We start from the raw sequence: 228,678 nt of genomic DNA on the forward strand, positions 1-228,678 counted from the left end.
CAGACGCCGCCGGTGGCGTTGGCCGGGCCGAATTCGCTGAGCTTGGTCCAGTCCTTGAGGTTCTTGGACTTGTAGAGCACGGCCTTGTGATCGGTGGCTTCCACCGCCGTCATCACCCAGTAGCCCTGGCCGTCTTTGCCGGTGTACCAGAAGACTTTGGGGTCGCGGAAGTTGGCCGAGTTGCGGTTGAGCACTGGGTTGTTCTTGTATTTGGTCCAGGTCTGCCCGTCATCCAGGCTGTAGGCCAGGGATTGCGCTTGCAGTCCGGCATGTTCGGATCCTGCCTTGAATGCGCTGGTGTAGACGGCAATCAGTGGCGGATTCTTGGCGGTGCCAAGCCCTGAGGTGTTATTGGCGTCGACGACAACGCTGCCCGAGAATACGTCTTCTTCTGCATCGCCCGCAATGGCCAGGGGCTGTTGTTCCCAGTGCACCAGGTCTTTGGAAGTGGCGTGCCCCCAGGACATGTTTCCCCAAACATTGCCTTTGGGATTGTGCTGGAAGTACAGGTGGTAGACGCCCTTGTAATAAACCATGCCGTTGGGGTCGTTCATCCAGTTCTTTTCTGGGCTGAAGTGGATCCCGGGGCGGTAGGGTTCATCACCCAGTTCTGCGGCGGCAGCTGGCATAGCGCTGATTAGCCCCGCGCCCAAGCACAGGCTGGCGGCGGTGACAAGCGAGATCGATTGCTTAGTTCGAGCAGTACATTGAGGCATTGCTGGACTCTCTAGTTGAAGGGCGACGTTGTAGACAACGTTGTCGACAGCAAGGACTGTAAGCGAAGTCCAGCAGACAATTCAAGAGTCCCCAAAAAGTATTATTTTACAGGTCAGAGGCTATTTTTGGCATGACAATTAGCCCCACCAGCCACCGCTGGCGAGGCTTTGTCCTGGCTTTACAACTTGCTATTCGACCGGGCGAAGCCAGGTCAATTCCGAGGCGTCACCTTCGATATGCTCGGCGAGTTCGCCATTGAAGACCGCACCGTAGTCGGCCGTAATGTGCTCCTGGAATGCCTGCTCGTCGGCGTAGATCTCGAAGACGAAGTATTCGCGTGGCCGTTCTTCGCGTACGTAGGGAAGGAAGAGGATATTCCCTGGTTCTTCGCGCACCTTCTGCGCAAGTTCATTCATCATTTCTGCCACGCGTGCTTCACTGCCTTCCTTGACAGTGAATTCTGCATAGAGGGTCTTCTGCTCCACGGATTGTCCTTCCTAGCGGGTGAGGCGATTAGCTTGCGGGCCGGATTTCCCCGGAGCCGCGAATGATCAAGGTGGTTTCAATAATGTAGGTTTTGGGCGGCTGGATATCGCCTTCAATCCTGGCCATGAGCCGCTCGGCAGCCAGCGCGCCGATCTTTTCCGGGTGCTGGGCGATCACGGTAACCCCCGGGTCCATCATGTCCGAGAGCGTGAAGTCATCGAATCCGACCAGTGCCACTGTGTGGCTTAACCCCAGTTCGCGCAGGGCTCTCATGCACCCGAAGGTCACAAGGTTCTGGCTGGAGAACAAGGCCGTGGGCGGATCATCGGAGGTGAGGATTTCAACGGCTGCAAGCCGGGCGCTTTCAACATCATGCAGGTTCTCCCTCACGGGAACACTGGCTGTCGAAACACCAAGTTCACCCAGCGCGTCGATGAACCCCCGGCGACGCTCCCGCGCTGTTTGGATATCCGTCCGGTCACCGAGATAAGCAATCTTCCGATGTCCGACGTCGAATAAATGCCGTGCCGCCTTGGCGCCACCCACGGCGTTGTCCGTCACCACGGCGTCCGCCGTAAGACCTGCCGGTTCGCGGTCAATGAAAACCACCGGCAAGTCCCGGGAGTGCTCCGGGATCACATGAGCCTGATTGCTCGCGATGGGCGTGAGCACCATGCCGTCAACACGGCGCCCGAGGAACGCGCGGACCATCGCCTCTTCACGCTCGGGCTCATCGTCCAGGCTGGCAGCAAAAACTGCTACGCCCTTCAGATTCAGTGCATCTTCCATGGCCCGATGGATTTCGGCACTGAATGGGTTGGAGACGCTGGGAAGCAACAGGCCCACCGTTTGGGTGCGCCTGCTTGAGCGGCGCAGGCTTCCGGCGGTGACATCCAATTCATAGTTCAGCTGCTTTGAAGCGAGCAGAACCTTCTCTCTGGTGGACTCAGAGACTCCAGGTTCCTCGTTCATGACGCGTGAAACAGTTTTGACGCCAACGCCGGCCAAAGCTGCCACATGTCGCATAGTTGGGCGGGTTTTAGCCCCGCCGCCGACACTGGGTTTTGACATCGTTGTCAAATCTTTTCTTCTTTCTATTGACTACCGTTTGTGATCCAGCTTACATTCTACATGATCACGTTGTCAGGGCATCAGTGAAGCCCACTCGCAAAGGAGCACCAAATGGTAAGTTTCACCACTCGTCGCACCCGCACCACCCGCATGTTGGCAGCAGGAGCAGTCTTGGGGCTCGCCGCCCTGTCGCTGTCCGCCTGCTCGGGTGATTCATCCGCAGACGCATCGGACGACGGCAATGTCGGTGTCTCGCTGATCGTGAAAACCACCACCAACCCATTCTTCGTTTCCATGCAGGACGGCGCCAAGAAAGCAGCTGAAACCAGCGGCGTGGATCTGAAACTGGCCGCCGGAAGATCCGATGGCGACGAAGCCACCCAGATCCAGGCCATCGAAAACGCCATCTCCGACGGCGACAAGGGAATCTTGATCACCCCGAACGGCCCCTCGGTGGTCGACGCGCTGAAGAAGGCCCGCGATGCCGGCCTCTACGTCATCGCACTGGACACCCCGCCAGATCCTGCCGATGCCGCTGACATCACCTTCGCCACCGACAACTTCGCCGCTGGTGAGCAGATCGGCCGGTGGACCGCCGAGAAGCTGGACGGCAAAAAGGCCGTCATCGGCATGGTCGACCTCTTCGATGACAAGCTCGTCTCCGTGGACTACACCCGTAACCAAGGATTCCTCAAGGGCCTGGGCATCGACACCGCTGACGAAAAGGTCAACGGCGACGAAGCCAAGTCGGGCAAGTACACCGGTGGCAAGGGCGGCGATTACGAAATCGCAGGCAACCAGGCATCCCAGGGCGCCGAAGACGGCGGCCGCACCGCAATGGAAACCCTGTTGGCTGCCAACCCGGATATCAATGTCGTTTACACCATCAACGAACCAGCCGCTGCCGGCGCTTACGAGGCGCTGAAGTCCGCGGGCAAGGAGAAGGACACCCTCGTGGTCTCCATCGACGGTGGCTGCTCGGGTGTTTCCAACGTCAAGGAGGGCATCATCGATGCCACTGCGCAGCAGTACCCGGTGAAGATGGCTGAGCTGGGTGTCGAAGCGATCACCAGGCTGGCCGAAACCGGCGAGAAGCCAGAGACCTCCGAAGGTCTGGACTTTTTCAACACCGGCAGCAAGCTCGTGACCGAAGAAAAGGTCAGTGGCGTGGAGAGCATCGACGCAGCCGAAGCTTCAAAGATCTGCTGGGGCAAGTAGCCCCCGAGGATTGCATCTACCAAAAGATCAGGATTTATCGTGACACAGCAAAATACCGTCAGTCCCCCCAAAGCCGGGAAAACTGACCTCGCCGAAGAATTCCTTGACCGCCAAACGACGCTGGGCAAGATTCGTCAAACCCTGCACCGCTACCCCGCCTTAAGCCCGGCACTCGTGCTGATCATCTCGGTGATTGTCTTCGGACTGCTCAACGAGCGTTTCCTGCGTGTAGAGAACCTGTCGTTGATCACCCAGCAGGTTTCGGTGGTGGGCACCATCGCCATCGCGCAGACCTTGGTCATCCTCACCGCCGGCATTGATTTGTCGGTCGGCGCAGGCATGATTTTGGCTTCGATGGTCATGGCTCAGACGGCAGTCAATCAAGGAATTCCAGCGCTTCTTGCTCTGCTGATCGGTCTGCTGGCTGGTCTTGCGACGGGTGCAATCAACGGCTTCTTGGTGACACGCTTCAAGCTGCCGCCCTTCATCGTCACTCTCGGTACGCTGAACGTCTATCTGGCTTTGACGCTGCTGTACTCGCACGGTGCCACTGTACGAGGCAGCGACATGCCTGGCCTGATGACCTGGACCGGAACCACTTTCCCAATCGGTTCGGTGCGCATCTCCACCGGCGTGATCGTCATGCTGGCCCTGTACCTGGTGATCGCCTACATCCTGGGCAAGACCGCTTGGGGCCGCCACGTCTACGCCGTGGGCGACGACAAGGAAGCAGCCCGCCTGGCAGGCATCCCGGTCAACCGCGTGCTGATGAGCGTGTACCTCGCAGCCGGTTCGGTACTGGCCATCTGCGCCTGGCTGCAGATCGGTCGCACCAACTCGGCCAGCCCTAATGCGGGCTTGGATTTGAACCTCGACTCGATCACCGCTGTGGTGATCGGCGGGACCAGCCTCTTCGGCGGACGCGGTTCGGTCTGGGGCACCCTGCTCGGCGCATTGATTGTCGGCGTGTTCCGCAACGGCCTGTCGCTGGCCGGTCTGGACGTGCTCTACCAGACCCTGGCCGTAGGCATCTTGATCATCGTCGCTGTGTCGGTTGACCAGTGGATTCGAAAGGCGAAGTCATGACCATGACTGATTCAGTTACCCCCAAATCAGAAACCCTCGAACCAATCCTTCGGGCCCGCAACCTGGTCAAGACCTTCGGCCGCGTGGTTGGCTTGGACGGTGTGAGCCTTGATTTGTACCCCGGCGAGGTGCTGGCGGTCATCGGTGATAACGGTGCCGGCAAGTCCACCTTGATCAAATGCTTGACCGGAGCGGAGGTCCCGGATTCCGGCGAACTCTACGTTTCCGGCGAACAGGTCTCCTTCAAGCGTCCGCAGGATGCGCGTGCCCATGGCATTGAAACCGTGTACCAAAACCTGGCGGTCTCCCCCGCCTTGGACGTGGCATCCAACCTGTTCCTGGGCCGCGAGATCCGCAAGCCGGGTCTGCTGGGCAGCGTCTTGCGGATGCTCGATAGCAAGGGCATGCGCAAGCAGGCCCGCGAAGAGCTGACACGCCTGGGCATTTCCACCCTGCAGGATGTGACCGTTCCAGTGGAAAACCTCTCCGGTGGCCAGCGCCAGGCAGTGGCTGTAGCTCGTGCCGCTGCCTTCGGCTCCAAGGTCGTGGTCCTCGATGAGCCCACCGCGGCACTGGGCGTGCGCGAATCCATCCAGGTGCTCCAGCTGGTGCGCGACCTGCGTGAGCGTGGCCTGCCGGTGATCTTGATCAGCCACAACATGCCACATGTTTTTGACGTGGCTGACCGGATCCACATCCAGCGCCTAGGCAAGTGCGCTGCCACCATCACCCCGCAGTCGCACAGCATGACCGACGCGGTAGCGATCATGACCGGTGCAGCTACTCCCTAAGGCCAGCTGACGCCCAGCACTATTCATGGGCACTGGACACGGAAGAACACACCGTGCCCAGTGCCCATTTTTCCGCCATATTTCGCACAGTAAAGAGATCCCTGATGAATGCCACGAGCCCCAACACTGATTCCCACGAGATCCTGGTCATCGGCGAAGCCCTGATCGATATTGTCGCTTCCAAACAAGGCACGGTTGCCCATCCGGGCGGCTCCCCAGCCAATGTGGCCTTTGGGTTGGGACGGCTCGGAGTGGACGCTGGATTGCTCACTGCGCTGGGCGATGACGAGTTCGGCACGATGATCCAGGACCATCTGGGCACCGCCAACGTCAAGTTGCTGCCCGGGTGCTTGAATCTGGAACGCACCGCCTCGGCGACCGCGGTGCTGGCTGCCGATGGTTCAGCCCGCTACGAGTTTGACATCAACTGGGACCTCGCGCCGCACACATTGGATCACATGCCGAAGATCGTGCATGCCGGCTCCATCGCCACGTTCCTCGAGCCTGGCGCCTCAGCGGTAGCTGCTCTCCTAGCTCAAGCCAAGGGCCACGCATTGGTGACCTATGATCCGAATATCCGTCCGGCATTGGTGGGCGAACACGGTCAGGCACTGACGACCTTTGAACGAACTGCCGCCTTGTGCGATGTCGTGAAGCTCAGCGATGAAGACGCCCAGTGGTTATATCCGCAGCTTGAATTGGAGCAAGTGTCCAAGGAGATTCTGGAGCTTGGCCCAATCTTGGTTGTTCTCACGCTCGGTGCCGAAGGGGCGCTGTTGGCCACCGGCAGCGACCAGGTGAGGATTACGGCGGCGCGCAGTGAAGTGGCCGATACCATCGGAGCCGGCGACTCGTTCATGTCATCGCTGCTCTACGGCTTGCTGGCCCACGGGAGCGCCGAACTGTCGACTGCCGAGCTGGAGCATCTGGGCCGACGGGCGGTGGCCGGTGGGGCGCTGGCGGTCCGCCGTTCTGGTGCAATGCCGCCAACCCTTGAAGAGTTGACGGCATTGTTGGAGGAACAGCGCTTGGCTGCAAGCTAGCTCGGCCAGCCTAGAAAGCGACTCCGCAGTGCAAGATTACGTTGGCATAGGGGGTCGATTCGCCGGTACGAACGATGATCTTGGCTGCCGGCAATTCTGCTTTGAGCTCTTCATGGGAGATGAACCCGGGTTCCAACCCCTTGCTCTCGCAAAGTTCCTGGACAGAGCCGCCCTTCGCCTCGGTTGCCAAGGTGCTGTGTTCGATCACCATGTTGCGGGTCAGTACATCGAGTACCTGCTCGAAGCTGAGCAGCCCCTGAACCAGTGCCAAGTCGATAACCGCTGGCCCTTCTGGAATCGGCAGGCCGCAGTCGGCGATGACCACAGTATCCGTGTGGCCACAGGTGGCTAACGCACCTAATAAGGGCGCGTTGAGAATTTCGGATTTCAGCACGAAGGCTTCCTTCAAATTTTGCTTAGTGAATTGTCTTAGAGGTTCTCAAGCGAACGAGGGTAGGAAGACTGGGCTCCGTGGGCCTGCACCGTCAGGGCCGCGAACTTGCCGGCGAATTCCGCTGCCTGCGCCAAGTCATCCCCATTGGCTAGGCGGGCGGCCAGCGCACCGGTGAACGCGTCGCCGGCACCGGTGGTGTCGACGGCCTTGACCTTCACCGCGGGCAGCGCGCGAACCTGCGCTCCGCCGTTTTCCAAGGGTGCGCGGTCGGCGACCAGGCAGCCGTTGGCGCCGAGGGTGATCACCACGCTGTCGATGCCTTCATCCACCAGCATCCCGGCGAGGCGCTCGTAATGGTTTTCGAACTTCATCTTCCGGTTCGGGTTCAGCTGCTGCAGCACGGCCTCTGCCTCATGCTCGTTGACCACTAGCGGGTTGGCCTTGAGCAGGTACTCGCGGTCCAATTCGATCACCGGCGCCAGGTTGAGCACGATGCGGTCGGTGGCGGCATCCATGGCTGCCTTGATGCCCGAGGCAGGGATTTCCCCCTGCAGCACCAGGATGCCCTCGATGCTCCCGGCGGCCTGCACTGCCTCACCGGTGACCGTCGAGTTGGCTCCGGAGACCACGGCGATGGAGTTCTCCGCAGCGGAGTCCACCTGGATGATGGCGACGCCGGTCGGCTCGCTGGCGCGGGTGACGCGATCCAGCTTGACGCCGGCTTCCTCAAGCTGTCCCAAAGCGATGCCGGCGTGCGAGTCGTTGCCGACCGCGCCGATGAATTCGGTAGCTGCGCCGGCCAACTGCGCGGCCAGCGCCTGGTTGGCACCCTTGCCGCCGGGCGAGAGCTGGTAGGAATCTGCCAGCACGGTTTCTCCCGGTCCGGGCAGGCGGGCCATCAACGCGGTGATGTCCACGTTGCTTGAGCCCACAATGGTGACCTGGATGTCCTGTTGCATTCTTATTCCCCTGGTTCTCGTTGCCCGGCGGCCGATGGGTGCCGGTGTCCTGCTTGATTCCTGCTAGACAGCAGATTACTCGCCTGCGTACTCGGCGATGTTCTTCTCGTCGACGGTGTCAACGGCAACCTGCACGTTGGCTTCGACTTCCTCGCCCTTGATGGCCTTGGCCAGGATCTGCACCGACTGCTTGCCCAGCTCGGCAGGGTTCTGCGCGATGGTGGCAACCAGGGTGCCGTCCTCGACGGCCTTGAAGCCATCTTCGGTGCCGTCGAAGCCGACTACCTTGACGTCCTTGCCGGCCTTGTCGCCCAGCGCCTGGATGGCGCCCAAAGCCATTTCGTCGTTCATCGCCAGGATGCCGGTGGCATCCGGGTTGGCCTGCATCAGGTTGGTGACCACGTCCAATGCCTCGGCACGGTCGAAGTTGGCGGTCTGCGAGGAGACGACCTCGATGTCCTTGTACTCAGCCAGGCCCTTGTCGAACCCTTCGCCGCGCTCGTTGGTTGCCGAAGCGCCGGGAACGCCTTCGAGCACGATGATCTTGCCCTTGCCGTCCAGCGACTCGGCCAGCGCCTTGGCTGCCTGCTCGCCGCCGGCCACGTTGTCCGACGCCACGAAGGAAGCGATCTTGGTGTCGCCTACGGCGCGGTCCACGGCAACGATTGGCAGGCCGGCCTCGACAACCGGGGCCAGGCCGGCTTCGGCGGTTTCGGTGTCCACGGCGTTGATGATCAGGCCGGCGGAACCGTTGGTTGCGGCGGTGGCCAGCTGGTTGGCCTGGGTTGCGGAGTCGTTCTGCGCGTCGACCACCGACAGGTCGATGCCCTGGGCTTCGGCCTCGGCTTCGGCGCCATCGCGCAGGTCGACGAAGAACGGGTTGTTCAGGGTGGACACTGCCAAGGTGGCCGAGCCGGCTTCGGCTTCGGCGCCGCGGTTGCAGGCGGCGGTGCCCAGCACCAGGACCAGGCCGACGGTGACGGCTGCGGTCTTGCGCACGATGTTCTTCATGGGGGTTCTCCTTTGAACTGCTGTTGGATTATTGGATTCGGGGTGGAAAATCTAGTGCTTGACGTTCTTGCGGCGCAGCACGTCGAAGCCGACGGCGATCGCGATCACGGCGCCGATGACTACCTGCTGCCAGAACGCGGAGACCGAGAGCAGGTTCAGGCCGTTGCGGATCACTGCCAGCACCAGCGCACCGATCAGCGTGCCGGAGATGCGGCCGACGCCGCCGGAGAGCGAGGCGCCGCCAATCACCACTGCGGCGATGGCATCCAGCTCGTAGCCGGAGGCCAAGGTCGGCTGGGCCGAGTCCAGGCGTCCGGCCAGGATCATGCCCGACAGCGCGGCGAACACGCCGGAAATCACGAATACGGTGACCAGCACGCGCTTGACCGGGATGCCGGAGAGGCGTGCGGCTTCGGTGTTGCCGCCGACTGCGAAGGCGTTCTTGCCGATGACGGTGCGGTTGAGCACGAAGGCTGCAAGCAGGCCGGAAACCACGAGGATCACGATCGGCATCGGGATCGGGCCGAGGTCATCGCCCAACCAGGATACCGAGGAGCTGGTGGAGATCGGACGGCCGTCGGAGATCACCAAGGTCAGCCCGCGCACCACGGTGAGCATCGCCAGCGAGGCGATGAAGGTGGGCAGCTTGCCGTAGGCGCTCATCGCGCCGGTGACCCAGCCGCACAGCGCGCCCACGGCCAGTCCGATCGGGATGGACAGCCCGTCGGGCAGCCCGGCGGTGGTGATCGCGTAGGAGGAGCCCATCGCCGAGAGCGCGGCCACAGAGCCGACGGACAGGTCGATGCCGGCAGCGACGATCACGAAGGTCATGCCGAAGGCCATCACCGCGATGGTGGAGACCTGGATGCCGATGTTCAGCAGGTTCGGCCCGGTCAAGAAGCGCGGGGTGGCGATGAACAGGGCCAGGCACAGGATGACCAGGCCCACCAAGGCTCCGTTATTGGCAAGGAATGCCTTGAAGTCGAACCCCTTCTTCGGGGCTGTAGCTACGCTGCTCATTACTTGGTTCCTATTTCTTCTTCGCGGTGCACATTGCTGACGGCCAGGGACATGATGGCGTCCTGGGTGGCTTCTTCGGTAGCCAGTTCCCCGGCGATGCGTCCCTGGCTCATCACCAGGACGCGGTCGGACATGCCCAGCACTTCGGGCAGTTCGCTGGAGGCCATCAAGACGCAGCCTCCGGAGGCGGTGATCTCATTGATCAGTTCATAGATTTCGACCTTCGCGCCCACGTCCACGCCGCGGGTCGGCTCGTCGAGCAGCAGCACCTTGGCTCCTGCGGTGAACCAGCGGCCGAAGACCGCCTTCTGCTGGTTGCCTCCCGAGAGCGAGCGGATGGGCTGGTCGATGCTGCCCATGCGGATGCGCAGGCGTTCGGCGACCTGCTGCGCGCGGGCATTCTGGCCCTTGCGGTCGACCAGGCCGCTCTTGGCGGTGGAAGCCATCGTGGCGTAGCCGATGTTCTCGGCCACCGAGGCATCCAGCACCAGGCCCTGGGTCTTGCGGTCCTCGGGCACATGGCCGATGCCGGCGCGGGTGGCTGCCGCGACGTCGAAGCTGGCCAGCTTCTTGCCGTTCACCGCCACGCTGCCGCTGGAGTACTTGTCCGCTCCGGCGATCGCGCGGATCAGCTCGGTGCGCCCGGCACCCATCAGGCCGGCCAGGGCCACTACTTCGCCGGGGCGGACCTCCAGCGAGATGTCCTTGAGCATGCCGTCGGACAGGTTCTTCACGCTCAGCAGCGGCTGCTCTCCCGGCTCGGTGGCCACGCGCGGGAATTGGGCGTCGATGTCGCGGCCGACCATGAGCCTGACCAGTTCGTTCTCCTCGGTGTCGGCCGGGACGGTGGCGATGAACTTGCCATCGCGCAGCACGTTCACGAAGTCGCCGATTTCGGCGATCTCATCGAGGTGGTGGCTGATGAACACCATGCCGACTCCCTGCGCCTTCAACGTGTTGACCACCGAGAACAGGTGCGCAATTTCAGATTTGGTCAAGGCCGCGGTGGGCTCGTCGAGGATCAGCACGCGGGCGTCCAGGCTCAGGGCCTTGGCGATTTCCACCAGCTGCTGCTGGGCCAGGCCCAGCTCGCCCACCGGCGTATCCACATCCAGCTTCAGCCCGAGCTTGTCCATCGCGTCGCGGGCGATCTGGCGCATGGCGCGGCGGTTGATGATGCCGAACTTGCGCGGCACGCGGCCCAGGGTGATGTTCTCGGCAATGGTCATCGACGGCACCAGGTTCAGTTCCTGGTGGATGGTAGCGATGCCCAGGGCTTCGGAGGCCTTGGTGTTGGGGATCTTCACGGCCTTGCCGTCCATCAGGATCTGGCCGGCATCCGGCTCGTGCACGCCGGCGATCATCTTGATCAGCGTGGACTTGCCTGCGCCGTTCTCGCCGAGCAGCACGGAGACCTTGCCCGCGTGCACCTCGACTGTGACCTCGTCGATCACCTGTACCGGGCCGAAGGACTTGCAGACCTTGTCCAGGACCAGCAGAGCGTCATTACCCATTCTCGTTCCTTCCATCCTCACCTATGCGCCGGTGGCTGCTTGCGTTGGGGCCAGCGACTCACGAGCGGTGAATCGGCTGATGAATTCTTGGGGTTGCGGGCTCTTGCCGGCCATCACTTCCTGCAGCGCGGTGACCGCGGCGCGGCCCATGCTGGTCAGGTCGTGGCTGATCGTGGCAATCGGTGGATCGTGCATGAGCATCGCGTCCACCTCGTCGAAGGCGATCACCGAAAGCTGCTTTCCAACCCGAATGCCGGCTTCGCGCCACACGGTTAGTGCGCCAATGGCCATCGGCGCATCGGCGATGACCACCGCAGTTGGCTGCAGTTCATGCTCCAGCAGCCAGCGGGCGCCATCCGCGCCGGAGGCGGCACGGAAGTCGCCGGCGAAATGCAGGGCGGGATTGATGCTCAAGCCGTTGGCCGCCATCGCCGAATCGAAGGCGCTGTGGCGTTCGCGAGCGGTGGAGGCGTGATCCGGGCCGCCGAGGAAGGCGATGCTGGTGTGGCCCAGGTGCTTCAGCTGGGCGATGACTTCTTCCAGGGCGCCGGTGCTGGAGGCGGTGATCGATGGGATGCGCTGCTCTGGAAGGGTCCGGTCCACGAAGACCAGGGGGGTTCCCGAGGCGATGATGCGCTGCATCATCGGGCTGGGCCGGTCGGCATCTTCGTCGAGGCCCTGGGGCACGACAATCAGACCGTCGACGCGGCGCGAGAGCATCGCTGCGAGGAATTGGTCCTGCTGCTCGGTGTCCTCGTTGGCGTTGCCGATGAAGGTCATCATTCCCGCGGCGTGCGCCTGCTGCTCGACAGCGTGGGCAAGGTCGGAGAAGTAGGGGTTGCGCACATCGGAGATCAGTAGCGCGATGGTGTCGGTTTTGGTGGAGCGCAGGGAGCGGGCCTGGGCGTTGGGAACGAATCCCAGTTCCTTGGCAACGGCTGCCACCTTTTCCCGGGAAGCTGCCGAGGTGGCGGGGTGGCCTGAGAGCACCCGCGAGGCAGTGGCGGAGGATACTCCGGCTGCAAGTGCCACATCTTTGATGGTGACAGCGTTCATGGCGATAAGCCCCTTTGCTTATTGTGCAATCGATTCCATGGAATCGATTACACAGTTTTCCTCACAAAGAAAATTAAGTCAATACACTGCACTGGCCTACCAATAATCCCTACCCAGAGACTATATTTTTCAAGTTGGTGACTAGTTGCTTTTAGTTGCCTCGTGGTTTCAAAGCAAAACCTCCCATAACCAAAGTCACTTCGAGCCAGCAGGCGCGGCGGTCGCTAAGATAGTGTTTGTGTCGGTCAACCAGCTTTCAGATAGCGCGCAGAATTACCTCAAGATCATTTTCGGCCTGACCGAGTGGTCCAGCGATCCGGTCACCACGAGCATCATTGCCAGCAAGTCGGGAATGAAGCTCTCCACGGTGTCCGGCGCCTTGAGCAAATTGCGCCAGCAGGGCCTGCTCGACCATGCGCCCTATGGAGCCGTGACGCTCACCGAGCTGGGACGCGAGTATGCGCTGACCATGGTCCGCCGCCACCGCCTGATCGAAACTTTCCTTGTGCAGATGCTGGGCTACCGCTGGGACCAGGTGCATGAAGAGGCCGAGAGCCTGGAACATGCCGTCTCCGACTTCATGATCGAACGCATCGACAGCCTGCTCGAGCACCCCACCCGCGATCCGCATGGCGACCCCATCCCGACCGCCGAAGGCCGCATTTCCATTCCGCAGGCTTTCAATTTGAGCGAAGCCGTCGATGACGCCCGGGTGGAGGTCGAGCGCATTGCCGATGATGATTCGCAGCTGTTGCAGTATTTCTCCGATCATCGGATCGTTGTCGGCGCACGTCTGCAGGTAACGCCCGGAGAGCAGTTCTCCGAGACGGTGAATGTCCAGGTCTGCGCGACTGGGGAAACCTTGCGCTTAGGATCGCGTGCGGCTGCCGCGGTGTGGGTCTCGCGTTCCTCCGAGTAGCCTTTTTACGCCCCATGCCATCTAGTCATTGACCTGGCGGCATCGTCACCTTTCAGCACCAACAGATAATTTGTCCGTTTCATGGAATACAGTGTTGACTAGCCCGGGATACTGCAATGTACAAGTTTTACATGGGGGGTGCATTGCAGCATTCTTGGCCATCCATCACTTCGCGTTTCATGTGAAAGACTCCGCCTTGCCTAGAAAACTTTTCGCTGCGCTCTGCGCCGCAGTATTGGTGCTTGCTTGCTGCAGCGCACCGGCAGATCCTCCTGCTCTTCAGAACAATCAAATCGCACAGGCCGACAACCTGTTGTCAGCAGACCAGCCGTTGCAGGTGGAACGGGTTGCCACCAGCAGCAAGAAGGTCAAGCCCGGGGCGAAGCTCAATGGCCCCAAAGCCACCGCAATGCTGGCGACCCTGCCGGTGAAGGGCAAGGCGGCCGTCACTGGATACAACCGGAACAAGAAATTCGGCAATGGCTGGAAGGACTTCGACAAGGACAAGTGCGACGAGCGCCAGGACACATTGTCCCGGGACATGTCCAAGGTGAAGTTCAAGGACCGCAAGAAGTGCACCGTGGCTTCGGGCACCTTGCATGACAGCTACACCGGCAAGAAGATCAACTGGAAGGTCAAGTCAGGCAGCGTCGACATCGACCACGTGGTCTCCCTGAAGAACGCGTGGATCTCCGGCGGCCAGAAGCTGTCGCAGGCCCAGCGCCAGGCCCTGGCCAATGACCCGCTGAACTTGATGGCGTCCAGCGCCTCGGCAAATCGCCAGAAGGGCGACAAGAACACCGCCGAATGGCTCCCGAAGAACAAGTCCTTCCGGTGCCAGTATGTGGCAACCCAGATCAGCGTCAAGAAGAAGTACGCGCTGTCGGTGACCAAAGCCGAGAAGAATGCCATGTCCAAGGTGCTGAAGACGTGCCGCAACCAGAAGGCCGCGAAGGTCACCCCGATCAAGCCTGCCGGGTCCAAGCCCAAGGCCTCGCCGAAGAAGGACGCAAAGAAGGCTCCTTCCGTGGTCAAGGGCACCGTGCATCCTGGCGCCTACTGCAAGAAGTCGGATCAGGGAAAGCGCGGCAAGTCCAAGGCCGGCAAGTACTACACCTGCAAAACCGATGCCAACGGCAAACTGCGCTGGCGGATTTAGCTGCCGTCTGCCGGTTCTCACCTAGCCCGCACATTCAGCAGCACTCGCGCAGGCCCCATGGGTGGATTCACGTCCACGCGTGGGGCCTTCTGCAGTTCTCCCACGCCCGGCCCGCCAGCGCCTTGCGCCGCTGCGCTCCGCTCAGCCGGCCAATTCCCCGAGGTCGATGCGGTGCGCCAGTGCCGGAAAATTTCCCTGGCTGTATCCGGTGCTGGTCGGGTGGAGGTTAAAGGGGTCGACCGGGTTGGCCGGATTGAAGTAGATCCACTACTCCCTCGCCCCGACCCCGTGGTTGTTGAATGCCCCGAGCACCGGAACGAATTTGGCACTGGTGCCGCGGGTGGCCGCGCGAATCTCCCGGTTCAGCTCATCGCCCAGGCGGTTCAGCATCCGGGCATGTGCGGCACTGATCAGCGGCTGGTCGCCGGTGGACGAGGTGAACAGGCGTGGATATCCGGCTACCAGGATGGTTGCCGGGCTCAGCAAGTCGATTCGTTCCAGGGTCCGGTGGACCCGTGGTTCGACGGACCCGATGGCCGCCGCCAAGGCGGCTGTCGCCTGGTCGCAGCCAGAGTCACTGCCTTGTGTGCTGCACGCGGCTACTGCTTGCCCCCGGGGAAGGTCGTTGCCGCCCAGGGTCAGCGTCACCAGGTCGGCGGTGGACAGCGGGACGGCCAGCGCGGCGGCCGCCATCCCCACCTGTTCGGCGGTGAACCCGGCGCAGGCCGCGTTGATGCCCAGGTCCACCCCGGGCAGCGCCGCAATCTGGCTGACATGGGAGGGGCCGGTGGTTTGCAGGCAGCCGGGCAGCGGCCCGGGCACGATGGCCCCCGATCCGAAGCCTGCCGAACAGGAATCACCCAGGTTCACATAGCTGATGCTCCCTTCCGGGTCCGCCTGCGCGGCGGCCGGTGCCAGCCAGGCCGCGCAGGCAGCGGTGATCACAGCGTAAATGCGAGTTCTTGCCTTGCCAGTCATCGGAATGTCACTTGTCACGAACCGTTCGCGAGGGATTGCCCTCGCTTGGCACCCGGTTCCCCGGATGGACGGTCCGGCGGGCGCAAGGACCGCCGCATCGTGACTGCCGTTCCCAATACCGCGGCACCCGGCTGCCTGTCACGCGGACCTTGGCAGCACTGCACGGACGCGCGTCAGGATCCTGCGCGCGTGGCTCTCAACCTACGCCCGCGCCTGCGGGTCGGGAAGGAGTGCTGGCCAGCCGCCGCTCAGCGGCTGGCGGCCAGCGCTTTGCGCCGTCCCTTGCGGGCCAGGCGGGTGGCGATCAGCCCCTGCTTCGGGCTGAAGAGATAGGCGATTGCGAAGATCATTGCCTGGGCCAGCACCACCATTCCACCGGTTGATGCATCGAGGTAATAGCTCACGTAGACGCCCAGGATTCCGGCACAGGTTGCCAGTACCGGTGCAATAACCAGCATCTTCCCGAAACGGTCAGTCAGCAGGTAGGCCGTGGCGCCGGGAATGATCAGCATGGCGACGATCAGGATGACGCCCACGGCCTGCAGCGCCACCACGGAGGTCATGGCCAACAGCCCCAGGAGCACGGCACCGATCAGCCGCGGGTTCATTCCCAAGGCATGCGCGTGCGTCTGGTCGAAGGCATAGAGCGTGAAGTCCTTGCGCTTGAGCACCAGGATCGCGAACGTGATCGCGCTAAGCAGCAGAACCTGCCACAGGTCGCTGCCCGAGACTCCCAACAGGTTGCCGAATATGATGTGGTTCAGATCCACATGGCTCGGGGTGACCGAGATCAGCACCAGCCCGATGGAGAAGAGCGTGGTGAAGACGATGCCGATGGCCGCATCTTCCTTGAGCTTCGTCGTGTCGCGCACTCCCCCGATCAATGCCACCGCGAGGAATCCGAAGACCAGAGCGCCCAGGGCAAAGGGAGCGCCGGCGATGTAGGCCAGCACGACCCCGGGCAGGACGGCATGCGAGACCGCGTCGCCCATCAGCGACCAGCCGATGAGCACCAGCCAGCAGGACAGCACCGCACACAGGGCAGCGGCGATGATGGTCACCAGCAGGGCGCGCACCATGAAGGTGTACCCCAAGGGCTCGGCCAGCAATTCAATGAGGTTCATTCCCCGCCTCGTTTCATCGGATCCAGGCCAAAGGCCAGGGCCAGGTTCTCCGCTTGGAGCACCACGTCCGGATGTCCGTGCATCAGGACCTTGCGCATCAGCAGCACCGCTTCATCGGCCAGTTCCGGCAGCGCATGCAGGTCGTGGGTGGAGATCAGCACGCTGCCGCCGTCATCGGCTACCTCTCGCAAGAGCTTGGTGATAGTCGCTTCGCTGCGCTTGTCCACGCCGGCAAAAGGCTCATCGAGCAGCATGATGCTGGCGCCCTGGGCGATGCACCGGGCCACGAATGCGCGTTTCTTCTGCCCTCCGGAGAGCTGGCCGATTTGCCGATCTGCGAAGCTGGCCAGCTCCACCCGTTCGAGCGCCTCGTCCACGGCAGCATGGTCCTGCTTCTTGGCGCGTCTGGTCCACCCCATCTGTCCGTAGCGTCCGGTCATCACGACCTCGCGCACCGAGATCGGGAAGCTCCAATCCACCGCTTCGCTCTGCGGCACGTAGGCCAGCTGGCCGCTTTTCCGCGCTTGCAGCGGGTCGGTGCCGTTGATGCGCACGCTGCCGGTGTCGGGCTTGACCTGCCCCATGATGGTCTTGAACAGCGTCGACTTGCCCGAGCCGTTCATCCCGACCAATCCGCAGACCCGGCCGCGGCCCAGCTGCAATGAGGCGTGGTCCAGGGCCAGCACGGGGCCGTAGTGGACGGTCGCGCCCGACACGTCGATGGCCAGGGCGGTGCCAGGCTTCCCGTTCATGGTGTTTCGCCTTTCAAAGCACGGGCAATGGTTCTGGTGTCATGCGTGATCAGGTCCAGGTAGCTGGGCACCGGACCGCCGGGTTCGGACAGCGAATCCACATAGAGTGTTCCGCCGTAGGCGGCATCGGTGGATTCCACGACTCGTTGCATGGCCGCATCGGAGACCGTGGATTCGCAGAAGACCGCGGGAACATCGTTGTCCCTGACATAGTCGATGGCCGCGGCGACCTTGCGCGGCGTGGCCTGTGATTCCGCGTTGACCGCCCACAGGTACTTTTCGGCCATGTTGGCATCGCGCGCCAGGTAGCTGAAGGCTCCCTCGCAGGTCACCAGCACACGCTGGCGTTGGGGGATTTCCTCCAGCGCCGCCTCGAGCTCATCATGCACATCTTGAAGCTTGGCCTGGTAGGCCCTGGCGTTCTCCCGATAGCTGGACGCATTGGCCGGATCCAGTTCGCTGAAGGCCTCTGCGATGCGGTCCACATAGATCTTGACGTTCAGCGGGCTCATCCAGGCATGCGGGTTGGGCTTTCCGGCCCCTTCTTCCTGGACGATATCGATCGGCTTGATCCCCCGGCTGGCGGTGGCGTGCGGGGCGTCATTGTCCTCGACGAATTGCTGGAACCAGGCTTCGAGGTTCAAGCCGTTATCGAGGATGAGGTCGGCATGCGAGGCGCGGCGCAAGTCATCCGGGGTCGGCTCGTATCCGTGGATCTCTGCGCCGAGTCGGGTAATTGATTCGACGCGCAAATGCTTGCCCGCGACGTTCTGGGCGATGTCCTGCAGGACCGTGAAGGTTGTCAGCACCACCGGCCGGTCGTCCGGGCTGGCTGCGGGCTCAATGCTGGACTTGGACGCGCAGCCAGCGAGGGCGATCAGGCAGGACAGAACAGCGGCCAGAAACCCTACGCGTTGCCCCGCCCCTGATCGTCGTTTCGCCGTTTGCACCATTGCACACCATTCCGCTTCTCGAACTGGCGATTAGTTCGCCCCTCTCAATCATAATGTTCGAGGGGTCGAATATTGCAAGTTCGCGTCGGCAGATTTCGCTGTGGGTGCTGTCTCAGACCCCCAGCAGGGTATTGACCAGACGGGCGGCAGTGCGTGCGGTACGCCCGTCAATATCCAATCCCGGGTTCAGTTCCACCACGTCAATCAATGCCAATTTGCCGCTGCCCGCCAGCATTGCGCAAAGCCCGTGGATCACTTCCAGGGGCACCCCGAAACCGGCAGGGGCACTGACCCCCGGAGCCACCGCCGCAGGCAGCACATCGAGATCGATGGTCAGATACAGCTTGTCGATGCCAGCCAGGAAGTCCTCGACGAATTCCAGGACGGCAGGTAATTGACCTGCCGTGCACTGCTCGTCAAGCAGGTAGCGCACCCCCAAGCTGTGGGCCCGTTCGAAGAGCACCGTTGTGTTGTTCGGCTTGCTGATTCCCACTACCGCGTAGTTGAAATTGCGCCCTTCGGCCTGCAGATCCCGGGCGATATCCAAGAACGGCGTGCCGCTGCTCCGGCGCGGTGCGCTGCGCAAATCGAAATGCGCGTCAAGGTTCAAGATGCCCAGCCGGGTTCCCGGCTCGTCCCAGAAATGCTCGAACAGCCCGGTGAATGAACCGTAGGCTGTTTCGTGGCCGCCGCCGAGCACCACTGGCAGCATTTCTCCAGCGAGCAAGGCGCTCACCGACTGCGCCAGTCGCTTTTGCCCCGATTCGAGCTCGTCACCCAGCACCTCGATATCGCCGGCATCTACCAGCGGGCGCGGCTGGTGAATGGCCAGCGAGCCCAGGGCGGCGCGCAGCGCCTGCGGTCCCTGGGCGGCACCGACTCGGCCTTTGTTGCGCAGCACGCCCGCATCAGAGGCGAAGCCGAGCAACGCCGCGGGCTTACGACCATCGGGGGTGCCAGCAGGCTGGCGGTTCACCTGCTGGTGCCATCTCAAATGCTGCTCGCCGGCACCGTCATTGCGTCCGGTCCAGATAGCAGGTGCCCGGTCAACCGCCAGTTGCGGCTCGAAATTCTCCATGCTTCCAGCTGACCAGATGCGCCCCGAGCGCGCCATGCCTTCTGCGGTTCTCCGTCTGAAACACCGGACAGAAGATGTTTATCGGGTACTCAGCGCACTGTAGTCCAGCGGCCCTTTCGTGGCCGCATTGCCGTAGACCTCAACATGGATGTGATCCATGTGCCGGGTGGTGTCATTCCAGTTGCCGGTGAACTGGTTTCCGTACTTCCCGGAATCGGAATACGGGGTCCAGCCAGTGGTGGGAAGCCAGATCCGGTCCTGCCAGATCAGGTAGTAGATCCCCAGCTGGATTCGGTTGTCCAGCAGGAACTGGGCCAATTTATCGCCTTGTGCGACGCGCGCCTGGTTCTTGTAGTCTCGGATCATCAGGTCCACGGCCTTTCCGGAGCTGTGCCCGGAAGAACCGCTTCGAATGGTGTGGATAGCGCTGACCGTATCGCCGGTTCTCCCCTTCAGCGCTGCAATGACCCGTTGCGCGTCGGGTTGCAAGACGCCCGGCTGGCTCTCGGAGAGGTAGGTTTCCCTGACCCAACCGCGTCCTTGAGTCGCGGAGACTTCGGCCCAGCCGGCTTCGCTGCGCAGATAGCTGACCTTCTGCCCGGCCGGCAGCACGGCTTTGCTCAGGTGGCTGACTCCCGCGCCGGCCCTGAGATTGACGTTGGCAGTGGTCCAGCGGTATTTGGTCGTCGGGGCCGGTCGCGGCGCTTGGGGTTTGCGGGTTGCCAGATAGCCATTGCTGATCCATCCGGTGCCCTTCGTTGTTGATACGCGTGACCAGCCGTTTGCCGTTCCCAGGATGCTGACCTGCTGCCCCTTGGAGATAACCGCGAGCGATTTATAGCCGGTGGAGTACCCGGAGCGTAGGTGCACGTTGGCAGTCGTCCAGCGCTTGGCAGCTTTCAGCGGCGTGTAGGCATTGTCCACCAGTGCGCTGGATGGAACCCACCCAGTTGTCTTGGCGGTTTTCACCCTCGCCCAGCCGTTCGATGTTCCGTGCAGGGTGAGCTTGGATCCGGCTGCCACGGTCCCCAGGGATTTGGCGGTACCCGAAGCGTTGGCGCGCACGGCCGTGCTGGACAGGATCCAGCGTGGTGCCGGGTTGGTGGGCTTATAGGCGGTGCTGGACAGGATGGCGGTTGGCACCCAGCCGATGCCACGGGTGGACTTGATCTGGGACCAGGATCCCCTGGTTGTGTACAAGCCGACTTTTTCGCCCGGCGCGAGGCGTCCAAGGGAAGCCGAGGAGCTGTGATTCGATCGGCGCAGGACGCTGCTGCTGACTAGCCAACGGTTCCCTATCGTCTTTTGGGTTGCTACAGGCTGGGTAGACAGTTGCTTGGCAGGGAGCCATCCGCGTTTCCCGGCGGTAACTACATAGCTCCACGAGCCAGAGGTGCGCAGCCACTCGACTTTGGCTCCCGCCGGAACACTTGCCACGCGTGCCGCTTTGGCCGAGGTGGACTTCCGCAAGACCTGGGCAGTTTTCGAATACCGGTACACGGGTGCCGGCAGTGAGCTGGACAGCTGGCTTGTAGGCACGAAACCGGTGACCTCTCCGATCTTGATCCGGCTCCACGATCCAATTGCGCCAAGACGCTGCACCTTGGCTTTGCGCATGGCTCCGGCCAAGGCCGGAGAGACGGACGACGCCTTCTTGCGGACCGGCTGGAAGGAAAGCAGATAGCGGGTGGCTGAGCTCTTGGGCTTCGCCGGCGCTGCGGGCGAGGTCAGATACTTCGCCGAGACCCAGCCGGACTTCATCTTGTAGGTAGTTTGCACCCATCCCGAGGAACTCCCGGAGACGAGAACCTTGGCGCCCTTTGGAATGACCAGCAGCGACGCGGAGTGGACCGATGGCGCTGTGCGCAGATTCAGGTTGGCAGAAGTCAGCTTGGCGACCCCCGCAGGAGCTGCAGCAAGCTGGGCAACGCCGGCCGGAGCCTGCATCGATGCGCTGGCACCAGCTGCGGTGCCAAAAGCCAGGAGCAGGGTCAGCAGCAGGCCCAGGACGCGATTCGAATATTTCAATGAGGGTGCTTTCGAGCAAGGGCAAACTGCCGTTTCCTGCGGTCAGCAGAAGCGCAAGGCATTCCGCTGTCGACGGCGATATTGCGATCGCCAAGAAAATTAATGACACAACAAGAGTGATTTCACCCTGCTGTAATTCGAAGAAACTAGCTCGCCTTGGACATGACGAATGCCGTGACGGATCCCGGCTCGATTTCGGTTCGTCCTGCGTCATGGATGACCGGCCCGGCGGCCTGCTTAGACAATTGCTCGAAATCCTTGCGCGGCAGGTGCCTGATGCCTACCGGCGCATGGGATTGAAGCCACGCTTCCACAGATTTCGCAGGGGCCTCGGTCAGCCATGCGAACAGCGCGTGCGCCGCCTGCGCGGCTGCCTTGCCGGTGGACATGTCCAAGGACTTGTTCAACACGATGTTGATCTCCGCGTTCAAAACCTCGTCGGCCTTTGGCAGTTGCGTGCCGGAGACCTGGAGCTTGGCGATCAGCTTCGGCAAGTCGGCGGCCGGCAATGGTGGCAGCCCGACAGCTTGCGCCTTGCCCACTTCGCTGACCATTTGCTCGGGGAACATCTCCAGCACCTTGGCGAACATCTTTGGATTGGCCCGGCGCACCGACTTGGCGAATGCCTGCGAAGCCCACTGCTGCCAATCCGGGTTCTGCGGATTTTGCAGGTAGGCAATCACGGCTGCGCGTGCCACCGCCGAGAGGCCCTCATCCTCGCTCGACGGATCCTCCTTGTCGATTCGCAGGATGATGGGCTGTACCAATTCCCCGGGGTCGCGATCGCGCAGTTCAGTCATGGCTTTATTCTATGGCGAATGAGAGAACCGAATTTTCGGACTGCAAAGCTTCAGCTTGCAACTTTAATACTATGCGCTGAGGAAGGTCACCGTAATGCGCGCCGGGATCTGCGCGTACACCGCGTGAAGGACGTTGGCTTCAACGAAGATGCTACCCCCAACAGCCAACGGGAACTTGCGTCCTTCCACCGTGAACTCGATTTCCCCTTCAATGACAGAAACGATGATCGGGGTGCGCGCTACGTGCTCTTTCAGCTCAACATTTGAGTCGAAAGCTATCTCCGTAATCTGCGCTTTCTCGCCGGCAAAAATTCTCTTGGCTGAATACTTGCCTGGCTTGATTGGGTTGCGCTCGGCATTGCCCGCCGCTGACAACGAAATCAGCTCAAATTGTCCGTCCATAATATCTTCAGTCAAGGCAATTCCCGCCTTCCGGTGCTTTTGAATCCACGTCGAATTAACTACCAGCATGCTCTTTTTTCGCTTCAGGAGCCAACTGTCTCGTGAAACTTGCCACCCCTTGCTTTAATGCCCGTCTCGTCGACAGCCGCAAGTAGAAGCAACGCGTTCATCTCGACAAAGTGATATCCATCCGGGGACCGTGACGTGCCGGGTTCTACCAAGATCGAAGCCTGAATCAAGACGCTGTTCGCGTTCTCGCACTGCAGAGTCTCACACCTTGGTTCGCAGTATAGAGATTCTCGCCCTGGCTACGGAGGCTGCCGTCGGGATGTGTGCTGCCAACGCAACTGCAGCGCGCGACCCGCATCGCACCTCGGTCTTGTTCTTGGTGTGCGTAACAAATTTCAATACTTCGCTAGCGCCAGTACCCCGTCATGGTTCGCACAAGGCTGCCTTACCGACGGATCACATCACCCAATTATTCATCGACCGCACCGTCAATGGCAGAGATTTTCCTAGCGTCGCCGAACTTTGCGCACGATCAGCAGCACGAAGCTGGTCAGCATGGCAGTGGCCAAACTGACCAGAAGCGGAGTCTGCCACGGAACGTCCAGGACGCTTCCGGCGAATTTTTTCCAGAAGGAACCAATGGCATCCCAGCCTGTTGCCTTCGATTCGATAACTCGAGCGGTGCTTTCCACGACGGCCGGCATGACCCATTGGATCGCCAGCGCGAATACCCACATCAGCAGGTTCAATATTCGCAAGAATCCGACGAAGCCCAATATGAGGCCGAGGATCAGCGGCCCGGCATACCAGAGGTAGACATAGTACGACTGGGCGCCGGCGACGAGCGACGCGATGATCTGCAGCCAATAGCTGACGCCCACCGTAAGCGTCGCGTAGAAAAGCACTGCAATGGGCAGCCGCAATTTGGTTGCCATGAAGTACCAGACTTGGCTGACCAGCAGCAGACCCCCGAATACCCAAAGATGTCGAATCGATGCCGCGGAGAGTTCCCCGCCCACGAGCCCAGGCTCCAACGCGTGAAGGCCCTGGAACCCGAGCCCCAAGAGTCCCAGGACCATGCCCACGGATGTCACAACGGTGAACGCTGTACGCCCATACCCAATGCGCCGGGCAAACCAGCTGCCCCAGAAGGTTATGACGGAGAAAACTACCAACAGCCCTTGGGCGTCGTCGCTGGCATGCGGGAGAATCGACCGGTCTTCTTCCCCAATCCACAACCACGGCAACACCACGATCGCAGTGATCAGCAATCCAGCGACCAATTGCATCCACCAGTTGTGCCAGATGCGTCTCATTGAACCCACTCTTACTCCTCAGTGTTCCTACGCGCTCATTGTTCCAGAGCCAGCGCGGAGCATCGCGAATCCCGGCAGGCGTTTCCCCCAAGTTGCTCCAGACAGCAGACTCCCGCACCGGGAACTGTGCCGGGAACGCCAGATGGCCCGTGCGCATTCCACCGAACTGGAATGCCCACGAGCCATCTGGACTACTGCTTTCACCGTGCCTTGGCGTGGGTGGCCACTGCTCCTGGAATGCGTAAATGCAGGTGGTTTACGTCATCAGGCGGTCTTCGTCGAATTCGGCGGTAACCCGTTCAACTTTCTCTACTCTCAGTGAACAACACATAGATCACCGTGTGCAACAGGCAAGCATGCAATTAGTCAATATGATCAACTGGACAAGAAATATATCGCGATTATTCGCCAATCTGCCCTGAGAGCTGAATCACAAGAATCAGTTTGAACCTGCCAGCAAAGCACTTGACCTTGACGTATCGTCAACCAGTAGCGTGGTAGCCATGAACGATTCAACTGGCCGTCGGAAACAAGTCCGCCACTCGATCGCACAGGTCTCGAAATCCGCTGGAGTCAGCAGCCGCACTTTGCGGCACTACGACCAGATCGGCTTGCTGGAGCCTGATCACGTGGCCGCCAACGGGTATCGCTTCTATACCGACAGACAGCTGGTCCGGCTCCAGCGGATTCTCTTGCTGAAGCAGTTGGGCATGAAGCTGGAAACCATCGCTGAAATCCTGGACGAGCAACGCAATGAGTTAGCCGCGCTGCGCACCCACAAGGAACAGCTCCACAGACAACGTGAGGCGCTGGACCGGCAAATCGCGGCCCTGGATCACAGCATTTCAACACTAATTACAGGAGGAGCAATGGAACCAGAAAAGAGCTTTGACGGCTTCAACGAGCAGTACAAGCACGAGGTATCCGAACGCTGGGGCGCCGACGCCTACGAAACATCGAATCGCTGGTGGCGCTCCAAATCAGGAGACGAGCAAAGCGCATTCATGGAAGAAGTCAAAATGATAAACCAGGCCTGGATCGAGGCGGGCAAGAATTCCGTCCCAGCAGGCAGCGTCGAAGCCCAGGAACTAGCCGCTCGCCATGTGCGCTGGCTTCAGAGCACCAAGGGTACCCCGCTGGATTCCGGTGATCCGGCCCAGCGCAAGGCATTTATCTGCAATCTCGGCGAGATGTATGTGGCTGATCCGCGGTTTGCGAAGAACTACGGCGGTTATGCGGAACTCGTTCGCGACGCGTTGCAGATCTTTGCCGAACGCACTATCCAGCTCGACTAGCCTGAGGCTGTTCCCGATGCGCTCGGGAACAGCCGCGGCCAGCGCGGTCAGCTTTGGGTTTCGTTCGCAATATCCTCGCGGGCCTGCGCGTACCGTTCCTGAATGTAGTTCTCCAAGGCGACGCGTTCCACTCGCCACATCCCGCGCCCGCCTATTTGAATGGCCGGCAGCTCGCCGCTTTTCACCAGAGCGCGAACCTGCGGCAGCTTCACATTCAGTTCCTCTGCCACGTCTTCCAACCGCAAAAACCTCATATCAACAGGTTACTGTTATTAGCGGCCATTTGATCCCAGCTTGCTGAATTTGTGGATTAAAGATGGCATTCCGCCCGGCCGTTCTCCCTATTGGCCGCAGTAGCCGAGTCGCGCGCAACACTATCAGCCAATCCGCGCAATACATTTGGGATCCACTGGTCATATTGACTAAAGTCTAGGTTGGCACTTACGCACGCGCAACACAACCTGTCTCAGGAGACCACCACATGAATTCGGATACGTATCAGCTCGATGAAACCGACCGGCGTATCCTTCTGGCACTCGATGCAGATCCGCGCGTACCCATCATGATGCTGGCCCAGCAGCTGGGACTTGCCCGCGGCACCGTGCAGACGCGTTTGGAACGACTGGCTCATTCAGGTGCCCTGCGTCCGAACACCTCGCGAATCCTTCCAGCGGCCATGGGCCGAGGCGTCAGCGCTTTCGTGAGCGCCGAGTTGAACCAGGCCAGCTTGAATGAGGCCATCGTCGCGCTGCGCCAGATCCCTGAAGTTCTCGAGTGCGTCGCTCCTGCCGGCGATACCGACCTCTTGATTCGCGTGGCCGCGACCGACCCGGATGACCTCTACCGTGTCAGCGAAGAGATCCGCTTGTGCCCGGGCATAACCCGCACTTCGACCTCGATGATCCTGCGCGATGTCATCCCGTTCCGCACCACCGAGCTGCTCAAGAAGCTGAGCAAGGACTGATTCCAAGCGAGTAACGGGCAGAATCGCCAATACCGTTGCCGGCACCGAAAGGTCGCCGGCAACGGCGTTTGTTTTTATGAGCTGGATGGCACTTCCTGGAGCTTGGCAGCGGGCAGGTATTTCGCCGAGCGGAGCACCTGCAGCATTGACAGCACGCAGAGCACAGCAAGCATCGAGATGAATAACGCCGGGTGCGCGACCGTCCGCCAGAGTGCAAAGAATGTCGGGAAAGTGAAACCGATGAAACAGCACATGTAGAACCTGCCGGTGAGCTTGCCAACGTCCGCGCTGCCGGCAAGATCCAGGACCTGGCTCAGCCCGGCAACCAGCAAGATGCCATTGGCAGAACCGGCCACGGCGAAGGCAATGATTCCCAGAATTTCTGAACCGCTGAGCGACACCGCGATCATCAACAGCAGCGCCGCCAGCGAGGTAGCCAGCCCAGCCATGATCAGCCTGATCTTGCCCAGGTCGTTGAATCTTTTGACGAATGGCTGGATCACTGTGCCCATGCCCATGGTGACCGCGACTGCCAAGGTGGTGTAGAACAGGCTGGACTCGCCCGCACCACTGCTCAGCGCGGGGACTACCGCAAAGCCTGTCGCTGCCATGCCGAAGACCCATGGGGCTGCGGGCAGGACAACACGGTAGAACCGCTGGAGGTTTGCCGGGGTGGTCGCTTCACCCCGCGAACTGCGCCGTGCTGGTTCAAGCGCAGGAGCTTCACGGGTTGTGAACATCAGCAGCAGCCAGGCGAAAGCGGTGGCGGCATGAACGATATACGCCAGTTCCGGACTACCGCTGGCTCCGACGATGGCCCCTGAAATGACCGGGCCAAGGGCGAATCCCATCGATGTGCACAGCGCGGCGCGCGTTGCACCGGCGGCGCCGGGACTGAGCAATTTCACCCAGCTGGTGATGGCGACCATGGCCAAGCCCATGCCGAAGCCGGTGAAGATACGGCCCGCATAGAGGCCGGACTCCTGAAGCGATCCGAACATGAGCCCGAAGGATCCTAGAATCGAGCAGGCCAAGGCAAGCAGCGAAAAAGGCTTGCGTCCATATCTGTCGGCCCAGGGACCGCCGAATGCCAAGGCAGGGATCATGCCTGCCAGGTAGCTGCCCATGACCAGCATCGCCTCGAACTCGCTAAGTTCGCGGAATTGCTGATACCAGCTGATCAGCGAAACGTACTGGTTGGCGCACCATCCGGTAAGCACCAGGCACACGCCGGGAAGCCACCACGGAGTCGTCTTACGGGCAGCATCGAGAACAGTAATTTCTACCGCTCCAGCTCGTGGAACAGTTCACGCACGCGGTCGGCGATCTCATCGCGGATCATGTTCATCCGTTCCGCACCGGTGATGCCGTCTTCGCTGGGTTCATAGGTGACCCAGCGTTCGGTCTTAATCGACGGATCGAACTGCGGATTCGCGTCGGTTCCAAGGATCACCACGCGGTCGACTTGCTCGACAACGCGCGGATCAATGGCCTTGGGCGTGCCCTGAGACATGTCGGCGCCGGCCTGCGAGAGCGATTCAACCGCTTCCTGGTTGATGCCCGAACCTGGGTTGGTTCCAGCCGAGTAGCTGGTCACCTTCCCCTCAGAAATGTAGTCCATCAATGCGGCGGCCATTTGCGATTTGCCGGCATTGCGGGAGCAGATGAAAAGTACCGAGTTAGCCATGAACCTATTGAACCATTGACCCGCAGGTTGGTGGCCTTTCAACGGAAAGGTTGCGAAAAGTGCCGTGCCGCGCCCCATTACGCAGCATCGTTGTCCTGCCGCTATGGCTAAAAGCTGTGGATGTGGCTACGGTTATGACTACTCAGCCCACGGCAACAGGAGGAAAAGATGATCGCAGCTCATAAGAAGATCATTGTCACCGGCGTGGTCGTGATGCTGATTGGTGTTCTCCTCAGCAGCTTCATTCCGGCCTTGATGTCATGGGGCCTGAATTCCGGCTATGGCGGAACCCTATTGGCCAGCGTCCCGCTGAGTTTCATTAACGCATTGATCAGTAACGCGCTCACCCCGTTTGGCGCCGTGCTGGCAGCCATCGGAGTAGCCATGCACATGGCCGGGGCCAAATCCAACGTCTAGTCCCGTTGCTGGCCTGAGCTCGCGGAACCTAGAACTGCGGTAGTTTGCTGCCCTCAAGCAGCAAGCCCAATGACCGGCCCATGATCTGCTCATGGGCGGGCCATTGGGTTTGCGGCTCTTGTGCTACTTCAGCAGCTTGCGGGTCTTGATGGTTTCGCCCTTGAAGAATGCGGGGTCGCGCAGGCGCATCCACAGCATGATGGCCACGCCCAGCAGCAGCACGCCGACCCCGAGGATGAACACCATGCCCACTCCCCCGATTTCGGAGCCCGAACCGTATTCCGGATTCATGGATTCAATGGCGGTGGCAAAGAACATCACCAGCAGCACAATGCCGCCGATCAACGGCGCCAAGAACTTGCAGAAGAAGTTCCGGGCATTATCGAACAGTTCTCCGCGGAAGTACCACACGCAGGCCAACGCGGTCAGCCCGTAGTAGAAGCAGATCATCAGACCCAGCGCGGTGATGGTATCCCACAGCGCGTTCTCCGAGAGCAGCCGGGTGATCACATAGAAGCCAGCAGCTGCCGCAGCGGCAGCGAAGGTGGCCACCGACGGGGACATGAAGCGCGCCGAGATCTTGGCGAAGCTGGAGGGCAGCGCCTTGTAGTATCCCATGGCCAGCAAGGTGCGCGCCGGCGAGACCATGGTGGACTGCAGCGAGGCGGCCGAGGAGGACAGGATGGCCAGGGACATCAGCATGGCCAGCGGGCCCATGATCGGACCGGACAGCACCGCGAAAATCGATTCCTGGTTCTCCGGATTGCCGGCACCCAGGCCAGTGGTGCCCACGCCTGCCCAATAGATCACCCCGAGCGACACTGCCAGGTACAGCGCGATGATCACCAGCACGGTCCAGGTGGCGCCGCGTCCGGGGACCTTCTTCGGATCGGTGGTTTCCTCGTTCATGGTCAGGGTGACATCCCAGCCCCAGAAGACGAAGATGGACAGCGAGATGCCCGCGGCGAAGGCCGAGAAGGTATCGATGCCGGCGGGGTTGAACATCTGCCAGGTAATCGGCGTCGGATCATTGGGCTGGCTGGAGGTCAGCGCCATGATGGCGAAGAGCAGCAGCACCGCGACCTGGAACCCGACCAGCACGTACTGGAAGACCTTGGTGGCATTCATGCCCCGATAGGAAATCCAGGCGGCCACCGCAATGAACACCAGCGTGGTGGGAATGTTGATCCACAAGTTGGTAGTCAGCTCAGCAATCCAATCCTGCCCGGTGAGCTGGGCAAGGAGGATGTAGAAGAAGTCCACGGCCACGGCCGCCAGGTTCGAGAGCACAATCACCGTAGCGGCGATCAGGCCCCAGCCGCCCATCCAGCCGATCATCGGGCCGAAAGCACGTGTCGCCCAGGTGAAGGAGGTGCCCGAATCCGGCATGGCGCTGTTCAGCTCGCGGTAGCCCAGGGCCACCAGGAGCATCGGCAGGAATCCGGCCAGAAGGATCGCCGGCAGGCTGGTGCCGACTTCGGCCACGGTGGCGCCGAGCCCCGCGGTGAGGGTGTAGGCCGGGGCGATGCAGGAGATGCCGATAACGACAAGTCCCAATACGCCCACGGTGCCCTTGGGCAGTCCTTTTTCGTGCAGTCCGCTCTCGGAGCGTGCAGGCGGCGATGCCTGCCTCAGGTCTTGCGACATGGTGGTTACCTTCAAACTTTCAGCGGGGTGTGCGTGCGTCGGCTACAAGTACCGAGCCACCTTCCGTCAGGGGTCAGTGAGGCGCCGTCCGCGCAGTTTCGCGGCAGGCGTCCGGGGAATATAAGGGGTGGTGCAGGATTGTTGCGGTGTTTCCTAGCGGGCCGCGTCAAGGGTCGGGATGACGCCCATGGGCACGTTGAGCTGGCCGAGTATCCGCTGGGCTTTGGGTCCGATGAACAGCCGGCGCGGAGCGGCCAGCCGGGCGGAACCGAGCAGCGCCAGGTCCCCGTCCTGCCAGGACAGCTGGGCCGTGGCTTCATCCAGTCCCTGCCCGGAGACCACCTCGATGGCCGCATCCAGGCCCAGGGACTCGGTCAGTTCCTCCAGATAGCTGCGGGTCTTGGCCAGGTGGTCGCCCAGCTCCTGCTCGGGGTTGGCCAGCTCCGCTTGGGAGATGAGCGTGGCCACGCGCAGCGGCAAAGCGCAGGCGGCGGCGATCCGCGCCGAGAGGCCGATGACCTCGCGTGCGCCGGGCCGGTCCCCGACGAAGGCGGTCAGCCGGGTGATCTTCCCGTTGGCCGCGCGCAGCGTGGCCAACGATGCCGGCGAGGACATGAATACTGCCATCGGCGATGAATGCAGCAGCGCGTTGGCGATCGCCCCGGGGCTGAAGAAGCCGGCGCGGTGGCGCTTGCGCCCGCCCAGCACGATCCCGTGCGCCCCGTATTCCTCGCCCAGGGCGATGAGCCCCTCGGCCACCGAGGGCACCGAGCGGGCCACCACCGAGGCGGCGATGCCGTCTGGCACCAGGGCCAGGGCTTCGGCCGCCCAGCGGTCCACCTGGGCGGAGAGGATGGTGGAGAATCCATGATCCCCGCCGGGGTAGACGGCATTGAAGGGGGTGGAGGCTGGCAGCACGATGGCGATCTTCAAGGATGCATCGCGGGTGCCAGCCACCAGGGCGCTGGCCAGTTCGATGGCTTCGGCACCGCGCTGGTCAGCGGTGTAGCCTACAAGCAATTCCATGGCTTAGGCGTTCGCCTCTTCCTTGGCAGGAGTGATCGTGGCCACCCCGTCATAGCTCGGGTCATAATCGGTGCCGTCCAGGGCGGCGATGATGCGTGCGGCAGAGCGCCGGCCCATGCGCACTGCGCCGTCCACGTGCTGGAATCCTTCGCCGGCCAGGTCGGAGGAGGAGAAGTAGATCGGTCCGACATTCTCGTTCTGCGCCGGGCCGAAGCGGTGCAGGCCGCCCAAATCGTAGCTGGTGGCGTAGGCTCCGCGGGTCCATTCCTCGGCGGCGAAGTCCGAGAGGTAGAAGACCTTGGGATCCAGGGCCTTCTCCCCCAGGTAGCCGGCCATGGACTTGAGGATCGCCGCGCGGCGTTGCTGCTCGTCCAATTCCCACATGGCGTCGGCATTCAGGTCCGAGATGAAGCCGACCAGGGTGCCGGTTTCCTCGCCGATGTAGGTGTTGTCGTAGATTTCCTGGACCAGATTGGCCGGTCCGAAGCAGGTGCCGGACAATCCTTCTTCGCGCCAGAACGGGGTGTCGTAGACGGCGTGGACCTTGATCACCAGTCCCATGGACTGGTGCTGGTGGGTGACCTGCTGCTTGCGCGGCAACGCCGGGAGGTAGGAGATGCGCGAGTACAGGTTCGGCGGCACCGCCAGCACCGCTTTCTTGGCCGAGACGGTCACGGTGCTGCCGTGGGCCACCACGCCGCCGTCGAACCATTCGAGCTTGAGCACTGGGTTGTCCAGGAAGACGATGCCCTCGCCCAGCTTTTCGGCCAGGGTCTTGGAGACGCCCTGCATGGTGCCCACGATGCGCCGGTCCAGGATGAAGTCCTCGTCGACCAAGTTGTCGAAGGAGCCGGCCGAGGATGCCATGAGCACCGCCTGCAGCGCGGAGAAGGTGTGCGCCGGCTTGGTGAGCATGCCCCCGGCGATGAACAGTCCCACGTTGTTGCAGGCCAGCTCGTCGGCAGAGTGCTGGCGCAGGAAGTGGTGGAAGGAGATCTTGTCCAGCTCTTCGGCCTGCGGGTGCTCCCATGGCTTGTCCGGGTCCATGCCGGCGGCCAGTTCGTTCATCAGCGCCACCAGCTTCTCCATTTCGGCTACGGTGCTGGCAGCCACCGGGAAGTCCTCGCCCTCGTAGGCGATCCGCTCTCCGTCCTCGGTGAGATAGACGCTCTTGCCGGCCTTGTAGCGTTCGAAGGTCTCGATACCCAGCTCCTCGATCAGCGAGTAGAGGCCGGTCTGGTCGGGGCTGATCCACTGGCCGCCGATTTCGATGGTCGCCCCGTCCATGACATCGGTCCAGGTGCGGCCGCCCACACGGTCGCGGGCTTCGAGCACGGCGACGGACTTGCCGGCCTTGCTCAGCTCATAGGCCGCTGTCAGCCCGGATGGCCCCGCCCCGATGACAACGACGTCGCGTTCCAGATGTTCCATGATCGCTCCCTTGCACAATTAAATGAATATTGTTCATTTACTTGTCATATAGCATAGGGTACGAACATCCAGTTGTGAAGCACCCCACGTCAGGAAGAGGTCCGCATGAGCGAAACGGAAGCGAGACGAGCCGGCCGCCCACGCAAGGCGGTGCTGAACCGGGAGCGCATCACCGAGCATGCGCTGGAACTGGTTTCCGGGGACGGCTACGAGTCGCTGACCATGCAGCGGCTGGCAAAATCCCTTGGCGTCTCGCCCTCGGCGCTCTACAACCACGTCGATTCGAAGCACGACCTGCTGCAGTGGATCCAGGAATGGGTCATGGCAGATATCGACACCTCGGTATTCGACGAGGCGGGCATCAAGGAAGCACTGCTGAAGTGGGCCACAAGCTACCGCAACGTCTTCGCCCGGCACATTCCGCTGATCCCGGTCATTGCAGTCCTGCCGGTCACCGATTCCCCGCGCACCCTGGGCATGTACGAGCGCGTGGCCGAAGCACTGGCGGACTTCGGCATGGCGGAGAACGAGATTGTGCCGACGATTGTCGCACTGGAGTCGTTCATTTTCGGCTCGGCCATGGACACCGCCGCGCCCCATGACATTTTCGATACCAGCAACCATCAGGATCTGACTCCGCATTTCACCCGGGCCGTGGCGGCGCAACGCCGCTCGAAGCTCGATACCAGCGATGATTCGTTCCAGCGCGGGCTCTCCGCCCTGGTATCCGGACTGCTGGCCAACGGAAGCTGATGACCATGGACAATGAGCCGACGCCGCGGATCACCGGCAAGCAGTGGGCTTCAATTGCACTGGTGGCTATTGCGCTGGTATTCATCCTGCAGAACCTGACCTATGTGCGCGTGGAATTCTTCCTCTTCCACACCGCCGCGCCGTTGTGGCTGATCCTGCTGATCACCTTGGCGGCAGGCTACGCCATCGGGCGGTTCTCAAAGCGACGGAACTAGTCGTCGAGGATAGCCCACTCCCCTACTTGCTCGTTGTCAGAGTCGTAGACGTCCTCCTGGGCACCGGCAACGATCGGATACATCGTGATGTTCGTCGACCAGTCCCGCAGAATCTTCTGCAGCTCTTCCAACGGCTTGAGCTGCATGTTCTCGGTATCGAAGTTGACTTCCAAAACAAAACGCATGGCCTGCTCCCATCCTTGTCGGTTGCCGCCATCCTATGCCCGCAAGGCCAGAAATACGAGACTTGCCGCAAGTCCCAAGGCATAACCGATGCCAATCGGGGACGCACAAAAACGGGACCCCGAGTTGCCCCGGGATCCCGTCTTCTGAAAATGCTTGGAAAAGCTACTGTACAGCGCTCATGTAGCTCAGCGACTGGAGCGCTTCGTTGCCGCCGACCTTGTACAACGCCAGGACCAGGCCGCCGAACACGACGCCCATCAGGGCAGAAAAGCCCAGGGAGATTTTGACCAGCGAGCGGACCTCGCGGCGGCTGATCTCGGCTTCATCGTTCAGGTAGCGAGCTGCGCCTTCGGTGATGCTGGCTGCCGGGGTCAATGCGGGAACCGGAGCGGTGAGCAGGTTCGAGGCAGTATCGATTGCCCCGCTGCGCAAATAGGCAACAGTCATGCGGTTCTTTCGATCCTGGCGAAGCTTGACGATATTGGCGCCGTGGCGTGCCAAGAGGATGTCTTCACCGAGTGGGATCGAGGCCATTGCTGCTGCTCCTAGGGAATTATCATTTTGCGCATTTCCAGTCATATCCATCATTTCCGACCGTCTATCTACTGAGAAGTGGTTTGTTCAGAAGCCCACACGCTCTTGTGATGCAATCCGCAAGATTCTGGGGCTAAATCGACTTTTCTGGTGACGGGAAGCATAGTTTCCGCAATTTTTCCGCGGTGGTTATTGGCCTGTATTTCGCAGGTCGCAGGGAATTGCTACCGGTACCATTTCATGGATTATTCGCCTTCGATAAATGCGCAGGCCAGCGGATGACATGGCCCGTGGCACGGCAAAGCCCCAGTCCAAAAATGGACTGGGGCTTAGCACAATCAGCGCAAAGGACCAAACCCTATGCGGTCTTCAGATCCTTGCCATCCTGCTTGCGCTGGCGCTTCGCTGCGCGGATCTGCAATGCCAGGTCGTGGTTCGACAGGTCTTCCGGCGAGGTAACGCCGCGCTTGCGCGCCTTGGCAATCAGCGCCTGGCGGATTTCCGCCTGATGAGTGCGCTTGTACCGGATGACCAGCACAGCAGTTGCAACGGCCAGAACAATCAACGTCACCACTGCGGTGATCAGAGTTGCGTCAAAATTCATGGACTTCTCAACCTCCCCATTCATTCAGTCGCAGCTGCGGCAGGTTCCACTGCCGTGCTGGAGAACCGGTCCCCAGCGGCCAACGGGCCGCAGCCATGCTACGAGAAGAACATCAAGTTTAGCATGTTTCTTCGATCAATGCTGTGAGGCAGACTGCTCCTGCGAACACCGAACGGTCGAAAAATGGCAAGAATGCGGGTCAGAACCCTCCACTGCCATGTCCGTGTTCGAACACCAGTGACGTTTGCGTCGTCGCGACGGCAGGATTCGCAGACAGGTTGTCGAGCACGAACTGGCGTACGTCCGAGGAGTTGCGCACCGCGACGTGCAGGACGAAATCGTCGGCGCCGCCAAGGAAGAACAGCTGCCGCACCCCGGGCTTGCTTCTCATGTCACTGGCGAAGTTCGACATCAGGTGACGGGCTCCGGGTCGGATCTTCACGAAGATCAGCGCTTCCAATTCGCGGCCCAGCACCGCCGGGTCGACTTCGATGGTGAATCGCGAGATGACTCCCGAATCTCGCAAGGCGTTCAAGCGGGCCAGACAGGTCGAAGGCGCAATGCCCAGCTCTTCTGCCAGGGAGTTGTTGGTCCGCCGCGAGTTCTTCGCCAACAGCGCCAGCAGCTTGCGGTCAATGCCGTCAAGCTGCGGCGCACGGCTTTCCCGTCCTGGTTCGTTCAGTGGCATTCGGCCGCACCTGCTCCTCGTAATTGCGGATCGCTGGATTCATCATACGACCTCAGGTAGCGCCCCATGGCCCTTTTCCGCCACCAGTTCCCGGCGACGCGCAGCTTCCCTTCCTTTGGCTGCGCGATGCAGCAGGATTCTTGGCCCGGGTTCTAGGGAACGCTCTTGATCTGGCGTACCAGCACGGCGCCGAGGAGACTGATTACCACCGAGCACAGGAACAGGGTCGGGTAGCCGCCGAACCAGGTCACCGCCAACCAGGCGATCAGCGGGGCGACCACCTGGGGCAGGGAGTTGGCAATGTTGATCATGCCCAGATCCTTGCCGCGCGAATCGGCATTCGGCAGGACCTGGGTCAGCAGCGCGAAGTCCACCGCCAGATACGCGCCGAAGCCGATGCCCAACAGCACTGCTGCGACGATGGCGGTGGTGAACGAGGTAGCGAAGGTGAGCACGCCTGCCGCGGCAGCCACGATCACCGAGGAGAGGATGACGTATTTCTTGCGCTTGCCGTCCTTGTCCGAGAGCTTGCCGGAAATCACCGAGGAGAAGATGACGCAGAAGGCGTAGATCGCGGTCAGCACCAGCACTCCCTGTGCCGGTTCCGGGTGCTTGATCGCGTCCTGCAGGAAGAAGAGCAGGTAGACCAGGCAGAGCTGGCAGCCCAGATACAGGAGGAAGCGGGTCAGCCAGGCCCAGCCGAAATCGCGGTGCTTGACCGGGTTGATCCAGAAGCTGCGCAGGAATTCCAGCGGCTTCAGCGGCTCCAGCGCTCCTTTGGGCAGTGCGACGTCTTGGCGCATCAGAACGAAAGGAATGGAGCAAATCGCCACAGCGGTTGCGACGATCGCATAGCCGAAGACCAGGTTGCTGGCAGCGACCATGCCGATCACCGCGCCGATCAGCGAACCGCAGGTTTGGCCTAGGGCCACCAGGCCGCCAACCATGCCGCGCTGCTCCACCGGCACCTTGTCCGGGATGGCCGCGAAGATCGCTGCCAATGCTGCATTGCCGGCCGCTTGCGTCAGCGCCCAGCCGATGACCAGCGTGCTGACGGTGTGCGCCGTCGACATCAGCAGCAGGGCCAGTGCAGCGCAGATTGTTCCGAAGAACACCCACGGAATGCGCCGTCCGAATTTCGAGGTGCTGCGGTCGCTCAGGGCGCCGAACAGCGGGTTGGCTACCAGCGAGACGGCCGCGCCGACACCGGTGACCAGCGAGAGGATCGCATTCTTCTGGCTGGCGTCCAGCGCTTCGGCGTGCAAGCCGAGCAGCACCTGGATCGGTGCGAAGAAGCCGACATTGATGCCGATGTGGACAATGACCACCGCGGCGATCCAGCCGGGGCCAACTCGTTTGATGGGCGTCCACAGGGCCGCGGGAACCTCCATCGGTTCGGCTGCGCTCATAAGTTTCCTACCGGCCTAACTCGCGCGGACCCACGGTTGGGTCCTTCAATCGTTCAATGCTTGGGGTGGCTGACTTGGCGATCAGCCGTTTCACTGCCTTGGCCATCAGGCCTCCATCGATCATCGAGGCTGACACCAATGAGCCATTGGCATCGAGACCGAAGATTATCTGGATCTTGCCTCGCCGGTTCAGGCGGGTCACGGTGCTGGCGGCCTGGCTGAAGTCGCCGACCGTTTCCACGTGCATTTCGTGGCGGTCGCTCCAGAACCACGGTACCGATCGCTGCACAGAGGCAGTGCCCATGATCGTCGCCGCCGCCTGGGCTGCATCTTCCATCGCGGCTTCCCAATGCACGGTGCGCGACTGGTGTTCTTCCCGGGCGGCGTCGCCGATGGCCAGCACCTGCGGGCAGCCGAGCGACCGCTGCTGCTCATCCACCAGGATCCCGTCATCCACCTCCAGGCCCAGCTGCTCGGCGAGCGCGGTTTCAGGTTCGACTCCGATGGCCGCCACGATCAGCTCTGCCTCATGGCGCTGGCCGTTGACCAGGGCATGGTTCGGACCGAGCTCGGTGACCGCACCGGTCACGGTGGTGATGCCACGATCGGCATGGTCTGCGTGCAGCTGTTCGGCAAGTTCTTGGCCCAGAACATGGGCCAGTGGCGCGTTGGAGTTGGAAACCAGGGTGACCTGCGCGCCGAGCATCTTGGCGGTGGAAGCGAATTCGGCCCCGACCAGTCCCGCTCCGATGACCAGCACGCGCTGGCCGAACATCCCCGATTCCAGGACCTCGGAGATCCAGGCCGCGTCGGCCGCGCTGTGCAGGCTGCGCGCGTGGTGCCCGCCAGTAATCTCCAATGCCTTGGGCCGGGTGCCGGTCGCCAGCACCACCCAGTCATCGGCCGCCTGCGGCAGCTGCAGGCGCTCCACCTCTTCCTGGATCAGCCCGACATTATTGTCCTGGTACCAGGACACCGGCGCGAAGGGTTCTGCCTGCAGGGACTTGCTCAATGGCGGGCGGTCGTACGGCAGGCCCTGGGCATCGCTGATCTTGATGGATCCGGAGTAGTTCTGCTGCACCAGGTGGCGGGCCAGGGCGTATCCTGCGACCCCTCCCCCGATGATGTGCACGGAAGGCATCTAGACTTCAAGCTCCAAGAAGCCATCCACAACGTTCACCGTGTAGGTCCGGGCGTCCACGGTGGCTGGCATGCACAGCACCTTGCCGGTCTTCAAGTCGAAGCTCGATGAGTGCAATGGGCACTCCACCGCGCAGTCTTCGAGCCATCCTTCGGACAGCGAGGCGACCTCGTGCGTGCATTCATCCTGCAGAGCGTAGAAGTTGCCGTCCTCGGCGTGGAAAATCGCGATATCTTCGCGTGCTCCACTGTCTTTGGCTTCAACCAGCAGCGATTCGCCTTCTGGGACAAGATCTACGGGACCAACTCGGAAACTCACGATGACTCCTTAATAATCACTAGGTTCTGAGCTAATCTTGTCACTTATTGTTTGCCAGCACCTATTTAAAGGCCTGTGTTCACCGTTGTCCGCGACTTACGGCTGCGCACGAAAGCGCGATACGAGCTGATGCAATGGATGCTCATCCGGCAAGAGCGCCAGACCTTGGGCCCCATCCAGCCCGTTGCCCGTCGAGTCCTGGACATGCGCAGCGGGGATGAGCAGCTGCAGCTGCTGCACGAAGCTGTTCCTGACGTATTCCCCGGCGAGCACTCCCCCGATGGCCGCGATTGGCAGCGGTCCTGGGCCACGTTCCAATCCCGCGCGGCGCACTGCCGCCGCGGCGGAAAAGGCCAATTCCTCTCCAGCCCGCGCGCAGATTTCGGCGGCTACGTCATCGGCAGCCGCCAGCCGGGCAACATTCTGCGCGAAGGCGGCTACGGTCGCCACCTTGTTGGGCATGGCCTGCAGCTCGATGTACGCCTCGGTCAGGTCGGGCCAGAGCTGAGTGAGCTCCTCGGTCAGCGCGGTGGCTGGCCCCCTGCTGTCGAAGCCCCGCATGGCGGCGCTCATTGCCTGCTGGCCAATCCAGTAGCCGCTGCCGGCGTCTCCCATGATGTAGCCCCAGCCATCGACTCGCGCAACCGAGCCAGGGCCCACCGCTAGGGTGACAACACCGGTTCCGGCGGCAACGACCGCACCTTGGCGGTCGCCCAGTGCTCCGAGATAGCTGGTCACCGAATCATGCGCCAGCGCAATATCAGTGATCTCTGGGGATCCGATGAGTTCAAAGAGCTGCCGTGCGTCGTGTTCGGCTTTCACCAGGCCGGTGGTGCCGACACCAATCATCGTGATTACTCCGGGGGTCTCGGCCAGCGCGTGGCGGATAGCTCGTGCCAGTTGCGGCAGGACCGACTCGTTGGTTTGCACGCCGGGAAAGCGCAGCTCGTTGATCTCGCCGCGGTGTTCGAAGCGGATCTTGATCCCGGTCTGCCCGCCGTCTACTGCCAGGACACGTTGCCCCATAGACACTTCTCCCTTCACAATCAGCATTAGCCTACGCCTGCTGGCGAAACTGTGTTCTGAACCCGCTCGATTTCGTTGCTGATGTGTTTTTCGATGAAAATGCCTAGGTTCTGTACCTCGGTTCATGTCCCCCACAGCATGATTTCCCGATTGCACCTCCCGGAGGAACATCGCCGCCACTGCATCCTCATCCCCGAACACAGGTTATTCAATGGATTAGCTTTGCTTCGATACTAACGCCATGAACTTGGTGAAGTCGATAGAAGGTGAGGAGATCCATCCGGAAATCCATCGCCAGTCGCGGGAAAATGACTATGTTTCAAATATTCTCATACAAATTTACCGTGGTCAGATCGATCTGAAAATTTTTATCCACTTCGCATGCAAAGTAACTTCCATTCATTTCGCAGACCCGCATTTTCCTCCACATTAAGGCACTGAAATATGTGAAACACCTTTTTAGTACATGTGTGAATATAAAAGATTTATTTGAAAAGTACTTCCTTTAGGAGTTGGAGAGCAGGTACGCTCCTACCGGCACACACCACATCGATTGATCACCGGCTTTTGTGCGCCCAAAAACCCTACAAGGAGAACATCAATGGCACGTTTTTCCACCCCTCTTCGGAGGACCTTGGCCGTCTCGGCGGCCGTAGTGATCGGCATGAGCGGCTTCGGCATTGGCGCCTTGCCAGCCACTGCCTCCCCTGTTCCGGTTCCCGCTGAAAAGTCCCTCCCCAAGGCCAGCGCAGACGACAAGGTCAAGATCGGTTCGGTTGAATCAGGCGAAGCCTACGACCAGTTCATCGTCACCTACAAGGCATCAGCCAAGGAAGCGGGCAAGTCCTCCCGCGCCAAGGCCTGGGGCAAGGCAGCCAAGGCGGCAGGCGTTTCCGTCAAGGAGATGCGCGCCATGGCCACCGGCAGCTTCGTGGTGAAGGCCGACAAGAAACTCAAGGGCAACGGCGCCAAGGAGTTCATGGCCGATATCGCCCAGTCCGGCCTCGTGGAATCGGTGGAACCAGATGCCATCATGAAGATCTCCATGACTCCCAACGACACCCGCTACGGCGAGCAGTGGCACTACAGCGGCACCAACGGCATGCGCTTGCCGTCGGCGTGGGACGTCGCCACCGGCGAAGGCAGCATCGTCGCTGTCCTGGATACCGGCATTACCTCGCATTCCGACCTGAATGCCAACGTCATTTCCGGCTACGACTTCGTCTCCAGCTCCGCCTCGGCCCGCGACGGCAACGGCCGCGACGCCAACCCGCAGGATGAGGGCGACTGGTACGCCGCCGGCGAATGCGGTGGCAGCTACTCGGGCAGCTCCTCCTGGCACGGCACCCACGTGGCCGGCACCGTAGCCGCGGTCACCAATAACTCCAGCGGCGTGGCAGGTGTTGCTCCGGATGCCAAGATCCAGCCGGTGCGCGTTCTGGCCAAGTGCGGCGGCAGCCTCTCCGACATCGCCGATGCCATCATCTGGGCTTCGGGAGGTTCGGTCCCTGGCGTTCCGAACAACCCGACCCCGGCCGACACCATCAACATGTCGCTTGGCGGTGGCGGCGCGTGCGGCTCCACCTACCAGGCAGCCATCAACTCGGCGGTGTCCCGTGGCACGTCGGTGGTTGTCGCCGCCGGCAACGAAAGCCAGAACGCTTCGAATTCCCGCCCGGCCAACTGCGAGAACGTCATTACCGTAGCGGCAAGCAACCCATCGGGCGCTCCGTCGTACTACACGAACTACGGCTCGGCCATTGATGTCACCGCGCCAGGCGGCGACACCCGCTATGCTGGCCAGGGCGTGCTGTCCACGATCAACACCGGCTCCACCACCCCGTCCAGCCAGGGCTACTCCTTCTACCAGGGCACGTCCATGGCTACCCCGCACGTAGCGGGCATGGTCGCGCTGATGAAGTCGGTAAACCCGTCGATGTCCCCGGCTGCAGTGGAAACAGCATTGAAGCAGGGCACCCGCGCGATGCCAGGCGGTTGCAACATCGGTTGCGGTGCCGGCCTGGTGGATGCCGCCAAGATCATGAACGCCATGGAAGGTACCGACCCCACGCCAACTCCGGATCCGGAGCCTAGCGGCAACCTGCTGAAGAACGCGGGCTTCGAGAATGGTTCGGAATACTGGACTGCCAACCGCGCGGACACCTTCGAGACCGGCTCGGCTGCCCGTTCCGGCAACGGCCTGGCTGGCCTGAATGGCTGGGGCAACTCCAACACCTACACCCTGGACCAGAAAGTCACCATCCCGGCAGATGCCTCTGCTGCGCAGCTGGAGTTCTACCTGCATGTGCTGACCAACGAAACCACTGCCTACAGCCAGTACGACAAGCTGACCGTCCAGGTTCTGGATAACTACGGAACCTACAACATGGGATCCTGGTCCAACCTGGATGCCAGCTCGAACTACGAACTGCAGACCGTTGACCTGGGCAACTTCCGCGGCAAGACCGTCACTCTGCGCTTCAAGGGCGTGGAAGACAGCTATCAGGCCACGTTGTTCCGCATCGATGATGCATCCGTAACCATGAACTAGCCCTGAAGCTCCATCTGGTTACCGGTTAAGAGCAGTGGGGCGTCGGAATCATCCGGCGCCTCACTGTTCTTCGCTTTCTAGCCCATCTGCGGTGCCTAGCGCAGATCGGCTGCTCGTCCCGCAATCGAATCACGCTTGAGCATCCATGCCCCGATGCCGGCCAAAGCCAACAGGAGCAGCACCAGCATGATCGTTCCCGGATTCATGCCGATGCCGTAGACGAACAGGTACGCGATGACGCCACCGGCCAGGCAGTAGTAGCTGGTGACCAAAATGGTCTTGCGCAGCAGGTCGCCTTCGCGGCCCAGCAATCCCACAGTTGCCGATGCGGCCACGATGTTGTGAATCGAGATGGGGTTGCCGCCGGCCCCGCCAACCGCCTGAGCTGCCACAATCGATTCTGGAGCAACACCGATTTGCGCACCGGTGGAGAACTGGAACTGGGAGAAGGTCAGGTTGGAGATGGTGTTGGATCCGGCGACGAATGCACCCAAGGCGCCAATCCACGGTGCAATCAACGGCCACATGCCACCGGAAACTGCCGCGGCGCCCTCGGCCAGCGTCACCGGGATACTGGCCAGGCCAGAGTTATTCAGTTCAGGGCCGGAGTGGATCAGGATACGCACCAGGGGCACTGCGAAGAGCAGCGCTACCGCGGTGCCCCACAGCTGCGCTGCCGAAACCTTGAAGGCTCGGGCGATCTGCGCGCCGTTCATCTTGTGCAAGGCGAAGGCCAAGCAGGAGGCCAAGATCAGCATGAAGCCAGGCAGATAGAACGGCTGGATCGAGGTGGTGATTCCCGTACCGAGGATGTCGGCAACCGGAATCTGGAGTCCTGTCAGGAAGGTCTTCACTTCCGGAATTACACGGGTCAGCACCAGCAGCACGCCCATCAGGATATACGGCGCCCAGGCGCTCTTCATGCTGACGGTAATGGTGTTGTCTACGGCGTTTTCCGGATCGAGCTTGCCGTTCCAACGCTCATTCCAGCTGGCACGTGGTCCGAAGTCGAAAATCTCCTTCGGCATCAGGAAGCCGCGGCTGGACGTGAACATCACCAGTGCCAGGCCAACCAGTGCGCCGAACAGCGACGGGAATTCCGGGCCGAGGAAGCGTGCAGTCAGAACCGAAGGCACGGTGAAGGCCAGTGAAGCGTAGATGGCGAATGGCCAGATTTTCAAGCCGTCGCTGAAGCGGCGTTCCGGCCCGAAGAATCCAGTGAGCATGCAGACCATGATCAACGGGATCAGCAGGCCTATGATGCCGTGCATGAATGCAACTTGGAAACCGATGGTGTTGATGAATTCGGGCATGGTCAATCCGAGGACATTGATGCGTTCAGCCACAGCAGGATCGCCGCCAAGCCCCTGGTTCACACCGATCAGAATCGGGGTGCCCACAGCACCGAAGCTGACCGGGGTGCTCTGGATGATCAGGCCAACCATGACCGCAGCCATCGCCGGGAAACCCAAAGCGAGCAGCAGCGGTGCAATCACCGCAGCTGGAGTGCCGAATCCGGACGCGCCTTCGATGAAGCTGCCAAAGAGCCAGCCGATGATGATGGCCTGCACCCGTCGGTCAGCTGAAATGTTATTGAAGCCCGCCCGGATGGTGTTCATCGCGCGACCGACCGTCAGGGTCGCGAGCAAGAGCAATGCGCCGAAGACGATATACAGCATAGTTGATGCGATAACCAGGCCTTCAATGGACGCTGCGAGCACCCCGTTGAAGTCCATTTTCCACACCCAAAGCGCGACTACTACCGCAACGACGTATCCAACGGGCATGGCGTATTTTGCGGGCCAACGGAGCCCGGCGAGAAGAATGCCCACCACAAGAATCGGTGCCAATGCCAACAGTGCGAGCACACCTAAGTTGTCCATATCCATGGTCCTTTCTGACCATACTCGCGCAGAACTCCGCCCATGCGTGGACTCGATCATTGCAGCAAGATGACCTATATATGGTCAGACCACTATGGTCTGACCATAAGAGCATAACGTGAAACACGTCACCATGGTGAGCCTCATCACGAAAAATCGCGGATGCAGAACATATTCACGGGCTATTTATCCAGACAGCAACTTGGGTTGACCTTGTTCTTCTGATCCAAGTCCCCCGCGAGCCGGGGCCGGAAAATTTCTAAGATCTCCACCAGCCCCCATGCCTTTCACCTCGATGAAGCTGTTTAAATGCAGGAAGTGCGGCACCTTGCGGTGCCGCACTTCCTGCCGGTCAAGCTTCATGCAGCGATTAGCTCAGGGTCCAGGAGCGCTTGGACAGGCCATACCAAAAACCGTCAATTGCGGTCTTGGCATCGATGCCTCCCGAGGCGTACGCCGCCCCCAGTGCAACATACAGCGGAGCCCAGTGCTCCGAACGCGGATGCGCTTCGCGCGCTGCCGGAGCCTTGTGGAGGAAGTCGAGGATGGAGTCCACGTCGCCGCGGGCCATGGATTCTTCGGCCCAGTGGTCGAACTCGCTGGAGGCCGAAGGAGGGGCCGCATCCGCTCCGCCGGCCGGGTTGAACCACTTGAGGTTGTGCGTAGTGAATCCGGAGCCGACGATCAGGGTTCCCCGATCCCGCAGGGGGGCCAAGGACTTGCCCAAATCGAAAAGCCCCGAGGGATCCAGCGTTGGCATGGACATCTGCACCACCGGGATGTCGGCTTCCGGGAACATTTCCTTCAGTGGCACGTAGGCTCCATGGTCCAAGCCGCGGGTTTCATCGCGTTCCACATGGTGGCCGTAGGCCGAAGTGAGGCGCTCGACTTCATTCGCCAGCTCCGGTGCCATCGGGGCGTCGTAACGCACGTCGTAGTACTTTTGCGGGAAACCCCAGAAGTCGTAGACCAGCTCATTCTTCTGACGGGTGGCGCTCAGTGTCACGGGCGCATTTTCCCAGTGCGCGGAAATCATCAGAATATCTTTGGGCTTCTCGAAAGCGCCCGACCATTCGGCTAGTTCGCCGGTCCAGCGCTGGTCGTCGGCCAATGGAGGCGCACCATGGCTAAGGAACAAGACGGGAGGTGTGTCGGATCGCTGAGTCATGATTCAAAGTTAGCAATCGTTAGTTGAAGCGTCAAGTTTTATTTTTCGGCCCCGCTACTGGCATTGTTACTGAATCCATGATCGCCCCCAGAAGAACGACAATCGCAGACGATTTTGCCGACCTCGTCTTTTCCGGGCACTGAATGACGTTCAGCTAGTGTGTCCCTTTTTTCACGCTTCGGATTAGTACGGCTACGGAGTCCAATATCAGACTTATTGGCCCTTGAACTTTAGAATGGTTTCTATGCAAGAAGAAGAATTGATGCAGACGGTCGAAGAAGAATTCACCGCCATCTTATTGCGTGCCCGCCAAATGCTGATCCGTCGTGCCAAGATCATCCATCCGGATCTGCAGGACCCGGGGTACCGCTTGCTTGCAGTGGTCATCCGTGATGAGGCGCAGCAGCAGGGGGCGCTCGCAGAGAAGCTGCGCTTGGACAAGGCAACCATTTCGCGCCTCGTGCAGCACCTTGAGTCCTTGGACCTCGTCACTCGTACCCAGGATCCTGCCGATGGCCGGGCCCAGCTGGTCTCGGCAACAGATATTGCCAAGGAAAAATGGCGTTCGAGCGGCAACACGTTGCGTGAGGAACTGCGCCGCCAGCTCAAGGAATGGGAAGTATCCGAACTGAAGAACTTCGGAGATCTCCTGCATCGCCTCAACCACAGCTTTGACGAGATACTCTAATGCCCCACAAGCAACTGAAGCCTTGGAAACCATCTGGTTTCCAAGGCTTCAGCTTTTTGTACATCAATCCATCAATGCCAAGAAATCATCGGCATTAAGCGCAGCGCTCTGTGCTCCCTCGGCGGTGTCGCCCAAGACATCGTTGAACAGCTGAGTCTTCTTGGCCTGCAGCGCGAGCACCTTGGATTCGATGGTGTCCTTGGCTACCAAACGGTACACATAGACGGGCCGGGTCTGACCGATGCGATGAGCACGGTCAATCGCCTGTGCTTCGGCCTGGGGGTTCCACCACGGGTCAAGCAGGATGCAATAGTCCGCTGAGGTGAGGTTGATGCCGAATCCACCGGACTTCAGCGAGATGAAGAAGACCGGGAAATTGCCTTCGCTGAAGCCGTCAATCAGTTCCTTGCGCTTGGGGCCGCTGGTGGCCCCATCAAGGTAACCGTGCTCAATGCCCAGCTCCTCGGCGACGTCGCGTGCCTTGGACAGGAAGCTGGTGAATTGGCTGAAGACCAGGATCTTGTGTCCTTCGGAAACCGCATCCCCCATGAGCTCGCGCAGCATTTCCAGCTTCGCGCTGGGCGCATTGCCTTCGCCTACCAGCGAGGGATCCAAAGCCAGCTGACGCAGCAAGGTCAGCGACTGGAGAATCTGGAACCGATTCGAATCAACATCGCCAACCAGGCCCAGCACTTCTTGCCGCACGCGCTGGAAGCGGCGGTCATAGGCTTTCCGGTGCCCTGGCTCCAGCTCGACTTCCAGGACCTGTTCGGTCTTTGCCGGCAGCTCGGGAACGACCTGTTCCTTAGTGCGGCGCAGCACGAACGGTCGCAGACGGTTCTTCAAGCGTTCCATCCGTTCCTGGTCCCCGTCGGCGATTGGCTTCTGGTAGTTGTCCTTGAAGGACTTCGCACCACCCAGCAGGCCAGGTGCGGCAAGCGAGACCAACGCCCACAGTTCCGTGAGGTTGTTCTCCATGGGCGTGCCCGTGACCACGAATTTGCACGGCACCGGCAGCTGCCGGGCCTGCTTGTAGCCCTTGGACGCGTGGTTCTTCAGCTGCTGGGCCTCGTCCATGATCATCACGTTGAATCCAGCGGCCTCAAAATCCTCATAGGCCAAGCGGAAGATCGTATAGCTGGTCACCACCAGCTGCGCATCACCGATCTGCGCAGCCAAATCCTGGCCGCTCTTCCTTGCCGTAGAGGTAATGCCGGTGACGCTCATCTGCGGGGCAAAACGCTGAGCCTCATTGATCCAGTTACCCACCACCGAAGTAGGGGCAAGCACCAGGAACTTCTGGCCGGGATCTTCAACGCGTGCCTGTTCCAGGCAGGCCAGCAGCTGCACGGTTTTGCCCAGGCCCATGTCATCGGCGAGGACCCCGCCCAGGCCATGGGAGCGCAAGAAGTCCAGCCAGGACAGCCCATGGCGCTGGTAGGGGCGCAACTGCGCATTGAAGGTATCCGAGAGCTCAACAGGCTTCATCTCTTCGCCGCTTTGCAAAGCCTTCATGGTCTGCAGCCACTGGTTGTGCTGGGCTTCGATAATTCCCAGATCCACCAGTTCCTGCCACCAGTCGATGCTCAACTTGTGGATGCGAATCGTATCGCCCTGCACCGTGCCCAGCTCCCCCGCTTCGGAAATCAGCTGGCGCAGCTGGGCAAAGTCCGCACCATCAATCGGGATCACCGTCAGGTCATCGAGGATGAGGTATTCATCTTGCTTGGTCAGTGCTTCGAGCAACAGCGCGAACGGCACCTTGATCTCGCCCAGGAGCACTTCCACGGACAGGTCGAACCAGTCACCCGTGCTTTCACCCGCTTCGACGCTGACGGTGGCCGGGGCATCGCTGATCCGGTATTTGGGCAGCCGATTCTGCTCCTCGATAATGACATCGGGATGCTCTTCCAGCAGCGGCAGTGCGTGGACCAGGAAGTCGATGGACTCAGAGGTGCTGAATTCCTTCGGAGGGAAAATCCCTGATGAGGTCAGTTGCCCCAGCGAGCCCAGCTCGCCGAGCTTGTCCTGCACCGAAGCGGCAATTTCCCTTTCCACGGCATGCTGGCGAGGCCCCTTAGATGAGTACTCCCAGGAATAGCGCACGGTCAGCGGGGCTTGGATGCTCTCCAAGGACAGCTTGAGGCTGGGGCGCGCGGGAACCGGGATGCGGTAGCTGCCATTTTCGCTCTTCAGCGGCGCCATCACGCGCAATCGGTCCAGATGCTGGGTCTCGAATAGATCGATGGCTCCATCCGGAATGATGTGCGCACCGGATTCGATGAAGGCCGCCAGTTCTTTCGTGACAGGTTCAGCGAACTGCGCCAATCCGAGTTCCTTGGCCTTCGGCAAGGGGCTGGAGGCGTAGGCCAGCAGGGTCGGTGGCGTACCGATCGGCAAGAGGTGGTGGTGCTCTTCGCGCGGCCCGCGCAGCTTGCCTTCCATGCGCAGGCCCTGTTCAGTGCGTCGCACATCCACGTGGGCCATGGCTGGTTGCGCACTGAATTCCACCGGGAGCTTGGCAGCGGAACCGCCGTTGACGATCTGCACTCCGGCGTCGCGCAGGGCCTCGAAGGCATCCAGCAGGTCTTGGCCAGGCAGATCCATCAGCGAGATCCAGTCCTTGGGATCCCATGAATGCCGGTAGGTGTTCTGTTCCACGTGTTCGCGCAACCGGTCCAGTTCAACGACCGCTCGGCGCTGCTTCTTGGAGAAGCGCTCATCGAAGGCGACGTTGCGCCAGCTGACTCCGGTCTGGACCCAAGGGCTCTTGGTGCCCCGGCGGGCCGGCCGCGCCTGCAAGGTCAGCGCGTCCGCGCCTCCGTAGCGGGGTTCGCTGACCACTTTAAGGATCAATCCCAGCGGTTCCTCGTCAACCAGTTGCTCATCTGGGATTGCTGGAAGCAGACGGTCAAGGGTTCGTTCCCACTGCGGCTTGCTGTTGCGTTTCCATGCGAAAGGGTCCGCGCCGGAGTCGGAGACGAAGAAGCCCTGGTCCTCTTCGGTGGTGACTTCAATGAGCAAGGCGGCGACATCCTCGCAGGATTGAACGCCCGGATGCTTGCTGCAGAAGCTGGTGAAGCTGATATTGCCGCGGTTGATTTGCAGTTCGGCCATCACCGATTCGCGCAGCACCATTGCGGAAATGCGGGAAAATCCCGGCTTCACGTCCCGGTGGACAATCTCCACTTTTCCGGAATCGCAGAGGAACTGGCCCAGGTTGTATTCGGATTCGGTCACCAAGGTCTGGGCCGCAGAAAGTGTCAGCTGGAATTCCATACTCGCCGTTCATTGTTCGTGCAGTGGGTGCCCGAGAGCTCGATTCCATCTTAGCGAGCAGCCAGACAAGTTGCCCGATGACGAAAAGTTACCCCTGCCCTTTACGCGCTGGCACCTCGGCCGATAGAAAAGAAGCACAGAATCACGAGTTCCGCTCTTTGAGCCCTGGCTGAGTGGACGGCAACCCTCCTGCGTCATTGTGCGGGGTGCCCCAGGTGAAGATTCGACGCATCTTGAACGCCAAGTTGCGTAAGCGATGGCGCCCCTTGCGCCAGAAAGGGGATCAATTCCTCATGTCTAATGCAGCATCTACCCTGACCGTGTCCGAAGACCGCGCACAGCGCCTGCAGGAAGCGGGCAAGGGCTGGGGCGAACGCATCTCGGCGGCCCCGCAAAGCGCCAAATTGACCTTTACCGTTCAGGGCGAGGGTTTCGATTCGGTAGCCAGCAACATTGTCTCCGGGAAGCACACTTTCCAGGTCGACGAGCCAGCTGCCCTGGGTGGCAATGATGTCGCGGCAAGCCCGGTGGAATATGCGCTCGGCGCGCTGATCTCCTGCCAGGTTGTGGTCTACCGCTTGTACGCGCAGAACCTCGGCATCCAGGTGGACGAGGTGAAGATCCAGGCAAACGGCCACCTCGATGTCCGTGGCCTCTTCGGCATCGACAAGTCCATCCGCCCGGGCTTCTCATCGGTAGAACTGGATATCCAGATCTCCGGCCCCGAATCGGCCGAACGCTATGAAGAACTGCGCCAGGCAGTGGATGCCCACTGCCCGGTACTGGACCTGTTCGCCAACCCGGTACCGGTGACAACCGCGGTGAGCATCGCCAGCTAGCAAATACGGCAATGGCGCCCCGGGGCCGGATCGGAAAATTTCCGAACCGTTATGCGGGGCGCCATGCGCATGCTGAATTCTTGCTTATCCTTACCGCGTCTGCGAGTAGAACCAGTTGATGTGCTCTTCGAGCAGCTGGGCTGCCCGTTCGCGCTGATTCGTCGCAAAGGCGTGGTGGATGGCCTTGTGCTGGCGGCGCAGCACGCGCACCACCGGCTGCCAGGCCTCGTCACTGGGGACCGAGTCGGAGACGTAGTCGCTGATCGAGTTGCGCAGCGATTCCATCATCGATTCCACCACCGAATTTCCTGCCATGGATGCCAGGCGCACATGGAACTCGGCATCTATGCGGTGGAAGGCTTCGCGCGAAAGCTGCGGATCATCCATGCGCATGATCAGCACCGCGGTGCGGTCGATGACCTGCTGGGCGTAAACCGGGTCGCGGGGGTTCATTTGCGCGGCCCAGGTTTCCAGCAGGATGCGCGACTCGACGATCTCGCGGACGTTGATGCCCTTGGCCGCCAAGTGCAGCCGCAAGGCCTGCGAAATGCCGGCCGAGGGGTTGGAGATGATCACCGCTCCGGAGTTGGGCCCGGAGCCGGTAGACGTCTTGATAATGCCCATCACATCAAGGATGCGGATGGCATCGCGGACCGAAGCCCGCGAAATCCCATGCCGCTCCGCGAGCGCACGCTCGCCGGGAAGCTGGTCCCCTACGGATAGCTTCTCTGTACGCAGATCTTCTTCAATTGCCTGGAGAACGATCTGGTACGCACGCGGAGCTGGATTCATTGACATCGGATCTATTTTAGCCGGTCAGGGCTACGGCAGCATCCAGGACAGTACCGGGGTGGACTGCAGGTAAACCAAGCAGCACAGCACCAGCAGCATGCCTACGGACCAACCGGCAACCTTCTTCAGGATCACCGATTCCTGGCCTTCCATCTTCACCGAGGTGGCGGCGATGGCCAGGTTCTGCGGCGAGATCAGCTTGCCGACCACGCCGCCGGAGGTGTTGGCGGCAACCAGCAGGTTCGGATCGATGCCTGCATTGATGCCGGCGGTCTGCTGCAGCTTGGCGAACAGCGCGTTGGCCGAGGTGTCGGAGCCGGTCACCGCGGTGCCGATCCAGCCCAGGATTGGCGAGAGGAAGGCGAAGAACGCGCCGGTTCCCGCCAGCCAGGTGCCAACGGTGATGGTCTGGCCGGACAGGTTCATCACGTAGGCCAAGCCCAGAACCGACAGGATGGTCAGTGCCGCGAAGCGCATGTTGTAGATGGTCTTGCCGATTTCGGCAGCGCCCTCGGCGAAGGTCATCTTGTATTCGCCGTTGCCGTCGTTCTTCGAGTAGACCAGGGCCACGATCAGGCCGGTGATCAGCAGCAGGGTGCCCGGGGAGGACAGCCACTGGAAGTTGTAGATGGTGGAGGTGACCGCTTCGCCTTCGGCGTTCAGGATCTTGCCATCCAGGCCCGGCCAGCCGAACTTGATGTCGGTGCTTGCCAGCCATGCAGGAATGTCCACGCCCAGCTTCCACAGCTTGGCAACGCCGAAGATGACGATAACCAGCAGGTACGGGAACAAAGCCATCCAGGTGTTGCCCATGTGCAGCTTGGTGTTGTCCTCATGGGGAACTGCTGCGGCTTCAGCGGTCAGTACGCGCTGGCGAGCCTCATCGGCACCCTTCGGGGTCCAGAAGCGAAGCAGGATGACGGCTGCGGCCAGGCCAACCAGCGACGCGACGATATCGGTCAGCTCGTAGGAGAAGTAGGTCGAGCACAGCCACTGCGCGACACCGAAGGAAATGCCGATGGTCAGGGTTGCTGGCAGGGTCTGGCGCATACCGCGCCAGCCGTCGAGGATCAGTACCAGGATCGATGGCACGAACAGTGCCAGCAGTGGCGATTGGTGGCCGACAATGGCACCGATGTCAGCAGCAGGGATGCCGGTCAAAGCACCAGCGGTGGTGATTGGGATCGCCACGGCGCCGAAGGCTACTGGGGCGGTGTTGGCGATCAGCACGGCGCAGGCAGCGCGCAGCGGGGACAGGCCCAGGGCCAGCAGCATGGTGGCGGTAATCGCCACCGGGGCGCCGAATCCGGCCAGCGCTTCAAGCAGGCCGCCGAAGCAGAAGGCGATCAGCACTGCCTGGATGCGCACATCGCCGCCGCCGATGACGTCGAATACGCGACGCAGGTCCTCGAAGCGGCCGGACTTGACGGTGACCTGGTAGAGGAAGATCGCCATGACAACGATCCAGACGATCGGGAAGGCGCCGAAGACCATGCCCATCAGTCCGGAATTCAATGCCATTCCGACTGGCATGTTCCAGCCGAAAATGGCGACAATAATAGCTACAACTAGCGAGCCAAGGCCTGCCCAGTGGGCCTTGACCTTGATAACTGCCAGGAGCACGAAAAATGCTACAAGCGGGATCAGCGCGACAAGTGCTGAAACAGCAACGCTCCCCGCAATTGGATCCGTGGATGGTGTAAACACGGTGTGGGCGTCCTTACTCGAGGTGGTCTGACCATATGTGGTCCGACCACCAAGAGTACAAGGTGAGAGCCATCACAACAAGTCTTGACTATCAAGAAGCGGGTGGAATAGCATGGTCTGACCACACCCTGAAAGAGTCATTTATTATGCGAATTGCTCTCTTTGCCACGTGCATTGTGGATGCTATGTATCCGGAAACCGCCAAGTCGACCGTGAAAATCCTGGAACGCTTGGGCCATGAAGTCATTTTCCCGAAGGCGCAAGCCTGCTGTGGGCAAATGCATATGAATTCCGGCTATATGCCTGAAGCGCTGCCCGTTGTCGAAAACCACATCAACGCCTTCGACACCGAAGACTATGACGTCGCGGTCGCCCCCTCGGGTTCCTGCGTCGCTTCGGTCAAGCACCAGCACCCCTACCTGGCCGAGCGCCTGGGCAAGCCCGAGCTGAAGGACCGCGCAGTTGCAGTCGGCAAGCGCACCTATGAGCTGAGCCAGTTGCTGGTGGATGTCCTGGGCATCACCAACGCGGCAGAGCAGCTGGGCAGCTACTTCCCGCAGACCATCACCTACCACCCTTCCTGCCACGGCATGCGTTCGCTGAAGCTCGGCGACCGCCAGCTGGATCTGCTCAAGACCGTCGGCGGCATCACCGTCAACGAGCTGCCGGAAGCCGACCAGTGCTGCGGCTTCGGCGGCACCTTCGCGATCAAGAACTCCGATGTATCCTCGGCAATGCTCGAAGACAAGATGAAGAACATCTGCTCCACAGGCGCCTCGGCCTGCGCGGGCGGCGATGCCTCCTGCCTGATGCACATCGGCGGCGGCCTTTCGCGCACAGGAGCCAAGCCAAAGACCTTGCACCTGGCCGATATCCTGGCCAGCACCATGGAAGAGACGGTGTCACTGTGACCCAGGTATTCCTCGGCATGCCTGCCGGCGGACAGGGCAACCTGTTCGAGACCGAGCCATTCCCCAAGGCGGCGCACCGCGAACTGGGCAACACCCAGATGCGCAAGAACCTGCGCCACGCCACCCACACCATTCGCGACAAGCGGCTGAATGTCGTCGGCGAGCTCCCTGACTGGGAAGAGCTGCGCGACGCCGGCAGCGCAATCAAGAACACGACCATGGCCAACCTCGAAGATCGGTTGGAGGAGTTCGAGAAGAACTTCACCGCCCGCGGAGGCATTGTCCACTGGGCACGCGACGCGGCCGAAGCCAACAAGATCGTCACCGATCTGGTCAAGGCCACCGGCTCGAATGAAGTCGTCAAGGTCAAGTCCATGGCCACCCAGGAAATCGGCCTGAACGAGCACCTGGAAACCGAGGGCATCGAAGCCTTCGAGACCGACCTCGCCGAACTGATCGTCCAGCTGGGCAACGACAAACCAAGCCACATCCTGGTTCCGGCCATCCACAAGAACCGCACCGAGGTGCGCGACATCTTCCTCAAGGAGATGCCGGCCGTGGATCCGGACCTGACCGACGAGCCAGCCAAGCTGGCCGAGGCCGCCCGCAAGCACCTGCGCAAGAAGTTCCTCTCCGCCAAGGTCGCAATCTCCGGTGCGAACTTCGCGCTGGCTGACACCGGCACCCTGGGCGTTGTGGAATCCGAAGGCAACGGCCGCATGTGCCTGACCCTGCCAGAAACCCTGATCACCGTCATGGGCATCGAGAAGGTCCTCCCGCACTGGGAAGACATCGAGGTCTTCATGCAGCTGCTGCCACGCTCCTCCACCGGCGAGCGGATGAACCCCTACACCTCGCTGTGGACCGGCGTGACCGAAGATGACGGTCCGCAGAACGTGCACATCGTCTTGCTGGATAACGGCCGCACCCGCGCGTTGGCTGACCGCTTCGGCCGCACCGCACTGAACTGCATCCGCTGCTCGGCGTGCATGAACGTGTGCCCGGTCTACGAGCGCACCGGCGGCCACGCCTACGGCTCCACCTACCCGGGCCCAATTGGCGCGATTCTTTCGCCATTGATGACCGGCATCGAGGTCGAGGAAAACGGCTCCCTGCCATACGCCTCCTCGCTGTGCGGCGCCTGCTACGACGCTTGCCCGGTGAAGATCAACATCCCCGAGATCCTCGTGCACCTGCGCGGCGACGATGTGGATGCCAACCGCGGCAAGCACAAGATCCCTACCCAGATGGATCTGCTGATGAAGGGCGGCTCCTGGGCACTGGGCAAGGGCAAGAATATTGGCCTGCTCGAGAAGGCCCTGCCGCTGGGTCGGCTGGTGTCCGGCAAGGACAAGAAGATCAAGAAGCTTCCGGGCATCGCCGCAGGCTGGACCGCCAGCCGCGACATTCCAGCCCCGCCAAGCAAGTCCTTCCGCGACTGGTGGAGCGACGAAAAGGAGTCCAAGTGAGCGCAAAAGACGAAATCCTTGGGCGGATCCGCTCGGCGCTAGCCGATGCGCCCGTCGCGCCCGAAGTTCCACGCGAATACCGCAAGACCTCGGACATGGGCGAAGCCGAGCTCATCGAGCTGCTGGTCGACCGCCTGGTGGATTACAAGGCCGGAGTGGACGTCATCGACGCCGCGCAGATCCCGGAATTCGTGGCCGCCAAGCTGGCCGGCGCCTCCAGCGTCGTCTACCCGCACGGCATGGACACCAGTTGGCTCTCCGCGCTGGGCGAGAGCGTTGAGCAGCGCCTGGATGCCCCGGGCGCACGCCTGGGCATCACCGAGCTGGATGAAACCAGCGCCGTGGTCACTTCCTCGGCAGTGTCGGTTGCCGAGTCGGGCACCATCATCCTTGATGGCGAGCCGAATCAGGGACGCCGCGCGATCTCGCTGGTGCCGGATCACCATGTGTGCATCGTGCCGGTTTCCTCGATCGTGCGCCTGCTGCCAGAAGCCATGCCCCGGTTGACCATCACCCGTCCGCAGACCTGGATCTCCGGTCCGTCGGCCACCAGTGATATCGAGCTGGAACGCGTCGAAGGCGTACACGGCCCGCGTACGCTGGACGTCCTGATGGTCCGCGGCCTCTAAAGCCAGCTCACCAAACTATCGCGGCCGGTTCCCCTCCTAAACCTCCAGGGAACCGGCCGCGAGTTATTAATGCCTTTCAGCTGCCATTGCCGGTTACTGCCCGGCAACGAAATCTTCCAAGCCGGCTTCAACGCGCTCACGCGCCGCGAAGACCGCCGAGGGCAGCCCAGCCTCGAAGATCTGGCGGAAGCGCGCCGGCGGGATGGAAACGCTCAGTCCCGCGACCACCTCGCCGGCCCCGCCCCGGATGGCCACGCCCAATGCGTTGGCGCCGATTTCGGTCTCTTCCAAATTCACGGCAAAGCCTCGCCGGTTGGCCGTAATAAGCTCCTGCTCGAAACCGGCAAGCCAGGACTGCGGGAAGTCGGTACCATTGATTCTCGATTTGAGCAGGTACAGAGGTCCTTGACCGCTGGGAGACCCAGCTGGGCCAGCATGGCCTGCCCGGCAGAGGCGGAATGCGCCGGCATCACCTCGCCTTGCCGATCCCCCACGCGCGCGGCGCGCGAGCCTTGGACGGTGACCCGGAAACGCGCTTGCGTGCCCGCGCGGACCATCAGGTTCACGGTCTCGTCCAGCTCATGGCCCAGTGCCTGCAGATGCGGATGCACGCGACGGCGATGCTCTGCCGTCCAGCTCATTTCCGTCGGTGCCACGCCTAAGGCCGGACCGGGAATGTATCGATGAGCGGCATCCTGGTCGGCAAAACCGCGGTACACCAGCATGGCCAGCAGCCGGTGGGCCGTGGAACGCGCGATGCCCTGATCCAGTTCCTGGCGCAGGACCCGGACTCGCCGCTACGGCGGTTCACGCCGGCCGGCGCAGATGTCGAGGTGGTGTTCGACCTGCGCAGCGTGCACCAGGGTTCGCACACCGAGACCACCGTTGCGGATCTGCCGGCGCTGCTGGTTCCGTCCAAGGGCAAGTACGGCCTGCGCGACTATGAAAAGGCCTTTGCCTCGCACCTGGTTGATGGCGGGGAGGAAATCTACGAGGTTCGCGGCATCGACCGTGCCACCGGGGCGCTGGTGGTCGTTCGCCCGGGCCAGTACGTCGCCATGGTGCTGCCCTTGGACGGCACCTCGGCTCTGACGGAGTTCTTCGCCCGATTCATGGCCGGAACCGTGGTGACTGCCTGACGTGAGGCTCGTCTTGTGCCCTGCACCACTGTCATGAATGGCAGTTGTGCATGGTGCGCTCTGCTTACATGGGTAGGTAAGCAGAAGAAATAGATGCGAAAGGCCGGAATGCGGCAAGATCAGGACCTCCAGTCTCGGGCATATGGCGTTCCCGATCCTGCTTTGCGCTTCATAGGCTTCCTCTCCTTCTTCGACCGCTATGGCACCCCGCCGATGCTGGTCGCTTTGTCGGTCGGCACCTCGCTCAGCTTCGCGCAAGCGGTCCAACTGGTAGCGTCCTATGCCTTGTTCTATGCCATTGGCCAGCCGATCTGGGGCATGCTCAGTGACCGCTTCGGGCGCTTGGCGGTGTTGCGTGCTGCGCTCATCGGTGCCGCGCTGGCCGCAATCGCAAGCATCCTGTTCACCAACTACCTGCCGCTGCTCATTGCCCGCTCCGTCACCGGGCTCATGTTCGGTGCGCTGTACCCGACCCTTTTGACCCTGTTGGGCGATACCCGCACCGGCGTGGAACGCGCGCGGGGCCTTTCCGACCTGCAGATCTATTCCTCGCTGGGCACGACCTTGGCGACGTTAGCTTCGGGAGCATTGGCGTCCTATGTCGATTGGCGGCTGGTGTTCTTCTTGCCTGCACTCGGTTGCATTGCTGCCCTGTATTCCCTGCGGAAGTCCGCAGAGCCGGAGCGTTCCCGGTCCGGGTTCAATTTCCGTGCCGCGTTACGTCCAATGAATTTGGCCCTCTACGGCATCGTCTTCCTCGAAGGCGGCCTGCTGATGGGCTTGCTGACCTATATCGTCCCGGCCTTGCAGGAATCAGGTGTCTCCATCGGGCTGGCCGGAGCGCTGGGCTGCGCTTTCGCTTTGGGAGTCATCTTGGGCGCGCGCTTGATGCGCCAATTGGTGGCACGTTTCAGCCGAACGTGGCTTATCGGCGCTGGCGGACTGGTGCTTTGCGCGGCGTTCCTCCCTTCAGCATTCGCACCATCCCCCGCCTCGTACACCGTCACGGCATTCCTGCTGGGCGCCACGAATGCCATCATGCACTCGTCCATGCAGGGCTGGGCAACCGATATCTCGCCAGACGCGAGGGCCACCACCGTTTCGCTCTTCGTCTTTGCCCTGTTTGCCGGAGCTTCTGCGGCGACCTACCTCACCGCGGATCTGGCGCAGCATGGCGGCTACGGCCAGATCTTCGGCTTCGGGTTGGCATTCAGCCTGCTGCTCGTGGCGTTGGCGACCGGCACCCATGCGCTGTGGCGCCGAAAGCATCCTGAAAGCTAGGCATCCTGACAGGTTCGCGCCTTCATTTCGTTGCGGAAAGTTCCTATCGCTCAGGCGCTTTGGCCATCTGCATGAGAGAATCTTGAACTAGGCGCATGAGCTTCACGAACGGAAAGCAGGTTGTCATGACCAGTCCAAGCGAAGAACCGAGAAACCCTTATTCTTCGGGACAGCAGGGGCAGAACCAGCAGTACCAGCAGCCTGGCTACTACGAGCTCAATGGCGTGCCTCAGCAGCCGTACTACAACCAGCAGGCTCACAGCCAGCCGGGTCCATATCCCCAGGGCAACTTCGGCTATCCGCCTGCAGCCCATTTCGAAGGCGCCCAGTTGGCGCAGACTTCGATGATTCTTGGCATCTTGTCCCTTTTCGTTGCAGGCGTGATTCTTGGGCCGATTGCTATTTCCAAAGCCAACAAAGCCGAGAGAGAATTCAACACGGCAGCCACGGTCGGCAAGGTGACCGGCTGGATCGGCACCATTTTCGGCATCCTTTGGGTTGCGTATTTCGCCCTCATGATCTTCGGCGCTCTGATGTTCTCCATGGAACCGTCATTCAGCGAGTTCTAGGCACCTCGCAATTACGCTCTTAACGGCAAAGCCCCCGGCTCACTTTCGTGAGCCGGGGGCTTTGCCGTATCGGCCCTTGCGCCGTCATCCCCATGACGGCTTTCGGGAAACTATTACTCTGCGGTTGGCAGTACGAACGAAGCGTCGATTTCGATCTTGACCTTGTCGCTGACCAGAACGCCGCCGGCTTCCAGTGCAGCATTCCAGGTGATGCCGAATTCCTTGCGGGAGATGGTGGTCGATGCGAAGAAGCCAACGCGGGTTGCACCGAAGGCGTCAACAGCTTCGCCGCCGAGCTCAGCTTCGAATTCAACTTCCTTGCTCACGCCGCGGATGGTCAGGTCACCAACGAGAACAAACTCTCCGGCGTCGCCCTTGACTGCGGTGGACTTGAAGGTCATGGTTGGGAACTGCTCAGCGTTGAAGAAGTCCTCGCCCTTCAGGTGAGCGTCGCGGTTGGCATCCTTGGTGTTGACCGATGCGATCTGGACGGTTGCCTCAACCGAGGAGTCGGCCAGGGTCTCGCCGGTGGTCAGGGTTGCATCGAACTCGGTGAAGCTGCCGCGCACCTTGGAGATGCCTGCGTGGCGAACCGAGAAGCCGATCTCGGAGTGCGATGCGTCGAGGTTCCAGGTTCCGGTGGTCAGTGCAGTTGCAGTCATGTCTACATCCTTTCGTCGGGCCGCCAAGTAGTTGACGCCTCAATTTGTTTTACTGATACCAGTATGGCACTAATGAAGTTGAAGCGTCAACCTCTTGTCGCAAAAAAGTTCAAACTGGATCGTCGCAAGGTTCTTTTTTCGAACCTGACTAGGAAATTTTCCGATGAAATTATTTTTCAATCAGCCCTTTACTCCTGCACGTTCATGGCTAGACTGAGGCCATGAACGCAAATAACCCAGACCCCAATCATGTCCAAGAGGAAGCCGAGCTATCTGCAGAGCTAGAGGAAATTCGGCAGGAAGAATCCATCACTACCGCTGCCAGCACCGAAATCACCGATGAAGTCGACGGCGAGCTCGGCACCCGTGATCAGCCGTAGGCAGAGGGCATCCACCTATCTCCATCCTGCAAGCAAAACCATCGGAGCGGAACCAATCCCCAGTGAATCCTCGGCAACATTAAACTGGATCCCCGGCATCGAGATGCCGGGGATCCAGTATTTGATGCCTGCAATTTGCGTTGCCAGGATCAGGGTTCGGAGATCAGGCCTTCTCCGACCATCCATTCGAAGGCAACATCGGCTGGTTCACGTCCAACGACATCGACCTGGTAATTCAGGTCCATCAAGACCTGATCGGTCAGCAACGGAGCGATCAGGTCCATGATCTGCTGGATCTCCGGGTGCTCGTCAAGGAATTCTCCATTGAAAGCCGGGGCAGCGTTGTAGCTCGGGAAATACTTCCGGTCATCTTCCAGGACAGTTAGGTTCAATGCCTTGATGCGTCCGTCAGTGGTGAAGACTTCGCCGAAGTTGCACGCGCCATTAGCAGTCGCCTGGTAAATGGCGCCAACATCATACAAGCCGATATTGTCCTCGCTCACCTCAGAGCCACGGTCGATGCCGTAATGCTCCAGCATCGGTGTCAGCCCGTCGCGACGGGAGTTGAATTCCGGGTCGACGCAGAACGTCAGTTCGTCGGGATCCAGCTTCTGCAGCTCGGAAAGCTTGCTAATCCCCAACCGCTTGGTCGTTTCCTCGTTCATCGCCAACGCATAGGTGTTATTCAACGGAGCCGGGTTCCCCCAGACGATTCCGTTGGCAACATCCTCATCATGCACGGCCTGCCACTGCTCCTCCTCGCCCACGACAGGCTTCTCATGGCCCAAGTAGGTCAGCCACGCGGTACCGGTGTACTCCCAGAGCACGCTCGCGTCTCCGGAAAGAAGCAGCTGGCGTGCCGGCTGGGACCCGGGAACATTGGTCAGGTCGGTGACGTCATACCCGGCGGCTTCGAGTGCGATCACGGTGATCTTGCCCAGCAGCAGCTGCTCGGTAAAGGCCTTGGATGTCACGGTCACGGACGTGCTTGCAGCGTTGTCGACCAGCGGCTTGATCTCGGCCGGGCCAGCTGGGGGCACCGTGCCGGTCGAGGGGCTCAGCCCGCAGCCGGTCAACCCGATCAGCGCGGCCATGGACAGGACAGCGAATTTCAGTTTGCGGTTCACGAAAGTCCTCTCGGTCGGGCCACCTGTTCGACGACGCGGCCAAGCCAGTCAACCGTCAAGGCCAGCAAGGCCACGAGCAGCGAACCGGCGATCAGCACCACATTCAGATTCAGGTTCACACCCGTGGTGATCAGGATGCCCAGCCCACCGCCGTTGATGAAGGTGGCCAGCGTCGCGGTGCCTACCAGCAGCACCAGTGCGGTGCGGATGCCCGAAAGCATCACCGGGACGGCCAACGGCAGTTCAACCTTGAACAGCACCGCCATCTGGCTCATGCCGATTCCCCGTCCGGCTTCCACCAGGCGCGCATCAACTTGCTGCAGGCCGACAATGGTGTTGGAGAGCACCGGGAGAATCGCGTAGATCACCAGCGAGATGATTGCGGTTTTCGGACCGAAACCGAGCCAGAACGCCAAGAGCACGATAACGCCGATGGCGGGTGCCGCCTGGCCGAAGTTTGCAATGGCGCGTACCGCCGGGGCGGCCTTGCGCAGTCCCGGGCGGGTCAGCAGCACGCCCAGCGGGATGGCGATCAACAGGACGATGACTGCAGCGATGACCGTGATCTTCAGGTGGTCAAGGGTATAGCCCCAAATTGTTGCGGGATCCAGCGTTTGCCGTTCGGTCTCGGTCAGATCGGCTGTCACCAGCCAACCCATCAGGATGGCAAAAGCAGCTGCGATTCCGGCGATTTGCCAAATCAAGCTGCGGGTTTCGGATCTCATGCCGGTTCACCACCCTGCCCGGCGGCGGCACCGTCGATGTCCACGACATTGATGGCACCGGAATTCAGGCCCACCGGAGCTTCGTGGTCAGCATCCTCGGAATTGTTGGCGGCGGCGATCGCCTCCATGACGGTCTGCACGGTAATGACACCGGTGAGCACATCACGACGCCCCGTCACCAGGGCCGACTCGGAACTGGCCACCAGCATGGTGTCCAATGCGTCATTCAAGGTTGCCTGCTCGCCGACTACCGGCATGTTTTCGTCGTAGGTGCCCTCGATGATCTGGGCACGCGACAGCTGCCTGCGGTCCAGCCTGCGCAGCGGACGTCCGCGCGAATCGAGCACCACAGCGTATTTGCGTCCGGCACCCTGCAGCTGCGAGAGCACATCCGAAGCGTTCTTGCCCGGGATCGTGGTCAGCGCGTCTTCCAGCTCCACTTCGTTCACCCGCGTCAGGGTCAGCTGCTTGAGGCCCGCGCCCGAGCCAATGAAGTTCTCCACGAACTCGCTGGCCGGATTGGCCAAGATCCGTTCCGGGGAATCGTATTGCTCCAGTTGCGCGCCTTCGTTGAAGATCGCGATCCAGTCGCCGAGCTTCACCGCTTCGTCGAAGTCGTGGGTCACGCACACGATGGTCTTCTGGACCTCGGACTGGATATTGAGCAGCTCATCCTGCAGGCGCTGGCGGGTAATCGGGTCGACCGCACCAAATGGCTCATCCATCAGCAGCACCGGAGGATCCGCTGCCAGCGCACGGGCCACACCCACGCGCTGCTGCTGGCCACCTGAGAGTTCCTTGGGGAAACGGTTCCGGTACAGGTCCGGGTCCAGCGAGACCAGCTCCAGCAGCTCGTCCACGCGGGCAGCGATCTTCTCCTTGGGCCAGCCCAGCATCTTTGGAACCATGCCGATATTGGCAGCCACGGTCATGTGCGGGAACAGCCCGCCGGCCTGGATCACGTAACCGATGCGGCGGCGCAGCTCGTCGCCGTTCATGCTGGTGACATCTTCGCCGTCAATGACAATCTTGCCGCTGGTCGGCTCGATCAGCCGGTTGATCATCTTCAGCGTGGTCGTCTTGCCGCAGCCGGATGGCCCGACGAACATCACGATGGATCCTGCGGGGATCTCGAGGGTCAGGCCGCCGACGGCCGACTTCTTCTGCCCCGGATACGTCTTGGTTACTTCTTCGAGCATGATCGAAGCGCCGGTGACATTCTGGGCCACGGCGTTTTCGGAAATCTTATTATCAGACACGGATACCTCGCGGGGTAGTCAGTCGGCCGATGCCGAGCAAAATCAAGTCAAGAATGAGCGCCAGGATAACGACGCCAACGACGCCGGTAACCACGGATTCCAGGGAGTTCGCGCCGCCTAGACGCGACAGTCCCTGGAAGATGAATCCGCCAAGGCCTGGGCCCAGGGCGTAGGAGACCACTGCGGCAACGCCCATCACCATCTGGGCAGAAATGCGTATGCCCGTGAGGATCACCGGCCACGCCATCGGTATTTCCACGGCGAGCAGCGTCTTCAGCCGGCTCATGCCGATGCCGCGTGCCGATTCGATAATGGTTGGCTCGATGTTGTTCAGGCCTACGATCGCATTGCGCAGAATCGGCAAGGCCGCGAAGAACGTCACCACGATGACGGCCGGCGTGACGCCGAAGCCGACGGGAACAATCAGCAAACCGATCAAGGCGAAGGATGGAATGGTCAGGCCGATGGCGCTAATGCCGTTGGCCAAACCGGATAAGGACTTATTGCGGTAAACCAGTACGGCAATAAGGACAGAAATAATTGTCGCCAGGATCAGGCACTGCGCGACGAGCGAGAAATGCTGCCAGGAGGCGAAGAGGATATGGCGAGATCTCTCGCCAATAAAGTCACCCACATTAAAACCTGCTTCACTTTAGTTTCGTATCTAGATCTTTGTTTCAGGACTGGTCACTGCAACCCGAGCTTGCCCTGAGTTTAGCCGGGTTGCCGTAGCCTGACCAAGCCACGTTTCGATAACACGGCTCTGGCTTGGCCGTATTCAGTACGGATGGGAATCTCCTGACGGGTACGAAATATGGTGCACTTTCAGCGAGAAATGTAGTGAGATAGATTCATGAAACTTGCCACGCTCCGCCTCGCCAGCGAACCAGGCCATACCACCGCGGCTGTCATTGAAGATGGCCGTGCCTACTATTTGGACAACCTCGATTCGGTGCAGCGTTTCCTGCGGCTCGAGGAAGCCTTCCAGCAGGAAGTCATTGCCCGGGCCCTGGTGGGTGATTCCATTGCCGAGGGCGAAGCCGACTACGCTCCGCTGATTCCCAAGCCGGAGAAAATCTACTGCATCGGTTTGAACTACAAGACCCACGCGGCCGAGGTCGGCGAAGAGCTGCCGAAGTATCCGACGGTTTTCGCAAAGTTCGCCTCCACCCTCTGCGGTGCCAATGACTCGATTGAAATTCCCGTTGAAGACCATCGAGTGGACTACGAAGCAGAGCTGGCCATTATTATCGGCAAGCCTGGCCGTCGCATCAGCCAAGAAGATGCGCCAGCGCATATTGCTGGCTATGCGGTGTCCAGCGACGTGTCGATGCGCGGCTATCAGGGCCGTACCCAGGAATGGCTGCAGGGCAAAATCTGGGACCACTCCACTCCCCTGGGTCCTTGGCTCGTGACCCCTGATGAGCTGAATCCTTCGGCGCGCATCAGCAGCAAGGTCAATGGCGCGGTGGTGCAGGACGAGCAGATCGATGACCTGATTTTCTCGGCGGATGAGTTGGTTTCCTACCTTTCGACGTTCAATGAATTGCGGCCGGGCGACGTCATCCTCACTGGCACGCCCTCCGGTGTCGCCTTGGGTCGCCGGGACGAGAATGGGCGCCACCCGTGGCTCAAGCACGGCGACGCGTTGGAGACCTCGATTGAGGGCCTGGGTACCTCGACGGTAGTTTTCCACGCGCCGCAGCACTGATATTCCCGCTGCCTCTCGGGGCCTGTCCGCATCTGCGGGCAGGCCACTGGTCGTTAAGCACCGCTTTTCTTTTTGTTATTGAGTCTCATTCTCATATAAGCTGTGATGCGTGAACCTCATTGTCCTCTCCGCACTTGACACCTCCAGCCGCGACACCGGCTTGGAGCACCTGCGACGCCACCACCGCGATGCCATCTTCCTGCGCTATGACTTCGTCGACGGCAATCGGCTGGTGCGCCATGTCTTTGGATCGGCGACCGCCGAACGCGCTGAAGCAGTGCTTGAGCATCCCTGCATTGGCTGTGCCACGAAATTCGAAATCCTGCCGACCATCAGGCGCCTGGCACCCCAGGATTCCGAATCCACCATGGTCTTGGGCCTGCCTTCCACCTGGCATAGCGCCACGGTGCTCCAAATGCTCGAAACGCAACTCGAACCACTGGATCTGCAGATCAGCAGCATCGCGCTGGCCTTGGATCCAGCCGAATTGGAAAACCAGATGTGGGATCGGCATACCCTCTGGGAATCGGGATTCAACGCCATGGAGCACGATGCGCGGACTGCCGGAGAGTTCTTCTTCACCGAACTGATGCAGGCAGATACGATCATTCCTGTTGAAGGCCTGGAAGCCCAGCTGCTTGAGGATGCTGCAGGTCCGCGGCGTGCTGGCGGCACCAGCTACGAAGCCGGTCTCGGCCTGGCACGGCAGATGGCGCCGCATGCGCAAATCTGCGTGAACGAAGGGGAACTCGGCTCCTTCCACCCCGCCGCGGCACGGCAGCGCACCAGCGCCGGGCATCTGCCGCGAACACCCTTTGATGCCAGCAGCGCGCCGATCCGTCTGCACGCGGAACGTCCGCTTCACCCCGAGCGCTTCCGCCAAGCCCTGCCGTCTCTGGCTGAGTCCTGCACCTGCATCCGCGGCGTCCTCTGGGTAGCCAGCGCGCTGAGCGAACGCGTTGCCATCGGCGGAGCCGGTCCGCGCATCTGGATGGAGAACACTGGGGCCTGGCATTCGCATATCGCCGTTTCAGAATTGCTGCTCTACGGATCCGAGCATGAAGCTTCGCAGATTGAAACGGTCTTCGAGCAGTGCCAGGTCACCGAGGAAGAGCTCAAGGGGCTGTTCAACTCCGCGAATCACGAGGGAGGTGAATGGCATGAAAGTTAGGAATTCCATCCGCGCACTGAAGAAGGCACCTGGATCGCAAGTGGTCAGACGACGCGGCCGCGTCTTCGTGATCAACAAGAAGAATCCGCGCATGAAAGCGCGGCAGGGCTGAAGCCCCGCAACTTGCCGGCATCCACCGCAGTGGATGCCGGCGGAGCCTTTTCGGCCCAAACAGCTGATCCATTGGTGAAAATAAGTTAATGAACTGGACATGACCCGAACCAGCGCGCTTTGTGACACACCTCTCCCGAGTGCCATATGATGGCACTCACATAAGGGAATCGGCTTCTCGCCTGAGACTCTTCATCATCAGTCACTCGCACATAAGGATATTGAATCCATGGACGCTTTGGGCACTCTCTTCGGGGATATCTCTTCCGTCATTTGGGGACCGTTTGTCCTCATCCCGCTGCTTCTGGGCACCGGCCTGTACCTGACCATCCGCTTGGGCGGCCTGCAGTTCTTCAAGCTCGCCGCCGCACTGCGCCTTGGCCTGCTCAAGCGCAAGGACGCTGATGCCGAGGGCGACATCTCGCAGTTCCAGGCACTGACCACCGCGCTGGCCGCTACCGTCGGTACCGGCAACATTGTCGGCGTGGCCACGGCCATCGGCATCGGCGGCCCGGGCGCCCTGTTCTGGATGTGGGTCACCGGCCTGCTCGGCATGGCCTCGAAGTACACCGAGGCCTACCTCGGCGTGCGCTACCGCGGCACTGACGCCGCCGGCGAAAAGTCCGGCGGTCCGCAGTACTACCTCGAACGCGGCATCAAGGGACCCTTCGGCAAGTTCCTGGCATTGTTCTTCGCCATCGCCGCCACCCTGGCCTGCTTCGGCATCGGCAACATGACCCAGGGCAACTCCATCGCCCTGAACCTGGAGAACTCCTTCAGCGTGGCCCCATGGGTCACCGGCGTGGTCCTGACCGTGCTGTCCATCGCGGTGCTGGTTGGCGGCATCAAGTCCATCGGCCGTGTGACCGCTGGCTTCGTTCCGGTGATGATCGTCTTATACGTGGCGGCAGCGATCTACATCCTGATCGCCAACATCGGAGGCATCCCTGCCGCTTTCGCCACTATCTTCACCGACGCCTTCACCGGCACCTCTGCTGTAGGCGGCTTCGCCGGCTCGGCCATCATCATCGCTGTCCAGTACGGTGTTGCCCGTGGCATCTTCTCCAACGAGTCCGGCATGGGCTCGGCTGCCATCGCCGCCGCGTCGGCACAGACCACCCACCCGGTTCGCCAGGGCCTGGTCTCCATGACCCAGACCTTCATCGACACCATCATCGTGGTCACCTGCACCGGCCTGGTCATCATCACCACCGGCACCTGGAACCTGATCGACGAGGCCACCGGCGAGCAGATCTCCGCCGCGCTGATGACCGGCCAGGCCTTCACCAACGGCCTGCCTGGCGAGTGGGGCCACTGGATCGTGACCATCGGCCTGGTCATGTTCGCCTTCTCCACCATCCTGGGCTGGAGCTACTACGGCGAGCGCAACATCGAGCGCCTGTTCGGCCGCAAGCTGGTCATGCCGTTCCGCGTCGTGTTCTCGCTGGTCGTCTACGTAGGCTGCACCACCGAGCTGACCGCAGTGTGGAACTTCTCGGACATGATGAATGGCCTGATGGCGCTGCCGAACCTGGTCGGCCTGCTGATCCTGTCGGGCATGGTGGCACGCGAAACCCGCTGGTACCTCAAGCATGACCCGAAGCTGGAAGCCACCAAGGCGCAGATCGAGGACTTCATGATCGATCGTCCGGGCTGGGCCGAGTGGAAGGCCGGCGACGTCGTCGGCTCCTCGCGCAACCGCGGTGCCCACGAGGCATAGGCGCAGCTAGCGAAAAGGACCCGTTCGGCATCTGGTTGATTCCAGATGCCGAACGGGTCCTTTGCAGTTGGACTGCGGCTGAAGCCCTAGGCGTTCCACAAGCCGTAGGAGTCGGCCAGGTCGGCAATCTTCTGGGCACGGGCCAGGCGAGGCAGGTAGGAGCCGTCACCCACCGATGCGCCGGCAGCGTGCGCTTCGAGCAGTTCCATGGCCCAGGACAGTTCGTCTTCGCTTGGAGCCAGCGCGGCGTTGATTCCGTCCACGTGGTCAGCGGAAAGGGACAGCTTGCCGGTCATGCCCATGGAAGCGGTGACGCGGGTTTCCTCGGTCACCTTGGCCGCGTCGGCACCCGCTGGCGGTGGTCCGTCGATTGGGCCGGGCAGCTTGCCGACACGCGAAGCGATCACGAGGCGGCCACGTGCGTAGGCCAGGGCCATCGGCTCATCGGAGATGCCGGTGTCCTTGCGGAAGTCGTTGATGCCGAACGCCAAGCGGAAGGTGCCCGGCGCTGAAGCGATCTTCGTTGCGTTCTCGATGCCCAAGGCGGTTTCGATCAAGGCAAGTACCGGGGTGCCTGCGCGCAGGCGCATCGCGCTGTAGGTCACCTGCTCAGGCTGCTCGGTCATGGCCAGCATGATTCCGCGCAGGCCCGGGGCCCCCGACAGGGCGGCAAGGTCATCGGCCCAGAAATCGGTGTCAATGCCGTTGACGCGCACCCAGGCAGTCATGCCATTGGACAGGGCGCGTACCACGTTGTCGCGAGCCTGGATCTTCTGATCATCAGGAACGGCAGCTTCCATATCGAAAATCACCGAGTCCGCTTCACATGCTAGTGAAGGGGCGAAAGTTTCCTCTTTGGCAGCATTGACCAAGAGCCAGGAACGGGATAATTTTGCAGGAAGAGCCGCAGCTCGACGATTTCGGAATGCCATAAGTCCTACACTACTCACTTGCCACGCATGGCTTCCACTGGCCATGTACAGTATTTGCTTCAAGTGAACCAGCTACCTTGAAATACAATGCAAAAGCAACCGGGTTTCGTGGTGCTCCAGCGCGCCAGACTGGCTGTTCTGCAGCGGAAATGTGCTTGGATTTCGTAGTGATCCTGGTGTTTCACCTTTACTTGGATCTGCCATTTCCGATATTCGATGGCAATGCGCACAAAGCTGGAAATGATCATCGATTATCCGAAATCAGCTAATCAAGCACATCACGCTAACTCCATTCGCCGGAACCGGAGAAATTCCTTCATGAATATTTGATTGGCTTTCTTCCTTGCTCGTTCCTGCCAGCTTTGCGACTGGCCACTTCGATTAAGCGCTCCCAAGGGCGAGGCCTGCTCCCCCAGCCATTGCGCGAAGCAGCTTGCATCATCCTTTGAGCCAGGTGCATATAACGAATTTCACAACTGTTAAACCTGCTCGCAGTCTGCGGTGACGGCCAAATATAGTCGGTCAATGCATCTGCGATAACCTCGTTTTGCGGTCTAGTCCTTTCCTCCCCGCGGGCCGTCTCCTTCGAAAACCGAAGGAATCTGCTCATGAAAGGTGCAGCCGTGGCGAACGATTCCACGCAACTGAAAACCGATTCCGCCGGAACGAAACTTGAGCGCGGCCTGTCCAGCAGGCATATCCAGCCCATGGCGATCTCCGGAGCAGTTGGCACCGGCTTGTTCATGGGCTCCGGCAAGACCATCTCGGTCGCCGGACCATCGGTCATCTTCGTGTACATGATCATCGGCTTCATGCTCTTCTTCGTCATGCGCGCCATGGGCGAAATCCTGCTCAGCAACTTGAACTACAAGACTTTCGCAGATTTTGCCGGAGACCTGCTGGGGCCTTGGGCCGCCTTCTTCACCGGCTGGACCTACTGGTTCTGCTGGGTCGTTACCGGGATTGCCGACGTAGTCGCCATCGCCCAGTACGTCGCCTACTGGTGGTCCGGGATCCCGTTGTGGCTTCCTGCGCTGTGCTGCATCCTGCTATTGGTCGGATTGAATCTGCCAACCGTCAAGGCCTTCGGCGAGACCGAGTTCTGGTTCTCGCTGGTGAAAATCGTCGCCATCCTGGCCTTGATCGTCTGCGGGCTGGCCATGATCGTCACCGGTTTCAACTCAGCAGAGGGAGACAGCGCGTCCTTCGTCCACCTCTGGGCGCACGGCGGCATGTTCCCCACCGGTTTCATGGGCTTTGTCGCCGGCTTCCAGATCGCTGTTTTCGCCTTCGTTGGCATTGAATTGGTTGGCACTGCGGCGGCCGAGACCAAGGATCCTGAGAAGAATCTGCCCAAGGCCATCAATTCAATTCCATTGCGCGTGATCCTGTTCTACGTCGGAGCGTTGACCGTCCTGATGGCCGTCACCCCTTGGTACAAGTTCTCCGCTGATGCATCGCCCTTCGTTGGCATATTCTCGATGGCCGGCCTGGCCGCGGCTGCGGGGCTGGTCAACTTCGTTGTCCTGACAGCGGCCGCGTCCAGCGCCAATTCCGGAATCTACTCGACCTCCCGCATGCTGTACGCCCTGTCCCAAGATGGAGATGCTCCGAAGAAGTTCAGCAAGCTATCGACCACGCAGGTGCCGCGCAATGCGTTGCTGTTCTCCTGCATGTTCCTGCTTGCCGCCGTGGTCCTGCTGTACGCGGGCGACTCGGTGGCCCAGGCGTTCACGTTGGTCACCACGGTGTCCGCGTTGTGCTTCATGTTCGTCTGGTCAATGATCCTGATCAGCTATTTGGCCTTCCGCAAGCGTCGCCCGCACCTGCATGATGCCTCGAAGTTCAAAGTCCCCGGGGGCATGGGAGCCCCATACATGGTGCTCGCCTTCTTCGTCTTCATCCTGTGGGCATTGACCACTCAGGCCGATACGCGCGCCGCGTTGCTGGCTACTCCGCTGTGGTTCTTCGTCGTTGGACTGTCCTACGCCAAGGTGCGCAAGTCCGAAGGCCATCAGGCACTGCGAGCTGCGCATCGGGCAAAGGTTGCCGCGGAGAACGAGGCAGCTGAGGTCTATCGGGCAGGCTAGTAGCTCGGCACGAATATGCAACCGCGAGTTTCGCTCCGCCACGAGAGCAGAAGCCCGCCGAACAGCGCGGTACTTCCAGCCACGTCCTGCGGCCACCGAAGAAGCCTGGATGGGACCTCCGACTCAGGCCTTCAGCGCACGCCCACGACTGGCAAGCCCGACCCAGCGCAACAAAAAATCTCCTACCGTGCCTGTCTATGAACGCAGCGGACTCTTGCTCTAGTTCAAGCAACGCGCCGTAGATCCGCGGACAGCGTCTGTGGCTGGATATTAATGAAGTCCAACGGCATCATGCACTGGATCCACGAGACTGGAGCGTCGCCAAGAATCAGGCGCGAGTATGGAAGCTCGTGCCATTTCGCCGAAGAATCATGAAAAGCGAGCTTGCTGAACAATGACGTGCTGTGTGTACCTGCGGAGAAGACCTGCCCGTGCTCGACGACCTGTTCGGCTACATGTGAGACCAGGGCGAAAACATCATCCTCGTTTCCCCCAACGCAAGTGATTTCAGGATGCTCAAACGTGGTCAGCCCCAGCGTGTAGGCAGAAACCTTCTGATGCTTGGCGGAATGGCAGAGCATGATGGCATAGCCATTTTCGTCCGCTTCCAGGGCCGCAACGAGGCCAATCAGCTGTGTGTCGGGCAATGAGGTGCGGACACTGAGGTGGAAATCTGCAGGATCTGGCATGGCGTTCCTCCTGGGGTGAATCGATTCCATTCAGTTTCGCGCTCATTCATCACCCGCAGCAGAATCTTTCGCGATTGTGGATAGCTTCGCTCAACGCATCCAGGGGTGCCGGGCACGGAAAAGCTGCCTGCAACGGTAGGTTGCAGGCAGCTTTTCGCGTGAAATATCTACTGGTTCTTTTCGGCTTCTGTAGCCACAGCTGCCGCAACCGCAGGCATTACGCGGTCGTCGGTTGCCGAAGGAATGATGTAGTCCGGAGCTAGGTCATCGCCGACCAGGTTGGCAATGGCGTGGGCCGCCGCGACCTTCATGCCTTCGGTGATCTTCTTGGCGCCCGAGTCGAGGGCTCCGCGGAAGATGCCTGGGAAGGCCAGCACGTTGTTGATCTGGTTCGGGAAGTCGCTGCGTCCGGTGGCGACCACGGCTGCATACTGCGCGGCGATATCCGGCATGATCTCCGGGGTCGGGTTGGACAGCGCGAAGATGATTGCATTCTCGTTCATCTTCGCCACCGCGGCCTCGTCGAACTTCGATGAGGAAAGGCCGACAACGACATCGGCGCCGTCCAGGGCTTCGGCCAAGCCGCCCATGATGTCTTCGCGGTTGGTGCGCGCTGCCAAGTCTGCCTTGACCGGGTTCAGGTCGTCGCGCTCGCGGTGGATGGTGCCGCGCGAGTCGAGCACGATGACATCATCGACGCCGGCCGAAAGCAGCAGGTTGGTGACGGCGACGCCGGCCGAACCTGCGCCGGAGATGACAACCTTCAGCGAGCTGATGTCACGCTTGGTCTGGCGGGCAGCTCCGATCAGCGCTGCCAGCACCACGACGGCGGTGCCGTGCTGGTCATCATGCATGACCGGGATGTCCAGTGCTTCGATCAGCCGCTTCTCGATTTCGAAGCAGCGCGGGGCGGAGATGTCTTCCAGGTTCACTGCGCCGAAGCTCGGGCGCAGGCGGATGACGGTCTCGACGATTTCGTCCACATCGGTGGTGTCCAGAACCAGCGGAATGGAATCCAGTCCGCCGAATTCCTTGAACAGCGCGCTCTTGCCTTCCATGACCGGAAGCGAGGCGGCGGCACCGATATTGCCCAGGCCCAGCACCGCGGTGCCGTCGGAAACCACAGCGACCAGGCGGGAGGCCCAGGTGTGGGTGGCGTGCTTGGCTGGATCATCGGCAATGGCTTGGGACACCTTGGCTACACCCGGGGTGTAGGCGATGGACAGGTCGCGCTTGGTATTCAGCGGCATCTGCGAGGAGACGGAAAGCTTGCCACCGAGGTGGGCGTCGAAAACTTCTGCGTCGGTGATGGTGGTCAGGTCTTTGGTGGATTCAACAGACATTGAATAGCTCTTCTTTCAAGAAAGTTCTGATTGACGAAAACGCAGTACCCACGAAATTGGTGGCAGAGCGTAGGAACGCGCATGACCATTCATCCGACCGCAACGGAGCGTGACCCACAGGCAATTAAGGAGGGCGTCAGGCTTCCATGTACACAATCCCAATTGGGCTACGCCGGGTGAGGCTGCAGGATCCGTCATGGTGTGCCGGAAGATGGCTGGTCAGTACTTTCTTTAGACCTACGTTTTCCACCATACGGGAACCGTTTGCCGCAATTCAACCCCCTTTCGTCGTATGCGCGTCACAAACGAAGCGCCGCAGGTAGTCCAGGCTCTGCGTCATGAGGTGCGGTTCAGGAGCATCTCGGGCAAAATTGGGGCCATGGCATCACCGACTTCAGCACTGGGCAGGGTCCGCACTTTCGAAGCGTTGGACGAGAAGACCACGGTTCGATTGCGCCGTGCGCTGGACGAGTCGAATGACACGACAGTATTCGTCAACGGCACTGCCCTGCAGCTGCCCAAGGAAGCCCACCAGGCGCTGATCGAGGTGCTTTCGCGCTTCGCCGATGGCGAGTCGGTCAGCATTGGCACTCCCGAGTTGCTGCTCAATACTTCCCAGGCAGCCCAGATGGCAGGCATCTCCAACAGCTATCTGCGCAAGCTGGCCGATGCCGGGATCATCCCGGTGGAATACCGCGGCACGCATCGCCGCATTCGCCCGAGCGCCATTCAGGAATGGCTGGATTCGCGAGGCGAAACCGGAAAATGAGCAAGCCGACCGGCGCATCTGCCAGCGCTCCGCAGGAAGTCGCCTGGTGGGATCGCCTGCTGATCCGCCTTCCCGTGTATTCGCTGTTCGCCTGGATGGGCGCCTACGGCATGCACCAGGCAGGCGACATCAGCTTGGGCGCCGCCGCGTTGCTCTTTTTCGCGCTCGCCCTTCCCCTGCTGGCCGGGTGGCAAATCTTCCAAGTGCTGCGCAGCCGCCGGCGCATCCAGGCGTGGCGCGACGCCCTGCGGATCTCCCAAGGCCGGCTGGGCGTTCCCGACCTGTCCGAAATCCGCGCGAGCCTCGACCGGATCACCAGGACCCGTGCGCTTCGCCTGGAACCGAAGAAGCCGCATTTCGGCAGCCTGGCCATCTTCCTCATCATTCTCGGGGTGGCAGGGTTGGCCATCGCCGCTGGAATTCTGCTGGCCAAGCTCGGTGTTGCGGGTCTGTCGGCCTTCGCCATGGTCGGCATGCTGCTGGCCGCCATCAGGCCCTTGCAGCTCATGGGAGTCCAGAACCGGGCGCACCGCGCGGTGGTTTCCATTCCCGAAAAGCTCACGGAGCTTCGCGAGCTGGTGATGCGGGAGCGCCGCGCACCTAGCGGGCAGCGCGCCACGCAAGCCGCCGATAGCGCACTGGATGCGTCATTGCTGATCATCGATGCTGCCATCGCCCTGTCCCGGTCCGGATATTTCCGTGCTTCTGCCCACTGCGTCGAGCTGCTGGCCCATTTGGCCACGCAGTGCTGGCTGGCGGGGAGCAAGCCCCGGTGTCTTGCGGAGAAACTCCACAATCGCGTGAACGCGGCGCTGGCCCAGCTGGCCATCGAGGAGCGTCATGCCTCGCGCTGAGGCACGGAATCGCGTTGCTGGATGCCCAGGTCTTGCCAAGCCCTGAATTTCCTGCTGGAATACCAAAGTATTCTATTTGAAAACAATTCTTGTGCCGCACCCAGCGCAGGAATCACGCTCCCGCCAGCGGGAGCCCCGGCCGAGGAGAACCATGACCACCGCATCACAATCGCTGACCACTTTGCACGAGTCCCTGCTTTCCGAGCGCGCGGCGGGAATCAAGCAATCTGCGGTGCGCGACGTGTTCGAACTGTCGCTGGACCCTTCGCTGGTATCGCTAGCCGGAGGCAACCCCTTCCTGCAGCTGCTCCCGCTGGAAAAGATCGGCGAGATGGCCCAGCGCATCATCGTCGAGCAGGGCCCCGAAGCTCTGCAGTACGGCTCCGGGCTGGGCACCCCAGAACTTCGTGCGCAGATCATCGACGTGATGGCGGCCGAGGGAATCACGAATGTGGGCATCGAGGATATCGTGGTCACCAACGGCTCCCAATCAGCCCAGGACATGGCATGCAAGGTGTTCTGCAATCCCGGCGACACGGTGCTCTGCGAAGACCCGACCTACGTCGGCGCGCTGAACACCTTCGAGGCCTACCAGGTGACCGCTCGCCCGGTGGGCACGGACGAGAACGGGCTGATTCCTTCCGCCCTGCGCGAGCGCATTGCCGAATTGCGCGCAGCCGGCGAGCGCATCAAGTTCCTCTACACCATCCCGAACTTCAACAACCCCTCCGGCATCACGCTGGCTACCGAGCGCCGCCAGGAAATCGTGGAGATTTGCCGTGAGGCCGGCATCCTGATCCTGGAAGACAATCCGTACGGCATGCTGCGCTACGAGGGAACCCCGGCGCCTACGCTGCGCAGCCTGGATCCGGAGAACGTGATCTACATGGGTTCCTTCTCCAAGATCTTCGCACCGGGCCTGCGCATCGGCTGGGCCGCGGTCCCCACCCACCTGTTCCGCCGCTTCTATCTCGCCGGCGAAGCGGTAGCCCTGTGCCCGCCGACCCTGAACCAGATGATCATCAGCGCCTACCTCAACGAGCATGACTGGAAGGGGCAGATCACCAAGTACAACGACCTGTACCGTTCGCGCCGCGATGCGATGCTCGCCGCCTTGGCCAAGTACCTGCCTGCTGGGGTCAGCCACACCCACCCCGAGGGCGGATTCTTCATCTGGCTGACCCTTCCCGAAGGCATCGACACCTACACGCTGCTCCAGCAGGGCGTGAAGGCCGGGGTCATCTTCATTCCGGGTGCGGCATTCAGCCCCTCTGGCGAGGCCAGCAATAAGCTGCGCTTGGCGTTCTGCTCGGTAGACGAGGAAACCATCGCCGAGGGCGTGCGCCGGCTCTCGCTGCTGCTTGAGCAGGCCATCGGCTCTAACCAAGGATAGCGGCCAACCCTTCTCAGAAAACCCACAGCGCCTCCTGTGCTGGGCCATGATCCGTCTGCATACGGTAGTGATCACGGCAAACAGCCCCATTTCACCTGGCTCAAGGAGTGCACTATGAATCCCCCACCGCGCTGGTTTGGAAACCGGCCGCTACCGAGGCCCGAGGAAGATCTCGAAGACCAGGGGCTGTCCTTCGACGTCGGCACCCTGGTCGAGCGACGCAAGGTTCTGGCCGGTGTGGGAGTGGGCACGCTCGCGTTCGCCCTGGCTGCCTGCTCCCCAACCGGCACCAAGGGCACCGCTTCGTCGTCCACCGCTGCGGAGATCCCTGACGAGACCGCCGGCCCCTATCCGGGCGACGGGTCCAACGGGCCGGACGTGCTGGAGCAAAGCGGAATCGTCCGCAGCGACATCCGTTCCAGCTTCGGCACCAGCACCACCACGGCCGAGGGCATCGAAATGACCCTTGAGCTGAAGATCGTGGACATGGCCAACAACAACCAGCCCTTCGCCGGTGTGGCAGTGTACGTGTGGCACTGCGACCGGTCCGGGGGATACTCCATGTACTCCAGTGGACTGGAAGATGAGAACTACCTGCGCGGGGTCCAGGTGGCGGATGCCGACGGCATGGTGCGCTACACCAGCATCTTCCCGGCATGCTATGCCGGACGCTGGCCGCACATCCACTTCGAGGTGTACCCGGATACCGATTCGATTACCGATCACACCACTGCGATCGCCACCTCGCAGGTCGCCTTGCCGCAGGATACCTGCACCGCGGTCTACGCAACCACCGGCTACGAGCAGTCGGTGAAGAATATGCAAGGGGTGAGCCTGGAGTCGGACAACGTCTTCGGCGAGGATTCGGGAGCCACCCAACTGGCAACCGTCACGGGGAACACCGGCTCCGGCTACGCTGTCAGCCTCACGGTCAATGTGGATACGAACACCGGGCCTTCCGGTAGCTGGGCTCCGGGAGGCATGCCTCCCGGCAACGCCCCGACAGCTCCTGCACCGTCCGGCTCGTAGCAGTGGCGCGCCGCAACCGCTCGTGGTGCAGCGCCACGATGGGCCCACCGGATTGGCCGTAGCGGTGATGGTGCTCCCGTCGCCGTGGCGGCATGATTGGAGGGATGCTCAGGCCAGCCGGCCGCCGAAGTCATCTGCTATGGCGGCGGCGGCTTCGCGCAGCTTGGGCAGCAGGGTCTGGTTGATGGCCTCGGGATTGTTGCGCCCGGCCTGGACCGAGATGTTCAGCGCCCCGAGCAGCTGGTTCTTTCGGTAGACCGGCACGGCCACGCCGCGCAGCCCCTCGTCGAGTTCCTGGTTGACCAGGGACCAGCCCTGCTCCCGCACCGTGTCCAGTTCCCGGCGCAGCGCATCCAGGTCCGCCACCGTATGCTCGGTGTACCGCTTGAGCTGCACGCGTTCCAGGAAGGATTCCTGCTCGGCCTTGGACAGCTGCGCGATCAGCACGCGTCCCATCGAGGTCGCCCAGGCCGGCAGAAGGTGCTGATGTTCACGCTGATCCTGATGTGCGCCTCCACCTTCCTGATTGGCTGCCTGCCCACCTTCGACCAGGTCGGCTGGCTGTCCCCGATCCTGCTGGTCTTTGCCCGCCTGTGCCAGGGCCTGTCGGCCGCCGGCGAGCAGGCCGGGGCCTCCTCCTTGTCGCTGGAGCATGCGCCGGACCACCGCCGCAGCTTCTTCACCTCCTGGACGCTGACCGGCACCCAGGGCGGGCAGATCCTGGCCGCGCTGATCTTCATTCCGGTGGTCGCCCTGCCCGATGAGATCAAGTACGGCATCGGCTGGCGCATCCCGTTCTGGCTTTCGGCCGTCGTCGTGATCGTCACCTTCTTCATCCGCCGTTCGCTGCATGAAACCCCGGAGTTCGAGGAAGCCAAGAAGAACAACGAGATCGCCAAGCTCCCGCTGGCGGTGCTGCTGAAGTTCCACTGGAAGGACGTGCTGCGCGTCATCCTCTGCGCCTTCATCGCCGCGGTGTCCACCGTCTACGGCACGCTGGCCATCTCCTACGGCAAGACGATCGGCAACATGGACGAGTCCATCACCCTGTGGCTGGTGGTGGCCGGCAACATCGGCGCGCTATTCACCCAGCCGCTGTTCGGCATGCTGGCGGACAAGATCGGGCGCAAGCCGGTATTCATCTATGGTGCGCTGGGCTCCGCGGCCTTCATGCCCTTCTACCTGCGCTCCATGGAAACGGATAACGCACTGGCGCAGTTCGGTCTCTCGGTGCTGGTCTTCTCCTGCGCCTATGCCGCGGCCAATGCGGTCTGGCCGAGCTTCTACGCCGAGATGTTCTCCTCCCAGGTCCGCTTCTCCGGCCTGGCCATCGGCACCCAGATCGGCTTCTTGATGGCAGGCTTCGCCCCGTCCATCGTCGCCGCCCTGGGCGGCCTGGAAGCCAATGGGTGGGTGCAGATCAGCATCTTCACCGCGGCGATCTCGCTGATCGCCTCCGCCGCGGCGATGACCGCGCGCGAAACCTACAGGGTGCCCACCACGGAGCTGGGCAGCAAGGTCGAAAAGGTCTCCAACTAGGGGCAAGACCCAGCCACAGGTCCCAGCCGAAACCGGGCAGCTGCAGTTGCAGCTGCCCGGTTTCCTGCTTCAGGCGGAGTGGGACTCGTGATCCGCGGCGATCTGCAGCAGCGTCTGCTCGGTGCGGCCCAGCACCTGCGCCGCCGGCCAGATGGCGTGCAGCTCGCGCAGCAGGGCGGGTCCGTCAAAGGCGATTTCCACCAGGGTTCCGGCCGCCAGCTGGCTTTCCACGGCCAATTGGCTGAGCACCGCCGGGCCCATGCCGGCGGCCGCGCACTGGCAGATGGTCGCATTGCTGTTGAATTCGGCCACGGGCTTGGGCCGCTGGGCATGGGCGATGTAATCCAGGAATGCGCGGGTGCCCGAGCCTTCCTCGCGCTCGATCAGCGGCGTGCTCTGCAGCTCGTGCAAGGTCAGCGGCTGCTCGCGCTGCGCCCATTCATGCCCGGGTGCCACCACAATCAGCATCTCGTCGCGGAACACCGACTTGCTCGTGAGCCCCAGCGGTATATGCGGGGTTTCCACGAAGCCGAGGCCGACCTCGCCTTGCTGCACGGCACGGATGACGTCCTGCGAATTCATGATCCGCATGCGTGGCGTGATCTGCGGCAGCACCTGGTGCAGCCGGCCGATCCACTGCGGGGCCAAGTATTCGGCCACCGTCATGCTCGCCCCGAACTGCAGCTCGGATCCCCCTGCATCGGCCAGCGACCTGGCACCGGCAGCCAAGGCTTCCAAGCTGGCCAGTGCTTCCCGGGCCCATTGCACGGTGAGCACGCCCTCGGCGGTCAGCGTGGAGCCGGTGGTTTTCCGGGTGACCAGCGAATATCCCAAGCGGCGTTCCAGGGTTTTCAAGGCCCGCGAGGCATTGGGCTGCGCCATGCCGGCTGCCCGCGCCCCGGCACTCAGGCTGCCGTGCTCGGCAATGCCCACCAGCAATTCCAGCGAGGAGATCTGCAGCCAGTGGGACAGGCTTTTCGATGAGGGCGAATCGCTTTCCATATCACGATCATATGCCTGCGGCGGCTCGATAGCACGGACCGGCCGCCTGCCGAAAGCACAGCCATTTTCTTTACCGTGCGCTCCATCCGCCGTCCATGGCGTAGGACGCTCCGGTGACCATGCCCGCCGCATCACCGCACAGCCAAGCCACCAAGGACGCCACCTCTTCGGGTTCCACCATCCGCTTGATCGCCGCCTCGGTCAGCATGATTTTCTGCACCACCTCGGATTCGGCGATGCCGTGGACCTTGGCCTGATCGGCAATCTGCTTCTGGACCAGCGGCGTGCGCACATATCCCGGGTTGATGCAGTTGCTGGTAATCCCGAAGTCCGCGCCTTCCATCGCCGTGGCCTTCGACAGCCCTTCCAGCCCATGCTTGGCCGCCACGTATGCGCTCTTGAAAGCGCTGGCCCGCAGCCCATGGATGGAAGAAACATTGATGATGCGCCCGAAGCCGCGCTCGCGCATGCCGGGCAATGCAGCACGGATCAGCAGGAAGGGTGCTTCCAGCATGAGCCGGTGGATCAGCCGCCAGGCTTCGGGATCGAACTCATGGATCGGAGCCACCCTCTGCACGCCGGCGTTGTTGACCAGGATGTCGATATCCAGGCTGAGCTCTTCCAGGGATTTGGTATCCGAGAGATCCACGGCCCATGCCTTCCCGCCAAGTGCCTGTGCTGCTTGCCCGGCCGCCTGCTCGTCCACATCGGCAATGGTCACGGCCGCGCCGGCTCGGGTCAATGCCGTCGCGCTGGCCAAGCCAATGCCCGACGCGCCGCCGGTAATCAAGGCGCGGCGCCCTGCCAGCCCTTCAGGACTCTGCCTGTTCTCTTCAGCCATGCTGCCTATCCTCTGCTTAGCTCCACTGGATCGTGCCGGTGCGCTGGCCGCAGTTGCGTGCAGCGCCCTTCGTTTCAAAGTAGGCACCGGCAAGCAAGCTGGTCAACGGCATTGGCTGTGCAGATTCCGCAGGCAAATGTGCAGGCTTGCACAGTGATTGCCGTTGGATCCGCGTTGGCTGTGCACCAGAAGATAAGCTGGCATTCAAAGGCTATTTCCCAACCCACGAGTCAAGGACACGGTAGGCAATGACGACTTCCCCGATACCTGAGACCCCCGCTGAGGTCCCCATCCGCAAGGCTGCCAGCGTTCTGCTGCTGCGCCAGGCAGCCGCCGGATTCGAAGTGTTCGTCCAGCACCGCGTGAACACGATGGACTTCGCGGCAGGCATGGTGGTCTATCCCGGCGGACGTGTTGATCTCCAGGACGGGCAGGCGGCAGGAGAGGCCGAATTGGATCCTCTAGTGCTCAGCGACCACGTCCAGCGTTGGGCGCACACCTCGGTCCTTGCCGAAGGCCCGGAACGCGCGCCGCACCTGGCCGGTGAGGTCCTCTTCGCCGCCCGGCGCGAAGTCTTCGAGGAAACCGGGCTACTGCTGGATCCTGGCCAGCTGCACCCATGGGCCAACTGGGTCACCCCAGCCGGATTCCCGCGTCGCTTCGACACCTATTTCTTCGTCGCCGCGTTGCGCGCAGGCCAAGAACCGGTCCACCAGACCACCGAAGCGGTGATTTCCAAGTGGACCAGTCCAGAGGCGCTGTTCGCTGCGCTTGAGCGCGGCGAGGTCAAGATGATGCGCCCCACCCAACGCACCTTGCTGGATGCGATGGAGCTGGGCAGCATCGAGCGGATCTTGTCCAGCAAGCCGGTGATTTCCCCGGTCCATCCGAATCCCGAAGATTCGCAGTCGTCAAACCCGGTGCGGGACTCGGAGCGGCAACCCAGGCGCTAGCCGCCGTCCTGGCTCAGGACTCCAGCAGTGAGCGCCCGACGATCAGCGACATGATCTCGTTGGTGCCTTCCAGGATCTGGTGCACGCGCAGATCCCGGGCGATCTTCTCCATCCCGTAGTCGGCCAGGTAGCCGTAGCCGCCGTGCAGCTGGATCGCGCTGTTGGCGGCATTGAAGCCGGCATCCGAGGCCATCTTCTTCGCCATCGCGCACAGCCGCACCCGATCCGGGCTCTTCGCGTCCAGGGCGGCCGCGGCACGGCGCAGCAGCGAGCGGGCAGCTTCCAGTTCCATGTCCATCTCGGCCAGCTTGAAGACCAGCGCTTCCTGCCTGGTCAGCGGACCGCCGAAGGCCTGGCGCTCCTTCAGGTACAGCGCCGACTTCTCCAGCGCGCTCTGCCCGCCGCCCAGCGAGCAGGCACCGATGTTCAGCCGGCCGCCATTCAGCGCCTGCATGGCCATGGAGAATCCCTGCCCCTCGGCGCCCAGCAGATTGCCAGCGGGAACGCGCACGCCTTCCATGATCACCTGGCGGGTGGGCTGCGCCTTCCAGCCCATCTTCTTCTCGTTCGGCCCGAAACTCAGGCCCTCGGCATCTCCTGGAACCAGGAAGGCGCTGATGCCGCGCGAACCGGTATCGGCGGTGCGGGCCATGACGATGTAGAGCGCCGAGCTGCCGGCGCCGGAGATGAACTGCTTGACCCCGCTGAGCACATACTCGTCTCCGTCCCGGCGGGCCCGGGTCGACAGGGCCGCCGCATCAGAGCCGACGCCCGGCTCGGTCAGGCAGTAGGAGCCCAGGTCTTCCATCGTGGTCATCGACGGCAGCCAAGCGGCACGCTGCTCGTCATTGCCGAAGGTGTCGACCATCCACACCACCATGTTGTGGATGGAAATGTAGGCGGCCAGGGTCGGATCGGCCTTGGCCAGTTCCTCGAAGACCAGCACGGCATCGCTGCGGGTCAGGCCCGATCCGCCATGGTCTTCCGAAACATAGATGCCGCCCATGCCCAGCTGGCCTGCCTCAGCCAGCACATCCACCGGGAAGTGCTGCTCCTGGTCCCATTTCAGGGCATTGGGAGCAATCCGGGTCTCAGCGAAATCATGAACCATTTCGATCAATGACTTCTGGTCATCGCTTACTTCAAACAACACCGGCTCCTTTGCCTGCACCTTGCGTCTTTGACCTCAGTCTATGTGACGCAAGATACACTTGGGGGCGAATCAGCTGAATTCCGAAGCATCCATTTCGAAAAGTTGGGCTCACCGCATGCAGATCCGTACAAGCACCGCCGAGGATTGGCCTGATATCTACGGCTTCTACCGCAAGATCATGGATGAAGGGCAAACCTACGCTTTCCCGCAGGGCCAGTCCCTTGAGGAAGCCCGTCCATGGTGGATGGAAGAGCCGCCAGGCCAAACGGTAGTCGCCGTGGAAGACGGCAGGATCATCGGTTCTGCGAAGATGGGCCCGAATAAGCCCGGGGCAGGATCCCACATAGCCACCGCCTCATTCCTGGTCGATCCGGAAGCCCGCAGCCGCGGCGTGGGCAGAACGCTGGGCCGCTACGCAATCGACTGGGCGCGGCAGGAAAACTACCACGGCATCCAGTTCAATGCGGTTGTCGAAACCAATGAGGCGGCAGTGCACCTGTGGCAATCGCTGGGCTTCACGATCCTGGGCACCATCCCGGGAGCATTCAGGCATCCCATCCAGGGGCTGGTGGGCCTGCACTTCATGTTCCTGCCCCTGGACCCGGCCGTTTCAGCGGAGCATTAGCCACGCGCGTCAAACCGCTCGCGGGCGGCGAGCACCTTGGGCACATGCTCCTCTGACCACAGGCGCAGGATTTCCATGGGCTCCAGGATCCCCTGGCCCAAATCGGTCAGCTCATAGTCCACCCGCACCGGCACCTGGGCGAACACGGTGCGCTGCACCAGCCCGTCGCGTTCCAGGTTGCGCAGGGTATGGGTGAGCACCTTGGGCGTGACAGCTCCGACGCGTTGGCGTAACGCAGAGAAACGTTGCGGTCCGCCAGCCAGCGCCAGAAGCACCAGCGGTGTCCATTTATCGCCTAGACGCTGCATAATTTCACGTGAAGGGCATTCCTGCACGAACACGTCGAAGGGTTCATGGCTATCCATGAGGAAACCTGATTTCGTTGTAGTGGCCGGTATCTAAAAGATACCATTGACTCGAACCTGCTTCCCCAAGGAAAGAGAGCACCATGAAAATTGCAGTTTACGGAGCGACCGGCATGGTCGGCTCGGAAGTTGTTGCCGAAGCCATTTCCCGCGGCCACGAGGTCACCTCGGTCACCCGTTCGGGCAAGGACGTCGAAGGCACCACCGCAGTGGCAGCCGAACTGGGCGACGGCGCGGCCTACCGCGATCTGGGCAAGGGCAACGACGTAATCGTCATCGCCGTGCCGCCATCGCGCACCGGCGGCGACCACCAGGAATACCTGGATGCCTTCGAGCAGATCACCGAAACCCTTGTTCCGGCCCGCCTGGTCGTGGTCGGCGGAGCCGGCGCCACCGAAGTCGAGGGCGTGCGCCTGCTCGACACCCCGGGATTCCCCGAGGAATACAAGGCCGAGGCCACCACCAGCGCCGAGGTCTACGACATGTTCACCTCGGTGTCCGGCATCACCTGGACCGTCGTGGCCCCGGCCCCGGTCATCATGCCAGCGCGCCGCACCGGCAGCTACACCCTGGGCACCGATTCGCCGGCTGGCGACTTCGTTTCCTCCCAGGACTTCGCCGTAGCGATCCTCGATGAGATCGAAACCCCGGTCCACGAGAACCGCCGCATGACCGTAGCCAGCGAAAAGTAGTCCGCTTCGCAGACTGCCGCTGCCCGCCATTCGCCAGATCGGAGCGAGACGCTCCGATCTGACGAATGCGTTCCGGATGACTAGAGTTGGTTTGGTCATCACCACTAGTCCATCGAGGTAAGCACTTCCCCATGCAACGAAACTCGCGCGCATCCCGGATCCTCGGCTGCGCTATCGCGCTCCCGCTCATTGGATCCCTGCTGGCCAGCTGCTCGGCTGGAGCCGGATCCGATTCCACCGAAGAGAATGTGAAGCCGGTGGCCGGCGGCACCCTGGTCTACGCGTCGGGCGATGCCGAGCCGTCCTGCCTGGACCCGCATGTGGGCGGCAACTACCCGCAGGCCCTGGTGGCCAGCCAGTACCTCGAATCCCTGTTCACCAAGGATGCGGACGGGAAGATCATCCCGTGGCTTGCCGAAAGCACCGAAGTGTCCGAGGACGGCCTGACCCGCACCATCACCCTGCGCGACGGCATCACCTTCACCGACGGCACCAAGCTCACCGCCGAGGCCATCAAGGCCAATATCCAGCACCTGAAAGATCCGAATACCGCCTCCTCCACCGGCTACCTGGCCGTGGGCAAGGTAGTGGACATCGAAATTGTTGATGAGCTCACCGCCAAGCTGACGCTCTCCTCCCCGGATAACGCGCTGCTCGAATCGCTGTCCATGCCGTGGACCGCTATCGAATCCCCCAAGGCGCTGGAACGCGACCAGGCCACCAACTGCGCCTCCCCGGTAGGCACCGGCCCGTTCAAGGTCGAGTCCTGGGAGCACCAGAAGGCAGTGAACCTGGTCCGCAACGACGACTACGTGCTGCCGGTGGGCGACACGGCGCGTGCCGATGACAAGGCCTATCTGGATGGCATCACCTGGCGCTTCATCCCGGAGGCAGCCACCCGCTACGCCGCATTGCAGTCCGGCGAGGTCGACGTGATCGACAACGCGCAGCCGGACACCATTGCCACCGCGACGAAGGACAACTCGCTGGGCCACCTGGATGCACCGCGCCCGGGCGCTTCCAACCGCATCGAGCTGAACAGCTCCAAGGCGCCATTCGATGACCAGCGCGTGCGCGAAGCGTTCATCCGCACCGTGGATGCCAACTCCGGCATCAGCGCCCTCTACTTCGGCACCGCGCAGCGCAGCTACTCGCTGCTTTCTTCCGTGGAGCCGCTGGGCTACTCCGACGAGTCGCTGTTCGGCACCGATGCGGCCAAGGCCAATGAGCTGCTCGATGAAGCTGGCTGGACCGAACGCGACGCCGAAGGCTACCGCGTGAAGGACGGCAAGCGCCTGTCCCTGGACTTCCCGGTCTCCACCAACCAGTCGGTTCCCGCCGAGCAGTCGCTGTTCGAGCAGTTCCAGGCCCAGGCCAAGGCCGTGGGCTTCGAGGTGAAGATCCAGCTGCTGGATCTCTCCAGCTGGTACGGCGCCTTGGCCAAGCACGAATACGACCTGGTCTCCGCTCCGTACACCAAGGTCGGCCCGTCGGTGCTGCGCATCCTCTACCACTCCAATTCGACCGTGCCTGCGCCATCGGGCTACTTTGCCAACAACGCGCAGGTGAAGAACGAGAAGCTGGATGGGATCCTGGCCGAGGCCGAGCAGACCAATGACGAGGCGCTACGCGCTTCGCTGTACGAGCAGGCGCAGAAGCTGGTGCTCGAGGGCTACTACGTGCTGCCGCTCTACGACCAGCAGAACCACTTCCTCTACGGCAAGAACGTGCACGGAGTCGGCGCCACGACCGCCGTGTCCTCGCCGATCTACTACGACACCTTCATCACCGAGTAGCAACCGGTGGGCACGATTGCTTGGGCCGGGCGCAAGATCGGCGGCGCGCTGGTGGTGCTGTGGCTGGTCGCCACCGCCATCTTCATCGCCATCCGGCTGATCCCCGGCGACCCGGCCGAAGCAATCATGGGTGGCCCCGGCTCCCAGGCCTCGGCCGAAGCGCTGGCCGCTGCCCGCGCCGAGTACGGACTGGACCGGCCGCTCATCGCCCAGTACCTGATGTACCTGGGCAAGCTGGCCACCTGCGATTTCGGCACCTCCTATTCGCTCAAGCAGCCGGTGATCGGCATCATGGGCGAGGTCCTGCCCAACACCCTCTGGCTGGCGCTGCTCGCCCTGGCCGCTGCGTGGGTGCTGTCCCTGTGCTTCGCCGCCCTGGCCATGCGCGCCAACCGGGTGGGCGCCTGGGTGGGGAATATCGTGGAAATCATTGCCGCCGCGGTGCCGCACTTCTGGCTTGGCGCGGTGCTGATCATGCTCTTCTCCTCGATGCTCGGCTGGCTGCCGGCGGTGGACAACGGCACGACCCAGGGCCTCATCCTGCCGGTGCTGACCCTGGCTCTGCCGCTGGCCGGCTTCCTCACCCAGCTGATGCGCGATTCGCTTAGCTACGCCATGTCAAGCCAGTTCGCGCTGGCCGCCCGAGCCCGCGGCGAGAGCCGGCTGGCAGTCTTCTGGCGCCATGGCCTGCGCCATGCGGCCTTGCCAGCACTGGGTCTGACCGGGTGGGCCTTTTCCTCGCTGCTCTCCGGGGCAGTGGTGGTCGAAGCGGTCTTCGCCCGCCCGGGCCTGGGCCGCTCGCTGCTCTCTGCGGTGCTGGCCCGCGACATTCCCATGGTCACCGGCATCGCCTTGTTCTCCGCACTGGTGTACATCGTGGTCATGGCCATCACCGAAGGCCTCGAACGTGCCATCGACCCGGCAGGAGCGAGCTCATGAGCCGCACCGCCAAGATCCTCAGCCTCAGCTTCATCGCCTTGTGGCTGCTCGTCGCGCTGGCTCCCTCTGTACTGGCTCCCGGCGACCCGTTGGCAATCAACCCGGCCGAGGCATTCCAGGCGCCCGGCACCTCGCACTTCTTCGGCACCGACGAATCCGGCCGCGACATCTATACCCGCGTCATCCATGGCGCCCGCGACTCGCTGGCCATCGGGTTGGCCGCCACCGCGCTGGGCATGGGGCTGGCCATCGTCTTGGGCACCGCCGCGGCGCTGTCCCCGCGCTGGCTTGATGAGATCATCCTGCGGGTGCTCGAAGCGCTGTACGCGATCCCTTCCCTGCTGATGGCGCTGCTGCTCATCGCCTTCACCGGGCCCGGCGTCGGGCCTGCCATCGTCGCGGTAGGCCTGTCCACCGCGCCGGGCTACGCACGGCTGGTGCGCAGCCAGATCCGCACGTTGAAGGGCTCGGAAATGCTGGAGGCGGCCACCGTGCTGGGCCGCGGCACCTGGCTGCGCGTGCGCAACCACCTGGTGCCCAACGCCCTGAAGCCCTTGCTGGCACTGGTGACCTTGGGGATTGGCCAGGCGGTCATCTGGGCCGCCGCGCTGTCCTTCCTGGGCTTGGGCACTCCGCCGCCAGCGCCCGAATGGGGCGCCATGCTCTCGGCCGGGCGCACCTACCTGCACCTGGCCTGGTGGATGAGCCTGTTCCCCGGTCTGGCAATTGTTTTCGTGGCCGCCGGCGCCACCCTGATCGGCCGCGCGCTGGGCGGAAAGGCCAGGACCGTATGAACGGGCAAGCATTGATCACCGCCAGGAACCTGTCGGTCAGCTTCGGTTCCACCGTGGCGGTGAAGAACGTTTCCTTCACCGTCCAGGCTGGACGTTGCCTGGCCCTGGTGGGCGAATCAGGCTCCGGCAAATCCGTGACCGCACGCAGCCTGCTGGGACTCTCCGGCGGCATCGCGACCGCGGATAAGCTGGCAGTCTGCGGGCAGGATGCCCTGTCGCTGTCCGAGCGCAGCTGGCAGCAGATCCGCGGCAATTCCGTCTCGATGATCCTGCAGGATGCGCTGATGGCGCTGGATCCGCTGCGTCCGGTGGGCCGGGAAATCGGCGACGCGCTCAAGGCCCACGGCAAGCTGCCCCGGGCCGAGCGGCAGCAGCGGGTCATCCAGGTGCTTGAGTCCGTGCGCATGCCCGAACCCGAACGCCGCGCCAGGCAGCGTTCCACCGAGCTTTCCGGCGGCATGCGCCAGCGCGCGCTGATTGCCCAGGCCCTGGCCGGCAACCCGCAGGTGGTCATCGCCGATGAGGCCACCACCGCGCTGGACTCGGCGCTGACCGCCTTGGTTCTCGCGCAGTTGCGCGAGCTGAAGGAGCAGAGCCGCGGCGTGCTGATGATCAGCCACGACCTGGCCCAGGTCGCCCACCTGGCCGATGACATCGCGGTGATGCGCCAAGGCGAGATTGTCGAGGCCGGGACCACCGCACAGATCCTGGGCAACCCTCAGCACGAGTACACCCGGCAGCTGCTACGCGCCGTGCCTTCGGGCGTGCCGCGCTTCGTACCCTTGTCGGCATCCAGCAGGCCGTTGGCCGCACCGATGCAGAACGATGCCGCGCCGGCTTCCAACGCGCTGTCGGCCAAGGGGCTGTCGAAGAGCTTCGGCAAGCATGCGGCTGTCGAGTCGGCCAGCTTCGAGGTGCCCCGCGGCAAGACCCTGGGCATCGTTGGCGAATCCGGATCGGGCAAGACCACCACTGCCCGCATGGTCCTGGGCTTGCAGCCACCGGATGCCGGCACGGTCGAGCTGCTCGGCGAACGCTTCGTCCCGGCCCATGAGCCGCAGCGCCGGAAGCTGCGCGAGCAAATGGGCGCGATCTACCAGAACCCGCTGGGATCCTTCGACCCGCGCTATTCCGTGGGCCAGTTACTGGCCGATGCGCTGAGCCGGGGCAAGTCCAAGCGCGCGGCCGAGTACCGCGTTCCGGTGGCCGAACTACTGGAACAGGTTGAGTTGTCCCCTGGTTTGCTGGAGCGCAATCCGCGTGAGCTTTCCGGCGGGCAGCGCCAGCGCCTGGCCATTGCCCGTGCACTGGCACCGAAGCCATCGGTGCTGGTCCTCGACGAGCCGGTCTCCGCGCTGGATGCTTCCATCCAGGCCACCGTGCTGGATCTGCTGGATAGGATCCAGGTCGAGACCGGGACCAGCTACCTGTTCATCAGCCACGATTTATCGGTCATCGAGCATATGAGCGATACCGTCGCGGTAATGCATCAGGGCAAGATCATCGAGCAGGGTACGACAGCCCAGGTCTTCGCAGCTCCGCAGCAGGAATACACGAAGCTGTTGCTCTCCGCCATGCCGCGGTTGCGCTGAGGGCCTCTAACCGCGTCCCAGTATCGCTTGGGTCATTCGTATCCCGAGAGGTACTCACGCACTTGCACCAACACCAACAGTGGGAGCATGTGCTGTGTGTCTGCACTGCTGCGAATCGAAACATCTCTGGAACTGGATAATGTGTTTCACATATTAGACTCCCGTGCTAAGTATGCAGGCATCCATACTTAGCTTGACGGCCCTTGGGCCGTTCAAGGAATTTCCAGAATCTTGCCGTTGCGCGGAAGCTGGCCGTCGAAAAGCATCGGCACCGCCTCGGCTGCGTGCACGGGCAGCCTGTCGATAGCCTGCACATGAACATGCGGTTCGGTGCTATTGCCGGAGTTACCGCATGCGGCAATGAGATCCCCGAGCGCGACGTGGTCTCCGACGCGAACTTCGAGGCTTCCCTGCTTCAGGTGGCATAGCGCAACTACCGCTGCACCGGTTTGGATCATCACGTGGTTCCCGGCAAGCGCCTGCCCCCTTGGGCAAGCCGCTGGCGTTGGGTCAGCGCATAGCCAACTGATGCCAGCCCGCGTCGGGCGCGATGGTCGGGCATCGAGTCGTCCGCCGCGATCACGGTCCCGGCGCACGGCGCCAGAATGGGCACCCCGAAACCGAAAAAAATCGTTGGCTCCTCTGCACCTAGCCAGGTCCTGGCGGTCACTGGCGCGGATCGTCCCTGCTCATCGATCTGGACGAAGTCGATGGCGTAGGAGGAGGCAAACAGGGTTGTTCCGTGGCTGGGTACCCGGTCCGCCGGGCTGTTCTGGACCAGCCAAAGCCCGGTGAAGGGTTAGTGCAGGTGCACCGCTTTCCAGTGCATACCAACCTCTGGAACCGTGACTACGACCCCCGGTTTGACCTTGTCGTAACGGCAAGGTTTACCGTCTCTCATTATGACTATTTCAGTGATTGAGAGCGCGTCGAGCATGCGCCGAGTACTCGCAGCGACGCCCGATGACCGCGCCGATCTGATCCGTGAGATGTGGTCTCCCCTGGCTGGTATGTACCACTTCATCCCGGGAGGGGTCGACATGGCTACCGTGCACCGCCAGAACTTCGGCTTCGACTGGGAGGGCGCAATCGAACCGATCCAGGAGGCCCTCGAGCGTCTCGTCGAGGCAGACGCGTGGAACCGCATCACCAAGGCGCTTGATTCCGGAGCCGAGGCCTTGCAGTCGGCTAACCCGGGCATCGAGGTGCCCGACCTGCAGGTGCTCCTCGTGGTAGGCGATCCCGCCAACAAGCACTTCGTCGACGAGATCCAGGGGCTGTCCGCATTCGGTGGAATCAGCGGCTACATCACCATCACCGTCTGGCCCACGCCTCAGGTCCTGGAACGTCTCGAAGCGATTTCCGTACATGAACTGCACCACAACGTGCGGTACTCGCCGGGCGGAATCGTATGGGATCCGATGACGGTCACCGTAGGCGAACAGGTGATCTCGGAAGGGCTTGCGGATGTATTCGCTGCGGAGTTGTACGGCGACCGCGGTTACACGCACTTCGTCAGCAAGAGCACCCACGATGACGACGGCGTCCTTACGAAGGTCGCAAACGGACTGCACATCACAGGCATGCAGAACTTCACCGCCTGGGTGCATGGTGATGCGAGCGCACGTCTCCTCGGCGCAGAGCCAGTTGGGCTACCTACTGGTGCTGGCTACGCAGCCGGCACACGGTTAGTTCGCGCCTACCTCGACGCCACGGGATCCACCGCAGCGCAGAGCATTGCTGCGCCTGCGGACGAGGTTCTGCGCGTTGCCGCGCCTCAGTTGGGCTTGCGCATCAATCAGGGAGACTGAGAACGACTACAAGCAATAGGAGGCAGCCCGTGGAGTGGACCGTGCAGGAGCTCGCAGAGCGTGCGGGGATCAGCGGGCGTACGCTGCGTCACTACCACCAGATCGGGCTGCTCGAACCAGACCGCGTCGGATCCAATCGCTATCGCTATTACGGGGCCGACGCGGTCTCCCGACTGCAACGGATCCTGCTCCTGCGGGACACGGGCATGCCGCTGGCTGACATCGCGGCCGTGTTGAATGCACGCAGGACACCTGAGGTGGAAATCGCAGCGCTCGCTGGGCACTTGAACTTTCTGGCTCGGGAACGCGCCGCTCTGGATCGGCGCATCAACGCGGTGGAGCACGCCCTGTCCATGCGACGCCAGGGCCGCGAACCTCGCATGGATGTCATGCTGGAGGGGTTCAACGACCGGTACGAGGAGGAGGTCGTCGAGCGCTGGGGTCGGGATGCATTCGACGCATCGAATCAGTGGTGGCACGGGAAATCGGTCCAGCAGCAGAAGGAATGGAAAACTCGAGCCGACGCCCTACTCGCCCGGTGGCGCGTGATCCAGCAGGAAGGGCATGAACTGGACTCCACCAAAGCCCAGGAGCACGCGGCCGTTCACATGGAGTGGTTCAAGGAGATTCCGGGAACTCCTATCCACGCAGGCGATACGGCGAAGTCCGTCGACATGATCCGAGGTCTCGCGGACCAGTACGAAACGAACCCCGACTTCCATGTCGCCTTCGGAAGCCCGGAGGCCGCAGGGTTTGCCGCAAACGCGTTGCGACTTCACGTGCGCGGACTAAAGCCTTCTCCTGCGCATGACCTCAGAGGTTAATCTGAAAATCTAAACTCCACCGCGCTCCCGCCACTCATGACTACCCGTTGGCCCAGAGTTCCTAGACCAGGTCCGACATCTGATCCTTGACCTGCTTGCGCAGGATCTTGCCCAGCAGCGAGCGCGGCATCTCGTCGATCTGCACGATGCGCTTGGGCACCTTGTAGGCGGCCAGCAGCTCGCGGCAGTGGGCGCGCAACGCGTCCTCGTTCAGCCCGGCGCCTTCTTCGAGCTGCACCGCGGCAACCACCATTTCGCCGCCACGGGCCAATGGCTTGCCGAAGACTGCGGCATCGGCAACATCGGCATGCTGGCGCAACGCGATCTCCACCTCGGTCGGTGAAACATTGAAGCCACCGGTGATGATCAGTTCCTTGGCGCGGTCCACCACCTGGGCGAAGCCGTCCTCGTCCACGGTGACCACATCTCCCGAACGCAGCCAGCCGTCCTCGGTCTTGGCCTTGGCAGTCTCCTCCGGGTTGTTCCAGTAGCCCTGGAACACCTGCGGGCCCTTGACCAGCAATTCACCCGGCTCGCCCTGGGCCACTTCGCGGGAGGGGTCCTCCACATCGACGACCTTCATCAGCGTCGAGGGGAAGGGCACGCCGATGGTGCCGGTGCGCCGGCTCGGGTGGAAGGGATTGCCCAGTGCCACCGGGGAGGACTCGGTCATTCCGTAGCCTTCCACCAGCAGGCCGCCGGACATAGATTCCCATAGCTCCACCACGTGGTCCGGCAGATTCATTGCCCCGGAGATGCAGTACTTGGCGCTCTTCAGCGACATCCCGCGTTCCTTGGCGGCCAGTGCGGTGCGTTCGTAGATGGGCGGCACCGCGCAGTACACGGTGGCCGGGGATTTCTTCCAAGCATCCAGGATCATCTCCGGGTCGAATTTCGGGAAGAGCACCAGCAGGCCCTGCTTCTTCACGCCGAAGGTCAGGTACAGGGTCATGCCGAAGGCATGGAACATCGGCAGGATCGCGTAGAGGATTTCCTCGCGTTCCTTGGCACCGAGCATCCAGGCCTCGCCCTGCAGGGCGTTGGAGTACAGATTGAAGTGGGTGAGCATGGCGCCCTTGGGGTGCCCGGTGGTGCCCGAGGTGTACTGGATGACCGCCAGGTCGTTGACATCCGGATGCGGATGGCTTTCATCCAGTGCCGGCCCGGAGAGCAGCTCCTTCCAGGCCACGGTGCCCGAGGTGCGGGCGGTGAGCGATGCCTTGGTTTCGCGCAGCTTCTTCACCGGCAGGTTCAGCGCCAGGCGCTTGATGGCAGGGAAGGCTTCGAGCAGGTTGACCGAGACGATCGAGTCGAGCTGCACGTCCTTGGGGAATTCCTGGAGGTTGGCCACGACCTTGTCCCAGGCAATCACGATGCGCGCCTGGTGGTCTTCGAATTGGTGGCGCAGTTCGCGCGAGGTGTGCAGCGGGTTGTGCTCCACCACGACGGCGCCAAGGCGCAGGATCGCGTAGAAAGCGACCACATGCTGCGGGCAGTTGGGCAGGACCAGTGCCACGCGATCTCCGGCACGCACGCCGAGCCTGCGCAAGCCTTCGGCGGCCTTTGCCACCTGGTCCCCCAGATCCGCGTAGCTGGTGCGGCGTCCGAAGAACTCGGTGGCCGGGCTGTCACCGGCGTCGCTCACCGAACGCTCGAACATGCGGCTGAGCGGTTCGGTTGGCAGCTCGATTTCGACGGGGACTCCGGGCTGGTAATTCGCCACCCATGCGGGCGCAGCACTATTTTCCATATCTCCAATCATGCCTTGTTGCAGCCCCTGGCGCGATTTCAGGGCGGCGGCGCGCGGTGAATTATCTTGCGCATGTTGCCTGCGTCACTGGATAGACTGCCAATAGGAGATGAGGAGGCCATGATGGTGCGCTGCTACCCGCAGGAACCTGAATTCACCGACAAGACCGCCGCAGAAAAGAAGGTGTGGGAAATTCTGCGCCGCGATTTGCCGGATGACGCATTGCTTTTCCATTCCGTGCAGTTGCGCCATCAGCGGGCGGAACACGAAATTGATCTTCTGGTACTCCTGCCCGGAGTCGGCGTGGCAGTTATCGAGGTCAAGGGCGGTCTGGTCAGTGTGGAGAACGGCACCTGGTACCAGTCCGGGGCCAAGGACAAGCATCCGTTGAAGGAAAGTCCCATGGCCCAGGTGCAAAGCGCATCCCATGCGCTGCGCGAGCTGCTGGGCAAGCATATGGGCAGCCGCTTCACCAGCCGCATCGCTGATCTCGTCTGCTTCCCCTATACCGATTGGCCAGCCGATTATTCATCGGTGGGCCTTCCGCGCGATCTGGTGATCGACCGGGGCCAGGTCGAAAGCCTCGTCACCCATGTGCACCACGCCATCAATGAGCGCGGTGCCGGTTCCTCTACGCTCGCTCCGGAGTTCGCCGAACGCATGATCAGGCATTTGAATGGGGACACCGGTCCGCTGGGGGCAACGCCGGCCGAGGTCGATTACGCCCAGGCCATGTCCAACGAGGACATCCAGGAAACGCTCACCGCCCGTCAGTCCATCCTGCTCTCCTGCACCCGTTCCCTGAAGCGTGTTCAGTTCCTTGGCGGTGCCGGCAGCGGCAAGACCTGGATGGCGTTGAAGAAGGCCAAGGAACTCGCCAAGGAGGACAAGCGCGTCGGCCTGTTCTGCTACAACAAGGGCCTCGGGCTCTACCTGCAGTCCGAGGTGGGAACCTGGCGGCAGAACAAGCCGGTGCACGTTGGCGAATTCCACGAGTACGCCCGTAAGCTCGGTGTTCCCGATGGGACCGGCCAAGAATACTTCGAGGTGGAATTGCCGCAGCATCTGCTCGCATTGAGCCGGACCCTGCCCGAAGAAGAGAAGCTTGATGCGGTGATTGTCGACGAAGCCCAGGACTTCGCCGGCAGCTGGTGGGAAGCGCTTCTGGCCTGCACCAAGGATCCGGCAAACGGCGACGTCTACGCCTTCATGGATGACCGCCAGGATGTGTACCAGCGCTGGGATGGGCAGTTCTCCGGAGATGGCATGCCGCTGGTTGCGATCCACGTCGACGACAACCTGCGCAATACACGCCGGATCGCCGATACGTTCAAGCAGATCATCGGCAACCACTCAAAGCTTCGCGGCGGCGAGGGCTATGCTGTCCGCTACGTCAATTGCGCAACGGAAGACGCCGTGGACATCGCTTCCGATTGCGTTGACGCCTTGCTCGACGAGGGGTGGGCGAACAACCAGATCGCGCTGCTGACCACCAACCGGCGCCACCCCATTCACCAGGACCACTTCGAGAACGGCACGATCGACAGCGAGTACTGGCCAGCCTTCCACCAGGACGAAGAGGAATTCTATGGGCATGTGCTCGGCTTCAAGGGGCTGGAACGCAGCGTGGTGATCCTCTGCGTCAACGGCTTCAAGGACATGCAGCGCGCTACCGAGCAGCTCTACGTCGGCTTTTCCCGGGCACGCAGCCTGCTGGTGGTTGTCGGCGAGAAGGAACTCATCGATGAGGCCAGTGGCGCGAATCGGCAAATTTCCTTGGACGCGGCGCTGGATTGGTGGCCGTCGGCCGACACCGTGAGCAGCTAGAAATTCAGCCCGCGGGCCGCCACATCCCATTCTTCGCTGGTGCCGTCCTCATGCACGGCCAGCACGGTATCGACCAGGTTCACCGCGACGCAGACGTGGTTGGGGATGACCTGCAGCTGCTGGCCATGGGCCGGCAACGGCTGGTCTTCGGGCCACAGCACGGTGGCATGGTGCTCGGACAGCGCACTGATCCGGGCGTCCGGGCATTCGGCGATGCGCCCGTAGCCGGTAGCCCAGGCCGGGCGGTCGCCTCCCAGCACCTTGCTGCCCGCGTCCAGCACGATGCGCCGGGGAATCTGCGCATCGCCTTCATGCCGGCTGATCACGGTGGATGCGACAGAAAGCGAAATGTCCTCCCAGCGCACGCGCCCTAGTTCGAACTGCTGCGCATCGCCGAAGACATAGACCCCGGGACGCACTTCGGTCAGCACCGAATTGTCGCTGAGTTCCGCCGTCGGGGTGGAGCCGCCGCTGATCCGCTTGATCTTATGCCCTGCCTCGCGCAGCAGGAAAGCCGCCTCGGCCAAGGCCTTGTGCTCATCGTTCAAGGCCGCGTCAATGCCATCCGGCGAGTAGCTGTGGCCGGGGAAGGTGAAGATCCCGTGCACGCGCATTCCCAAAGCACGGGCGGCCTCGGCAATCTCGACTGCTCCTTGCGGGCTGGTGCCGCTTCGGTGATGGCCGCTGTCGATCTCGATGATGAGCTTGACCTTGGAGGCCTTCTCCCCCAGCATCTTGGCCATCTGCTGGACGGCTTCGACCGAATCGGTACCGATGCTCAGCTTGGCCCGCCGCATCAGCTCCATGATCCGCTCTGCCTGGGATTCATTGACCCACAGCGGGTAGGCGATGAAGATCTTGGCGACACCGTGCAACGCGAAGGCGAGGGCTTCGCCCACGGTGGCCACGGTGAGTCCGGCGGCACCGGCATTCAACTGGCGTTCGGCGATCTCATGCATCTTATGGGTCTTGGCATGCGGGCGCAGTTTCAGCCCTTGGCTTGCCACCCGATGGGCCACCCGGTCGATGTTCTGCTGGAGCTTCGCTACGTCAACGATGATCTGCGGGGTGTTGATGCCGGCCGGGATAATGCCCAAATTTTCTGTCCTTCTTGCACGTGTACTGCGTCGCAGGGAACCTTGGAAATTCCGTTCCCGCCGATCTGAAAGACTACCGCAGGGAGCTTTGTATAGGGGAAGGAAGAACTAGCGTGGCAGCGTGCCTGGCCGGCTGGACAGCTTGGTGGACAGCTCATGGGCGTGGTGCAGCAAGAGGTTGCCCAATTCCTGGCGGCGGCCTTCTTCAAAGCGGGTGTGGATGCCGGTCAGGCTCAGCGCCCAGGCTGGCTGTCCGGAGTTGTCGAATACGGCGGCACCCATCCCCCAGCTGCCTTCGACGATCAGGCCGGGGTTCACCGAATAGCCCAGCTGGCGGGTTTCGGCGACCTTCTTGCGCAGCTCGTCGCGCGAATGCGCCGGCCCGTATTCCGGCTCCAGGTCGGCGTTGCGCAGGTAGCGTTCAATTCCCTGCTCGGGCAGGAACGCAAGAATGGCGATGCCGGCCGAGGCGACGCCAAGCGGAAAGCGCCGGCCTTCATACAGGACGAAGGAGCGGATCGGGAAGGCCCCGTCCTGGCGCAGCAAGCACACGGTTTCGTCGCCGCGGCGGGCCGAGAGGAACGCGCTTTCTCCGGTGGCTTCGGCGAGCGCTGCCACGTGCTCGCGGGCCAGTTCGCTGATGTCGTAGCGTTCGGCGGCCACCGCGCCCATGAGGTAGAGCTCGGGTCCCAGCAGCCAGCGGCCGGTGCGGTTATCGTGGTCGCAGAATCCTTCGGTAGCCAGCGCACTGAGCAGCCGGTGCACGGTGGGGCGGGCCAGCCCGGTGCTCCGTGCGGCCTGCGTCGTGGTGATGCCCTCGGGCATGGAAGTGCTCACGACGCGCAGCACGGCGGCCAGCCGTCCAACGACCTGGGTTCCAGCCGGGGAATTGCTCATGACCACATTATGGACGATGGGGGTTCGGGCCTGGTAAATTTCGGCTTCATACTTTGTCGCCGCACCCCTGTTGCCGCGGGGCCGATCGGCGGATAATTTGGCACATGGAAAATACATGGCAGATCGTCATCGACTGCGCTGATCCGCAAGCAATGGTTGATTTCTGGGCTGAGGCGCTGCGCTACGTTCCTGAGCCCGCTCCTGATGGGCATCCGACCTGGCGCGCCTACTGGCGGTCGATGGGGGTGCCCGAGGATGAATTGCCGCCCGGCGCCGGCGACGTTCCGGAGTCGCTGGTCGATCCGCACGGTGGTGGGCCCCGGATTTGGTTCCAGCAAGTTCCGGAAGCCAAGAGCATCAAAAACCGGCTGCATCTGGATTTGCTGGTCAGCGGCGGCCGCGGTGTCCGCTTCGAGCAGCGCCGGCAGATCATCACCGACGAGGCAGAGCGCCTGGTCAGTTTGGGGGCAAAGGTCCAGACCGTTCACGACATGCCCGAGATGGGCCATTTCGCCATCTGCATGCTCGATATCGAAGGCAACGAGTTCGACATCGTCTAGCTCCCGTCATATGCGTCCATGATATGGACAGGGTGCCCGCTTCTCCTCACCATCCGACCAATTCACCGGCAAATCTCCGGGTCTATTGCATGCTCACCTGCGACTACGTACTTTAGGGACTAAGCAGATCCGAGCTCCACATAGTGGACACATGGAGGAATCGATGACAACGAAGTTTCAGGATGACGCAGCCGCCGCCCTGGCTGCCGTCGTCAAGGATGGCATGACCATCGCAGTAGGCGGATTCGGCCTATCCGGCATCCCGAACCGGCTGATCACCGCGTTGCGGGACTCGAAGGCAACCAACCTGACGATCGTTTCAAACAACATGGGCGTCGACGGCAAGGGACTGGGCGTCCTGTTGGAAAACAAGCAGGTTTCCAAGGTCCTGGCCTCCTACGTCGGGGAGAACAAATTGTTCGCCCAGCAGTTCCTTGATGGAGATCTGGAAGTTGAATTCTGCCCGCAAGGCACCTTGGCCGAGCGCCTGCGTGCTGGCGGTGTCGGCATCCCCGCGTTCTTCACGCCAACCGGCGTGGGAACGCCGATTGCCGAAGGCAAGGAAGTCATGGAATTCAATGGCAAGCCGGCGATCCTGGAACGCGGCATCTTCGCCGACATCGCTCTGGTCAAGGCGCACCAGGCGGATGCGGAAGGCAACCTGCGCTATCGGATGACCTCGAAGAACTTCAACCCGCTGGCCGCCATGTCGGGCCGGCACACCTTCGCCGAGGCCGAAGAGATCCTCGATGACTATTTGGACCCGTCATTGGTGGAAACCCCGGGAATTTTCGTGCAGACGCTGGTCCAGGCCGATGACGTCAAGGACATTGAACAGCGCACCGTGCGCAGCCGAAAGGAGGCATGAACATGTGGACTCGAGATGAAATGGCGGCCATCGCCGCCAGCGAGCTGACCGATGGCCAGTACGTGAATCTGGGCATTGGAATCCCCACGATGGTGGCCAATAACCTGCCGGACGGCGTATCGGTCAAGCTGCAGAGCGAAAACGGCCTGCTGGGCATGGGTCCCTTCCCCTATGAAGGCGAAGAGGACGCTGATTTGATCAATGCCGGCAAGCAGACCGTGACGATACTGCCCGGCGGCAGCTTCTTCGATTCGGCGACCTCCTTTGGCATGATCCGCGGCGGCCACGTCCAAACCGCGATCCTCGGTGCCCTGCAGGTGGCCGCCAACGGCGATCTGGCCAACTGGACTATCCCGGGCAAGCTGGTCAAGGGCATGGGCGGCGCCATGGATCTGGTCGCCGGCACCCCGCGCGTGATCGTCTTGACCGATCACGTGGCCAAGGATGGAACATCCAAGATCGTGGAGAAATGCGACCTGCCGCTGACCGGAGTCGGCGTGGTCAACCGCATCATCACCGATCGAGCAGTGTTTGATATAGAGGACTCGAGCTTGACCCTGCGTGCAGTAGCCCCGGGGGAAAGCGTGGAAAGCATCAAGGAAATCACGGCAGCGGAATTTGCCGTGGATATTGTGGAGGATCTGAAAGCATGACCGCAAAGATTGTGGGCTACGCCCGTACCCCGTTCGTGAAGTTCAATGGCGTTTTCGCCGCGGTTCCCGCCACCGAGCTGGGCGCGCACGCCGCGAAGGCGGCACTGGAAGGCGCTGGAGTAGCACCCAGCGAGGTGCAGCAGGTCGTCGTCGGCCAGGTGCTGCAGGGCGGCGCTGGCCAGAATCCGGCCCGCCAAGCTGCTGTGGGCGCCGGTGTTCCGCTGGATGTTCCGGCCATCGCGGTGAATGCGGTGTGCCTTTCAGGTGCAGAAGCAGTAGTGGCAGGTGCCCGCTTGATCAACAGCGGCGAAGCAGATGTTGTCCTGGCCATCGGCCAGGAATCGATGTCGCTGGCTCCGCACGTGCAGCGCGCCCGTGCCGGTGCCAAGTACGGTGCCATCGAAATGATCGACACCCTGGAATACGACGGCCTGACCGATGCCGCCGAGAAGCGTTCCATGGGCGCGTCCACCGAGGAGCACAACGCCAAGCTGTCGATGACCCGCGAGGCACAGGACGAGGTTTCGGCCGCATCCCACCAGCGCGCTGCGGCCTCCCGCGAGTTCGCGGCCGGCGAGATTGCTCCTTTCACCATTTCCAGCCGCCGCGGCGACACCACCATCAGCGAAGATGACGGCATCCGCGCAGAAACCACCGTGGAGTCCCTGGGCAAGCTGCGCCCGGCCTTCGCCAAGGAAGGCACCATCACCGCGGGCAACTCCTCGCAGATCACCGATGGCGCCGCGGCAGTGGTGCTGGCCAGCGACGCGGCCATTGAGCGCCTGGGCCTGAAGCCGCTGGCGGAAATCGTCTCCCATGCTTTTGTTGCCGGTCCGGACCGTACCCTGCACGAGCAGCCATCCAACGCGATCAGCGCAGCCCTGCGGAAGGCAGGCGCTGAAGCGAAGGACCTGAAGGCAGTGGAAATCAACGAGGCCTTCGCCGCCGTCTCGGTGCAGTCCACCAAGGCGCTGGGCCTGGATGCCTCCATCGTGAACCCGCATGGCGGTGCCATCGCCCTGGGCCACCCGATCGGTGCGTCCGGTGCACGAATCGTAGGCACCCTGGCCCGTCAGCTGCATGAACTGCCTGCCGGTTCGCTGGGTGCCATCGGCATCTGCGGTGGCGGCGGCCAGGGCACCGCATTGGTCCTGCGCTCGCTGTAGCCACCTGCTAACAAGCCGGTGCGGCCAGGTCCTGCTGGGATCAGGCCGCACCGGCTTTTTCGTTGTGCCGGTGGATCACGAGCAAGAATTCTCGAGCTGCTCGCCTGATGTTTCGATGCTGTGCCTTGCGCTTTGTTTCTAATGCCAGAGCGGCTCACGCGATACGTGGTTGATCAGCAGCAGCGGATCCAGTTCGATGTAGGTTCCATTGGCCATCCGCGGGTTGCTTTCTGCGGTAAGCGCGGCAATCACCGAGCAGATCAAGGCGCTGTGGCTGACGACCAAGACATTCTGTCCCGGATGCTGATGGCAGATCTTGAACAACGCGTTCACTGCCCGGCCCACCAGGTGCTCTTCGGTTTCGCCGGTGCCCACCAGCAACTGGCGCTGCTCATCGGCACCATCGGCAACCAGGGTGCCTTCTAGATTGCCGAAGTCCTGCTCCATCAGTTCCGGGTTCTCGTGCAGGGCGCGGATGCCCATGCTGTTGGCAATGATCTGCGCGGTTTGGCGGGCACGGAACAGCGGGGAGGAATACACCGCATCCCACGGTCCCTGAGGCGCCAGCTCGGAGGCGAGCTGTTGGGCTTGGCGGATGCCCGTGTCGTTCATCGGCAGGTCGCTGCGTCCATGCAGTCGTCCCGCCTTGTTCCATTCGGTCTGTCCGTGGCGGATCAGTACTAGTTTCTGTGCACTCATCGTCTTCTTCTTTCTGGCTTGCACCGCAGCGACACGCGCCCGGTGCTCAGTTCTGTTCTTCGAGTCAGTTGCTGGTCTGCGAACTCTTGACTGGCGCGGGCAGGACCGGGCTTTCGCTCAGCGCAGAGCACTGGTCGCTGGACGCAGCGAACGCGTCCACTGTTTTTGCCCCGACATTGATGACGTTGAATGCCGCCGCGGGCTCGGCAACGATCTGGGTCGGGGCGAATGGATTCATGTTGTAGGACACTGCAGGAGCCATGAACACCGGTGTGTTCACCAGCTGGCTGGTGGACGCCTGATGGTAGTGGCCGCAAAGGATCGCACGGATATCGCTACCGGCTGTAATGGCCGCCAGCTCCATGGGGTTCTGCAGTCCGCGTCCAGCACGGGCCTCATTGGTGGCCTCCACCGGAGGATGGTGCAACAGCAGGAGGGATCCGAGCGGCGCTGGCGCCACCAGGAGCGCGGAAAGCCAATCGAGCTGCTCGCGCTCAAGGTTCCCCTGGGCCAGTTGGAATCCCCCGCTATCCAGTCCGATGATTCGAAGCCCGTGGACCTCGTGCACCGTGTCGGCTGGACGGGGACCGGTGGACAGGCGCCTGGTGTTGAACAACTCCCCCACCGCTCCCAACGGGTCATGATTGCCCGGTACGCTGATGACCGGGCAATCCAGTACACGCTGCGTCCGGTTGAACAGCTCGGCGGCCCGCTCATGGACGGGCGAACCGCGGTCGGCGATATCGCCAGTCACCACGATGGCATCCGGCTCCAGGCATGCGGCCGCTTCCAGCGCCTGCTCGGTGCGCTGCCACGAATCAATGGTCCCGTGAAGCAGCTGCCCTTCGGAGTGCAGGTGGGTGTCGCTCAATTGGATGATCGTCAGAGGCTCCATCTATTCCCTCCCGTGCGGCTGCCGCATTTCATCCCATTGAACGCCGGAGGTTTGGCCAGCAGGTGAACAGGGCGCCGACACCATATGAAGTCCTGAAGAATCAAGGTTCCCCGAATGCCGGACAAATGGGCTATCTAAGACAGGGAAAACCCCGTATTACATGCTTTATGGCGCATATGAACAGCGAGTAGCATTCAAAACGACTAACCTTGAAGAGAGAAGTTTTGAATCCACCGAGGAGCTATATCCATGACCGGCAGCAAAGTCGTCGCCTTTGGCCACTTCCAGCCAGAGCGCATCGTCCCGAATACCGAGCTGGAGAAGCTGGTGGAAACCAGCGACGAGTGGATTACCCGCCGCGTCGGCATCGAGGAACGCCGCTGGGGCACCGGTGTTGAAACCGTCGACTCCATGGCCATCAAGGCCGCAGAGATGGCTTTCGGCAATTCGGCAGACATCAAGGCAGCAGATATCGATTTGATTGTTGTCGCGACTTGCACCGCCACCGACCGCTCGCCGAATATGGCGGCCCGCGTTGCCGATGCACTGAACATGGAGCAGGGCCCTGCCACCATGGATGTCAACGTGGCTTGCTCTGGCTTCGCCCATGCAGTGGGCATCGCCCAAGGTGCTATCGCGGCAGGCACCGCCACCAACGCTCTGGTTATTGGCTCCGAAATGCTCACCGACTACACCGACTTCACCGACCGCACCACCTGCGTGCTCACCGCCGATGGCGCTGGCGCCTTCGTGATCACCGCGTCGGAAGACAACGGCATTTCGCCAGTCGTCTGGGGTTCAGTCCCGTCGCTGTCCGACGCCGTGCGCATCGAGGCCGAGAACGACATGAAGTTCGCGCAGAACGGCCAGAGCGTCTACCGCTGGACCGTGACCCAGCTGCCGAAGATCGCTTCGCAGATTATCGAGCGTGCGGGCATGAAGCCGGAAGAGCTGGATGCCATCGTCCTGCACCAGGCCAACCTGCGCATTATCGAGCCGCTGGCCGAGAAGATCGGCGCACCGAACGCACGCGTGGCCACCGACGTGGTCTACTCAGGCAACACCTCGGCCGCCTCGGTGCCGCTGGCACTGTCCAAGCTGATGGCTTCGGATAAGCCGCTGCCTTCGGGGTCCAAGGCGCTGCTGTTCGCCTTCGGCGGCGGCCTGGCCTACGCAGGCCAGATCATCACCATTCCCTAGGCTTCCTTCTTCGCGAAAGGCGCACTGGCAATCTGCCCGTGCGCCTTTTGCGGTTAATTTCCCGGCAGACCTTATGCAATGCGTTAGCAACGGCTAACGCATTGCATATGCTCGATGTGCTGGAAGTCGCCGCTGAACCGACACGCAAGCGCCTGATCCAGATGCTCGGCTCCGGTGAACGAACGGTGACGGAGCTGGCCAGGCATTTCCCGGTCAGCAGGTCCGCCATCTCCCAACACCTGTTGCTGTTGATCGAAGCCGGTTTGCTCAACGCCAGGAAGGACGGGCGCCAGCGCTACCCCGATGATGCGCCGAGCGAACACCGCCGATCTGCGGATGCTCAAGCGTGTCCTGAAGGCAGGACAACGCTCAGCCAGGTGCGGGGACGCAGGTGTTCTACTCCTGCGTTCCCGCACTAGGCCACTGTACTGACTAGAATGTCCGCGATCACGAATGGAGCGACTTGACGTAGGGTGGATCACACTGCCACACTGGCAGGCGTGAACCTGTCAGACAGCTGGACACCCGGACAACAGCCGATCGAACGCCGATCCGCTGCCGAAGGCGTCTTCCATGCACTCCGCTTAGCCATTGAAGCCCGGGAAATCGCCATTGGCGCGAAACTGGGATCCGAAGCAGCCCTCGCGGCCGACTACGGCGTGAGCCGTTCGGTCATCCGCGAAGCGCTGCGCTCCTGCGCGGCCCTAGGGCTGACGCGCACCGAAACCGGACGCGGCACCTTCGTGGTCTCCCACCGGCCCACCCGCGAGCTGAAGCTGGGCAGCTTTTCATCCGACGACCTGCACGAGGCCCGCCCGCACATCGAGATCCCGGCCGCCAGCTTCGCCGCCACCCGGCGCACCGCCGAGGACCTGGAGCGGATCAGCGGCCTGATCGAGGCCATGGAGCAGGAAGATGACCCGGCCGCCTGGGTGGAGCTGGATGCCGCCTTCCATGCGGCAATCGCGCAAGCCAGCGGCAATTCGGTGTTCACCAAGGTGGTCACCGACATCCGCGAGGCCATGGCCCGCCAGTCCGAGACCGTGAACCTGGTCGCCGGCCGCCGCGCGCCCTCGAACACGGAGCACCAGGAGATCTACCAGGCCATCGCAGCACAAGATGAGCAAGCGGCCACCGCTGCCATGGCCAAGCACCTCAACGCGGTGCAGCACGCAGTATCCACCATAGTCAGGAGCAAGAAGTGACCCCCGCCGATCCCCAGACCCTGCGCGCATCGCTGGCCAATCAGGCACTGCCCCAGCACGAACCGCTGGTCATCGCCACCCGCGGTGACGCCGTCGAGTCCATCCACTACGGCTCAGCGGTGCTGCTGGATGCCTCCGGTTCCGTCGCCGCCAGCCGCGGCGATGCGCAGGCCGCCTTCTACCCGCGCTCGGCGCTGAAGCCGCTGTTCGCGGTGGGCATGCTGCGCGCCGGGCTGCAGCTCGATGACCAGCAGCTGGCACTGGCCTCGGCCAGCCACTCCGGAGCAGAACGCCACCAGCAGGTTGCCGCCTCGACGCTGGCAGCGGCCGGGCTGGACGAGCACGCGCTGCGCAACTCCACCGACCTGCCCTACGGCGCCGCCGAGCGCCAGCGCCACCTGGCCGCCGGCGGCAAGGCCACCCAGCTGGCGCAGAACTGCTCGGGCAAGCACGCGGCACTGGCCGCCCTATGCCAGCTCAAGGGCTGGGACACCGCAGACTACCTGCACGAGACGCGCCTGCTGGATCTGCTGCAGTCCACCGTCGAGGAGCTGGCCGGCGAAGAGATCAGCGGGGTGAGCACCGACGGCTGCGGCACCCCGGTATACCGGATGAGCCTGGCCGGGCTGGCCCGCGCCTTCGGCAAGCTGGCCAGCGCCGCCGAAGGCACCGCCGAGCATCGCGTGGCCGCGGCCATGTCCAGCTACCCGGAACTGGTGGCAGGCGAAGGCCGCGACGTCACCGAGCTGATGCGCGTGCTGCCCGGCGCCGTGGCCAAAGACGGCTTCGAAGGCATCCAGGCCGTGGGACTGCCCGATGGCAGCGCGCTGGCCGTGAAGATCGCCGATGGCTCGGACCGCGCCCGGATGCCGATCACCGCCAAGTTGCTCGCCGAGCACCTTGGCTCCGAAGCAGCTCTGGCCCTTGAGCCGCTGGCCACCAGCCCGGCCCTCGGCGGCGGACAGCCCGTAGGCCTGCTGGCCGCACTGTGAAGTTTCCCGTTCCCACCCGTTCAATGAACACTGGAGAAGAATCCACCATGCCTGAAACCTTGCTCAGCGGCGAGTACCGCACCGAGCATGACCTGATCGGCGACCGCGAGATCCCGGCGGAAGCCTACTGGGGCGTGCACACCCTGCGCGCCAAGCAGAACTTCGACATCACCGGCACCGCGCTGTCCGGCAACCCGCACCTGATCCGCGCACTGGCGCGCGTGAAGCAGGCCGCCGCCCGGGCCAACCACGAGCTCGGCCTGCTCGACTCCCAGCGCGCCGCGGCCATCGACACGGCCTGCGAACGCATCGCCGCCGGCGAGCTGCACGACCAGTTCATCATCGACCCGATCCAGGGCGGGGCCGGCACCAGCACCAACATGAACGCCAATGAGGTCATCGCCAACCTGGCGCTGGAAATCCTCGGCCATGCAAAGGGCGAGTACCAGCATCTGCACCCGAACGACCATGTGAACCTGTCGCAGTCCACCAACGACGCCTACCCGACCGCGGTGAACATCGCCACCCACTTCGCCACCCAGCCGCTGCTGGCGGCCATCGAGGTGCTGCAGGATTCCTGCAACGCCAAGGCCGCAGAATTCCGCACCGTGGTGAAGATGGGCCGCACCCAGCTGCAGGACGCCGTGCCGATGACCGTGGGCCAGGAGTTCCGCGGCTGGGCCGTGACCCTGGGCGAGGATCGGGCACGGCTGGAGGAATCCCTGTCGCTGGTCACCGAGATCAACCTCGGCGCCACAGCCATCGGCACCGGGCTGAACGCCCCGGCCGGCTACGCCGAGGCCGCCTGCCGGCACCTGCGCGAGCTGACCGGCTTGCCGCTGACTACCAGCCCGGATCTGATCGAGGCCACCAGCGATGTGGGAGCCTTCGTGCACCTCTCGGGCGTGCTCAAGCGAGTGGCGCTGAAGATCTCCAAGATCTGCAACGACCTGCGCCTGCTTTCCTCCGGACCCCGCGCTGGCCTGAACGACCTGCAGCTGCCGGCCGTGCAGTCCGGATCCTCGATCATGCCTGGCAAGGTCAACCCGGTGATCCCGGAAGTAGTCAGCCAGATCGCCTACCAGGTAGTGGGCCACGATTTGACCGTGACCATGGCCGCCGAGGGCGGGCAGCTGCAGCTGAACGCCTTCGAGCCGGTGATCGCGCACTCCATCGGGCTCTCGCTCAAGCATCTGGCCAACGGCTGCCTGACGCTGGCACGCAAGTGCATCGACGGGATCACCGTGGACGAGCAGTCGCTGCGCCGCGAAGTGGAGAACTCCATCGGGCTGGTCACCGCGCTGAACCCGCGCCTGGGCTATGCCGCGTCCACCTCGGTGGCACTCGAAGCGCTGCACACCGGACGCGGCGTGGCCGAACTGGTGCTCGAACGCGGACTGCTTTCGGCCGAAGACCTCAATGAGCTGCTCTCCCCCGAGCGGCTTGCCAACCTCACCGACTAGACCCAAGGAATCCTATGGATAATTCCACCCCGCACGCCACCGCGGCGCACGTCCCCGATGCCGCGCTGACTGCCGGCGACAACGATTACCACAAGGGCCTGTCCTCCCGGCAGATGCAGATGATCGCCATTGGCGGAGCGATCGGCACCGGCCTGTTCATGGGCGCCGGAGGGCGCCTCGAGGCGGCAGGCCCGGGCATCGTGATCAGCTACGCGGTCTGCGGCTTCTTTGCCTTCCTGATCCTGCGGGCGCTGGGCGAACTGGTCATGCACCGCCCGTCGACCGGCTCATTCGTGTCCTACGCCCGCGAGTTCTACGGCGAGAAGGCGGCCTTCGCCACCGGCTGGCTGTACTGGCTGAACTGGGTGATGACCGCCATCGTGGACATCACCGCGGTCGCCCTGTACATGGGCTTCTTCGGCAAATACGTGGGGTGGATCAGTTCGGTGCCGCAGTGGCTCTGGGCGCTGGTGGCGCTGGGGGTGGTGCTCACCATGAACCTGATCTCCGTCAAGGCCTTCGGCGAGATGGAATTCTGGTTCGCGCTGATCAAGGTCGTGGCCCTGGTGGCCTTCCTGGTTGTCGGCTGCTACTTCGTCATCTTCGGCACGCCGCTGGACGGGCATGAGGTCGGCTTCTCGCTGCTGGCCGATAATGGGGGGCTGCTTCCCAACGGCCTGTTGCCGGTGCTGGTGCTGATGCAGGGCGTGGTCTTCTCCTACGCATCCATCGAGCTGATCGGCACCGCCGCAGGCGAAACCGCAAACCCGGAAAAGGTCATGCCGAAGGCGATCAATACCGTGATCATCCGCATCGCCGTGTTCTACGTCGGCTCGCTGGTGCTGCTCTCGCTGCTGCTGCCCTATTCGGCCTATAGCGCCGGGGAATCGCCGTTCGTGACCTTCTTCGGATCCATCGGCGTGCAGGGCATGGACGTGGTGATGAACCTGGTGGTGCTCACCGCGGCGCTGTCCTCGCTGAACGCCGGGCTCTACTCCACCGGGCGCATCATGCGCTCCATGTCGTTGAACGGGTCGGCACCGAAGTTCGCCGGACGCATGAACAAGGCAGGGGTGCCCTACGGCGGCATCGTGATCACCGCCGTGGTGGCAGTGTTCGGCGTGGTGCTCAACGCCGTGGTCCCGGCCAAGGCCTTCGAAATCGTGCTGAACTTCGCTGCCATCGGCATTATTGCCTCCTGGGCGATGATCGTGCTGTGCCAGATGGCGCTGGTGAAATCGGCCAAGCGCGGAGAGCAGGATCGCCCGAGCTTCCGGATGCCATTCGCCCCGGTTTCCGGCTGGGTCACCCTGGGCTTCCTTGCCCTGGTGCTGGTGATGATGGCCTTCGACAATCCGGTGGGCACTTGGACCATTGCCTCGCTGGTGATCATCATCCCGCTGATCATCGGCGGCTGGTACCTGTGCCGCGGACGGATCAACGAGATCGCCGAGGCACGGCTGCGCAACGAGCAGCCGGCCAACCAGCCGTAGCAGGATCGCAGAACCGGTCCGGATGCAGCATCGCGCTGCGTCCGGGCCGGTTTTCTGCGTTCCGCAGCTGGGCTAGCCGACGGCAGGTTCCACGCTGAGCAGGATGTCGCGCACCAACGCGTATTGCTCGGTGCCCAGGAACTGCTGCGCTTGCTGCTTGGTCGGGTCGTCAGGAACACCATGGTCTTCCAGATAATCCTCTTCAACCCACATCATCGGCGACTGCTCGCCGATCCTGAAGAAGTTCAGGTCCGGGTTCTCATCGCGCTTGCCGAGCTCTTCGTCATCGACCAGGGCAATGTCGAATCCTGAATCCTTCTCCCCATCTTTCTGATCCGTCGATTCCCAGAACTCGGCAATCAGGCTGGTGGGATGGAATCCGGTGTCCGCTCCGGGATTTTCAAGTTCCTTGCGATCCAGCAGCTCCCGTTCATACAGCGCCATGTCTCCATCCGGAGAGGTTGCCGTGGTGGGGATCAGGGTCAGCATGTGCTTGCCTTGCGCGTCCTTGATCTCCCATTCATCCCATTCGGTGCACTCGCCGTCGCAGTCGTCCCCGGTGGCAGTCCACTGCTCGGGGGTAAAGAAGCGGATTCCGTGCACTTCATGCACTTGGCTCAGCTCTGGCGCCGCCGAGCTTGGCGCATCCGCGCTTGCGGTACTTTGCGTTGGGCTGGATTCGGGACTGGAAGCGGTCCGCGCGCTGGCGCTTGCCGATGGAGACGTTCCGCTGGGTGCTGCGCTCTGGCTTTCGGCCGATTCCGGCTCGGCTCCCTGGCAGGCAGCCAGCATCAGCGCTGCCGCGCACGTCATCGGGAGCGCGCCTAGACGGGTTCTGGCACGGTTCATCTTTTCCAACTCCTTGATCGATCATCCGGTCATGCAGCTGACATCGCGAGCTCCCCCATGGAACCCATCCTCCATGGACTTGCAGGTTTTCCAATAGCTGCAGCATCACGCTTTGGTTACAAGTTGATCCGGCCCTTCGCTCCGATGCCGCGTAATTTTCGATTTTCGGTAGTGCCCGGCCGCGAACAGTGGCAAGATATGTGAAGTGGAACACTCTAAGCATTCATTTCATAATTTAGATTCTTTTGTCAGCCTGGGCCGCCTCAGCGGCCTGACGCTCTCGTCCGACGGCACGAAGCTCGTCACCACCCTCAGCACCCTGTCCGAGGATGAGACGAAATACGAAAGCGCCCTCTGGTCGCTGGATCCCAAAGGCCAGGAACCGGCACGCCGGCTGACTTTCGGCGAGCACGGCGAATCGCAACCGCAGTTCACCGCCAACGGCGACCTGCTCTTCGTCGCCAAGCGCTCATCCAAGGAAGACGCCAAGGCCGAAGGCTGGATCCTTCCGGTGGCCGGAGGCGAAGCCCGTTCGGTGATCTCCCACCCAGCCGGGGTGCAGTCCTTGCGGATCTGCAAGCAGTCCCCGCAGACCATCGTGCTGCGCACCTCGGCCTTCAGCCGTGCCAAGGATCTGGAGGCCGAAGCGGCGCTGCGCACAGGCCGCAAGGACAAGAAGATATCGGCGATCCTGCACACCGGCTACCCGGTTCGCTTCTGGGACGAAGACCTGGGACCATCCACCCCGCATTTCTACACCGGTTCCCTGCCCGCCGTGCAGGACACCAGTGGCACCCAGCTCACCGATCTCACTCCGGGCATCGGCGCGAATCTGGAGAATACCTACTACGATGTCGCTTCCAACGGGGCCTTCCTGGTCACCGAATGGCAAGTTCCCGAAGGCCGGGCCTCCTCGGCCCCGGGCTTGATGCGGATCGACCTGCACACCGGCGCCCACGAAATGCTCCTCGCCCCCGACGACACCTACGAATACACGCTGGGCAAGATCAGCCCGGACTCCACCCAGCTGGCCTACGCACGCTGGGAGCGTTCCACCGCCGATACTGCCCCGGTCTTCGAGCTGTGGCTGATGGACCTAGCCGACGGTGCCACCCATCGGATCGCCGCCGGCTGGGATCGCTGGGTCAGCGATTTGCAGTGGGTTCCCAATGGGCGCTCGCTGCTGCTGACCGCGGATGACCACGGCCATGCCCCGGTCTTCCACTTGAGCCTGTACAACGACAAGGTCACCCGGCTTACCGACGAGGGCGCGTTCACCGATGTGGTGATCAGCAGTGATTCCCGTACCGCCTACGCGCTGCGCTCCAGCTATCTGCACCCGGCCGAACCGGTAGCCATCGACCTGGCGCACACCGGCGACCTGGAGCCGGGCGAATTCGCTGCCTTGACCGAGCTGCGCTCACCGGTTGCCCGTCCTTCCTTGCCCGGCACGCTCACCGAGGTGTCCACCACGGCCGACGACGGATCGAGCGTCCGCGCCTGGCTGGCACTGCCTGAATCAGCTTCTGCTGCCAACAAGGCGCCGCTGCTGCTGTGGATCCACGGCGGACCGCTGGGCTCGTGGAACGCCTGGAGCTGGCGCTGGAGCCCATGGCTGCTGGTAGCCCAGGGCTATGCGGTGCTGCTGCCGGATCCCGCCCTGTCCACCGGCTACGGGCAGGAGTTCATCCAGCGCGGCTGGGGCCGCTGGGGCCAGGAACCGTACACGGATCTGCTGGCCATCACCGATGCCGCCGAGGCGCGGGCGGATATCGATGAAACCCGCACCGCCGCGATGGGCGGCTCCTTCGGCGGCTACATGGCCAACTGGGTGGCAGGGCATACGGACCGCTTCAAGGCCATCGTCACGCACGCCAGCCTGTGGGCACTGGAAGGCTTCGGGAAGACCACCGACGCAGCGTTCTACTGGACCCGCGAGATGAGCCCGGAAATGCGCGAGCTGAACTCGCCGCATCATTCTGTGGGCAGCATCGTCACCCCGATGCTGGTCATCCACGGCGACAAGGACTACCGGGTGCCCATCGGCGAGGGCCTGCGCCTGTGGTACGAGCTGCTGGCTGATTCGGGGCTGCCTCAACAGGCCGACGGCTCCACCGCGCACCGTTTCCTGTACTTCCCTGACGAGAACCACTGGGTGCTCGCCCCGCAGCACGCGAAAATCTGGTACCAGGTAGTCACCGGATTCCTGGCCGAGAACGTGTTGGGACAGGAACCGGACGAGCTGCCCGAGCTGCTGGGATAACCCAGCTTCTTGATGGCGGTACGGAAACCCACCAGTGCCCGGCGTGAGCCAAGGCCTGGTGGGTTTTCCCATTGAAGGGCGCGATAAACATCGCCAACCGCTGAGGCAGGTGCCGGCCACGACGCACCGATCCAGTACCACGGTTGAAGGAACCAAGGGCCGGGAACCCGCGGCACAGGCTCCCCAGTGCCCCTGGCGCCACCGGCCAGCCCTCCAATTGCCAACCCCAGCGGAGTGCCCCGCTTGCAGCTTTCCAGCGCACGCGGCGTCTAGCGGCGTGCAGACCATTCAACGAACAAGTCGCGAACTTCGCTGATTGCTCCAAGGTCACCGGACTCGTCGGTGCCGATGTTCTCCTGAATCCATTCGAAATATCGCTGGGCTTCATCAAGCATGCCCGGGATGAAATCCTTCGGATCCACCACGTTCGTCTGCTCATTTACGGTGAACAGTGTCGAGCGGCCTTTTGATTGCAGGCGAATCGGAACTGGAGAACCTGGAAATAGTCCGTCGCCCTCGCCCGTTCGAAGGAACGAATCGATGACTTCGACCAGATCCATCCACAGGCTTGGAAGGTTATCCCAGAGAGACGCTGAAATCAGGTCGATGCCATAGTAGGCCACCTGGAGCAATCCTTCTCCGCCGTAGGGGTTTCGCTTGAGCCGATTGCGCCAAATATCGGCAGCACGTTCTGGCGCCTCGTACATGTTCACCAGATATTTATCCGGGTTCTCCACGAAATCGTCGAGGTCCTCCACGGTGTGCGGAACCAGAATGTAGGCTTCGCTGTGCACCGCTTTTAGCGTATCTTCCATCCATGGATCCTGACTCTTAACGCGGATATAACTGAACAACTCGTCCCTTGTCAACAGTTATTTTGTACTTGATCCCATTATAGGTCCCTTCCCAACGGGTGCTCTTCATCCCGTTCTTCGCAAGTTTGCTGCGGCCCTGCTTAAGCGCACCATGCGCGAGGTTCTTCACATCGTTCACGGACATGTTCGGATTGAAGAAGGTTTGCTTATCCGTTTTGCTACCGTTCCAGTACTTAGGGTGATGGCGTTGGAGGATGTGTTTCATTCCAGCTTTGTCCAGCTTGAAACTATGCGAGCCTGCCCGGTACGAGAGGCTCTTGAACGAGGAGAGTGCGTTGACAACTCGGGAAGCTGGAGCCTTGGCATACTTGACGGTTCTGGAACCGACCTTGATGATGATTGTGCCCACTCTGATTGCAACGATGATCGCTGGGATCCAGAATGGGTCAGCAACGACCGGGTAGGCATTCTCATCGGTGTGGTCTACGACCTGTACCAATGCGCCGTCTTCGAATTTGTACCAAGTCTTGACAGCCTCGCCGTTGGCATCGACTGCCCATGCTGGCTCGAAACGACTGGTGAGGATCGTTTCTTTTTCACCTGGAAGCTTTTCGAAAATATCTACGCCGCCGTCATCCGAAATCTCGGCGAATGCGCCTTCTGGCAAGTCAAGGTCGTAGCGGAATTCTCGGGATGCCGACGAATCGTCGATGATGGTCTGAGCTCGGATAGCACCGTCATCGTGCGTTTGAACCGCAAGATCTACGTCGTCTCCAGGGAACAGTGCGGTGCCGTCATCGAGTACAGTTACATCCTCAGTGCTGCTTTCTGTTGGCAGGCCCAAACTGAAAGCCTGAATCAAACTTGGCGCTTCCACAACCAGCTGTTCACCTGTGCCGCTGTCTTTGATGACAACGTCGCCACCATCGGTGCTGAATTCCAGAATGCCGTCGTTCAGGACTGGCTCGGTGAGCTCACCGTTTTCCTGGCCGGCAGCAGCTAATGCTTCGGCCAGAACGGTTTCACTTGCTGCAGCTGAAGTTTCGGTGGCGCTTGGTTTGGCAGGGTCTGCGAGGCTGGAAGATGCCGCGGTCACGGAGACTGTACATGCGATGGCTAGTGCCACGAGTAATCTGGAATTTGATCTTCTAGTGTTGACGCTGAACATGTTTCTCTTTTCAAAATCAGCCATTGATTCCTAGTTGGAACCGGTGGTCTTGAGGAGCTTCAAGCGGTATTACCGCATCGGAATGCGTTAATCTACTGGTCATACAGTTGATTGTTTGACAAATGTTTCCCTAACCAGACTCAGAGAACAACACATCTTGAGATGCAGTTTATCCATTAATTGGGGCTTTGTGTTCAATATGGCAATCCATGACTCAAGTGATGAGAGCTGACCCCAAGGCAGTTTAGTTAGCCCATTTTTTATCTAGGCTACGACGTTCACCGAGATCCACTACCTAGAGATTCCCAGTGAACGTTCCTGACAGCGCCAACCGCCACATCAGGCAACCAGCCCGTCAATGCGCCGGGCCGGGCCCGGGCAGTGGGGCATCACGAATCTGCTTCCCGTGATGCGCCACTGGCTGGGGTCAACCCGTGACCTTGATGTTGTGGTTCAGCCGCAGCTCATTGTGCGGATCATAGCGCCGCTTCAGCGCTGCCAGCCGAGCGTATTTTTCCTCCCCATACACTGCCAGGGCGTCGAAGCCGCTGGCTGCCGGGGCATCGACGCTGGAGAAGTTGAGGTATTCGCCGCCTTGGGCCACGGCGCTCATGTCCCGATGGAATCCGCGGATGAAATCACGATGGTGTGCGTCCTGGACCTGGTCCTTCCAGAATCCATAGATGTTGATCCAGAAGGCCGAGGAGCGGTCGGGAAACGCTGTCGCCTCCTGGGCGACCCGTCCCATGGCCCCTCCCATGACATGCAGATCAAAGGCCGTGCCCGGCCACGTGAGCTCGGTGGCCTTCTCCACCAGCAGTGCGATGGTGTCGTCATCGAGGGAATCGATACCGGTGTTCTTCCAATAGGCGCGCACCCCCTTGGGAAAGACATCGTCCATGGACGATTGCCATTGCGGCCATGATGTCGCCGCGACGTCATGCACATCCGGTGGAGCAAGCTGGGTGAATCGCTCCACGCATGCCGTGCCTGCCGCGTGATCCGGATCCGCCCAGGCGAAGCCCACCGCAAGTATCGCCTCGGTGCCCAGCTCCCATTCCAGCGGTGGCACCAGCACGGTCGCAATGACCGTCATCGCATCCGGCAGCTCCGATGACCATTCCCGCAGTGCGTGCAATGCCCCGGACCAATGCGGTGCACGGTAGATCAGGTTTCCGGCAAGCACGCTCTGGGGCATGGCATGCGCGCTGAAGGTAAAGGAGGTCATCACACCGAAATTGCCGCCACCGCCGCGCAGGCCCCACAACAGTTCGGGGTTCGTGCGGGCATCGGCGCGCACCGTTTCTCCGTCCGGCGTGATCATCTGTGCAGCGATCAGGTTGTCGACAGTCAGCCCATGGGCCCTGGTCAGCCACCCGAAGCCTCCTCCCAGGCAGAGCCCGGCGACGCCCGTCCCGGAAATAACGCCAACGGGAACTGCCAGGCCATGGGCGGCCGTGGCCGTGTCCAACTCCCCCAGCACGGTTCCCGGCCCGGTGCTCACCTGCCGCAATTCCGGATCAACAAGAACGCCGTTGCAGGCCCGCAGGTCGAGGACGATCCCCCCGGTCAACGGTGCCGTGCCCTGCCACGTTGTGCCCTCCGCCGCGCACGGCGAGCGGCAGGTGGTGGCTGCGCGCGAAGTCGAGGGCGAGCGGGATGTCGGAGAGCCCGCCGGCCCGGACAATCAGTTCGGGGCGGCGGTCGATCATGGCGTTCCACAGCGATCGGGCGTCGTCGTAGTCGCGATCCGCGGCCGTGACGAGGGTTCCGGACAGGGCGGCAGCTAGCGATCTCAGATCGGCCTGCGAAATTCTTGGATTGTTCATGATGCGTGCGCTCTTTACGACAGATCGCATCGGAACTTGGGTGGGGGTTATTCTCCTCCCGGTTGACCCCTGGGGCAATGGCTTTTTCGCCGATGGCTCGCGGGAGACGGCGGACAACAACTAGCTCCCGCCGCGTCCTTCGCGGCGCGCTACGTCTCGACGAGCAGCCGAGCCAGCTTTTCCGGGTTGGAGACCAGCCAGATAGCGGCGGCCGTGCCGCCGGCGCCATCGACTGCAAGCACGTCAAGGCGCCCGGGCGCGGTGAAGAGCAGCGCCGGCGCTCCGTTGGCCCGTCCCAACAGCACCCGCCGGCCGGGGTTCTTGCGCTCGACCCCGACCAGGAATCGAGCCACCTTCTGCGCCCCATACACGGGATTGCGCGCCGCGCGCACCACCCCGCCGCCGTCCGAATGAAGCACCACATCCGGGGCCAGCAGCGCGGCCAGCCCGGCGGCGTCGGCACGCTGGATTGCTGCCACGATGTGCGCCAGCAGCGGCAGCTCGTCCTCCGGGTCGCGCGTCGGTGCCTGGGCATCGCGCAGTTTCTTCGCGGCCCGGCTGAGCAGCTGGCGCACGGCCGCGGGGGTGGTGTCCAGCACCTCGGCAACCTGCACGGAGGTGAAACCCAGGGCGTGGTGCAACACATAGGCCGCGCGGGCCGCCGGTGAGAGCTGTTCAAGCAGGAACAGCACGCCCAGGCGCAGCATCGAGGCGCGGACCGCGGCTTGTTCGGGCAGCAGCCGTTCGTCGACCGGTTCAGGCAGCCAGGTGCCCACGTACTCGGTGCGCGTCAGCCGGGCCGAGCGCAGCGCGTCGATTGCCCGGCGGGTCGTGAGCGTGGTCAGGTAGGCGGGCCAGTTGCGCACATTCTGCGCACCGAGCACCTGCTCGCCCACCGCGCTGACGACATCCTGGGCCTCGGCCCAGACGCCGAGCATGTTGTAGGCGAGCATGGTCAGCCGCGGCTGTTCTTCCCGCCAGGCTATCGAGGCTTCGTCCACTAACGCACCGGCGGTTCGATCCGGGTGGTGATCGCGATGCGGTTCCACACGTTGATGGTGGCGATGGCGAAGATCAGGTTGCCGATCTCCTCCTCGCTGAATTCCTCCGCCGCCGCTTCCCAGACCTCGTCGCTGACGCCGGTGGCGGGATCCAGCCTGGTGACCTCGTCGGTCAGTCGCAGGGCGGCGCGTTCCGCGTCGCTGAACAGCGGCGAATCGTTGTAGGCTGCCACGGCGAAGAGCTTGGCGGTGCTGATGCCGGCTTCCATGGCATCGTGCGAGTGCATGTCGGTGCAGAAGGAGCACCCGTTGAGGATGGAGGCGCGCAGCTTCACCAGCTCGTAGAGTTCCGTGGGTACATTGGCCGCCGCGTACTTTTCCATTCCCAGTACAGCGGCGTAGCCCTTGGCGTGGGTTTGTCCCAGATTCATGCGCATAATTGTCTCCTCATCATCTCGTTACAACCATACGTCGCACCAAAGGCTCGAACTGTGACAACTTGGCTGCAAGAATTTCCGCAAACCCGCTCTTGCCCCCAGCTGTCCGGCCCGGTTTGGGAGCCGAGGCTAGGAAGTGGTGTCCATCCCGCCTGGCAGTGCCACCGTCGGTGGCACGTCCCCACCGGCACCGCGGGTGGCGGTGATCAGTGCCCGGGCGCGGCGTGCGACATCGGCGTCGCGCTCGGCCAGCACCCCGACCAGCTGGTCAAGGTGCGCAACCCGCGCGCTGAATTCGCGGTGCAGGCGCTCGTTCAGCGGGGTGGCGTCGAGTTCCCGTTCTTCCCTCAGGGCCATGGCCAGGGCGCGTTCGAAGAGCCGCTGGCCCGCCTCATCGGTGCGGCCGCTGCTGCTGGAGCCCAGGACCGCCACGGCATTGATCTGGGACTCGTCAAGGCCCAGGAGCATGCCCTCCAGTTTCTTCTTGGCGGAGCGCAGCGCCCCGGTCCCGCGGACAAAGCGGCCCAGGCTTCCCGTGGCGGTGAGCAGGAACCTGATGGTCAGCGCGATGTTGACCACGGTGAAGAAGAACAACATGGTCAGCAGCCAGAACAGTCCGCCAAAGCTCAAGGAGGTGTCTTCCTCGAAACCGTTGCGTTCAAGTCCCTGCGCATAGTCGTCCACCACATCGGCGATGCTGATGTCCGGGTACTTGCTTTCGAAGATGCTCCCGTATTCCCAGTTCGATGTACCGCCAATGGTGTACCGGCCTGTACTGACTTCCGGGCTGATCACCCCGGGAGCGATCGTGGTCCCCTCGTCGGTGTAGAACACCGGAATGATGGCCTTGGAGCTGTTCAATTCCTTGGTCACCGGGTCGAGCAGCTGCGGATATTCCTGCTTGATGCGATGCAGCGAGCCAAGCAGGCTCAGTGGTTCAGCCGAGCGGTACTCCGATCCCGGAGGATCCGTGCGCAGGTCCAGATAGGCTTCGGCGTCGCGAACGGCCACCACCATGCTGGTCGGCACGGGGAAATCGGTGTCCATGTCGCGGATGATTTCGGTGTCGGATAGCTCGCCGCTGGGGTCGTCGATCTCCAGCTGCGCGCCGCGCCCGCTGCCCTCGCGCTCGGGAAATGGCTCCCCGACCAGCGCGTTGGCGGTGATGCCGGCGGGAATCATGCCGACGAGCAACAGGGCGCCGAGCATCAGCGCCAGCCTCGGCCCGCTGGGCCGGTAACTGGACTCCGTGCGCGGCTTGCCCGCCTCTGTCTTGTCCGATGCCAGCGTATCGCCGGTGATTGACTTCACCAGCGCGTCCAGCTGGGCCGCCTGCGTGTAGCCGTCCTTGGCCCCCGATACGTCAAGCCCCAACGAGGTTTTCAGTTCCCGGTAGCCCTGCGGTGCCCCGGCCGGCGCCGTGACCCGTCCATGCGGGTACTTGGAAATCTTCTTCCGCTGCGTGGCCAGCAGCGTGATCAGCTGTTCCTCGGCGCGTTGCCAGCGTGCAATGGCCGGGCGGTCGCCGGGTTCCCCGGCGGACGCATCCAGCAATTGCCCCAGGGCTGTGCGGAGCTGCTCGATGTCGGTATTGGCGACCATCCCGCCCGGCGCCCGCTCCAGGCGGATCAGCAGGGAGGTCATGACGGTGTTAATGGGGGCGCTGAGCCGGTCGAGGGTCGAGCCGGTGCCCGCCATCCGGGCGTGCACGGAACCTGCGCCCATCAACGCGTCGGCGAGGCGGGTCAGCCGTCGGGCCGTCGCTTCGAAATCGGCGAGCTGCCCGGCGGTGCGCTCGTCGAAGGCGCTGGACCGGGCATGGACCCGCTCCACCAGGTCGTCCTCGGTCCTCGCAAGCTCCAGCGACAGGTCTTGCAATTCGTTCCAGGCCCGGGTGAATTTCTCCGGGCGGGCGGCGGCGGGGGCCGCATGGTAGGTGGCTTCCAGGGCTTCGAGGTCCAGCACCACGCGGGCCAGTTTGCGCTGCGCCGCGGCAAGGCGGCGGTGTTTCGCTTCCCAGCGCAGGTTGTAGCGCAGCGCGATGAGCAGGAACACCGTGGTCGCGGTGGCCGCCAGCGCAACCAGCGTGATCCAGAAAACCGGATTGGTGTTGGGCGGATCGTAGAGCACCACGGCGGCGCGCTGGGCGGCGGCGATGATGGACTTCGGTCCGTGGCCCAGGCCCAGATTTTCCCGGAACGCATTGTCGATCTCGAAGCGGATGTCCGTCGCGTCGTAGGCCTTGCGGTCGCGCCCCTCCAGCAGGTCGGAGCGCACCGCGACACCGTTGAAACGTTGCGCGGTATCGGCATCTGCGGGGTCCAGTTTTTCCAGCCGCGTGCTGAGCAGGATGTCATGTGCCGGGAGGCTGCCGCGCAACAGTTCATTTCCGGTCAGCAGCCGGTCGGTGACGGTCAGGGTGAGCGGCCGGTGGGAAAGGATCGGCCCGTCCATGGCGGCATCCACGGTGCGCTGGCTGATGTTCCAGTCGTGCTGCCCTTCGACAACGATCTCCACCTGGTAGGGCGGCGTGTTGTCCTGCCCGTACGTTTTGTAGGTGTAGATCCCCATCCCGGCGATCACCGTCGTGGCCAGCGCCATGAGCGCCGCCGGAATCAATGCCAGCGACAGCGGACGGCGCAGCCGGCGGCCGAGTGCGTCGAAGGAGGCCAGCCTGCTCATGCCCTGTCCTCCGCCGGTGCATCCAGCCAGCCTTCGATCCGCTGGGCCGCGCGGTCAATGGCTGCCAGGTCGTCCAGCGGGCCGGCCTTGCCCTGCTCGCGGCCGGCCAGATGCTTGGTGAGCTGCTGCGGCAGCTTGATCTTGGTGCCCTTCACCTGCTCCAGCAGCTGTTCCAGGTCCGTTTGCAGTCCCAGGCGCAGCCCCCAGAGGCGCTCGAGCATGGCGGCCGGTTCGACGCTGCGGGACTTCGGGCGGTTGAGCCACTGCTGCGCCTCGTCGAGCGCGTCGGTGTCGGTGATCAGGTGCGCGCGCAGGCGGGCAGCGGAATCCAGCGATGCAAGCTCCTTCCGGTCCAGGAGCGTGGCGCAGCCTTCGAGCAGGTCGCGGTGCGCGGCGATGATCGCCGCCCATCGCCGGTGGCCGCGCGAGCCGCCGGAAAGCAGCCCGTTGAGCGCGCTGCACGCCGCCACCAGCTCCTGCTGGCAGCCGCTGGCCTCCTCCAGCCGCTCCAGGGCCACGGCGCTGGGCGCCGCCGTCTCGGGTCCCTGGGCGAGGGCGTCCCGCGTGAAGCTGGCGAGCGGTGCAATGGCGCGGCCCAACAGCTCGGCACGCTGCTGGATAATGCCTCCGGCCTGCAGGCTGGACTCCGGCGGGGTGCAGGATTCCAGCTCGCGCAGTTGCGCAGGCAACCGCGCGAACAGCTCCCCGGTGCGGTCGACGCGCCGGGCGTCCTCGGCACGCTGGCGGGTCCGGCGACGGTGCACCAGCACAAGAACGGCGGCCAGCACTGTCAGCACGCCGAGGCCCACCAGCAGCCGCCCGCGGAAGTCCTGCGGCGCCTTCAGTTCGTCGGTGGCGGTGCGTACCGCCTCGATGACCGCCTGCGTATAGTCGTCGCGGTCCATGTGCGGGCGCAGCGCCGCTACGCTGCGTGACAGCGCGGCCGACCGCTCCCCGGTGACATTCCAGGCCTTGTCGATGGCGATCTCCGCGCCCTTGCCGTCGGCGTCGGGAAGCACCAGTCCGATGACGATCCAGCCGTCCTGCAGGTACCCCTTGGTGTCGGTGCTTTCGGGCCAGTCGTCGTGCAGCAGCAGGTAGGAGGTGGGGCCGAACATCGTCATGGCGCGAATGAACTTGGCCGCTCCGCCTTCCATGACGCTGCCGGCGGTATCGACGCCCACCACGATCTTGGCGTTGCTTTGCCCCATGATCTCGCGGACTGCGTCCAGGACCTCCTGGTTGTCGATCTGGGCCTGCACCGAGTCGATGACCGCCAGGTGGAAGTTCCCCTCTTCGGCGACCAGGTCGGGGACGCGGATCGTCTTTTTGTCCTTGTCGTCGCCTTGGCCGTTCGACGGCTCGCTGCTGGGGCCCACGGGGTAGATCGGCTCGTAAATCTGTTCGTCCGCCATCGCTGGCACTGCAAGAAATATCCCGAGCACCGGCACAAGAAGCAACAGCACGGCTATCGCGATTCGCCGGGCGGCCGAAAGCAGATAAGTCATAATCCAACGATTATATCAACAGCTGCTTTTTTAATTGCCAAGACCCCCGTGAATCCGGAAGATTCACAGGGGTCTTGGCACTGGTCCGTAAACTAGTCCAGCAGCATGGCAGGTTCCTGCAGGATCGATGCCACATCGGCCATGAAGCGGGCCGAGAGGTCGCCGTCAACCACGCGATGGTCGAAGGATCCGCCCAGAGTGGTGATCCAGCGCGGGACCACTTCGCCGTCGACAACCCACGGCTTCTGCCGGATCGTGCCGAAGGCAACGATCGCCACCTCGCCCGGGTTGATGATCGGGGTACCGGTGTCGATGCCCAGCGCGCCGATGTTGGTGATGCTCAGCGAACCGTCGCGCATGTCCTCCGGGCGGGTCTTGCCGGCACGCGCGGTGGTGGCCAGCTCGTTCAGCGCGATGGCCAGTTCCTTCATGTTCAGGTTCTGCGCGTCCTTGATATTCGGCACCAGCAGACCGCGCGGGGTGGCAGCGGCGATGCCCAGGTTCATGAAGCGCTTCTGGTGGATCTCCGCGCCGTTCTCGGTTTCCACCCAGCTGGCGTTCACCGAAGGGTTGCGGGCGGCAGCCCAGATCACGGCCCGGGCCAGCACCAGCAACGGCGAGACCTTGATGCCCTCGAAGTCGCGGGACTTCTTCAGTCGGGCTACGTATTCCATGGTGCGGCTGGCATCCACGTCCACGAAGATCGAGACATGCGGTGCGGTGAAGGCCGAGTCGACCATGGCCTTGGCGGTGGCCTTGCGCACGCCGCGCACCGGGGTGCGCTCGATGCGGGCGTCGGCCAGCTGGCCGTGGGCCCAGTAGGTTGGCGCCGCCGCATGCTCGGCTTCGCGCTGGGCCTGGTAGCTGTTGACGTCTTCGCGGGTGATTTCGCCCTGGGTTCCAGTGCCCACCACATCGTTGATGTCGATGCCCAGCTCCTTGGCCAGGCGGCGTACCGGCGGCTTGGCCAGCACGCGGTCAACGAAGTTCGCCATCGCCGGCTTGCGGCGATCCACTTCGCGGGTCACTGCGGTGCCCAGGGACTGCGCGCGGCGCGAGATGGTCTCGGCCAGTGCGGATCCGGAAGCGCGGACCGCTGCGGTGCGCGCACCGGCAGCCGACGGAGCGGGACGGCTGGTGCGCTTGCGGCGCACCGAGGAATCAGCGGTCGGTCCCGAACCGACCAGCGGGCCGGGTTCCTCGTTGGCCTGCGGCGCCGCGGTAGCCAGCGCCTCGGCTGGTTCCGGGGTGCCGGTCGGGGCCGGCTTGCCGCCCTCTTCGTCGATGGTGATCAGCGGGTTGTCCACCAGCACGGTGTCGCCTTCATCCGCGTGCAATGCGGTGACTACACCGGCGAAGGGGCAGGGCAGCTCGACCAGCGACTTGGCGGTTTCGATCTCGACGAAGATCTGGTTGACCTCAACGGTGTCCCCTATCTTGACCTTCCAGGAAGCGATATCCGCTTCGGTCAACCCTTCGCCCACATCGGGGAGATTAAAGACTGTCATTTCTACTCCTTGGATTCCGCTCAGTAAGCGAAGGACCGGTCGAGGGCTTCAAGCAACTTGTCGATGTCCGGCAGGTACTGGGATTCCACCTTGGAAATCGGGTATGGCATGTGGAATCCGCCCACGCGCAGCACCGGGGCTTCCAGCGAGAGGAAGGCGCGCTCGGTGATGCGGGCCGCGATTTCGCCGCCCAGGCCGCCGAAGGTCGGCGCTTCGTGGGTGACAATCAGCCGGCCGGTCTTTTGCACCGATTCGGTGATGGTGTCGAAGTCGATCGGCGAGAGCGAGCGCAGGTCGATGACCTCGATGGAGCGTCCGTCTTCCAACGCGGCATCCGCGGCGGCCAGGGCGATCGGCACCAGCGGGCCGTAGGCCACGATGGTCGCGTCGGTGCCCGGGCGGACCACCTGCGCTTTGAACGCATTCAGCGCCGGGGTCTCGGTGTCCACTTCGCCCTTGAGCCAGTAGCGGCGCTTGGGCTCGAAGAAGATCACCGGATCCTGGCAGTTGGCCGCCTGCTGGATCATCCAGTAGGCGTCATGCGCGTTGGACGGGGTGATGATGCGCAGGCCCGCGGTGTGGGCGAACAGCGCTTCCGGGGATTCCGAGTGGTGCTCAATGGAGCCGATGCCGCCGCCGTACGGGATGCGGATGACCACCGGGGTGGTCAGCCGGCCCTCGGAGCGGGCGTGCATCTTGGCCAGCTGGGTGGTGATCTGGCTGAAGGCAGGGAAGACGAAACCGTCGAACTGGATTTCCACCAGCGGGCTGAAGCCGCGCAGGGCCATGCCCACAGCGGTGCCGACGATGCCAGCCTCGCCCAGCGGCGAGTCGATGACGCGGTGCTCGCCGTACTTGTCGATCAGCCCGTCGGTGATCCGGTACACGCCGCCGAGGCGTCCGATGTCCTCGCCCATCAGCAAGGACTTGTCGTTGGTTTCCAGCACCTTGTCCAGGCCGCTGGTAATGGCCTTGGCCAGGGTCATTGTGGTGGTCATTTAGTGCTCTCCCTCAGCCGCATCGGCGAATCCTGCTTCGTATTCCAGATGCCAGGCCAGTTCTTCCTGGATCAGCGGATGCGCTTCGGCGTAGACCTGCTCGAAGGACTTGGCCAGCGGCGGGACGGGGAAGGCCATGGCGTCTTCGCGGACCTTGGCGGCCATCGCGTCGGCGTCGGCGGACAGCTGCTCGAAGAAGGCATCATCAACCAGGTTGTTATCGCGCAGGTAGGTTTCCAGGCGGACCAGCGGATCCTTCTGGGCCCACTTGGCTTCTTCTTCGCTCATGCGGTATTTGGTCGGATCATCGGCGGTGGTGTGCGCGCCGAGACGGTAGGTGACGGCCTCGATGAGCACCGGGCCCTTGCCGCTGCGTGCGTGTTCCAGCGCCCAGCGGGTCACCGCCAAGACTGCCAGCACGTCATTGCCGTCCACGCGGATCCCGGGCATCCCGTAGCCGGCGGCGCGGTTGACCAGCGGCACCTTGGACTGGACCTCGAAAGGCACGGAAATCGCCCACTGGTTGTTCTGGCAGAAGTAGACCACCGGTGCATTGAAGGAGCTGGCGAAGACCATGGATTCGTGGGTTTCGCCCTCGGTGGAGGAGCCATCGCCGAAGTAGGCGACAACAGCATTGCCTTCCTTGGCGCGGCGGGCTTCGTCCCATCCTCGCTGCTCCATGTTCAACGCCATGCCGTAGCCGGCGGCATGCGGCATCTGCGCGGCCAGCACCATGGTGTACATGTGGAAGTTGTTTTCCCGGGGATCCCAGCCGCCGCCGGAGATGCCGCGGAACAGGCGCAGCATTTCCGAGAAGGAGACGTCGCGGGTCAGCGCTACGCCGTGCTCGCGGTAGGTGGGGAAGATGTAGTCGCTTCGGCGGGTGGCGCGGCCGGAACCGATCTGCGCCGCTTCCTGCCCGCGCAGCGGGACCCAGAGGCACAACTGCCCCTGACGCTGCAAAGCCGTGGCCTCTTGGTCGAATCGACGCGTCAATGCCATGTCGCGGTAGAAACCGCGAAGCATGTCATCATCAACGTCGCCCAGATACGCATCGTACGTTTCGTGGGACTGACGCTGGCCGTCCGGAGTCAGGATCTGAATCAGATCCTGCTCCGTCGCCTCGGTCGCAGCTCGCGTCATTTATCATCCTTTGGTCATAAATATGCCCCACGAGGAATACATTCCGCATGGGACATATACGGCTTGTCCAGTTCCTAAGCCTATAGGCTTTGACCGCTAAAACGCGAGAAATCAGCGCCCGTTACCCCTATGCCAGGTCGAGTGATTCCTTGCACAGTTCAATAAAGCGATCGTTTGCCTCAACTTCGCCGATGGAGACCCGCACTCCCTCGTTCGAGAAGCCGCGCACAGACAACGCCACTGCGTTGGCCCGCTCGACAAACTGGCCGGTCTTTTCTCCCAGCGGCAGCCAGACGAAGTTCGCCTGGGTGGAAGGAATCTTCCAGCCCATCTCGGCCAAGGCCGCGGCCACCCGTTCGCGTTCGGCCACCAGCCCCTCGACGCGCTCAAGCACCTGGTCAATATTGGCCAGCGAAGCGACTGCTGCATCCTCGGCCACGCTGGAGACGGCGAACGGGGTGGCGACCACGCGGATGTTCTCGGTGATCTGCGGGTGGGCCACCGAGTAGCCGACCCGGAGATTCGCCAGGCCGTGGGCCTTGGAGAAGGTGCGCAGCAGAACGACGTTTTCGTTCTCGTTGTAGGTGTGGATGCCATCCACCGATTTCTCATCCCGGACGAACTCGGTGTAGGCCTCATCCAGGACCACCAGCACGTTCTTCGGAACGCGTGCCAGGAAATCATCGACCTCGGCCTGGGTGAGTACCGGTCCGGTCGGGTTATTCGGGGTGCACAGCAAGATCACTGAGGTGTTCTCGTTCACCGCGGCGATCATGGATTCCAAGTCGTGGCGCCCATCTTCCAGCAGTGGAATCTCCACCGGCAGCGCACCGGCGGTCTGCACGAGAATCGGGTAGGCCTCGAAGGAACGCCACGCATAGATGACTTCATCCTGAATGCCGTCCTCGTTCTGGCCTGCGAAGGTATTCAGAATCTGCACCAGCGCGCCGAGGGAACCGGCGCCGGTCACGATATCTTCAGCCGGCACATCCAAATAGTCGGCGAGGGCCATGCGAAGCTTGGTCGATAGCGGGTCTGGATAGCGATTCAGGCTGTCCTGCTTGACGACTGCCTGATGCACAGCTTCCAACGGGCCAAAGGGAATCTCGTTCGATGACAGCTTGTAAGCTTGGACGCCTTCAACTGGAGCAGGCGGCTTGCCCGCAGCGTATTTTGGCAAGCGTGCAACTACGGAGCGTGGCTGCACCTGATCTTGGGTCACCGGGTTCTCAGTCATACCTCAAAGCCTAGTCCTCACTATGGGTTTAGCAATATCCAAGGTTCATCCGAATCCCAGATTTTTGTGCCAAAGTTAAGCCATGAGCTTTCTGATTCGAGTCATCGTCAATGCGCTTGCCCTCGCCGCCGCCGTTTGGGTGGTGCCCGGCCTCAAGATCGTCGCGGCAGGCGAAGGCACTATGAGCACGGTCATCGCCTATCTGGTCGTTGCGGTCATCTTCGGCTTGGTCAACGCCTTGGTCCGTCCAATCGTCAAGCTTTTCTCCTTGCCGATCACCTGCCTCACCCTGGGCTTGTTCACCATCGTGATCAATGCCCTGATGCTTTTGCTGACTTCATGGCTGACGACCTTCACGCCCATCGAACTGGTCATCGAGCAGTTCTGGTGGGATGCCATCGCCGGCACGATCATCATCGCCATTGTCTCGGCGGTCCTCGGATTATTCGTCAAGAGCGATAACGACTAAGCGGTCTACCGCTCATGGCAAGAAGAAGACGGCAACCGGCAGGTGCCGTCTTCTTTGGTTAATTCCCAATTGGCCGGCCCGGTCATCTCCCCGTTTCCGCTGCCTTTTACTGTGGCGTCGGAAGATGCTGGCCTTGGATAGCGCGCTGCAGCTTTGGGCATCTTAATGGGGCGGCGCCACATGCTTGAGCCGTTGCTTCTCCTCTTCCGTGATAGGCCGAGGCTCTTTCGGCTTCCGCTCCAGCTTGAACATACGGATTTTCACCAGGGATTCGGGAAGGTAGTACTTCTTCAGGTGCTCCCTGATTTCCAGCTTCGGGTTCTCATCGAGTTCCAGAAGGTGGTCACCGTAATTCTTGAGGTTATGCGGAGCACCAAAGATGCCATCGTCGGGCAAGATGTCCTCCATATACTCCCGCGGGCCCGGGAAGGTTGTGGTGTAATGCTCCCCCTTCCCGGGATTGGGCCCGCCGTCGGTGCCGGGCACCATATCCTTCTGGTCTTCAACTGACAGGCTGCGTACGTCTTCCGGCAGGTCAATGGTCCCGATGGGCGATCCAAGGGTCAGGACTTTATTCAGCTTGTATTTGTGCTTCAAGAACTTGTTCTTCGACAACTGGGCCACATGAATGCCGCCTTGCGAATACCCGGAGAGGATGAGCTCATCGCCCTCTTTCGCTCCGCTGATCTCCAGTGCCTCATCAAGCGGTTTCGCGAAGTTCTCGGATTCCACCCCGAAGCCGTCGGCGATGCCTTCCGGGCCAAAAGGCGAAGGAACTTCCGAGTCATTCTGCGTCCCCGGGAAGATCGCGATATACGTGTCGTCGTCAGCCTTCACGATCATGATCTTCCCGTTGTTCTCCGTGCCTTCTCCTTCCAGCATTAGGTGCAAATGGAAATAGCTTTGCATCTTTCCATCGACTTCAACCGTTTGCGTTGGATCCTGTCCAGTGAGCTGTATTTCGGTATTGCGATCTGCTCCCAGCCGCCGGATAAAGCCCGACAGATCCTTGGTTGCACCTTCGATCTGCTCGGTCAGCGTCAGGTTCGATCCGAAGGGCAAACGCGGCAGATACGAGAACACCAGGCGCAGGAACATTTCCATGCTTTCCAGGGGTGGACGCCAGTCGTTGTCGCGGGTCTCGGAAATGAAGTCTCCCACCAGCACGGCTCCCGTGCTGGCTAGCACCATCCGTTCGGCAGCGGACTCGGCAACTTCATAGTTCCGCATGGCTTCGGAGACTTTTGCGGTCAGATCGAACGCTGTAATTTGCCCCTCTCTGGACTGCTGGTAGGCGTCCCTGATCAAGTCGCCCAACAGCCCCACGTTGTAGCCCCTGGCACCGATGCCTGACACCATGCACTGCAGATCCAGGTCGCGCTGGCACCTATCTGCTGCCTGGGCGGCTTTGAGCAGCACCTCGGATATGCCATCGATATCGTTGGCAACCCGCTGGCAGATCTCCCCGGCCTCGGCGTAATCCAGCGAGTTGTAATTGACTTCATATCCCATGGCTACGATGCCATTCGCTGGTTCATGATTTGCGCTTCGAGGTTCTGGATCTCCCGCATGGCTACCCCCACGTACTCCTCCGCGTCGCCCAGTTCGCTGTTGAGCATTTCCAGCCGGCGGCTCAGCTCGTCGACATTCTCCAAAAACGCCTTGCCTGCCTTGGAGTTCCAAGTCAATGAATGGATTGACCCCAATTGGGCGATGGCGAATTGAGTGGTTTTCCGTGCGTCATCGAGTTGGCTCGCCACCGTCAGCAGCGTCGCTTGAAACATCATTTTCCTGCTCCGCATCCTTGAGAATTTGTCCACCATCATGGACAGCCGCGGTTCGGTGCCAGCAGGATTTGGGCCCGGTTGTGGAAACAGGAACGGTGTAAAAGATGTGATGCGGCGCCGGGGATGGAAGAATATGAGCATGGCTGAGATTGCGCGCACTTCCCTTGCTAATGAACCACTGGCTTTGACTGCCCTCGACGGACGCTACCGCAGCGCCGTGGCACCGCTGGTCGACTACCTTTCCGAAGCGGCTTTGAACCGCGACCGCGTTCACGTTGAAGTTGAATGGCTGATCCATTTGACCGACAACTCCGTTCTTCCAGGTACCTCCCCGCTGACTGCGGACCAGAAGGCTGCGCTGCGCAAGATCGTCACCGATTTCAATGCTGACTCGGTGAAGGAACTGGCCGAGATCGAGGCTGTCACCGTTCACGACGTTAAGGCAGTGGAGTACTACATCGCCAACCGCCTGGAAGCGATTGGCATCGGCAACCTCAAGCCGCTGGTGCATTTCGGCTGCACCTCCGAAGACATCAACAACCTGTCCTACGCCCTTGGCGTCCAGGGCGGCGTGCAGCAGGTATGGCTGCCGGCAGCCCGCGACTTGGTGGCCCAGCTGTCCAAGATGGCCGAGGAATCCCGCGACGTGCCAATGCTCTCGCGCACCCATGGCCAGCCGGCCACCCCGACTACCCTGGGCAAGGAACTGGCAGTTCTGGCCTGGCGCCTGACCCGCCAGTTGGACCGCGTCGAGAAGACCGAGTACCTGGGCAAGATCAATGGTGCAACCGGCACCTACGCAGCCCACTACGCTTCGGTTCCAACCGCCGACTGGCAGAAGGTCTCCAAGGACTTCGTCGAGCACCTAGGCCTGGCCTGGAACCCGCTGACCACCCAGATTGAATCCCACGACTGGCAGGCCGAGGTATACGCAGACATCGCCCGCTTCAACAGCATCCTGCACAACCTGTGCACCGATGTCTGGAGCTACATCTCCATCGGCTACTTCGCGCAGATCCCGGTGGCAGGTGCCACCGGATCCTCGACCATGCCGCACAAGGTCAACCCCATCCGCTTCGAGAATGCAGAAGCGAACCTGGAGATCTCCAACGGCCTGCTGAACACCTTGGGTTCCACCCTGGTCACCAGCCGCTGGCAGCGCGACCTGACCGACTCCTCCTCGCAGCGCAACATCGGTTCGGCCATCGGACACTCGGTGCTGGCGATCTCCAACGTTGCCAAGGGCCTTGACCGCCTGGATGTTGCCGAAGCAGTGCTGGCCGAGGATCTGGATCACAACTGGGAGGTCCTCGCCGAGGCCATCCAGATGGTCATGCGCGCCGAGGCCATCGCCGGGGTTGAGGGCATGGACAACCCGTACGAACGCCTGAAGGACCTGACCCGCGGCCACCGCGTGGATGCAGCCCGCCTGAAGGAATTCGTTGGCGAGCTGGGCCTGTCCGCCGATGCTGAAGCCCGCCTGCAGTCCCTGACCCCGGGCACCTACAACGGCATCGCTTCGCAGCTGGTTGACCACCTGAAGAAGTAGCCGCACGGCACAAGCCGGGCCCGGTGCGTCGAATTTCGACGTACCGGGCCCGGCTTTCCAGTTAAGGAACAGCCACCGGGCTACGGCGTTAGCGCAGCCCGCTGGCGAATCCGGTGCGCGCATGCAACGAGGACAGCACGTGCTGACGGGCCTCCTGCTCAATGCGGGCCGCGGGCGCGCCGTCGCGGATCAGCCGCAGCAGTTCGCGGTGCTCATCCACAGCGGCGTGCGCCCTCTGCGCATCCACCGCACGCTCCGCCGCATGCAGTGCGGAGAACTTGCGCCATTCTGCCTCGACCAGCTCTCGCAGCCGCGCGTTCGGGCACCCGGCATGCAGCACCGCGTGGAACTTGGTGTTCAGCCGGGTGTATTCGGCCGGGTCGAAGTCCCCCAACAGACCTGCGAGCTGCTCATTGATCTGTTCCGCCCGATCAAGCGCGGCGCCACCCAGTGCCAGCGCTGCCAGCGCTGTAGCCGACCCGTCGAGCACCGCCAGCGCCTCCATGCCCTCGCGGTAGGCGAGCTCGTCGATTTCGGCGACCCGCGCGCCGACGTTGCGCTCAATCTGCAGCAGGCCCTCGGCGGCCAGCCGGTGGATTGCCTCGCGCACCGGCACGGCGCTGATCTCAAGCTGTGCGGCAATAGGCCCGACCCGCACCCGCTGGCGCGGTGCCAGCGTGCCACCCAGCACCTGTTCGCGCAAATAGTCGTAGGCCAGATCGGCCTTGCTCCGGCCGCGCTTGCTTTCCGCTTGCGCTTCGCTTGCCGCCATGGTTCCTGCTTTCACTCGCGGATTGACCCTCAGATTTTATAATATAAAGTGTGTAACGGGAATCACCCAGCGGCTCCCCTGCCGGACCGCGCATGCAAAGGAGCACCCATGACCCAGCACGCAGCACCGACTCTGCCACTCGATGAACTGGCCGCCGTCTTCGGTCCCCGACTGAGCACCGCAGCGGATGAATTGGACCGCGTGGCCCGCGACCAGTCGCGCTACCAGCCCGAGGGGCGCCCGGCAGCGGCAGTCTTCCCCGAATCCACCGACGAAGTCTCGCAGGCGCTGGCCTGGGCGCACCGCCACGGCGTGACGGTCTCGGTGCGCGGGGCGGGCACCGGGCTCTCCGGCGGTGCGGCGGGCTACCCGGGCGGGCTGGTCATCAGCCTGGAACGGCTGAACCGGATCGTGGACATCGACGCGGTGAACCGCCTGGCCGTGGTGCAGGCCGGGGTCATCAACTCGGACCTCGACGAGGCGGCGCGCGGCCACGGCCTGTTCTTCCCGCCGGATCCTGCCAGTGCGCGGATCTCCACCGTGGGCGGCAACATCGCCACCAATGCCGGAGGGCTGCGCTGCCTGAACCACGGGGTCACCCGCGATTCGGTCGCGGCACTGACCGTGGTGCTGGCCGATGGCCGCGTCGTGCACACCGGGGCACGCACCCGGAAGAACGTCGTCGGCCTGGACCTGACCAGCCTGTTCGTCGGATCGGAGGGCACCCTCGGGGTCATCACCGAGGCCACGGTACGGCTCAAGCCTGTACCCGAGGGCGCCGCGCAGACCTTCCGCGCAGGATTCCGCACCGTCGAGGACGCCGGCCGCGCCGTAACAGCAATTGTCAACGGCGAGTACCTTCCGGAGGTGCTCGAACTGCTCGACGCGCACAGCGTCCAGGTCATCGAGGCCTTCCACCCTTCCGGGCTGCCGGTGGACGGGCAGGCGCTGCTGATCGGCCAGTTCACCAGCCGCCATGCGCTGCAGGCCGCGCAGTCGGTCGCCGCGCTATGCCGCAGCTTCGGCGCAGCGGACGTGCTGATCGGCGAGGGCGACTCGCTGCTGGAAGCGCGGCGGCTGGCCAATCCCGCGCTCAGCGCCAACGGGCTGCGGGTCTCCTGCGATGTGGGGGTTCCGGTGGGCGAGCTGGCCGCGGTGTTCCGCGGGATCGACGAGATCGCGCAGCGCACCGGGCGGATGATCTCCGTGGTGGCGCACGCCGGGGACGGCAACCTGCACCCGACCGTCGACGCGGAGGACACCCCCGAAGGCCATGCGGCCGCCGAAAAGGTCATCGATGAGATCACCCGGCTGGCCCTCTCGCTGGGCGGCACCATCACCGGGGAGCACGGCATCGGCAAGGTCAAGCAGCACGAGCTGCCCTGGCAGCTGGACGAGCCGACCCGTGCGGCGCAGCTGGCGGTCAAAGCCGCGCTGGATCCGGCAGGAATCCTCACTCCGGGGCGCTCGCTGTAGCGGGCAGGGGCGGGGACCAGTCCCTCCGGCTAGGCTTGCATCCACTTCTTCCGGTGCTTCACCGGGATGCGCTGGCGCTCGAACTCGTCCAGCAGCGACTCATAGAGCCCGAGGTAGTCCACGGCCGGATAGCGCACCAGGTCGATGCGCAGCGTCCCGGTTTCCGGCTGCTTCAGCTGCACCTCCAGCCGGCGGTGCAGTTCGGCCCGGTCCCAGAGCAGCTGCACCTTGGCATCATTCTGGAAGCTGATCGCGGTCACCGAGCCGATGTCACCCCAGGCCACCTTTCGCCCGCCACGCAGGATGAGCCCGGACGCGCGGATCTTTGCATCGATGGCATCGACACCCTTGCGGCGCATGGCCAGCACCGCGGTCCCCACGCCCCAGGCACCGAAGAGCAGCAGAATGGCACCGAAGAACGTCGGCGTGTAGCTCGCCATGAGTTGCGCACGCCGGATGGAGGTCTCCGGCAGGTCGTTGGCTACCAGATACAACCCCAGCGGCAGCAGGATCCAGGCCACCATCAGCAGCTGGGAACTGCGTTGCACCCGCGGCCAATGGTGGGCCTTGGCGGTGATGAAGTGCTTAGGCAGTTGGCGCCGAGTGCGGCCGTTGGCCATGAGTGTGCGTTCCTGACGTCGTCGGGTCCTATTCAGAACTGCTTGTGCTTGAACCGTTCCTTGGTGTGGAAGCGGCGTTCCTTGAGCGTGGCGACCAGTGCATCGAGGTGCTCCTGGTATTCGGCCATCGGATAACGCCGCAGGTCGATCTCCAGATAATGCATTGGCGCGCGCCCGCGCACTCCGGGAGACGTCGGATCGACTTCGGAGTTGTCCAGCAGGTTGATCCGCACCACGCGGTTGAGCACCGAGTAATCCCAGAGCAGCGGCACCATCGAGTCATTGATGTAGCGGATGATCTCGGCGCGGCCGATATTCGACCACGGCACCTCCCGGCCGCCACGGGTCACCAGGCCCTGCTCGGTGACGATCACGTCGATCGAGTCATCGCCGGCGCTGCGGCGCGTGCCCTGCCGGCCGGTTGCGATGCCCACGATGCCGAAGGTCAGCAACGCCGCAGCGATGACGATCAGCCCGTAGTTCAGCCAATTGGTGGCGATGCTGCTCTCGCCCACTCGGATGTTCTGGCCCAGGATCCAGAATCCTGCGGCGGCCGAGGCAAGGCCCAGCACGGTCAGGATGATTCCGCGCTTCAGGCGTTTGGCATGCAGTTGCGGAGTACTGATGAATTTCACTAATCGGCTTTCGGTAGGTGGCAGGTCTGCGGTCATGAGGTGATGGTGATCGATTCGAGCAACTCCACCATTGGATCCACCATGAATGCCAATGCCACCGTGTCCGAATCGAAGGCGTTGAGCACGAAGAGTCCGCGCCCTGCCCGTCCTGCCATCCTGATATGCCCCACCACCGACTGCGCCGGTTCGCCGGGGACGATCTGCTCGGTGGAAAAAGTTGTGAACGACTGGATGATCTCGCCGAAAGTTTCCGAGGCGACCGAATCGAGTTGCTGGCGGGACAACGACTCATAAGGCGGTGCGACGACCTCTTCAAGTGTCATGCCGGGTTCGTCGACATAGACATTCAAGGTTGCTACGCCCATGTTGCTGCCATCTTCGGGAGCAAACCAGAATGAATGATCTGCTTGGTCATTCCGATGCTGAATAACATCGATTGCGTACTTCCTGAACAGTCCCCGGGTTTCCTCGTCGTCCTTGATCGCGGCTTCCGCGATCGATGACGCCCACTCTTCAGGAGTTCGCCACGTTTCGTTCGGGAACACCCCGGGAAGGGGAATCCAATCAGCCAGATTCGGCTCCACCGTGTAGTTTGTCATTCGATTCCCACCCACTTGAACGTGCCGATAATTCCGTAGCCAAGTTCTCGCAGCAACTCGATCTCCTCCGAGCCGCGTTGGGATTCGAGGAATCCATAGGTGTAGATGATGCGCAGGCCAACCTCGGGTGCCGGGTCAATGGAGCCGTCCTGTCGGGGCCGCGGCACAACGAAATTCACTTCCGCCTGCACGAATTGGCCATCTTCATGCCTTTTTTCGGCACCAAGCCAGTGGAACCATTGCGCTCCGTCAATCTCCTCGGTAGCGACGTGCTGCCCCAAGGCCGCCTTGGCCACTGCAGCCTCCAGACTCGTGCCTGCATTGGCACGTACCGGTGTGATGATCAATGACGACGGAATAACCGAATTCTCGCTGATGGTCTCGGTGGGCACGACGGTCGAAATCGCCCCCTGCCGGCGCAATCGTTCGAACGTGTCGTGGACGCTCCGGCGAATGAGCAGGACGATATCGGCCCGACCTAGCTTCTTGGCTTTGTCAGTCGCGACCTTGGCCAGCTGCGCTTCGCCCTCCACGGTAACTGGATACTCACGCCAGCCTTTGGGATAGAGCATTCCATATCCGATTCCGCGATTGTTCTTGGGCGTCAGTTCAGCCATCGTATCCTTTCCTCCGGCCTGCTCCGGATGCATCATGAACGTTACACCGTCATGTTCTTGGCCGTTTGGCCGGTTCCGTAAACGGTGAAGAACGTGCCACCCAAGAAATCAACAGTACCGGTGAGCAATGCTTCGTCGCGACCGCCACGGACTTTCGTGGCCCATTCAATAGCTTCAGGACCGGCAGTTCTCGAATTCTCAATGATGTAATCTGCAAGCACATAGTTCCGCGAGTCCTTGTAACCCACAAGTACGTTTTCCGTGAATCGTTCAGCGAACTGGCGGTTCTGGAATTTGTGCTCGTAGCCCTCGATGAATTCCCGGCCGGCTTGCCGCTGTCGGAAGGGATGCACTAGCTCGCTCCAAGAATTCGAGAAGCTTGTCTTGACCTTGTTCCATGTGCTTCCCGTTGGCTTCTTGTAGGCCACCGGGAGGGCATCGCCGACCGAATTGCGCACGAGTCCCTTGGCCTTCGAGAATGGCATGGCGAAGCCCTTCAAATCCTTGAAGCTCAAGTTCTTGATGGCCTTGGGTAGTCCCTTGGCTTTGCCAAAGCCGTTGACAAGCGACTTGATTGGCGTCTTGGCGAACTTGAAAAGCGCGCCCCCGGCCTTGCCAAACGGGATAATCGACACTGCCGCGATGATCAATGATGTCCAATCACCATCGCCGATAGCCATTTTGTAGATTTCGATGCCCAGCGCCGCGATCCCGACTACCAAGGCCAGAGCGGCTGCGATAAGGGCCAACGGCCCGGTCGCCACAATCGCAACAACGAACAGGACCAAGCCGGCAATGCTCAGGGCATCAGCCAGGTGGTCATACCATTTGTCCTGGTTGTCAGCGATCTCGAACGCTCTCTCGATGTCGGATACCGCATCGTCGAAGGCGTCCTCCCAGTAGGAAACTCGGCCATCGAACTTGCCCCAGAGCTTGTTGAGTTCGGATTCGGCCTCCTCACGCGCAGTGGTAGCCGTGGTCAGGTCACTGGCTGCCTGCTCTTTTTCCTCATCAGTGCCCTCGCCAATTCCGAAGAGCCCTCCGTCGGCATCATCCACAGAGTCTTGTGCGGTCTCCTCGGCATCCCTCTTGTTCTCCACCGTTTGGTTGGCTTCTTCGATGGCGTTGACCAAGGAGCTCATGGACGGGTACCAGTCCGCGCCGCCCCGCGGGGTTGATTCGCCATTCATCGAGTTCTGGACATTATCGAGTTTCTTGGCATACTTCTCGAGCGCCGTGCCGGTGAGGCGGTAGCGGTCTGCGGCCTTGCGCAGATCTGGGAACACCTCGCCCGCAGCCTCGCGGACCTTGTCCACCGCTTCTGATTTCAGGTCGCCAGTTCCCTCGCTGATCGCTTCCAGGCGGTTGGCGGAGACGTCCATCCGTTTGCCCGAATCTACTAGGGATTCTGCGCTTGTCAGGAGGCTACCGGCGTCCCCCTCAATGAGCTGGAGGGTGATCTGGGTATATGGTGACTGCAAGCTCATTCTCGATGCAATTCCCGTCTACTTCTTGGGTTTGGGTTGATCATCAGCGGCGGAGTTCAGGAAAGCTTTCATAGTGTCCTCGTCCCACTTTTCGAACCCCTCCTTGATGTCCTTCAAATGATCATGAACGGTCGTGAGATTATCCACGAGCTCACCGCGGTTCTTGTTCCAGTCATTCTCGAAGTCCCTGACGCGATCCTTGAGATCGGATTTTCCCATGGGCGAGCCTACGGATTCGGCGATGCCTTTGGCGATGTCGGAGGCATCCTTGAATTCCTGGATGCCGGTGTACAGGTTGGTCACGATCTCGTCAAGGCGAGCCAGGTATATCTCATCGGCCACGGGGCAACGACTCCTTAAAATCCAAACGTCCAATTCGACTCATGCACACAGCATGATCGAGAATGTGGCCGCCCCGTGAATAACGGGGCGGCCACATGACCGGAAAGGCCCAGTTGGTCCTACTGGCCGGCCATACCGCGGTCGGTGTCCTGGATCTGTGTCATCATGTCGCGCAGCGCGGTGGCCATGTCGTTGATGCCATCGAATGCGGTCTTCAAGCCGTCGTTCAGGTCCTTGTAGCCTTCGCCGAACTGGCCCGAAGCGTGCTCAGTGGTGAAGTCCTCGCCGAGCAGCTTGTCCACGCCGGACTGCAGCTGCTCAAGCACGCCGTCCAAGTCCTCGCGCCCGGTGTCAAGCTTCGATGCCATGGCTTCCATTTCGCCATAATTAGCCTTGAAATCAGTCACAACAATGCTCCTCAACTTGTCGACTGGCCCGGCTGCCGGGCCACTTTTTTTCGTCCACAGACTAGACTAGTGTGGCAGCTGACTTGCTCTCAATGGGGAGAACTCCCCGTGGCACGCCGGCATTGAACTGAAGTAGAAAGATCCCATGGACGTAGTTTCAGCAGCAGCACTGGCCAGATCCTCAACCCTCGGAATGCAGCCAGCCGAAGCACGCCTCCGGATCTGGTCCTGCCTCATCGACTACGCCATTTCGCTGGCCGCGCTGCTGCCCGCCGGCATCGGATACGTGATTTTCCTGGTGACAGGTCACTACTCCACGGTCCCGCTGGTCCTGTCCGGAGTCAGCGCCCTGCTGCTGGTGGCCTACCTGGTTGTCTTGCTCGTGATGAACAGCCGCAGGGGCTCTTCGCCCGGCAAGTCCGCCATGCGCCTGCGCGCCGCCCGGCTGGATTCTTTTTCCGCACCCGGCTTCGGCCGGATCCTCCTCGCCGCCTTCGTCTTCCTGCTCAGCCATCTGATCCCGGTCATTGGCCCACTGCTGATGCTGCTGTCCTGCTTCTTCGACCGGGAGCACCGCCGCAGCTGGCTGGACAAGATCGCCCAAACCTACGTGGTTGATATCCGCAAGGGCCTGGATCCGACCAACCCGCGGGCGCTGGCCCGTGCCGAATACCTGATCTCCCGCCCGGACCGGGATATTTCGGAGCACCTGCCGTCGCTGGGCACGTCCGCCGAGGACGAGATATACGATGACGCCGCAGTGCCCGCGCGTCCCCGATCCACAGCGGGCATCGTCGGAGCGCAGAACAGCGACTGGCATTCGCCGCCTGCGCCGCAGACGGGAACCATCCGCCGCGCGGCCTTCGCCTTTGACGACGGATCCTACCTCCCCGTTCCCGAATCCGGACTGATCGGACGCGCGCCCCAGGCCACGGAAGAGTCCAGTAATGAGCTGCTGGTCGCGCTGAAGGACCCCGAACGGCTGCTGTCCAAGACGCATCTGGCCTTCGGCTGCGACGGGGCGAATGCCTGGATCATGGACCTGGGTTCCAGCAACGGCACGCAGGTCACCACCGCCTCCCGCGCCCCGCGCAATGCACCACCCCATGTCCGCCTGCATCTGAATGACGGGGACGTCGTCCAGGTCGGCAGCCGTACCTTCCGCATTACCTTCCAGGAGACAGCGAAGTGAAAATCAAGGCCACGCTCCGGCGCCCGGACACTAGCACCATCGACGTGGTGCTGACCTGCGATGCCACCGCCACCGTGGGAGATGCCGCCCGGGCCCTGGCCGGGGAGCAGGTTCCCGAGCATCCCACGCTGCTGGCCACCGCCGCTGGCACCGCACCGGTCCAGCTGGATCCGCACACCCCGCTGGCCGAGGCGGAACTGGGTTCGGGCTTCACCATCGAGGTCGTGCCGACCACCGATGCTTTCGTCTCGGGAGGCTCGGCGGCAGCGGTGCTGCGCGTGGCCAACGGCCCGGATGCGGGCATGGCCTTCGCGCTGCCCGCCGGCACCTCCTATGTGGGGCGTTCGGAGAAGGCCACCGTGGTGCTCAACGACCGCATGGTCTCCACCCGGCATGCGCGCATCGAGGTGGGAAGCAAGATCGAGCTGGTGGATTTGAACTCCGCCAACGGGATCCTGGTCGATGGCGGGCTGGCCCAGCGCGTCGCGGTGATCCCCGGCCAGCTGATCACTCTGGGCGCCACCGAGGTCTTCTTTGAGCTGCTGCCCGGGAGCGCCACCGGCCATTCCCCGGTCTATGAGAAGGGCGGCTCGATCCTCTTCAACCGTTCCCCGCGGGTGGAGGTCCGCTACCCCGGCGAGGAACTGCCGCGCCCGGCGATCCCGCAGGAGGCCAGCCCCAAGCTCTTCCCCTGGCCGATGATCTTCGCTCCGCTGATCATGGGCCTGACAATCTTCTCGCTCACCCAGCGCGCGCTGTCGCTGATCGTGGTGCTGATCTCGCCGCTGATGATGCTGGGCAACCTGATCGGCCAGCGCACCCAGAACAACAACAAGCTGCGCCTCGAAATCGAGACCTTCGAACGGCAATTCGAAGCGCTGGAAGATTCCCTGCTGGCCGGGGAGGAAGCCGAACGCGCGCACCGGCGCAGCGAGGCCCCGGCCACCGCGACCGTCTTCGAGCAGGCTGAATCGCTGGGCCCGCTGCTGTGGACCCGTCGCCCGGAGCACTGGAACTTCCTCTCCCTGCGGCTGGGCTCGGGTACCGCGCGCAGCCGCACCACCGTCGCCGCGCTGGCCGACCGGACCGGGCTGCAGGAATACGTGGAACGCGTCGACGCGCTCACCGCCCAATACCGGATGATCGAGGACGTGCCGATCATCGAGTTGCTGCCCTCGGCCGGCGCCGTCGGCATTGCCGGGCCGCGGCTGCAGTCAGCCGATGCGCTGCGCGCGCTTGCGGTGCAGCTGTTCGGCCTGCATGCGCCCAACGACCTGTGCACCGCAGCGATCATCGACCCGGCCTGGACCGAGGACCTTGAATGGTTCAAATGGCTGCCGCACACCACCGGCCCGCGCTCCCCGCTGGCCCAGGTGGCGCTGGCCGATACGCAGACCTCGGGAACGGTGCTCATCAACGCCTTGGAAGAGCTGATAGCCCGGCGCAACGACCCGTCGTCCTACCGGCTGGGCCCGTTGGCTACCCGGCACACCTCCATGGAGCTGGGCAGGGAAGCCGGCGAGCAGTCCACCGGCGTGCCGACGGCCAAGGACCTTTCGCTGGTGCTCTTCGTGACCAACGACGCCCCGGTGGACCGCGCCCGGCTTTCGCAGATCATCGAGCGCGGACCGGCCGTGGGCATCTACACGATCTTCGTGGCCCCCACCGTGCAGTCGCTGCCCGCCGCCTGCCGCACCTTCGTGGACGTCACCGAGGGCCTGGATGATGCCCGCGTGGGCTGGGTGCGTGCCGGCGAGGAAGCCGTCAAGGTGTCGGTGGAAGGGGTCTCGCGCGAGCATGCCGAGCACTTCGCCCGCCGGTTGGCGCCGATCGTGGACTCCAGCTCGCTGGTCCCGGATTCCTCGGACATCCCGGATTCGGTGTCGCTGCTGCGCATCCTCGGCCCGGACCTGGCCGAATCCCCGGATGCGGTGCTCGAACGCTGGAAGCAGAACAACTCGGTGATCGACCGCGCCGCCACCGGTACCCGGCCGCGGTTGAAGCGCGCCGGGACGCTGCGCGCCTTCATCGGCCAGGGCACCCCGGATGCGATGAGCCTGGATCTGCGCACCCAGGGCCCGCACGCCCTGGTGGGCGGCACCACCGGCTCGGGCAAGTCCGAATTCCTGCAGGCCTGGGTGCTGGCAATGGCCGCCGAATACAGCCCCGACCGGGTGACCTTCCTGTTCGTGGACTACAAGGGCGGTTCGGCCTTCGCCGACTGCGTGGAGCTGCCGCACTGCGTCGGGCTGGTCACCGACCTCTCCCCGCATCTGGTCCGCCGCGCGCTGACCAGCCTGCGCGCCGAGCTGCACCACCGCGAGAAGCTCTTCCACCGCAAGAAGGCCAAGGACCTGCTGGAACTGGAAAAGCGCCAGGACCCGGAAACCCCGCCGGCCCTGGTGCTGGTGGTCGACGAGTTCGCCGCCCTGGCAGGAGAGGTCCCCGAGTTCGTGGACGGCGTGGTGGACATCGCCCAGCGCGGCCGCTCCCTGGGCATCCACCTGATCCTGGCCACCCAGCGCCCTGCGGGCGTGATCAAGGACAATTTGCGCGCCAACACCAACCTGCGCGTGGCGTTGCGCATGGCCGATGCCGCGGACTCGAACGACGTGGTGGAGGACCCGATCGCCGCCGGATTCGACCCGTCGCTGCCCGGGCGCGGCATCGCCAAGACCGGCCCGGGCCGGCTGGTGCCCTTCCAGTCCGGGTACGCCGGCGGCTGGACCACCGACGAGCCCGAAGCCGCCGAAGTGCGCGTGGAGGACCTGCGCTTCGGCGGGGCGCGCGTCTGGGAGCAGCCCGAATCCGGGTCGCCGGACATCGAGGAGAACAGCGGCCCGAACGACCAGAAGCGCCTGGTCTCCAGCTTCATCGCCGCCTCGAACGGCGCCGGGATCCCGGCCCCGCGCCGGCCATGGCTCGATGACCTCTCGGCCACCGTGGATTTGCGCGAGCTCGCCCCGGATTCGGACAGCCGGATCCCGCTGGCGCTGGCCGACATCCCCGAGCACCAAGCCCAGGAAACCGCCTGGTTCGAACCCGACACCGACGGCCACCTGCTGGTCTACGGCACCTCCGGCGCCGGCAAGTCCGCGGCGCTGCGCAGCATCGCGATCGCTGCGGGAGCCAACCCGGCGGCCGGCACGGCGGCGGTGTACGCGCTGGACTTCGGGACCAGCTCGCTGCGCTCGCTTGAACCGCTGCCGCATCTCGGCGCGGTGATCGGAGGCGATGATGTGGAGCGCATCCAGCGCGTCTTCCGCATCCTGGCCGAGCACCTCGATGAGCGTTCGACCCGGTACGCGGACGCGAATGCCGCTTCGCTGAGCGAGTACCGCCGGGTGACAGGCAACCTGTCCGAACCGCGCATCTTCCTGCTGATCGACGGTTTCGGCCAGTTCCGCAACGACTGGGAACTGGGCCACGGCCGCGGCGAGTTCTACCAGGTGTTCATGCGCATCGTCGGCGAGGGCCGCCCGCTGGGCATCCACGTGGTGGCCACCGCTGACCGCTTCGGCGCGGTACCCACCGCGATCAGCGCGAACATCACCCAGCGCGTGGTGCTGCGCATGGCCGACGAGCAAGCGTACAACGTGCTGGGCGTGGCCAAGGATGTGCTCAATGAGCGCAGCGTGCCCGGCCGGGCCATCATCAAGGGCCACGAGGCGCAGATTGCGGTGCTTGGCGGCACCGCCAACGTGGCCGAGCAGACCGCGCTGACCACCAGCTGGGCCCAGGAGCTCACGGCTTCCGGTGCCCCGCAGGCGGCCGGGGTCGAAACCCTGCCCCAGGAATTCGCGGCGGCGTCGCTGCCCGACACTGTCAACGGGCTGCCGGCCATCGGCCTGTCCGACACCACATTGGGTCCGTGCGGCTTCGAGTCCATCGGCACCTTCGTCATCGCCGGCCCGCCGCAGAGCGGGAAGACCAATGCGATGCGCGCCATGGTCACCGCGCTGGAACGCGCCAACCCGGCCACCCAGTTCTTCCACCTCGGCGGCCGGCGCGCCGAGCTGCGCGGCTGGCGGCAGTGGAATGGCACCGCTTCGGGCCCGGCCGAGACCCGGCAGTTCGCCAAGGACATGCTGGATCTGGTCTCGGATGATTCCATGCCGGGCAAGATGGTGTTTGTCGTGGAGAACTTCACCGAGTTCGCCGATTCGGATGCGGAGCGTCCGATGAAGGAACTGCTCAAGGCCATCAACCGCTCGGATCATTTCCTGATTGCCGATGGGGATATCAACTCGTTCTCCTCCAGCTTCGGGCTGCTCGGCGAGCTGAAGTCCAACCGCCACGGCATCGCGCTGAAGCCCGACGCCTACGACGGGGACTCGCTGTTCAAGGTGCCGTTCCCGCGCGTCAAGCGCCACGAATTCCCGCCGGGGCGCGGGTTCATGGTGCAAAACGGCCAACGCACCCTGGTGCACCTTCCGCTTGTGGAGCAGTAGTCCGTGGAGCAGTAGGCGCGAAAAAGCCGGCAGCAACGTGCAGTTGCTGCCGGCTTCGCTGTGCTGGGGCTAGAACTCGAAGTCGCCGAAGTCTCCGCCAGCGCCGCCGAGGAAGTCGCCGAACATGCCCTCGGCCTGGCCGCCGAGCTGTTCCCCGGCACCGGCCACGGTTTCGCCCAGGCCATCGGCCATGGAACCGAATTCTTCGCCAATGCCGGCAAAGCCGTCAAGCAGCGGCCCGGCAATGGCGGTGCCGATGAACGCGCCTGCCACGCCGCCGAGCAGGCCAACGCCCAGGCCGCCGGCCGCCCCGGCAGCCATACCCAGACCGCGGCCCTTGCCGCCGGAGCCCAGGAGCTTGTCCATGAATCCGGGACGCGAGATTTCCGCTCGGGTTGCCGAGCGGGCCAGGTCCCGCGGATCCTGCGACCTCGGGCGTTCTGCCGGCGGTAGCTGCTCGTTCAGCTCGTGGTGCAGCAGTTCTCGCTGCTGCGGGGTCAGCCGGGCGAAGGCTTCGGCATGAGCGCGTTCCATATCCTGCGGCGGAGCGGTGCGCAGCATGTAGCGGTACTTCTCGATCGCCGCCTGGTCTTCGCGCGAAGGGGCTGAAGCCTGCGGATTGCCGTAGCCGCGGTTGCCGTAGTCCTGGCGCTGCTGCTGGTAAGGCTGCTGGTAGCCGGAAGTGTTCTGCTGGTAGCCGCGCCGGTCGCGATCATAACCGCGCTGATTGCCGCTGGAGCTGCGCTGGCTGAGCTGTTCCCGGACATACTGGCCAGCCATTTGCTTGCCCTTGCGCAGCAGCTTGTCGAACATGGACATGAAATCGGCCTCCTAGGCTTTGCGGGCGCGGTGCGCTGGGGCACCGCTCTCACATCATTAAACTCCCCAGCAGTGCTCCTTGTTCCCCGCATTAGACTATTCTCATCTTCGCTTCGCTCCGCGCAGGCTCTGGGTTCTGCGCGGGTTCTGCGTCGGGCACCGGCTGCGTCGCGGCATCCGTGATGCGCGCCAGCAGCTCGGCAGCCACGGACACGGCAATCACCGCCGGCTGCTTGCCGCGCACCTGCTCGATCCCGATGGGGCACTGGATCGCGGCGATCTGCTGATCGCTGAAGCCGCCGGCGCCCAGATTCTTCTGGAAACGCGCCCACTTGGCGCTGGACCCGATCAGCCCGATCGACCCCAATCCCGGGTGGCGCAGGGCGGCATCGCACAGGTGGAAATCCTCGGCGTGATCATGGGTCATGATCAGCACGTGGGCACCGTCGGGCAGGGCGCTGAGCACCTGCTCCCCGAGCACCGCCACCGCCGGATGGATCTGCGCCACGCTGGGTTCAAGCACGGGAAGCTCCTCCAGGAATTCCGGGCGCGAATCCACCAGATGCAATTCCAGGTCATGGCGGGAGAGGATGCGGGCCAATTCCATGCCCACATTGCCCACCCCGAAGATCGCCACCGTGGCAACAACCGGCAGGGGCTCCAGCAGCACCGTGACTTCGCCACCGCAGCATTGGCGGCCGAACTTGGCTGGAGCCTTGTCGCTGAGCTTCATGCTGATGCTCTGCGGCTGGCCCTCGCCCACGGCGATCATCTGGCGGGCCCGTTCCATCACAGCCATCTCCAGGTTGCCCCCGCCAATGGTCCCGAAGATTTCCTGGCTGGAGATCACCATCTTGGCTCCCGCCTCGCGCGGGGCATGCCCGCGCACCGCGATGACGGTAGCCAGCACGCCCGGCCGACGCTCATTGCGCAGCACGGTGACCGCTTCAATCCACGAGCGCATGGCTACTGCCCCTCCCGCACCGATTCAATCGCCCAGAACACCGCTTCCGGTGTTGCCGGGGACGCCAGCTGCACGGAGCATCCGGCGGGCCCAAATGCGGCCACCGCCTGCCGGATCGCCTCGCGCACCGAGAAGGAGAGCATCAGCGGCGGCTCCCCCACAGCCTTGGAACCGTAGACCGCGCCTTCCTCATGGGCTTTGTCCAGCAAGCTGACGTTGAAGATCTCGGGCATCTCGGAGAAGCTCGGGATCTTGTACGTGCTCGCGGCCTGGGTGGCGACCCGTCCCCGGCCCGGCCCATCGGAGGTGTCCCAGCGCAGGTCCTCCAAGGTCAGCCAGCCGGTGCCCTGCACGAACCCGCCCTCGATCTGCCCCAAATCCACCAGCGGCGAGAGGGAGTCCCCGACATCATGGACGATATCCACGCGGCGCAGCACGTAGGAGCCGTCAAAGCGGCTGACTTCCACCTCGCTGGCCGCCACCCCGTAGGCGAAGTACTTGAACGGGCTGCCGGTCATCCGCGACAGGTCCCAATGCAGCCCCTCGGTGCGGTAGAAGCCGGCAGCCGACAGCTGGATCCGGTCGAAATACGCGTTCTTGACCACGTCCGCCCATTCCAGGGATTCGCCCTTGCCCAGCGCGGCGACCCGGCCGCCGCCGAAGCGGACATCCCGGGACGGAACCCCGAGCATGCCGGCGGCCACCTGAGCCAGCCGTCCCCGGATCTGCTCGCACGCATCCTTGACCGCCCCGCCGTTCAGGTCGCTGCCCGAGCTGGCCGCGGTGGCCGAGGTGTTGGGCACCTTGTCGGTGCGCGTTGGCGCGTTGCGCACCATGGACAGCGGCACGCCCAGGGCGGTGGCGGCCACCTGCAGCATCTTGGTGTGCAGGCCCTGGCCCATCTCGGTACCGCCGTGGTTGACCAGCACCGAACCGTCCTTGTAGACCAGTACGAGGGCCCCACCCTGATTGAAGGCGGTGAGGTTGAAAGAGATGCCGAATTTCACCGGGGTCAAGGCCAATCCTCTTTTGACGTGTTCATGGGTGGCGTTGAACTGCGCAATCTGCTGCTCGCGCGCGGCGATGGCTGCCGAATCGAGCACCTGGTTCCAGGCGGCTTCCAGCCGTTCGGGATGCCTCACCGGCTGGTAGTAGGGAGTGTCCTGGCCTTCGGTGTAGAAGTTGCGGCGGCGCAGTTCCTTGGGGTCCATTCCCAGCTGCGGGGCCACCCGGCCCAGGATGTCTTCCATGACCAGCATGCCCTGAGGACCGCCGAAGCCGCGGAACGCTGTTTGCGAGGTCTTATGGCATTTGGCGATGCGTCCGGAAACCTTGATGTTCGGGATCCAATAGGAATTGTCGATATGGCACATGGCGCGGGTCAGCACCGGTTCGGATAGATCCAGGCTCCACCCGCCGTCAGCTGTCAGTTGGGCCTGCAGGGCGAGGATCCTGCCCTGCTCGTCGAAGCCTATTTTCCAGGTGGCATGGAAACCGTGGCGCTTGCCTGTCATGGTCATGTCCAGGGTGCGGTCCAGCCGCACCCGCACCGGACGCCCGGTGAGCACCGCACCCAGAGCCGCCAGCGCGGCATAGCCGTGGGGCTGCATTTCCTTGCCGCCGAATCCGCCACCCATGCGCAGCACTTGCACGGTCACCTCATGGGCGCTGATGCCCAGCACATGCGAGACAATGTCCTGGGTTTCGGTGGGATGCTGGGTGGAGCAATGGATCATGATCTGTCCGCTCTCATCCACCATGGCCAGCGAGTTCTGCGTTTCCAGGTAGAAGTGCTCCTGTCCGGAGAATTCGAATTCTCCGTCGAAGACATGGGCCGACTGCGCGAAGCCTGCCTCCGGGTCCCCCTTGGCGATCTCGGGCTGGATGCCGTGGAAGCTGTTGGCCGCGATGGCCTCCTTGATGGTGATCAGAGAATCCAGCTGCTCATAGTCGACGTTCACCGCCTTGGCTCCGGCCTTCGCCGCTTCCAGGTCTTCACCCAGGACCCATGCCACCGGTTGCCCGAAGAACATCACCTCGTCCACCGGGAGCAGCGGTTCGTCATGCTTGGCGCCCTGGTCATTGACCCCGGGAATATCTGCCGCAGTGATCACCCGGACGACCCCGGGCACATCCAGCGCCGCACTGGCATCCAGGCCCAGGATCTTCGCGTGGGCGCACGTGGACTGCACCGGGTAGGCATGCAGCACCCCGGCCAGGCGTTGCGCAAGATCATCGGTATACAGCGCGGTGCCGGTGACGTGCGCGGCGGCTGATTCGTGGCGGTGGCGCTGGCCGACCACAGCGTTATCGGGGCGTTGGGATAGCTGGCTCATGAGTTCTGCTCCTCTCCTGTACCCGAGTGCGCGAGCTGCTCGGCATAGAACCGTTCCAGCGAGGAGGCCAGCATGGCCTTGCGGTAATTGGCGCTGGCCCGGTGGTCATCCATCGGGGTGCCTTCCTGGCCCATGGTCCGTGCGGCGGCCCGGATGGTGTCCAGGTCCCATTCCTTGCCTTCCAGCATCGCTTCAGTGGCCCGGGCACGCAGCGGGGTGGCTGCCACGCCGCCCAACCCGATCCGCGCCTTGGAGATCACGCCGTCATCCACCGTCAACGCGTAGCCGACGGCCACCGATGAGATATCATCGAAGCGCCGCTTGGAGATCTTCTGGAAGCTGGTCAGCTCGGCCAACGGCAGCGGGATGCGGATCGCGGTGATCATCTCCCCCGGCTCCCGCACGGTCCGCCGATAACCGGTGAAGTACTCGGCGAGCGCCACCATCCGGTTGCCCCGAATGCTGGTGAGCACCAATTGCGCTTCCAGAGCCAGCAGCGCTGGCGGGGTGTCTCCGATGGGCGAGCCGGTGCCCAGATTCCCGCCTAGGGTGGCGCTATTGCGGATCAGCCGGGAAGCGAACTGCCCGAAGAGCTTGCCCAAAAGCGGAACCCGTCCGGCGAGTTTCCATTCCAGCTCGCTGAGCGTGCAGCCTGCGCCGAGCTCCAGGTACTGCTCGCCCCAGTGGATTTGGCGCAGTTCGGGCAGCCGGTCGATGGCCAGCACCGAGCGGGCGCGGGCTTCCTTGATGTTGACTTCCACGCCCCAGTCGGTGGCCCCGGCCACCAGCACGGTGTCAGGTTCATCAGCCAGGATCTGCAGAGCCGATTCCAGGTCCGTGGCCCGGCGGAACCGGCCCAGTTCCCCGGTGGGGGTGTCCGCGCGCTGGATGTCCGTGGCGACCGGGGCCGGGGCGCTGCGCTGTGTCCGGACGGCCAGCGGGTCATCTTCCTCGGGCTCGCCCAGCGCGTAGGCGGCGTCGCGAATCGGACGGTATCCGGTGCAGCGGCAGAGATTCCCCGACAGCGCGTGCAGATCGAAGCCATTGGGTCCGTAGTCGTGCTCGCCGCCGTCCTCCGCGCTGACTGCGGGATTGGAGGTCCGCTCGGGGCGGTAGTATTCCGCGGCCATGGAGCAGACAAAACCGGGGGTGCAATATCCGCACTGGGATCCTCCGCGGTTGGCCATCTCTGCCTGCACCGGGTGCAGGTCCGCGACGCTGCCCAGCCCTTCGGAGGTGATCACTTCCTGGCCGTCCAGGGATGCGGCTGGCAACAGGCAGGCGTTGACTGCGGTCCACCTGCTGCCCTCCCCGTCGCTGCGGGCGACCAGGATGGAGCAGGCGCCGCATTCGCCTTCGGCGCAGCCTTCCTTGCATCCGGTCAGCTGCTGCCCGCGCAGGAAATCCAGCGCGTTGGCGCGCGGTGGTCCGTCGAATTCCCGGGCCGTCCCGTTGACGGTTATCAGGCATTTTGTCTCTTGCGTTGCCTCGGCGCTCATGCCGCTGACACCTCCTGCGCCCAGGGTATCGCCGGACGCACCATGTATGAATTGGATGTTGGTCGGGATCTGGCTACCTGCCGGCGATTCAAGGCTCGGCAAGGTGCCGCCGCATGCCGCGGCGTGATTAGTGTCCGTGCGCGATCTGGCCCTTGGACCAGGCGCGGCATCCGCCCATGATTGCCCTCCAGAATTCGGATGTACAACATGCATCCAACTCTTCAAGGTGATCCAGGCCACCTCGATGGATCCTTACTATAGCCCGTATCGGCTCAGGCCAGTAGGGGTGCCTTGGGCTCTCCGGCGAGGTATTCCAGGTAGCCCAGCGCCGATGCCGGTGGCAACTGAACTGGCCATCGGCTTCGTATTCGATGTGGGCAACGCCGGCATGGCGCTGGAGAACCGCTTGGAGTTGATCTCGCGGATCTGCTCGGGCCACAGCCGGGTTTCCAACACGTTACAGCCGCCTATCGACTCCCCGATCCCTCAGGTGAAATTAAGTTCCCCTCGGCGCAACAACATGAGCACCTCGGTGAAATACCGATTTGAAAAGCTCAGAAGCATCAAACGCTAGAGAAGGGATCGGGTAGCGTGAGCGCACAGCTAGAAGCACCTGGAACATCGCAGGCACTGGACATCCAGCCGGGACGCTGGGTCAGCAATTGGACCCCGGAGGATCCTGCCTTCTGGAAGCACACAGGATCAGCGGTAGCCAGCCAAAACCTCAAGTGGTCCATCTTCGCCGAGTTCCTCGGTTTCAGCGTATGGCAGCTTTTCGCCATCATCGTGGTCTATCTCCCGGCCGCCGGATTCAACTACAGCACCACCGAACTGTTCTGGCTGATCTCCATCCCAAGCCTCGTCGGAGCGACCCTGCGCATCCCCTACACGTTCATGGTCGCCCGGTTCGGCGGACGCAATTGGACAGTGATTTCCGCATTGCTCCTGCTGATTCCTGCCGGCGGCATAACGCTCGCGCTGGCCGATGCGTCCACGCCGTTCTGGGTCATGCTCAGCCTCGCAGCGCTGACCGGCTTCGGCGGCGGCAACTTTGCCTCCTCGATGGCAAATATCACCTACTTCTACCCGGCCGCCCGCAAGGGCTGGGCGCTGGGGCTGAACGCTGCCGGCGGCAACCTAGGCGCGGCCGTCGCCCAGCTGCTCGTGCCGGTCATTGTCACGGTGTTCGCCGCCGGAGCGCTGCAGCTCCCGCTGGCGGGGTTGCTCTGGATCCCGCTGATTCTGCTCGCCGCGTGGGGCGCCTGGAAGTACATGCACAATCTGTCATCGGCACGCTCGGATATCCGCGGCGCGGTGGCCTGCCTGAAGGAAAAGCACCTGTGGGTCATCTCGGCACTGTATGTGGGAACCTTCGGCTCCTTCATTGGATTCTCGGCAGTCTTCCCCAAGCTGATCGTTGACACCTTCCCCGAATACGCTGCCTTGCCGCTGGGCACCGCCACCATCACCTTGGCCTTCCTCGGCCCGCTGGTCGCCTCGCTGGCTCGCCCATATGGCGGAAAGATCGCCGACAAGCTCGGCGGCGCACGCATCACCGTGGCCACCTTTGCGGCCATGGCCTTGATTACCGCCGCACTGGTGATCAGCCTGCCCCGGGCGAACTTCTGGGTCTTCCTCGCCTTGTTCTTGCTGCTCTTCACCGCAAGCGGCATCGGCAATGGCTCGACCTATCGCATGATCCCGGCAGTCTTTGCCCTGAGCGGCCAGGGACAGCAGTCCGGACAAGTGGATTCTTCCCGCAAGGCTGCTGCCGCACTCGGATTGATCTCGGCCATCGGCGCCTACGGCGGCTTCCTGATTCCGCAAGCCTTGGGCCTGTCCGTTTCCACGACGGGAGCCTACACCGCGGCATTCATCATCTTCATCGCCGCCTACCTGCTGCTCATGGCCACCGCATGGTTCACCTATGCGCGGCCCGGCACCCGCTTCGCGAAGCACGGTGTCTAGGATGACCGCCACCCATTGCCCCTACTGCGCCCTGCAGTGCGGCATCACCCTCGAACGCAGCACGCACGCCGAAGCCCCTGAGCCGGTGAGCTTGAAGGGCCGCGACTTCGAAACCAACGGCGGGGCGCTGTGCCGGAAAGGGTACAGCGCCGCGACGCTGCTGGATCATCCCGAACGCCTGCAGGCACCTATGCTCCGCCAAGCCGATGGCAGCCTTGCACCGATCGGCTGGGAGCAGGCATTGGATCTGGTGGCAGACAAGGCCCGGGTCATCCGGGAGGAATCCGGAGCCGATGCCCTGGCGGTTTTCGGTTCCGGGTCGCTGACCAACGAGAAGGCCTACCTGCTGGGCAAGTTCGCCCGGCTGGCCCTGGGCACCTCGCGCATCGACTATAACGGCCGGTTCTGCATGTCCTCGGCTGCCGCGGGCACCAACCGCGCCTTCGGGTTGGACCGCGGTTTGCCGTTCCCGCTGGCGGATCTGGATGAAGCCGGGATGATCCTGATGCTCGGTTCCAACGTGGCCGACACTATGCCGCCTTTTGTCCGGCATCTGGCCGGGGCGCGCGAGAATGGCGGGCTTGTGGTGGTTGATCCACGGTGTTCGGCAACGGCCAAGCTCTGCGCAGATAATGCCGGCTGGCACCTGCAGCCCACCCCGGCCACCGACCTGCCGCTGCTGCTGGGCTTAGCCCACGTGCTGGTGGCGGAGTCCCTGGTCGACACCGGTTATCTGGCCGCCCGCACCAATGGTTTCGACGCGGTGAAAGCCTCGTTGGCCGGCTGGTGGCCGGAACGGACCGCCCAGGTCACTGGTGTTCCTGCCGAACAGATCCGGCGCACCGCCCGGGCCCTGGCGCAGGCGTCCAGCGAAGCGAAGACCGGCGGCAAGCCGGTCTACATCCTCACCGGCCGGGGCATTGAACAGCATGCCAACGGCACCGACACGGTCACCGCCGCAATCAACCTCGCCCTGCTGCTCGGCCTGCCCGGAACTATGGCAGGCGGCTACGGCACCATCACCGGACAGGGCAATGGGCAGGGCGGCCGCGAGCACGGGCAGAAGTGCGACCAGCTTCCCGGCTACCGCAAGATCACCGACCTGGAACATCGCGCGCAGGTGGCCCGCGTCTGGGGCGTTGACCCGGAAATCATCCCCGGTCCCGGGCTTCCCGCCGTCGAGCTGCTCGAAGCGCTGGGCACCCCAACCGGTCCGCGCATGATGATGATCCACGGGGCCAACCCGGTGATCTCCGCACCCGATGCCAAGAACGTGAGCAGGTCACTGGCCAGCCTGGATTTCCTGGTGGTCTGCGACTTCTTCCTTTCGGAAACCGCGGCGCAGGCGGACCTGGTGCTGCCAGTGCTGCAATGGGCTGAAGAGGAAGGCAGCATGACCAACCTGGAGGGCCGGATCCTGCGCCGGCGCGCCGCCTTGGAGGCACCGAGAAATGCGCGCAGCGAACTGTGGATCCTCTCCCAGCTTGCCCAGCGGCTGGACGCTCCCGGCCGCTTCTCCCCCGATCCGCGGGAAGTCTTCGAAGAACTCAAAGAAGCGTCAGCCGGCGGCTTGGCTGACTACTCGGGGGTGCATTGGGATGATCTCGATGCCGGTGCCGCCATCTATTGGCCCTGTCCTGCAGGTACCGAGGTGACGGCCGAACCCGGCATCCGCAACGGCACCCCGCGCTTGTTCCTTGACGGCTTTGCCCACGCAGATCGGCGTGCGGTGCTGGTTCCGGTGGCGTTCCAGCCGGCACCGAAGAAGAACAGCTCTGCCGTCTCCTTGGTGACCGGCCGGCTGCTGGAGCACTACCAGTCCGGCGCGCAGACCCGCCGTGTTCCCGAGCTGGCCCACGCCGCACCAGAACCAATGCTTGAAATCCATCCGGCAACCGCCTTGGCGCACCAGATTGTCCAGGGACAGAAGGTCGTGATCAGCAATGAACGCGGTGAGGTGACCGCCCGGGCGCTGCTGACCGCTGATGCCCGGCTGGACACGGTCTTCCTGCCGTTCCACTACCCGGCGTCGGGAACCGCGAACCTGCTGACCGAGGCCAAGGTTGACCCGCACAGCAGGATGCCTGAATTCAAGCACGCCCATGTTTCGCTGAACACTGTGGAAGAGGAACAATGACCGAGCATCGCCCGCAACGCATCGTCATCATCGGCTTCGGCCCCGTCGCCGCATCCCTCGTCGAGGGGCTGCTGCCCGCGGCGGCTTCCGGCCAGTGCGCCATCACCGTCATCAGCGCCGAAGATCATCTGGCCTACAACCGCGTGCTGCTCGCTGAGCTGGCCGTGGGAGCCGCCGAGCTCGAGCATCTGGGCATGGTGGATCCGCAACGGCTGGCAGATGCCGGAGTCGAGGTGCGCTTGGGTGTGCGGGCTACCGGCATCGACCGTTCGCGACGCCGGGTCCACCTGCAGGACGCTGGCCATATTTCCTATGACCGTCTGGTCTTCGCCACCGGTGCCCGGGCTGTAGTCCCGACGCTCAACGGCCTGAACTTCGATCCGCATGCGGAAACTTCCCTGCCTGCCGGGGTCTTTGCCCTCCGCACGGTGGATGATGCCCATCAGCTGCGGGAATCGCTCGGTGCCGGCCGGCGCATTGCAGTTCTAGGCGGCGGCGTGTTGGGCATCGAAGCCGCCTTGGCGATTGCCACTACGGGGGCGCAACCGGTGCTGGTGCACCATGGTCCTGCACCTTTGGGACGGGTTGTGGATGCCGACGGCGGAGCGCTGCTGACTAAGAATCTGCGCGCCGCCGGTGTCGAGGTGATCTCCGGAGTGAAGGCCACTGGCATTCAAAAGGATGAGCAAGAATTCGCCGGGCTGATGACCTCCACCCACGGACTGGTCCAAGCTGACGCCCTGCTCATTTCCACCGGTGTTCGGGCGAGAACCGAGCTGGCCACCGGCTGCGGTTTGACCGTAGGCCGTGGCATCAAGACCGACGAATTCCTCTGCGCCGACACCGAGCAACGAATTTTTGCCTTGGGTGACTGCGCCGAAGTAGCCGGGCAGCCGCCGGTTGGCTTGCTGGCCCCGGGATGGGCCCAGGCCGCATGGCTGTCCCAGTACTTTTCGCAGCTGTTTGGTTCGGGACCTGCCGAACCGCTTCCTGCCCCGGACTTCTCCGCGTCCGATGTGCTGATGCTCAAGGGCCAAGGCATCGAGGTAACCGCGGCCGGCGATATCAGCGCCGGGTATTGGGACGACTCAGACCTGCAGGCAACCGTTTACGCGGATCCTGCGCGCGGACGCTATCTCAAGATCGTCACCCGCAAGGATGCCGTCACCGGGTTCCTGGCCATGGGCTTGCCACAAGCCAGCGCCGAACTTGCGCTGGCTTATGAGCGCGGTACCGCGCTTCCTGAAGATCGTTCGACCCTACTGCGGCTGGATGATCCGGCAACTGAACAAATCTCTGCGATCCCCAGCGATGAAGACCAGCTCTGCCGTTGCTCGGGTGCCACCTACGGCCAGGTGTCCCATGCGGTGGACGCCGGATGCACCACCGTCGCGCAGGTGGGTGAAAGCTGCCGCGCGGGTACCGGATGCGGAGGGTGCAAAGCGAAAATCGAGGAACTGCTGGCCAACGCTCCCGCCGTGGCATAACGACCCTGAGGGCTGTCGGCTCCTGGTACGTTGCAGAGCTGATCAGCGAAGCGCCCGGTACGCCAGATGCACTTCGCTAGCGAAAGCCGAAGTCTGAATGCGTTCCAGCTCGATATGCTGCCCCAAACCTTCGAACAAGGATATGCCACCGCCAAGCAATACCGGGGCGATATCCAGGTGCAGCTCGTCGACCAATCCCAGGGCAAGGCACTGCCGCGATATTTTCCCGTCCAATAAGCTGAAAAAACCGTCTTTGGCATCCTGCTTGGCTGATTCCACTGCGCCTGCAATGTCATCAACAACGAAGGTGTAGGTGATGCCGTCGCGTACCACCGGCTCAGTGGCTGTATGAGTCATCAGGTATACCGGGACCTGAAGTATCCCTCCATAAGGGATTTCGCCCTCCTCGATCGTTTGCCTCCGATTCGCACCGTCGACAATGGCTCCGATCGTCTCCATGACCAAGGCAACGACCCCATCATCTTCGGGGGCGGACGGACGGCCAAACATCCGGTCCACCCCGCCCTCAGCATCAGCGAGATACCCATCGAAGGTGATGGTCGCGTGGATAATCACAGTTGCTATTGCTTCGATCCTTTTCACCAGGGAAAGGCTGTCAACGATAAACGGCCGGGAATCCAGCGAGCCGACCGCGTTGCTACGTGTGCCACCTAGGGCAGCCGCTGGTGCGCTGGCTAGACCCCCGTTGCGGAGCATCGCGCAGCTGTGGCTGCCTACGTCCGTGGCCCCACCCTGCTGGCATCTTTGCTCCTAACCGGATGCTGCACGCTGCCAAATGACGCAGGGACGAAAGCCTCTGGCTTTCGTCCCTGCGATTAGTTGATGATGCGGGTTGTCTTGGTCTTCCGCCCCGTTGCTGGACAGTACGCTGGCTGGAGCTAATTGGTTGCAAGCGATTCCGTCTCGTCGAGGATTTCGAACCAGCCTTGCCAGGCCGAATGTTCCACGTTCAGGCTGCACTCAGATTTGATGCTCATTTGATCTGCTCCATCCATAGCTGTCCTTCGATTTCCATGAGCCGCTGCACCGGCAGCGGCAGCGAATCGGCGTTCAGGCATTCCCCGGTATCCAGTCGGTACACTTCCTTGTGCAGCGGGCAAGCTACCGTGGCCACGGAATCGCCATCGACCACGGTGTCCCCCAGAATTCCACGGGCCATGACCTTCGCGCCGCTGGTCGGGCAATGATGCGAGGTTGCGAAGAAGGCGTCTTCTTCGGTGCGGAAAAGGGCCAGCTGCGTGGTCTCGAGCCAGAGCGCTTCTCCCCATCCGCGCTCCAGCTCTGCGCTGCGGCACAGCGGCTCCAAGCTCAACGTAGCTTCACTTGTGCCTTCTTCGATTTGCGTGCTCATGATTCCCAGTCCTTGGTGTTTGGTTTTCGCTGACAAATCGAGCTTAGAAGCCGCATGTTTCGCTCGATGCCCAACGCGATTGCTGGTCGGTAAAGCATCACTAACAGCAATTTCGATCGACGTGAATCGAAAATCCTGCCGGAATTCCGCCGGATTTTGATGTTGCCTTCCTTTGGAGAAATCGAATTCCTTGCCGAATGATTCGTTCATGTTTCAGCGCCTTCACTAGGGAAGTGACTCATGGTGGAGAGAATTGCGCCGACCGAAACACAAGGGTAATTGCCGTGCAAAACGAACTTTCTACAGTTGTCTCATCAGCCAGAAACTCACCGTTTCCCAGCGAAAGTCGAAATAGATCATGGGTACACCACACACTGCACGCAACATCCTGGTCATTGGCGGCGGCCCCGCAGCCCACCGCTTCACCGAAGCCTTGGCCAGCCGCGCACCGCAAGATCTGCACATCACGGTACTGACCGAGGAAACCCACCTCCCCTACGACCGTGTGGCGCTCTCCCAAGCGTTGACCAACCCCGGGGTCGATCTCACCCTCGGCGATCCGAAGCTGTGGGCAGCAGAGCATGTCACCTTGGAAACCAACGCAAAGGCCGTGGCTATCGACAGTGCACAGCGCACGGTCGCCACCGAAGATGGACGCACCTTCAGATATGACGAGTTGGTGCTCGCCACCGGTTCCAACGCCGCCACCTTGCCAATTGCCGGTAACGAGCACACCTTCGTCTATCGCACGTTGGAAGATGTCTGGTCCATCGCTGAGAAGGTCAAGGAACTGTCAACCACGCTGGGCCGCGCCCCGGTAGTGGCTACCATCGGTGGCGGACTGCTCGGGCTGGAAGCCGCAGCAGGTGCCCAGGCGCTGGGGGCAGAAGCTGTAGTCATTGACGGCGGCAAATGGCTGATGGGCACCCAGCTTGATGAAGGTGCCGGTCAAGCCATGGGCCGGCTCATTGAGCAGACCGGATTCACCGTCCACAACGGGGTCTTCCCGCAGGAAATCCTCACCAGCCAGGACTCCGGCAGCCCGGTAGTCACCGGAGTGCTGATGGCAGATGAACGCGTGATAGAAGCCGACATGGTCATCGTGTCGATCGGCGTGCGTCCCCGCGACGAGCTGATCCGCAACTACAACGCGGCCCTGGACGAGGCCGGCAGCCAGGCACCACGATTCGGCATGGGCCCGCGCGGCGGCGTGGTCATCGATTCGCATTGCGCCACCGATATCGAGCACATCTGGGCAATTGGCGAGGTCGCGAACTACGAGGGGTTCTGCATCGGCCTGGTCGCACCGGCCAACGCCATGGCGGAAATCGTTGCCGAGCAGCTGGCCGGCGGTGACGCCGAATTCGCCGGTTTCGACACCGCCACCAAGCTCAAGCTCTCCGGGGTGGACGTCGCCAGCTTCGGCGATGGCTTCGCCCGCGCCGAGGGGGCACTGGAAGTGGTCTACGCTGATGCCCCGCGCGGCCTGTACCAGAAGCTCGTCGTCTCCTCCGACGCCAAGACCCTGCTCGGCGGCATCTTCGTGGGAGATGCCACCCCGTACCAGTCATTGCGTCCGCTGCTCGGCCGGGAACTGCCCGGCGAGCCAGGAGCTTACCTCAGCGCATTGGGCGGCGAGGCGCCGGAGGGCGAACTGCCCGATGACGCGGTGCTGTGCTCCTGCAATTCGGTCACCGCCGGTACCATTCGCGATGCCGTCTCCGGTTGCGGCTGCTTCGAGGGCGAGGCTCCGGTGACTACCGTTTCCGGGCTGAAGGCGTGCACCCGTGCCGGCACCCAGTGCGGATCCTGCGTTCCGATGCTCAAGAAGCTCATGGAAGCGCAGATGCTCAAGGACGGAGCTGAAGTATCCACCGCCCTGTGCGAGCATATTTCCTTCTCCCGCCCGGAACTCTACGAAGCCATCCGCGTGGCCGGGTTGCAGACCTTCACCGAGGTGATGGAGCGTTTCGGCACCGGCAAGGGCTGCGATATCTGCAAGCCGGTCATCGCCAACATCCTTTCCTCGCAGACCAGCGTGCACCCGATGGATGCAGGACTTGCCGGTGCCCAGGACACCAACGACCGCGTGCTGGCAAACATGCAAAAGGACGGCACCTACTCGGTGGTCCCGCGCATCCCGGGCGGGGAGATCACCCCGGAAAAGCTGGGCGTGATCGCAGCGGTGGCGCAGAAGTACGGCTTGTACACCAAGCTCACCGGCGGCCTGCGCATCGACATGTTCGGCGCCCGGCTGGAGCAGCTGCCGGAGATCTGGCGCGAGCTGGTGGATGCCGGTTTCGAATCCGGCCAGGCCTACGGCAAGTCGCTGCGCAATGTGAAGACCTGCGTGGGTTCATCCTGGTGCCGGTACGGCATGCTCGATTCCACCGCGCTGGGCATCGAGATGGAGCTGCGCTACCGCGGCCTGCGCGCACCGCACAAGCTGAAGATGGGCGTATCGGGTTGCGCCCGCGAATGCGCCGAGGCCCGCGCCAAGGATATCGGCGTCATCGCCACGACCGATGGCTGGAACCTGTATGTGGGCGGCAATGGCGGCGCCAACCCGGCGCATGCCCAGCTGCTTGCAGGAGGCCTGGATGAGCAGACGCTGTTCAAGTACATCGACCGCTACCTGATGTACTACATCCGCACCGCGGACAAGCTGCAGCGTACCGCGCATTGGCTCCAGGACCTGGATGGCGGGCTGGAGCGCGCCAAGCAGGTGGTGATCGATGATTCGCTGGGCTTGGCACAGGAGCTGGAAGATGCCATGGAAGCCCACGTGGCCAACTACGAGGACGAGTGGGCGGCGACCCTGGCCGACCCGGTGAAGCTCAAGCGTTTCCGCTCCTTCGTGAACACCGCAGCTCCGGATACCGCGCTGGAATACGTTTCGGAGCGGGGGCAGCAGCGCCCCGCCGAGCCGGTGGCACTAGGTGCCAGCATCCCGGTCGGGGCGCCGCGGAACTAGGAGCTGTTTCCCACCCGCGCTGCTACCAGCGCGGGTGGATCTGCGCGCGCAGCTTGGCGTCGTAGAGATCGCGGACCGAGGCGTTGAAGCCCTCGGAGATCTGCAGCGAACCGGCTGCCGCGTTGGCGCGGGCCTGCTGAGCGTTTCGGGCGCCGGGAATGATGGTGCTCACCCCGTCCTGGGCGGCCAGCCAGGCCAATGCCACCTGCGCACTGGTTGCCTCCGGTGCCTCGGCGGCAGCCAGCTTGGCGAACTCGCCAGCGGCTTCAAGGCCGGTGGCGTAGTCCACGCCGGAGAAGGTCTCGCCGACGTCGAAGGAGGAACCATCGCGGTTGAAGTTGCGATGGTCGTCCTTGGCGAATTCGGTCTGCAGGGTGTAGCGGTTGGTCAGCAGTCCGCTGGCCAACGGCACACGAGCGATGATGCCTACACCGGCTTCGCGGGCTGCCGGCAGCACGGTGTCCAGCGGCTTGTGGCGGAAGGCGTTGATGATGATCTGCACGGTAGCGATGTTCGGACGGGCAATCGCCGTCAGCGCCTCGTCCACGGTTTCCACCGAAACGCCGTAGTTCGCGACCCGGCCCTCATCCACCATGCTGTCCAGCGCATCGTAAATCTCATCGCTGGAGTACACCGGGGTGGGCGGGCAGTGCAGCTGGACCAGGTCGAGTGTGTCCACGCCGAGGTTCTTGCGGGAACGGTCGTTCCAAGCACGGAAGGCGTCCAGGTTGTAGTTCTCGGGCACCTGCTCCACGCGGCGGCCCATCTTGGTGGCGACGGTAATGTCCGCATCCGGGTTGGCCTTCAGCCAGGTGCCGATCAGCTGCTCGCTGCGGCCATCCCCGTACACGTCGGCGGTGTCGAAGAAGTTCACCCCGGCGTCATAGGCGGCATCAAGCACGGCCAGCGCGTCGGCTTCATCGACTGACCCCCAGTCGGCGCCGAGCTGCCAGGTGCCCAGGCCAATGGCCGATACGTTGCGGTGGGTACGTCCAAGTTCTCGTTGTTGCATGCCAACAATTCTAGTTTGCGCAGCACGATTTCCCTGGGATGGCAAAATCTCCTTCGACGCGTTGCCGTGTCCAAATCGGTTCTCAATTATCTAAACGATAGAATATTGAATACCATCACGTCATCGAGGAGATCATGTTCCCCACCATCATTACCGTCCTTTGCGCCATCGCAGGATTGCTTGTCCTGCTTGCCGGCAAGGCCATGAAGCCGGAAAACAAGAACCGTGCTGCCACGCGCTTCACTGGAATCACCGTTTTCGTCGTGTCCCTGATCGTCTTGGCCATCATGTCCACCACCATCGTGCAGCCACGCACCGTCGGCGTGAAGGTCGCGCTGGGCAAGCCGACCTCCGTGGTCAGCAACGGCTTCCACCTGAAGTGGCCATGGGAAAAGGTCGAGAAGCTGGACGGTTCGGTGCAGAACGATGTCTACTCCGCCGACAGCGCCATCCCGGTCCGACTGGGCAACAACGGCCGCGCCGATGTGGATGCGTCCATCCAGTGGCAGCTGAAAACCGATGATGCCATGGACGTTTTCCTGGATTACCGCACCTTCGAAGGCATCCAGTCCAACTTGGTCGATCGCAACTTCCGTGCCGCATTGAATGAGGTCATGGCCACCTACGATCCGCTGGAATACGGCGAACCCGCCAGCGGCGGCCAGGACTTGGAGGGACTGGCGAAGTCCGTGCAGGAAAAGATGCAGGCCAAGGTCAAGACCCAGATCGAGATCCGCTCGGTCACCCTGCCGATCATCAATTTCGATGAGCCGACGCAGAACCGCATCAACGAGCTGCAGGCGGAAACCGCCAAGACCCGTGTGGCCCAGCAGCGCAAGCAGACCAGCGAAGCCGAAGCCGAAGCCAACAAGATCCTAGAACGCTCGCTGACCCCGGAGACCTTGACGTCCAAGTGCCTGGATATCGTCGCCGAGTCCGGCCAGAGCCCCATTGGCTGCTTCCCCAACTCAGGCGTCCAGCCAATCACCATGACCGGTGACAAGCAGAAGGACTCCAGCCAGTAAAGCCTTTCACGTCCAAACGCCCCAGTTCATTGAACTGGGGCGTTTGGCTGTCTAGGCTGGGTCCTTCCGCTAGCCTTGCGGCATCGGACGGTCGCCGGCGTGGCCCGGCTGCTCCGAGATGACCTGGATTTCCAGGCCCTTCGAGTCGTACAGCTTCCCGTCGATCAGGCGGTCGCCGTCTTCGAGCCCGGCCAGCTGGTACTTGTAGACAGTACGCAGCGAGGTTTCCTTCTTGCCCCAGTTCAGCTCATTGAAGATGATGTTCAGCAGCACGGCCATGATGGTGGCGGAGGAGATGCTTGACTGGAAGATGGTGCTCACCCATGCAGGGAATTCGGCGTAGAAATCAGGCTTGACCATCGGGATGCAGCCGAAGGCCAGCGAGGTTGCGATGATCAGCATGTTCATGTTGTCATCCTTGGCCTTGGACAGGGTGCGGATGCCTGCCGCGGCCACGGAGCCGAACAGCACCACGCCGGCACCACCCAGCACCGGCGAAGGGATCGAGGCGACCACGCGGCCGAGCACCGGCAGCAGGCCGAGGACCACCAGGATGCCGCCGCCGGCGGCCACCACGAAGCGGCTCTTCACACCGGTAATCGCCACCAGTCCCACATTCTGCGCGAAGGCCGACTGGGTGAAGGTGTTGAAGACCGGGGCGACCGTGGAGGAGAGCATGTCGGCGCGCAGGCCGTTGGCGATGCGCCGCGAATCCACTTTGGACCCGGTCACCTCGGCCACGGCGAGCATGTCCGCGGTGGTTTCGGTGTAGGTCACCAGGATGACAATCATCATTGAGATGATGGCACCGATCTCGAAGACCGGCAGGCCGAAGGCGAAAGGCGTCGGCACCGCAAAGATGTCTCCGGTGAGCACCTGGGAGAAATCAGCCATGCCCATGAACACTGCCACCAGGGTGCCTAGCGCAATGGACAGCAGAATCGACAGGCGCGAAAGCGCAGGGACGCCCGACTTGGACAAGGCCAGCAGGATCAGCAGGGTGATGGCGGCCAGGGCGATGTTCTCCAGCGAACCGTAGGAATCCCCGGCGCCGGCGCCGCCCATGGCCCAGTCGGCGGTGACCGGGAAGAGCGAAACGCCGATGATCGTGATCACCACGCCGGTGACCACCGGCGGGAAGAAGCGCAGCAGCTTGGCGAAGAACGGGGCGATGATGATGCCGATGGCGCCCGAGGCAAGCACCGCTCCGAACACTGCCGGCATGCCTCCCCCGCCGTTGAGGATGGCGATCATGGTGGCCACGCCGGAGAAGGACGTGCCCTGGACCAGCGGCAGCTGGGCACCGAAGAACGGCACGCCCAGGGTTTGCAGGATGGTGGCCAGGCCGCCGATGAACAGGCAGCTGGCAACGAGCACGCCCATTTCGGCCGTGTCCATGCCCGCGGCGCCGCCCATCACCAGTGGCGGGGCGATGATGCCGCCGTACATGGTCAGCACATGCTGGAAACCGTAGGCCACGGTTTTCGCAGCGGGCAGGCGTTCGTCTTCGGGTCTGATGCTCTCAGCGGCATTGCTGCGGGCAGCACTCATGGGGGATTTCCTCTTCGGTGGACTGCGGATTGGCGCACCTTGGTCAGGGCGCCGAACACTTTATATTGTGTCGCAATAAGAAATCCAAGCGCTTATGGCAAGCGCTTGATGTGATGCAGTTTGCATTGCCAGTGGGCCGCGCGGCGTTACCGCTGCTGCTGATGCTGGCAGTCCATCTTGAACTCACTGTCCCGCTTATTCCCTCGGAACATCCTGTCGCAGGATTACCAGATGAATCCGAAACGACCATCAATTACGAGCGTTGCTGGACGCAGAATTTCCAGCCGGATATCCAAATGCCCGACCATTGGCTCGGCACTGCTCTGAGCCGCAAGAAGAATTGGCGACAGCGGCTGAACTGAATGAAGCCACGGCCGGGATGGATTTCCCCCGACCGTGGCTTCGCCACTTTGAAACTAGCTGTCCAGCGTGCGCCCTGGCTGCTGGGTGTGCTCGACGAAGCGCACCATCATCGCCTTGAAGCCCGGCGTATTGGACTCGCGGGCCACCAGATCTCGGTGCACCAGCGCGTTGGCTTCCGGGTAGTAGGCGGCCACGCATCCCTTGGCGGTCGGGTAGGACACCAGGCGGAAACGGTTGGCCCGGCGCTCGGTCCCGGCGAAGGTGGAAATCACGTCCACCAGGTCGCGGTCGCTGAATCCGGTCTCGGCCAGGTCCTCCGGGTTGATCAGGATGACGCGGCGGCCGTCCTTGATTCCGCGGTAGCGGTCATCCAGCCCGTAGAACGTGGTGTTGTACTGGTCGTGGCTGCGCATGGTCTGCAGGATCAGGTGGCCCTCGGGGGCTTCCAAGGCCTCGAATTCCGAAACCGTGAAGCGGCCCTTGCCGATATCGGTGGCGAAGGAGCGGGTGTCGCGCGGCGGGTTGGGCAGCACGAAGCCGTTCTTGTCGCGCACCCGGCGGTTGAAGTCCTCGAAGCCGGGCAGCACCTTCTCGATGTGGTCGCGGATCACGTCATAGTCCTCGGCCATCGCCCGCCAGTTCACCGGGTGGTTATCCCCCAGGATGGCCTGGGCCATGCGCGCGACGATGACCGGTTCGGCCAGCAGGTGGTCCGAGACAGGGGTGAGCCGGCCGCGGGTGGACTTGATCACCGACATGGAGTCCTCCACGGAGAGGAACTGCGCACCGGTGGGGTGCTTGTCGTCCTTGTCGGTGCGTCCCAGGGTCGGCAGGATCAGCGAGGTCTTGCCGTGCACCACATGCGAGCGGTTGGGCTTGGTGGAAATGTGCACGGTCAGCTTGGCGCGCTGCATTCCGGCTTCCAGGGCTTCGGTGTCCGAGTTGGCCAGGGCGAAGTTGCCGCCCATGGACACGAACACATCCACCTCGTCCTTTTCGAAGGCGTGCAGCGCTTCGGTGGAATCGTAGCCATGGGCGCGCGGGGATTCGATGCCGAATTCGGCATCCAAGGCGGCGAGCAGCTGCTCGGTGGGCTTCTCCCAGATGCCCATGGTGCGGTCGCCCTGCACATTCGAGTGGCCGCGCACCGGGCAGGCGCCGGCGCCGGGCTTGCCGAAGTTGCCTTGGAGCAGCAGCAGGTTGATGATTTCCTTCAGCGTCGGCACCGAGTGCGGCTGCTGGGTCAGCCCCAGCGCCCAGCAGATGATGGTGGCCTTGGACTCGGCCAGCAGCATTGCGATCTCGGTGATCTGGGTGCGGGTCAGGCCTGTGGCCTTTTCCGTGGCGTCCCAGTCCAAGGTGGCGCGCGCATCCTTGTAGGCTTCGAAGCCGTCGGTCACCGCGGCGATGAACTCGTGGTCCACCACGGTGCCCGGATTCTTCTTCTCTTCTTCCAGCAGCAGGTGGCCGAACGCCTGGAACAGGGCCAGGTCGCCGCCGACCTTGATCTGCAGGAAGTCGCTGGAAATCGGGTCCGCCTTGCCCAGCATGCCGCCCACGGTCTGCGGGTCCTTGAAGCCGAAGAAGCCGGCCTCGGGCAGCGGGTTCACTGCGACCACGCGGGCGCCGCGCTTGCGCGCGTCGGACAGTGCGGAGAGCATGCGCGGGTGGTTGGTGCCGGGGTTCTGCCCCACCACGAAGATCAGATCCGTGTGCTCGAAGTCCTCCAGCGACACGGTGCCCTTGCCGATGCCGATGGTCGGGTTCAGCGCCGTTCCGGAGGACTCGTGGCACATGTTCGAGCAGTCGGGCAGGTTGTTGGTGCCCAGGCTGCGGGCCAGCAGCTGGTACATGAACGCGGTCTCGTTCGCGGTGCGCCCGGAGGTGTAGAACACGCACTTGTCCGGGGTGGTCGCATTGACGTGCTCGCCAATGGTCGAGAAGGCCTCGGCCCAGCTGATCGGCGAGTAGTGGGTGTCCCCTTCGCGGATGATCATCGGGGTGGTGATCCGGCCTTGCGAGCCCAGCCAGTATTCGGTCTTGTCGCGCAGGTCCTCGATGGAGTGCCGCGCGAACCATTCAGGGGTGACTGTGCGGGCGCTGGCTTCCTCTGCGATGGCCTTGGCGCCGTTCTCGCAGAATTCGGCGGGCTTGCGCTTTCCGGTTATGGATTCGGGCCAGGCGCAGCCCGGGCAGTCGAAACCGTCGTGCTGGTTGACGCGCAGCATCGAGCGCAGGGTGCGCGACGGGCCGGCTTCGGCGAAGCCGCGCTCCATGGATACCATCACGGCTTTGAGGCCAGCGGCGGCGTGCTTTGGTTCGCTGACCTTCAAATCATCTTCATTGATGTCTTTCTTGGGTGCCGAGCGATGCATGAGACCCTCCTGGTTGCTGGCGCGGGCGGGACTGATATCCAGCTCACATATTACAAGGCTACGCTGTGATTACCCGATGCGCATGTGTATAAATGTTCACGCTGCGTCCGCGGGAGAACGCAGCGAGCGTCAGGCCTGATTCCTCGGCCAAATCCGCGGCCAGCGACGAGGGCGCGCTGACGGCTGCCAGCACCGGGATTCCGGCCATCGCGGCCTTCTGCACCAGCTCGAAGGAGGCACGCCCGGAGACCTGGAGGACGGCGTCGCCCAGCGGCAGCAACCCCTCGCGCAGGGCAGCCCCGATGACTTTGTCCACGGCATTATGACGCCCGACGTCCTCGCGCAGGATCAGCAGCTCCCCGGAGGCGGAGAACAACCCGGCCGCGTGAACACCCCCGGTGGAGGAGAACAGCTGCTGCGATTCGCGCAGGGCGTCGGGCAGGCCCAGCAGGGTTTCCAGCTCCACCTGCCCGGCCTCCGGGGCGGGCGCGAAGGCGGCTTTCTTGCGCACCGCGTCGATGGAGTTGGTCCCGCAGATCCCGCAGGCGGAACTGGTGACCACGTTGCGGGCGGCCAGCAGATCAGGGTGCTTTGCTGCCGGGCCCAGCTGCACCTCGATGACGTTGTAGGTCTGGTTGCCCGCTTCGTCGGTGCCGGAGCAGTAGCGCAGGGAGATCAGGTGCTCGGGAGCGGAAATGATGCCCTCGCCCACCAGGAAGCCGGTGACCATGTCGAAGTCGTCGCCCGGCGTGCGCATGGAGGTGGTGTAGGAGGTGCGGCCGAAGCGGATCTCCAGCGGCTCCTCGCCGGCCAGCTTCTCCTCGCGCACGCGCGAGCCCTCCAGCGTTGCCCTGACGATGCGGCGACGCGCGATCTTGCGGCCCATGAAAATCTCCTGCCTGCTGTCCTTATCCCCCGAGTGTGGCACCGTTGGCCAGAGGAGGCAAAGTGGAGGGGCAACGGCCGTAAACTATGCAGATGCAGACCGATCGCGACCGCCTCCTCAGGCTCTACGACGAGCAGCTGCGCATCGATGCCGAGACTCCGTGCGCCCAGTCCATCACCCGGCTCGGTCCGCTGCGCCTGGCCACCTACGCCAATGGGCGCGGTTTCCTCACCTATCCGCATTTCAACGGAAAAGAACCGCAAACCTTGACCCAGCTGGCTGGAGCAGCACTGGAGCATTTCGCGGCGCAGCCGCAGATCGCCAAGGTGGAATTCAAGAACCGCGGACACGACCATGCACCCGGTCTGCCCGAGCGCTTGCAAGCATTGGGATTCAATGCCGAGGAGAGCGAACCAATCATGATCGGACCGCTGCAGGCATTGCCCAGTGGCGACCCCGGCCCGGCTAGGCTGGAATTGCGGCGTGTAAGCGCTGCAGAAGAAATTGAGGAAATGTGCCGCAAGGTCGACCAGGCCTTCGGCGAACCCTACGATCCCGCCACCACCCAAGCCCTGATTTCACGCATGGCTCGCAATGACGGCATGGAACTGTGGGTCGCCTGGCTGGAGGGGCGGATGGCGGGTGCGGGCCGTCTGGAGTCGGTGGCCGGCACCGAATTCCCAGGCCTCTGGAGAGGCGGCGTGCTGCCTGAATACCGCGGACGCGGTGCCTACCGGGCCCTGGTCGATGCCCTGGCACGCAGCGCGATCGCCATGGGCCGCAAGTACGTGCACAGCGACAGCACCGAATATTCCCGCCCGATTCTTGAGCGCCAGGGCCTGGTGAAGGTTTCCACCACGACCCCTTACATTTGGAAGCGCGCGGCAACCGGAAGCTAGCCGCTTCCAGCTAGCTTTTCGACGGGGAGATGATCGCGAATTCGGCTCCGGTGACATCGCCGAGCACTGCCATGCGGCCGAAAAAGGAGTCATGGGGTTCATGGATGACCGTGCCGCCGAGCTTCTCGGCAAGCGCCACGGTTTCATCGGTGTCCGCCACCGCGAAGTAGGCGCGCCAGCCGGACTTGGAGTCCGGATAGCCGGAAATGTCGAAGATGCCCGCCACCGCCTCGGGCCCTTGGCCATAGGTGTGGTAGCGGAACTCGTCCGTGTCCGAGACTGGGGACAAAATCCAACCCAAGACCTCGCGATAGAAGCGGGCCACCGGCTCGAAGCGCTTGGTGTGCAGCTCATTCCAGACCCGCGTGCCCGGTGCACGGCTCGTGGCCGTTCCTGCTGGCGCGAAGGACTGGAAGAGTCCCACTCCGGTGCCGGCTGGATCCCCAATGATGGCCATGGTTCCCTGTCCAGGAACTTCGAGGGGCTTGAGATAGACCTTGCCGCCGTGCAACTTGGTGGCGTAGGCGGCGGCGTGCACATCGGTGACATTCAGGTAGGTGGTCCAGCAGTCCGGTACCTCGGAGTCCGGGTCATTGGCAATGAAGTCGGCGACCATCGAGCCGTTGAGATAGACCTCGGCATATCCTTCGTCCGCGTCTGGCTCGTCTCGGCGCATTTCCCATCCGAATAGCTGCGCGTAGAACTGGGCGGAGCCTTCCATGTCGCTGGTGAGCAGATCAACCCAGCAGGGTTCGGCTCGTGGATCCCTTGGTGCCGGCATCGCTTCCCCATTCCAGAACTCATCAAGCTCGCTTGGCCTGAGTCTATGTCCTTTTCATTCATGTCAGCAACGGAAAATTTGCTGCCAACCAAGATATTACGAAACTGGATGCCTTGCGATGAACCGCGGTTTCACTATGCTTTAATGTGATGCAGCACACATGGCATCGTTGGTTCACCCGAGGAGTTAACAATGAGCGTTCCCACATCCAATCTCACTGTTTCAGTGGCAGCCATCCTCGCAGAAGGGGCCGCCCGCTACGGCGAGCTGAACGCCATCACCGTCGATGGCCACAGCACCACCTATGCGCAGTTGTGGGATGAGACGCGGGAATATGCCGGAGCATTGCAGGCCCAGGGCATCACTGCCGGGGACCGGGTGGCGCTGCTCATCCCCAATGTCGCGGACTTCGCCCGTGCCTACTACGCGGTCCTGGCCCTAGGCGCCGTGGTGGTGCCGGTGCACGCACTGCTCAAGGCCCGCGAAATCTCCTACATCTTGGAGAACTCCGAGGCCAAGCTGATGATCTGCGCGGCGCCACTGCTCGCCGAGGGCGCGGCCGGAGCAGCCGCTTCAGGCGTCCCGGTGTTCAGTGTGCTGGCTCAGGAAGACTCGGGCACCGACCGGCTGGAAGACCGGGCCCGGGAGGCTACGCCGATTGCCACCTACCTGCCGCGGCGCCCGGAGGACCTGGCCACCATCCTGTATACCTCGGGCACCACCGGCAAGCCCAAGGGTGCGATGGGCACGCACCTTGCCTTGGTTGAGCAGACTCACACCACGCTGCTGAACACCATGGATTTGCGCCGCGGAGACAGGCTCTTCGGCGGGCTGCCGCTCTTCCACACCTTCGGCCAGACCTGTGTGCTCAATACCGGGCTGCGGGCGGGCGCCGAGTTGATGCTGCTGCCCAAGTTCACCGCCGAAGGCGCCCTGGAGCTGCTGCTGGACGCGGGCATCGATGTCTTCTTCGGGGTGCCGACCATGTATGTGGCCCTGCTCGAAGCGGGCAAGCACCGCACGGACACGCCCCAGAAGCTGCGCTACGCCATTTCCGGCGGAGCATCGCTTCCGGTATCCATCCTCACCGCTTTCGAGCAGCGCTTCGGCGCGCGGATCCACGAAGGCTACGGGCTGACCGAGACCTCGCCGGTGGCCTGCTTCAACCATGTGGGCATCGAACCGCGGCCCGGCACCGTCGGCACCCCGGTCTGGGGAGTGGATGTGGAAATCGCGGACCCGGCCAGCCCGGAGAAGATCCAGCTGCTGCCGCGCGGGGAGCTGGGCGAACTGGTGGTCCGCGGGCACAACCTGTTCTCCGGCTACCTGAACCGGCCCGAGGCCACGGCCGAAGCGGTGGTCGATGGCTGGTTCCGCACCGGGGACCTGGGCACGAAGGACGAGGATGGCTACCTGCGCATCCTGGACCGTACCAAGGACATGATCCTGCGCAACGGCTACAACGTGTACCCGCGCGAAATCGAGGAGGTGCTGGTGTCCCACCCGGAGATTTCCAACGCCGCCGTGTACGGGGTGCCACATGAAACCCACGGGCAGGAGATCGCCGCTTCGGTGACGCTGGAGGCAGGCTCCACCCTGGGGGCGCAGGACCTGGTGGCGTGGGCCAGCGAGCAGATGGCCGCTTACAAGTACCCGCGACTGATCGAGATCGTCACCGAGTTCCCGCTCGGTCCCAGCGGGAAAATCCTCAAGCGCGAACTGGTCGCGCAGTTCACCGCCGAGCAGCGCTAGCGGACCCTATTTGCGCAGCCCGCTGTAGTCCGGGGTGCGGCGTGCAAGGAACGCGGATCTGCCTTCGGCCAGGTCCGCGTTCGCCCCGTTTTCTTCCCACAGCGTTTCCCACCAGCTGTCGGCGGCTTCCCCAGCACTCACCAGGTTGATCGCTTCCTTGGTGCGCGAAATGGAATACGGCGAGTTCGCCGCCAGCTGGCCGAGCAAGGCGTCCAGCTGCTCCTCGAGCTGCCCATGGGAAACCACTTTGGTGAACATTCCCCAGCGTTCGGCTTCGGCAATGGACACCTCCGCGCCGGAGAGCAGCAGGTACTTGGCCCGGTGCTCCCCCACGGTGCGCGCCAGCCGCTCGATGCCAGGGCGCGGGAACACCAGGCCGATTCTTGCCGGGGTGATCGCGATGCGCACATTGTCCGAGGCCAGCTGGATATCGCAGGCGGAAGCCAGCTGCCAGGCGCCCCCGAAGCAATGGCCTTCCACCACCGCGATGGTGGGTTTCGGACAGCGCACGATGATCTTGTCGAGCAGATCGAAGTGGTTGATCAGTTCCCCGTCCTCATCCCGATCGAAGAGCACTTGGTCCATTTCATCGATGGCAATCCCGGCGCAGAAGTTCCCTCCGGCACCGCGCACCACAATGGAAGCGACATCGTCATTGGTCGCCAGACCGGCAAAGGCGCCCACCAGCTGCAGGCACATGTCCTTGGTGAGCGCATTGAACTGGCCCGGATTCTCCAGCCGCACCACTGCGGTGGACCCGGCAATCCCTACGCTGACCCGTGCATCATTGTCCTTGCCCATCAGGATCCTCCCCGATTCATCGTGCGTCTCTGGCAATCTATCGCGAATAGGCCAGCTTGCGGAACCTCTCCACGCTCCGCTGGGCTCTGAACAGGTGGCACCTGTGCGAAACTAGGCGTGTGGATGCACAGATTATTTACACCATCATCGCCGGACTGCTGCTCGTCGTCTCCGCGTTGGGCACCATTTTCCCGGTGCTGCCCGGGTCCTTGCTGACCATCGGCACGCTCCTGGCCTGGGGCTGGCTGCTGGGATCCGGCGCCTCCTGGTGGGCAGCCGGACTGGGCATGGCGATTGCCCTGCTGGGCTGGTCGGCCTCAGCAATCCTGACCGGCAAGAAGCTCAAGGAGCATCAGATCCCCAAGGGATCCATCCTCTTCGCCGTTGTCGGCGCCATCGCCGGCGCGTTCATCATCCCGGTCATCGGCATGTTCATCGGCTTCGCGGTGGGCCTGTTCGCCGGTGAAAGCGTGCGCCGTCGCGAGGTCTCCGGGGCGTTGGGCTCATCCTGGGCTGCGCTGAAGGCCATGGGCCTGGGCATCGTAGTGGAGTTCGGTTGCGTGCTACTGGCGTCCTCCATCTGGGTCATCGGCATGATCATGCACTTCGTGATGCGCTAGATCCAGCCCATCTCCCTGGCATAGCGCGCGGCCTCGATGCGATTAGCTGTGCTGGTCTTGCCGATCGCATTGGACAGGTGGTTGCGCACTGTACCCACCGACAGGTGCACCGTCGAGGCGATCTGCGAGACCGGCGCACCGGACGCGGCCAAGGCCAGGATCTCGCGTTCGCGCCCGGTCAGCGGGTTGCTGCGGCTCTCCACGCTGAGCATCGCACGCTGCGGATCCACCACCTTGTCCCCGCAATAGACCCTGCGGATGGCGGCAATCAGCTCGGCAGGCGGAGAATCCTTGACCAGGAAACCATGAGCTCCGGCTTCGAAAGCCTGGCGGAAGTACCCGGGACGGTCAAAGGTGGTCAGGATCAGCACCTTCACCTCGGGGTGGCTGTCCTTCAGTTCTGCCGCGGTGCTCAGCCCGTCTTGCCGGGGCATCTGCACATCCAGCAATGCAATATCGGCCCGATGCGCGTCCAGCGCCGCGGCAACTTCGTCTCCGTCGGCGCATTGCGCAACGACCTCGATGTCCTCTTCGAGGTTCAGCAAGGCTGCCAGCGCGCCGCGCACCAGATGCTGGTCATCGGCAATGAGTATCCGGATCATCGGGCGTTCCCGTCTGCCGCAAAGGCTACCTGCACGCTGGTTCCGCCCAGCCGCGAGGCCCCCACCGTGCAGCTGGCGCCGAACTGCTTGGCACGCTCCTGCATTCCGCGGATCCCGTGGCCGGGCGTGCTGGCCTGCAGCCCGTCGCCGTCATCTTCAATGCTGACGTGTCCGGGTTCCAGCTGCAGCACGATCCTGCTGGCGTGCGCATGGCGCAGTACATTGGTGACCGCTTCGCGCAGGATCCATGCCACATGCGAACGCAGCTGCATCGGGACCTGCTCGGCGGATCCGGCCACCGTGAATTCGAGGTTGTTGTCGTTGCAGGCCTGCCGCAGCTCAGCCAATTCCGCGACCAGGTCCTGGCGGCTAAGCCCCTGCACCGTGGTGCGCACGGAGTCCAGCGCATCGACGGCCAAGGCGCTGAGCTGTTCCAGTTCGCCGCGGGCCCGGGCGTACTGCTCCTGGTCCAGCAGGCGCAGGGCCAGCTGCGCCTTCAGGTTCAATGCGGTGAGCGAATGGCCGATCCCATCATGCACGTCCCGGGCAACGCGTTCCTGTTCGGCGACCAGCAGGTAGTCGCTGCGCATCTTTTCGGCTTCGGTCGAGCGCCGGATGGCCGCCACGGTGATCGCATATACCACCATCAGCACGAGGTTCAGGCCGATCAGGAAGATCGCGTCCATGAACTGGCCGTAGATGATTGGCAACGCGAAGCTGAGCACCAGCACCGCCGAGTAGGCCGCGATGGCCCACCTCCTGCCCAGCAGGAAGATCGCGAAGGAGGTGATGAAAGGGAAAAGCCCCATGGTGGTCAACCCGACGACCGGGATGCCCAGCACAATAATCGCCCAGAGCACCAGGAAGTTCACGTGCGCCCGGCGAGCACTGGTTCCGCCCTGCCCGATCTTCGAGGAGAATTTCGAATAGGACTGCAAATACACGGCGGCGAAGAGGGCAATCAGCGCCAAGCCGATGATCCGGGTGGGCAGCGAATGGTCCTCGACGAGCAGGTCCAGCACCGGGAAGACCAGGAAGATCACCCAGACCCCGGCCACCAGCCAGCCTCGGCGATCCCAGAATTTCTGGTCTTCGTCGAGGCCGCAGAGCGGATCGTCCACCGGCGCGGAGCCAGGCTGGCGTGGGCTCACTGGCGCGCCTTGGCCTTGCGGGTGGCGAAGACCGCGAAGAGAACGAAGATGAGTGCCCATGCCACTAGATTAGCGGTTGGGATCCACAACGCATCCGGTGCCATATCGACCCCGGCAGGCATGTCCTTGAGCAATGGGTAGCGGGCCAGCGCGACGTAGCCATACATCGGGGTGAAGCGGGCCGCGTCGAGCATGCCTCCTTCCAGAGGCATGAACACGTTGCCGAAGAAGGCGAAGAACACCATCAGTCCCGAGGCCAGGCCCAGGGCCGATTCGGATTTGAACGCCATGCCCACCCCGATCCCGTAGCAGGCGAAGATCATGGCACCGAGCAGGATGATCAGGTAGCTCGCGACCCAGATCCAGCCTTCTTGCGCTTCGGCTCCGGTAGCGGCGCCCAGGACGAAGACCAGCGCTGCCGAGGCGCCGGCAACGGTGGCCGCGACTATCATCTTGCTGCTGACGAACATGCTCGGCGACATTTTTGTCAGCGAAATTTGCCGGCCCCACCCCTGCATGGTCTCGGTGGCCACGGTGCCAGCGATGGCCACGGTGCTGACTGCCGCTCCGTAGGCCGCCATGGAAATCATCAGATAGAACTTCACGTTGCCGGCGCCGAGCTCGAACTCGGTGTAGCTGGGGATGTTGCCGAACAGGATGTACATTGCCGCAGGCAGCAGCAGGGCGAAGATCAGGTTGTATCCGTCGCGGAAGTGCCGTGCGAATTCCACGCGGATGTAGGTGCTCATCATGATGCTTCCTTGGTCAGTTGGATGAAGGCGTCTTCGAGGCTCGGGGAGGAAATTTCCAGGTCGTAGCCCTGGTACTCGGTCAGCAGGGCGGCTGCGAAGCTGTCGGAGTCGGAGCTGCGGAAGGCGAAGCGCAAGCCATTGCGTTCAGCCACCTGCACCGAATCGCTGGAGGCGGCGGCTCGTTCGGCATGCTCGGCCGAGGGGAAGGAAGCGCTGACGGTGCGTCCGGAGATGAGCTTGCGCAGATCCTCGGTGGCGCCGTCGGCGACGATGCGCCCGTGGTTCATCAGCACGGTGCGTTCTGCGAAGTTCTGCGCTTCTTCCAAATAGTGCGTGGCGAAGATGACGGTGCGTCCTTCGGTGGCTTCGACGCGCATTGCGGCCCAGAAATCCCGGCGGGCCATCACGTCCATTCCCGCAGTAGGCTCATCGAGGATCAGCACATCCGGATCCGGCAGCAATGCCAACGCGAACTTGATGCGCTGCTGCTCGCCGCCCGAGCATTTGCCCACGCGCCGCTTGGCGATCTTGTCCAGTCCAGTGCGTTCCATGACCTCACCAATGCGATCTGCCTGCTCATGCATGTGGGCGATGACCGACACCGTTTCCTTGACGGTCATGTCGCGCAGCAGCCCGCCGGTTTGCAGCACTGCCGAGACCCTGCCAGCCAACACCGCCTGGCGCGGGTCCAAGCCGAGGATCTGGGCCGATCCCTCGGTGGGCTGGGTCAGGCCGAGGATCATGTCCACGGTTGTTGTCTTACCGGCTCCGTTGGGCCCCAAGAAGGCCACGATCTGACCGGTCTGGATCTGCAGGTCGATGCCCTTGACGGCTTCGACCTTGCTGCGCGGCGTTGAGAAGGTCTTCTTCAAGCCGCTGAGCGAAACTGCATTGGTTTTAGTCAGCGTTTCCATGACTCCCAGTTTTCTCCGTTTGCCAGGCGGGCAGAAGAGCAGAAAGTCATGGGTTGCCCATGACCGTTGTCATGGACCAATACCAGTTGCTCGACGCAACTATGCTGATCATTGCTTGAAAACCTGCTGTGAGCTTGGCAACTCGCCGCTGCGCGATGCGCCTTCGCCTCGGTATGCAGGCCCTGGAAAATGCCATGATCCTCCGGGTCAACGACCAAATTGGAAATTTCCTCCCTTGTGGTCGGGTTATCCCCCATCAGGCTTTACGGATTCCTCTCTGGGAAACTCACAGCGTATTCCCGTAGGATTTTTGCTGTGCTAGATCATTCTTCGTTTCTTTCCCTTGTGACCGATTACGCGGCCCCGACCATGGGCGCGGCATTCCTGCCCGACTGGTTGAACCCTGCCGTCTTCCTGAACAACCCTGCGCTTGGCCCATGGGTACTGTTGCTGGTGTGCGCCATTGTCTTCGCTGAGACCGGTTTGCTGGTGGGATTCTTCCTACCCGGCGATTCGATGCTCTTCACCGTCGGCATGCTCATCGCCACCGGCACTATCCATATCCCGCTGTGGCTTTTCTGCGCCGCGATCTTCGTCTGCGCCTTCGCTGGCGACCAGACCGGTTACATCATTGGCAAGAAATCCGGCCCTGCCGTCTTCAAGAGGCCGGATTCCCGCTTCTTCTCGCAGAAGAACGTTGAGCGCGCCCACGAGTTCTTTGAGAAGTTCGGCGGCCGCGCGGTGATCCTGGCACGCTTCGTTCCGATTGTCCGCACCTTCGTCCCGGTAATCGCTGGCGTTGCGAAGATGGACCACAAGACCTTCGTCATCTTCAACCTGATCGGCGCTGCCCTGTGGGGCATCGGCGTCACCCTGCTGGGCTATTGGCTGGGACAGTTCACTTGGATCGAAGAGAACATCGACCTGATCTTCATCCTGATCGTCCTCATTTCGGTCATCCCCATCGGTGTCGAGCTGCTCAAGGCCCGCAGGCCGAAGAGCAAGACCATCGAAGACTGATTTTCAAGCACTTCTCCGGCGGAATTGTCCGCCGCCCCACTGTACGCCGCGGCGCATCACCCACTGTTCGCAGGGTTGAATGCTGCCGCGGCGTACTCCTTTACAGACCAAATTTTCACGGGCGTCGATGGTGAATGCAGCTGCAGTGGTGATGGGACGGAAGGCATTGGTCAGCACCTCGCAGTCGCAGTAGCCGCCCAGAAGCATAATCTTGCGTTCCAACGCCGTGGCACGTGGCGCATTGTGGTCCCTGTAGTTTTTCACTGCCTCAAGCTGCCCCGGGCAGCTGTTATCCAGCGACACCCTGTAGAGATAGCAGGGCAGGCATTCGTGCTCAACGGGATCTGGTAAAGCAGTCATGGCCGACTCCTCTTGGTTGTAGTAGATATGTAATTCCACTCTCACCCGCGTACCCGGTCTTGGGAGTTCTGCGGGAACGGATTGTGCACAGCCGGGCGGCACGTCGCTTTTGCGACAGCATTGGCGCGAAAGTGCCGTGCAATCTAGGACGGCTGCGCACTGGCTGTATGCCATGATCAAATGACCATCACCGCCCGCCGAATTAATCATCGAGGTACCTGCGTTTAATGGATGCTGATTCCCTGCTTTCGCTTTCCCAACAGCTTGCGTCGCTGGCTGATGACCTTCGACAGAATTCGAGCCCGGGGCTGCCCAGCGCCCAACAGGTCGAAGGGCTGAGCCTGCGGCTGATCTATTCGCGCAGCGATCTGGTCGAAACCTTCAATTCCTTCCAGGACCGTGCGGTGCATTCCATCGACGCACTGGACTGCGGCACTCGGCCGGAGAACGCCGAATCACAGGCCCGTTCGCAGCCTGCTGCGCTCAAGCGCGGAGTCCGCTTCCGGGTGGTCTACGACCCAGTGGTCTTCGAGCGCCAAGAGCTCACCCGTGCCATGCTTGAATCGGTGCGGCAGGGAGAACAGGCCCGAGTCTCCACCAACTTCAACACGAGGCTGTTGATCCGCGACCGTGAAGAGTTCATCATCCACACCACCCCTGCCTCAGGGGTGGACTACCTAGCGGTCCAGCTGTCTTCACCGGTGCTCGCAGAGTTCATCAACGACACCTTCGCCAAGGTCTGGGACAACGCCCTGCAGGTGAGCAACCGCAAGTTTGAATCCGGTACTTTCCTAGAGGATGACGAAATTCAGATCCTGCGGCTGTTGGCCGCCGGGCAGAAGGATGAGTCGGTGGCCCGCGCCCTGGGTGTGAGCGTCCGTACGGTCCAGCGCAAGATCCAGACGCTGCAGCGCAACTTCGGCGCGGCCAGCCGATTCCAGCTCGGTGCCATCAGCGCCCAACACCTGATTGTGGACAACTAGGCGCAGTTAACGACTTGGCGGTTTTACGACAACGTATTTGCACACCGCAGGGCTGTCCACCATGAAAAGCTAGATGCAACGATGAGTTGTCAAAGGAGCATCTAGTCAATGAGCGCTGAACTGCCTAAGTCCATGCCAGCACCAACCACCACCGAAAACGCGATCCCGCGTCTGGCATCGAGCCAGCCGTTTGTGGACTTCATGGCCACCGGCTGGGCCTCCCCCGAGCTGCCTGCCCCGGTGGCCCCCGATGCTGCGGCAGCGGCGGCCGCCCACCGCGAGAAGCTTTCGGCGGCTTTCACAGGGCAGGGCATCATGGTCTTTGCCGGTTCCGCGCCGGTGCGTTCGAATGACTGCTACTACGAGTTCCGTGCGCACTCAGACTTCATCTACCTGATCAACGCACAGATCGAGGACGCAGTGCTGGTGGGCCATCCAACCGGCCACGGCCACGATTTTGAGCTGTTCCTGCCGGTGCCATTCACCCCTGGCACCGCTGACTTCTTCTCCAATGCCATCCATGGTGAGTTGTGGGTGGGCCCAAGCCACAACACCGCTCAATGGAGCGCCGCCCTGGGCATTCCCGTCCGTTCCATCACCGAGCTGGAAGCTGCTGTGCGCGCAGGAACTTTCGCCGCTGCAGGCTCCGCCAAGGCCTCCGAGCTGGCCAAGCTGAATGCGCAGGATTCGCCGGTGCTGCGCCGTGTGCTCTCGCAGCTGCGCATGGTCAAGGACGCCTGGGAGATCGGCCAGCTGCGCGCCTCGGTGGACCACACCGTGGAGGGCTTCCGCCAGGTGCTGGCGGCCATCCCTCAGTCCATCGCCGAGGGCGGCGAGCGCTGGCTGCAGGGCACCTTCGACCGAGTGGCCCGCACCTACGGCAACGGGCCCGGCTACGCCACGATCATCGGCGCCGGCATCCACGCACCGACCCTGCACTGGACCCGCTGCGATGGTCCGGTGAGCGAAGACCAGCTGCTGCTGCTGGACATGGGCGTTGAGGAACGCTCCTGCTACACCGCCGATGTCACCCGCACCTTCCCGGTGGCCGGCTCCTTCTCCGAGCCCCAGCGCTTAGTGCACGACCTGGTGGAGAAGTCGCACCGCGCAGGCCTTGCCACCCTCGCCCCGGGCAATTCCTTCAGCGACTTCCACTTCGCCTGCATGGAGGTCATCGCCCAGGGTCTGCACGACTGGGATCTGCTGCCGGTCTCCGTGGACGAGGCGCTGTCCCCCACCGGACAGCAGCACCGCCGCTGGCTGGTCTGCGGCGTGGGCCACCATTTGGGCCTGGATGTGCACGACTGCTCGCACTCCCAATACGAGGACTACCAGGGCGCGGCGCTTGAGGAGAACATGGCGCTCACCGTGGAGCCGGGGCTCTACTTCCACGCCCATGACCAGCTAGTTCCGCCGGAGCTGCGCGGCCTGGGCGTGCGCATCGAGGATGACCTGCTGATCACCGCGACTGGCTATGAGAACCTCTCTGCCGAGCTGCCGCTGGATGCCGCCGGCGTGCAGAACTGGATGAATCAGGCAATGAGCGGAGCCAGCGCATGAGCACATACACCTTAGCCGATGTGCTGGTCTTCGACGGCCGGGTATTCCTCGAGAACCCAACCAATATCACCGTCGCCGACGGCGTGATCACCGCCGTTGGATCCCAGAGCGAGGGTACGGTCGTCGACGCGGCCGGGCGCTGCGTGATGCCTGGGCTGATCGACGCGCACTTCCACGCCTATGCGGTGGCGCTGCAGGGATTGGACAACGAGCTGGGTCCGCTGTCCTATTCGGCGCTGGCAGGTTCGCACCGACTGGCCGATGCGCTGCGCCGCGGCTTCACCACCGTGCGCGATGTGGCCGGCGGAGACCTGGGCCTGGCCCGGGCCATCGAGGAGAAGCTCTTCGCCTCCCCGCGCTACTACTTCACCGGGCCTGCTTTCAGCCAGACCGGCGGCCACGGCGACCCGCGGGAAGCGCACCTCGACTCCTGCTTCACCCACGGGCACATGTGCCGGATTGTCGACGGGCCCGATGCCCTGCGCGTTGCGGTGCGCGATGCCTTCCGCACCGGGGCGCACGCCATCAAGATCATGACCAGCGGCGGGGTCATCTCGCTGACCGACCCGCTGGAAATCCCGCAGTACTCCCCCGAGGAGATCCGCACCATCACCTCCGAGGCCGCCCGCCGCGGCTCCTATGTCTGCGCGCATGCCTACTCGGTGTCTGCCATCCGCCACTCGGTTCAAAACGGGGTGCGCAGCATCGAGCACGGCAACTTGCTCGATGCGGACACCGCCAAGCTCATGGCCGAGCACGATGCCTTCCTGGTCCCCACCCTGGCGGCCTATGCTGCCATGGACTCGCGCGGCGAAGAACTGGGCCTGGCCGAGGTCTCGCAGCAGAAGAACCGGATCGTGCTCGAGCGCGGGCAGCAAGCCGTGCGCCATGCGCTGGATGCTGGGGTCAAGGTGGGCTTCGGCAGCGATTTGATGGGCGAGCTGGGCGACGAACAGCTGCACGGCCTGGCCCTGCAGGCGGCAGCGTCCTCCGTGGACGACGTCCTGCGTTCGGCCACCTCGGTCAACGCTCAGCTGATCGGCAACGACTCGATCGGCCAGCTGGACGCCGGGAAGATCGCCGACCTGCTGGTGCTCGACGGGGATCCGCGCGAGAACTTGGACTACCTCGTCTCCGAAGCCAAGGCACGCACCGTCATCCAGGCTGGAGCCGCCAGCATCGATGGGCTGGATTTGCTGGCAGGGATGAAATGAAACCAACCTTGATTGCCAGCTTCACCGTGGCAGGCAGGCACTTGAGCGACTACTCGTTGCAGGTCCCGCTAAATTGGAAGCACCCCGAGGGCGAACACATCACCGTGTTCTACCGCGAAGTTGTCGCAGCCCACCGCCAGCATGAAGAATTGCCCCTGATGATCTACCTGCAGGGTGGCCCGGGCGGGGCAGGTCCGCGCCCCATCGGAGATTCCGGCTGGCTGTCGGTGGCGTTGGAACGTTTCCGGGTGATCCTCATGGACCAGCGCGGCACCGGCGCCTCCACCCCGGTGACCACGCAGGTCATCGAGGGCTTCGACTCAGGCGAGGCGGGCGCGGCCTACCTTGAGAACTTCCGCGCAGATTCGATCATCCGCGATGCTGAAGCCATCCGCATCCACGGCTATGGTTCCAAGCCATGGGTCACCCTGGGCCAGAGCTACGGCGGGTTCCTCACGCTAAGCTATCTCAGCTTCTTCCCCGAGGCGCTGGCAGGCTGCCTGATCACTGGCGGGCTGCCCAGCCTTACTCCTTGTGCGGCCTCGGTATACGCGCGGACCATCCCCCGGGTGCAGGCCAAGAATGAGAAGTTCTACAAGCTCTACCCGGCTGACCGCCACCGCGTGGAAAACCTTGTCCGCACGCTGAACGAGGACGAATACTTCTTGCCGGACGGCGACCGCTTCACCGTGCGCCGGCTGCAGTCGCTAGGCATCGACTTCGGCATGGGGCCGGGCTTCGAGCGTCTGCACTGGCTTCTTGAACTCTCCGGGGACGGCACGAACATCAGCAATGCGCTGCTGCAGGAAGTCCAGAACCGCACAAGCTTCGCTTCCAACCCGCTGTTCGCCGTGCTGCAGGAAGACATCTACGGTGACGGGGCCAACGGGGCTGCGCGCTTCGCCGCCGAGGCCGAACTGGAGCTGCATCCAGAGTTCTCCACCAAGGCACAGCCGCTGCTGTTCACCGGGGAGATGATGTTCCGCTGGACTTTCGATGAGACCAAGCTGCTGCGGCCCTTCCTGCCTGCGGTCAAGGAGCTGGCGGTGCGCCGTACCCACCGGAAGATCTACGACCGCGAACAGCTGGCCTCCAACCAGGTGCCTGTCGCAGCTGCCGTCTACCACGACGACATGTACGTGGATGCCGGCCTGTCCCTGGATACAGCGTCAAAGGTGGGCAATCTGCATGCATGGGTGACCAATGAGCATGAGCACGATGGGATCAACGATCCGTCGGTGCTGCGCCGTCTGCTGAAGAATCTGGAGGCACTCGGTGGTCCGCTGCGGCGCTAGGACTGCTAGTCAGGCGCATACTCAAACAGCGGCTCGGCCAAGATGGCCGGGCCGCTGTTGGCGTCCTGCCCAGTGGCAAAACTGGAGAATTACGGACCTTGGAATAGGGTTATTGCCGTAGTCATGATCGGAAGCAGGATGATTCCGAAACCTGCCGAGACGGCAGCCCACCCATGGGCTTTCTTCACCGCCGCGACAATGCCTCCTGCTGCGCCGAATGCCAGCGGAAAGGCAAACATCCACAGTGGTTTCGCCACCCCTGTACCGTTCCAGTCAACCAGCACAAGCAGCGATGCAAGAGCCAGGGCCATCATGACCAGCGTCCAGCCCGGGCAGCGAACTGCCGTTTTCCCTGCGGTGTTCTGCATCTGTGCCACTGTCTTCCCTGGACCAGCAAAATTTTCCATGACTTCTCGAAAGAATAGTGCACAACACCCTGTTTACGTGTTTTGACTACGAATAACCGGTTGGGTATTTTCAGTTCGCCTCGTGCTCGCATCGGCGCAGCCGAGCGTCCGCACAGATTCTGCCGCGTTTCATCAGTGCCGGTCGTGTGGAGGTTCTTGAATGACGATGGATAGGGAAATCCGGTTCACCGTCCTGGTGCCGATAATTTTCCCCGGCTCGGATACACTGAAGCAGCCGAACGCCCCGGACCTGTGCGACAGTGCACGCAGGTCCGGGGCGTTCTTCAGCTCATCAGCGGGTAGTTGCCTTCAGGCTCACCCCCGAGTATTCGCCATCGGTGCTCAGCGAAATGTAGTTGTAGCCGGCTGGTGGGTGCGGAACGGTAATCGATTCGTTGTTGCCGGACTCGGTGGAACTGTAGTTGTGGTGGTCCGGACCGGCCCAGTTCCACGGGCTGTAGAACAGGTCAGCGTTCCCCGTGCCGCCGCTGGTGTTGATCACCAGCTCCTCGGTTCCCTCGGGAACGTAGATGTAGAAGTAATTCAGGTCATCGCTGTTGCCCGACAGGTTCGTCGCTGCGCAACCCGAAGCCAAGGTCTGGCCGCTGGTTCCTGAGCAGTCTTCCGGATCAGTTGGATCGGTAGGCTCAGCTGGGTCGGTTGGCTCAGCTGGGTCGGTTGGCTCAGCTGGGTCGGTTGGCTCCACCGGGTCGACAGGATCGGTTGGCGCCGGTGGCTTGCAGTCGCCGGCGGCACAAGTGTCCAGGAAGTTGGCGAACTCGGCGTCATACATGGTGCCGATGGAGTTCTTCAGGTAGTTGCGGGACTCCTGCCACTTGCCCTGGCGGTAGAAGTCGAGGATGGTCTGCGTTTCTTGCGGGTGCTTGTTCAGCATGAAGTTCACCGCAAGGTAGCCCCAGCGGTAGATGCGGTCCGTGTCGCTGTTCTCGTAGGTGGTGTCGAACAGCTCGCTGAGCTTGTAGGTCTTCTGCGCCGCCAGCTGGTGGGCTGCGGTGTACTCCTCGTTGCGGTAGCCGTAGTTCACGTATTCCGCGAAGCCCTCGACCCACCAGATCGTCGGCACCGTCAGTCCTGCCCCGAAGTCGCCATGCATGTTGAAGCGGCCGTCGAGGTAGTGCGTGTACTCGTGGTTCAGGTTCCAGATGTGGAAGGTCGGCAGCATCCATTCGGCCTCGTAGGCGACGAAGGTCGGGGTGTTGCCTGCCTGGCTTGGATCGCCTTCCAGGTACATGCCGCCGTTGTTCGTGTCGATGCCGAAGATGGCGCCTGCGTAGGTCTGGTAGTCGCTGCTGGAGGAGAAGACCGCTACGTCGATCGTGGTGTTCAGGTCGTTGGCCACAGGGGTCCGGGTTGCGGCGGCACCGTAGAAGTACTCGTCCTGCTCCTTGAGCGAGGTGCAGGATTCATCGAATTCCGCGTTGCTCACCGACTGGGTGTTGAAGCGGATGCTCGGGCTGCAATCGCGGTCCTGGCTGAGCACCGTATCACGCAGCGTGCTGGAGAAATCGCAGGTGCCGTAGTCCGAGCAGTTGCTTGCATCGAAGTATTCGACCATGTCGGCAAGGCCTACATAGAGCTTCGCGGTGTCCCCGGTCATCGAGCTGCGCGAGAGCAGGTCGATCACCTTCGGCTTGGCCGCCGCCTTCAGCTGGCTGTCGCCCAGGAAGCGGGCCAGCTCGCGGCCGGCGTTGGCGACCAGGAAGTCGCTGTCGCCGCCCATCAGGTCCATGTTCTCCACCGCAAACTGGTGCAGGGTGGTCAGGATCTGCGGGTTGGCCACGACGGCTGCGGAGAAGTCGTCAAACTGGTGTCCGCGGAAAAGCACGGTGAACACGTTGTTCGTCGCGTTGCGGAAGTTCCAGCTTGCTTCGCGCTGCGCGTTGAAGTCTTCCAGCAGATCCACCAGGACGCCGAGGAAGCGGGCGTTGTTCTCCGAGGAATCGATCAGGGTGACAGCTTCGGAGAGCACCTGGGCGCTGTCCTCGTTGACCGTCATGGACTTGGGGTTGGCAAAGAACCGCTCCAGGGCATCGCCGACGGTTGACTTCAGCTGCGTGCCGTAGTTGCCCACGGTCGAGGACTGGTAGAACTGCACGTAGTAGCCGGCGCGGAGGAACAAGACCAGCTGCATGGTCGACTGGGAATTGCTGCCGTTGAAGTTCTGCGCGTCGGTCTTGAACGCCTGGGCGACGGTGAGCATGTCGGCCTGGTTGAACAGGTCCCGGGCGGTGTTCCCGGTGGCGTTGAACAGGGAGTTGATGCACTCCATGTCCGCGGCCTTGACCGCCTGGACCAGTGCCGAGCCGCTCAAGTTCCCGAGCTCTCCCGGGTTGCAGGCAGCCCCAGCGGCGCCGGCGGAAGACTCCGGCCCGGCGCTGCTCTTCTTGGTCTTCTTTTCAAGCTTCTGGATTTCCTTCTGGTTCTTTTCAACCAGCTTCATGTCCACCAGCGGACGCGGGGCCTCGTCCTTGCCGAGTACCGGATCCAGCTCGGGAGAATACTCTCCCAGCACGAAGCTCGGAGCCGTAGCGGCGCCCTTGTCGGATCCCTTGTCCGTTGACGGCTTCTCGGCCAGCGCCGGGCTGATGCCGCTGGTCAGCCCCAGGCCCAGGGCCGCTATCGAGACCGCTGCGGCGATTCGCCGCAGCGGCGCGGATTTGGTCAAACTTTGCATTTTTCCTCTTTCGCGATTTTTTCACGTTGTTGCTTGCTTCCGTGATTGCGATCCGCATCACGGCCCCATGGGGTTGAACGCTAGGCCGCGGCAGTTGGGCTCTGCAATGGTTTTTGACCAATTGTCGCCACCCCGTCAGGCACGTCAGGTTTACGCCGTGCAATTTTTGAAAGAACTCCCCCAGTGACAGTGCAATGGCACTAGTCTGGATTTCGATCACCACTTGTGAGCCAACCCACACACCCTTGGAGGACCCAATGACACCGCAAAAACGCCTTATGGTTCCGCTCTCGCTCTTCGCCGCTTCGGCACTCCTGCTCTCTGGCTGCGCCCTCGATTCGGGCAACAGCTCGGCCCCTACCGGCGAAGCCCAGAAAGGCGGAATCCTGAAGGTCGGCAGCAACGGCGACAACGACCACCTTGATCCGGCACTGACTTCCTATGTGCCCACCCAGAACTTCATCCGCGCCACCAACCGCCAGCTTCTGAGCTACGAAGCATCCACCGATGAGAACACGCGCATCCAGGTCAAGGCCGACCTAGCTGAAGAAGTCCCGGAAGCGACCAATGACGGCAAAACCTACACCTTCACCATCAAGGAAGGCGCGAACTGGGACGCACCGGACGGAGCCCGACAGATCGTCGCAGAAGACGTGGTGCGCGGCTTCAAGCGCCTGTGCAATCCCTACCGCTCCAGCCCGCTGCTGGGCTACTTCCAATCACTGCTCACCGGCATGGATGCATACTGCGCAGGCTTCGCCAAGATCGATCCGAAGCCCGAGCCGATGGCCAAGTACATCAACTCAGCCAAGCTGCCCGGCGTGCGCGCGGTGGATGAGCGCACCGTCGAGTTCAACCTCAAGGAACCGGCAGGCGACTTCATCTACATGCTGACCCTTGCAACGGCCACTCCGGCCCCTGAGGAAGTGCTCGACTACCTGCCCGACTCCCCCGAATACCGCGCGAACTTCGTCGCCTCCGGACCGTACACCATCGAGGAGTACACCGCTGACAAGTCGATGAAGCTGGTGCGCAACGAGGCGTGGAACCCGGAGACCGACAGCCTGCGCCACGCCTATGTGGACTCCATCGAGATGACCATGGGCTTGAGCGCCGATGCAGTGACCCAGCAGCTGCAGGCCGGCACCCTTGATATGTCATTCGACACCGGTCTGGCCCCGTCGGTGGCGGCCCAGCTGGCGGCGGCCAAGGACCCGAACTTCTCCACCATCGATGCCGGCTCGGTCAACCCGTTCCTGTGGATCAACGTGGATTCCCCGAGCAACGACGGCGCGCTGGCGGACAAGAAAGTCCGCGAAGCCATCCAGTACGCCACCGACAAGGCATCGGTAGTCCAGACCCTGGGCGGCGAGGCGGTGGCCAAGGTGCAGAACGGCATCTTCGGCCCGGGCGTGCTGGGCTACCACGACTTCGACCTCTACCCGACCGAAGGGCACCGGGGAGATCCGGAAAAGGCCAAGAAGCTGCTGGCAGAGGCAGGATACCCGGAGGGCATCACCTTGAAGATGCCGTACCGCAACAAGGACATCGAGCCGCAGATCGCCCAGACCCTGCAGGCGGGCTACGAGAAAGCCGGCATCACGATCGAGCTCATCCCGGTCAGCCCCACCGACTACTACACCGAATTCCTGATTAACCGCGAGGGCACCAAGTCGGGCAAGTGGGACATCGCCCCGATGGGCTGGAGCCCTGACTGGCAAGGCGGCGCAGCCCGCTCCGTGTTCCAGCCGCTATTCACCTACAACGGTACCGAAAGCACCTACAACCTGACCAACTACGACAACAAAGAAGCAGACAAGCTGGCCGCCAAGGCGGTCCAGGAACCGGATGCCGCCAAGGCACAGGAACTGTGGGCGCAGGTGGATGAGATCGTCATGGGCGATGCGATCATCGTGCCGGTGGCAGCCCCGACCACCCGCCTCTACCACTCCGAGCGCGTGCAGAACTTCCAGCCCTACGCCCTGGCCACCCAGGGCGACTGGACCAATGTCTGGCTGCAGGATTAGTCATGGCGCTGCTTGAAGTAAAGAACCTCAGCGTCTCCTTCCCTACCGCGGACGGCACGCTGCATGTGGTGCGCGATGTCAGCTTCAACGTCGAGGCAGGCGACTTCTTCGGGATCGTCGGCGAATCAGGCTCCGGCAAATCAGTACTGGTCCAGGCGATCCTGGGCCTGGTGCCCGGGGCCAAGCTCAGCGGGCAGGCACTGTTCAACGGGCGGGATCTGATCGGGCTGCCGGCCGAGGAGCTGCGCAGGATCCGCGGGGCGAAGATCAGCATGATCTTCCAGGACCCGCTCTCTTCCCTGCACCCGCAGTACACCGTGGGCCAGCAGCTGGTTGAGGCGATCACCACCCATCAGAAGGTGTCCACCTCCCAGGCCCGCTCCCGGGCGGTCTCCATGATGCGCAAGGTGGGCATCAAGGACGCCGAACGCCGCGCCGACAGCTTCCCCCACCAGTTCTCCGGCGGCATGCGCCAGCGCATCATGATCGCCATGGCGCTGCTGCTTGAACCGGAGCTGATCATCGCCGACGAGCCGACCACCGCATTGGATTCCACTGTGCAGGCCCAGATCCTGGACCTGCTAGCGGCCATGCAGCGGGAGCTGAAAACCACGGTGATCATGATTTCCCACGACCTGTCGGTGGTTTCCCGGGTGGCGAGCAAGATGATGGTGCTCTACGCGGGCACCTGCATGGAACTCGGTGCTGCGGATGAGGTCTTCGCCAGTCCCTCGCACCCCTACACCGCCCGGCTGCTGGCGGCCACGCCTTCGGTGCACAATACCGACCAGCGGCTGCGGCCCATCGACGGTTCGCTGCCCAGCCTCCTGGCCCCGCCCACGGGCTGCGCCTTCGCCCCGCGCTGCGAGCTGGCCGACGAGCGGTGCCGCGGCGCGCTGCCGCCGCTTGAAGAGCACCGGCCTAGCCGGCTGGCCGCCTGCTTCCACCCGGACACCGAGCTGGCTGCGCCCGAACCTGTCATGACCCGCAGCGCCGGGCAAAAAGAGGGGACGCCGCCGATCATCAGCGTCCAAGGCATCAAGCTGTCCTTCAGCGCAGGCTCCTGGCCGCACAAGCGCCAGGTGAACGTGCTCAAGGGCGTTGACCTGCAGCTGCACGAAGGCGAAACCCTGGGCCTAGTGGGGGAATCAGGCTGCGGAAAATCCACCCTGATCCGCGTGATCGCGGGCCTGCTGCAGCCCCAGGAAGGCAGCGTGCTGATCGAGGGTCAACAGCTCGGGGCGCCGAACACCGAATCCTGGAAGCAGGCGCGGCACCTGGTGCAGATGGTCTTTCAGGACCCCTTCGGCTCGCTGAACCCCAAGCGCCGAGTGGGCTCGATCATTGCCGACCCGTTCATGATCCACACGGAGCTGCGCGGCGAGCAGCTCAAGTCCCGGGTGCGCGAACTGATGGACCTGGTGGGGTTGAACCCCGAGCATTACAACCGCTTCCCCTCTGAGTTCTCCGGCGGGCAGCGCCAGCGCATCGGCATCGCCCGGGCCCTGGCACTCAAACCCAAGGTGGTGCTCTTCGACGAGCCCGTTTCAGCGTTGGACGTGTCGGTGCAGGCGCAGATCTTGAACCTGATCTCCGACCTGCAGCGCGAGCTGGGGCTGAGCTACATCTTCATTTCCCACGACCTGTCGGTGGTGCGCCACGTCTCCGACCGGGTAGCCGTGATGGACCATGGGCAGATCATCGAGCTTGCCGGCGCGCAGCAGCTCTATGAAAACCCGCAGACCGACTTCACCAAGACCCTGCTGGCCGCCAGCGCAAGGAGCTGAGAATGAGCGCACCAACACTTTCTCCGGACGCGGCCGCCGCCGCACCGGAGGTGAAACAGCGCAGCTCGATGCGCATGACCGTCGACTACCTGCTCAAGGACCGCGCCTCGCTGATCGCCGCGAGCTTCCTGGTGCTGCTGGTGCTCTTTGCACTGGCCGCCCCGCTGCTGGCATCCATCACCGGCCACCCGGCCAATGACCAGTTCCGCGAGACCGGGCTGACCCCGGCCGGCGTGCCGGTGGGTCCGGGCGCTGAATTCTGGCTGGGCGCTGACCAGCTGGGCCGCGATGTGCTGGTGCGACTGGCCTATGGCGCAAGGGTCTCGCTGATCGTCGGCGTGGTGGCTTCCCTCGCCGCGGCCAGCATCGGCATCATGGTGGGCATGGTCGCCGGGTACTTCGGCGGGAAGGTGGATACGGTGCTCAGCCGCTGCATCGACCTGGTCATGTCCGTGCCTTTCCTGCTTGCCGCCCTGGCGCTGGTTTCGGTGTTCGGCGCCAGCCTGCCGCTGAGCGTGGGAGTGATCGTGTTCTTCTCCTGGACCTCACTGGCCCGGGTGATCCGCGGACAGGTCATCGCCCTGCGCCAACGCGAATTCGTTGAGGCGGCCCGGAGCTTGGGGGCCGGGCACTGGGGCATCATCTTCCGCGACATCCTGCCCAACCTGGCGGCCCCGATCATCATCTACGCCACGCTGATGATCCCCAGCTCCATCGTCTTCGAGGCGACCCTGTCATTTTTGGGCATGGGCATCGTCCCACCCGATGCCAGCTGGGGCGGCATGTTGGCCGAGGCCTCTGGCAACTCCATCTATCTGACCGCCTGGTGGCTGGTGCTCTTCCCAGGCCTGGCGCTGCTGTTCACTACCCTGGCGTTCAACGTCCTGGGCGACGGGCTGCGCGATGCGCTGGATCCGCGCACCCGCAGAAAGGCCAAGTAAAAATGCTCTTCTTCCTTCTCAAGCGCCTGGGCTTCGGGCTGCTGGTGCTCTTTCTGCTCAGCCTGTTCGTCTTCCTGCTCTTCTTCGTGGCCCCGGGCGATCCGGCCCGGGCGATCGCCGGAGACAAGGCCACCGAGGAGCTGCTCGCGCAGATCCGCGACACCCTCGGCTTGAACCAGCCGCTGTACCAGCAGTACCTCGACTTCGCCTCCCGGCTGCTGCAAGGAGACATGGGATTCTCCTACCGCTCCCAGCAGCCTGTCACCGAGCTGATCTTCGACCGGCTGCCGGTGACTATGTCCCTGGTGGGCGGGGCGATGGTGCTCTGGCTGCTGATCGGCATCCCGGTGGGCGTGGCCTCGGCTCGCAAACCGGGCAGCCTGCGAGACCGGATCGGGCAAAGCTTCGCGATGACCGGCATCAGCTTCCCGACCTTCGTGCTGGGCATGATCCTGCTCTACACGCTGTACTCGCTGCCCGCCAAGGCCGGTTTCCTGCTCTTCCCGCCCAGCGGGTACATCGAGCTAGGGCAAAATCCGCTGCAGTGGGCCTGGCACCTGGTCCTGCCCTGGATCACCCTGGCGCTGGTCACCGCCGCCGTCTATGCCCGGCTGACTCGTGCACAGATGCTTGAAGTGCTCGGCGAGGACTACATCCGCACCGCCCGCGCCAAGGGTGTACGCGAGTCGTCGGTGGTCTATAAGCATGCCTTCCGCAGCGCGATGACCCCGCTGGTCACCCAGTTGGGCATCGACATCGGCGTGATGCTCGGCGGAGTGATCGTGATCGAGCAGGTCTTCGGCCTGGCCGGTGTCGGATCGCTGGCGGTGCAGGCGGTCCAGACCCAGGACCGCCCGGTGATCATCGGCGTGGTGTTGCTTGGCGGCTTGTTCGTCGCGGTGGCGAACATCCTGGTCGACATCGCTTACACCAGGCTGGACGCGCGCGTGCGCACCGCTTGATCCTGCTACAGCTGTGCGGGTAGCCCCGAGATGGCTGCCCGCACAGCTTTCCGGACATCTCCGTGGTGACCGATAGCTACCCCGGGCAGATGCTGGAACTCGTCCGGCAACCAGACCCCGCGTTCCCTGTTCCGCATATCCACGCAATCTGGTACCGGAAAAGTGGGGTTAGCCTTAATTAGTGGACAGCCGAACAAGCGGGATCAGCCGATCCCGCATTTGAGAGGATGTCACTAATGAGCAACATGAAAAAGCAACGCAGGTCCTTCACCGAGGAGTACCGCAGGGAAGCCGCCGGCCTGGTCATCGATACCGGACGCACCATCAGCGCGGTCGCCAAGGAACTGAACCTCGGCGAGCAAACGCTGGGCACCTGGGTGAAGAAAGAACGATCCCGCCGAGGCCTGGACGGTGAGCCGACCGGAGCGTTGGACGAGTCCGAACGCGAAGAACTCAAACGCTTGCGCAAGGAAGTCTTCGAACTGCGGGAGGACAACCGTTTCCTGGGAAAGCAGCGTCCTTCTTCGCGTCGAAGCAACATCGGTCGAACGGTTCGAACTGATGCACGCGTTAAAGGATGAGTTCGCCCTGACACGGATGGCGGCTTTGCTTCAGGTTTCCAAATCAGGCTACTACGCCTGGCGGCACCGCCAAACCACGGGGCCGTCCCCGAGGGCTGCCGCGCAGCGGGCACGGGATCAGAAGGTCGCCAAGGTCTTCAACGATTCCCATCAGACCTACGGGGCTCCGCGGGTGACCGCCCAGCTGGCCCGCGAGGGCAGTCCGGCCGATCAAAAGACCGTCGCTGCTTCAATGCTTCGGCAGGGCCTCGAGGGGATCAGCCCACGGAAGTTCACTCCGGTGACCACGATCCCAGGCGTTGACACGTACCACCTGCCGGATCGGGTACACCGGCAATGGGACCAGGGCACCGTGGACAAGGTCTGGATCAGCGATATTACTTATCTGCGCACCACTGAGGGGTGGCTGTACTTGTGCGCGGTGCGTGATGGCTGCTCCCGCAGGGTGCTGGGATGGGCGCTGGACAGCGTGCAGAACACCGATCTGGTGGAACGGGCGCTGCGCATGGCCAAGACCCTGCGAGGGCAGATTCCAGGTCAGGTGGTGTTCCACGCGGACCGCGGCTCGCAATTCACCTCAGCCCAGTTGCATGAGGTGGCCGTTGAGCTGGATTTGCTGCCGTCCGTGGGGCGCACGGGCGTGTGCTGGGACAACGCCATGAGCGAGTCATTCTGGTCGACGCTGAAGACCGAATTCTATGACCGCTACCGGTGGGCTACCCGGGCGGACGCCAAGCAGAAAGTGGCTTGGTGGATTGAGGATTTCTATAACCGCCGCCGGCTGCATTCAAGCCTGGGGATGGTTCCTCCGGTGGAGTTTGAGCAGAAGCTTCGCGGCCAGCAGGAACGCGTTGAACAGCATAGGACCGTGCTAACGCTAGCAGCATGAGCTAGATCACGTGTCCACTAGTTGCGGGGAACCTCATGCGGACATGGCCCAGATGGCACGGGCCGTCGAGGAGCTGGGACTGCGCGCCTACCTCGGGCCCAGCTACCGCACCCACGTGCCCTACACCGATGGCACCGGCCCGCTGCTGCACGAGGACGAGGCCAAGGGTCTGGATGGACTGGAGCAGGCGATCGCCTTCTGCCGGGACTACGAAAACACCGCCGACGGGCTGATCCGCACTGCCCTGCTGCCGGCCCGCATCGAAACCCAAACCGAACAAACGCTCAAACTTACCCGTCAGGCCGCTGACGAATTAGGTGTTCCGGTACGTTTGCACGCGGCGCAGGGGCTGTTCGAAGTGCAGATCATCATGGAACGCACCGGAATGCGCCTGCTACCGTACTTGGATTCGCTGGGCTTCCTGAACGAAAGAACTTTTATACCGCACGCCTGGACGGTGCCCGGAAATCGGCATATGCCCGAAGAGTTTGGTCAGGGCGACGATCTTGCGCTACTCGCCACCTCGGGAGCATCGGTGATTTTTTGCCCGATTCCTGCCGCGCACTACAGTGTTTGTCTTGAAGACTTCGACTCCTATCGCGAGCAGGGAGTGCGGGTGGTGCTGGGCACCGACTCCGCCCCGCCGAACATGATTCGCGCGATGGACTTGGCGATGGGCATGACAAAAGCACATACGGGTTCGATGACCAGCGCCCAGGGACGAGATCTCTTCCGGGCCGCTACCTTAGAGCCGGCGAATGCGTTAGGTCGCGAGGATTTGGGCCGGCTGGCGCCCGGTGCGCAGGCCGACTATTTCGTGCTGGACCTCAACGGTACCCATATCGGACCGCATGCCGACCCGATCCGCACGCTCATCATGAATTGCGACGGCCGCGATATCACTCATGTCGTGGTGGCCGGACGAACCATCGTGTCCGACAAACAGATCGTTACCGTGGACACAAGCGATTATCAGCGGCGCGCGCAAGATTTCCTAGATAAGTACATGGCCGCATTTAGCGTCAGTGACTATAAGCATCGACCCACCACGGAGCTCTTCCCGGCGAGCTTTCCGGTGCGCTAACTTTCGTCACTGGGATATCGACGCAGGCGGTTTTTGGAGTTGTGTGCCTCATGGCGGTTGGCTCCGAGGTGCGACGTGTTGTTGGTGGGCATGCCACAGTTGCAATGTAGCGCCCACCCTTGGGCTTAATCGAGAATGGCCGTCGCCTCCATCTCTCTGAGCGTTTGGGCATCAAAGAGCATCTCGACGCCGATGAGCGAGGACGGTGGCATTGGTATAGGTAGCCCCACTTCTTGGGCTACGGAAAGGATGCCCTCCATGAGCTCGTTGATTTTTCAGTTTGCCAGTCGGTGACGTAGATCGTTAGCCGGACGACATCGCTGAAGGTCACGCCGGCCGAGGCCAATCCCGTTGCGGTGTTGCGTAAGGCTTGCGCCGCCCGATCTCTGAGATTGTCCGGAGTTTGCGCACCATCAGGTTGGTACGCCACCTGTTCAGCGACACGGATAGGACGAGCCAATAGGGCAGTGCCTTGAGCTAGTTGCCTGGAAGGATTGGTTCAGGGGAAGTCCAATGCGGTTGTGGCGGCCATCTGGATTAGTAGCTTGGAGCCCTTGAGAATAGGGTTGCGTTTCGCGCTTTCTCTGAAGGTTGAACGCGGTGAACTTACACTTCCCATGTCGACGTGTAGCTACGCGAGGAGAGTAGGGTAGCGAATTCGGCGTGAACGTGCATGGTCTTGGTAAGACGTTTCGTCCGGTCATCTGAAAGTTTTCCTTTTTCCCAGTCGCGACCGGAAAAGTATGCGGAATACGGGTTGATCACGCACTTGAAGTCATTCATCAATGAACCGGCAAGCGACGTCGTCGCCATGTAACTGTGTGGGAGACCAGCCGAGCACACGAACGAAACGACTTTGTCGAACCATGCCGAGGTATTGCGGCCATCGCCGGTGGCTCCGGTGGCTTCAATCAGAGATTTGACTGCGGCGTTGGGAGCCCAATTGTAGATTGGGAAAGCGAGGACAACACCGTCGCTTTCCCGAATGCGCTGATGTAAAAGCTTAAATCCTGGGTCGCTGAAAATCTCGCTATTGTCGAAAACAGGAAGTTCGAATTCCGCCAGATCGACTACTTCCGAATTATGCCCACGATTCTGCAGAATTTGCGATGCTTGGACGGCCAAGCCGCGGCTAAGGCTGGCGGGGTCAAGGCTGCAGGAAATTACAGGGAGTGTCAGTGGCACACTCTTACCCTAGCAGTAAGATTTTGCCCACTTCGCTAGGGAATCTGCCGTCCGGGTTGGCCGATCCTCTGAGGTTGAGCTTCTCCCGCTGTCTCCAGTTCATAGCCTTCGGCAGACTCCATCTACGCAAGATTTACATCAATGGATGCGAATTTTCATGATTTTCCATCACGGCGAGCTGAAATCTGGAAACGAGCTAATGAAACAAGAGATTCTTTCCAATTAATCGAAGCTGCAACAAAAATGTTTGCGCTATGGCCATTTATGACTTTGGTCAACTTGTAGAATTATGCATTTCCATAACTCTAGAATTGGCTCTGGCTACTGCTTCCCACGGTATAAGGCTACGTGCTAGGGGTTGTGTTCTGAAAAAACGTCATATGCTTGCGGGAATCGCCGCTTCGAGCATGCTGGTCATTGGTTCTGCTATGCCGGCGTTGGCTGATACGGGAAACGGTTCTTTGAATGAGCTGGCAAGTCTCAATCCTGGAACCTCGGTCACCGAGCTGAGAGATTCGCTGGGTGAGTTCGCACAGGATGAAGGAATCAGTTTGGACGAAGCCGTTAATCGGGTTTTGTCCGAGAGCAAGGCTTCGGTGCAGGAAGCGAAATCGGTCGATTCTCTGGCTAATCGAAGCGTTGCTTCGGCCGCCAGCAGTAGCGGGGGCAGCGGTACCGTTACCTTGGGTTCTGCGACGCGTAAGGGTGATCTTTTCGTCTCTCCTGCTTCGACGCTTTTCGTTCAGCATGGCCACACAGGAATTTACTACTCAACCGCAACCATCGTGGAAGCTCCCGGCACTGGAAAGAACAGTCGATCCATCGCTGGCAGCTCGGTGAAGGTAGGCAAGGGTGCAGTGAAGCAGTACGTTTCGACTACATCGACCAATAGAGGCAAGGCTGCCAATCATGCCTTCAACAAATTGCGCGGCAAGGGATATAACTCCGACTTTGCCGTGAACAAGTCGACGACCGGTTCGAAGATGAATTGTTCGCAGTTGGTGTGGGCGGCTTACAAGGCGGCTACAGGGATTGATCTGGACGGCAACGGCGGTTTGGGCGTTTATCCTTACAACATTAAGGATTCCTCAAAGACGGTGACGTACAAGACCCTCTAAGCGTACTGGAAAACTAGTATCTGGGCCGGCCTGGGATTGGGCCGGCCCAAACTCTGCACCAGAATGGAACATTCCATGATTCACACCCGTCGTATCATCACCGCAGCGGCAGTGGCGACCACTGTTTTTACCCTGGTTAGCTGTTCGCCAGCTGATCCCTCACCCCAAAAAGCCGAGGCTCTAGGCGAGGCCACGTACGCACTGTGCTTCAGTGCTGCGAGCAGTGACATGGATGGAGAAAGCCAAGACGGAAAGGTTTTGCTGGTAAACGACGATGGTGTTTTTTCAGAAGTGCAGACCTGGGGCATGGACATGTGCTCGATGGAGTGGACTGAGAAGGGGTTGTTCTTCAGTGATATGAAGACCGACTATCTGATTGATGGTGCCGGTTTGAAGAGTTTTGAGAATGCAAAAACTGATAGCCAATACGCCATGCTTGCCACAGCAGCGGACACTGCAGTGGGACTCTATAATCTGGGCTTCAGCGACGTGGGGTATACGACTCAGGTTGTGACCACTACCAGTTCCGGAACCTCTCTAGCCGAAGTTGAAGGCAGCTATTTCATTGCTGCTCAGTGCGAGGGGGAGGTCTTCGGAATTGGTTTGGCTACCGGCCCGTATTCGAAGACGGGGGATCCTGATACGGAGCCCATGGTTCTCAGCCAATTAACTGGCACGAAGGACGGCAAGGAAAAAGTTGTCGGCAGCAGTACTCGGGCTAGAGAGGGCGCGGTACTCAATGATGCGCCATGCCATGATGGAAAAATCTACTACATCTCTGATGAGAGACGAGGTGGATTGGATGTTGCTGCTAAGGCCGTCTTATCGATATGGGACACCAAGACCGGTAAGTATGAGAGCAAGGCGCTGATCTCAGATGAAGCGACTGAGCCTTTCATCAGTGAAGATGGTACGGGACTTCCCCAGGTAACCCGCCAGTCGCTGAAGGACGGAAAGCTTGAGTGGTACGGGGTTAAGGATTCGATCATGTCCACGGACACCAAGACGGGACATACGGAACGCAAATTTAGCGTTGAAGGATATAGCGATAATTCCGCTTCATCCAAGGCGATCTTCACTGATACTGAGGTTGTCGTCATGGCAGATAATAATGATGGTTCTCCGTACAGAATTTTGCGTTATGACCGGTCCACCGGCGAAGAAGTGGGGCGGGCCGTGCTGGATGACGATCCGGCAAATCTCAGTAGCGGTCTCTTCTTTAGGGGATTTTCAGTGAGGCCGTAAAGGTCTTCTCTATTCTTGTTTAGTCGACGATTCGAGTGCGGGATTGTATTCCTAGAGGACGTGCACGGGCCACGATCACTCGTCGCAAGTGAATTCAGGTACAGCAGCTTGTGGCTTGTGTGCGGACGGTGGGTTAGTTCCTGCTGTCCAAGTGGGTGCAGGAAAAGCAGCGGAGCGGATAGGGCTTTTGCTGTGCACAGGTGGGCAGCAGGCTCGACACGTAACCAGGAATAAATAATGGGCCGGCACTTACCGTGAGGTGAGTGTCGGCCCATTGCTGTGCGTTCGTTTAACTTTCGGCTGCTGGGGTCGTTTGGGTCTGCTGAAGGTTTGGTTGACACCAAGGTTTATGCTGCCAGAGCGACAGACTCGATCATTGTAGCCTCGAATTGGATCGGGGTCAGTTTCCCCAAACTCCGTTGCTTGCGCTTGCGGTGATACTTCCCCTCCAGCCATCCAATGATGGCCAGACGAAGTTCCTGACGCGAGGACCACCAGCGGCGGTCCAACACGTTCTTCTGCAGCAGGCTGAAGAACGACTCCATGGCCGCATTGTCACCGGCTGCCCCGACCCGGCCCATCGAACCAACTAGCCCGTGACGCTCCAACGCTTGAGTGAAGCTCTTTGACCGGAACTGGCCTCCAGAGCATTGACAGCCAGATGGGCCTTCATCCCCGAATCCATCGAGTACCCCACGATTCTGTTGCTGAACACGTCTTTGATCGCACACAAATACAGCTTTCCTCGCTCGTGTGGTGCAAGGGTGATATCGGTCAGCCACAACTGGTTGGGCTGATCAGCGGTGAAGTTCCGCTGCACCAAGTCGTCATGCACCGCAGGGCCCGCCGGGACGTGCTTGCGCTGGCGTTTGCTGATCACTGAGCGGATCCCTGCCTTGCGGCATAACCGCCAGACCCGGCGCTCGGAGACCTGGTAGCCGGCGTCTTGCAGATCATCAGCCAGCACACGGTACCCTCCCTCGGGATCCTCCTCGTGAAGCTCATGCAGCTTGCCGATCAACTCCTGCTCTTCGATTTCCCTGGCGGAAACAGGGGTTTTCAGCCACTTGTAGTACGCCTGGGTGCTGAATCCCAAGACCCGGCACGTCACCGCCACTTCGAATATGTTTCCGGCCTGTTCGAGCGGCTAATTCTTGGACGAGCCGGCCCATTATTTTGGGGAACGAATATGCGGCCGGGAAAGGTAGGCCGCGGCCTTGCGCAGCACCTCGTTCTCCATTTCGAGCTCCCGGATGCGTTTGAACGCTTGGGACATTTCCTTGCGTTCGTCAGCATCAGAGGACGGGGTCATTCCGTGGGATTGGAATCTGGCATCGCGGACCCAGGTTTGCAGTGCGGTCTTTGAGACTCCCAGATCCGCGGAGACTTGCTTCTGGGACATTCCCGATTCGACGAGCGCGACGGCGTCCTTCTTGAATTCTTCGGTGAAGATTCTTCGCATGGTTTTTGTTCCTTCGTTTGAGCACAACCATAGCTGGGTTATGCGGTCGAAGTGTCAACCAAACCTTCAGCAGACCCCCTATGGTGATCGCAAGGCGGTCAGCGCGCAGTTGAAGACGATTTACACGGCGCCGAGCATCGAATCCGCGGGCAAGGCGTTGGATGATTTCGAGGCATCCGAGCTGGGCAGGAAGTATCCATCGGCGGTGGCCACCTGGCGCAACGCGTGGGAGCGGTTCACCCCGTTTTTGGAGTTCCCGCCCGAGTTGCGGAAGGTCATTTACACGACGAATGCGATTGAGTCGATGAACTATCAGCTGCGCAAGGTCACCAAGTCCCGGGGGCATTTCCTTATCGATGCGGCGGCGGTGAAGATGCTGTGGTTGGCGATCTGCAATATCGAGGACGAACGGGCGATGGAGCGTTTCAAGGATGCGCAGAAGAAGGGACGGACCCCGCGGGCCGGTGCTGGAGCGCATCTGGTGGAAGGGGCCGGAACGAACGGCTGGAAGCAAGCCTTACAGCAGCTGGCGATGGCTTACCCGGAACGGATTGAGCCGTATTTGAATTGATTGTTACGAAGCCCTGAATAATGGACTTGACTAGGGGCTTACACAAACAATCTGACAAGCTCCCCGAGTTGCGTCAGAGCAGAAATAACTCCCGTGTCGCCGGGGTGGAGCGCAGCAAAGGCGTTCTCCAATCCCGATCCACCCGCTCAATCATCGGACATTTCCCATGCGCAGGTAACCGCACCGGGTAGCTCAAGAGCTGAGATTTGGACTTATGCGATGCTGGATGTCAGCAGAGAGCACGAAATGCATTGTCCGCTAGAGGTGTGCGTGCGACTAGGAGCTGAGTGTTGCCTGAACGGATTCTAGATGCGTTGTGGGTCTCAGCTGAACAAAGATATGATCAAATGGTAGGTATAGGAGTGTACTTGCAAGCCTCTCATAGTGCGGGGCATCTAGTCGGAGATTGGCTGATGTCCCGCTCTATTCTTTTCTCCTTGCCCGCGCTGTCGTCAGTGAGAGTTTCTTTGCTCCGCTAGCTGCAAAGCAGTGTGTCTCGGAAACTGCTGAGAGCACCAGCCTGAATATTTATGGTTTTACGCCGGCTGGATGGTGGATCGCGTTATCGTCAGCGAGCTGGTGCATGAGTAGAGATAACCGACTAGTTCTGCGCGGGACTGCATGACACCGTGAGAGTTGGCTAAGTAGATGCCTCGGTTAGTGCTTGATGATCCAAGAGTGATATCTCCGGTGCTACGCCAGTACACGTTGGCCGCTTTGGTACCTCGTGTGAAGACAACGGTGCTTCCATCGGCGGAAGTGATGGTGTTCGCGCGGAAAATGAACCGTGCATTGGGATCGCCCTGGCCATCAAGGGTTACCGTGCCATTGATAGTGAAGCGTCCGGTGGAACTCGTGTACACCCCTGGTCTGATTGTTCCCGAGAGCACTGAGTCTCGGATGGCAGTCGCGGGATATTTGTCCAGAGCGGCATACAAAACCATTAGGTCTGTTTTAGCGTTGCGTGCGCCGGTGGTATTGCGGTCGGTGCTTCCAGAAATGTCCCAGGGCCAGAATCCTTCAATTTTTGTTCCCGGGCTCGTGGCAACACTGCCCGAAATTGTGGTGCCGATACCCAGCGTCGGGCTGTGCTGAATGCTTTCATGTGCCATGAGCAGGTACGTGGCTGCTCTGCCCAGTGTGAGTTCGGGCAGCTTCGCAACGGACCAGCTCGCCTTGGTGCGGGTTCTGGTGCTGAACGCCGCACTCGAGACTGGTACTTGGGTACCGACGATGCTTCCCGCAGCGGCTAGGCCAATAAGTGTGAGCGCAGTCCGCCGGTCTAAACGCCGTGGCGAGAGAATTTCCGTGACACCCACACGCTCTTCAGCCACTTCTTCTTCGGGTAGGTCCGGTTTCCCATCGGAATCGTCATCTGTATCCGGGTGGCGCCCGGGACCTCTGAAAGCCAATATCAGGGCTGCTAAAGTAACTAGGCCCCAGAGAATCAACGGACCGTAATTGCCTGTGTTCAACCAGAAGCCAGGGAGCCCAATCATTGGGATCAAGATGCGTGCTTGCCCAGTAATCTGGGATCGTTTCAGTGAGCTGCTGTCGACATCGTGATTCGCATCGCCGGCAGTGACAAATGTTCCGTCGTCGTTAGCTTCCACGATGCGGTGCAGGCGTAGGCGTTCAATCCCGTCGGGTTCGGCAGCTGCTGGGCTTCGATACTGTACGACGCCGCCCATGGGTACTGGATCGTTCTCATCCCAAGGAGAGGCAACAGCCACATCGCCCGGACTGATGTGTGGTTCCATCGAGCCTGTTTGGACCATCGTCGCGTGCCAGCCAAAGAGCACCGGGACGAAAGCGATGGCGGCGAGAGTGGCTAAGGCGACGAGGTAACCTTCGGCTAGCGCAAAGCCAAGTAGCCTGCCCCACCCCGGTATTCGGGGTGGGGCAGGTTTTCGGTGTTGTTTTCTATGGCTCACGCAGTGCGTTGGAGTTAGTTGGCTGGCGCGTCACTCTGCAGTTCCCAGACCAGGTCGATACTGGTTTGGGCACCTTGCAGGGCGTCGAGCTGCGACTGGCTCAATTCTGCAGCGTCGAAAGTCCACGTGCCACGGTAAACGGTCGTTTCTCCGACGGTGCCCGTAGTCTCCCACGCAGTGGCTGTGCCGCCGGTGGCGTAGTCCTGGTTTGCTGTGGCGAGTTCTTTGAGGGAGTAGGCCTCCGGGGCGCTACCAATGGGGGTGAACCCGGCGCAGTCGTCGAATGTTCCGCCGGTGCCGCGCTCGACTTTCAGTTTGATGTGCTCTTCCAAGCCTACGGCTGAGGTGGCGAGGTTTTGTACGTAGGAACGCACCTCGCCGGGAACAGTGGAGTTTGAGGTAACGACGATGCACTTGGTGCCGCTCTGTCCTGGGACAAGCTTATCGACGGTGAACGCCGCGGTGCCCTTGTCATCGTCGGTCAGTGCGACCTGGCCGGTGGCCCAAGAGTTGCCAGAGTTGCGAGTGGTGGCGGTGAAAGCGGCGTTGGACGCCTGCCACACCATGGCGCCGGCTAGCAGGATGGCTACGGGAGCCGCGGCGAAGCCGACAATTTTAGTGGTGCGAGCAGATGGATTGCGCATAGGGATACCTCAGAGTGTGGGAGTGGTGGGACGGGCCGAAGATAGGTGCTTCGTTCTCCGTTGAGGAGCTGTGGCCGCAGCTATGCTCGCCCCAAACCTTTTCTCGTTATTTGAGAGTATAACGAACGAATGTGAATCGTGGGTGTGATATCTTTCATTGATTTTTCTCTAGAAAAGTTAAGGAAAATAGCGTCTATCTTCCATTGGAAGCGTTCATAGGTCAACTGGCTGAATTCATAGGGGTAAAGGCTTCGTGCCATCGGACTTTTCGATGCTCGGGTGAATATGAGAAAGCGTTCCGGGGTGTCCCCGGAACGCTTTAGCTCGACCTCGCGAAAAGGTTATTTAGCTATGAGCGCGCGCCTGTCAGATGGATTGTGTAAGACCCCTAGTCAATTGATAGAAAGAGACTAGGAAAAACACGATATGACCATCCAGAAAGACCAGGCCGAACAGAGCATGGAAAACGCTTCCGACATCGCCGAGAACTGCGAGCCAAGCCAGGCAAAGAAGAGGAAGTCGCGGAGTTTCTCCGTAGCGCGCGCTCCATTGTCGAGCAAGAAGAAGGCACGAGAGCCTGGTTCGCCTTGAAGTTCGATGCATCGACCTTCGGGATCTTTGACGTGTTCCCAGACGACGAGGCCCGCCAGGCTCACTTGTCTGGAGGCGTTGGTCAGGCGCTCGCTGCCCAGGGTGCAGATCTGTTCAGCGTAGACCCGAACATTGAGAACGTCGATGTGCTTGCATATAAGCTACCCGGTGAAAACGTGTAAAGGACTAATTTGTAGTGTTTTTACCGGGCGTGCTCTTCATGGTCTGCTTTAACCCACACCGGGAAGTCAGCTGACGGCAGTTCTCGCGGTCATGACAGCTGTCGGCTACGGAATCGTGTTCCCCGGCGTGCAGTCGAACAATATCGCTGCTGGCGGTCACGTCCATCGGTGCACAACATCGAACATCGGTTGCGGCCCACTGGAACCCCGGGAACGCCTCGGCCTGGCAACTCCGTGACCATGCAAAGATTTTCAGCATGAGAGCGTCTTTGATATTGCCTGGCCAGCCCGTTCTGGGGTCTGCCCAAGCCAGCACCGGACCGGGACCTGCACGATGAACCACGGGATGGAATGGGTCTCCGTAGCTGCTGGAGTGGACGAAAACAGCCGAGCAGATCCTGGAATCGCTCGGCCGTTTCATGAATGGGACTTCAGTTGCAGGACACTACCCCTGGCGCTGGCCATCCAGCAACCGGACCCCTTCCGCATCATCCTGCAATGCTGCAGGAAGAAGGTCTTGCGGGAAGCCCTGGTAAGCCACGGGTCGCAGGAAGCGGGCGATGGCAGCAGTGCCCACCGAGGTGGAGTTGGACACGGTGGAAGCCGGGTACGGCCCGCCGTGCTGCTGGGCGTAGGTCACCGAAACTCCGGTGGGCCACTGGTTCCAGAGCACTCGGCCTGCCTTGTTCTGCAGGATGACCAGCAGCTGTGCCACATCGTCGCCTGTTTCGCCGCAGATCGTTGCGGTGAGCTGGCCAGCGAAGCTGCTGGCGATCTCCAGCAACTGTGCCTCGTCCTTGTAGGTCACAACCAAGGCGGCGGGGCCGAAGCATTCTTCCTGCAGCGCCTGCGGGTCAGCCAGCAGCTGCTCGCCAGTGGTGACCAGCAAGGTGGGCTGGATATGGTCATTTTCCGCCTCAGGGTGCTGGGCCAGGACTTCAACTCCCTCATGGGCCTTTAGCTGCGACAAGGTCTGCAGGTAGCCGGCCTCAATACGCTCGTTGAGCAGCTTGTGAACCGCTGGCAGTTCCTTTGAAGCGAGGATCTGGGTAAAGTTCGAGTCTTCTGGAACCACCAAGGTTCCCGGCTTGGTGCAGAACTGTCCGGCCCCCATGGTGAAGGAACCGATGAACTGGTCCACGATGTCCTCGGCATTCGCCGTCGCAGCGGAGCTGGTAACGAAGACCGGGTTGTTGCTGCCCAATTCGCCGAAAAACGGGATCGGCTCCGGGCGGGCGCTAGCCTTGTCGAATAGGGCGCGGCCTCCAGGGATCGACCCGGTGAATCCAGCCGCCTTGATGCGCGGATCCTCGATGGCCGCGCTGCCTGAGGCGGTGCCGAAGATGACGGAGAAGAGACCTTCCGGAGCACCTGCTTCTTCCAGCGCGGCGGCGAAGATGGAGGCGGTGGCCTGCGAAAGCTTCGGATGACCGGAGTGCGCCTTGAGCACGACTGCATTGCCAGCGGCCAGCGCAGAGGCGGTATCTCCGCCTGCCACGGAGAAGGCGAAGGGGAAGTTGCTGGCGGCGAAGACCAGCACCGGGCCCACAGGAATCAGGATGCGGCGCAGGTCCGGGCGGGCGGCTCCCATGGGCCACTGCGCGTCGGCATGGTCGACGCGTGCATCAAAGCAGGCACCATCGCGGATGGTCTCGGCAAAGAGGCCAAGCTGGAATACTGTCCGCTTCAGCTCGCCGTGCAGACGAGGCTCGGGGAGGTTGGTTTCTTCCATGGCCATGGCCACCAGCGTATCGCCGGCTTCGGCCAGCGCAGCAGCTGCCTGCTCGATGATCCTGGCACGTTCGCCGGCCGGGACCTGGGCCCACTGTGCGCTGGCCAGCGCTGCACGCTGCAGGATCTGTTCCAGCTGCTCAGCCGAAGTCTGTTCAATGGTGTTCTGCGGCATGTTCCTATTCCTTCGGTGATTCGTCGAGGTCTGCGATTTCGCCCAGCGGCACCGGGATCGAAATCGGTCGTTTGTAGGTGCTGGCGACAACTTGGGCGAAGCGCTCTTCCGTATCGCCGTTGGTGGCAAGGCAGGAAGCTGCATAGCCGCACACGCGGCCCTGGCACCAACCCATGCCAGCACGGGTGGTGGACTTGATGCTCCGCGCATCCGTGGCCTGCAGGTGGTCGCGAGCGTCGTGGATCTGCCCCGCGGTGACTTCCTCGCACCGGCACACCACGGTGTCTTCTTCGAGGTTCGCGCTCCAGTACTCGGGCACCGGGTGTGCCTGGTGCATGGCACGGGCGAAGGCGCGGTGGCGCTTGATGGTCTTCAACTCGCGGTTCACCAGCGCCCGGTCCGGGTACTGTCCCTGGCCCAGGGCTGCACGGTAGCCGGCGACAGTGCCTTCGGCGACTGCCAGCGCTGCTCCCCCGATGCCTGTAACCTCTCCGGCGGCAAGGATATTGGCACGGCTGGTTGCCTGGAACTGGTCCACGTCGGCTACCAGGGAACCGTCGACATCCACGTGGGTATCCACGCCGAAGGCGGTGAGCAGCTCCAGCTGGGTGGTGAAGCCGAAACCAAGGCCCACGCAGTCAACGTTCTCGATGCGCTCTTCGCTGTCGGCGATGACAGCACCTGACTTGTCGGTGCGTGCGATGCTGACAGCTTCCACCTTGTCGGTGCCGTGGATGGCGGTGATCACTGTGCTGCGCTTGTAAGGGATGCGGTGACGCAGCAAATCCCAGGCGTATCCAGCGCCCTCGACGCCCTTGGCCGGAACTGCCAGCGGTTCCTTCAGGTGCTTGAGCCATCCGGTCAGGTCGGCAGATTCGCAGATGCCCAGGACCTTGCCTCCGGCATGGGCGACGTTGCTTGCCACCGGCAGCAGGAACGGGCCGGTGCCTGCCAGCACAATCCGCTCGCCGGCAAGCACGCCCTGCCCCTTGATCAGTGCCTGCACGGCGCCCGCGGTCATGACCCCTGGAAGGTCCCAACCGGGGATGGGGATCTGCCGGTCGTAGGCGCCGGTGGCGACGACAAGCCGGTCCACAGCCAGGGTGCTCATGCCTGATTCATGGCCTGCCTCAGTTGCCTTGGTCAGCTGCAGGGTGATGGTTTCGTCGGCTTCCTGCTGGGCCATCCAGACCTGGGTATTGGGCTGGTAGGACAGGGTGCCGGTGCTGATGCCGGCATCGAATGCCTTACGCAGCGAAAGGTAGGTGGACCAGTCGTGGTGACCGGTGGAATCCGACCTCACGCCTGGTTGCTCGTAGCGGTGGCGCCAGTACTGGCCGCCTGGCTGGTCGTTGGCGTCGATGCAGGTCACGCGCGCCCCGTGGGCCAGTGCGTTGGCCGCAGCGGCAAGTCCCGCAGGCCCGGCGCCGATCACTGCCACATGGATCTGCTGGCTCATGCGCGCTCCTTGGCGGTGTCAGTATCGATCTGCTGCCCCTCGCACACGCGCACCATGCAGGCGCGCTGGTTCGGCACTGAGTCGATGGTGACCAGGCAGTCGAAGCAGGCGCCGATGCCGCAGAACAGGCCGCGGGGGCGCTCGTTGTTGCGGGTGCTGCGCCAGGCGGTAGTGCCCTGGGAGATCATCGCGCCGGCCACGGTGGTGCCGGTCTCAACGGTGACAAGGGTCGAATCGATGCTGATGGTGATTGGTTGCTCCATGGGATTCACGACTCCTGCTTCACTAGTGGGTGTTCGGCAAATCGGTGCGGGGCGAAGGGCGCAAGGTCCAGGTCGGCGGTTTGCCCAGCCAGGGCCTGGGCCAGCAGCTTGCCGGTGCCTACCGACAACCCGATACCGGCGCCCTCGTGACCGGCCGCATGCCACAGCCCCGGCGCGCGCTCGTCGTGCCCGATCACCGGCAGGTGGTCGGGGCAGTAGGGGCGGAAGCCGTGGTAGTGGCGCATGATCTTGACGTCGCGCAGGAACGGGAAGAGGCCGATCGCATTGTTGGCCATCTGCTTCAGCGCACTGAGGTTAACCGAGCCGTCGAAGCCCACGCGCTCGCGGCTGGAGCCGATCAGGATGGAGCCCGCAGGGGTGCCTTCGACCACCGGGGAGCTTTGCAGCCCGGCATCCGAGCTGCCGACGTTATCCACATACTCGGCGGCGTAGACCTTGTGGAAGACCTTCGGCGGCAGCGGTTCGGTGACCATGACGAAGCCCTTGCGCGGGTTCACCGGCACCGCCACCTCGGCAAGGCCGGCGATTGACGAGGCCCAGGTGCCGGTGGCGTTCACGATATTGCCTGCGGCGAAGGCGCCGTCGGTGCTGTCCACGCCGATGACCCGCCCGTTGCTCCGGCGCAGCGCGGTGACCTGGGCGTTGGGGACGAATTTCGCCCCCGCATCACAGGCGAGGCGGAGCAGCCAGGAGGCCGCCAGCATGGGCTGGACCTGGCTGTCCTGCGGGTAGTAGGCCGCGGACAGGGCATCGGGACTGATGTGCGGTTCTGCCGACAGCAGCTGGTCGCGGTCCAGGATCTCGGCAACTACGCCGTTGCTGCGCTGTGCGGTGGTCAGACGGTCAAGCGAAGCCTGTGAGGATTCCTGCGAGGCGACAACCAAGCCGCCCTTGGCCTCGAATTCCCATAGGTGCGCGAATTCAGCCAAATCGTTCTTCCATACGCCCAGAGAGTACTGCGAGAGCTCCAGCTCCGGGCCCAGCTCCTTGTCGCTGAGCAGGATGTTGCCCTCGCAGCGCGAGCTGGTACCCGATGCAGGTCCGGCCCGGTCGAGAACTACGACGCTCAGCCCCTGCTGGGCGGCGAAATAGGCGATGGCGCTGCCGATGATGCCGGCGCCGATGATGAGAACGTCAGTGCCTTGAGCCATTCATTAGTCCTTGCGTTTGACCTCGTCGTTCGGGTCTCCGACATTCCAGAAACCGCGGGCGTGCGAGATGTGCTTGATCAGTAGTGCGTGCAGCGCCGTGCTGTCGCCCGTTTCCATGAGCTTGACCATTTGCAGGTGCTCAGCGGCCATGGTGGTCAGCTTGCGCTCGCGCATCAGTGACTTCAGCCCGTACTGCCTGGTGCGCATGCGGTAGCTGGTGGCCAGGTCGACCAGTTCCGCATTGCCGCAGGGTGTCATGAGCTCGTGGTGGAACGCGCGGTCGGCGCTGAGGTAGCCGTCGATATCGTCGGCCTGCGCTGCGTCGACGATGACTTTCGCCATCTGCGTCAGCTTCGCAATGTTGGCCTTCGTGTGGTTTTCTGCGGCCAGACGGGTGGCTTCCGGCTCGATCAGCAGACGGATCGCTGCGATGTTCTCCAGCTCCGTGTCGGTCATGCCGGTGACCCTGAACCCCTTGTTCTTGATGGTTTCAACTAAGCCCTCGCGGGTCAGGTCCATCATCGCTTCGCGAACCGGGGTGGCCGAGACCCCCAGTGCATCGCCTAGCACGGGCGCAGAGTAAAGCTGGCCCTCAACCAAGTCTCCGGAGATGATCGCGGCACGCAATTTTTCTGCCACGGTCTCCCGCAGGCTGCGGCGCTCGTTCAGTGGTTCCAGTGCCAAGGCGTTCATGGCTCCCCCATCATATGTAGCTGCTATCGACTTACTGCAATGCTACATTGCATAAATCCACCGCCGCGCTGGCCATGGCCAGATCCTCCCAAGCCATGCCGACACCGGTGTACACCGCGGGACGGCCCGGTGTACGGGTGAACTTCCCGAGCACTAGCTCCTGCACGTTCAGCGGCGCCTGGCCATGCCATGCACCGTCGGCATGCAGGTCGACCGCGTTGCCGTTTTCGCGGATCGCTGAGGCACGGCCTTCGAGCACCACGTCGCTGCGAAGCATCAGCTGGGCATCCAGTTCACGATGCTCCAGCCCGTGCTGGCCGATGGCCGCAACCAGCGCGTGGGAGGCGACCCTCGAACCGTCGAAGAGCGGGGTCGGCGAGGAACTGGCACAGATGATCACATCCGCCTGTTCAATGGCCGGATTCTGGCTTGCAACAACACCGATGCCCTCGGCCCGCAACTCATTTGCGGCAGCCTGCGCCTTATCCAGGCTGCGTCCTACGAGCGCGAACTGCGAGCTGGAGTACAGAGCATGGAAGTAGCGGATATGGTTCTTGGCCTGGATGCCAGTGCCGTAGACCAGCACCTGCGGCTTGGAGCTGAAGAATGCGGTGACTCTGGCCATCTCGCGCAGCGCCAACACCGTCGTGCCAGGGGTGCGCAGCGCGGTGAGCACGGTACCGTCGAGCACTGCCAGCACCGCGCTGGTCTCAGCGTCGAACAACAGGTATGAACCCTGGATCTTGGGCAGGCCCGCCGCGGTGTTCTGCGGGTCGATGGTCAGCACCTTGACGCCGTTGCGCTCGGTTCCCAGCGCCGGCATGATCAGGAACTCGCCACGCTGGGTCGGTGCGAATAAGCGCGGGGAATCCAGTTCCGGATCCAGTCCCGCGGCCAGTGCATCGGCCAGGATCTGCACGGCGGTGGCCGGGTCGATCTTCTCGGTGAGGGTCGCCTCGTCGAAGTAGGGCAGGTTCATAGGATGAATCCTTCCGGGAATGGATCGGTGGGATCCAGGAAATACTGTGCGGTGCCGGTGACCCAGGCGCGTCCGGTGACTGTCGGGATCACTGCGGGCTTGCCACCGACGGTGGTGGTGCCCACCAGCCGGCCAGTGAACTGCGAGCCGATGAACGATTCGTTCAGGAAGTCGGTCTCCAGCTCCAGTTCACCGCGGGCGTGCAGCTGCGCCATGCGCGCGCTGGTGCCGGTGCCGCAAGGCGAGCGGTCGAACCAGCCAGGGTAGATGGCCATGGCGTGGCGCGAGTGCTCGGCGTCGGAGTCCGGGGCCTTGAGATAGACGTGGTGGCAGCCGCGGATATCATCGCGTTCGGGGTGGACCGGTTCGTCCTGCTCGTTGATGGCTGCCATGATTGACAGCCCTGCCTCGATCAGCTCCTGCTTGCGCTCGCGCTCGAAGGGCAGCCCGATGGATTCCAAGTCGACCACGGCGTAGAAGTTCCCGCCAAAGGCAAGGTCGTAGTTGACGGCGCCCAGGCCCGGAACCTGCACCGAGGCGTCCAGCCTGTCCGCGAAGGATGGGACGTTCTTGATCGTCACCGCGGTGGCATGGCCGTCGTTGACCTGCACGGAGGCGATGACCAGGCCGGCCGGGGTGTCCAATCGAATCTCTGTGACAGGCTCCACTACCTCGACCATCCCGGTTTCCACCAGCACGGTGGCTACCCCGATCGTTCCGTGCCCGCACATCGGCAGCAGGCCTGAGACCTCAATGTACAACACGCCGTAGTCAGCGTCATCCCTGGTGGGAGGCTGCAGGATAGCGCCGCTCATGGCTGCGTGGCCGCGTGGTTCATTCATCAGCAACTTGCGGATGTGGTCGCTGTTTTCCATGAACCACAGGCGGCGTTCGGCCATGGTCTTGCCTGGAATCGTTCCTACTCCACCGGTGATGACCCTGGTGGGCATGCCTTCGGTGTGGGAATCAACAGCGTGAAATACACGGGTGGTGCGCATTGAAGTCCTTAGTGGAATTGGTGGGCTAAGCCGATGCCAAGGGAAATTCTGGGCCCCCTCGGCACCGGCTGGCAAGTCATGCTGTTTACTTGTATCCGTGGGCCAGCGCGGCTTCGGTGTCAGCGGTGATCGCCTTGCGGAATTCGGCGCTCAGCGGGCCGCGCGGCGGACGGCATGCGCCGCCCTTCAATCCGGCGATGTCCATGGACAGCTTGATGGCCTGGACGAACTCGGTCTTGGTGTCCCAACGCAGCAGCGAGTGCGATTCGCGGTACAGGGCCTTGGCCTTCTCCAAGTCGTTCAGATCCCCGCTGGTGGACAGGTTGTACAGTTCCATCATGGTCTGCGGGAAGGCGTTGGTGTAGCCCGAAACCCAGCCCACGGCGCCGGCGATGCCCATTTCCAGCACACTGTCGTCGGTGCCGATCAGCAGGTCCAGTTCTGGAACCAGTTCGCTGATTTCGTAGGCGCGGCGCACATCGCCGGTGAATTCCTTGACGCCCACGATGTATCCCGCCTCGAACAGGCGGGCGATCAGCTTCGGGGTCAGGTCCACCTTGGTGTCGATCGGGTTATTGTAGGCAACCACCGGCAGCCCGACCTCGGCCACCAGACGGTAGTGCTCCATGACCTCGTCGTCGTTGGCGCGGTAGATATTCGGTGGCAGCAGCATCACCGAGGAAGCACCCGCTTCTGCGGCCTGGTTGGCCCAGTGGCGTGCCTGCAGGCCGCCGTAGGAGCCAATGCCTGCCATGACGGTGAAGCCGTCCGGTGCCGCTTGGACCGCGGTAGTGATGACGCGGGCGCGCTCTTCTTCGGTCAGTGCCTGGTACTCGCCCAGCGAGCCGTTCGGTGCGATTCCGTCGCATCCGTTGGCGGCCAAGAAGGCTACGTGCTCTGCAAAGCCGTCGTAGTCAACGCTCAGGTCTTCGTTGAATTGCAGCGACGATGCTACGTGTACACCCTGCCATGGCTTCCGGGTCTGAGACATCTTTGATCTTCCTTTCAATGAAGTTTGTGATGCGGTGGGGTTGAGCCCCGCCACCGGGGCTCTATGTGCGATCCACTACATCTAAGGTACTATGTACAATTTTACAGTGCAATAGCAGAAGCGAATTATTTTCTAGTTCCCTGTTCCGTCGAGATCATCGCGCTGAATCAGGGGCGCGTGCTCGGTGGTCACGTAGCCGCGCTCGCGCTCGATGGCACGCACCTTCCAGTACTCTGCGCCTTCGATGCCCAGCGGGCGCGGGTCGAAATGCACTTCCCCGCCCAGCTTGCGCTGGCGGTCGTAGTCGCGGATCACCTTGCGGACCACCGGCGCGAGGAACAGCAGGCAGACCATGTTTACCCAGCCCAGTGAAGCGTAGCCGATATCACCCAGCGTCCAGATCACTGCAGCGGATTCCACCGAACCGTAGAAGGTCATCGCCATCATGCCCAGCTTCAGCAGAATTGCTGCCACCGAGCCCGGCTCCTTGCCGAAAAGGAATACCAGGTTGGTGTGAGCGATGTAGTAGAACGCAACTAAGGTCGTGAAAGCGAAGAAGAACAGCGCGATGGCGACAAAACCTGGACCGAAGCCCGGAAGAACCTGGTCAACGGCATTCTGGGTGTACCCCGCGCCGGCCTCGACGCCGGGGAGGTTTTCCACCACGGTGCCGCCATCGGAGGAGAAGACGTTGTAGGAGCCGGTGATCACGATCATGATGCCGGTTGCGAAGCAGACCACCACGGTGTCGATAAAGATCGAGAATCCCTGCAGCAGGCCCTGGGTCGCAGGGTGGTTTGCCGAAGCCGCGGCCGAACCGTAGGTACCTTCGCCGACACCGGCGACATTGGAGAACACGGCGCGGCGCACGCCCCAGGCCACAGCCATGCCAGCCATCCCCCCGAAGAGCTCATGCAAGCCAAAGGCGCTCTCGAAGATCAACCGCAGTGCTGGAATGATTTCGGAGTAGTTGGCAGCGACGACAACTAGGGCCACCACGATGTAGCCCAGCGCCATGAATGGGACCATCAAATCCACGGCCTTGACCAGGCGCTTGGTGCCACCGAAGATAACCACGCCGAGAATGCCGGTGACAACCACGGCGCTGACCCACGGGTCGATGCCGAAGGCGTTCTTCATGCTGGCAGCGATGTTGTTCGACTGCACGCCGGGGAACACGATACCGTAGCCGACAGCTGTCATGACCGCGAGAACTGCCGCCAGCCACTTGAGGCGTAGACCGAACTTCACGTAGAACGGCATGCCGCCACGATGCTCGCCGTTGACCTTCCGCTTGAAGACTTGGGCCAGGGATGATTCCGCGAAGGAGCTTGCAGCTCCGAGCAGCGCGCAGACAACCATCCAGAACAGCGCGCCCGGTCCGCCCGCAGCGATCGCCGTTCCGACTCCGGCGATGTTTCCCACGCCCACGCGTGAGGCAATGGTCAGCAACAGGGCCTGGAGCGGAGCAATCCCAGCATCGTCCACCTTGGGCTTGAAGAGCAGGGTGAGGGTATGTGGCAGCAACCTGAATTGCGCGCCAAGGGTAAGAACAGTGAAGAACAGTCCGACCGCCAGGGCGAAATACGCCATGGGATTCCAGAGTCCATCACTAATCGCGGTCAAAGTTTCCATGTATTTTCCTCAGAGCATTCGAAGATATCGCATCGAGGTGAGACGCTTGCGGAGTAAGTTGGATCACAACATGTAAAATGGTACATAACACTGTTACTAGCTGACAATGGTCCCGAGGAATTTTCTCAACGGAATTCTCTCGTTGCTGGCGCACGAAAACAGCAGCCAAACGCGGTCAGCGTTTGGCTGCTGCTTGCCTGCACTATGAAGGACTAATCCGCCGGAAGCGCCTGGCGCAAAAACGCGGCCACCCGTTCCACGGCTTCTGCCACGCGCTCGTATCCGGCCGCGAACGACAAGCGGATGAACAGGTGCCCCTCGAACGGATCGAAGTCGCCTCCCGGGGTCAGCGCCACATGCGCATGTTCCAAAACCGCCTGGCAGTACTGGCCCGCTGAACCGAAATGCTCCAGGACTTCGGGAGCCAACCGGCCATAGAGGTAGAAGGCCCCATCAGCGGGAGCCGCCTCGCTGATCCCCAGGCTGCCCAGGTGCCCCAGCACGTGGGCCCGGGTGCGGGCGAACTCGGCCACGCGCTCATTGGCTTCATCCAGGCTCCGCTGCTCGAAGGCGGCCACCACCGCACGCTGCGCCGGCGCCGGAGCGCACAGTGCAAGGTTCGAAGCCAGCGCGTCAACGGTGGCCACCAGGTCATCGGGCACGATCATCCAGCCCAGACGCCAGCCAGTCATCCCCCAGTATTTGGAGAAAGAGGAGACCACGATGGAGGTGCGGGAGAACTCCCACGAGGTGTGGCCCTTGCGGTCCGGGACGAACTCGATGCCGTGGTAGATTTCGTCGCTGACCAGCCGCACGTCATTGGCTTCGCACCAGCTGGCCAACTCCGAGAGCTCCTGGGCGCTGAACATGGTTCCGGTGGGATTATTCGGCGAGGCGATCACCAGACCATCCAGGCGGCCATGCTGCGTCTTGGCCGCTTCGAGCAGCTGGACGGTGGGCTGGAAACGCTGTGCCGCGCCGGTGGGCAGGTCCACCACTTCCAGTCTCAGGGCACCGAGGATGTTTGCGTAGGCCGGGTAGCCGGGGCGGGCCAGCGCCACCACGTCTCCGGCATCGAAGGCCGCCAGGAACGAGAGCTGGAAGGCTCCGGAGGACCCGGTGGTCATCACGAAGTTCTTGGCCGGGATCTGCACCCCATAGGTATCGAGGTAGTGCTGGGACAGTGCCTGGCGGGTTTCGAGCAGGCCCGCGGTGGAGGTATACCCGAAGTCGGCGTGCCCGGCATGCAGCTGGGCGGCCAGCTCATTGACCGCAGCTGGCGCGCCGCCGCCGGGTTCGCCCACGCACAAGGAGATCACGTCGTGCCCAGCGGTACGCATCGTGGCGACCTTCTCGACAATCTGCATCACTTCAAAGGGGGCTACCTTGGAACGCTGGGAGGCTTGCACTATTTGTCCTTCTTTCCGCAGGCATCGAAGAACCGGAGCATCCTCGCCGCGGCCTTCTGCGCTATCTGCTTCAAGGCTATCGGCTCCAGCGTGGCATTGCGCCCAAGGACAGCCGGTGAGCAGGCTAACTGTCCCGGTTCACCCTCCGTTTGCGTCCCGTCCACCGTTGGGGCATTCGCCCCGAGCATCCTCGAGGTATCCGCCGATTGCAGGCGACACCTCGCACAGGAGAACGAACCATGAACAAGCCACTCTCGGCCGCCCTGGCCGCCGCAGTATTGCTCCCCCTGGCCCTGGCGCCAACCGCCGGAGCGGCAGCCTCGCCTGCAACCGCGGCTGCTGCCCTTCCGGCGGCAGTTGCCAAGGACCCCTCGCCGGGGTTCCGCGTATTGCCATATTTGCAAGCTCCTTCTTCCACCTCGATGACCATCAACTGGATCAGCGAAACCGATGAGCCGGGCACCATCAGCATGAGCGGACCGGGCCTGGGCAAGTCCGGCCAGCAGAGCAGCGAGCCGGCATACCTGGATCTCATGGAATACACCCAGGCCGAGCTCGATGAGCAGATCGCTGGCTTGGAGCAGGGCTCGTGGCTGAAGTCGAATTCGAATTACAAGCACTCGGTGACCTTCGAGGATCTCAAGCCGGGAAAGACCTACAACTACACGGTGACCCAGTCCGGCGAAACCCACAGCGCGGCTTTCAAGACGGCGCCGAAGGGCGAGGCTTGGAAGAACGTGCGCATCATTGCGTTCTCCGATTCCGAGACCGAGCCGCGCGGACGCACCGAGCATCGCGAATGGGAACTCTCTCCGGTCAACGGCTACACCGCGGATTCGCTGCAGCGCCCGGGTGCCGGATCTGCCTGGGACCAGGAGTTCGGCATGACCACCCGCTACGGCCAGCCGACCCTGCGCTACCCGCTGGACCAGTCCGCCGCCTTCAACGAGAACCTCAAGCACATCCAGGCCGCCGATCCGGACCTGGTCATGATGGCTGGCGACCTCACCCAGGGTTCGGGCTACCAGCCGGCCTGGGATGAGTTCTTCGGCCATGTGGCCGGGGAGCATTCGGACCTGGCCTCCAATGTCCCGCTGCTTCCGGCGCTGGGCAACTGGGAAACCTATGCCGCGCTGAACGGCGGCTACGGCACGGATGCCGGCCGCACCCCGGCGGTCATTTCGCGCAACCGCTTCCTGGATTACTTCTCGGTGCCGCGGGATCCGCAGCACCCCGAGTACAAGGGCTCCTACTACCGGGTGGATCACGGGCCGGTCACCGTGCTGACCTCGGATTCCACCAACGGCCGCCCGGATGAGAACACCAAGACCGGCCAGCTGTCCGGTGAGAAGTTCTCGGGCGATGACACGAATATGGACGCAGGGAAGCTGTCCACCGATACCCAGGGCGAGTTCACCTTCGAGTCCTACGTCCAGGGCTTCAAGGAGCTGTTCCCCGGATCCACCGATAAGGACGTGGACCTGCCGAACATGGATGCCTCTTCGGCGCAGTGGGCTTGGGCCGAGAAGCAGCTGGCCGATGCCCGCGCCAAGGGCCAGATCGTGCTGGTCCAGTTCCACCACGCAGCCTACTCCAACGGCGTGCACGGCACCCCGCCCAACCATGAGCACCCGGATAACCAGTCGGGCACCGCAATGCGCGCCTACACTCCGATGTTCGAGGAGCACGGCGTGGCAGCGGTGATCTCCGGCCACGATGAGATGTTCGAGCGTTCCTGGGTGGATGAGGACGGCGACGGACGCGGTTTCCACTCCTATGACGTCGGAGTGGCAGCCGATGGCCTGCGCGGTGAGAAGCTGGTGCAGAATGCCGAAGGCGGTTACGAGCCGTTGCGCTTCAACTCGCATTCGCAGTGGTCGGCCCCGGCCGATGAACCGGAAACCTGGGCCGAGGATGCCAACGGCGTTCCGCAGCTGGTCTCCGGCGGCTTGCATTACGGGCACCTGCTGATCGACGTGGCCAATACCGCGCAGGGCGCCGAGCTGACCTTGACCCCCGTGCATATCTTCCCGCTGCTGGATTCGCAGTACCAGCTGGAGAAGACCGAGCGGCGGGCCTATGACGATGTCGTGCGCTTCGCAGTAGGCAAGGACGGGGTGCCACTGGCAAAGTAGCTCTGGCGGAGCAGGCGACTTGTCGCCATGGCTGCAGGTAGTGGACTATTGAAGTGAGCAAAGGCCACTGAGCGCAGCAGCGCAGGGAGCAGGACAAGACATGAGTGAACAGCGCGTTTTCAAGGCAGTAGTCGCCAAGGAAGCCGGCTGGTGGAACATCTGGGTTCCCGAATTGGATCATGTGACTTCCACCCGCAAGTCGCGCAAGATCTCCCTCTACACCCGCTCCTTGATCGCAGCGGTGCTCGGCATCGAGGAACCCTCGTTCCGTGTCGAGCGCGAACTGGTTTCTGCGGGTGAATTCGAACGCCGCTTCACCGAAGCCGTGCGCGCGACAAGCCCGCAGGAAAAGCTGTAGGCAGCACGCATCCACGGCAGAGGCCGCCGTGTCCCCAAGGGGCACGGCGGCCTCTGGCTATTTGCCCGTGGTGTCCAGTTCGCGTTCCTTGACCGGGTGGCGCGAAAGGATGGAAATCCGGTTGAAGGCATTCATGGCGATGGCGATCCATTGGATCGCGGCCACCTGCTCATCGCTCAGCACCAGCCGGGCCGAAGCCACCGCAGCTATGCGCTCTTCGGGGTTCGGAAGGTCAGTGGTAGCTTCGGCGATGGCCAATGCGGCGCATTCTTCTTCGGTGAATAGCCCTCCGCATTCATCCCAGGTGCGCAGCAGGGTAATCCGCTGCAGGCTCTCGCCGGCATCCAGCGCCTTGCGCGCATGAAGGTCCAGGCAGAAGGCGCAGCCATTGATCTGCGATACGCGCAGGTTGACCAGCTCGGCGGTGCGGTCGCTGATCCCGGCGGCGCGATAGGACTTGGCGACATCTTTGGAGAATCTGCCAATCGAGTTCCAAAGCTCGGGATTGGTCCTGTCGAGGAACATCGGGTCTGAAACGGCCATAGTTGAACCATACATCCACGTGCAGCCCTCCTGCTCGAAGGCATCCGGTTAAAGAACCGTGGAGACCAGCGAAAGCTGGTCTCCACGAGGTTTGCTACTTGTCGCCGTCGGCGGCCAGCTGGCCGCAGGCGCCGTCGATTTCCTTGCCGCGGGTATCGCGCAGCGTGGTCGGCACGCCCAGCTCGTCCAGGCGGCGCACGAACTTGGACGTGATGTCAGGTTCGCTGCGGGTCCAGATGGAGCCCGGCACCGGGTTCAGCGGAATCGGGTTCACGTGCACCCAACCGCGGCCGCGGGCGTTGAGCTTCTTGGCCAGCATTTCCGCACGCCACTCGTGGTCGTTCATGTCCTTGATCAGCGCGTACTCGATCGAGACACGGCGTCCGGTCTTCACGTAGTAGTCGTAGGCGGCATCCAGCGCCTCGTCGACCTTCCAGCGCGAATTCACCGGGATCAGTTCGTCGCGCAGCTCGTCATCCGGAGCATGCAGGGACAACGCGAAGGTCACCGGCACGTCTTCGTCGGCGAGCTTGCGGATCGCCGGTACCAGGCCGACGGTGGAAACGGTAATGCCACGGGCGCTCATGCCCAGGCCTTCCGGGGCCTCGGCGACCATGCGGTGCACGGCGTTCATCACGCGCTTGTAGTTGGCCAGCGGTTCGCCCATGCCCATGAACACGATGTTGCCCACACGCTCATCCGGGTGCTTCTGGCCGCCCAGGCCGCCTTCGGCGATCACGCGGTTGGCCTGGACGATCTGGTCCAGGATCTCCGCGGTGGACATGTTACGGGTCAAGCCCGCCTGGCCGGTGGCGCAGAACGGGCAGTTCATGCCGCAGCCGCACTGCGAGGAAATGCACAGGGTGATGCGGCCCGGGTAGCGCATCAAGACGGACTCGACCAGCGAGCCGTCGAACAGGCGCCAGAGGAACTTGATGGTCTTGCCATCATCGGTTTCCAGCCGCTTGACCTCGGTGAGCAACTTCGGGAACATCGCCTGGACGAGTTCCTCCCGGCCGTTCTTCGGCAGGTCACTCATCTTCTCCGGGTCGGTGGTGTAGTGCTGGAAGTAATGCACGGAGAGCTGCTTGGCGCGGAAGCCCGGCAGTCCCAGTTCCTTCAACTTGGCCTGGCGTTCGGCCAGGGACAGGTCGGCCAGGTGCGTTGGCGGCTGGGAGACGCGGCGCTTGGTGGAGAACTGCAGCTCCGGACGGCCATCGGCACCCATCTCCTGCTTCCAGCCTTCGGCGGTCGGCACGACCTGGGCGCGGCCTTCGGCTTCGGCTCGGGACTTGGAGATGCGCAGCTGCTGGGCGCGCTGGGCCGCGGCCTGCTCATTGCGCAGCGCCTTGCGTTCTTCGGCGGAAAGTGGGGTGGAATCGATGGAAGTCATTGATACCTATTGTTTCATGTATCCGCGAGAGTTTGGCGGTGAGTTTGGGCACGCGCGAAGCAGTGCCGCACCGCCAATCTACCGGCGGCTCGGCACGGCTGCATACGGGTATTCAGTACTTGAAGGATTCCTTCAGGTGGCCAATGTTGCCCACGGCCCCGGCCAGGTCCCTGTCCCCCAGGCGTCTGCTGGTGGCAGCGGCAGGGCGGTCCTGGCTCCAGTGGCGGAGCCCTTCCTGGTGCTCCCGGGTGATCATCGCGTCGCCGGGTACTGCACTGATAGATGCAATCACGCAATCAGTAACCGAAGCGTTGCCATTTCGTCATGCCAAGGGAATTGTCCACTGCCCGGGAGAGCTCATCGTGAAGCTTCGCGCCACTTTCTCCTTCAACCAGCCGCTGGCAGCCAATGCTGAAATCGCCCTATCCCGCAGCGGGACGGACCAGCTCGGCAGGGCCCGCCCCAGCAGCATGTTGACCTGCGCACGCCGGGCAGCACTGCGGGCGACCGCGAGCCGCAGATCATCCAGTGAACCAGCTGGTGCACCGGCAGCAATGAGGTCGGCTATTGCCTGCGCATCAGCCAGCCCCAAGCTCAGCCCCTGCCCGCCGATGGGGCTGATCTGATGGGCCGCGTCCCCGAGCAGCACCACCCGCCCGTGGACCATCGAGGACACCATCCGGGTAGCAGTGCCGAAATAGCTGGTCATGGTGCAGGCCCCGTGGTCAAGCAGGTATCCGGTCCGGTCCATGATCATTTCGGTCAAGATTCCCGGTGAATCATTGTCCAGCTTCCGTTCAACGCGCACCACCCAGCGCCGCCGTGCACCGGGCAACGGGAAGGATTCGACGATCCCCTGCCGATGCAGGAACAACGCCGCCGTATGCGCTAGTCCAGTGGTATCAGGAAAGTCGCCCATCAGATACCGGTCGCGATGGCCAGACCCGGAAAAGTCCACCCCGAGATCCGTGCGGACTGCGGAGCGGACCCCGTCGGCACCGGCCAGCCATCGTGCCCGGCAGGCAGAGCCGCCGGCTGCGAACTCCACGGATCGCTCGGACTGTCCCAGCACCTTGTCAAAAGCGCATCCGGGCACCAGCGAACCCGGCGCCAATTGCTGCAGGCGCTCGCGCAGCAAATGCTCGGTGGACTGCTGCGGCAAGGACAGCACATAGGGGTAAGGTCCGCCAATCGTGGCGAAATCCATCGCGGCGATGCTCCTCCCGCGCGAGATCCCCAGCCCGCCGCGGATCTGCACGCCGTGGCGCTGCGCGGCCTCCCCCACTCCGAGCCGATCCAGGACCAGCTGCGCAGGAGGATGCAGGCCAAAGGCCCGCGAGTGCGCTGCCGGCGCACTGCGCTGTTCGAAGACCCGGACGCTGCGCCCGCGTTGGACGAGCAGGATGGCCAAGGCCAGGCCCACCGGTCCGGCACCGATGATCGCAACGTCATCCACGGCGTCCAGCGTCCCAGAACAGCAGGTTGCGGTACGGGCGCTGCGTGCGCACTTCCCAGCCGGCCCGGAGCAGGTGCTCCAGCTCCTCCGGCTCATAACTGCGCCTGATGGAGGTCAAGCCATCGCGGCGGATCAGCGAGCTGCCGGCCAAGGGCAGGGTCGCCAGGCCGAAGAGCCCCAACGCCATCGGCGAGCGCCGGATATCGCTGTGCAATCCGAGACCGGTGCACAGCTGCTCGGTGTCTAGCTGCAGCTGCTGCAGTTCATCCGGCAACAGGTGGTGCAGCAGGTGGTTGGAAAGCACCAGGTCGTACCGCTCGCCGGCGGCCGCCAGCCGGGTGCTGGTGGTTTCATGGAATTCCAGCACCCCGCCAGGCAGCTTGCTGCGGTGCAACGCTTGCCGGGCGTATCCGATGGCCCGCGGATCCGGGTCGATGCCGTGCACTGCGACTTCGAACCGGTCGGCGAGCGCCCAGCGGGCCAGATTCGCCGCGATATCCCCGCCGCCGCAGCCCACGTCCAGGATTCTGGCCCGTGCCCGGTGCACTAGCAACGGACGGATGCATTCCAGGTAGTTGCCCCGCCAGCCCGCCACGACCCGGTTCACCAAGGGGAATTGGGCGTAGGTGCGGTGCAGCAGCACCGGGTCGCAATCCGGTCGGTCCATTTCCTCGATGGCTGCCGTATCCCGCTCCAGCCGGAGCATCATTCTCTCCTGGATACGGTGAACAGCCCCGTTTCAACGGTCAATCCGGGACCGAAAGCCATGGAGCAGATCCGTTCCCCGTTTTCCGGTTCTGCGGTATCCAGGATTTCCTTGAGCACGAAAAGCACCGTGGCGCTGGACATGTTTCCGTAGCCATCCAGAATCGCGCGGGCAGGCTGAAGCTGCCGGTCATCCAGGCCCAGCCGGTTCTGCACCCGGTCCAGGATGGCCCGGCCGCCGGGGTGCAGGCCCCAGTGCTGGATGCTGCCCACCGTGAGTTCCGGATCCCCGTCCTTGCCCAGCAGCGGCTGCAGTGCTGCGGTGATGTGCTCGTCAATGATGTGCGGGACGTAGGTACCCAGCACCATCTCGAATCCGTGATCGCCAATATTCCAGGCCATCGCTTCCTCGCCTACCGGGGTGAGCACGGTTTCGAAGCCGTCCATCTGCAGCGGCCCGCTGCCCTTTGCCGAAACGATCACCGCGGCCGCCCCGTCGGCGAAGATGGCCGAGCCCATGATGGTATCCGGGTCATTGGAGCTGTGCACATGCAAGGTGCACAGCTCTGCGCAGACCACCAGCACCGTGGCGTCCGGATCGGCCAGACAGAAGTCGCGGGCCGCGCGCAATGCGGGGAAGGCGGCGTAGCAGCCCATGAATCCCAGGTGATGGCGTACGGTGCTCGGGGCAAGCCCCAGCGCCCGCACGATTTGGTAGTCCGGGCCAGGATTGTAGAACCCGGTGCAGGAGACGGTGATGACGTGGGTGATGTCTTCCGACGCCAGGTCCTCGCAGGCATCCAGCGCCTTCTTTGCGGCGTCCTTGAAGAGCGCCCCGGCCTGATTCGCGTACACGTTGTTGCGTTCGGCGGTGCTCGGCGAGAGCAGGAGGCCGGCAGTCCTGTCATAGAACAACGGCCGCTCCGGTTCGGGCAGAGAAAGGTCGAACTCGTCAACGCAGCTGTACCTGGTGCTGATCGCTGCGGAGTTGAACGAGGTGGCAATGAGCCGCTCGCCCAGCCGGCTCAGATTCGGCTGGCTGGCGAAGACATCGCGGATTTCGGCCTGGGCAAGTTGCGTCTCAGGCACTGCTGTCTGGATCGTGCGGATCTTCACTGGCATGCCCCGAGCATAGGACCGTTGCGCAAAATGGTAAACAGCTTCGGCGAATTGCCAGCGTTCACCCGATGTTCTGTTGCCCTCAGCGCGTGGATTATCTATCTTCGGCGAAGAATATGATTATTGTTTTTAACGTCAGATTTAATCTCTCGCGCAGGAAAGAGGCTCCGCGGCAAAGGCATCAGCCCATTCCTTGGAGGGTATCCGCCGGACCATCCTTGATGGCTTCTGGTCGCCCGGCGACCGCCTGCAGCCGACCACCTTGGCGGAGCAGTTCGAAACCAGCACGACGGTGATCCGCGAATCGCTGACCTGGCGAACTTCACCGAGCTCTACCGGCGCTGGGCCGCCCCGTCGAGGGCGGCAGGCAAGCGCAACGGCGAGAAGGAGCACCAGGAAATCCTGGATGCCGCTATGGCTCGTGATGCCGACCTGCTCGGAAACCATTACCGTTCCACCGTCGAAGTGGTCATTGATGCTGGGTTGAGCACCCTGAGCTGAAAGGCGTGCGCCGTTCGGCTATTTCTTGCCTGGCGCAGGCGGAATGACGCGCTCGCTGACAATCGCGGCGTTCATCGCCGCCACTGCTCGCTGCGCCGAGTCCGCTGCTGGTGAATCCTGCGCGAGTTCCGCTATCCGGGACTGCGCTTGGGCCGAAGTCATGGGCGCCAGCTCTTCCTCCAGCACAGGGTGAACCAGGCCTACGGCCTGAAGGATTGCGAGCACGGTGGTATCGCTGGTTCCAGGGATTTTCTGCCCGTGAAGGGCACCGTGCAGGTCGGTTCTGATCTGGCGCTGGATCTGCTGGTTGATGATGCGCACCCGCTGCTTTCCCAAGCCCAGCATCGTGCGTTCGCCGTATTCGATAATTCCGCCCTTGGCCAGGGAATCGGTCAGCAACCGGACATCGCACAGGGAATTGATCTTCACTGCGTCATCCAGGCTCAGGCTGCCCCGCCTTTCCAGCTGCTCCAATGGCGCGGCAAGCACTGGATCCGGGCAGGGGCCGGCACCGATGAGCTGGATCTGCCGCTGCTCATCCTCGCTGAGCGCCACACGCCCGGCAATCATCAGGTCGGTGATGATGGCGGCGTTCATGCCGTATCCCGTAGCTGATACAACTGCTTCTGGTTTCTCGGAGTCATCGGCCATGAGCAAGTAGAGCTTTTCTGCGATCAACATATTCTCAGGCTACCTGCCCGCACTGGAGGAGATCTTCAGCCTTGCGACGGATATACAGGTTCAGTCGCCCTTGGCCGTGGGCTTCTTATTGGCCTTGGCCAGTTCGGATGGCAAATGGGTGGTCCGGGGTTCGGAGCGATCCTGCGTCATGGCCGAGGTGGTGCGGATGAAGACCGAGATCCAGCTGAACATGATGGCCACCACCGACAGCTCGAAACCGGTCAGGTTGTAATAGGACCATTTGGTCCACAGCTGGAAGGCGCCCCAGATCGCGCCGATAGCCGCATAGGACAGCAGATGGAACACCACCGGGTAGCCCGGCAGCAGGACGATAGTGCCCAGTAGCAGGAAGATCATGGCCACCGAGACCATCTGCACGAAGGCCGAATGCACCTCCATGGCCACGTCGAAGGGGACCAAGCCGATGCCGATAATTCCCACGGAGACAAGCAGCAGGCACCAGCGCACCAGCTTCGGACGAGGACGCACCATGCGTGCAATCTTGTAGCGTTCCAACGCAGGGCGGCAACGGTAGGTCTGTGCCAAACGGACCAGGTCGCGAGTCAGGAACTCGGTGAAGGCAGCAAGCACCAAGCCGGAAATCACCAGGGTGAGATTGAAAGTCCAGAAGGATCCCATGCCGGCTTGCGTGGTCCCCAGCGACGAGAACATGCTCCTCCACCAGTTCTGGTCTTCGGCGAGCAGCATGCTGATCAGCACACCGGCGCTCATGAAGACCCCCAGCACCACCGACAGGGACTCCGCGTTGATACGCGCGGTGGCCTCCAGGGACAGGTAGGCGCTGATGCCCGTGGCTACGCTGACTGCCAGAGCCCCTGCAAGCACGTCCAGATGCAGCCCGTAGAAAGCCTGCTGGAGCAGGTGGAACACGACCAGCATGATCATGATGGTGCTGGCTATATGCACCAAGACGAGGCCAAGGGCAGTAACCATCTGGCGCCATGCGGGAATCTTCTTCAGCCACGTCTCGCGGGCCCGGAGCATGGTGCGGAACGCATAGGCGCTGCTGGTTCCGGCCGAGACGGCACCGCAAACAGCGGAAACAATGCCTACCGACAGATCGCCAAAGAGCGGCGGACGCTCACCGGCGAAGACGATGAAACCGACAACCAGCCCGAAGAGAGAACAGAGCAGGCCGGCCCACAGGGCACGGCGCTCGATGTCCAGTTCGGTGACGCGCTTGCTGAGAGTGACATCGGGATATTGGGAATGCACGTAGTACATTCTCTCATTTCATTGAAGAACGTGTACTGCCCGCGGCCCGGCCGTCCTCCGCGGAACAGGTCCTTGCGCTAGTTCGGGGACAACGCGAGCAAGCCGCTGGCCATCAGGCTCACCGCGCCGCTGAAGGCAATCAGCACCACGAAAGCGCGGCTGAACTTCTGCGGAATCCTCGGGGCCAGAAAATTGCCCAGCACGATGCCCAGCACCATCGCGCCGAAGCAGGCGCCCCATTGCTGCCAATGCAGCTGCGGCATGCCGCCCTTCGCGATCAGCGACGTCAAGGACAGCACCAGGAAATAGAGCTGGACGGATATGGCGAATTGGGCTTGCGGCCAGCGGCTGGCTACCGCATATCCGGCAATGGCCGGACCGGAGACCCCGGCAGTCACGGACATGAAACCGGAGACAGCCCCGGCGCCAATCGCCAATCCCCTGCTTTGGGCCATGGCGAGGTTCCGGATCACGAAACTCGAGCACAGCGCGAGGATCACCATGAAGGAAATGCCGATATTCAACCACGGCCCATCCAGCGAGTTCGCTACCCACGCCCCGGGGATGGTCATGAGCATGGCGGGGATGAGCATGAAAGCGACTTTCCGGTACTCGACCTGTCGGAAAACCTGCGCAAAGATCAGCAGGCTGCTGCAGGCGCCGAGCAAGTTGACCAGCATGACGCCTTCGTGCGGCCCCAGGACCATGACCAGGAAGGGCGAAGCGACCAGGGCGAATCCCATGCCGGAAATACGCTGTGTGGAGGCACCCACGAAGACTGCGGCTGCCAAGCCGATGATCGCCGCTAATTGCACGCCCTGCTCCACGCTGCCTCCGCTATCCCTCGTCGCTGTCCACTATTACGTTAGTCCACGGCCAATGAGTCATTTGAATGGAGCACGCTTCAGCTGGAGTTCTACGCTGTAGGAATGCGCAATGACGTGGATTTCCTGGTAATTGGCGGCGGGGCGATGGGCTCGGCCGCTGCGTGGTCCCTGGCCGATGGCGGACACGAGGTGCTGCTGCTTGAGCGTTTTGCTCCGGGGCATCGGGAAGGCGCTTCGCACGGGGCCACCCGCAATTTCAATCCGGCCTATACCGAACCCGAGTACCTGCGCCTGCTGCGGCGCTCCAATACCTTGTGGGATGAGATCTCACAACGCTCCGGCAAGCCGCTCCTGACGCGCACCGGATTGGTCAATCACGGAATCGTTGAAGCTCAGCGCGCCATGCACGAGGTGCTGGGCCAGGCAGGTTTCGACAGCGAGCTGTTGTCCATTAAAGCTGCGGAGGAGCGTTTCGCCGGCATGAAGTTCGAGACCGAAGTCCTGCATATCCCTACCGGCGGCCAGATCAATGCCGACCTCGCTGTGTCCTCTCTGCAGCAGCTGGCAGTTGCCGAGGGTGCGTCCGTGGAGCATGGGCACCAGGTGGCAAGCGTTCAGGTGCTTGCCGATGACTGTGTCGAGGTCCAGATCCAGCACCGGGGAACCAGCTCGCGCGTCCGGGCCCGTCATGCCATTGTCACCGCGGGCGCCTGGACCCGGTCGCTGCTCGGAGATGGGCTCAGGCTGCCAGCCATCCACGTCACCGAAGAGCATCCGGTGCATTTTGCGCAGAAGGACCTGCCTGCGCACTGGCCGGGATTCAACCACATACTGGACCCGAACCGGGAAATCGGTTCCCGGATCTTCGGTCCCGTCTACGGGATGCGCACCCCCGGCGAAGGCATCAAGGTGGGCTGGCACGGCTCAGGGCAGATCATCGATCCAGAGCACCGTCCGCACCAAGCCAGCGAGGAGCAGCTGCGCGGGCTGCAGGACTACGCGGAACGCTGGCTTCCAGGGGTCGATCCCTCGCGCTATGAAACGGTGTCCTGCACCTACGCCAATACCGAGGACGAGCACTTCATCCTCGACTCGCTTGGTCCGATCACCGTCGGCGCAGGGTTCAGCGGCCACGGATTCAAGTTCGTGCCCGCCATCGGTGAGCACCTGGCCGAGCTGGCCTTGGGCCGGCGCACGGCCGAACCGAAGTTCTCGGCGAACCGCACGGTGGCGAAGCCAGTCTTCCTGCAGCGCCGCCACGCAGTAGGCATCAGCTAGCCGCCTGTTCCCGTGCAGCGGCGGGCAGCTGCTGGGTGAGGCAGTGGATGCCGCCGCCTCGGGCAAACAGCTCGCGCGCATCCACGCCAACCACCTGGCGGCCGGGATAGTCGGCGGCCAGGATGCCAGCTGCCTGCTGGTCGTTGGGGTCATCGAAGCTGCAGTTGATTACCCGGCCGTTGGTCACCAGATGGTTGATATAGGAATAGTTCGTCAAATTCAAATGGCCGGTTTCGGCAGCGACTGCAGCGATGGTTGCCTTGGTTACTTTCTTCATGAAATACGCATCCTCAAAGTTCACGTGCCCCCCAGTGACACACACTTTAAGTAAAGCTTTTTAGTAGGTTTTTCAACCCCTGCATGCCACTCGCCATTGCGGCCGTCAGATCCCGCAAACTGGGAACTGCAGCTTCTGCAGACGAGCGCGTGCAGACTACCGTCACTTCTGTTTAATCTGCAGTTGGCCAGTATTTTTAACATGAAATTTCCGGCCCAAGCAACACCCTGACGCCGGATGCCGGCTAGTAGCCAGCAAGTTTTAGCCGTTTGTCCATGAAACCCTGGCTAGGTAGCGAATCAATCCACCCTTATGGATAAATTCAGAAAATCCGGGAATCAGCTGTCCCTGTCCGGGGCCGAGGCAAAGAGGTTCAGGCCCATGGCGCGCGAGAGCTGCCCGATGGCAAGCTGCGCCCGCACCGAGTTCCCCGCCATATCCAATGGTGGCGAGAACGCGCCGATGGCACCCTTGCCCGGAGCCACCGCGACGATGCCACCGGAAACACCTGATTTCGCCGGGATACCGATTTCAAACAGCCATTCACCCGAGCGCTCGTACAAACCGTTGGAGGCAACTGTCGCCAAGGTGTCGCGGCAAACATCAGCATCCACAACGCGCTGTCCGGTCACCGGGTTCACGCCGCCGTCAGCCAGTGTCGCTCCCATGATGGCCAAATCGTGCGCGTTGATGTTCAGCGAGCACTGCTTGGTGTAGACATCCACAGCATCATAGGGGTCGCCATCCAACCGGCCGTAGCTCTTGAGCAAATGCCCCAGGGCCTTGTTCCGCTCGTTGGCCAACGACTCGGAATGGTAGACCTCGTCATCCAGGCTCAGCGACCGGCCGGCGAAGGCGGAGAGTCCTTCGCGCACGTTCTCCCATTTCTTGGCAGCGGTCTTCCCCGGCATCAGCGAGGTGGTGGCGATGGCACCGGCATTGACCATCGGATTCATCGGCAACCCGTTGTTCAATTCCACTGCCATAACCGAATTGAACGACATGCCGGTGTTATTCACTCCGATGCGGTCCCGGACGACTTCGCGGCCGTGCTCCTGGACTACCAGCGCATAGACGAACATCTTCGAGATCGACTGGATCGAAAAGAGATGGCTGCAATCGCCCACTGTGTGGACCGAGCCACCCACGTGGGACATGGCGATGCCAAAGAGGTCGGGATCGGCTTGGCCCAGGATCGGAATGTAGTGGGCCAGCAGTCCATCATCGACATCCGCGTAGCGCTCATGGGCTTCCTTGAGCAAGGAGTCGATGCGATTATGCTCCAGCTCACCGGTGGAAACCTGCTGAACGACATCGTCGAAGTCGGTAGGAATAGTCTCGTTATTCCCTTCCGAAGGATAGGTCATTCTCACCTGCCTCTGATCCTGAGTCCATTGATCCATGCTGCTTGGTTTGACCTTATCAACAGCTCCGGCGCTTGGCACCTCGCGTCAAGCTCGAAGCGGACAGAATCACGCTCGCCGCGGACCTCCAACTCGAGAATCCGCTGTGTTTTCCCCGACATTGTGGAGCAACTAACAGCGCAAAGTCCTCCGCCTGACTTAGCATTTTGTGTATGGCTAAGGGTATTACTTTTCATACGCGCAAGTGGGTCCGCCCAGAAGACTTGAACGCAAACGGCACGCTGTTCGGCGGCAGCCTGTTGCGCTGGATCGATGAAGAAGCTGCGATCTATTCGATCATCCAGCTGGGCAACAAGCACGTTGTCACCAAGTTCATGTCCGAGATCAACTTCATTGCCTCCGCAAAGGAAGGTGACTTGATCGAGATGGGCCTGACCGCCATCGACTTCGGCCGGACCTCGATCACCCTGCGCGCAGAGGTGCGCAACATCTTCACCCAGGAATCGATCCTGACCATCGAGAAGATCGTCTTCGTGAACATCGGCGAAGATGGAAAGCCGGAGCCCCATGGCTATGACCACATCACCTACACCCGCGATCGCATCCCGCTGGAAATCACCAAGGCGCTGATCTAGCCTCCGTCTGATTGCCCGAAGCCCTAAATAAACCAAGGGTTTAATTCAAGGTCCCGCTCGGCCGCACCTCGTTGCGTGTCCCTGCAGGACCTTGCTTTATTTGCAGGCAATTCACCTCACGCTCTTGCACTGGGTTCACGCGTCCAGCAAAGTTGTTTTGCACCGAGGAATTCCCACCTATGCAGAAGCGAGAAACCCATGGGCCAGATGATTTTCGTTAACCTCCCGACCGCAGATCTAGCCAGAGCCGACAAGTTCTACGAGGCACTGGGCTTTACCAAGAACCCGACGTTCTCCGATGAGAATGCCACCTCCTGGATCATCGACGAGAACATCTTCGTGATGGTGCTGCGCCAGGAGTTCTTCTCCAGCTTCCTGGTCAATGGTGATCAGCCGGCACTCGGAAATGGCGTGCGCGAAACGCTCAATGCCCTCTCTGCGGAGACTCGCGAAGGCGTCGACGACTTTGTCGCCCGGGCCGAGGCCGGCGGCGGCAGCGTCTACCGACCAGCGGATGAGCCCTTCCCGGGCATGTACCAGGCAGCTGTCCAGGACCCGGACGGGCACGTCTGGGAAATCGCGTGGATGAGCCCCGAAGCAATGGAGAACCCTGCCGGCTGACCCGCTAGCCAAGCTCGGAATTCCGCAGGTGCCGTGACTCTTCTGATTTGCGGCGCTTGCGGAATTGCTTCTTCATCCCCTGTGCCGGATACATCGGTTCAGGCCAGCGGGGTTGCAGCTGGTCGCCTAGGGTAATGCCGCGCATGCGCCGCCCGAACATCGGCAGCACCCATTGCCTCAGCCATTCCACATCTCGCTGGGTGGCCTGCCAGAACCCGACCCGGTCCGCGACGCCAAAGGGATCGAAAACCAGCTGGTGCGGATACCCGAGGAGCTCCAGGATCCGGATGGCCATATAGCGGTGGCCCGCACGGTTCATATGCAGCTTGTCGATATCCCACATGCGCTTGTCCCGGTAGGCATCCCAGTTCCAGTAGTCAACGAGCACCACCGAATCCGGGTAGCGTTCCGCCAGCTGGCGCACGCACTCGTTGAAACGCCAATTGCGCCGCTTGAACGGGGCGAGTACCGGGTGCACCGGGATATCGAACCCGGTGAACAACAGGACCTTGGCCCCCGTTGAGACCAGAGCGTCTACGGCTCGGGCATATTGCGCCAGGAACTCCTTCATGTCCTTGCGGAACTCGAGGATGTCATTGCCTCCGGCATAGAAGGTAATCACCTCCGGCTTGAGTTCCAAGGCCACCGGGATCTGCTCGTCGATGATCGATTTGAGCCGGCGGCTGCGGATGCCGAGATTCACGTACTGCCATTCGGGATCCGCTTTGGACAGCTGCTTGGCCACGCGATCAGCCCAGCCGCGCACCCCGTTGGGCAGCCTGGGTTCCCAGTCCCCCACGCCTTCGGTGAAGGAATCCCCGATCGCCATAAACAGCCGTCCCATGCTACCGACGCTAGAAGCCGAAAGTGCCTAGCAGGAAGCTTGCTGTTGAAATTCTGGCAAACGCTGGCGGTTCAGAAAACCTTGCGCATGATCAGCCGCGGCATCTTGCTGGCCTGGGCGTCGCTGACTCCAACGACCTCGAACCCGACCTGCTCGAACATCTTCCGCGTTCCGACGAAAGCCATGGTCAAGTCCATGCGTCCTGCAGGATCCACCGGGTAGGCCTCGACCGCTGGTGCTCCGAGATCGCGCGCATATTCCACTGCACCGTGGAGCATAGCCCGGTTCACGCCCTGGCGGCGGTGGCCGCTGAGCACCACCATGCAGATGATGCTCCAGACTTCCAGCTCATCCACGGGCCTGATGAGCTTGGACTTCGCCAGCAGCGGGATCTGCGAGCGTGGCGAAATGCTGCACCAGCCCACCGGTTCACCGCCGCGATAAGCGATGACGCCCGGAGCAATCGGCTCGGCGCTCAGCGAGCGCATGGCTTCGAACCGCTCCCCTGCGCCGCGTTCCCTGATTTCGGTGGCACTGAGCCGATGCGACAAGCACCAGCAGTGCTTCTCGCGATGGTTCGGATTCACAACCGTGGCGAAGTCTTCCATGCGTTCCTCGGTCAGGGTTCTGACCTCGATGGGCGCTGGTCGGGCGGTCTGCGGTTCCAGATTCGTGTCCATCTGTCCATCCTGCGCTTCGAATGGGCACAATGGCACACCCGACAGGAAAATTCTTCGGGTTTTCCATAAGGAAGATCTCCGGTTCCCTCGGTGTTGGCGCTGACCTGCGCGCTCTAGTGTTGAGGTATGACTTCGACACCTAAGGTTTCACCGGGCACCGCACCGGCCCGTCCCCCGCTGAGATTAGGCATGACGCTGCTGCACATGGCGTTGCTCGGTTCCGCCGGCCTGATCATGTTTTCACTTTTGCTCGGATGGCTCTCGCTCGGCATCGCGCTGACCCCGCTGCTCGGCCTGGGCCTGCTCTTCCTGGCCGGCCTGGTCTATGCGCTCTTCGGCATCGCCCGCTTCGAGCTCATGCGAGTCAGCAACCTCTACGACATAGACGTCAGTGCGCTGATCTGGCGGCCCCGCCGCCGCGAAGGTTTCGGCGAATACGTCCGCTCGCTGGGGCGCAACCTGGCCAACGGACGCATGTGGGCGCTGCTGGGAAGCTTGCTCTTCTCCTGCCTGGCCGGTTCGCTGATGCTCAGCGCATTGGAGCTGGCAGTCCGCACCGGCATCGTGGCCTTCGCCCCGGTCCTGCAATCGGATCAGGCCGATCCGCTGGCGAGCGTTCCAGGGCTGTGGGGCCTCCGGATCCCGGTAGACCAGGCCCCCTGGCTGGTACTGGCCGCACTGCTGGGACTGGCACTAGTTGTCGGTTTGGTCTTCTTGCACCGCATGGTCACCGTGGGAATCGTCGGCTCGATTGCCCGCGAGACCGCACTGGTGGAACGCGTTCGCACTACCGCGGTGCAGCGCGAGGGTGCCGTGCGCGCCGCAGAGGTGGAACGCACCCGCATCGAACGAGACCTGCACGACGGGGTCCAGCCCCGGCTGGTTTCCGTGGCCATGACCCTGGGCCTAGCGCACCAGCAGATCGACTCCGATCCGCGGCAGGCCAAGGAACTGGTGGCCGAAGCCCACGCTTCGACCAAGTCGGCAATCACCGAACTGCGCCAGCTCACCCGCGGCATCTACGCCTCGGTGCTCGATGACCGTGGACTGGATGCGGCGCTCTCGGCCATCGCAGGCCGCTCGCACATCCCGGTGGGCCTGGATGTCCAGCTCAAT

At 62.5% G+C, this 228,678-nt stretch carries 214 protein-coding genes, 4 pseudogenes and 1 riboswitch (2 of these 219 cut by a window edge); of the genes and pseudogenes, 89 read left to right on the forward strand and 129 right to left on the reverse strand.

What is annotated here, in order from left to right:
• The 3 genes from JOE62_RS14705 to JOE62_RS14715 form a co-directional block, all read right to left on the reverse strand.
• On the reverse strand, nt 1–716 hold the beginning of the coding sequence (locus JOE62_RS14705; protein WP_420842183.1) for a GH32 C-terminal domain-containing protein. 1,900 nt of this gene lie to the left of the window's left edge; only the first 716 of its 2,616 coding nucleotides appear in the window; its start codon is at nt 714–716; its stop codon lies off the left edge, out of view.
• 189 nt (nt 717–905) lie between these two features.
• Complete coding sequence (locus JOE62_RS14710; protein WP_172511471.1) at nt 906–1,202, reverse strand: putative quinol monooxygenase; 297 nt, start codon at nt 1,200–1,202, stop codon at nt 906–908.
• Between the two features lie 28 nt (nt 1,203–1,230).
• Nucleotides 1,231–2,229: a LacI family DNA-binding transcriptional regulator gene (locus JOE62_RS14715; RefSeq protein WP_204722929.1), complete on the reverse strand. Its 999-nt coding sequence runs from the start codon at nt 2,227–2,229 to the stop codon at nt 1,231–1,233.
• 156 nt (nt 2,230–2,385) lie between these two features.
• Between JOE62_RS14715 and JOE62_RS14720 the strand changes: the two genes are divergently transcribed.
• The 4 genes from JOE62_RS14720 (at nt 2,386) to JOE62_RS14735 (ending at nt 6,412) form a co-directional block, all read left to right on the forward strand.
• A complete protein-coding gene (locus tag JOE62_RS14720) occupies nt 2,386–3,492 on the forward strand; it encodes a substrate-binding domain-containing protein (protein WP_204722930.1) in 1,107 nt (368 codons plus the stop codon).
• Between the two features lie 39 nt (nt 3,493–3,531).
• On the forward strand, nt 3,532–4,578 hold the full coding sequence (locus tag JOE62_RS14725) for an ABC transporter permease subunit (protein ID WP_204722931.1): 1,047 nt from the start codon (nt 3,532–3,534) through the stop codon (nt 4,576–4,578).
• Nucleotides 4,579–4,580: 2 nt separating this feature from the next.
• The gene (locus tag JOE62_RS14730; RefSeq protein WP_420842184.1) at nt 4,581–5,369 is read left to right on the forward strand and encodes an ATP-binding cassette domain-containing protein; all 789 of its coding nucleotides are present in this window, start codon (nt 4,581–4,583) and stop codon (nt 5,367–5,369) included.
• Between the two features lie 104 nt (nt 5,370–5,473).
• A complete protein-coding gene (locus JOE62_RS14735) occupies nt 5,474–6,412 on the forward strand; it encodes a carbohydrate kinase family protein (protein WP_204722933.1) in 939 nt (312 codons plus the stop codon).
• Nucleotides 6,413–6,422: 10 nt separating this feature from the next.
• Here the strand turns inward: JOE62_RS14735 and rbsD are convergent, their stop codons facing one another.
• The 6 genes from rbsD to JOE62_RS14765 form a co-directional block, all read right to left on the reverse strand.
• Complete coding sequence (gene rbsD, locus JOE62_RS14740; RefSeq protein ID WP_061956519.1) at nt 6,423–6,806, reverse strand: D-ribose pyranase; 384 nt, start codon at nt 6,804–6,806, stop codon at nt 6,423–6,425.
• A gap of 35 nt (nt 6,807–6,841) precedes the next feature.
• Entirely contained in the window at nt 6,842–7,765 is a 924-nt protein-coding gene (locus tag JOE62_RS14745) for a ribokinase (RefSeq protein WP_204722934.1), read from the reverse strand.
• Nucleotides 7,766–7,840: 75 nt separating this feature from the next.
• Nucleotides 7,841–8,776: a substrate-binding domain-containing protein gene (locus JOE62_RS14750; protein ID WP_204722935.1), complete on the reverse strand. Its 936-nt coding sequence runs from the start codon at nt 8,774–8,776 to the stop codon at nt 7,841–7,843.
• 51 nt (nt 8,777–8,827) lie between these two features.
• Complete coding sequence (locus tag JOE62_RS14755) at nt 8,828–9,796, reverse strand: ABC transporter permease (RefSeq protein ID WP_038990903.1); 969 nt, start codon at nt 9,794–9,796, stop codon at nt 8,828–8,830.
• A complete protein-coding gene (locus tag JOE62_RS14760) occupies nt 9,796–11,310 on the reverse strand; it encodes a sugar ABC transporter ATP-binding protein (protein ID WP_204722936.1) in 1,515 nt (504 codons plus the stop codon). The genes JOE62_RS14755 and JOE62_RS14760 overlap by 1 nt, the downstream gene beginning before the upstream one ends.
• Before the next feature lie 21 nt (nt 11,311–11,331).
• Nucleotides 11,332–12,366, reverse strand: a complete 1,035-nt coding sequence (locus JOE62_RS14765) for a LacI family DNA-binding transcriptional regulator (protein ID WP_204722937.1) — start codon at nt 12,364–12,366, stop codon at nt 11,332–11,334.
• 238 nt (nt 12,367–12,604) lie between these two features.
• Here JOE62_RS14765 and JOE62_RS14770 point away from each other — a divergent pair, with 238 nt between their 5' ends.
• Both JOE62_RS14770 and JOE62_RS14775 read left to right on the forward strand, forming a co-directional pair.
• Nucleotides 12,605–13,285 (forward strand): iron dependent repressor, metal binding and dimerization domain protein, encoded by a 681-nt coding sequence (locus JOE62_RS14770; RefSeq protein ID WP_204722938.1) that lies wholly within the window; start codon nt 12,605–12,607, stop codon nt 13,283–13,285.
• 313 nt (nt 13,286–13,598) lie between these two features.
• A complete protein-coding gene (locus JOE62_RS14775; RefSeq protein WP_239543411.1) occupies nt 13,599–14,444 on the forward strand; it encodes an HNH endonuclease family protein in 846 nt (281 codons plus the stop codon).
• Between the two features lie 267 nt (nt 14,445–14,711).
• On the opposite strand, the gene JOE62_RS14780 is transcribed toward JOE62_RS14775, so the two are convergent.
• The 9 genes from JOE62_RS14780 to JOE62_RS14820 form a co-directional block, all read right to left on the reverse strand.
• The gene (locus JOE62_RS14780) at nt 14,712–15,440 is read right to left on the reverse strand and encodes a GDSL-type esterase/lipase family protein (RefSeq protein ID WP_204722940.1); all 729 of its coding nucleotides are present in this window, start codon (nt 15,438–15,440) and stop codon (nt 14,712–14,714) included.
• Nucleotides 15,441–15,670: 230 nt separating this feature from the next.
• Nucleotides 15,671–16,546: a metal ABC transporter permease gene (locus JOE62_RS14785; RefSeq protein WP_204722941.1), complete on the reverse strand. Its 876-nt coding sequence runs from the start codon at nt 16,544–16,546 to the stop codon at nt 15,671–15,673.
• On the reverse strand, nt 16,543–17,298 hold the full coding sequence (locus tag JOE62_RS14790; RefSeq protein ID WP_204722942.1) for a metal ABC transporter ATP-binding protein: 756 nt from the start codon (nt 17,296–17,298) through the stop codon (nt 16,543–16,545). Before JOE62_RS14790 ends, JOE62_RS14785 begins: the two co-directional genes overlap by 4 nt.
• On the reverse strand, nt 17,295–18,251 hold the full coding sequence (locus JOE62_RS14795) for a metal ABC transporter substrate-binding protein (RefSeq protein WP_204722943.1): 957 nt from the start codon (nt 18,249–18,251) through the stop codon (nt 17,295–17,297). The genes JOE62_RS14790 and JOE62_RS14795 overlap by 4 nt, the downstream gene beginning before the upstream one ends.
• A 112-nt stretch (nt 18,252–18,363) precedes the next feature.
• Entirely contained in the window at nt 18,364–19,329 is a 966-nt protein-coding gene (gene hutG / locus JOE62_RS14800; RefSeq protein ID WP_204722944.1) for a formimidoylglutamase, read from the reverse strand.
• A 78-nt stretch (nt 19,330–19,407) separates the two neighbouring features.
• Nucleotides 19,408–21,357, reverse strand: a complete 1,950-nt coding sequence (locus JOE62_RS14805; protein WP_204722945.1) for an SH3 domain-containing protein — start codon at nt 21,355–21,357, stop codon at nt 19,408–19,410.
• Nucleotides 21,358–21,503: 146 nt separating this feature from the next.
• Complete coding sequence (locus tag JOE62_RS14810) at nt 21,504–22,157, reverse strand: peptidyl-tRNA hydrolase (RefSeq protein WP_204722946.1); 654 nt, start codon at nt 22,155–22,157, stop codon at nt 21,504–21,506.
• A gap of 69 nt (nt 22,158–22,226) precedes the next feature.
• On the reverse strand, nt 22,227–22,574 hold the full coding sequence (locus JOE62_RS14815) for a cupin domain-containing protein (protein ID WP_204722947.1): 348 nt from the start codon (nt 22,572–22,574) through the stop codon (nt 22,227–22,229).
• A gap of 500 nt (nt 22,575–23,074) precedes the next feature.
• A complete protein-coding gene (locus JOE62_RS14820; RefSeq protein ID WP_204722948.1) occupies nt 23,075–23,884 on the reverse strand; it encodes a hypothetical protein in 810 nt (269 codons plus the stop codon).
• A gap of 503 nt (nt 23,885–24,387) precedes the next feature.
• Here JOE62_RS14820 and JOE62_RS14825 point away from each other — a divergent pair.
• Nucleotides 24,388–25,179 carry a MerR family transcriptional regulator gene (locus JOE62_RS14825; RefSeq protein ID WP_204722949.1) on the forward strand — a complete coding sequence of 264 codons (792 nt, stop codon included), beginning with the start codon at nt 24,388–24,390 and terminating at the stop codon, nt 25,177–25,179.
• Nucleotides 25,180–25,226: 47 nt separating this feature from the next.
• Here the strand turns inward: JOE62_RS14825 and JOE62_RS14830 are convergent, their stop codons facing one another.
• The gene (locus JOE62_RS14830; protein ID WP_128469195.1) at nt 25,227–25,433 is read right to left on the reverse strand and encodes a helix-turn-helix domain-containing protein; all 207 of its coding nucleotides are present in this window, start codon (nt 25,431–25,433) and stop codon (nt 25,227–25,229) included.
• Between the two features lie 227 nt (nt 25,434–25,660).
• Between JOE62_RS14830 and JOE62_RS14835 the strand changes: the two genes are divergently transcribed.
• On the forward strand, nt 25,661–26,143 hold the full coding sequence (locus tag JOE62_RS14835; protein ID WP_204722950.1) for an Lrp/AsnC family transcriptional regulator: 483 nt from the start codon (nt 25,661–25,663) through the stop codon (nt 26,141–26,143).
• Nucleotides 26,144–26,217: 74 nt separating this feature from the next.
• On the opposite strand, the gene JOE62_RS14840 is transcribed toward JOE62_RS14835, so the two are convergent.
• Nucleotides 26,218–27,372 (reverse strand): MFS transporter, encoded by a 1,155-nt coding sequence (locus JOE62_RS14840; RefSeq protein ID WP_204722951.1) that lies wholly within the window; start codon nt 27,370–27,372, stop codon nt 26,218–26,220.
• 53 nt (nt 27,373–27,425) lie between these two features.
• Nucleotides 27,426–27,830 (reverse strand): arsenate-mycothiol transferase ArsC, encoded by a 405-nt coding sequence (locus JOE62_RS14845; RefSeq protein WP_038993337.1) that lies wholly within the window; start codon nt 27,828–27,830, stop codon nt 27,426–27,428.
• A 168-nt stretch (nt 27,831–27,998) separates the two neighbouring features.
• Here JOE62_RS14845 and JOE62_RS14850 point away from each other — a divergent pair, with 168 nt between their 5' ends.
• On the forward strand, nt 27,999–28,247 hold the full coding sequence (locus tag JOE62_RS14850; protein WP_204722952.1) for a hypothetical protein: 249 nt from the start codon (nt 27,999–28,001) through the stop codon (nt 28,245–28,247).
• A gap of 123 nt (nt 28,248–28,370) precedes the next feature.
• Here JOE62_RS14850 and JOE62_RS14855 read toward each other — a convergent pair whose 3' ends face one another.
• The 3 genes from JOE62_RS14855 to JOE62_RS14865 form a co-directional block, all read right to left on the reverse strand.
• Nucleotides 28,371–29,894 (reverse strand): APC family permease, encoded by a 1,524-nt coding sequence (locus JOE62_RS14855; RefSeq protein ID WP_204722953.1) that lies wholly within the window; start codon nt 29,892–29,894, stop codon nt 28,371–28,373.
• Nucleotides 29,895–30,047: 153 nt separating this feature from the next.
• Complete coding sequence (locus JOE62_RS14860) at nt 30,048–30,920, reverse strand: putative universal stress family protein (protein WP_204722954.1); 873 nt, start codon at nt 30,918–30,920, stop codon at nt 30,048–30,050.
• 3 nt (nt 30,921–30,923) lie between these two features.
• Nucleotides 30,924–32,351: a flavin monoamine oxidase family protein gene (locus JOE62_RS14865; protein WP_204722955.1), complete on the reverse strand. Its 1,428-nt coding sequence runs from the start codon at nt 32,349–32,351 to the stop codon at nt 30,924–30,926.
• A 105-nt stretch (nt 32,352–32,456) separates the two neighbouring features.
• Here JOE62_RS14865 and JOE62_RS14870 point away from each other — a divergent pair, with 105 nt between their 5' ends.
• Together JOE62_RS14870 and JOE62_RS14875 are read left to right on the forward strand one after the other, a co-directional pair.
• On the forward strand, nt 32,457–33,104 hold the full coding sequence (locus JOE62_RS14870; RefSeq protein WP_204722956.1) for a TetR/AcrR family transcriptional regulator: 648 nt from the start codon (nt 32,457–32,459) through the stop codon (nt 33,102–33,104).
• The gene (locus JOE62_RS14875; protein WP_204722957.1) at nt 33,104–33,319 is read left to right on the forward strand and encodes a LapA family protein; all 216 of its coding nucleotides are present in this window, start codon (nt 33,104–33,106) and stop codon (nt 33,317–33,319) included. Before JOE62_RS14870 ends, JOE62_RS14875 begins: the two co-directional genes overlap by 1 nt.
• On the opposite strand, the gene JOE62_RS14880 is transcribed toward JOE62_RS14875, so the two are convergent.
• The 8 genes from JOE62_RS14880 to JOE62_RS14915 all read right to left on the reverse strand — a co-directional run bounded on the left by JOE62_RS14880 (nt 33,316) and on the right by JOE62_RS14915 (nt 39,252).
• On the reverse strand, nt 33,316–33,504 hold the full coding sequence (locus tag JOE62_RS14880; protein ID WP_038993331.1) for a hypothetical protein: 189 nt from the start codon (nt 33,502–33,504) through the stop codon (nt 33,316–33,318). The two genes, JOE62_RS14875 and JOE62_RS14880, sit on opposite strands and share 4 nt — an antisense overlap.
• Nucleotides 33,505–33,667: 163 nt before the next feature.
• A complete protein-coding gene (locus tag JOE62_RS14885) occupies nt 33,668–34,039 on the reverse strand; it encodes a hypothetical protein (RefSeq protein WP_204722958.1) in 372 nt (123 codons plus the stop codon).
• 358 nt (nt 34,040–34,397) lie between these two features.
• A complete protein-coding gene (locus JOE62_RS14890) occupies nt 34,398–34,643 on the reverse strand; it encodes a hypothetical protein (protein WP_204722959.1) in 246 nt (81 codons plus the stop codon).
• A 199-nt stretch (nt 34,644–34,842) separates the two neighbouring features.
• Complete coding sequence (locus JOE62_RS14895) at nt 34,843–35,331, reverse strand: Lrp/AsnC family transcriptional regulator (protein ID WP_204722960.1); 489 nt, start codon at nt 35,329–35,331, stop codon at nt 34,843–34,845.
• Nucleotides 35,332–35,483: 152 nt separating this feature from the next.
• Nucleotides 35,484–36,740, reverse strand: a complete 1,257-nt coding sequence (locus tag JOE62_RS14900) for an MFS transporter (protein WP_204722961.1) — start codon at nt 36,738–36,740, stop codon at nt 35,484–35,486.
• Between the two features lie 7 nt (nt 36,741–36,747).
• Nucleotides 36,748–37,881 carry an NAD(P)/FAD-dependent oxidoreductase gene (locus JOE62_RS14905; protein ID WP_204722962.1) on the reverse strand — a complete coding sequence of 378 codons (1,134 nt, stop codon included), beginning with the start codon at nt 37,879–37,881 and terminating at the stop codon, nt 36,748–36,750.
• Nucleotides 37,882–38,199: a bifunctional 3-phenylpropionate/cinnamic acid dioxygenase ferredoxin subunit gene (locus JOE62_RS14910; protein ID WP_204722963.1), complete on the reverse strand. Its 318-nt coding sequence runs from the start codon at nt 38,197–38,199 to the stop codon at nt 37,882–37,884.
• A gap of 96 nt (nt 38,200–38,295) precedes the next feature.
• Nucleotides 38,296–39,252, reverse strand: coding sequence for an N-acetylglucosamine kinase (locus JOE62_RS14915; RefSeq protein ID WP_239543414.1), 957 nt, complete (start codon nt 39,250–39,252; stop codon nt 38,296–38,298).
• A 574-nt stretch (nt 39,253–39,826) separates the two neighbouring features.
• On the opposite strand from JOE62_RS14915, the gene JOE62_RS14920 reads away from it, so the two are divergent.
• A complete protein-coding gene (locus JOE62_RS14920; protein WP_204722964.1) occupies nt 39,827–41,776 on the forward strand; it encodes a S8 family peptidase in 1,950 nt (649 codons plus the stop codon).
• Between the two features lie 95 nt (nt 41,777–41,871).
• On the opposite strand, the gene JOE62_RS14925 is transcribed toward JOE62_RS14920, so the two are convergent.
• The 3 genes from JOE62_RS14925 to JOE62_RS14935 all read right to left on the reverse strand — a co-directional run bounded on the left by JOE62_RS14925 (nt 41,872) and on the right by JOE62_RS14935 (nt 44,827).
• Nucleotides 41,872–43,659 carry an L-lactate permease gene (locus JOE62_RS14925; protein WP_239543416.1) on the reverse strand — a complete coding sequence of 596 codons (1,788 nt, stop codon included), beginning with the start codon at nt 43,657–43,659 and terminating at the stop codon, nt 41,872–41,874.
• Between the two features lie 186 nt (nt 43,660–43,845).
• A complete protein-coding gene (locus tag JOE62_RS14930) occupies nt 43,846–44,022 on the reverse strand; it encodes a hypothetical protein (protein ID WP_204722966.1) in 177 nt (58 codons plus the stop codon).
• A gap of 7 nt (nt 44,023–44,029) precedes the next feature.
• Nucleotides 44,030–44,827 (reverse strand): dioxygenase family protein, encoded by a 798-nt coding sequence (locus tag JOE62_RS14935; protein WP_204722967.1) that lies wholly within the window; start codon nt 44,825–44,827, stop codon nt 44,030–44,032.
• Between the two features lie 244 nt (nt 44,828–45,071).
• Here JOE62_RS14935 and JOE62_RS14940 point away from each other — a divergent pair, with 244 nt between their 5' ends.
• On the forward strand, nt 45,072–45,515 hold the full coding sequence (locus JOE62_RS14940; protein WP_052254053.1) for a MarR family winged helix-turn-helix transcriptional regulator: 444 nt from the start codon (nt 45,072–45,074) through the stop codon (nt 45,513–45,515).
• A 63-nt stretch (nt 45,516–45,578) separates the two neighbouring features.
• On the opposite strand, the gene JOE62_RS14945 is transcribed toward JOE62_RS14940, so the two are convergent.
• The gene (locus JOE62_RS14945; protein WP_204722968.1) at nt 45,579–48,794 is read right to left on the reverse strand and encodes a DEAD/DEAH box helicase; all 3,216 of its coding nucleotides are present in this window, start codon (nt 48,792–48,794) and stop codon (nt 45,579–45,581) included.
• Nucleotides 48,795–48,934: 140 nt separating this feature from the next.
• Nucleotides 48,935–49,056, forward strand: a riboswitch (SAM riboswitch).
• Nucleotides 49,057–49,087: 31 nt separating this feature from the next.
• Between JOE62_RS14945 and JOE62_RS14950 the strand changes: the two genes are divergently transcribed.
• Nucleotides 49,088–49,633: an OsmC family protein gene (locus JOE62_RS14950; RefSeq protein ID WP_204722969.1), complete on the forward strand. Its 546-nt coding sequence runs from the start codon at nt 49,088–49,090 to the stop codon at nt 49,631–49,633.
• A gap of 90 nt (nt 49,634–49,723) precedes the next feature.
• Here JOE62_RS14950 and JOE62_RS14955 read toward each other — a convergent pair whose 3' ends face one another.
• Together JOE62_RS14955 and JOE62_RS14960 are read right to left on the reverse strand one after the other, a co-directional pair.
• Nucleotides 49,724–50,431 (reverse strand): FadR/GntR family transcriptional regulator, encoded by a 708-nt coding sequence (locus JOE62_RS14955; RefSeq protein ID WP_204722970.1) that lies wholly within the window; start codon nt 50,429–50,431, stop codon nt 49,724–49,726.
• 24 nt (nt 50,432–50,455) lie between these two features.
• Complete coding sequence (locus JOE62_RS14960; protein ID WP_204722971.1) at nt 50,456–52,132, reverse strand: lactate permease LctP family transporter; 1,677 nt, start codon at nt 52,130–52,132, stop codon at nt 50,456–50,458.
• Between the two features lie 146 nt (nt 52,133–52,278).
• Here JOE62_RS14960 and JOE62_RS14965 point away from each other — a divergent pair, with 146 nt between their 5' ends.
• Genes JOE62_RS14965 through JOE62_RS14975 form a run of 3 tightly spaced genes read left to right on the forward strand, consistent with a single transcriptional unit; the run spans nt 52,279 to nt 55,141 of the window.
• Nucleotides 52,279–53,043 carry a (Fe-S)-binding protein gene (locus JOE62_RS14965; RefSeq protein WP_073707794.1) on the forward strand — a complete coding sequence of 255 codons (765 nt, stop codon included), beginning with the start codon at nt 52,279–52,281 and terminating at the stop codon, nt 53,041–53,043.
• A gap of 17 nt (nt 53,044–53,060) precedes the next feature.
• Nucleotides 53,061–54,512: a LutB/LldF family L-lactate oxidation iron-sulfur protein gene (locus tag JOE62_RS14970; protein WP_239543870.1), complete on the forward strand. Its 1,452-nt coding sequence runs from the start codon at nt 53,061–53,063 to the stop codon at nt 54,510–54,512.
• The gene (locus JOE62_RS14975) at nt 54,509–55,141 is read left to right on the forward strand and encodes an LUD domain-containing protein (RefSeq protein WP_204722973.1); all 633 of its coding nucleotides are present in this window, start codon (nt 54,509–54,511) and stop codon (nt 55,139–55,141) included. The genes JOE62_RS14970 and JOE62_RS14975 overlap by 4 nt, the downstream gene beginning before the upstream one ends.
• Nucleotides 55,142–55,234: 93 nt before the next feature.
• On the opposite strand, the gene JOE62_RS16355 is transcribed toward JOE62_RS14975, so the two are convergent.
• Complete coding sequence (locus tag JOE62_RS16355) at nt 55,235–55,540, reverse strand: IclR family transcriptional regulator domain-containing protein (RefSeq protein WP_204723324.1); 306 nt, start codon at nt 55,538–55,540, stop codon at nt 55,235–55,237.
• On the reverse strand, nt 55,435–55,923 hold the full coding sequence (locus JOE62_RS16805; protein WP_204723325.1) for an IclR family transcriptional regulator domain-containing protein: 489 nt from the start codon (nt 55,921–55,923) through the stop codon (nt 55,435–55,437). The genes JOE62_RS16355 and JOE62_RS16805 overlap by 106 nt, the downstream gene beginning before the upstream one ends.
• Between JOE62_RS16805 and JOE62_RS14990 the strand changes: the two genes are divergently transcribed.
• From JOE62_RS14990 to JOE62_RS15000, 3 genes are all read left to right on the forward strand, one after another.
• Nucleotides 55,825–56,280, forward strand: a complete 456-nt coding sequence (locus tag JOE62_RS14990) for an FAD-dependent phenol hydoxylase family protein (protein ID WP_204722974.1) — start codon at nt 55,825–55,827, stop codon at nt 56,278–56,280. The two genes, JOE62_RS16805 and JOE62_RS14990, sit on opposite strands and share 99 nt — an antisense overlap.
• Before the next feature lie 162 nt (nt 56,281–56,442).
• Nucleotides 56,443–57,561, forward strand: coding sequence for an MFS transporter (locus tag JOE62_RS14995; RefSeq protein ID WP_239543418.1), 1,119 nt, complete (start codon nt 56,443–56,445; stop codon nt 57,559–57,561).
• Nucleotides 57,562–57,656: 95 nt separating this feature from the next.
• The gene (locus JOE62_RS15000) at nt 57,657–58,130 is read left to right on the forward strand and encodes a DUF4190 domain-containing protein (protein WP_204722976.1); all 474 of its coding nucleotides are present in this window, start codon (nt 57,657–57,659) and stop codon (nt 58,128–58,130) included.
• Nucleotides 58,131–58,243: 113 nt separating this feature from the next.
• Here the strand turns inward: JOE62_RS15000 and JOE62_RS15005 are convergent, their stop codons facing one another.
• The gene (locus JOE62_RS15005) at nt 58,244–58,792 is read right to left on the reverse strand and encodes a YceI family protein (RefSeq protein WP_121867356.1); all 549 of its coding nucleotides are present in this window, start codon (nt 58,790–58,792) and stop codon (nt 58,244–58,246) included.
• 221 nt (nt 58,793–59,013) lie between these two features.
• On the opposite strand from JOE62_RS15005, the gene JOE62_RS15010 reads away from it, so the two are divergent.
• Entirely contained in the window at nt 59,014–59,172 is a 159-nt protein-coding gene (locus JOE62_RS15010; RefSeq protein WP_204722977.1) for a hypothetical protein, read from the forward strand.
• Nucleotides 59,173–59,321: 149 nt separating this feature from the next.
• On the opposite strand, the gene JOE62_RS15015 is transcribed toward JOE62_RS15010, so the two are convergent.
• The 4 genes from JOE62_RS15015 to JOE62_RS15030 are packed head-to-tail and all read right to left on the reverse strand — an operon-like array spanning nt 59,322 to nt 62,917.
• Complete coding sequence (locus JOE62_RS15015) at nt 59,322–60,299, reverse strand: glycine betaine ABC transporter substrate-binding protein (RefSeq protein WP_204722978.1); 978 nt, start codon at nt 60,297–60,299, stop codon at nt 59,322–59,324.
• The gene (locus tag JOE62_RS15020) at nt 60,296–61,024 is read right to left on the reverse strand and encodes an ABC transporter permease (protein WP_038993301.1); all 729 of its coding nucleotides are present in this window, start codon (nt 61,022–61,024) and stop codon (nt 60,296–60,298) included. The genes JOE62_RS15015 and JOE62_RS15020 overlap by 4 nt, the downstream gene beginning before the upstream one ends.
• Nucleotides 61,021–62,283 (reverse strand): betaine/proline/choline family ABC transporter ATP-binding protein, encoded by a 1,263-nt coding sequence (locus JOE62_RS15025; RefSeq protein ID WP_204722979.1) that lies wholly within the window; start codon nt 62,281–62,283, stop codon nt 61,021–61,023. Before JOE62_RS15025 ends, JOE62_RS15020 begins: the two co-directional genes overlap by 4 nt.
• Nucleotides 62,276–62,917 carry an ABC transporter permease gene (locus JOE62_RS15030; RefSeq protein ID WP_149597341.1) on the reverse strand — a complete coding sequence of 214 codons (642 nt, stop codon included), beginning with the start codon at nt 62,915–62,917 and terminating at the stop codon, nt 62,276–62,278. Before JOE62_RS15030 ends, JOE62_RS15025 begins: the two co-directional genes overlap by 8 nt.
• A gap of 219 nt (nt 62,918–63,136) precedes the next feature.
• On the opposite strand from JOE62_RS15030, the gene JOE62_RS15035 reads away from it, so the two are divergent.
• From JOE62_RS15035 to JOE62_RS15050, 4 genes are all read left to right on the forward strand, one after another.
• Entirely contained in the window at nt 63,137–63,994 is an 858-nt protein-coding gene (locus JOE62_RS15035) for a fumarylacetoacetate hydrolase family protein (protein WP_204722980.1), read from the forward strand.
• 109 nt (nt 63,995–64,103) lie between these two features.
• Nucleotides 64,104–65,165: a GTP-binding protein gene (locus JOE62_RS16670; protein WP_204722981.1), complete on the forward strand. Its 1,062-nt coding sequence runs from the start codon at nt 64,104–64,106 to the stop codon at nt 65,163–65,165.
• Entirely contained in the window at nt 65,155–65,277 is a 123-nt protein-coding gene (gene ykgO / locus JOE62_RS15045) for a type B 50S ribosomal protein L36 (RefSeq protein ID WP_073707785.1), read from the forward strand. Before JOE62_RS16670 ends, ykgO begins: the two co-directional genes overlap by 11 nt.
• A 228-nt stretch (nt 65,278–65,505) precedes the next feature.
• Complete coding sequence (locus JOE62_RS15050) at nt 65,506–66,996, forward strand: alanine/glycine:cation symporter family protein (protein WP_204722982.1); 1,491 nt, start codon at nt 65,506–65,508, stop codon at nt 66,994–66,996.
• 86 nt (nt 66,997–67,082) lie between these two features.
• On the opposite strand, the gene JOE62_RS15055 is transcribed toward JOE62_RS15050, so the two are convergent.
• The gene (locus tag JOE62_RS15055) at nt 67,083–67,928 is read right to left on the reverse strand and encodes an HpcH/HpaI aldolase/citrate lyase family protein (protein ID WP_204722983.1); all 846 of its coding nucleotides are present in this window, start codon (nt 67,926–67,928) and stop codon (nt 67,083–67,085) included.
• Between the two features lie 608 nt (nt 67,929–68,536).
• Here JOE62_RS15055 and JOE62_RS15060 point away from each other — a divergent pair.
• Entirely contained in the window at nt 68,537–70,018 is a 1,482-nt protein-coding gene (locus JOE62_RS15060; RefSeq protein ID WP_204722984.1) for an amino acid permease, read from the forward strand.
• Between the two features lie 224 nt (nt 70,019–70,242).
• On the opposite strand, the gene JOE62_RS15065 is transcribed toward JOE62_RS15060, so the two are convergent.
• Both JOE62_RS15065 and JOE62_RS15070 read right to left on the reverse strand, forming a co-directional pair.
• Entirely contained in the window at nt 70,243–70,707 is a 465-nt protein-coding gene (locus JOE62_RS15065; protein WP_204722985.1) for a DUF4262 domain-containing protein, read from the reverse strand.
• Between the two features lie 167 nt (nt 70,708–70,874).
• Nucleotides 70,875–72,050 carry an NAD(P)-dependent malic enzyme gene (locus JOE62_RS15070; protein ID WP_204722986.1) on the reverse strand — a complete coding sequence of 392 codons (1,176 nt, stop codon included), beginning with the start codon at nt 72,048–72,050 and terminating at the stop codon, nt 70,875–70,877.
• A gap of 379 nt (nt 72,051–72,429) precedes the next feature.
• Between JOE62_RS15070 and JOE62_RS15075 the strand changes: the two genes are divergently transcribed.
• The 4 genes from JOE62_RS15075 to JOE62_RS15090 all read left to right on the forward strand — a co-directional run bounded on the left by JOE62_RS15075 (nt 72,430) and on the right by JOE62_RS15090 (nt 76,095).
• Nucleotides 72,430–72,819: a helix-turn-helix domain-containing protein gene (locus tag JOE62_RS15075; protein WP_204722987.1), complete on the forward strand. Its 390-nt coding sequence runs from the start codon at nt 72,430–72,432 to the stop codon at nt 72,817–72,819.
• Nucleotides 72,816–73,673, forward strand: coding sequence for a hypothetical protein (locus JOE62_RS15080; protein WP_204722988.1), 858 nt, complete (start codon nt 72,816–72,818; stop codon nt 73,671–73,673). The genes JOE62_RS15075 and JOE62_RS15080 overlap by 4 nt, the downstream gene beginning before the upstream one ends.
• 151 nt (nt 73,674–73,824) lie before the next feature.
• Entirely contained in the window at nt 73,825–75,066 is a 1,242-nt protein-coding gene (locus tag JOE62_RS15085; protein ID WP_204722989.1) for an aminotransferase-like domain-containing protein, read from the forward strand.
• A gap of 114 nt (nt 75,067–75,180) precedes the next feature.
• Nucleotides 75,181–76,095 carry an intradiol ring-cleavage dioxygenase gene (locus tag JOE62_RS15090; RefSeq protein WP_204722990.1) on the forward strand — a complete coding sequence of 305 codons (915 nt, stop codon included), beginning with the start codon at nt 75,181–75,183 and terminating at the stop codon, nt 76,093–76,095.
• Between the two features lie 108 nt (nt 76,096–76,203).
• Here JOE62_RS15090 and JOE62_RS15095 read toward each other — a convergent pair whose 3' ends face one another.
• Nucleotides 76,204–76,551 (reverse strand): IclR family transcriptional regulator domain-containing protein, encoded by a 348-nt coding sequence (locus JOE62_RS15095; RefSeq protein WP_204722991.1) that lies wholly within the window; start codon nt 76,549–76,551, stop codon nt 76,204–76,206.
• Between the two features lie 6 nt (nt 76,552–76,557).
• Between JOE62_RS15095 and JOE62_RS15100 the strand changes: the two are divergent.
• Nucleotides 76,558–77,634 (forward strand): annotated as a pseudogene (locus tag JOE62_RS15100) (MFS transporter); the annotation flags it as partial.
• Nucleotides 77,635–77,703: 69 nt separating this feature from the next.
• Here the strand turns inward: JOE62_RS15100 and JOE62_RS15105 are convergent.
• Together JOE62_RS15105 and JOE62_RS15110 are read right to left on the reverse strand one after the other, a co-directional pair.
• Nucleotides 77,704–78,636: a LysR family transcriptional regulator gene (locus JOE62_RS15105; protein WP_204722992.1), complete on the reverse strand. Its 933-nt coding sequence runs from the start codon at nt 78,634–78,636 to the stop codon at nt 77,704–77,706.
• Between the two features lie 70 nt (nt 78,637–78,706).
• Nucleotides 78,707–79,477 carry a 3-hydroxybutyrate dehydrogenase gene (locus JOE62_RS15110; RefSeq protein ID WP_204722993.1) on the reverse strand — a complete coding sequence of 257 codons (771 nt, stop codon included), beginning with the start codon at nt 79,475–79,477 and terminating at the stop codon, nt 78,707–78,709.
• A 248-nt stretch (nt 79,478–79,725) separates the two neighbouring features.
• Between JOE62_RS15110 and JOE62_RS15115 the strand changes: the two genes are divergently transcribed.
• Nucleotides 79,726–80,430, forward strand: a complete 705-nt coding sequence (locus JOE62_RS15115; RefSeq protein ID WP_204722994.1) for an NUDIX hydrolase — start codon at nt 79,726–79,728, stop codon at nt 80,428–80,430.
• 13 nt (nt 80,431–80,443) lie between these two features.
• Here JOE62_RS15115 and JOE62_RS15120 read toward each other — a convergent pair whose 3' ends face one another.
• Nucleotides 80,444–81,580 carry an acyl-CoA dehydrogenase family protein gene (locus JOE62_RS15120; RefSeq protein WP_204722995.1) on the reverse strand — a complete coding sequence of 379 codons (1,137 nt, stop codon included), beginning with the start codon at nt 81,578–81,580 and terminating at the stop codon, nt 80,444–80,446.
• A gap of 118 nt (nt 81,581–81,698) precedes the next feature.
• Here JOE62_RS15120 and JOE62_RS15125 point away from each other — a divergent pair, with 118 nt between their 5' ends.
• Nucleotides 81,699–82,208, forward strand: coding sequence for a GNAT family N-acetyltransferase (locus tag JOE62_RS15125; RefSeq protein WP_204722996.1), 510 nt, complete (start codon nt 81,699–81,701; stop codon nt 82,206–82,208).
• On the opposite strand, the gene JOE62_RS15130 is transcribed toward JOE62_RS15125, so the two are convergent.
• Nucleotides 82,205–82,573 carry a winged helix-turn-helix transcriptional regulator gene (locus tag JOE62_RS15130; protein ID WP_128469259.1) on the reverse strand — a complete coding sequence of 123 codons (369 nt, stop codon included), beginning with the start codon at nt 82,571–82,573 and terminating at the stop codon, nt 82,205–82,207. The genes JOE62_RS15125 and JOE62_RS15130 overlap by 4 nt on opposite strands.
• Before the next feature lie 83 nt (nt 82,574–82,656).
• On the opposite strand from JOE62_RS15130, the gene JOE62_RS15135 reads away from it, so the two are divergent.
• The 5 genes from JOE62_RS15135 (at nt 82,657) to JOE62_RS15155 (ending at nt 88,386) form a co-directional block, all read left to right on the forward strand.
• Nucleotides 82,657–83,265, forward strand: coding sequence for an NAD(P)-dependent oxidoreductase (locus JOE62_RS15135; protein WP_204722997.1), 609 nt, complete (start codon nt 82,657–82,659; stop codon nt 83,263–83,265).
• 131 nt (nt 83,266–83,396) lie between these two features.
• Nucleotides 83,397–85,061, forward strand: coding sequence for an ABC transporter substrate-binding protein (locus tag JOE62_RS15140; RefSeq protein WP_204722998.1), 1,665 nt, complete (start codon nt 83,397–83,399; stop codon nt 85,059–85,061).
• Between the two features lie 6 nt (nt 85,062–85,067).
• Nucleotides 85,068–86,000 carry an ABC transporter permease subunit gene (locus JOE62_RS15145; RefSeq protein WP_204722999.1) on the forward strand — a complete coding sequence of 311 codons (933 nt, stop codon included), beginning with the start codon at nt 85,068–85,070 and terminating at the stop codon, nt 85,998–86,000.
• Nucleotides 85,997–86,794, forward strand: a complete 798-nt coding sequence (locus tag JOE62_RS15150) for an ABC transporter permease (protein WP_204723000.1) — start codon at nt 85,997–85,999, stop codon at nt 86,792–86,794. The genes JOE62_RS15145 and JOE62_RS15150 overlap by 4 nt, the downstream gene beginning before the upstream one ends.
• Nucleotides 86,791–88,386, forward strand: a complete 1,596-nt coding sequence (locus tag JOE62_RS15155) for a dipeptide ABC transporter ATP-binding protein (RefSeq protein WP_204723001.1) — start codon at nt 86,791–86,793, stop codon at nt 88,384–88,386. The genes JOE62_RS15150 and JOE62_RS15155 overlap by 4 nt, the downstream gene beginning before the upstream one ends.
• Nucleotides 88,387–88,598: 212 nt before the next feature.
• Here JOE62_RS15155 and JOE62_RS16675 read toward each other — a convergent pair whose 3' ends face one another.
• Nucleotides 88,599–88,844, reverse strand: a complete 246-nt coding sequence (locus JOE62_RS16675) for a M23 family metallopeptidase (protein WP_338085804.1) — start codon at nt 88,842–88,844, stop codon at nt 88,599–88,601.
• A gap of 456 nt (nt 88,845–89,300) precedes the next feature.
• Between JOE62_RS16675 and JOE62_RS15165 the strand changes: the two genes are divergently transcribed.
• The gene (locus JOE62_RS15165) at nt 89,301–90,197 is read left to right on the forward strand and encodes a DUF2268 domain-containing putative Zn-dependent protease (protein ID WP_338085805.1); all 897 of its coding nucleotides are present in this window, start codon (nt 89,301–89,303) and stop codon (nt 90,195–90,197) included.
• A gap of 29 nt (nt 90,198–90,226) precedes the next feature.
• Nucleotides 90,227–91,021, forward strand: coding sequence for a MerR family transcriptional regulator (locus tag JOE62_RS15170; protein WP_204723003.1), 795 nt, complete (start codon nt 90,227–90,229; stop codon nt 91,019–91,021).
• A gap of 61 nt (nt 91,022–91,082) precedes the next feature.
• Here the strand turns inward: JOE62_RS15170 and JOE62_RS15175 are convergent, their stop codons facing one another.
• Nucleotides 91,083–92,771 carry a long-chain-fatty-acid--CoA ligase gene (locus JOE62_RS15175; protein ID WP_204723004.1) on the reverse strand — a complete coding sequence of 563 codons (1,689 nt, stop codon included), beginning with the start codon at nt 92,769–92,771 and terminating at the stop codon, nt 91,083–91,085.
• 120 nt (nt 92,772–92,891) lie between these two features.
• Here JOE62_RS15175 and JOE62_RS15180 point away from each other — a divergent pair, with 120 nt between their 5' ends.
• Nucleotides 92,892–94,598 carry a nuclease-related domain-containing DEAD/DEAH box helicase gene (locus JOE62_RS15180; RefSeq protein WP_239543420.1) on the forward strand — a complete coding sequence of 569 codons (1,707 nt, stop codon included), beginning with the start codon at nt 92,892–92,894 and terminating at the stop codon, nt 94,596–94,598.
• Here the strand turns inward: JOE62_RS15180 and JOE62_RS15185 are convergent.
• Nucleotides 94,595–95,695 (reverse strand): alanine racemase, encoded by a 1,101-nt coding sequence (locus tag JOE62_RS15185; protein ID WP_204723006.1) that lies wholly within the window; start codon nt 95,693–95,695, stop codon nt 94,595–94,597. The two genes, JOE62_RS15180 and JOE62_RS15185, sit on opposite strands and share 4 nt — an antisense overlap.
• Before the next feature lie 108 nt (nt 95,696–95,803).
• Complete coding sequence (locus JOE62_RS15190) at nt 95,804–96,592, reverse strand: IclR family transcriptional regulator (RefSeq protein ID WP_204723007.1); 789 nt, start codon at nt 96,590–96,592, stop codon at nt 95,804–95,806.
• Nucleotides 96,593–96,696: 104 nt separating this feature from the next.
• On the opposite strand from JOE62_RS15190, the gene JOE62_RS15195 reads away from it, so the two are divergent.
• The 4 genes from JOE62_RS15195 (at nt 96,697) to JOE62_RS15210 (ending at nt 99,839) form a co-directional block, all read left to right on the forward strand.
• The gene (locus tag JOE62_RS15195; RefSeq protein ID WP_204723008.1) at nt 96,697–97,152 is read left to right on the forward strand and encodes a VOC family protein; all 456 of its coding nucleotides are present in this window, start codon (nt 96,697–96,699) and stop codon (nt 97,150–97,152) included.
• Nucleotides 97,153–97,315: 163 nt separating this feature from the next.
• Entirely contained in the window at nt 97,316–98,020 is a 705-nt protein-coding gene (locus JOE62_RS15200; RefSeq protein ID WP_204723009.1) for a CoA transferase subunit A, read from the forward strand.
• Nucleotides 98,021–98,022: 2 nt separating this feature from the next.
• The gene (locus JOE62_RS15205; RefSeq protein WP_066141785.1) at nt 98,023–98,673 is read left to right on the forward strand and encodes a CoA transferase subunit B; all 651 of its coding nucleotides are present in this window, start codon (nt 98,023–98,025) and stop codon (nt 98,671–98,673) included.
• Entirely contained in the window at nt 98,670–99,839 is a 1,170-nt protein-coding gene (locus tag JOE62_RS15210; protein ID WP_204723010.1) for an acetyl-CoA C-acyltransferase, read from the forward strand. The genes JOE62_RS15205 and JOE62_RS15210 overlap by 4 nt, the downstream gene beginning before the upstream one ends.
• 138 nt (nt 99,840–99,977) lie before the next feature.
• Here JOE62_RS15210 and JOE62_RS15215 read toward each other — a convergent pair whose 3' ends face one another.
• Both JOE62_RS15215 and JOE62_RS15220 read right to left on the reverse strand, forming a co-directional pair.
• Nucleotides 99,978–100,538, reverse strand: coding sequence for a histidine phosphatase family protein (locus tag JOE62_RS15215; RefSeq protein ID WP_204723011.1), 561 nt, complete (start codon nt 100,536–100,538; stop codon nt 99,978–99,980).
• Nucleotides 100,539–100,602: 64 nt separating this feature from the next.
• Nucleotides 100,603–101,433, reverse strand: coding sequence for a metallophosphoesterase family protein (locus JOE62_RS15220; RefSeq protein ID WP_204723012.1), 831 nt, complete (start codon nt 101,431–101,433; stop codon nt 100,603–100,605).
• A gap of 249 nt (nt 101,434–101,682) precedes the next feature.
• On the opposite strand from JOE62_RS15220, the gene JOE62_RS15225 reads away from it, so the two are divergent.
• The 6 genes from JOE62_RS15225 (at nt 101,683) to JOE62_RS15250 (ending at nt 107,786) form a co-directional block, all read left to right on the forward strand.
• A complete protein-coding gene (locus JOE62_RS15225) occupies nt 101,683–102,633 on the forward strand; it encodes a beta-ketoacyl-ACP synthase III (RefSeq protein ID WP_204723013.1) in 951 nt (316 codons plus the stop codon).
• Nucleotides 102,634–102,740: 107 nt separating this feature from the next.
• Nucleotides 102,741–103,052 carry a metalloregulator ArsR/SmtB family transcription factor gene (locus JOE62_RS15230; RefSeq protein WP_204723014.1) on the forward strand — a complete coding sequence of 104 codons (312 nt, stop codon included), beginning with the start codon at nt 102,741–102,743 and terminating at the stop codon, nt 103,050–103,052.
• 81 nt (nt 103,053–103,133) lie between these two features.
• Nucleotides 103,134–103,838, forward strand: a complete 705-nt coding sequence (locus tag JOE62_RS15235; RefSeq protein ID WP_204723015.1) for an FCD domain-containing protein — start codon at nt 103,134–103,136, stop codon at nt 103,836–103,838.
• Entirely contained in the window at nt 103,835–104,830 is a 996-nt protein-coding gene (locus tag JOE62_RS15240) for an asparaginase (protein WP_338085806.1), read from the forward strand. The genes JOE62_RS15235 and JOE62_RS15240 overlap by 4 nt, the downstream gene beginning before the upstream one ends.
• A 47-nt stretch (nt 104,831–104,877) precedes the next feature.
• Entirely contained in the window at nt 104,878–106,293 is a 1,416-nt protein-coding gene (locus tag JOE62_RS15245; protein WP_204723016.1) for an aspartate ammonia-lyase, read from the forward strand.
• A gap of 14 nt (nt 106,294–106,307) precedes the next feature.
• A complete protein-coding gene (locus tag JOE62_RS15250; RefSeq protein WP_204723017.1) occupies nt 106,308–107,786 on the forward strand; it encodes an amino acid permease in 1,479 nt (492 codons plus the stop codon).
• Between the two features lie 72 nt (nt 107,787–107,858).
• Here the strand turns inward: JOE62_RS15250 and JOE62_RS15255 are convergent, their stop codons facing one another.
• Nucleotides 107,859–108,635, reverse strand: coding sequence for a hypothetical protein (locus tag JOE62_RS15255; protein ID WP_204723018.1), 777 nt, complete (start codon nt 108,633–108,635; stop codon nt 107,859–107,861).
• A gap of 205 nt (nt 108,636–108,840) precedes the next feature.
• Between JOE62_RS15255 and JOE62_RS15260 the strand changes: the two genes are divergently transcribed.
• Nucleotides 108,841–110,898 carry an alpha/beta fold hydrolase gene (locus tag JOE62_RS15260; protein WP_204723019.1) on the forward strand — a complete coding sequence of 686 codons (2,058 nt, stop codon included), beginning with the start codon at nt 108,841–108,843 and terminating at the stop codon, nt 110,896–110,898.
• Between the two features lie 269 nt (nt 110,899–111,167).
• Here the strand turns inward: JOE62_RS15260 and JOE62_RS15265 are convergent, their stop codons facing one another.
• From JOE62_RS15265 to JOE62_RS15315, 12 genes are all read right to left on the reverse strand, one after another.
• Entirely contained in the window at nt 111,168–111,713 is a 546-nt protein-coding gene (locus JOE62_RS15265) for a hypothetical protein (protein ID WP_204723020.1), read from the reverse strand.
• Between the two features lie 16 nt (nt 111,714–111,729).
• Nucleotides 111,730–112,905, reverse strand: coding sequence for a hypothetical protein (locus JOE62_RS15270; RefSeq protein WP_204723021.1), 1,176 nt, complete (start codon nt 112,903–112,905; stop codon nt 111,730–111,732).
• A 403-nt stretch (nt 112,906–113,308) separates the two neighbouring features.
• On the reverse strand, nt 113,309–114,454 hold the full coding sequence (locus JOE62_RS15275) for an FAD-binding oxidoreductase (protein ID WP_239543422.1): 1,146 nt from the start codon (nt 114,452–114,454) through the stop codon (nt 113,309–113,311).
• Nucleotides 114,402–114,740, reverse strand: coding sequence for a hypothetical protein (locus tag JOE62_RS16365; RefSeq protein ID WP_239543424.1), 339 nt, complete (start codon nt 114,738–114,740; stop codon nt 114,402–114,404). The genes JOE62_RS15275 and JOE62_RS16365 overlap by 53 nt, the downstream gene beginning before the upstream one ends.
• A 119-nt stretch (nt 114,741–114,859) precedes the next feature.
• Complete coding sequence (locus tag JOE62_RS16680) at nt 114,860–115,759, reverse strand: sigma factor-like helix-turn-helix DNA-binding protein (RefSeq protein WP_204723022.1); 900 nt, start codon at nt 115,757–115,759, stop codon at nt 114,860–114,862.
• Entirely contained in the window at nt 115,711–116,142 is a 432-nt protein-coding gene (locus tag JOE62_RS15285; RefSeq protein ID WP_239543426.1) for a carboxymuconolactone decarboxylase family protein, read from the reverse strand. The genes JOE62_RS16680 and JOE62_RS15285 overlap by 49 nt, the downstream gene beginning before the upstream one ends.
• A gap of 135 nt (nt 116,143–116,277) precedes the next feature.
• Nucleotides 116,278–118,830: a DUF5129 domain-containing protein gene (locus tag JOE62_RS15290; RefSeq protein WP_204723024.1), complete on the reverse strand. Its 2,553-nt coding sequence runs from the start codon at nt 118,828–118,830 to the stop codon at nt 116,278–116,280.
• Nucleotides 118,827–120,338, reverse strand: coding sequence for a DUF5129 domain-containing protein (locus JOE62_RS15295; RefSeq protein ID WP_204723025.1), 1,512 nt, complete (start codon nt 120,336–120,338; stop codon nt 118,827–118,829). The genes JOE62_RS15290 and JOE62_RS15295 overlap by 4 nt, the downstream gene beginning before the upstream one ends.
• A gap of 92 nt (nt 120,339–120,430) precedes the next feature.
• The gene (locus JOE62_RS15300) at nt 120,431–121,846 is read right to left on the reverse strand and encodes a dihydrolipoamide acetyltransferase family protein (protein ID WP_204723026.1); all 1,416 of its coding nucleotides are present in this window, start codon (nt 121,844–121,846) and stop codon (nt 120,431–120,433) included.
• A gap of 20 nt (nt 121,847–121,866) precedes the next feature.
• Nucleotides 121,867–122,844, reverse strand: a complete 978-nt coding sequence (locus tag JOE62_RS15305) for an alpha-ketoacid dehydrogenase subunit beta (protein ID WP_204723027.1) — start codon at nt 122,842–122,844, stop codon at nt 121,867–121,869.
• A complete protein-coding gene (gene pdhA, locus JOE62_RS15310; RefSeq protein WP_204723028.1) occupies nt 122,845–123,987 on the reverse strand; it encodes a pyruvate dehydrogenase (acetyl-transferring) E1 component subunit alpha in 1,143 nt (380 codons plus the stop codon). It lies immediately after the preceding gene.
• 127 nt (nt 123,988–124,114) lie between these two features.
• Nucleotides 124,115–125,224 carry a histidinol-phosphate transaminase gene (locus tag JOE62_RS15315; protein ID WP_204723029.1) on the reverse strand — a complete coding sequence of 370 codons (1,110 nt, stop codon included), beginning with the start codon at nt 125,222–125,224 and terminating at the stop codon, nt 124,115–124,117.
• 82 nt (nt 125,225–125,306) lie between these two features.
• On the opposite strand from JOE62_RS15315, the gene JOE62_RS15320 reads away from it, so the two are divergent.
• Nucleotides 125,307–125,693, forward strand: a complete 387-nt coding sequence (locus JOE62_RS15320) for a phage holin family protein (RefSeq protein WP_128469292.1) — start codon at nt 125,307–125,309, stop codon at nt 125,691–125,693.
• A 162-nt stretch (nt 125,694–125,855) separates the two neighbouring features.
• On the opposite strand, the gene JOE62_RS15325 is transcribed toward JOE62_RS15320, so the two are convergent.
• A complete protein-coding gene (locus JOE62_RS15325) occupies nt 125,856–127,205 on the reverse strand; it encodes a hypothetical protein (protein WP_204723030.1) in 1,350 nt (449 codons plus the stop codon).
• 2 nt (nt 127,206–127,207) lie between these two features.
• Nucleotides 127,208–127,480 (reverse strand): hypothetical protein, encoded by a 273-nt coding sequence (locus JOE62_RS15330; protein ID WP_038993231.1) that lies wholly within the window; start codon nt 127,478–127,480, stop codon nt 127,208–127,210.
• A gap of 139 nt (nt 127,481–127,619) precedes the next feature.
• Between JOE62_RS15330 and purB the strand changes: the two genes are divergently transcribed.
• A complete protein-coding gene (gene purB / locus JOE62_RS15335) occupies nt 127,620–129,029 on the forward strand; it encodes an adenylosuccinate lyase (RefSeq protein WP_204723031.1) in 1,410 nt (469 codons plus the stop codon).
• 88 nt (nt 129,030–129,117) lie between these two features.
• Here purB and JOE62_RS15340 read toward each other — a convergent pair whose 3' ends face one another.
• Nucleotides 129,118–129,801 carry a GntR family transcriptional regulator gene (locus JOE62_RS15340; RefSeq protein WP_204723032.1) on the reverse strand — a complete coding sequence of 228 codons (684 nt, stop codon included), beginning with the start codon at nt 129,799–129,801 and terminating at the stop codon, nt 129,118–129,120.
• Between the two features lie 108 nt (nt 129,802–129,909).
• On the opposite strand from JOE62_RS15340, the gene JOE62_RS15345 reads away from it, so the two are divergent.
• Nucleotides 129,910–131,277, forward strand: a complete 1,368-nt coding sequence (locus JOE62_RS15345; RefSeq protein ID WP_204723033.1) for an FAD-binding oxidoreductase — start codon at nt 129,910–129,912, stop codon at nt 131,275–131,277.
• Between the two features lie 29 nt (nt 131,278–131,306).
• Here JOE62_RS15345 and JOE62_RS15350 read toward each other — a convergent pair whose 3' ends face one another.
• From JOE62_RS15350 to JOE62_RS15380, 7 genes are all read right to left on the reverse strand, one after another.
• The gene (locus tag JOE62_RS15350; RefSeq protein ID WP_204723034.1) at nt 131,307–131,897 is read right to left on the reverse strand and encodes a hypothetical protein; all 591 of its coding nucleotides are present in this window, start codon (nt 131,895–131,897) and stop codon (nt 131,307–131,309) included.
• Between the two features lie 32 nt (nt 131,898–131,929).
• A complete protein-coding gene (locus JOE62_RS15355) occupies nt 131,930–132,568 on the reverse strand; it encodes a hypothetical protein (protein WP_204723035.1) in 639 nt (212 codons plus the stop codon).
• Complete coding sequence (locus tag JOE62_RS15360; RefSeq protein ID WP_204723036.1) at nt 132,565–133,131, reverse strand: hypothetical protein; 567 nt, start codon at nt 133,129–133,131, stop codon at nt 132,565–132,567. Before JOE62_RS15360 ends, JOE62_RS15355 begins: the two co-directional genes overlap by 4 nt.
• Nucleotides 133,128–133,748 (reverse strand): hypothetical protein, encoded by a 621-nt coding sequence (locus JOE62_RS15365; protein ID WP_204723037.1) that lies wholly within the window; start codon nt 133,746–133,748, stop codon nt 133,128–133,130. The genes JOE62_RS15360 and JOE62_RS15365 overlap by 4 nt, the downstream gene beginning before the upstream one ends.
• 41 nt (nt 133,749–133,789) lie before the next feature.
• Nucleotides 133,790–135,235 carry a hypothetical protein gene (locus JOE62_RS15370; RefSeq protein ID WP_204723038.1) on the reverse strand — a complete coding sequence of 482 codons (1,446 nt, stop codon included), beginning with the start codon at nt 135,233–135,235 and terminating at the stop codon, nt 133,790–133,792.
• 18 nt (nt 135,236–135,253) lie between these two features.
• Complete coding sequence (locus JOE62_RS15375; RefSeq protein WP_204723039.1) at nt 135,254–135,577, reverse strand: hypothetical protein; 324 nt, start codon at nt 135,575–135,577, stop codon at nt 135,254–135,256.
• A 119-nt stretch (nt 135,578–135,696) separates the two neighbouring features.
• Entirely contained in the window at nt 135,697–135,984 is a 288-nt protein-coding gene (locus tag JOE62_RS15380) for a WXG100 family type VII secretion target (RefSeq protein WP_038993214.1), read from the reverse strand.
• A 145-nt stretch (nt 135,985–136,129) separates the two neighbouring features.
• Between JOE62_RS15380 and JOE62_RS15385 the strand changes: the two genes are divergently transcribed.
• Together JOE62_RS15385 and JOE62_RS15390 are read left to right on the forward strand one after the other, a co-directional pair.
• Nucleotides 136,130–137,176 (forward strand): RDD family protein, encoded by a 1,047-nt coding sequence (locus JOE62_RS15385; RefSeq protein WP_204723040.1) that lies wholly within the window; start codon nt 136,130–136,132, stop codon nt 137,174–137,176.
• Complete coding sequence (locus JOE62_RS15390; RefSeq protein WP_204723041.1) at nt 137,173–141,627, forward strand: FtsK/SpoIIIE domain-containing protein; 4,455 nt, start codon at nt 137,173–137,175, stop codon at nt 141,625–141,627. The genes JOE62_RS15385 and JOE62_RS15390 overlap by 4 nt, the downstream gene beginning before the upstream one ends.
• 69 nt (nt 141,628–141,696) lie before the next feature.
• On the opposite strand, the gene JOE62_RS15395 is transcribed toward JOE62_RS15390, so the two are convergent.
• The 4 genes from JOE62_RS15395 to JOE62_RS15410 form a co-directional block, all read right to left on the reverse strand.
• Nucleotides 141,697–142,446, reverse strand: coding sequence for a hypothetical protein (locus JOE62_RS15395; protein ID WP_204723042.1), 750 nt, complete (start codon nt 142,444–142,446; stop codon nt 141,697–141,699).
• 91 nt (nt 142,447–142,537) lie between these two features.
• Entirely contained in the window at nt 142,538–143,410 is an 873-nt protein-coding gene (gene xdhC / locus JOE62_RS15400; protein WP_204723043.1) for a xanthine dehydrogenase accessory protein XdhC, read from the reverse strand.
• A 2-nt stretch (nt 143,411–143,412) separates the two neighbouring features.
• Nucleotides 143,413–145,746, reverse strand: a complete 2,334-nt coding sequence (gene xdhB / locus JOE62_RS15405; RefSeq protein WP_204723044.1) for a xanthine dehydrogenase molybdopterin binding subunit — start codon at nt 145,744–145,746, stop codon at nt 143,413–143,415.
• Nucleotides 145,743–147,245, reverse strand: coding sequence for a xanthine dehydrogenase small subunit (locus JOE62_RS15410; RefSeq protein WP_204723045.1), 1,503 nt, complete (start codon nt 147,243–147,245; stop codon nt 145,743–145,745). Before JOE62_RS15410 ends, xdhB begins: the two co-directional genes overlap by 4 nt.
• A 331-nt stretch (nt 147,246–147,576) precedes the next feature.
• Here JOE62_RS15410 and JOE62_RS15415 point away from each other — a divergent pair, with 331 nt between their 5' ends.
• From JOE62_RS15415 to JOE62_RS15430, 4 genes are read left to right on the forward strand one after another with little or no spacing between them, the layout of a single operon-like run.
• Nucleotides 147,577–147,819 (forward strand): hypothetical protein, encoded by a 243-nt coding sequence (locus JOE62_RS15415; RefSeq protein ID WP_204723046.1) that lies wholly within the window; start codon nt 147,577–147,579, stop codon nt 147,817–147,819.
• Nucleotides 147,820–147,836: 17 nt separating this feature from the next.
• Nucleotides 147,837–149,213 (forward strand): MFS transporter, encoded by a 1,377-nt coding sequence (locus tag JOE62_RS15420; RefSeq protein ID WP_204723047.1) that lies wholly within the window; start codon nt 147,837–147,839, stop codon nt 149,211–149,213.
• A 1-nt stretch (nt 149,214) separates the two neighbouring features.
• Nucleotides 149,215–151,350: a molybdopterin oxidoreductase family protein gene (locus JOE62_RS15425; RefSeq protein WP_204723048.1), complete on the forward strand. Its 2,136-nt coding sequence runs from the start codon at nt 149,215–149,217 to the stop codon at nt 151,348–151,350.
• Nucleotides 151,347–152,837 (forward strand): FAD-dependent oxidoreductase, encoded by a 1,491-nt coding sequence (locus tag JOE62_RS15430; protein WP_204723049.1) that lies wholly within the window; start codon nt 151,347–151,349, stop codon nt 152,835–152,837. Before JOE62_RS15425 ends, JOE62_RS15430 begins: the two co-directional genes overlap by 4 nt.
• A 42-nt stretch (nt 152,838–152,879) precedes the next feature.
• On the opposite strand, the gene JOE62_RS15435 is transcribed toward JOE62_RS15430, so the two are convergent.
• Nucleotides 152,880–153,440 (reverse strand): dihydrofolate reductase family protein, encoded by a 561-nt coding sequence (locus tag JOE62_RS15435; protein ID WP_338085807.1) that lies wholly within the window; start codon nt 153,438–153,440, stop codon nt 152,880–152,882.
• Nucleotides 153,441–153,831: 391 nt separating this feature from the next.
• Complete coding sequence (locus JOE62_RS16370; RefSeq protein ID WP_239543430.1) at nt 153,832–154,419, reverse strand: nitrite reductase (NAD(P)H) small subunit; 588 nt, start codon at nt 154,417–154,419, stop codon at nt 153,832–153,834.
• Nucleotides 154,420–154,567: 148 nt separating this feature from the next.
• Between JOE62_RS16370 and nirB the strand changes: the two genes are divergently transcribed.
• Nucleotides 154,568–157,183, forward strand: coding sequence for a nitrite reductase large subunit NirB (nirB, locus tag JOE62_RS15445; RefSeq protein ID WP_204723050.1), 2,616 nt, complete (start codon nt 154,568–154,570; stop codon nt 157,181–157,183).
• A gap of 22 nt (nt 157,184–157,205) precedes the next feature.
• On the opposite strand, the gene JOE62_RS15450 is transcribed toward nirB, so the two are convergent.
• On the reverse strand, nt 157,206–158,195 hold the full coding sequence (locus JOE62_RS15450; protein ID WP_204723051.1) for an aldo/keto reductase: 990 nt from the start codon (nt 158,193–158,195) through the stop codon (nt 157,206–157,208).
• Nucleotides 158,196–158,329: 134 nt separating this feature from the next.
• Between JOE62_RS15450 and JOE62_RS15455 the strand changes: the two genes are divergently transcribed.
• Nucleotides 158,330–159,220: an SPFH domain-containing protein gene (locus tag JOE62_RS15455; RefSeq protein ID WP_204723052.1), complete on the forward strand. Its 891-nt coding sequence runs from the start codon at nt 158,330–158,332 to the stop codon at nt 159,218–159,220.
• Nucleotides 159,221–159,289: 69 nt separating this feature from the next.
• Here the strand turns inward: JOE62_RS15455 and JOE62_RS15460 are convergent, their stop codons facing one another.
• On the reverse strand, nt 159,290–160,771 hold the full coding sequence (locus JOE62_RS15460) for a nucleobase:cation symporter-2 family protein (protein ID WP_128469324.1): 1,482 nt from the start codon (nt 160,769–160,771) through the stop codon (nt 159,290–159,292).
• A gap of 29 nt (nt 160,772–160,800) precedes the next feature.
• Between JOE62_RS15460 and JOE62_RS15465 the strand changes: the two genes are divergently transcribed.
• Complete coding sequence (locus JOE62_RS15465) at nt 160,801–161,133, forward strand: hypothetical protein (protein WP_204723053.1); 333 nt, start codon at nt 160,801–160,803, stop codon at nt 161,131–161,133.
• A 54-nt stretch (nt 161,134–161,187) separates the two neighbouring features.
• Here JOE62_RS15465 and JOE62_RS15470 read toward each other — a convergent pair whose 3' ends face one another.
• Both JOE62_RS15470 and fdhD read right to left on the reverse strand, forming a co-directional pair.
• Nucleotides 161,188–163,509 carry an FdhF/YdeP family oxidoreductase gene (locus JOE62_RS15470; RefSeq protein ID WP_204723054.1) on the reverse strand — a complete coding sequence of 774 codons (2,322 nt, stop codon included), beginning with the start codon at nt 163,507–163,509 and terminating at the stop codon, nt 161,188–161,190.
• 58 nt (nt 163,510–163,567) lie between these two features.
• On the reverse strand, nt 163,568–164,395 hold the full coding sequence (gene fdhD, locus JOE62_RS15475) for a formate dehydrogenase accessory sulfurtransferase FdhD (protein ID WP_204723055.1): 828 nt from the start codon (nt 164,393–164,395) through the stop codon (nt 163,568–163,570).
• 92 nt (nt 164,396–164,487) lie between these two features.
• Between fdhD and JOE62_RS15480 the strand changes: the two genes are divergently transcribed.
• Nucleotides 164,488–165,294, forward strand: a complete 807-nt coding sequence (locus tag JOE62_RS15480; protein WP_204723056.1) for a GNAT family N-acetyltransferase — start codon at nt 164,488–164,490, stop codon at nt 165,292–165,294.
• 10 nt (nt 165,295–165,304) lie between these two features.
• Here the strand turns inward: JOE62_RS15480 and JOE62_RS15485 are convergent, their stop codons facing one another.
• A complete protein-coding gene (locus JOE62_RS15485) occupies nt 165,305–166,075 on the reverse strand; it encodes a VOC family protein (RefSeq protein WP_204723057.1) in 771 nt (256 codons plus the stop codon).
• Between the two features lie 192 nt (nt 166,076–166,267).
• Between JOE62_RS15485 and JOE62_RS15490 the strand changes: the two genes are divergently transcribed.
• Nucleotides 166,268–167,827 (forward strand): long-chain-fatty-acid--CoA ligase, encoded by a 1,560-nt coding sequence (locus JOE62_RS15490; RefSeq protein ID WP_204723058.1) that lies wholly within the window; start codon nt 166,268–166,270, stop codon nt 167,825–167,827.
• Nucleotides 167,828–167,833: 6 nt separating this feature from the next.
• Here JOE62_RS15490 and JOE62_RS15495 read toward each other — a convergent pair whose 3' ends face one another.
• Nucleotides 167,834–168,628 (reverse strand): enoyl-CoA hydratase/isomerase family protein, encoded by a 795-nt coding sequence (locus tag JOE62_RS15495; RefSeq protein WP_204723059.1) that lies wholly within the window; start codon nt 168,626–168,628, stop codon nt 167,834–167,836.
• Nucleotides 168,629–168,747: 119 nt separating this feature from the next.
• Between JOE62_RS15495 and JOE62_RS15500 the strand changes: the two genes are divergently transcribed.
• Nucleotides 168,748–169,248 carry a DUF456 family protein gene (locus tag JOE62_RS15500; RefSeq protein WP_204723060.1) on the forward strand — a complete coding sequence of 167 codons (501 nt, stop codon included), beginning with the start codon at nt 168,748–168,750 and terminating at the stop codon, nt 169,246–169,248.
• On the opposite strand, the gene JOE62_RS15505 is transcribed toward JOE62_RS15500, so the two are convergent.
• From JOE62_RS15505 to JOE62_RS15520, 4 genes are read right to left on the reverse strand one after another with little or no spacing between them, the layout of a single operon-like run.
• On the reverse strand, nt 169,245–169,850 hold the full coding sequence (locus JOE62_RS15505; protein WP_172511593.1) for a response regulator transcription factor: 606 nt from the start codon (nt 169,848–169,850) through the stop codon (nt 169,245–169,247). The genes JOE62_RS15500 and JOE62_RS15505 overlap by 4 nt on opposite strands.
• Nucleotides 169,847–171,001 (reverse strand): histidine kinase, encoded by a 1,155-nt coding sequence (locus JOE62_RS16685; RefSeq protein WP_204723061.1) that lies wholly within the window; start codon nt 170,999–171,001, stop codon nt 169,847–169,849. The genes JOE62_RS15505 and JOE62_RS16685 overlap by 4 nt, the downstream gene beginning before the upstream one ends.
• Nucleotides 170,998–171,750, reverse strand: a complete 753-nt coding sequence (locus JOE62_RS15515) for an ABC transporter permease (RefSeq protein WP_239543432.1) — start codon at nt 171,748–171,750, stop codon at nt 170,998–171,000. The genes JOE62_RS16685 and JOE62_RS15515 overlap by 4 nt, the downstream gene beginning before the upstream one ends.
• Complete coding sequence (locus JOE62_RS15520) at nt 171,750–172,667, reverse strand: ABC transporter ATP-binding protein (RefSeq protein WP_204723063.1); 918 nt, start codon at nt 172,665–172,667, stop codon at nt 171,750–171,752. Before JOE62_RS15520 ends, JOE62_RS15515 begins: the two co-directional genes overlap by 1 nt.
• 345 nt (nt 172,668–173,012) lie before the next feature.
• Between JOE62_RS15520 and JOE62_RS15525 the strand changes: the two genes are divergently transcribed.
• Entirely contained in the window at nt 173,013–173,687 is a 675-nt protein-coding gene (locus JOE62_RS15525) for a DedA family protein (RefSeq protein WP_420842185.1), read from the forward strand.
• A gap of 3 nt (nt 173,688–173,690) precedes the next feature.
• Here JOE62_RS15525 and JOE62_RS15530 read toward each other — a convergent pair whose 3' ends face one another.
• Nucleotides 173,691–174,047 (reverse strand): DUF2695 domain-containing protein, encoded by a 357-nt coding sequence (locus JOE62_RS15530; protein ID WP_204723064.1) that lies wholly within the window; start codon nt 174,045–174,047, stop codon nt 173,691–173,693.
• Nucleotides 174,048–174,274: 227 nt separating this feature from the next.
• On the opposite strand from JOE62_RS15530, the gene JOE62_RS15535 reads away from it, so the two are divergent.
• The 4 genes from JOE62_RS15535 to JOE62_RS15550 all read left to right on the forward strand — a co-directional run bounded on the left by JOE62_RS15535 (nt 174,275) and on the right by JOE62_RS15550 (nt 179,099).
• Nucleotides 174,275–175,030, forward strand: coding sequence for a helix-turn-helix transcriptional regulator (locus JOE62_RS15535; protein ID WP_204723065.1), 756 nt, complete (start codon nt 174,275–174,277; stop codon nt 175,028–175,030).
• Between the two features lie 108 nt (nt 175,031–175,138).
• Nucleotides 175,139–176,590, forward strand: coding sequence for an aminopeptidase P family protein (locus tag JOE62_RS15540; RefSeq protein ID WP_239543434.1), 1,452 nt, complete (start codon nt 175,139–175,141; stop codon nt 176,588–176,590).
• Complete coding sequence (locus JOE62_RS15545; RefSeq protein WP_204723066.1) at nt 176,587–177,804, forward strand: metal-dependent hydrolase family protein; 1,218 nt, start codon at nt 176,587–176,589, stop codon at nt 177,802–177,804. Before JOE62_RS15540 ends, JOE62_RS15545 begins: the two co-directional genes overlap by 4 nt.
• Nucleotides 177,801–179,099, forward strand: coding sequence for an alpha/beta fold hydrolase (locus JOE62_RS15550; protein WP_204723067.1), 1,299 nt, complete (start codon nt 177,801–177,803; stop codon nt 179,097–179,099). Before JOE62_RS15545 ends, JOE62_RS15550 begins: the two co-directional genes overlap by 4 nt.
• An 89-nt stretch (nt 179,100–179,188) precedes the next feature.
• Here the strand turns inward: JOE62_RS15550 and JOE62_RS15555 are convergent, their stop codons facing one another.
• Both JOE62_RS15555 and JOE62_RS15560 read right to left on the reverse strand, forming a co-directional pair.
• Nucleotides 179,189–179,476 carry a hypothetical protein gene (locus JOE62_RS15555; protein ID WP_420842186.1) on the reverse strand — a complete coding sequence of 96 codons (288 nt, stop codon included), beginning with the start codon at nt 179,474–179,476 and terminating at the stop codon, nt 179,189–179,191.
• A gap of 322 nt (nt 179,477–179,798) precedes the next feature.
• Entirely contained in the window at nt 179,799–182,201 is a 2,403-nt protein-coding gene (locus JOE62_RS15560) for a M9 family metallopeptidase (RefSeq protein WP_204723068.1), read from the reverse strand.
• Between the two features lie 257 nt (nt 182,202–182,458).
• On the opposite strand from JOE62_RS15560, the gene JOE62_RS15565 reads away from it, so the two are divergent.
• From JOE62_RS15565 to JOE62_RS15590, 6 genes are all read left to right on the forward strand, one after another.
• Nucleotides 182,459–184,228, forward strand: a complete 1,770-nt coding sequence (locus tag JOE62_RS15565) for an ABC transporter substrate-binding protein (protein ID WP_204723069.1) — start codon at nt 182,459–182,461, stop codon at nt 184,226–184,228.
• A gap of 2 nt (nt 184,229–184,230) precedes the next feature.
• Nucleotides 184,231–186,015 (forward strand): ABC transporter ATP-binding protein, encoded by a 1,785-nt coding sequence (locus JOE62_RS15570; protein WP_204723070.1) that lies wholly within the window; start codon nt 184,231–184,233, stop codon nt 186,013–186,015.
• Between the two features lie 2 nt (nt 186,016–186,017).
• On the forward strand, nt 186,018–186,956 hold the full coding sequence (locus tag JOE62_RS15575) for an ABC transporter permease (RefSeq protein ID WP_204723071.1): 939 nt from the start codon (nt 186,018–186,020) through the stop codon (nt 186,954–186,956).
• A gap of 2 nt (nt 186,957–186,958) precedes the next feature.
• Entirely contained in the window at nt 186,959–187,918 is a 960-nt protein-coding gene (locus tag JOE62_RS15580) for an ABC transporter permease (protein WP_204723072.1), read from the forward strand.
• 236 nt (nt 187,919–188,154) lie between these two features.
• A protein-coding gene (locus JOE62_RS15585; protein ID WP_204723073.1) for an IS3 family transposase occupies nt 188,155–189,388 on the forward strand; the annotation gives its coding sequence in 2 pieces (ribosomal slippage) (nt 188,155–188,432 and nt 188,431–189,388; 1,236 coding nt in all).
• Nucleotides 189,389–189,431: 43 nt separating this feature from the next.
• A complete protein-coding gene (locus JOE62_RS15590) occupies nt 189,432–190,472 on the forward strand; it encodes an amidohydrolase family protein (protein WP_204723074.1) in 1,041 nt (346 codons plus the stop codon).
• A gap of 238 nt (nt 190,473–190,710) precedes the next feature.
• Here JOE62_RS15590 and JOE62_RS16810 read toward each other — a convergent pair whose 3' ends face one another.
• Together JOE62_RS16810 and JOE62_RS15600 are read right to left on the reverse strand one after the other, a co-directional pair.
• Complete coding sequence (locus tag JOE62_RS16810) at nt 190,711–190,902, reverse strand: RidA family protein (protein ID WP_420842197.1); 192 nt, start codon at nt 190,900–190,902, stop codon at nt 190,711–190,713.
• Between the two features lie 176 nt (nt 190,903–191,078).
• A complete protein-coding gene (locus JOE62_RS15600; RefSeq protein WP_204723076.1) occupies nt 191,079–191,657 on the reverse strand; it encodes an NAD(P)H-dependent oxidoreductase in 579 nt (192 codons plus the stop codon).
• Between the two features lie 254 nt (nt 191,658–191,911).
• Between JOE62_RS15600 and JOE62_RS15605 the strand changes: the two genes are divergently transcribed.
• Nucleotides 191,912–192,775 carry a hypothetical protein gene (locus tag JOE62_RS15605; protein WP_204723077.1) on the forward strand — a complete coding sequence of 288 codons (864 nt, stop codon included), beginning with the start codon at nt 191,912–191,914 and terminating at the stop codon, nt 192,773–192,775.
• Between the two features lie 75 nt (nt 192,776–192,850).
• Nucleotides 192,851–194,020, forward strand: coding sequence for a YycP family beta-propeller protein (locus JOE62_RS15610; RefSeq protein ID WP_204723078.1), 1,170 nt, complete (start codon nt 192,851–192,853; stop codon nt 194,018–194,020).
• 347 nt (nt 194,021–194,367) lie between these two features.
• On the opposite strand, the pseudogene JOE62_RS15615 reads toward JOE62_RS15610, so the two are convergent.
• Nucleotides 194,368–195,482 (reverse strand): annotated as a pseudogene (locus JOE62_RS15615) (IS3 family transposase).
• A gap of 64 nt (nt 195,483–195,546) precedes the next feature.
• Here JOE62_RS15615 and JOE62_RS15620 point away from each other — a divergent pair.
• Nucleotides 195,547–196,053: pseudogene (locus tag JOE62_RS15620) on the forward strand (transposase); the annotation flags it as partial.
• A 536-nt stretch (nt 196,054–196,589) separates the two neighbouring features.
• Here JOE62_RS15620 and JOE62_RS15625 read toward each other — a convergent pair.
• Both JOE62_RS15625 and JOE62_RS15630 read right to left on the reverse strand, forming a co-directional pair.
• Nucleotides 196,590–197,813: an ice-binding family protein gene (locus JOE62_RS15625; protein WP_204723079.1), complete on the reverse strand. Its 1,224-nt coding sequence runs from the start codon at nt 197,811–197,813 to the stop codon at nt 196,590–196,592.
• A gap of 188 nt (nt 197,814–198,001) precedes the next feature.
• Nucleotides 198,002–198,631, reverse strand: a complete 630-nt coding sequence (locus JOE62_RS15630; RefSeq protein ID WP_204723080.1) for a hypothetical protein — start codon at nt 198,629–198,631, stop codon at nt 198,002–198,004.
• Between the two features lie 488 nt (nt 198,632–199,119).
• Here JOE62_RS15630 and JOE62_RS16390 point away from each other — a divergent pair, with 488 nt between their 5' ends.
• Nucleotides 199,120–199,404: a putative quinol monooxygenase gene (locus tag JOE62_RS16390; RefSeq protein WP_239543890.1), complete on the forward strand. Its 285-nt coding sequence runs from the start codon at nt 199,120–199,122 to the stop codon at nt 199,402–199,404.
• A gap of 445 nt (nt 199,405–199,849) precedes the next feature.
• Here the strand turns inward: JOE62_RS16390 and JOE62_RS15640 are convergent, their stop codons facing one another.
• The 10 genes from JOE62_RS15640 to JOE62_RS15685 form a co-directional block, all read right to left on the reverse strand.
• A complete protein-coding gene (locus JOE62_RS15640; protein WP_204723082.1) occupies nt 199,850–201,310 on the reverse strand; it encodes an aldehyde dehydrogenase (NADP(+)) in 1,461 nt (486 codons plus the stop codon).
• A 4-nt stretch (nt 201,311–201,314) separates the two neighbouring features.
• Nucleotides 201,315–202,769: an FAD/NAD(P)-dependent oxidoreductase gene (locus JOE62_RS15645; protein ID WP_204723083.1), complete on the reverse strand. Its 1,455-nt coding sequence runs from the start codon at nt 202,767–202,769 to the stop codon at nt 201,315–201,317.
• On the reverse strand, nt 202,766–203,032 hold the full coding sequence (locus tag JOE62_RS15650; RefSeq protein WP_204723084.1) for a (2Fe-2S)-binding protein: 267 nt from the start codon (nt 203,030–203,032) through the stop codon (nt 202,766–202,768). The genes JOE62_RS15645 and JOE62_RS15650 overlap by 4 nt, the downstream gene beginning before the upstream one ends.
• A gap of 5 nt (nt 203,033–203,037) precedes the next feature.
• Nucleotides 203,038–204,204 (reverse strand): NAD(P)/FAD-dependent oxidoreductase, encoded by a 1,167-nt coding sequence (locus JOE62_RS15655; protein WP_204723085.1) that lies wholly within the window; start codon nt 204,202–204,204, stop codon nt 203,038–203,040.
• Between the two features lie 3 nt (nt 204,205–204,207).
• The gene (locus JOE62_RS15660; protein ID WP_204723086.1) at nt 204,208–204,897 is read right to left on the reverse strand and encodes a GntR family transcriptional regulator; all 690 of its coding nucleotides are present in this window, start codon (nt 204,895–204,897) and stop codon (nt 204,208–204,210) included.
• Nucleotides 204,898–204,928: 31 nt separating this feature from the next.
• On the reverse strand, nt 204,929–205,876 hold the full coding sequence (locus tag JOE62_RS15665; RefSeq protein WP_204723087.1) for an ornithine cyclodeaminase family protein: 948 nt from the start codon (nt 205,874–205,876) through the stop codon (nt 204,929–204,931).
• Nucleotides 205,873–206,874: a proline racemase family protein gene (locus JOE62_RS15670; protein WP_038993141.1), complete on the reverse strand. Its 1,002-nt coding sequence runs from the start codon at nt 206,872–206,874 to the stop codon at nt 205,873–205,875. Before JOE62_RS15670 ends, JOE62_RS15665 begins: the two co-directional genes overlap by 4 nt.
• A gap of 85 nt (nt 206,875–206,959) precedes the next feature.
• Nucleotides 206,960–207,865, reverse strand: coding sequence for a dihydrodipicolinate synthase family protein (locus tag JOE62_RS15675; protein WP_038993140.1), 906 nt, complete (start codon nt 207,863–207,865; stop codon nt 206,960–206,962).
• Between the two features lie 132 nt (nt 207,866–207,997).
• Nucleotides 207,998–209,500: an alanine/glycine:cation symporter family protein gene (locus JOE62_RS15680; RefSeq protein ID WP_204723088.1), complete on the reverse strand. Its 1,503-nt coding sequence runs from the start codon at nt 209,498–209,500 to the stop codon at nt 207,998–208,000.
• A 212-nt stretch (nt 209,501–209,712) separates the two neighbouring features.
• Nucleotides 209,713–210,909 carry a pyridoxal phosphate-dependent aminotransferase gene (locus tag JOE62_RS15685; RefSeq protein WP_338085808.1) on the reverse strand — a complete coding sequence of 399 codons (1,197 nt, stop codon included), beginning with the start codon at nt 210,907–210,909 and terminating at the stop codon, nt 209,713–209,715.
• Between the two features lie 239 nt (nt 210,910–211,148).
• Here JOE62_RS15685 and JOE62_RS15690 point away from each other — a divergent pair, with 239 nt between their 5' ends.
• Both JOE62_RS15690 and JOE62_RS15695 read left to right on the forward strand, forming a co-directional pair.
• Nucleotides 211,149–213,044 (forward strand): purple acid phosphatase family protein, encoded by a 1,896-nt coding sequence (locus JOE62_RS15690; RefSeq protein WP_204723089.1) that lies wholly within the window; start codon nt 211,149–211,151, stop codon nt 213,042–213,044.
• Between the two features lie 100 nt (nt 213,045–213,144).
• Nucleotides 213,145–213,402 (forward strand): hypothetical protein, encoded by a 258-nt coding sequence (locus JOE62_RS15695; protein WP_204723090.1) that lies wholly within the window; start codon nt 213,145–213,147, stop codon nt 213,400–213,402.
• A 57-nt stretch (nt 213,403–213,459) separates the two neighbouring features.
• Here JOE62_RS15695 and JOE62_RS15700 read toward each other — a convergent pair whose 3' ends face one another.
• The 6 genes from JOE62_RS15700 to JOE62_RS15725 all read right to left on the reverse strand — a co-directional run bounded on the left by JOE62_RS15700 (nt 213,460) and on the right by JOE62_RS15725 (nt 218,621).
• On the reverse strand, nt 213,460–213,945 hold the full coding sequence (locus JOE62_RS15700) for a carboxymuconolactone decarboxylase family protein (protein ID WP_239543436.1): 486 nt from the start codon (nt 213,943–213,945) through the stop codon (nt 213,460–213,462).
• Between the two features lie 94 nt (nt 213,946–214,039).
• Nucleotides 214,040–215,338 (reverse strand): dual-specificity RNA methyltransferase RlmN, encoded by a 1,299-nt coding sequence (rlmN, locus tag JOE62_RS15705; protein ID WP_239543439.1) that lies wholly within the window; start codon nt 215,336–215,338, stop codon nt 214,040–214,042.
• A 112-nt stretch (nt 215,339–215,450) separates the two neighbouring features.
• Nucleotides 215,451–215,630, reverse strand: coding sequence for a hypothetical protein (locus tag JOE62_RS15710; RefSeq protein WP_204723092.1), 180 nt, complete (start codon nt 215,628–215,630; stop codon nt 215,451–215,453).
• A gap of 30 nt (nt 215,631–215,660) precedes the next feature.
• The gene (locus JOE62_RS15715; RefSeq protein WP_204723093.1) at nt 215,661–216,794 is read right to left on the reverse strand and encodes an FAD-dependent oxidoreductase; all 1,134 of its coding nucleotides are present in this window, start codon (nt 216,792–216,794) and stop codon (nt 215,661–215,663) included.
• Nucleotides 216,787–217,500 (reverse strand): methyltransferase domain-containing protein, encoded by a 714-nt coding sequence (locus tag JOE62_RS15720; protein WP_204723094.1) that lies wholly within the window; start codon nt 217,498–217,500, stop codon nt 216,787–216,789. The genes JOE62_RS15715 and JOE62_RS15720 overlap by 8 nt, the downstream gene beginning before the upstream one ends.
• Nucleotides 217,500–218,621, reverse strand: coding sequence for a type III polyketide synthase (locus JOE62_RS15725; RefSeq protein ID WP_204723095.1), 1,122 nt, complete (start codon nt 218,619–218,621; stop codon nt 217,500–217,502). The genes JOE62_RS15720 and JOE62_RS15725 overlap by 1 nt, the downstream gene beginning before the upstream one ends.
• Nucleotides 218,622–218,811: 190 nt before the next feature.
• Between JOE62_RS15725 and JOE62_RS16815 the strand changes: the two genes are divergently transcribed.
• The gene (locus JOE62_RS16815) at nt 218,812–219,105 is read left to right on the forward strand and encodes a GntR family transcriptional regulator (RefSeq protein WP_204723096.1); all 294 of its coding nucleotides are present in this window, start codon (nt 218,812–218,814) and stop codon (nt 219,103–219,105) included.
• A 32-nt stretch (nt 219,106–219,137) separates the two neighbouring features.
• On the opposite strand, the gene JOE62_RS15735 is transcribed toward JOE62_RS16815, so the two are convergent.
• The 3 genes from JOE62_RS15735 to JOE62_RS15745 form a co-directional block, all read right to left on the reverse strand.
• On the reverse strand, nt 219,138–219,800 hold the full coding sequence (locus tag JOE62_RS15735) for a GOLPH3/VPS74 family protein (protein WP_190264048.1): 663 nt from the start codon (nt 219,798–219,800) through the stop codon (nt 219,138–219,140).
• Nucleotides 219,801–219,860: 60 nt separating this feature from the next.
• Entirely contained in the window at nt 219,861–221,036 is a 1,176-nt protein-coding gene (locus JOE62_RS15740) for a hypothetical protein (RefSeq protein ID WP_204723097.1), read from the reverse strand.
• Nucleotides 221,037–221,113: 77 nt separating this feature from the next.
• Entirely contained in the window at nt 221,114–221,851 is a 738-nt protein-coding gene (locus tag JOE62_RS15745) for a TSUP family transporter (RefSeq protein WP_204723098.1), read from the reverse strand.
• Between the two features lie 114 nt (nt 221,852–221,965).
• Here JOE62_RS15745 and JOE62_RS15750 point away from each other — a divergent pair, with 114 nt between their 5' ends.
• Nucleotides 221,966–223,141 carry an FAD-dependent oxidoreductase gene (locus JOE62_RS15750; protein WP_204723099.1) on the forward strand — a complete coding sequence of 392 codons (1,176 nt, stop codon included), beginning with the start codon at nt 221,966–221,968 and terminating at the stop codon, nt 223,139–223,141.
• On the opposite strand, the pseudogene JOE62_RS15755 reads toward JOE62_RS15750, so the two are convergent.
• Nucleotides 223,134–223,352: pseudogene (locus tag JOE62_RS15755) on the reverse strand (agmatine deiminase family protein); the annotation flags it as partial. The gene JOE62_RS15750 and the pseudogene JOE62_RS15755 sit on opposite strands and share 8 nt — an antisense overlap.
• 404 nt (nt 223,353–223,756) lie before the next feature.
• A complete protein-coding gene (gene glsA, locus JOE62_RS15760) occupies nt 223,757–224,785 on the reverse strand; it encodes a glutaminase A (RefSeq protein WP_128469370.1) in 1,029 nt (342 codons plus the stop codon).
• 209 nt (nt 224,786–224,994) lie between these two features.
• Between glsA and JOE62_RS15765 the strand changes: the two genes are divergently transcribed.
• Complete coding sequence (locus JOE62_RS15765) at nt 224,995–225,417, forward strand: acyl-CoA thioesterase (RefSeq protein WP_083515601.1); 423 nt, start codon at nt 224,995–224,997, stop codon at nt 225,415–225,417.
• 198 nt (nt 225,418–225,615) lie between these two features.
• A complete protein-coding gene (locus tag JOE62_RS15770; protein ID WP_204723101.1) occupies nt 225,616–226,038 on the forward strand; it encodes a VOC family protein in 423 nt (140 codons plus the stop codon).
• 4 nt (nt 226,039–226,042) lie between these two features.
• Here JOE62_RS15770 and JOE62_RS15775 read toward each other — a convergent pair whose 3' ends face one another.
• Together JOE62_RS15775 and JOE62_RS15780 are read right to left on the reverse strand one after the other, a co-directional pair.
• The gene (locus JOE62_RS15775) at nt 226,043–226,882 is read right to left on the reverse strand and encodes an SGNH/GDSL hydrolase family protein (RefSeq protein WP_204723102.1); all 840 of its coding nucleotides are present in this window, start codon (nt 226,880–226,882) and stop codon (nt 226,043–226,045) included.
• Nucleotides 226,883–226,953: 71 nt separating this feature from the next.
• The gene (locus tag JOE62_RS15780) at nt 226,954–227,562 is read right to left on the reverse strand and encodes a GNAT family N-acetyltransferase (protein ID WP_204723103.1); all 609 of its coding nucleotides are present in this window, start codon (nt 227,560–227,562) and stop codon (nt 226,954–226,956) included.
• A 126-nt stretch (nt 227,563–227,688) separates the two neighbouring features.
• Between JOE62_RS15780 and JOE62_RS15785 the strand changes: the two genes are divergently transcribed.
• Nucleotides 227,689–228,678, forward strand: partial view of a sensor histidine kinase gene (locus JOE62_RS15785; RefSeq protein WP_204723104.1) — the 5' portion only. 303 nt of this gene lie beyond the right edge of the window; 990 of the gene's 1,293 nt are visible here — the first part of the coding sequence; the start codon lies at nt 227,689–227,691; the stop codon falls past the right edge of the window.

The organism is Glutamicibacter nicotianae, assembly GCF_016907615.1.
Taxonomy (GTDB): Bacteria; Actinomycetota; Actinomycetes; order Actinomycetales; family Micrococcaceae; genus Glutamicibacter; species Glutamicibacter nicotianae.

Coding starts and splice junctions, on each gene's coding strand:
- JOE62_RS14715 (WP_204722929.1), bottom strand. CDS start 2,229: ATGCGACATGTGGCAGCTTTGGCCGGCGTTGGCGTCAAAACTGTTTCA.
- JOE62_RS14720 (WP_204722930.1), top strand. CDS start 2,386: ATGGTAAGTTTCACCACTCGTCGCACCCGCACCACCCGCATGTTGGCA.
- JOE62_RS14730 (WP_420842184.1), top strand. CDS start 4,581: ATGACTGATTCAGTTACCCCCAAATCAGAAACCCTCGAACCAATCCTT.
- JOE62_RS14735 (WP_204722933.1), top strand. CDS start 5,474: ATGAATGCCACGAGCCCCAACACTGATTCCCACGAGATCCTGGTCATC.
- JOE62_RS14745 (WP_204722934.1), bottom strand. CDS start 7,765: ATGCAACAGGACATCCAGGTCACCATTGTGGGCTCAAGCAACGTGGAC.
- JOE62_RS14750 (WP_204722935.1), bottom strand. CDS start 8,776: ATGAAGAACATCGTGCGCAAGACCGCAGCCGTCACCGTCGGCCTGGTC.
- JOE62_RS14755 (WP_038990903.1), bottom strand. CDS start 9,796: ATGAGCAGCGTAGCTACAGCCCCGAAGAAGGGGTTCGACTTCAAGGCA.
- JOE62_RS14760 (WP_204722936.1), bottom strand. CDS start 11,310: ATGGGTAATGACGCTCTGCTGGTCCTGGACAAGGTCTGCAAGTCCTTC.
- JOE62_RS14765 (WP_204722937.1), bottom strand. CDS start 12,366: ATGAACGCTGTCACCATCAAAGATGTGGCACTTGCAGCCGGAGTATCC.
- JOE62_RS14785 (WP_204722941.1), bottom strand. CDS start 16,546: ATGAACCTCATTGAATTGCTGGCCGAGCCCTTGGGGTACACCTTCATG.
- JOE62_RS14790 (WP_204722942.1), bottom strand. CDS start 17,298: ATGAACGGGAAGCCTGGCACCGCCCTGGCCATCGACGTGTCGGGCGCG.
- JOE62_RS14795 (WP_204722943.1), bottom strand. CDS start 18,251: ATGGTGCAAACGGCGAAACGACGATCAGGGGCGGGGCAACGCGTAGGG.
- hutG (WP_204722944.1), bottom strand. CDS start 19,329: ATGGAGAATTTCGAGCCGCAACTGGCGGTTGACCGGGCACCTGCTATC.
- JOE62_RS14810 (WP_204722946.1), bottom strand. CDS start 22,157: ATGACTGAACTGCGCGATCGCGACCCCGGGGAATTGGTACAGCCCATC.
- JOE62_RS14820 (WP_204722948.1), bottom strand. CDS start 23,884: ATGAGACGCATCTGGCACAACTGGTGGATGCAATTGGTCGCTGGATTG.
- JOE62_RS14825 (WP_204722949.1), top strand. CDS start 24,388: ATGAACGATTCAACTGGCCGTCGGAAACAAGTCCGCCACTCGATCGCA.
- JOE62_RS14830 (WP_128469195.1), bottom strand. CDS start 25,433: ATGAGGTTTTTGCGGTTGGAAGACGTGGCAGAGGAACTGAATGTGAAG.
- JOE62_RS14835 (WP_204722950.1), top strand. CDS start 25,661: ATGAATTCGGATACGTATCAGCTCGATGAAACCGACCGGCGTATCCTT.
- JOE62_RS14845 (WP_038993337.1), bottom strand. CDS start 27,830: ATGGCTAACTCGGTACTTTTCATCTGCTCCCGCAATGCCGGCAAATCG.
- JOE62_RS14850 (WP_204722952.1), top strand. CDS start 27,999: ATGATCGCAGCTCATAAGAAGATCATTGTCACCGGCGTGGTCGTGATG.
- JOE62_RS14855 (WP_204722953.1), bottom strand. CDS start 29,894: ATGTCGCAAGACCTGAGGCAGGCATCGCCGCCTGCACGCTCCGAGAGC.
- JOE62_RS14860 (WP_204722954.1), bottom strand. CDS start 30,920: ATGGAATTGCTTGTAGGCTACACCGCTGACCAGCGCGGTGCCGAAGCC.
- JOE62_RS14865 (WP_204722955.1), bottom strand. CDS start 32,351: ATGGAACATCTGGAACGCGACGTCGTTGTCATCGGGGCGGGGCCATCC.
- JOE62_RS14870 (WP_204722956.1), top strand. CDS start 32,457: ATGAGCGAAACGGAAGCGAGACGAGCCGGCCGCCCACGCAAGGCGGTG.
- JOE62_RS14875 (WP_204722957.1), top strand. CDS start 33,104: ATGACCATGGACAATGAGCCGACGCCGCGGATCACCGGCAAGCAGTGG.
- JOE62_RS14880 (WP_038993331.1), bottom strand. CDS start 33,504: ATGCGTTTTGTTTTGGAAGTCAACTTCGATACCGAGAACATGCAGCTC.
- JOE62_RS14885 (WP_204722958.1), bottom strand. CDS start 34,039: ATGGCCTCGATCCCACTCGGTGAAGACATCCTCTTGGCACGCCACGGC.
- JOE62_RS14890 (WP_204722959.1), bottom strand. CDS start 34,643: ATGAATTTTGACGCAACTCTGATCACCGCAGTGGTGACGTTGATTGTT.
- JOE62_RS14895 (WP_204722960.1), bottom strand. CDS start 35,331: ATGCCACTGAACGAACCAGGACGGGAAAGCCGTGCGCCGCAGCTTGAC.
- JOE62_RS14900 (WP_204722961.1), bottom strand. CDS start 36,740: ATGAGCGCAGCCGAACCGATGGAGGTTCCCGCGGCCCTGTGGACGCCC.
- JOE62_RS14905 (WP_204722962.1), bottom strand. CDS start 37,881: ATGCCTTCCGTGCACATCATCGGGGGAGGGGTCGCAGGATACGCCCTG.
- JOE62_RS14915 (WP_239543414.1), bottom strand. CDS start 39,252: ATGCTGATTGTGAAGGGAGAAGTGTCTATGGGGCAACGTGTCCTGGCA.
- JOE62_RS14920 (WP_204722964.1), top strand. CDS start 39,827: ATGGCACGTTTTTCCACCCCTCTTCGGAGGACCTTGGCCGTCTCGGCG.
- JOE62_RS14925 (WP_239543416.1), bottom strand. CDS start 43,659: ATGGACAACTTAGGTGTGCTCGCACTGTTGGCATTGGCACCGATTCTT.
- JOE62_RS14930 (WP_204722966.1), bottom strand. CDS start 44,022: ATGAAGCTTGACCGGCAGGAAGTGCGGCACCGCAAGGTGCCGCACTTC.
- JOE62_RS14935 (WP_204722967.1), bottom strand. CDS start 44,827: ATGACTCAGCGATCCGACACACCTCCCGTCTTGTTCCTTAGCCATGGT.
- JOE62_RS14940 (WP_052254053.1), top strand. CDS start 45,072: ATGCAAGAAGAAGAATTGATGCAGACGGTCGAAGAAGAATTCACCGCC.
- JOE62_RS14945 (WP_204722968.1), bottom strand. CDS start 48,794: ATGGAATTCCAGCTGACACTTTCTGCGGCCCAGACCTTGGTGACCGAA.
- JOE62_RS14950 (WP_204722969.1), top strand. CDS start 49,088: ATGTCTAATGCAGCATCTACCCTGACCGTGTCCGAAGACCGCGCACAG.
- JOE62_RS14955 (WP_204722970.1), bottom strand. CDS start 50,431: ATGTCAATGAATCCAGCTCCGCGTGCGTACCAGATCGTTCTCCAGGCA.
- JOE62_RS14965 (WP_073707794.1), top strand. CDS start 52,279: ATGCGAATTGCTCTCTTTGCCACGTGCATTGTGGATGCTATGTATCCG.
- JOE62_RS14970 (WP_239543870.1), top strand. CDS start 53,061: ATGCCTGCCGGCGGACAGGGCAACCTGTTCGAGACCGAGCCATTCCCC.
- JOE62_RS14990 (WP_204722974.1), top strand. CDS start 55,825: ATGAGCGGCATCCTGGTCGGCAAAACCGCGGTACACCAGCATGGCCAG.
- JOE62_RS15000 (WP_204722976.1), top strand. CDS start 57,657: ATGAGCTTCACGAACGGAAAGCAGGTTGTCATGACCAGTCCAAGCGAA.
- JOE62_RS15005 (WP_121867356.1), bottom strand. CDS start 58,792: ATGACTGCAACTGCACTGACCACCGGAACCTGGAACCTCGACGCATCG.
- JOE62_RS15010 (WP_204722977.1), top strand. CDS start 59,014: ATGAACGCAAATAACCCAGACCCCAATCATGTCCAAGAGGAAGCCGAG.
- JOE62_RS15020 (WP_038993301.1), bottom strand. CDS start 61,024: ATGAGATCCGAAACCCGCAGCTTGATTTGGCAAATCGCCGGAATCGCA.
- JOE62_RS15035 (WP_204722980.1), top strand. CDS start 63,137: ATGAAACTTGCCACGCTCCGCCTCGCCAGCGAACCAGGCCATACCACC.
- ykgO (WP_073707785.1), top strand. CDS start 65,155: ATGAAAGTTAGGAATTCCATCCGCGCACTGAAGAAGGCACCTGGATCG.
- JOE62_RS15050 (WP_204722982.1), top strand. CDS start 65,506: ATGGACGCTTTGGGCACTCTCTTCGGGGATATCTCTTCCGTCATTTGG.
- JOE62_RS15055 (WP_204722983.1), bottom strand. CDS start 67,928: ATGGCATTCCGAAATCGTCGAGCTGCGGCTCTTCCTGCAAAATTATCC.
- JOE62_RS15060 (WP_204722984.1), top strand. CDS start 68,537: ATGAAAGGTGCAGCCGTGGCGAACGATTCCACGCAACTGAAAACCGAT.
- JOE62_RS15065 (WP_204722985.1), bottom strand. CDS start 70,707: ATGCCAGATCCTGCAGATTTCCACCTCAGTGTCCGCACCTCATTGCCC.
- JOE62_RS15070 (WP_204722986.1), bottom strand. CDS start 72,050: ATGTCTGTTGAATCCACCAAAGACCTGACCACCATCACCGACGCAGAA.
- JOE62_RS15075 (WP_204722987.1), top strand. CDS start 72,430: ATGGCATCACCGACTTCAGCACTGGGCAGGGTCCGCACTTTCGAAGCG.
- JOE62_RS15080 (WP_204722988.1), top strand. CDS start 72,816: ATGAGCAAGCCGACCGGCGCATCTGCCAGCGCTCCGCAGGAAGTCGCC.
- JOE62_RS15085 (WP_204722989.1), top strand. CDS start 73,825: ATGACCACCGCATCACAATCGCTGACCACTTTGCACGAGTCCCTGCTT.
- JOE62_RS15090 (WP_204722990.1), top strand. CDS start 75,181: ATGAATCCCCCACCGCGCTGGTTTGGAAACCGGCCGCTACCGAGGCCC.
- JOE62_RS15095 (WP_204722991.1), bottom strand. CDS start 76,551: ATGGGACGCGTGCTGATCGCGCAGCTGTCCAAGGCCGAGCAGGAATCC.
- JOE62_RS15105 (WP_204722992.1), bottom strand. CDS start 78,636: ATGGAAAGCGATTCGCCCTCATCGAAAAGCCTGTCCCACTGGCTGCAG.
- JOE62_RS15110 (WP_204722993.1), bottom strand. CDS start 79,477: ATGGCTGAAGAGAACAGGCAGAGTCCTGAAGGGCTGGCAGGGCGCCGC.
- JOE62_RS15115 (WP_204722994.1), top strand. CDS start 79,726: ATGACGACTTCCCCGATACCTGAGACCCCCGCTGAGGTCCCCATCCGC.
- JOE62_RS15125 (WP_204722996.1), top strand. CDS start 81,699: ATGCAGATCCGTACAAGCACCGCCGAGGATTGGCCTGATATCTACGGC.
- JOE62_RS15130 (WP_128469259.1), bottom strand. CDS start 82,573: ATGGATAGCCATGAACCCTTCGACGTGTTCGTGCAGGAATGCCCTTCA.
- JOE62_RS15135 (WP_204722997.1), top strand. CDS start 82,657: ATGAAAATTGCAGTTTACGGAGCGACCGGCATGGTCGGCTCGGAAGTT.
- JOE62_RS15140 (WP_204722998.1), top strand. CDS start 83,397: ATGCAACGAAACTCGCGCGCATCCCGGATCCTCGGCTGCGCTATCGCG.
- JOE62_RS15150 (WP_204723000.1), top strand. CDS start 85,997: ATGAGCCGCACCGCCAAGATCCTCAGCCTCAGCTTCATCGCCTTGTGG.
- JOE62_RS15155 (WP_204723001.1), top strand. CDS start 86,791: ATGAACGGGCAAGCATTGATCACCGCCAGGAACCTGTCGGTCAGCTTC.
- JOE62_RS16675 (WP_338085804.1), bottom strand. CDS start 88,844: ATGATCCAAACCGGTGCAGCGGTAGTTGCGCTATGCCACCTGAAGCAG.
- JOE62_RS15175 (WP_204723004.1), bottom strand. CDS start 92,771: ATGGAAAATAGTGCTGCGCCCGCATGGGTGGCGAATTACCAGCCCGGA.
- JOE62_RS15180 (WP_239543420.1), top strand. CDS start 92,892: ATGATGGTGCGCTGCTACCCGCAGGAACCTGAATTCACCGACAAGACC.
- JOE62_RS15190 (WP_204723007.1), bottom strand. CDS start 96,592: ATGAGCAATTCCCCGGCTGGAACCCAGGTCGTTGGACGGCTGGCCGCC.
- JOE62_RS15195 (WP_204723008.1), top strand. CDS start 96,697: ATGGAAAATACATGGCAGATCGTCATCGACTGCGCTGATCCGCAAGCA.
- JOE62_RS15200 (WP_204723009.1), top strand. CDS start 97,316: ATGACAACGAAGTTTCAGGATGACGCAGCCGCCGCCCTGGCTGCCGTC.
- JOE62_RS15205 (WP_066141785.1), top strand. CDS start 98,023: ATGTGGACTCGAGATGAAATGGCGGCCATCGCCGCCAGCGAGCTGACC.
- JOE62_RS15210 (WP_204723010.1), top strand. CDS start 98,670: ATGACCGCAAAGATTGTGGGCTACGCCCGTACCCCGTTCGTGAAGTTC.
- JOE62_RS15215 (WP_204723011.1), bottom strand. CDS start 100,538: ATGAGTGCACAGAAACTAGTACTGATCCGCCACGGACAGACCGAATGG.
- JOE62_RS15220 (WP_204723012.1), bottom strand. CDS start 101,433: ATGGAGCCTCTGACGATCATCCAATTGAGCGACACCCACCTGCACTCC.
- JOE62_RS15225 (WP_204723013.1), top strand. CDS start 101,683: ATGACCGGCAGCAAAGTCGTCGCCTTTGGCCACTTCCAGCCAGAGCGC.
- JOE62_RS15230 (WP_204723014.1), top strand. CDS start 102,741: ATGCTCGATGTGCTGGAAGTCGCCGCTGAACCGACACGCAAGCGCCTG.
- JOE62_RS15245 (WP_204723016.1), top strand. CDS start 104,878: ATGCCTGAAACCTTGCTCAGCGGCGAGTACCGCACCGAGCATGACCTG.
- JOE62_RS15250 (WP_204723017.1), top strand. CDS start 106,308: ATGGATAATTCCACCCCGCACGCCACCGCGGCGCACGTCCCCGATGCC.
- JOE62_RS15255 (WP_204723018.1), bottom strand. CDS start 108,635: ATGAACCGTGCCAGAACCCGTCTAGGCGCGCTCCCGATGACGTGCGCG.
- JOE62_RS15265 (WP_204723020.1), bottom strand. CDS start 111,713: ATGGAAGATACGCTAAAAGCGGTGCACAGCGAAGCCTACATTCTGGTT.
- JOE62_RS15270 (WP_204723021.1), bottom strand. CDS start 112,905: ATGGCTGATTTTGAAAAGAGAAACATGTTCAGCGTCAACACTAGAAGA.
- JOE62_RS16365 (WP_239543424.1), bottom strand. CDS start 114,740: ATGCGATCTGTCGTAAAGAGCGCACGCATCATGAACAATCCAAGAATT.
- JOE62_RS15285 (WP_239543426.1), bottom strand. CDS start 116,142: ATGAATCTGGGACAAACCCACGCCAAGGGCTACGCCGCTGTACTGGGA.
- JOE62_RS15290 (WP_204723024.1), bottom strand. CDS start 118,830: ATGAGCAGGCTGGCCTCCTTCGACGCACTCGGCCGCCGGCTGCGCCGT.
- JOE62_RS15295 (WP_204723025.1), bottom strand. CDS start 120,338: ATGACTTATCTGCTTTCGGCCGCCCGGCGAATCGCGATAGCCGTGCTG.
- JOE62_RS15300 (WP_204723026.1), bottom strand. CDS start 121,846: ATGACAGTCTTTAATCTCCCCGATGTGGGCGAAGGGTTGACCGAAGCG.
- JOE62_RS15305 (WP_204723027.1), bottom strand. CDS start 122,844: ATGACCACCACAATGACCCTGGCCAAGGCCATTACCAGCGGCCTGGAC.
- pdhA (WP_204723028.1), bottom strand. CDS start 123,987: ATGACGCGAGCTGCGACCGAGGCGACGGAGCAGGATCTGATTCAGATC.
- JOE62_RS15315 (WP_204723029.1), bottom strand. CDS start 125,224: ATGACTGAGAACCCGGTGACCCAAGATCAGGTGCAGCCACGCTCCGTA.
- JOE62_RS15320 (WP_128469292.1), top strand. CDS start 125,307: ATGAGCTTTCTGATTCGAGTCATCGTCAATGCGCTTGCCCTCGCCGCC.
- JOE62_RS15325 (WP_204723030.1), bottom strand. CDS start 127,205: ATGGGATATGAAGTCAATTACAACTCGCTGGATTACGCCGAGGCCGGG.
- JOE62_RS15330 (WP_038993231.1), bottom strand. CDS start 127,480: ATGATGTTTCAAGCGACGCTGCTGACGGTGGCGAGCCAACTCGATGAC.
- purB (WP_204723031.1), top strand. CDS start 127,620: ATGGCTGAGATTGCGCGCACTTCCCTTGCTAATGAACCACTGGCTTTG.
- JOE62_RS15340 (WP_204723032.1), bottom strand. CDS start 129,801: ATGGCGGCAAGCGAAGCGCAAGCGGAAAGCAAGCGCGGCCGGAGCAAG.
- JOE62_RS15345 (WP_204723033.1), top strand. CDS start 129,910: ATGACCCAGCACGCAGCACCGACTCTGCCACTCGATGAACTGGCCGCC.
- JOE62_RS15350 (WP_204723034.1), bottom strand. CDS start 131,897: ATGGCCAACGGCCGCACTCGGCGCCAACTGCCTAAGCACTTCATCACC.
- JOE62_RS15355 (WP_204723035.1), bottom strand. CDS start 132,568: ATGACCGCAGACCTGCCACCTACCGAAAGCCGATTAGTGAAATTCATC.
- JOE62_RS15360 (WP_204723036.1), bottom strand. CDS start 133,131: ATGACAAACTACACGGTGGAGCCGAATCTGGCTGATTGGATTCCCCTT.
- JOE62_RS15365 (WP_204723037.1), bottom strand. CDS start 133,748: ATGGCTGAACTGACGCCCAAGAACAATCGCGGAATCGGATATGGAATG.
- JOE62_RS15370 (WP_204723038.1), bottom strand. CDS start 135,235: ATGAGCTTGCAGTCACCATATACCCAGATCACCCTCCAGCTCATTGAG.
- JOE62_RS15385 (WP_204723040.1), top strand. CDS start 136,130: ATGGACGTAGTTTCAGCAGCAGCACTGGCCAGATCCTCAACCCTCGGA.
- JOE62_RS15395 (WP_204723042.1), bottom strand. CDS start 142,446: ATGTCCATGTTCGACAAGCTGCTGCGCAAGGGCAAGCAAATGGCTGGC.
- xdhC (WP_204723043.1), bottom strand. CDS start 143,410: ATGCGCTCGTGGATTGAAGCGGTCACCGTGCTGCGCAATGAGCGTCGG.
- xdhB (WP_204723044.1), bottom strand. CDS start 145,746: ATGAGCCAGCTATCCCAACGCCCCGATAACGCTGTGGTCGGCCAGCGC.
- JOE62_RS15410 (WP_204723045.1), bottom strand. CDS start 147,245: ATGAGCGCCGAGGCAACGCAAGAGACAAAATGCCTGATAACCGTCAAC.
- JOE62_RS15415 (WP_204723046.1), top strand. CDS start 147,577: ATGCCGGTGGCAACTGAACTGGCCATCGGCTTCGTATTCGATGTGGGC.
- JOE62_RS15425 (WP_204723048.1), top strand. CDS start 149,215: ATGACCGCCACCCATTGCCCCTACTGCGCCCTGCAGTGCGGCATCACC.
- JOE62_RS15430 (WP_204723049.1), top strand. CDS start 151,347: ATGACCGAGCATCGCCCGCAACGCATCGTCATCATCGGCTTCGGCCCC.
- JOE62_RS16370 (WP_239543430.1), bottom strand. CDS start 154,419: ATGAACGAATCATTCGGCAAGGAATTCGATTTCTCCAAAGGAAGGCAA.
- nirB (WP_204723050.1), top strand. CDS start 154,568: ATGGGTACACCACACACTGCACGCAACATCCTGGTCATTGGCGGCGGC.
- JOE62_RS15450 (WP_204723051.1), bottom strand. CDS start 158,195: ATGCAACAACGAGAACTTGGACGTACCCACCGCAACGTATCGGCCATT.
- JOE62_RS15455 (WP_204723052.1), top strand. CDS start 158,330: ATGTTCCCCACCATCATTACCGTCCTTTGCGCCATCGCAGGATTGCTT.
- JOE62_RS15460 (WP_128469324.1), bottom strand. CDS start 160,771: ATGAGTGCTGCCCGCAGCAATGCCGCTGAGAGCATCAGACCCGAAGAC.
- JOE62_RS15470 (WP_204723054.1), bottom strand. CDS start 163,509: ATGCATCGCTCGGCACCCAAGAAAGACATCAATGAAGATGATTTGAAG.
- fdhD (WP_204723055.1), bottom strand. CDS start 164,395: ATGGGCCGCAAGATCGCGCGTCGCCGCATCGTCAGGGCAACGCTGGAG.
- JOE62_RS15480 (WP_204723056.1), top strand. CDS start 164,488: ATGCAGACCGATCGCGACCGCCTCCTCAGGCTCTACGACGAGCAGCTG.
- JOE62_RS15485 (WP_204723057.1), bottom strand. CDS start 166,075: ATGCCGGCACCAAGGGATCCACGAGCCGAACCCTGCTGGGTTGATCTG.
- JOE62_RS15490 (WP_204723058.1), top strand. CDS start 166,268: ATGAGCGTTCCCACATCCAATCTCACTGTTTCAGTGGCAGCCATCCTC.
- JOE62_RS15495 (WP_204723059.1), bottom strand. CDS start 168,628: ATGGGCAAGGACAATGATGCACGGGTCAGCGTAGGGATTGCCGGGTCC.
- JOE62_RS15505 (WP_172511593.1), bottom strand. CDS start 169,850: ATGATCCGGATACTCATTGCCGATGACCAGCATCTGGTGCGCGGCGCG.
- JOE62_RS15515 (WP_239543432.1), bottom strand. CDS start 171,750: ATGAGCACCTACATCCGCGTGGAATTCGCACGGCACTTCCGCGACGGA.
- JOE62_RS15520 (WP_204723063.1), bottom strand. CDS start 172,667: ATGGAAACGCTGACTAAAACCAATGCAGTTTCGCTCAGCGGCTTGAAG.
- JOE62_RS15530 (WP_204723064.1), bottom strand. CDS start 174,047: ATGACTGCTTTACCAGATCCCGTTGAGCACGAATGCCTGCCCTGCTAT.
- JOE62_RS15535 (WP_204723065.1), top strand. CDS start 174,275: ATGGATGCTGATTCCCTGCTTTCGCTTTCCCAACAGCTTGCGTCGCTG.
- JOE62_RS15540 (WP_239543434.1), top strand. CDS start 175,139: ATGAGCGCTGAACTGCCTAAGTCCATGCCAGCACCAACCACCACCGAA.
- JOE62_RS15545 (WP_204723066.1), top strand. CDS start 176,587: ATGAGCACATACACCTTAGCCGATGTGCTGGTCTTCGACGGCCGGGTA.
- JOE62_RS15550 (WP_204723067.1), top strand. CDS start 177,801: ATGAAACCAACCTTGATTGCCAGCTTCACCGTGGCAGGCAGGCACTTG.
- JOE62_RS15560 (WP_204723068.1), bottom strand. CDS start 182,201: ATGCAAAGTTTGACCAAATCCGCGCCGCTGCGGCGAATCGCCGCAGCG.
- JOE62_RS15565 (WP_204723069.1), top strand. CDS start 182,459: ATGACACCGCAAAAACGCCTTATGGTTCCGCTCTCGCTCTTCGCCGCT.
- JOE62_RS15570 (WP_204723070.1), top strand. CDS start 184,231: ATGGCGCTGCTTGAAGTAAAGAACCTCAGCGTCTCCTTCCCTACCGCG.
- JOE62_RS15575 (WP_204723071.1), top strand. CDS start 186,018: ATGAGCGCACCAACACTTTCTCCGGACGCGGCCGCCGCCGCACCGGAG.
- JOE62_RS15580 (WP_204723072.1), top strand. CDS start 186,959: ATGCTCTTCTTCCTTCTCAAGCGCCTGGGCTTCGGGCTGCTGGTGCTC.
- JOE62_RS15590 (WP_204723074.1), top strand. CDS start 189,432: ATGGCCCAGATGGCACGGGCCGTCGAGGAGCTGGGACTGCGCGCCTAC.
- JOE62_RS15605 (WP_204723077.1), top strand. CDS start 191,912: ATGGCCATTTATGACTTTGGTCAACTTGTAGAATTATGCATTTCCATA.
- JOE62_RS15610 (WP_204723078.1), top strand. CDS start 192,851: ATGATTCACACCCGTCGTATCATCACCGCAGCGGCAGTGGCGACCACT.
- JOE62_RS15625 (WP_204723079.1), bottom strand. CDS start 197,813: ATGGAACCACACATCAGTCCGGGCGATGTGGCTGTTGCCTCTCCTTGG.
- JOE62_RS15630 (WP_204723080.1), bottom strand. CDS start 198,631: ATGCGCAATCCATCTGCTCGCACCACTAAAATTGTCGGCTTCGCCGCG.
- JOE62_RS15640 (WP_204723082.1), bottom strand. CDS start 201,310: ATGCCGCAGAACACCATTGAACAGACTTCGGCTGAGCAGCTGGAACAG.
- JOE62_RS15645 (WP_204723083.1), bottom strand. CDS start 202,769: ATGAGCCAGCAGATCCATGTGGCAGTGATCGGCGCCGGGCCTGCGGGA.
- JOE62_RS15650 (WP_204723084.1), bottom strand. CDS start 203,032: ATGGAGCAACCAATCACCATCAGCATCGATTCGACCCTTGTCACCGTT.
- JOE62_RS15655 (WP_204723085.1), bottom strand. CDS start 204,204: ATGGCTCAAGGCACTGACGTTCTCATCATCGGCGCCGGCATCATCGGC.
- JOE62_RS15660 (WP_204723086.1), bottom strand. CDS start 204,897: ATGAACGCCTTGGCACTGGAACCACTGAACGAGCGCCGCAGCCTGCGG.
- JOE62_RS15665 (WP_204723087.1), bottom strand. CDS start 205,876: ATGAACCTGCCCTACTTCGACGAGGCGACCCTCACCGAGAAGATCGAC.
- JOE62_RS15670 (WP_038993141.1), bottom strand. CDS start 206,874: ATGCGCACCACCCGTGTATTTCACGCTGTTGATTCCCACACCGAAGGC.
- JOE62_RS15675 (WP_038993140.1), bottom strand. CDS start 207,865: ATGTCTCAGACCCGGAAGCCATGGCAGGGTGTACACGTAGCATCGTCG.
- JOE62_RS15680 (WP_204723088.1), bottom strand. CDS start 209,500: ATGGAAACTTTGACCGCGATTAGTGATGGACTCTGGAATCCCATGGCG.
- JOE62_RS15690 (WP_204723089.1), top strand. CDS start 211,149: ATGAACAAGCCACTCTCGGCCGCCCTGGCCGCCGCAGTATTGCTCCCC.
- JOE62_RS15695 (WP_204723090.1), top strand. CDS start 213,145: ATGAGTGAACAGCGCGTTTTCAAGGCAGTAGTCGCCAAGGAAGCCGGC.
- JOE62_RS15700 (WP_239543436.1), bottom strand. CDS start 213,945: ATGGCCGTTTCAGACCCGATGTTCCTCGACAGGACCAATCCCGAGCTT.
- rlmN (WP_239543439.1), bottom strand. CDS start 215,338: ATGACTTCCATCGATTCCACCCCACTTTCCGCCGAAGAACGCAAGGCG.
- JOE62_RS15720 (WP_204723094.1), bottom strand. CDS start 217,500: ATGCTCCGGCTGGAGCGGGATACGGCAGCCATCGAGGAAATGGACCGA.
- JOE62_RS15725 (WP_204723095.1), bottom strand. CDS start 218,621: ATGCCAGTGAAGATCCGCACGATCCAGACAGCAGTGCCTGAGACGCAA.
- JOE62_RS15735 (WP_190264048.1), bottom strand. CDS start 219,800: ATGTTGATCGCAGAAAAGCTCTACTTGCTCATGGCCGATGACTCCGAG.
- JOE62_RS15750 (WP_204723099.1), top strand. CDS start 221,966: ATGCGCAATGACGTGGATTTCCTGGTAATTGGCGGCGGGGCGATGGGC.
- glsA (WP_128469370.1), bottom strand. CDS start 224,785: ATGACCTATCCTTCGGAAGGGAATAACGAGACTATTCCTACCGACTTC.
- JOE62_RS15765 (WP_083515601.1), top strand. CDS start 224,995: ATGGCTAAGGGTATTACTTTTCATACGCGCAAGTGGGTCCGCCCAGAA.
- JOE62_RS15770 (WP_204723101.1), top strand. CDS start 225,616: ATGGGCCAGATGATTTTCGTTAACCTCCCGACCGCAGATCTAGCCAGA.
- JOE62_RS15775 (WP_204723102.1), bottom strand. CDS start 226,882: ATGGGACGGCTGTTTATGGCGATCGGGGATTCCTTCACCGAAGGCGTG.
- JOE62_RS15780 (WP_204723103.1), bottom strand. CDS start 227,562: ATGGACACGAATCTGGAACCGCAGACCGCCCGACCAGCGCCCATCGAG.